Here is a 201,755-nt window from a genome sequence, read left to right on the forward strand (position 1 = left end):
ACGAGCCATTGCTAAAGTGCCTACTTTGTTGCTCAGGCCATTGTTAGCTTCGTTTTTAATTGGCGCGCGAGTTGCCTTTTCTTTAAGGCCAGACGTCATGCCGCCACCTTGAATCATGAAACCATCGATAACACGGTGAAATAGTGTGTTGTCGTAAAAACCATCGCGGCAGTACTGAGCAAAGTTAGCACTCGTTTCTGGTGCTTTTTCTTCATTTAGCTGAATCTTAACGTCGCCGAAATTAGTATGAAGGGTGATCATGATGAATACCTATTCTGTGTTTTTTATGTTAGAGACAACGATTCTAGCCTAACTGCTGTCACAAGCAAACGTCGAAATCCGGTTATCTGGCATTATTGAGCTCGTTTTTATGCTGACTCGATTGGAGTTAGCTCATTCTTCACGCAAAATGCAAGATTTATTCGCTTAATGACTCCATTATGACAAGGATTATGGTTATAATCGCCGTTACTTTTTAAACGTAATAATCCAGATAGAGATCATGTTAAAAATATACAACACACTGACGAGACAAAAAGAGGAATTCAAACCTATCCATGCGGGCAAAGTCGGCATGTATGTCTGTGGGGTCACTATTTACGATCTCTGTCATATCGGCCATGGTCGTACTTTTGTATCTTTCGATGTGGTTTCACGTTACCTTCGTTACGTTGGTTACGATTTGAAATTCGTGCGTAATATCACCGATATCGATGATAAAATTATCAAACGTGCTAACGAAAATGGTGAATCGTGCGAGTCGTTGACTGAACGCCTTATCGGTGAAATGCATGCGGACTTTGATGCGTTAAATATGAAGCGTCCAGATGTGGAGCCTCGCGCTACTGAATTCATTGCGGAAATCATTGAGCTGGTTGAAAAACTGATCGAACGCGGCTTTGCTTACGTTGCCGATAACGGTGACGTTATGTTTGAAGTATCGAAGTTCGATGAATACGGTAAGCTTTCAAAGCAAGATCTTGACCAGCTTCAAGCAGGTGCTCGTGTAGATGTTGAGAGTGCGAAGCGTAGCCCACTGGATTTCGTACTTTGGAAGATGTCTAAGCCAGGTGAACCTACGTGGGAGTCGCCATGGGGACCTGGACGCCCAGGTTGGCACATTGAATGCTCGGCAATGAACTCATCGATTCTAGGTAATCATTTTGACATTCATGGCGGTGGTTCAGACCTTCAATTCCCACACCATGAGAATGAAATTGCTCAATCTTGCTGCGCACACGACACTCAATATGTGAACACTTGGATGCACAGCGGTATGGTGATGGTTGATAAAGAGAAAATGTCTAAGTCTCTTGGCAACTTCTTTACGATTCGCGATGTATTGGATCATTACGATCCAGAAACGGTTCGCTATTTCTTAATGTCAGGTCACTACCGTAGTCAACTGAACTACAGTGAAGACAACTTAAATCAAGCTCGTTCAGCACTTGAGCGTCTATACACTTCACTTCGTGGTTTGGATTTAGATGCAGAACCAACGGGTGGCGAAGAGTACGTGACTCGCTTTACCGCAGCCATGAACGATGATTTCAACACACCTGAAGCGTACTCAGTGCTATTTGATATGGCACGTGAAATCAACCGTCTGAAAACGGTGGATTTAGGTCAGGCGAGCCAACTTGGTGCGCTAATGCGTGAATTGGCTGATGTTATCGGTATCCTTCATCAGGATCCAGAAGCTTTCTTGAAAGGTGATGCAGGCGATAACGATGAGGTGGCTGAAATTGAAGCTTTGATTAAGCTACGTAACGACTCTCGTGCATCTAAAGATTGGGCGAATGCTGACATGGCACGCGACAAGCTGACGGAAATGGGCATTGTTCTAGAAGATGGTCCTGAAGGCACGACGTGGCGTCGTAAGTAATTTCTCGTAGCCCTTGCATGCAAGGGCTTCTTTTTAAGTTTTGAATTTGGTGTATCACTTTGGCTCAGATGTACTTCTATTACTCAGCAATGAATGCGGGTAAGTCGACAACTCTTCTTCAGTCTTCTTTCAATTACCAAGAGCGAGGAATGAATCCTCTAATCTTCACTGCTGCACTTGATGATCGCTATGGCATTGGTAAGGTTAGCTCACGTATTGGGCTTCAGTCCGAAGCGCAGCTTTTCCAGCCAGACTCCAATTTGTTTGATGAAATCGCAACGCTGAATGCCGAGACTAAACGACACTGTATCCTCATTGATGAATGTCAGTTCTTGTCAAAGGAACAAGTTTATCAACTTACAGAAGTGGTTGATAAGCTGAATATTCCAGTTCTTTGCTACGGTTTGAGAACAGACTTCTTGGGTGAGTTATTTGAAGGCAGTAAACACCTACTGGCGTGGGCGGATAAATTAGTCGAGCTAAAGACAATTTGCCACTGTGGTCGTAAAGCTAATATGGTAATCCGAACCGATGAAGACGGTAAAGCTATCGCAGAAGGTGACCAAGTAGCGATTGGTGGTAATGATAAATATGTCTCAGTTTGCCGTCAGCATTATAAAGAAGCGTTGGGCAAGTAAGCCACATAATGAAAGTAAAAAAGGAAGCATAATGCTTCCTTTTTTAGTAGTGGACTATTCAGTAATCTACAGCGCATCAAGCGTATGATGGTATTTGAAGTGATAACCCAGACCTTGTAGTTTTTCACTAGAGATGGTTTTGTCTGGCTCTGAGTTCACTAAATTCAACGAGGTATCTAAACCTACCGAACGCAAGGCAGCACGATAAAAGGTCACTTTGTCACAGGTCTCTGGTGTGGTGGCGTTTACCACGCTCGCATCCACATGTTCTAAACAAAAAATAATCGCACCAACAGCGTCGTCAAGGTGCAGCATATTGGCGGATGCTTGATCACTCACAGTCTTGAGTTTCGAGGCAAATCGAGATGGATGACGATTTGGACCAAACAAACCACTGCAACGCACGATGACATAATCTAAAGTCGAGTTTCTAACGTGTTCTTCTGCAGTGAGCATAATAATAGACTTAGCGCTAAAGTCTTCTCTGCCTTTTGCTATCGGTAGCCTAGCCATATCTTCAGTCATGATTTCGGCTCGTTCTGGATAAACAGAGCTAGAGCTAATCATGATGATCTTTTCCACACCAATTCGTTTTGCCACTTGAACAAGCTGCGCCCATTGAGAAGCGTAAAGCGCACCGCCTCCTTGCCTAAAGCCTGGAGGAAAGCAGCCAATAATCACATTTATCTGCTTCTTGATGAGTTGATCTGTTAGTGTCAGCTCCTCTTCTTCTGAACGGATAGCATTCAGATCCAAGCAGAGGCTATCCACGCCAGCTTGGGAGATTTCAGCTACGCCTTCAACGCTGGTTCTTGTTGCTATAACCTTATAGCCTCGGCTTTGCAAAGCATGGGCCAGCGGTAGGCCAAGCCAACCTGCCCCTACGACGAGTATTTGCTTTTCTGTCATGTTATACATCCTCGAAACGGTGTCGAAGTAATTCTCGCAGTCGCTTATGACCGGCATCTTTACTCTTACTTGAGTGTTGGATTAGATCGATGTTGGTGATTGCGGATATCTTTTCAAATTCTATCGGAACCTGCACTAACTTACCTTGAGCAAGCGCTTCTTTTGCCATATAAGAAGGAGCATAGGTCCACCCAAATCCTGCAAGGCACCATTCTATAATCATAGCGTAGCTATCAGAGTACCAAACATCAGGACTAAGCACTTGATGAAAGCTACTCTTTTGAGAACTTCTCGAGCTGACGACAAGCTGTCGGTGCAAACTCAACATTTCAAGGTGGGGAGTGATAGTTTTAGCGAGCGGGTGCTCTGAAGACACAAAAATGTCGAACTCGAAATCCCCAACATGTTCAAAGTCTAATGAGAAGGGGATAACGTGCTCTCCATAGACTAAACCTGAGGTTGCTCTGCCTGATTGAACCATTTCTATAATATCGACACTGGAGGCAAGCAAACATTCCAATTGTAGAGAGGGGAACTCTTCCGAGAGTGTTTTGAGTATTGGAGTGATTCTTTCCAGTGGAATACCTTCATCTACTGCTAAAACGATAGGTTGTATCTCATCATGTCCTAGTGTGTCGACTAAATCCGCAAGTCGCTGGTGTTGGGTAATTGCTGCGCGAGCATAGGGAAGTAGTTTATTACCAGCATCGGTAAGAACTGGATAACGACCGCTTCGGTCAAAAACATCAACACCACAATCGATCTCAAGATTCATGATGTTCTGACTAACAGCAGATTGGACCTTGCCAAGCTTTCGTGCTGCAGCGGAAAAAGAACCGGTTTCAACCGTAGTAATAAATGCTTCTAATTGTTCGATACTAAACATATCAGGTTTCCTGATGTTATCTCGTTTCCGTCTTTCTAAAGCATAACGGATAATTACTTTATTGGTAAACGATGTTTCATATTTACAAGGTAACTTCATGAATAATAAAGAAAGAATGTTTCATGCCGTTCTGTTTGAGGCGTTAGCATTAGCTATCATAATTCCTATTGCATCTATAGCTACAAGTAGTAAATCAATGGAACTAATGGTTGTAGGTGTCGGTATGAGCTTATTCACCGTAGTATGGAACTATCTCTATAATGTATTGTTTGATAGATATATTCCTGGTGAGAGGAGCAAGCGTTCCTTGCTTTTGCGTATCGGTCATGCAGTAGGATTTGAAGCAGGGTTGATTGTCATGACCATACCGGCCATAGCATGGTTCTTGCAGGTTTCACTACTGACAGCCTTGATTATTGAGGCTGGTTTCCTAGTGTTCTTTTTCTTTTATACGACGGGATTTAACTGGGTGTATGACAGATGGCAACCCTATCGTCGACTTTTTGTAGCCTAAAAGGTAGGAGTATATTGCAGCGGCAATGAGGTGCCGCTGCTAGAGACATTTCACGTTAGCGCTAAGACGTTAAGACACGAAGAACTCTATCTGCGTGTTCTGCCACTTCAATTCCCTCATCCGTTAGGTAGCCACCGTCAGGTAGGGTACATAGTCCTTTGTCAAATAATCTTTGGACTGCTTCTTGCATCTCTTTACTTGCATCGTGATGGACCTTGATGCCTGTTGCCGCACTGCTTAAGTCAAATTGCAATAACAGGTTCATTTCAGAAAGATGCGTTGGAGTGAATTTCATAGATTTGCCTCTTGGTTGAGATTCTCCACTCAACATAGTGGGGATTGAATGAGTTGACAATCACACAGTTAATAAAGTGTTAGCTTGCGCCGCCTTCTAAAGGAAAACGGTAAATTTTTGTTATTAAGTGGATGAAATATAATCACTTAGGGCTCTATGTGATGTATTTTAGTGAGTAATTTGAATATAGTTCGTAGGTTATGGCCTGTCGATTCGATAGGACGATTTTTCTTGGTTCATATGATGAAACCAGGTTATTAGGAGAGTAGATGTCTACACGCAATTTGGCTGTTGTATTAATGTGTGTTTTGGGCCTTGCATCGTGTGCGAGTACCCCAACGGCTAATGAGTCCCATGCTAATTTGACGCCGGAAGAGGTTCGTCAAACAAGAAGTAGGGTATTTAGCGAGATTTCAGGCACCTATGCCGTATGGTCGAAGAAATTGGAAGGTGCGGATGCACTTCGAATTTATGCGCCAGAAAATTACCGCGATATGATGTCATCTTGGAAAAGTGCGCATGATCTATTCATAGAAATGCGTAAAGACCCGACACAAGTCGATGCGAAGCATTCCGTCTTTTCTAGTGAGACGTATGCGGTTGGTTTCCGAGATCGCATTAATTCTGTGGAGTATAATTATAAGGCAATTCAAGGACTCAAAAAGCAAGCGGATGTATTGCTCGCACCTGCGATGAGTCAAATGGCCTACCTTAATAAAATAGAAGCAGGCAAGTATTTCCGACATGCGATGAACAATTTAAATCGTGATTATCAGCGCTTGTTTGAGTATCTAGTCGTATCTGAAACTGAGCATGCTGAAAGCTATCAAGAGACATTCCTCAATAACGCTGTGGCACTTGAAGTTCGCGTTATTGATGCCATGTACGTCAAGCCATTGGAGCAGCGACTGTCAGATCTAAGTCGGTTAAAATACAATACATTGGCACCAGTGAGCTATGGCTATGTAGAGCAGGGGACCGCTGAATTGGCGAAGTATGTTGCCAAGTCACCACGAAGTTTTTCCGAGATAGAACATCAAGTCGATCAGATCAACTTTCAGTTCAGACGTCTCGAGGCGGTTGTCGCTGAAGTAAACAAGTTGATTAATATCGAGAAATCTCAATTTGAACCTATGGTGCTAGAGGCTGAATCACGTTTGCACAAGATATCTTCGGTGGCAAAGGGTAACGATTATCGAGATCAATCTCTTACAGCACAGTCTGAACGTATTGCTCATGATGTTGAGCAATTGAGGAAGGCGGATCGTTCTGAAGCGCTACAGAAAGAAAATCAACTACTGAAACAGCAAATAGCTCTGTTACAAGAGCAAAATACCGAAGGACATTCAGAGGATACTCAAGTAGCACTAGACCGAGCCGAGCAGAATCAGGCAGACATTGAAGCTTTGAAGAAATTGGTGTCCGCACTTCAAGAGAAATCAGACAAATCTTAATGGCTTGTTTTAAAGTCTCGCATCTTTCAAACCAACGCCGCTTCATGCGGCGTTTTTTTATCAGTTATCTTTATTACCGATATTCAAGTTCAACATTTTCAATAGTGAAATATAAACACTTATTTTTGAAAATCGACGAGTGATCCTTGTCACATAAACCTTAATGCGGATTCATTTTCCACCTGTCAAGAAAAACGCGATTAAAGTGATAAATAGATCTTGCTTTATCTATTGATTGGAGCGATTATCCGCGCCCAGTTGACATGTAACCAAATATGTATAGAGCAAAATGGAAATGAATCAGTTTGATGCCTTACTGCCACCACAAATGGCAGAACGTGCGGCCGAGGCCGGTGTAGGTAAAGCAACAAAAGACCCAATGAAGTCTTTTCTTTTGGCGATTACTGCAGGTCTGCACATAGGTATCGCATTTATATTTTATACAACCATTACAACGGGTGCTGGTGATCTCCCTTGGGGTATCACTCGCTTTCTTGGTGGACTGGCGTTCAGTTTAGGTTTAGTACTGGTCATTATCACTGGTGGAGAACTTTTTACCAGTTCGGTACTGACGTTAGTAGCTCGTGCCAGTGGCAAGATTACATGGCGTTCATTGTTCAAGAACTGGTTCGTTGTTTATTTTGGCAATATGCTAGGGGCGCTACTTCTTGTTGGAATCATGCTTACAGCAAAACAATATATGTTTGATGCAGGGCAGGTGGGACTGAACACCATGCATATCGCTCAGCACAAACTGCATCATGGTTTCTGGCAAGCGGTTGCACTTGGTATTATGTGTAACGTACTGGTGTGCGTAGCTGTCTGGATGACATTCAGTGGTAGAACCTTAACTGACAAAATCATTGTGATGGTTTTGCCAGTGGCGATGTTTGTCTCTGCGGGCTTTGAGCACTGTATTGCGAACTTATTTCAAGTACCAATGGCGATCGGTATTAAGAACTTTGCGTCACCAGAGTTTTGGCAAATGATTGGCGCAAATCCTTCCGACTTTGCAGATTTGAATGTTGCTACGTTTGTCGTCAACAATTTGATTCCGGTAACACTGGGCAACATTATCGGCGGTGGTGTTTTCGTCGGTATGCTTTACTGGTTGATCTACCTAAGAGATTAAATAACGGACTCATTGTAGAAAAGCGCCTTTTGGCGCTTTTTTTGTGTCGGTCTAAATGGCTTTAAGATATAACCACTCTTTTGGTACTGCTGCCTTCCATAAAAAAGGGAATGTCAGCCATTATGTCCTTAAGCTCTTCAGGTTCGTGAATGAGCCAGTTTTTAGCCTCGTTATCTATACCGTCTTCAAAATCCATGTTATTCGGCATGGGTTCCTTCCTCTCTCGATAATACGAACTGCGTTAAGCCACTGCCCGTGTGTGTTTCTATATAGGAGTGACTGTTTAGAACACAAAATAACCAGAAGGTATGACAATAAGATGAAGAAATCTGATCCAGTATGATCAGCACACCATATGTAGTAGTGATAACCAATAATTATACTAAACTCAATAGCTTGGTTATCCACATAAGCTGTGGATAACTTGGTTTAAATTTGGTGAGTAACAATGAAAGTTGAAGATCTATTGAGGATCAATAAATCGAATTTTCGGCTTGCCGGCTTCGTTGAAACTTCGGCGTACTACTAAGTTAAGACTAATGGTTATTGAGATCGTCATCATTACAAAAATCGCAATCATAATGACAAGCTGATATTTGATCGCTATCAGCGGACTAGCACCGCCTAAAATTTGACCAGTCATCATGCCAGGGAGAGAGACTAACCCGGTTGTCGCCATAGTCGCTAAAATAGGAGCTAAGGACTTCTGGAGTGCGACCTTAATAAAAGGCAGGGTCGCTAGAGGAATCGGTGCTCCTAACGCGATAGAGGCTTCATATTCGCTCCATCGGTTTTCTAGAGAGCCAAAAAAGTTTTGTAACGCGACGATATTGCCACTTAGGCTGTTTCCTAACAGCATACCCGCCAAAGGAATGACGTATTGAGCACTGTAAAATGGTTCTGGTTGGATGATGGCAATGCACAGTAATCCGACAATAGGAAATAGACCGACTACTAGACCAATGCTGACGAAGCCCATTAATGGATATTTAGGCAGCTTTGCTTTATTAACGATAGCGTTTGAGCCTACCACTATCATCACCGCTAACCATATAAGATTGATGACTAAACTATTTAAATAAAACAAGTATTCAAGGTAGAGGCCGACTAATGCCAGCTGTACCGTCATTCTCACCAAACCGACAATGGCATCGCGTCCAATGTTGATTTTGTAGTAGCTATTGATAGAAAACGGGATCAGCAGAGTGAGTGAAAACAAGAGTATTTGCCACCAACTTATATCGACGACTTGCTGCATATTGACCCTATTTAGTGGTGTTTGAGAGGCTAAATTCTACCGCAAACTGAATGCTTAACCACCTATTTTTAAACGATAAAAGATACATTTCATTAACAAATGTGTTGTTTAAATCTAAAAATATCACGTCAAAAATCGAATTTCCGAGCTTACTCCAAAGGGTTAAAGTTGCAAAGTTGTAATGTGTTTTACATACTTATAACGATATTATTTTTTCATAACTGTTAACAAAATTACACATCGATTTTTAATTAAATACAACTCTGGATGAACTCAAAAAACGGTTGATTAATAAGGTATGAATGGTCGGAATTGATTGAACCACACGGTTAGTATGGTTTAGCATTTTCCAATAGAGATATTAAATAATTGAGTTGCAAACTAGTGCAATTCGCAAACTATACACGATACAAAATAGGCAAATGTATGAGTGATGTTAACAAAGTTGAGAGTGCTGAAAAGCATGGTATGGAGTGGAAATCATTTTTCTTCATCTGCGCCGTCTTCTTCCCTCTTTTGAGTGTAGCTATCGTAGGTGGTTACGGATTTATCGTTTGGATGCTTCAAATCTTCGTATTTGGTCCTCCTGGTGTACACGGCTAATTCCATAGCCCTTTATTCATTTACGATATTCAAGAGAGTTAGTCATGAAATCCTTTTTAATCAAACTTTGGCGTACTATCAGTCGCCCAGCAGTTCACATCAGCTTGGGTGTGTTGACTGCTGGTGGTTTTATCGCAGGTGTTATTTTCTGGGGTGGTTTTAACACTGCGCTAGAAGCAACAAACACAGAAGAATTCTGTATTAGTTGTCACACAATGCGTGACAACGTTTACGTAGAGCTACAAGAAACCGTTCACTGGAAAAACCACTCTGGTGTTCGTGCTACTTGTCCAGACTGTCACGTTCCTCATAACTGGACGGACAAAATTGCACGTAAGATGCAGGCTTCTAAAGAAGTATTCGCGCAAGTATTTGGCGACCTAGATACACCAGAGAAATTCGAAGCGCGTCGTTTCGAACTTGCTCGCCACGAGTGGGATCGTTTCTCTGCCAACAAATCTTTAGAATGTAAAAACTGTCACAACTATGAGTCAATGGACTTTGAGCAAATGTCTCCAACGGCTCGTATCCAAATGAAATCAGCGGCTGAACGTGACCAAAGCTGCGTTGACTGTCACAAAGGTATTGCGCACAACTTGCCTAAAGATATGGCTAAAGCAAGCGGTATTGTGGGTGACCTAGAGCAAGTTGCAAATAGCACGTCTTACTCTAAAGGCGGTGAAGTGGTGTCCATTCGTCACTTACCTCTTTATACAGACGAAACGGGTACAACTGAAGCGGGTCTACTAAGCCCTGCAAGTAAAGTTGAAATCCTAGATGTGAAAGGTGACATGATTAAAGTTGAAATTGATGGCTGGCGTAAGGCGAAAGGCTTCGGTCGCGTTATTCAAGAAGACTTTGGTAAGAACATTTCTACCGCGATTCTAACTCGTGAAGTATCTCAGAGCAGTGACGTTCATGTCGGCGAGAAGAAAGAAGATGAGTTAACGGGTCTTCCTTGGGAGAAAGTTGCTGTGGATCTTTGGATGAAACAAGGTTCTATGGTGTCTGACTTCAATCCAATTTGGGATGCAGCTGGTGAAGCGTATCAAACCAACTGTTCTACATGTCACACACAACCGGATGTTGCGCACTTCAGTGCTAACGGTTGGGTAGGTATGCTAGACGGTATGATCGCATTCGTGAACTTCGACACAGATACAGAAGCGCTTGTTCTTAAGTATCTACAGAAGCACTCTTCAGATTATTCTGAAGGTCACCACTAATAGACGTCAATTGGAGTAATAAAATGGCAATTACAAGAAGAAGCTTCCTTAAAGGCGCAGCTGGCTCAAGTGCAGCAGCACTGATTGGACCAAGTTTGCTGGCTTCGGCGTCTGCAAGTGCAGCGGAAACTGATGGTACTTGGAAGACATCTGGTTCTCACTGGGGCGCGTTTCGCGCCCGTGTATGGGGCGGAAAAGTTCAAGAAATTAAACCGTTAGAACTTGATAAGTACCCAACTGACATGCTTAACGGCATTAAGGGTATTATTTACAGCCCATCACGTGTGCGTTACCCAATGGTTCGCCTTGATTGGTTGAAGAAGCACAAATATGCTGCTGAAACTCGTGGTAACAACCGTTTTGTACGTGTGACGTGGGATGAGGCACTTGACCTGTTCTACCGTGAACTAGAACGTGTACAGAAAGATTACGGTCCATGGGCACTGCACACAGGTCAAACAGGTTGGCGTCAAACAGGTCAGTTCCACAGCTGTACTAACCACATGATGCGTGCCATGGGCCTACACGGCTATTCTGTTAAGAAAGTGGGTGACTACTCAACTGGTGCAGGTCAGACAATCCTACCTTACGTGCTTGGCTCTACAGAAGTTTACGCACAGGGTACGTCTTGGGAACTGATCCTTGAGAATAGTGACAACATTATTCTTTGGGCTAACGATCCAGTGAAAAACCTGCAGGTAGGTTGGACTTGTGAAACACATGAGTCGTTTGCTTACCTAGAACAGCTTAAAGAAAAAGTAGCGAAGAAAGAGATCAATGTTATTTCTGTTGACCCAGTTAAAAACAAGACTCAACGCTATCTAGAAAACGAACACCTATATGTGAACCCGCAAACAGACGTGGCGTTCATGCTAGGTATGGCTCACACTCTTTATAACGAAGACTTGTATGATAAAAAGTTCATCGATACGTATTGCCTAGGTTTCGAAGACTTCATCAAGTACGTTCAGGGTGAGACCAAAGACAAGGTTGAGAAAACTCCAGAGTGGGCTGCAGACATCTGTGGTGTTCCTGCGGACAAGATTCGTGAGTTTGCACGTATGCTGGTTCAAGGGCGCACTCAAATCCTATTTGGTTGGTGTGTACAACGCCAAGAACATGGTGAGCAACCATACTGGATGGGTGCCGTACTTGCCTCAATGATTGGTCAAATCGGTCTGCCAGGCGGCGGTGTATCATACGGTCACCACTACTCAGGTATTGGCGTACCATCAACAGGCTTTGCAGCACCGGGTTCATTTCCATTGAATATCGACCAAGGTCAAAAGCCTAAGTACACCAACCAAGACTTCAACGGTTACAGCCGAGTTATTCCTGTAGCGCGTTGGGTAGACAGTCTTGTGGAGCCGGGTAAGAAGATTAATTCAAACGGTTCTGTTGTGACGCTACCAGACCTTAAGATGATGGTGTTTAGTGGTAACAACCCTTGGCATCACCATCAAGATCGCAACCGCATGAAGAAAGCGTTCCGTAACCTTCACACTGTTGTCGCTGTTGATTTTGCTTGGACGGCAACGTGTCGTTTCTCTGATATCGTATTACCTGCTTGTACTCAGTGGGAACGTAACGATATTGATGGTTATGGTGCATACTCTGGCCGTGGCCTAATCGCGATGCATAAGCTGGTCGACCCGCTATTCCAATCGAAGACAGACTTCGAGATCATGACTGAGCTTACTCGTCGTTGGGGTCGTTCAGATGATTACACTCGTGGTATGTCTGAAATGGAATGGGTTAAGTCGCTTTATAACAACTGTAAAGAAGCGAACAAAGGCAAGTTTGAATTACCAGAGTTTGAAGAGTTCTGGGAAAAAGGCTTCCTTGACTTCGGTACTGGTAAACCTTGGGTTCGCCACGCTGACTTCCGTGAAGATCCAGAGATCAACGCACTGGGTACGCCTTCAGGCTTTATCGAAATCACTAGCCGTACTATCGGCAACATGGGTTACGAATATTGCCAAGAGCATCCAATGTGGTTTGAAAAATCTGAGCGTTCACATGGCGGTCCTGGTTCTGACAAGCACCCGTACTGGCTACAATCGTGCCACCCGGACAAGCGTCTTCACTCACAAATGTGTGAATCTGAAGAATTCCGCGCGACTTATGCTGTACAGGGGCGTGAGCCAATCTACATCAACCCTCAAGATGCGAAAGCAAAAGGCATTAAAGACGGTGATTTAGTTCGCGTATTCAATGACCGTGGTCAGCTTCTAGCGGGTGCTGTGGTTACTGATAGCTATGCACCTGGTGTGGTTCGTATTGAAGAGGGTGCTTGGTATGGTCCTCTAAACGAAAAAATCGGTGCGATCGATACCTATGGTGATCCAAATACGCTAACTCAAGATATTCCTTCTTCTGAGCTGGCACAGGCGACATCTGCAAATACTTGTCTTGTAAACTTCGAGAAGTTCACAGGCAAAGTGCCGCCAGTGACGTCGTTCGGTGGACCGATCGAAGTAGCTTAATTGCAATTGGTCTCCCATAGTTTTAACTAGTACACAAAACCCATCCATTAGGATGGGTTTTTTTTTACCTAACAATATACTTATTAAGCAACTTCCTAATTTATGGTCGAGGGTTCAATGACCGAATATATCCCTGTATCTCAAGAGCTTGATGCATTGGCTATCAATCCTGAAATTACGGTAACCAAACAAGGCAAAGAGCTGCATTTTGAAAATGTTAGTCTTCATTTCTCTCCTTTGTCGTCCCGTACCGCATTAGTGCAGTTTGAAAATCAGATCGAATCTGGAGCGTACGTTCTTGGTGATGGTTTCCAAATGCTGTGCCAAACCGCAGGAAAACTTGATGGCTTTATCGATATAGGCCGATGCCCAGACAACAACAGTAGTTATCGAATATATCCTGAAGATGCGCCGCGCCGTTTCTACAATTATCTGGTTGTTGAGCAGTCTACTGGCTTTCACCTATATGGTTTTACCTCATGTCATCGCTTCGCCGGTTATTTTGAACTGCAACATACCGGTCATGGCGTAGACATTGTGGCCTTGATTGATGGTGAGGAAAGCTCTCCGCAGCATTGGGAAAACAACCAATTGGAATCGCTAACGGTCTTGCATGGCGATAGCCTAGAGTCGGTCTACAACGAATACGCTAACCTCATTTCAAATCATCATCCCACTAGAATTGGCGTCTCAGGTGACAGTCCCATCGGTTGGTGTTCTTGGTACGCATACTATGCCGATGTAACTAAGCAAAACGTGCTTGAAAACGTCGAAATCATGGCTGATAAGATGTTTGACTTGGAGTGGGTGCTGCTTGATGACGGTTACCAATCTTTTATGGGAGACTGGTTAACACCGTCGGAAAAATTTGAAGGTGGCGTAAAATCACTGATCAACAATATTCGTGAAAAAGGAAAAAAACCGGCCATATGGATGGCACCATTTATCGCTCAAGCGGAATCGGAAGTATTTAAAAATCACCCTGAATGGTTTCTAATGCATGACAATGGTGAACTGCTTAAGGCGGAGGATATTACTTATGGCGGTTGGCGCTGTACGCCATGGTACATCCTTGATGCGTCACATCCAGAAGTTCAAGAGCACTTAACTCGTGTTGTTAAAACCATGAGAGAAGAGTGGGGTGTGGAGCTGTTCAAGCTGGATGCCAACTACTGGGGAACCTTAAAAGGTCAACGTTACCAGAAAGGTGTCACTGGTGTTGAAGCTTATCGCCTAGGTATGGCAGCAATAAACGAAGGTGCTGGCGACGCCTTAGTTCTGGGTTGCAACGCACCAATGTGGCCTTCACTTGGGTTGGTTGATGCAATGCGTGTTTCTGATGACGTAGAACGCGATCCACATCGATTTGAGCAAATTGCTAAGGAGACGTTCTATCGCAGTTGGCAACATCAGAGGTTGTGGTTAATTGATCCAGATTGTGCCACGTTTACTTCACTACCTAATCAAGGCACCGATAGAGCCAGTTACGAATTCCATCGTAATGTTCTGCTGGCGAGTGGTGGATTGTTGTTGTCGGGAGATCCATTACCAGAACTGACGCCATTTGCTGAAGAAACACTGGCGCGGTTGGTGTCACGCCAGCGACACTCGACCAATGCGTCAACATTTACATCACTGTCGATGAATCACGCAACGTTGAAGCTGTCAGAGGATCGCAGAGTGCATTGTTTGTTCCACTATGACGATGATGTAACGGAGTACACCCTAACCGCTGAGTTACCTTGTGACTGGTTCGATTACTGGACGGGAGAGAAACTCAATAAAGAACCGGTTCAGATCCAAATTATTCCGGTTAATCGAGGACTCGACAGTCGTGCAATCGTATCGGTCATCACTTAACCAGTTGACAGAATTATAGTTCAAACAACCAGTAATACCCGTAACCCACGACGATTGCGGGTATTGCCGAGTAAAATGTAGCGGCTAACGCAGCTTTAGGAGCGAGTGCGATAGCAGGAAACAAAGCATCCCCATCGTTAGAGATAGCATTCGAAACTTGCGCGGACATTGGCATCGCACCAGTAATATAAAGACTAGTTACCAAAATTTGCGGTCCGCAACCCGGTAGTAGACCAACCAGCATTCCTACAAGAGGCATATAAACGCCATAACCAGATAGCGCAGAACCTAAATCGATATGTGCAAAGTGGACACTTAGCTCAAAAAACAAAAACGCCACTATGACCCAAGCACTTACAAAATGAGTGTCTTGTGCTGCTTTTTGCATTGGGTGTGATGACGCGATTTTAGCGTCTTCTGCGACCGTGCTTTGATAGTCGTTGATTTCTTTGGTGAAGGCCCACAAAAACATCATTACCACCGCTAAGACCGCACCAGTCCACTCAATACTGTTCGCTGGCAAACCAAGTACTTGGTTTATGTCGACCTGAAATGACATGGCAAAGGCAATTATCAAAGCGGGCACAATAATCCACTTCCAGAATAGTCCTTGTAGATTGATCGCTGCTCTTTGAACCCCCGTTGATTCCTGTGTGGTTTTGCATGTGCAATCGGTATTATCTGTGTTATTTACTTGTGAGACGCGTTTTGCCGAAGGATTAGCGGATTTAGGGCGCAGGAAATCGGCAGCGTGTATTTTGTTTACAATTAACCCTGAGATCATCCCGACAACGACACCCATCGCGACAAGGCCTAATCCCACGCTAGGTTTACTCGCTAGAATCAAGAATGCGGCATCACCCATTGTTGCCGTTAATACCGCAACGACGGAACCGAAGCCAACTCGACCGGAAACAAACTGCGTTGTGACAATTATGGCGCCACCACAGCCGGGCAGAGCCCCTAACAACGAAGAAAAGACAACTTGATGTGTTGGTGAGTGGTGGTAAAGCTCGACGAGTCGGTTTTGACTAGATATCAGTTGAGATATTTGATGATAAACGACTAAGGTAAATACGACATAGCAGGAGACTGCCCAGAAAGCATCGGAAAGCGCATTCATTGTGACTTCTCTAGTAACGCTAGAGGCGAGTAGGGCAGCCATAGCAATAGGTAGTATGAGACGCTTATACTTTGGTGTGAACTGGTCGATAGTTAATCCATTCACGATAGCGAGGTTTTTTACCTGTTGCATACATTTTACCGATATCAAATGAGAATTGTTATCATTATACATGAGTGAGAATAATTCTCAATGTCATTAATGTGGTTTTCTACGCGAAGAAATAGAACGAATCTGACATCAACCGATGACAAATTTAGAAATTCAGGTAAAGTAACGACCTTTGTGAGATGTAAAGCAGGCGCATGAGCCTGATGATCAGAATTAGTTAGGAAGCAAAATGATTTTAGTTGTCGGTCATAAAAACCCAGATAGTGATAGCATTTGTGGTGCACTCGTTGCAACAGAACTTCTAAAAGCTCGTGGTCTTGAAGCACAGCCAGTTCGCCAAGGTGAAATTAACCGTGAAACTCAACATATCCTTGCCACAGCAGGTGTTGATCAACCAGAACTTCGCACTAGCGTTGCTGGTGAAAAAGTATGGTTAGTTGATTACACCGATCTGGCTCAAGCACCAGATGATATCAATGAAGCTGAAATTCTAGGTATTGTTGACCACCACCGTTTAGGTGACGTCATGACCGTTAACCCTCTTGAAGCTTGGATTTGGCCTGTGGGTTGTACATGTACTATCTTGTTCAATCTATTCAAGATGGAAAACGCTGAGATCACTCGTCCTCTCGCTATCCTAATGATGTCTGCAATTTTGTCTGACACTGTAGGCTTCGCTTCACCAACGTGTACTCAAAAAGATAAAGATGCAGTAGCGGAACTAGCAGAGATCGCTGGTGTTGAAGATCTTGATGCATTTATCAAAGATCTTCTGATTGCAAAAACAAACATCGAAGGCCTGTCTGCTGCTGAGCTAGTAGAAAAAGACCTTAAAGCATACCCATTCAATGGTCGTGATGTGGTTGTTGGCCAAGTTGAACTTGCGACACTTGAGCAAGTAGATGGCATGATTGACGCGCTTGAAGCAGACTTAACTCGTCGTTGTGAAGAACAAGGCCTAGCGTTTGCAGCGGTAATGCTAACGGATATCACAACAGCACAAACTCGCCTAATCTACAAAGGCGAGTGGGCTGAGAAGCTGGTTAAGCACGAAGAAAACGGCATGCTTATGATGGAGAATACACTAAGCCGTAAGAAGCAAGGTTGGCCTTGGCTTCAGAACGAGCTGGTGTAATTATTCACTAAGTTTGAAAAAAGCCCTAGTATCTAAGGTACTGGGGTTTTTTAATTTTCGAATCTACATAAAGGTGTTCAGTGATGGCATTAGAGCAACAGCAAATCGATGAAATCTCCAGCTATGACGAAGAGAAACGGCTGAAGTACAGTGTGAAGACTATGGTTCAAGAACGTCAGATTTGGATTCTGACCGATGAACATGGTTGTGTCATGTTAAATACGGAAGATGAAGATTGTGTTCCAGTTTGGCCGCACCAAGAGTTAGCTGAGCAATGGGCTACAGGAGAGTGGGATCACTGCAAAGCTGAAGCTATCTCTCTAAATAAATGGCATAGCCGCTGGACCTATGGTTTGGAAGATGACGAATTGGCTGTGGTTGTGTTCCCAAATCAAAATGAAGAAGGGGTTATTTTATTCCCTGATGAGTTTGATTTCGAGCTAAAGAAGCAGGCGACTAAGCTTTCCAGAAAGTAAGCTTTCCAGAAAGCCAGTGAGTATTGAAATAGTAAATAGACATTGCATGACGTATTCATTTACCTGAACTTCAGGTAGACTCTTTGCCAGTTTTTCTTACGGTAAGTTTCTGTCATGCAACGTTTCTTTCTATTAATCTTGGGCGTACTTATTAGCTCGTTGGCGTCTGCCTCTAATAAGGATAACTGGGATTTATTCAGCGATATTGGCGCCTATGGATTGGTTGGTTTAGCGGCGGGGTTACCAGCCTACCAAGAAGATTGGGAAGGTGTTTGGCAGGCAGGTTTGAGTATTGGCTCTGCCTCGGCTATCGGTTTGGTAGGAAAACATACGATCGATGCACCGAGACCGGACGGTAGCGATAACAAAAGCTTTCCATCGAACCATACGGCAAATGCATTTGCTTCTGCAACTACCTTACACATAAGGCATGGGTGGCAGGTCGGCTTACCCGCATATGGAGTCGCAACTTTAGTAGGCGTTGGCCGTGTACAAGCAGACAAACACTATTGGCGCGATGTTGCTGCGGGTGCGGCTATCGGTGTCTTTACTGGCTGGATGTTTACCGACAAGTTGGACCCAAATGTTCAACTGTTGCCGTGGGCTTCATCTCAGGGTGCAGGTATTTCTATGACCTATGTTTGGTAGTGATTTATGTCAGTACTCAATACTTAGCGTAAAATAAAAAGCTCAGCGTTTGCTGAGCTTTTTTAATGGATGGAAACCAACGATTAATCGCGCTTCCAAAGGATATGACAGAACTTATTCTCTGGATCACGGCTTACCAATAAGCGCGCGAACACATCATCAAGAACATCGTCTTCTTCGTTTACCAACCCAATACGCACTTCTGCGTAGGTTTCATCAACGTCGAATCCTACCTGTTCAGCCCAATCCAAACCTGTTTCTACAACCTCAGCAGCCCCACGGTCGTCGAACTGTGCGGTGAAAAGAATGACATCTGCAGGTTCAAGATTATCAGGGGCCATCTCTAGGAAGATGTCGTAGGCCGCTTCGATAACGTCATCGTATGAAATCAGTTCTGACATAACTTATGCTCTGTTCATGTATTTACGTTCTGCAGTGTTGATCACTACACGGTCACCTGTCGCGATGTACTCAGGTACTTGTACGGTTAGACCTGTTGACAGACGAGCTGGTTTTGTACGAGCAGATGCTGATGCGCCCTTGATTGACGGGTCAGTTTCTTCGATAACGAGCTCGACAGAAGAAGGAAGTTCAAGACCCACAGCACTGCCGTTTACTAGAATAACTTGTACACCTTGAGTGTCTTCATTGATGAACAGTAGATCGTCTTCAATTTCGTTATGTTTGAACGTGAACTGGCTGTAATCTTCGTTATCCATAAAGATATACTCATCACCATCAACGTAAGAGAATGTCACGTTACGCTTGTTCATTTCAACGGTTTCTAGAGTATCATCAGACTTGAAACGCTCATCAACTCTTGAGCCTGTTGCCAAATCAGTACAACGCAATTTATAGATCTTTGCCCCGCCACGACCGCCTGGAGTCGTTACTTCGATATCTTTGATTAGCAACGTTTTGCCATTTGACTCAATCGCAAAACCTTTTTTTAGCTCACTTGCCTTAGGCATGGGAATATTTCCTTCGTTTTTTGTTTAGACAGACAATTATACGTCCGAAGTCGGGCTTTGCTCAAGAAACATGTGATGCTGGCCATGATTCATTTGAGCATTGAATCTCGACATTTCGAAACGTAGAATAGATCTATCCGCAGTACTCTAAATCGATATCGTGCATACTCCGAATTCACTTTCATCGCTGGTAGCTCAACCTCAATATGTTGATGTCGTCCAGGACCTATTAGCTTGTTTGAAAGCTGGGCTTAAAGACAATCTCCACAGCGTTTATATCTATGGTTCCGTGGCGCAGGGGCGAGCCATCCCTAGCATATCCAATCTGGATGTTGTTGTGGTTACTCATCAATCATTCAGTGACAGTCGAACGTCTCTTTTCAACAGTATTAATTGGCGCTTTCAAAAAGAGTTTCCCTTTGTACGAGGTATCTCGATACGTACTGCGCTCGTAAAGCAAGTGGTATCACTTGATGCATTGTTTACGTGGGGTTTCTTACTTAAGCAGTGCTGTATGAATGTGTATGGTGAAAACTTGGCCGAGTGTTTTGGCGAGTATATTCCTAGCTGGGAAATTTCTAAGCAGTGGAATATGGATATTGCAGAGAGCTCTATCAATCTGCGTAGCGAAATTGCCCAAGCAACAACAAAAGACCAAATGCTAATGGCGCAGCGCCAGATGGCGAAGAAACTCTTACGTGCTGCTTATGGACTTGTTCTACATAAACACAAGAAGTGGATAGATGAACCCAAGGAGTGTGGTTTGCAATTCTTAAACTATTTTCCGGAGCGCCAGCAAACTGTTGAACGTCTTGGGATCTTGTTAGGTAATCGAGTCATTCCCAAACGTTCAGTGGTGGGTATCTTGGATGAATTTGGCACATGGATTGCTAATGAGTACAAGAAAACAGAATTCAAAATTGGCTAACTTTACTATTAGAAGAGCCCCATTTGAGGCGCACTCAAATCATCAAAGCTTTGACCAATAAAAGGTAATATTGCCTCAGCAATCGGCCGCAGTTGCTTATCAATGTAGTGTTGATAATCAATGGGTGAACGCTGATACTCAACCGGCTCGGGTCCATTTAAAGTAATGACATACTCTATTCTTCCCTTGTTTTGGTATTGCAATGGTCGTCCCAATTGTTGGTTGATGTCGTCTGCCATGCGAGCCGCTCGTACTTGAGGGGGAATATTCTTTTGATACTCATGCAGTTTTCTGCGCAGGCGCTTTTGATAGACTAATTGGTCATCAAACTCACCTCGTGAAGTGCTTTCCACAAATGAACGGACATAGTCAGATGGATCTTGGTTTTTGAACACCATCATATAGAGTTTTTGCTGAAATTGTTGCGCCAGTGCAGTCCAGTCGGTTCTGGCACTTTCCAATCCTTTGAAGATCAGTCGTTCCTTGTCACCATCTCCAATTAACCCTGCATAACGCTTTTTAGATCCGGTTTCGGAACCTCTTATTGTTGGCATTAGAAACTTCTGATAGTGGGTTTCATACTCCAATTCCAAAATGGACGTTAAGTTGTACTCGTTCTTGAGATGATCGGCCCACCACGTATTCAGATAGTCGATAAGTTGGTTACCAATATCATCCGCGCTTTGAGCATCGAACTTACCATTCAATGAAACAAAGGTTGAATCGGTGTCACCATAAATAACTTGATAGCCTTTTTCTTCAATCAAGCGTTTCGATGTTTTCATTATCTCATGGCCACGCATGGTAATTGAGGAGGCTAGACGAGTATCGAAAAATCGACAGCCTGATGAGCCCAAAACACCATAAAACGAGTTCATAATGATCTTGATGGCTTGAGAAAATGCTTTTTCATTGTTGGCTTTTGCGACATCGCGCGCTTTCCATAATTCTTCGATTAAATTTGGAAGAAAATGCTGCGTCCGATGGAATTGACCTCCTCTAAATCCTGCTACGGCTTGGTCGTCATTTTTACCAATTTCCAGTTTCAAGCCTTCAATCAGTCCCATAGGATCGATCAAGAATGAGCGAATAATGGACGGATAAAGGCTTTTGAAATCGAGTACAAGTACTGAATCATACAACCCTGGGATTGAGTCCATGACGTAACCACCTGGACTCGCGACCCAGTTCTCAGGGTGCAAATTAGGTGCCGCGTAATGAGAGCGATGTAGACGAGGGAGATAAAGATTAGTGAAAGCTGCTACCGAGCCGCCTACTCGGTCAAGCTCAACGCCCGTTAATTTGGTACGTTCAATGGCGAATTCTAGCAAGTGGGTGTGTGCAAAGATGCGGTTAACCAACACACAGTCTTGCAGGTTATACTTAGCGAGTGATGGCTTGTCTTGGCGAAACATGGTGTTAATTTCTGCCATTCGGTCATGCACGTTATGAATCGCTTTTCCTTCGCCTAACAGTTCTTGAGAAACCGACTCTAGAGACCAAGAGCGGAAACTGTAAGTGGCGGTTTTTAAGGTATCAATACCGTCTAACACCACACGTCCCGGAATAGTGATAAAGCTTTGCTGACTAGAAGGTAAGGTACGAAAGTATATATTCTGCTCGCCTCGACCCAAACTGAGCTTCACATGGTTCAATTCTGCTCGTTTATTAAGTAACTTAAAATCAAAATCAATGACATTCCACCCTACGATGACATCGGGGTCGAACGTTTTAAACCAGTCATTTAACGCTACAAGTAAGGCTTTTTCATCGTTGACCCATTGAACTTGGGTCGCGCACGCCTGCGCTTCACCTACCATAATAACGCGACTATCCCTCGCGCTATCAAGGCCAATGGAATACAACTGGCCTTTCTCAGAGCACTCTATATCCAGAGAAACTACGTTTAATTCAGGCGTGTAGTCGTAGGCTTTGCACTTGGCATTAGTGATTCGAATGTACTGGTTGCAAGTGTTGGCATTGATCACTTCACAGTTACCAGTGACCGCTAAACTGCCTTGGATAAAACGCTCCATTAGAAAGCGATCTGCTAACTTAATATCGGCTTCAAGAACCAGAATGTCATTATTCAACAAGACTTCGTGAAGCTTGCGCGCACCGGAAATTGATTGGCTGTAGACCGCGAAGAGGTCTTCACCCTCAAAGCTTTTTAGTTCTACAGGCTTGAGGGCAATAGGAAGTCGAGCATCAGATGCTAAGTCATCGACCAGCTCTGCAAAATGTCGTGGCACGAAGAAAACTGGTTTCTGACCCTCAATTAGAATTTGGACGGGCCCATTCACAGTGGAAATCCACAACTCAATCTGTGGTCCTTGGCGCGTGTCTCTTGATTGTCGGGTTAATAGAAACCCTTTATGGATGTCCAACTCAGTTTTTTCCTACCGGCATAATGGCTTTGCGTAAATTTTAAGCAAAATATCATTGGTTGATAATCACATGTAAGGGAGTAGTGTAACAAAGGCTTACCAACCGCGAAAATCTATGAATATGCGCTAAACTTTAGTAACGAACAGTATAAATTAGAATAGTGATTTATATCGAGTTTTTGTGATTTTTTGGCATATGATGTGTACTGGGTTTCATAGGTGAACATTGGGAAATAATCGTAGTAAAACGAGGAGTTACGTTTAAGCACTAGGATGAGTGACTAATTTGTAACCTAATGATTTTAAAGTTTTTATGATTGACGACGCTTCATCTTCATCGTAATGTGTTTGCCAAAGTTTGCGCTTGTGCACGATTTGTACGAGAGCAATTTAGTTTCAAATGAGGTAAGATAGCTAGCCATGCTGCTATCCACTAACCTCAAGTGGTCGCAGAGCCAATAGACAAGTGTGGAGATACAAGTTTGATTAATGTTTTCCTTGTAGATGATCACGAACTGGTTCGCACAGGGATACGACGTATTATCGAAGACGTCCGTGGAATGAATGTAGCAGGAGAAGCTGACAGTGGTGAAGAAGCCGTAAAATGGTGTCGTAGCAACCATGTTGACGTCATTTTAATGGACATGAATATGCCTGGTATTGGCGGTTTAGAAGCAACAAAGAAGATTCTACGCCACAATCCAGACATTAAGATCATCGTGCTAACTGTACATACGGAAAATCCGTTTCCGACGAAAGTAATGCAAGCGGGTGCCGCCGGGTACCTAACCAAAGGTGCAGCGCCTGATGAAATGGTCAACGCTATTCGACTCGTCAATAGTGGTCAGAGATACATTTCTCCTGAAATTGCTCAGCAAATGGCACTTAGCCAATTTTCATCAGCGTCTGAAAACCCGTTTAAAGACCTGTCTGAACGTGAACTTCAAATCATGATGATGATCACCAAAGGACAGAAGGTAACAGATATTTCAGAGCAACTGAGCTTGAGCCCGAAAACAGTTAATAGCTACCGATACAGACTTTTTAGTAAGCTGGATATCAATGGTGATGTTGAACTGACTCATTTAGCTATTCGACATGGAATGTTAGATACTGAGACATTGTAGTGTCGGAACACATTTTTGATTCAACATCATTTCTAAAGACTGTAACAAACCAACCCGGCGTCTACCGAATGTACGACGCCGAGTCGGTCGTTATTTATGTCGGTAAAGCCAAAGACCTCAAAAAACGCCTTACTAGCTATTTTCGCAAACGAGTCGATAGCGAAAAGACACGTGCCTTAGTCAGCAATATTGCGAAAATCGATGTAACTGTTACTCATACAGAAACCGAAGCACTGATCCTTGAGCACAATTATATTAAGCAGTACTTGCCCAAATATAATGTACTGCTGAGAGACGATAAGTCTTATCCCTATATTTTCTTATCTGGACACAAACATCCACGGCTCTCGATGCATCGAGGGGCACGTCGTAAGAAAGGGGAGTATTTCGGTCCTTACCCTGACTCTGGCGCTGTTAGGCAAACTCTTCACCTTCTTCAAAAGATCTTTCCGGTTCGTCAGTGTGAAGACTCGGTCTATGCTAACCGTAGCCGTCCATGCCTAATGTATCAAATCGGCCGTTGTGCTGGCCCGTGTGTCAGCAGCATTATCTCCGATGAAGAATATGCAGAATTGGTGGGATTGCTACGTCTCTTCCTGCAAGGCAAAGACAGTAACGTATTGCAAATGCTGGTGGAGAAAATGGATGAGGCAAGCCGTAATCTAAAATTCGAAGATGCGGCTAAATATCGTGACCAGATACAAGCGATTAGACGGGTTCAAGAGCAGCAGTTCGTCTCCGAAGACAGCGATGATGACATGGATGTGCTTGGTTTTGCTCAAGAGAAAGGTGTCGCTTGTGTCCATATTCTAATGATTCGCCAAGGCAAAGTACTCGGTAGCCGCAGTCATTTCCCTAAAATCCCAAGTAACACCGACCGAAAAGAAGTGTTTTACAGTTTCTTAAGCCAATACTATCTGAATCAAACAGAATCTAGAACCATCCCTACGCGAATCATCCTCAATGATGACCTTGTGGAGGATATCAATACGTTAGGTGAAGCGCTGTCTGAAATTGCTGGAAGGAAAGTTATTTTCCACGTCAACCCGACGGGATCCCGTGGTCGTTACCTTAAACTATCAAACACCAACGCATTAACGGCAATTACCACCAAAATCAATCATAAGATGACAATCAACCAGCGCTTCAAAGCCCTTCAAGAAGAACTTGAGTTGGAGAGCATAACTCGCATGGAATGCTTCGATATCAGTCATACGATGGGTGAAAGTACGATTGCATCTTGCGTGGTGTTTAATCAAGAAGGGCCGTTAAAGCAAGAGTATCGTCGCTACAACATTACTGGTATTACTGGCGGTGACGATTACGCTGCTATGGGACAGGTGCTTGAACGTCGCTACTCTAAGCAAATCGACGTAGATAAAATTCCTGATGTTATTTTTATTGATGGTGGTAAAGGGCAACTCAACCGTGCGGTTGAAATCGTTTCTCAGTATTGGGGAGAGTGGCCTAAGCATCCATTACTAATTGGTATCGCTAAAGGGGTGACTCGTAAACCGGGACTAGAAACTTTAATTACCCCTGAGGGGCGTGAGTTTAACTTACCAAGTGACGCTCCAGCACTTCATCTAATTCAGCATATTCGAGACGAGAGTCATGATCATGCGATAGCAGGCCATCGAGCCAAACGTGCTAAAACAAGACGTACCAGTCCGTTAGAAGGGATTGAAGGAATCGGTCCTAAGCGTCGTCAAGCCTTGCTGAAGTACATGGGTGGTTTGCAAGAACTTAAGCGAGCCAGTGTAGAAGAAATCGCCAAAGTACCCGGAATTAGCAAATCTTTGGCAGAAAACATCTATCAAGCATTGAAACACTAGAGAAAATCCCGCAACATAAAGGCGCAGTAGAAAAGAGCCGATAATAATATGCGTTTAAACATACCTAACATTCTGTCTTTGTTGAGATTATTTCTCATCCCCGTATTCATTGTAGTTTTTTATCTCCCATACAGCTGGGCGCCGTTTGCTGCCGCAATGGTGTTTTGGGTGGCCGGTTTTACCGACTGGTTAGATGGGATGTTAGCAAGGAAGCTGGGTCAAACCTCTCGATTTGGCGCTTTCATCGACCCTGTCGCTGACAAAGTGTTAGTTGCTACTGCGTTGATTCTAATTACTGAACACTACCACAGCATTTGGGTAACTATTCCTGCTGTTACCATGATTGCACGTGAGATTATCATTTCTGCTTTGAGAGAGTGGATGGCTGAAATCGGCAAGCGCGCCAGTGTTGCTGTTTCATGGGTAGGCAAAGTTAAGACGCTGACACAGATGTTTGCTCTATGGGTACTTATCTGGCGCTATGACGATTGGATGGTATGGCTAGGCTTCGGTGCACTTTATGTTGCAACGGTATTAACCTACTGGTCAATGTTCCAATATCTAGCTGCTGCTAAAGATGATTTATTGAATGCAGATGATTAGAGATAATGAATAATAGAAGGCGAGCGATGAGCTCGCCTTTTTTGTCACTATTGAATGCTTTAATACTCGAAGAGAGGCACTTCGGTAAGTGATATCAGAGTTCTTAGGTTTTGTAGATATAAATACAACAACAAAGCAAAACAAGTTTTCTAGTGCTAAATGTGCATGTTTTTGCTAGAAAATTGAGCAAATTAGCGCTTTTTGGATGTTTCTTAGACAAACGATTCAAAATATAAAAAAACGTGTTGACTCATTTCTCTGATTGCGTAAAATGCCTCCCGTACTCAAGAGGAACTGCTTAAAGCAAAGCGATTAAGTTAGAGTCCAGAGTGACAAGAAGGCGCCTTGGCAGAGTGGCTATGCAGCGGATTGCAAATCCGTGGACCTCGGTTCGACTCCGGGAGGCGCCTCCATTCTCTCTTAGAGAATATGCGACACTAGCTCAGTTGGTAGAGCGCAACCTTGCCAAGGTTGAGGTCACGAGTTCGAACCTCGTGTGTCGCTCCAAGTTTTAAAGATATGGCGAAAGCGGTATCTAGATGGTGTCTCCATCACAATGAATTTTGTGTGCCCTGGTGGTGGAATTGGTAGACACAAGGGATTTAAAATCCCTCGGCGTTCGCGCTGTGCCGGTTCAAGTCCGGCCCGGGGCACCATCTCAAATTAGTCTGAAAAGACAAATGCGACACTAGCTCAGTTGGTAGAGCGCAACCTTGCCAAGGTTGAGGTCACGAGTTCGAACCTCGTGTGTCGCTCCAAACAAGAAAGCCCAGCAACTATGCTGGGCTTTTTCGTTTTTCCTTTCTACTCTCTTTATCTTCTTGATTCTTTTTGTAATGATGTCCGTACTAAAGGCACTTCACTAGTGAAATGAGGCATCTATGTTTACGGGAATTATCCAATCTGTCGCGACAATCGACAAAATTACTGATCTTAACGGCATTCGTACCTTTGAAATCGATTTTGAATCCGGGTTTTGCGTCGATGTTGAAATTGGAGCCAGTATCGCTGTGGATGGGGTATGTTTAACGGTTACCGAAATTCAAAGTGAGACGCGTCTCTCTTTTGACGTCATGCTTCAGAGCCTGAACATCACCACATTGAGTGCATTTGAAGAAGGCCAGAGAATCAATGTGGAGCGTGCGGCAAAAGATGGCGCAGAGATTGGTGGTCATCCGCTTTCAGGACACGTGGACTTCAAAACGCCATTGGTTGCTATTCATCAACAAGAAGATAACTACCGTATACAATTTCAGTTGCCAAAAGAGTGGAAACCATACGTGTTCCCTAAAGGCTATATCGCTATCAACGGGGCAAGCTTGACGGTTTCAGAAGTAGATAAGCAAGAAGGGTGGTTTGATGTGTGGCTGATTCCAGAAACTCGCCGTATGACGACCTTTGAAGGCAAACTGGTGGGTGATGACGTTAATATAGAGATTGAGCGTGGCACTCAAGTTGTTGTTGATACCGTGCGCGATACAATTGCTGACACTTTAGGCCCACTGTTACCGATGTTTGAAAAATTTTTGGAACAAAATGGTGTTGACGTAGATACCATAGGCCAAGCGACCACCAAACGCCTAAGCGATCAAAAGGATAAGTAGCAAAATAAAATAACGCCGCCTCCCACGAGGCGGTTTTTTTATCTAACCAATTTCATATTTTTGGTAGTTGTTTCCATAAGTTAGACAAAACGTAACTGGAGAAAACGGTTGCGATGATAATGATTTCTATGTTACTTTCCCGCGCAATCTCGGAATGAATCTGGGGGAGACGCGTTGTGACCATTCAAGCTGATTGTGACACAACGTAGGGTAGGTACTGGTTATGCCAATAACCAGTAGACGGGATACTGATGCCTAGAAGGGCATGTTAATGGGAAACCCAACATTGAAACAGATTAACTCACACTCAAAAATCAGCTTTGTACTTCCAAACTGTGTATTGCGCTTAAACCGTAGTATCACAGAGCCTTGATTTCAAAACGCTAATACCTTTCTAAATGAAGCAGTTCATTTAGGCCTTTGTCACATCTGAAATACGGTGGGACTTGTTTTGCTATGCGCGTAGCGAGTGATTTCGCACGCCTAATCTAGGTTACAAAAAATGAGTACAGCATTCGAATTTGATTCCAAAGAATTCGCGTCTTCAATTTCGGTACACGTTCCACACGTTGAAGGCACCTATGACCTGACACCTGATCAGGTTCTACTTGATCAAGCGGAGCACGAATCAGAAGTTCGTTCCTATCCACGTCGTCTGCCTATCGCCATCAAGCGTGCGTTTGGTGCTTTGGTGGAAGACACTCGTGGGCAAATCTTTCTTGATTGTCTTGCTGGAGCAGGCACGCTTGCGATGGGTTACAACCATCCTGAAATCAATCAAGCTCTCAAACAGCAGCTTGATTCAGGTTTACCGTACCAAACTCTTGATATTACGACAGAAGCGAAAGATCGTTTTATCAAACGAGTGAAAGCGTTTCTACCGCAAGAATTCGCTGACCAATCGGTGATTCAGTTTTGTGGCCCTTCGGGTGCCGACGCTGTTGAAGCCGCTATCAAATTGGCGAAGCAAACTACGGGTAGAAATACTATGTTTGCCTTCCGCGGTGCATATCATGGTATGACGAATGGCACCATGGGAATGATGGGTAACCTTGGCACCAAAGCGCGTCGTACTGGGCTGATGTCCGATGTTCACTTCATGCCATTTCCTTATAGTCTTCGTTGTCCGTTTGGTCTTGGTGGCGATGCGGGCGCAAAACAGAGTATTCGTTATATCGAACGACTATTGAACGATGATGAAGCCGGTATCATGAAACCAGCTGCCATTATTGTTGAGCCAGTTCAAGGAGAAGGGGGCGTTATCCCTGCTCCGGCGTTTTGGCTGAGAGAACTACGCCGACTTTGTGATGAGCATGAGATCTTGCTCATTTTGGATGAAATCCAGTGCGGCGTAGGCAAAACAGGCTACCGTTTTGCATTTGAAGAAGCGGGGATTAGCCCAGATATTCTCTGTTTATCCAAAGCGATTGGCGGCGGCTTGCCGATGTCACTACTGGTATTCAACAAAAAAGTGGATACGTGGAACGCAGGTGAACACACGGGCACATTCCGCGGTAATCAACTGGCCATGGTTTCGGGCGAGAAAGCACTTGAGATCATCGAGCGCGACAATCTTGTTGAGCATGTCAGAGTCGCTGGAGAGTACTTACGGCTTGGCCTCAACAGAATAAAGCAACGTGTAAACTGTATTGCTGAGGTTCGCGGTAAAGGACTGATGCTGGGCGTCGAGATTGTCAAGCCAACGGGTGAACACAACAAGTTTGGTGAACCTGTTGCCGATGGTCAGCTTACCCTAGGCATACAGCGCGCCGCGCTAGAACGTGGTTTGATGGTTGAAAAAGGTGGGCGTGATGGTGCCGTTATTCGCTTTCTTCCACCACTAATCATCAGTTTCGAGCAGATCGATTTTGCATTACGCACTATTGAAGAGGCTATCGTTGTAGCTGGTGGCGGGCAAAAGTCACAGCAAGATAACAAAGCAAAGTCGTGGAAAAAGTACTTCATCCATACGGGTGTGCAAGGTGCGACCGAATTCTCTCAGGTAATGAATCACACTACTCAAGCGATGAAAGAAGTGTTTGAGGGTGTCTCTAAACCGTATTCGGGGTTAGATCCAAAAGTGCTTGAATCGGCCATTAACAATGTCAATCTTGACGGTAGTCATCATGATCTACAACGTGTTGTTGATGAGACAGCAAGTTTGGTTGCAGACCATTCAATATTCACTCAACACCCTAATTGTATTGCACATTTGCATACACCACCTTTAATGCCAGCTGTAGCTGCAGAGGCGATGATCGCGGCGTTGAATCAATCTATGGATTCTTGGGACCAAGCATCGGCGGCAACTTATGTTGAGCAAAAAGTACAGGATTGGCTTTGCGAGCGCTATGAGCTTGGTGCGTCAGCAGATGGTATTTTCACCAGTGGTGGCACACAGAGTAATTTAATGGGTCTTCTGTTGGCACGTGACCGAATTGCGGATGTGACGGATGGTCATTCTATCCAAAAGCAAGGTCTTCCGAGTTATGCCGATAGACTTCGTATTGTTTGTTCCGATAAGTCGCATTTTACGGTTCAAAAGTCAGCCTCGTTGTTAGGCTTGGGTGAAAAAGCCGTGCACTGCGTTGCAACCCACGACAACGGTACCATCAAAACGGATGCACTCATCACTGACTTACAAGCGATGAGAGCTGAAGGCTTGATACCTTTTGCTTTAGTCGGAACAGCAGGGACGACAGATCACGGCGCTATTGATGATCTAAACTCTCTCGCCACCATTGCTGCCGAAAACCAGCTTTGGTTCCACGTTGATGGTGCTTACGGTGGCGCCCTTATTTTAAGCAGTCACAAAAACAAGCTTAATGGTATTGAAAAAGCGGACTCCGTCAGCGTCGATTTTCATAAATTGTTCTATCAAACCATCAGTTGTGGCTCGTTGCTGGTAAAAGATCGCAGCAACTTTAAGTACCTGCTTCATCATGCGGATTACCTCAATCGAGAGCACGATGAGCTGCCAAACTTGGTCGATAAATCCATTGCTACAACCAAGCGTTTCGATGCTCTAAAAGTCTTCATGACGATGCAAAACGTTGGTCCACAGGCACTAGGTGATATGTATGACCATCTGATGGAACAAACGCAAGAGGTGGCCAAACTTGTTCAAGCGCATGAACGATTTGAGCTATTGGCACAGCCATCATTATCAACGGTCTTATTGCGCGTTATTAATGATGACGTCAACGATTTGAATGAGCTGAATAAAGCGATCCGTTTACAAGCACTAACACGTGGCGTTGCGGTGTTAGGGGAAACGGTAGTGAACGGTCAGTCAGCACTGAAGTTCACGATTCTAAACCCATGCTTAACGCTCTCAGATTTTGAGAGTCTACTGAATAACATTGATCAGTTAGCACTTGAGCAAGCTAACTCGTACTAACCGATAAACAGAATAAGGAAAGAAAATGGCAGTTTTACAGATTGGCGCTGGTGGTGTTGGTTGGGTAGTCGCGCACAAGGCGGCTCAGAATAACGATGTATTAGGTGATATTACGATTGCGTCACGCACCGTCGCGAAGTGTGAAAAAATCATTGAATCCATTAAAGGCAAAAACAACTTAAAAGACACGACTAAAAAGCTAGACGCTCGTGCCGTTGATGCGGACGATGTTGAAGCGCTGGTTGCCCTGATCAATGAAGTGAAGCCAGACCTAGTGATTAACGCGGGTCCTCCTTGGGTAAACATCACCATCATGGAAGCGTGTCTGCAAGCGAAAGTCTCTTATTTAGATACTTCTGTCGCTGTCGATCTATGCTCGGAAGGTCAGCAAGTTCCTCAAGCTTATGATTGGCAATGGGGTTTCCGTGACAAATTCAAAGAGGCAGGTATCACGGGTATTTTAGGCGCAGGTTTTGATCCTGGTGTTGTAAGCGTATTTGCAGCTTACGCAGTGAAGCATTTATTCGATGAAATCGACACCATCGATGTTATGGATGTCAATGCTGGCGACCATGGTAAAAAGTTTGCCACTAACTTTGATCCAGAAACCAACATGCTAGAAATTCAAGGTGACTCTTTCTATTGGGAAAACGGTGAATGGAAACAAGTTGAATGCCACACTCGTATGCTTGAGTTCGATTTCCCATTAGTCGGCAAACACAAAGTCTACTCAATGGCACATGATGAAGTTCGTTCAATGCAAGAGTTCATTCCTGCAAAGCGCATCGAGTTCTGGATGGGCTTTGGCGATAAATACTTGAACTATTTCAATTGCATGCGTGATATTGGACTACTTAGCCCTGACCCTCTAACTCTACATGATGGCACTGTGGTTCAGCCACTACATGTGTTAAAAGCACTGCTTCCAGACCCAACTTCTTTGGCACCAGGTTACACAGGTAAAACTTGTATCGGGACTTGGGTTCAAGGTAAGAAAGACGGTAAAGAACGTTCAGTATTTATCTACAATAATGCAGACCATGAAGTGGCGTACGAAGATGTAGAGCATCAAGCCATTTCTTATACAACGGGTGTCCCAGCCATCACGGCGGCACTGCAATACTTCCGTGGTCAATGGGCAGACGCTGGAGTGTTCAATATGGAGCAATTAGACCCTGATCCGTTCCTAGAAACCATGCCTGAAATCGGTTTAGATTGGCATGTTCAAGAGCTGGAAGTCGGTGCTCCGGATATCAAGATTCTTAAATAAAGTGACAGACCCTAGGTAGCTATCTAGGGTCTTTAAACTTAGGTCTACAAAATGATTAAAAACGAACTCAAAACTCCATACTTCATGATTAATGAAGACAAACTGGTTGAGAACCTAGAGAAAGCAAAACACCTTAAAGAGGTCTCTGGCGTAAAGCTAGTGCTGGCGCTTAAGTGTTTCTCGACTTGGGGTGTGTTTGACATTATTAAACCATACTTAGATGGCTCAACCAGCAGTGGTCCATTTGAGGTAAAACTTGGCTACGAGACTTTTGGTGGTGAAACGCACGCATACAGTGTTGGTTACACCGAAGACGACGTACGCGAAGTGGCTGATATTAGTGACAAGATGATCTTCAACTCGCAGTCTCAATTAGCCGCTTATCGTCATATCGTTGAAGGCAAAACGTCCATTGGTTTACGTCTTAACCCGGGTGTAAGCTATGCAGGGCAGGACTTGGCCAACCCTGCTAGACCGTACTCTCGCCTTGGAGTGCAAGCCGATCATATCGACCCAACAATCTTCGATTCTATCGATGGTGTTATGTTTCACATGAACTGTGAAAATAAAGATGTCGATGCATTTATCGGTTTACTTGATGCTATTTCAGAGCGATTTGGTACTCATCTAGATAAGCTCGATTGGGTTAGTATGGGGGGCGGTGTGTTCTTTACGTGGCCTGGTTATGATATCGATAAACTTGGTGCTGCATTGAGTGCGTTCTCGAAAAAGCATGGTGTGCAGCTCTACCTAGAGCCAGGTGAAGCGATCATAACTAAAACGACTGACCTTGTTGTTACCGTTGTGGACATTGTAGAAAATGAGAAAAAGACGGCGATTGTAAATTCTGCGACGGAAGCGCATCGTCTGGACACGCTCATATACGATGAACCCGCTTCGATTTTAGAAGCCAATGCAGAAGGTGATCATGAATACGTCATTGGCTCATGTTCTTGCCTAGCTGGTGACCAATTCTGTGAGGCCAAGTTTGATGAGCCGTTAGAGGTGGGGCAACGACTGCATATTATGGACAGTGCTGGCTATACCATGGTGAAACTCAATTGGTTTAATGGTCTGAAGATGCCGTCAATCTACTGTGAGCGCTCAAGCGGTCAGATCGAAAAGCTTAATGAGTTTGGTTACGATGACTTTAAATGCTCATTGTCACGGTGGTCGATTAGCTAAGTTATCCTGACTAAGTTAACACTTGCCTGTGACACAAAAACACCCTACCTTTTAATAAAATAAAGCAGACTCAAAGGTCTGCTTTATTTTCTCTTATTCCGATATTCTGAGAGTGCTACCCGTTATGAAAAACAGATTCGCCAAACTCCTGTGGGCTTCATCAGTGCTGTTATTGTCAGGTTGTGTGAGTTACAGCATCACTGAACAAGAAATGACGAATTATCTCAATGACAACCTACAACTCAACCAATCTATTGGTGTTGAAAACGTCATGTATGCCAAGCTTTCAGTCGATGATCTTCAGGTCAAAATTGGACGCTCTGACGCTGATCGTGTAGCGGTATTTGCCAACACCAAGGCTCAACTACAGTTGTTGGATGAACAGGATATTAACCTTGATTTGGATATAGAGTTCAGTGCCATACCTAGATATGAACAAGAAAGTGGTGAGATTTTTCTACAATCACTCCGTCTAGAAAAAATTGATCAAGAAGGGCAGCTTCTAACCCCAGAAATCAAGAAGCTGATTAAGCCCGCTGTAAGTATGATTGGTGCCGCTGTATCTACCTATCCTGTTTACAAACTCGATAGCAATACGGTTAAAGAGGCGCTACTGAAATCCTCTAATCCAGAAGTTGTGATTAAGAACAACCAGTTAGTAATAGAGTTTTTCGAATAGCTTCTTATAGCCCGTCAAATGATCACTCGTTAAACGATAATCAAATATGGCTGCGCTTTAACTTAGTTTAGGCGCAGTACTGTCTCTTACTTCGAGATGGTAGGGAATAAAGCTTACGTGGTCGGTCAAATCCAGATCGGGCTTTTCAATCAGCATATGCAGTAAATGTGCACTGGTTTTACCTGACTCCTCAAAGTCATAAACCAGCGAGGTAATCTTAGGGTTGTAATAACGAGACATATTACCACCACCAACGCCACACACGCTGACATCCTCAGGGACCTTAAAGCCATGTTCAAGTAAGTAGGTAATCGCACCAATAGCCATTTTATCGTTGGCAGCGAAAATAGCGTCTGGGCGCTGCATTCGCTCTTCATAAAGTTCCTGACAGGCGGTATAACCACTTTCTACAGAGAACTCACCATTGACCATCATATCGGCAGAAATGGGTAATCCATGCTTTTCTAAACTGTTTAAGTAACCTTGCTTTCGTTTCACACCAACAGATACGTCACTTTCAGATACACCGATAAGCGCAATATTACGATGTTGCGACGCTACAAGATAGTCAATGATCTCTTCCACCGCCGTCACTTCGTCGAACAGCACACAAGGTGTTCCATCGGTGGTGGATTGCCCCATAACTACAACGGGTTTGCCTACCTTTCTGATTTTTTCTTTGTGTTCACTCGTAATCGTAGTCGCGATTAGGATGATGCCATCGACTTGCTTTTCTGCAAATAAATCGAGAAATTCTAGCTCGCTTTTTATGCTGTGGTTGGTGTTACCTAAGATGATACTGTAGCCGTTATTGGCAAAGTATTGATCAATGCCAGCGATGTTGTCACCAGAGGAGGTGGCGTTTATTTTTGGAAGAATAACTCCGATAGTCTGACTGCGTTTTGAATGCAGTGCTTTGGCCAAGGCGTTAGGGCGATAGCCCGTTTCATCAAGCACTTTTTGAATGCGCTTTCGAACGGGCTCACTGACATAGCCAGAACTGTTTAAGACACGGGAAACACTTGAAATTGAAGTTTCTGCTAACTTGGCTATTTCTTTAATTGTCGCCATTTCCCGTTAATCCTTTGGTCAGTAATCGTATTTAATAAAGCGCTTGATTATACATGACTTTCCAGTTTCAAGTGTGATTTTTGACTGATCGGCTTGCGGGAACACGCGAGATGTAAACACGGCTTCACCATGATTGATGAAGACTTCAACAATAGACTGATCAAAGAAAATCTGCAGATTGAGGGATTGCTCACTGTCTACTTTGCACTGTCGTTTCCCCGGTAAATAGTCGGAGTTTGAACGATCTAAAGTGACTACGCCAGTCTCTGCTTGATAGTTTAATGCCAGCCAACGGTCACCTTCATCTGATAACTTGATCGTGACATCATCAGTAATATGCTCGATATCCAGATTCAATTCAAAGCAGTGGTTGCTGTCCAGTGATAAGTGATTCTGATTGGTAAGCTGCACCTCTTCAAACGAAGACATCGCACCGCGCAAAGATTCATGCTCGCGAGCGGGTTTTTGATGCACCTTCCCATCAACGACGGAAAGCTCTCGCACTAAGGATAAAGCGTGAATCCAGTCATTGGTGACGCTAGGTTGTTCATCTTCCTCAGGAATACCAACCCAAGCACTCATCAGGCGGCGTCCATCAGTCGATTCGGTGGTTTGCGGAGCATAAAACTCAAACCCATGATCGAGTGGCTCAAAGTTGCCGTGTGTATAGCACGTATTTAGGTAATCCATCTTACCTACAAAATAGCCATTATTGTGGCGATTTTGGAAGCTTAACCCGTTGGGCTTAATTCCTTGTGGGCAACCTATCAAAACATCAGTGTTATCTAGATGGAACAGATCTGGGCATTCGAACATATAGCCAAAGTCGCGAAGTCCATTGATCTGGTTGCCAGCAATTGGGCCGAGAAACGTCCAGTTAGAAGCATCTTTTGAGCTGAAAAGAAGCACCTGACCAAGTTCATCATTTGTCTGAGCACCAAGCACGCAATACCAAGTGCCATCGTGTTGCCAAATTTTAGGGTCGCGAAAGTGCGCCGTATATCCCTCAGGTTGTTTTGGGATAACCGGGCCTATTTTCTCGAAATGAATGTTGTGGCTATCAATAGATTTGGCGAGACATTGAGTAGTAAGACGAACACCGTCGTCGGTTTTTACATTTCCGGTATAGAAAAGATGAAGTCGCTCATCCAATACGAACGCGCTACCTGAGTAGCAGCCGTGGCGATCGTAGCTTTCGTCTGGGACTAATGCTTGACCTTGCAGTGTCCAGTTTACTAGATCCTGACTGGTGCTGTGTCCCCAATATTTTGCCCCGTGCTCACAAGCGTGTGGGTTCCATTGGAAAAACAGATGATACTCTCCATCGTATTCAATAAAGCCGTTTGGGTCATTAATCAGTCCGTACGGTGCAGTTAGGTGAAACCGTGGGCGCAAGTGGTCAGTGTTTGGTTGGTGCGACACTGAAGATTCGCTTTGTGAACACAGTTCTGTTGAAGTCATTGCTATTAATACACTCTGTAGTTGGACTTGTTGCTAACATTGAATTATTCAATGTTTTAAAACGAACCGTGGCGGTGACCCTAAGGTACACCGCCACGAGGGGAAGTTTACTTATCTAAAGCAACCGTCATCGTTGCTTCGTTGCTTGTTGGCTTTACTAGTAATTTAGTTAGCATTGCTGCGCTACCCATACCAATAACAATCATCACTAGGTACATACCAAGACCATTGCCTAAGTAGGCAGGAATAGCTGGAATGAAAGTGACACCCATAACAGATGGTGCGATGTGCATGATGGTTGCGAATGCACCCGCAATGGCACCGCCGATGATACCTGATACAAATACACGGCTATTAGTTAGCGTCACACCAAACAGAAGTGGTTCAGTGATGCCGAAGAAACACGGTACGATTGAAGAGTAGTTAAGCGCTTTTTGTTTCTTATCTTTGATCGACATGGTGTAGGCAATCGCTGCGCCTGCTTGACCTGCCATTGATGCAGTAATCAGTGCATTTAATGGGTTGATCTTGATAGTCGATAGGAAGTTAAGCTCTACAACCATTAAGCTGTGGTGAAGACCCGTTACAGTTAGAACCTGTTGTAGACCGCCAAAGATTGCACCGCCGATGCCCATTGGTAAGTTAATAATTGATTCTGTAGAAACCATTACGCCATGTTCAACAATGTTGAATACCGGGCCAATAATGAATAGACCTGCTAGCATGCCAATAGTGATCGTCAAAAATGGAGTAAAGATCAGCGAAACCACTGATGGCATCCATGAGTTAATCCAACGCTCTAGGTTAGCGCCCAAGATACCTACAATTAGAGCTGGAATTATGGTGCCTTGGAAGCCTTGAATCTTAAACATACCAATGCTCAGCATTTCTGCGTTACCGCTTGCCACATCCCATGCGTTTGGCAGCATCGGTGCGATAAGCATTAGACCCAGCACCATGCCGATAACAGGCGTACCACCAAAGCGTTTAAAGGCAGACCACACGACAAGCGCTGGTAGGAAGATGAATACCGTATCAGTTACAACTTGCGTCATAGTGAGTAGCTCAGGAGAGAACTCAAAGCCTAGCTGTTGGGCGAATCCGCGTAACCCCATGAACAGACCGGTCGCAACCAGCACGGGAATCAAAGGAATGAATACGTCTGCTAAAGAACGTAGGGCCTTTTGGAATGGGCTCATGTTTTCGTAAGCAGCGCCTTTCGCGCTCTCAAGTTCGCCATCTAGTTCTTGCTGGATAAGGGCGAAGACCTTGTTAACTAAGCCTGTGCCAAGGATGATTTGGTGTTGGCCCGATTGGAAGAAGTAACCAGCTACATTATCTGTTGATTTGATTTGGTCGACATCGATAAGTGCATCATCTTTTACAACAACACGAAGTCTTGTCGCGCAATGTTCTAGGGCTCGAATATTATTTTTTCCGCCGAGAGCCGCAAGCAAGCGGACCGCGATTTTCTTATTCATTTGTTCTATCCTGATACGTTTTAAGAAAAGGTTTTCACACAACATGAAAAGGTTTTCATGTTTCAATGTGGTAAGGTTTTCACATTTGCATCATTCGATCAACTTGATCAGTAGGATTAAGTATAGTTTTTATTTATGGTTTTGAAGCTTGTCACAATTGTTGAGCAGCTCAACGCGGCGTTTGTTATGTCGAATAAGCGCCAGAGTGCTATGCGTATTAATGAGCATCGTTGCTTTTGTTTTAGAGGACAATTGAAAGCATTGCTGTTGTTGGCGGGTCTATATGGCCAGTCTTCTTTATTGGAGGAGAGGCAAATGCAGCTGCGATTAACTCTTTTGGTCTTCATATTGTTGTCGTTTCCGATATCACTATTGGCGAAGGTGCTCAATGGATTCAACATAGACAATGCATCTGTGCCCTCACAATTCATTCAAAAAGGCGGGCCACCTAAAGATGGCATTCCGGCGCTCAATCAGCCCGAGTTTATTAAAGGCAACGAGGCAAAATTTATGCATGCACAGGATATCGTATTGGGGTTGCAGGTTGGTGATGTGGTGAAGGCGTATCCTATTCGAATTCTCAACTGGCATGAAATCGTTAATGACCAATTCAGCGGAACACGTTACGTTATCAGTTATTGTCCATTATGTGGCAGTGGAATAGCATTTCTTAGCCAGCCGACGGGAGAGCGTGAAGCTCTGGATTTTGGAGTTTCTGGTTTGTTGTATAACTCGGACGTACTTATGTACGACCGCAAAACCGAATCGCTATGGTCGCAAATTCATGGTGAGGCTATAGCTGGAACATTAGTTGGCCGTAAACTCAAACAAGTGACGCTTACACTTAGTCGTTGGTCGAATTGGCTAGCTCGTTACCCTGACTCGCTAGTTCTCTCCACCAACACAGGTTATCAACGCGATTACCAGAGAGATCCTTATGCAGGTTATGGAAAAAACGCTGCCATCTACTTTCCTGTAGCGAATCAAGCACCCAATGAGTATCACCCGAAAGAGATGGTATTAGGGTTTAAAGTAGAGCAGTCAACTATCGCGTTTCCATTTAGTGAGATATCCCAGTTAACAACTCAGCAGCAAAGCTTTGAATTGGGCGGGGATCGCTATTATGTTCACTGGGATAGCAGCAACCAGTCAGCTTGGATAACTGATGAGAAGGGTGAAACCCAACCATCAACCTTACTATTTTGGTTCGCGTGGTACGCTTTTTATCCAGAGACACAAGTCTATAAATGGCAATAGACAACAATACGTGTCGTGAGAACGTTGCGTTACGTTAACACGACACGAACGGTTACAGCTGTGACAAAAGTTAAGATAAAGCCGCTACGATCGCTTTTCCGACAGCGTGTGCGCTGGTTGGGTTTTGGCCTGTGATTACACGTTCGTCAACAATTACAAACTCTTGCCAAGGTTGTACTTTGCTGTACTGAGCGGCAGTACGTGCCAGTGATTCCTCCAGTAAGAAAGGAATATCGCCGATAGTGCCGAAGTCGATTTCTTCTTCTCGTGTAAATCCAGTGACTGACTTCGATGCCAGTAATTTGTCGCCATTGCTCAGAGTAATAGGTAGAAGAGCTCCGGGGCCGTGACACACTGCTGCAATTACACCACCTTGCTCATAATGAGTAGCTGCAAGCGCAGCGAAATCCTCGTTACTTGATAGATCAGATAGCAATCCAAACCCTCCCGGGTAAAAAATAGCATCGTAATCATTGATATTGATTTGCGAGACAGGAATGGTGTTGTTAATACGATTCTGAAACGCCTCGTCCGTTAGGATTTCTGTATTGACACTGTCACCCTCGATGTCAGTACCGTAAAGTGGCGCTTTGCCACCTTTAATGGATGCGATGTCATAGTCATAACCTGCCGACTGGAGTTCACGTAAAGCGTGAGTGAGTTCTGGAGCGTAAGTTCCGTTTGCTTGGTCTGTCTCACCTAATGTTGCATGGTTAGTGACGGGAATAAGTACCTTTTTCATCGTTATGTCCTTCTGGCTGATTCGTTGTTGTAATTACCTTAGTTATACTAATTGCTAACTGATTTGGTGATAATATAGCTAAATGACAAAATATTATTGCTATATGGCAAAGGTGAGATGTGGATAGCTTTGAAGGAATCAACGAGTTTGTAGCGGTAGCAGAAAGCCACGGTTTTTCTGCGGCAGCTAAGCAACTTAGTTGCAGCACAAGTCATGTGAGTCGACAGGTATCGCGTTTAGAAGAACGCTTGGGCGTCGCTTTGCTTGCCCGCTCCACTCGAATGGTGAATCTCACACAGGCGGGGCAGGTGTATTATCAGCAGTGCAAAGACTTAGTTATTGGACTTCAACAAGCTAACGAGCAGCTTAGTTCCGAGCAAATACAGCTAAATGGCACTTTAAGGGTGAGTGCCGCTGGTGCGTTTGCCGAAAACCACGTTGCTCCTGCATTGATGGAATTTGCGAAAGGGTACCCGGAACTAACGGTTGAGATGGATTTTGATACTCGAATGGTCAATTTCATCGAAGATGGTATCGATTTTGCGATTCGGTACGGCCGATTAAGTGATTCGGGATTAGTTGCCCGGAAGCTGGTGGACAGGCCAATGGCAGCCGCGGCCAGTCCTGAATATCTAGAACGATACGGAGTACCAACTCATCCTGATCAACTTCGACACCATAGTTGTATCATCGCGAATAATGACCATTGGGTATTTGAAGATAATGGCAAACCGATGGGGAGTATTCGAGTAGATGGACGTTGGCGCAGCAATAACTCCAGTGCTGTGGTCAATGCTTGTGAACAGGGGTTAGGCATTGTCTATATGCCAAAAAGCAGTTTTAGTGACGCTTTCCATAACGGGCGACTAGTTCCCGTCTTAATACCCTATTGGGGCAAAGGCTCTAGTAGTTGGATTGTTTATCAGAATCGACGGTTTTTGCCAATGAGGGCTCGTTTAGCGATAGACTACTTGGTTTCGCATTTCGCCAACTGGCAGGAGTGATGGAATCAGGTAGTACCCAGTTAAGGTCTCAAATGATAAACTGCGGGCAATTTCATTTGATATTGATAAAGGTAGTGAAATGAATCCAATAATTGCAATGCTAAAAGAGAACAACATCAGTGATGAGCAAATCAGTGAAATTTTTGAAGTACTGACACAGAACCCTCTTGCAGCAATGGCAACAATCAGCCAGCTTGGTTTGCCACAAGAGCAGCTTCAAGCGCTAATGGGTCAAGTTATGCAAAACCCTGCGTTGATCAAAGAAGCAGTTGAAGAGTTAGGACTTGATTTCGCAAAAGTTGAAGCAGCAAAAGAGCAACTTCAAAAGTAATCGTTTGAGATTCCTCGTCGCCGTTTCAGGGCCTGCAGGCTCTCAAATGGCGGCTTGACTTACAAAGCGCCCACAACATCCTTTTCCTTATCGATCCATTTCGCCAGCGTCATTGTCCATACTTAACAATACAAAATCTCAGTTGCTTCTGTGAAACGAAATTAATACCCTTTTAGGGTTATTTCTTACCCTTGTAGCCACTATGGACTCCATTAAATACTACGTATTGCAGCTCGAATCTCCGATTGTTTTTTATCCAAGCAAAAATAAGCTTGAAGTCGATGGTGCAGAACTGCATTTAGAACCATTGCAATCTCGTCTGTTGAAGTATTTTGTTGAAAACCAAGGGCAAGTCCTGACGACTCAACAAATCGCAGACAATGTTTGGCAGCGTAATCATGTGTCGGACAATTTGGTTCGCCAAGTGATTAGCTCATTAAGAGGCCAGCTTAAAGACAAAACGCGACCTTACCGTACGATCAAAACTATCCCGAAGAAAGGGTACCTATTTGATCTTGAAGTGATTGCTCACATTGAAAAAGCACCACAAGTCGTCGCGGTTGAAGTCGATGATATTGAGGAGCCACAATTTTCGGAAAAAAGTGGGCGCAAAGGCGGTAACAACAAGCTTTGGGCTACCCTTGCTGGGTGTTTAGCGATATTGGCAATGGCGTCATGGATTGTCACTTATGTTGTTGAAGAGAACACAGACATCGTGGCAGAAAATACCAATCCGCTTGGTACTGTGCCGGTTTATATCCATGATATTACTTCAGATTCGATGCAAGACTATCAACTGTCGGAAAGCGTTTACAATTATCTATTCTATGGCCTCAACTCGTCGCGAGCGTTAACCGGCTATCACTTTTCCCAGTTGTCTAAGGAGAGTAAAGCGGCATTAAAGCAACAGGGTATTGAGCTTAAAGGCTGGCTTAAAAAGAGCGGCGAGAGTGAGTTCTTACTTACTTTGATGATTCAGAACAACCAATTACCATCTAAGAATCAGCGTATTGAAAAATCTTTCAACAAAGAAGATTTTTTCACCGCTATTGGCGATGTAGTATTGGAAATTAAGGCGTTGGTAGAACCTAAAGAAGACGGGTATGAAGTGACCAGTCATCGTGTGAGTGCCATTAATAACTACGATGATTGGGAAGTGATTTCAGACGGTATTTCTCAGTTCTACTTAGGTGGCGGAAACGATGCCTTTGTAAAGCTCTCACCTATGCTAGAGAATATTCAGTCTCAAGGTCGCGGTAACTATTTAGTCAGTGCTTTACTCTCTTACTCAGCCTCCGTTGACTATTTGCAATCGGGTGATGCTCAGACACGCCTTGAGGGTCTTAAATTGGGACAAAAAGCGTTCGAACTTAACCCTCGTTGTGATATCGCGAACCTGACGTTAGGGCTTGCCTTGTTGTTAAACCAACGCGCTGACCAAGCCATTCCTTACCTTTTCTATGCTGCAGAGAGCACGCCAACTCCCATTGGCTACTACCTATTAAGTGTGGCTGACAAACAAGTTGGTAATCTAAAAGGTGCCGATTTTAACTACCAACACTATGTCGCGATGAAGAAAGAGAGTGGTGGGCAACTCTATGATTTAATTGAATCTTTACAAAAATCAAATTTAATTCAAACCTTGCCATAGTTCATAGGGCTACGGAGAATGGTTTATTTGAATTTACTTTGTAATTAACGCCGATTGCCTTGCATCAAGCGTCTTTAATAAAGGCAAACTCATAATTGTTCTTGTGTTATTTATGCTAACAGGAACAAAAAATGTTAAAGAAGCTCGCGTTTCAAATCATTCCAGTGCAAATCTTTTTATTTGTATTCTGGTTTAAGAATGGCTTTATCGACAAGGTAATGGGCGTACTACTTGGGGCTGTCACTCCTGAGACGGCCTATGCGGGTGATACTTGGGCCGGATGGAAAGGCTATATTGTGGGGACATGGGATAAAAGTCAGGTTGGTCATGCTTTGTTAAGTCCAACATTCGACTTCATGTTTCCGATTCTGATTTTGTTGCAATGCCTACCTTTTATTCTCATTATTCGTTCGGTATTGAATCTAGAATTTATGACTGATAGAGAACGTCCTTGGTTGCTTTATTCGGCAATCGCCTCTCTTTTCGTCGCAGGTTGTATGGCATTTACTCAAACGATTTCGGGTGCTAGTGATGGTCAGTACCTATGGCAATTTATGGGCTTTAGTATGGTCGCGATTATGTATATCCGAAATGAGCAAAAGCGTTAAACTAATCGAATATTGATTTGATAAAGCAGTCAATGCACTGCGGTTTTGAACTCATGGCTTGCCATAACGAAACGTTAGGCAAGCCTTTGTTATTTTGTCAAACCGTTGCATTGGCTAGCGATCAAATCCTGCTTCGTCCTGAACAATGATGTCTTGCTCATGACTTGCTTGTATTAACCACGTTTTTATTGCGTCACTATTTAGCACTTTTTGTTGATACTGCTGCGCTAAAGGTGACAGTTCAATGCCATAGGTTCGGAAACGAAGTGCAACAGGAGCAAACATGGCGTCGGCAATGGACCAATCGCCAAATAACCATTGACCATCGTGCTTTGACATCTGCTCTGCCCATAAGGTGTCAATCCGTTGGATATCTTTTCTAGCTTCTGCAGAAAGTACGACCTGGCGCTTGGCTCGGCAGTTCATTGGTAATTCATTGCGTAGAGCCAAGAATCCAGAGTGCATTTCGCAGGCTACTGCTCTTGCCTTGGCTTTTCTCACGCTGTCATTTGGCCAGCAGCAACCATTGAGATATTGCTCATTCACATATTCTAATATCGCAAGAGAGTCCCAAACTGTGGTTTCGTCATCAATGAGTGTAGGAACCTTGGCTGTTGGCGTCAGCGTTTCAAGTGTTTGATAAAACTCGGTTGAAAACAGTTTGAGTTTTTCTACTTCGACCTCAAGCTGGTAATGCTCAAAGATAAGCCACGCACGTAATGACCAACTCGAGTAATTCTGATTTCCAATATACAGTTTCATATTTGACTCCTTTGCCTGTTTGATTTTGATACTAATCAATGGTGAGATGGGTGACTAACGCAAAATTTGAATGTATTTCATCAATGAAATCGATGGATTGGGGGCGATATGGATATCGATGCGCTGAGAAGTCTTCTCGCTTTTTCCGAGACGGGGAGCTTTACGCGAGCAGCAAAACAAATAAACCGAACTCAATCTGCGTTTAGCGCGCAGATGAAAAAGTTAGAAGCCGAAACTGGGGCTGTATTGTTTGAGCGTGATGGCCGGAATATGGTGCTAAGTGAAGCTGGACTATCATTGAAAGCACACGCTGAACGCATACTCTCCTTACATGATACCGCCTTGCACCAGGTGAAACGCTATCAAAACAAAACGGCGTTGAGGCTTGGTTGCCCTGAAGACTACAATGACACTGTCCTACCGAAAGTGGTGGCGGCAATTAACGAAGTTGAACCTACTTGTTCAGTTCAAATATTCAGTCAGCCCAGCATTATGCTAAGAGAGTGGTTAGACGAGGGGAAGTTAGACGCCGCGATTGTGACGCGAGCACCTGACAGTGAAGAAGGTTATTGGTTAGAGTCAGACAAAGGCGTTTGGATTGCGGGGCATGATTTTGATACCGCCATCACCCCATTGCCGTTGGTACTGTTTCAAACCGACTGTAAGTACCACGCCGCGGCGTTGGATAGTTTAACCAAGCGTGGGATCGCTCATCGACTACTTGCTTGTTGCAATACCGCTTCAGCTCAGCGAGCATTAGTGGCTAAAGGAATGGGCGTCGGTGCGATGGGGCGTCTAAGTACTAACAAAGACGTTAAGATACTAAACGGAATGCCACCACTCCCTAGTGTGGATATTGTACTGTTGACTGGCACTAATCCTCATCCAACGTTGGCGAACGTATTTATTAAACACCATTAAATGGTATTTTTCTTTGAGATCAAATGGTGTTGATATTCATTTATAAAATGGAATGCCTATCAATACGATAATTTGCCTTTCAATTAAATGGCAAATTATTTGTTTCTATAAATGAGTGATTTAAAAATATTCCACCAAATGTCAGAGAATTGTCAATCCACTAACCATTAAGTAGTAGTGTTGATTTTTATCAACAGTTTCTAAAGGTTTCGTTAGTAACATTCGCTCGATGATGCATAACTATAATCGAGCATGTCTTTATGAATAATAAACTGAAGCAATTATTGACGCCGTCGCTGACGCGTAGAGGGTTCATAAAATCCTCTTCGGCCATCGGCGGTCTTGCTGCTGCAACCAGCGCCATTTCTCTTCCTTTTAAATCTGCCCAAGCGGAAAGCAAACCACAATCAAACGATGAAAAAGTGGTGTGGAGCGCTTGTACCGTAAACTGCGGCAGTCGATGCCCACTGCGTATGCATGTCGTTGACGGTGAAATAAAGTGGGTAGATGCAGATAATACCGGCAAAGATGATTACGCAAACAAAGATGTCCAGGTGCGCGCATGCTTACGTGGGCGTTCTATGCGTCGTCGCGTGTACAATCCAGACCGCCTGAAGTACCCAATGAAGCGTATCGGTAAACGTGGCGAAGGCAAGTTTAAGCGTATTACTTGGGATGAAGCTTACACCGAGATCGTAAATAGCCTAGACCACATTAAGAAAGAATATGGTAATGAAGCGATTTATCTTAATTATGGTACTGGCACATTAGGCGGTACGGTCACCAAGTCATGGCCTCCTGGTAGCACGTTAATCGCGCGTCTGATGAACTTAACGGGTGGTTATCTGAATCACTATGGCGATTATTCGACGGCTCAAATTGCCAAAGGCCTGAGTTATACCTATGGCGGTTGGGCGAACGGTAACTCTTTCTCAGATACCGAAAACAGTAAGCTCATTGTTCAGTTTGGCAATAACCCAGCCGAAACACGTATGTCTGGCGGTGGTTTGATTCATCACTTGATTGAAAGCAAAGAGAAATCCAACGCAAGAATGATCATGATTGATCCACGCTATAACGATACTGCGGCGGGTCGTGAAGATCAGTGGATTCCTATCAAACCGGGTACTGATGCAGCGTTCATAGCAGCAATGGCCCACGTGATGATCAAAGAAGACTTGGTCGACCAAGAGTTCTTAGATACCTACTGTGTTGGTTACGATGAGAAAACCCTGCCAGCATCTGCGCCAGCAAATAGTGATTACAAATCTTATATTTTAGGTTTGGGTGAAGATGGTATTGAGAAAACGCCAGAATGGGCGGCACCAATTACTGGTATTCCAGCGGATATCATTATCAAGACAGCTCGTGAGATTGGTTCAACTAAACCTTGTGCAATCTATCAAGGTTGGGGTCTTCAGCGTACGCAAAATGGTGAAATCGCGTCACGTGCGATTGCCATGCTAGCGCTCTTAACCGGTAACCTAGGCATTCATGGCGGTGGTTCTGGTGCTCGTGAATCGGATTATAACATTCCGTTTGTGCGCTTCCCAACCTTAGAAAACCCAGTGAAAACGTCGATCTCTATGTTCCTGTGGACTGATGCGATTGTTCGTGGTCCTGAGATGACTGCGACACGCGATGGTGTGCGTGGTAAAGACAAACTCGATGTGCCAATCAAGTTCATTTGGAACTATGCGGGCAACTGTGTCATTAACCAGCACTCAGATATCAACCGTACTCACGATATCCTTCAAGATGACAAAGCATGTGAAATGATTGTCGTGATCGATAACCACATGACGTCTTCAGCAAAGTACGCCGACATCATTTTGCCTGACCTCACTACGTCTGAGCAGGCAGATTTCTGTATGGATGGTAAAGCGGCAAACATGCCTTACTTTATCTTTGCTGACAAAGCGATCGAGCCTCAATTTGAAGCACGCAGCATCTATCAAATCTGTTCTGATTTGGCGGAGCGCATGGGTGTGGGTCAGGCATTTACCGAAGGTCGTGACCAAGAAGGTTGGCTACGTCACTTGTATGCTGAAACATTGAAGTTAGACCCGACATTGCCAGATTTCGAGACGGTACGTCAGCAAGGTATCGTCAAACGTAGCGACCCTAATGGTCACTATGTCGCTTACCAAGCTTTCCGTGCAGATCCGGTGAATAACCCGCTTAACACACCTTCAGGCAAAGTAGAGATCTACTCGGAAGAGTTAGCTCGTATTGCTGCTGAATGGGAGCTGCCAGAAGGTGATGTGATTCATCCACTACCTATTTACGTGAGCACATCAGAAGGCTGGGATTCACCAAAACGCGATAAGTATCCATTGCAGTTAACGGGCTTCCACTTTAAAGCACGTTGCCACTCAACTTACGGTAACGTCGATGTGTTGAAGCAGGCCGCACAACAAGAAATGTGGATCAACCCTGTAGATGCTGAACGTCGCGGAATTAACAATGGTGACCGAATTAAGATCTTCAACGATCGTGGTGAAGTTCGAATTAACGCTAAAGTCACGCCAAGAATGATGCCGGGAGTTGTGGCTCTCGGAGAGGGAGCATGGTATGCACCTGACGGCAACAAGGTTGACCATAATGGTTCGATCAACGTTCTGACGTCTCAACACCCAAGCCCGTTGGCGAAAGGTAACCCTCAACACACTAACTTAGTCGAAGTTCAACTGGCAAATAAGGCGTAAGGACTAACTCATGAAACAATACGGTTTTTATATCGATTCGAGTAAGTGTACTGGTTGCAAAACCTGCCAGTTAGCTTGCAAAGACTTTAAGGATCTTGGTGTTGATCGCAGCTTCCGTCGAGTTTACGAATACGCTGGTGGTAACTGGATCGAAGATAACGGCACTTACCGTCAAGACGTGTTTGCCTATTACACCTCTATTGCATGCAACCACTGTGACGAACCGGCGTGTGCAAAAGTGTGTCCATCGGGTGCAATGCACAAACGTGAAGACGGCTTTGTGGTCGTGGATGAAAAGGTGTGTATTGGCTGTAAACACTGCGCTAACGCTTGTCCTTACGGTGCACCACAGTACAGCAAAGAAAAGGGTCACATGACGAAATGTGACGGTTGTTTCGAGCGCGTGGCAGAAGGCTTTGAGCCAATCTGCGTCGGTTCTTGCCCACTTCGTGCGTTGGAGTTCGGTCCTATTACTGAGCTTCGTGCCAAGTATGGAACCAACGCTGACGTAGCACCACTTCCATCATCAACGTTAACGAAACCAAATATCGTGATCAAACCAAATCGTCATGCGCGTCCAACGAATGACACCACTGGTCACCTAGCAAACCCTAAGGAGGTTTAACATGGGATGGCATGAATGGCCTCTGATTTTCTTTACTGTATTTGCTCAAACAGCAGTCGGTGCGTTTATCGTAATGGGCTTAATCACATTATTTGGTAAGGCGGATGCACACGTTAAGACAGCGATAACTCGCAATATGTTCTTTATTTGGGTTTTCATGGGACTTGGCTTTATGGCGTCAACCATGCACTTAGGTAGCCCAATGCGTGCAATCAATGCGTTAAACCAAATTGGAACATCTTGGTTATCGCGTGAAATCCTATTTGGTTCGATGTTCTTTGGCTTAGGTGGTTTATATTGGCTATTGTCTGTCATCAATAAAGGCAGTGAATCGATTCGAAAAGGGTTGATGGTAGCGGCGATGGTGATCGGCGTGGTCTTTATGGTCGCCATGACGAACGTCTACATCATCGATACGGTTCCAACTTGGGATACACCGTTTACGGGTCAATCATTTACGCTTACGGCTGTCATTTGTGGCGTGATGCTGTCACTTATTTTGATGCGTGGCGCTAAGTTGGAATGTCCACGTTTAGGTAAAGTCACGGCGATTGTGGCAAGTGTAGCCGCAGTGACAATGGCAATGGTCACTATGTCAATGGTCGTCAACTTGCCTAATATTCATTCTGCGATTGTTGCAGCTAGTGAGTTAGTGCCAAATATGGCAGAGATTCAAAACTTACGTTTTGTCCTAGTGTTTGTTGGCCTAGCTGCGTGGATGTGGGCGATGCGCTCTGAGTCTCGTTCTATGCCGATTGCCGTCATTGGCTTTGCGATGGTGTTAGTTGCGGAACTCATCGGACGCAGCGTGTTCTTTGGTCTGCACATGACAGCAGGCATGTAGCAAAGATGAGAGCAGGCTGACCGGCCTGCTCTCATTTATTGGTTCAACTTAGTCATTTTTGAAATTTGGTAAATTCATGTCAGAAAATCAATCTATCGATCTACTTAGTCTACAAACCATGGCAAAGGTATTCGGTTCGCTGTTTTATTTCCCGCTTACCGACAACAACAACCAGACCTTATTGACTGCGTTGCTACAAGATGAAAACTTAAAAGACAGTGATCTTCAGGCATGGTGTCATCAGGTTAAAGGCGAAAGCAACGAAGCACTAAATCAAGACTTCTTCTTACTTTTTGAAGGAGGAGAGGCGATGCTGGCACCACCGTGGGGCTCAGTCTATATGGATAGAGAAGAGGTGATTTTTGGTGATACCACAGTAGCGTACCGTCAGTTTCTTCGAGATCACGATATTGCCTTAGATACTGGGATGAGAGAGCCAGAAGATCAAGTTGGCTTAATGTTCTTTGCAGTGAGTCAATTGGTTGAGCAAGAACACGACATTGAGTCGGTCAAGGCGCTGTTTTCACAGCACTTACTGACTTGGTGTTACCGTTATTTCGAGTTGGTTGAGAAGCATGCTTCAACTCAAAGCTACAAACAACTAGCTGCCTTGGTATCGCAATGGTGTGAAGCCGTTCAGGAGCTGTTAAATATTACGCCACTTGCCGTGAAACTGTATCGTTAGGGTTGGTAAGCGCTCATGACCAGAGATGAAAAATACTACAAAGCGTATATGGAGCACAAAACCATAAGCCGTCGTGGTCTTTTTCGCGCTTTGGCGAATGGCAGTACGCGGAATTCATCTGTCATGGCCAGTGATGACTCGTTAGCTGCTAAGTTAGAGTGCCAAGAAGTATCACGAACAACCCCTAGACCACCAAAAGCTGTTGATGAGTTGCTCTATCAACAGATTTGTAATGCTTGTGGAGATTGCGTTAAGGCTTGTCCTGAGCAGGTTATTGCTATTGAAGATGAACTCGCTCGACTTGTACTTGATTATGGGTACTGCAGCCAATGTGGAGAATGTAGCCAAGTATGCCCAACAGGTGCATTGCATGGACAGGACAACCATACTGGTTTAATTCCGCAGTTCTCGGATGGATGTCAAAATGCACTGTTTAGTGATTGCCACTTATGCCAAGAAGCCTGCCCAAAACAAGCGATAAGTATCACGTCGTACAGCCTACCGGAGTTGGATAAGAAAGCTTGTGATGGCTGCGGACGTTGTAAGCAGGGATGTCCTTTTTCCGCCGTATCTATGGCGTTATCCATGCAGTAGCGAATACAAAAACAGCTCTATGTATTAACTAAGAGCTGTTTTTGATGGAGTTGAAGGTTAAGCTTTGATGATTCGCGCGCGGAAGTTACGGCCCTTCATCTTGCCATTGGTAATCTTACCTAATGCTTGCTTAGCTATCACTTTCTCGACCGCCACATAAGCACTCATTGGGAACATATTGATCTTACCAATTTGATTGCCGGAGAGTGTCTTATCACCGGTTAGCGCCCCTAAAATATCACCAGGGCGCAATTTTTGCTTCTTACCGCCTTGAATTTGAATCGTCACCATTTTTGCTTGAAATGGTTGGTTGCTTGACTTTGCAGGCAATTCGCTTGGTTCAATCGGCATATCCATGTACTCATCGATACGCGCTACACGATAGAACTCTTTCTCGCTATAGAAGCTAAAGGCTAAACCTTTATTGCCGGCGCGCCCAGTACGACCAATGCGATGTACGTGTACTTCTGGGTCGCGAGACAGATCATAGTTGAATACTGCATCGAGGTTATCGACATCGAGACCACGAGCTGCAACATCCGTTGCCACTAAAATAGAAACACTTTTATTGGCGAACTGTACGAGTGCTTGGTCACGATCTCTTTGCTCTAAATCACCGTGGATATCGATCACGCTAAAGCCACGATGATGCAGTTCATCCGCAACGTTCTGAACTTCTTTTTTAGTATTACAGAACACCACAGCAGACTCCGGTTGGTGAGTCAGAAGCAAGTTTTCAAGTGCATTATCACGTTCTTCGAGAGTGTTAGTTTGATAGAAGAACTGTTTGATGCTTGAGTGATCGTGCTTACTCTCTACCTTCACCACTTCTGGTTGCTTCATAACTCGAGCAGCAATGGTTTGGATTTGCTCAGGGAATGTAGCGCTGAAAAGCAGTGTTTGTCGCTCCTTTGGAGCTTGGTCGATAATAGCGTCTAAGGCATCTTTGAAACCCATATCTAGCATACGGTCCGCTTCATCAAGTACCAGAGTATTCAGTTCGCTTAGGTTGATACGACCTTTTTCTAGATGATCAAGGATGCGACCAGGCGTTCCCACTAGAATATGCGCACCGTGTTCCAGAGAACCAATTTGTGGTCCCATTGGCATACCGCCACACAGTGTTAGTACTTTGATATTGTGAATACCACGAGCTAGGGTGCGAATCTCTTTTGCAACTTGGTCCGCAAGCTCACGAGTTGGGCAGAGAACAAGAGACTGCACACGGAAGCGCTTTACTCTTAAGTTACTAAGTACGCCGAGAGAGAAGGCTGCGGTTTTTCCTGAACCTGTTTTTCCTTGGCCGATAACGTCCTTACCAGCCAAAATCTTTGGTAGTGCCTCGGCTTGGATTGGCGTCATGGAAGCGTAACCAAGACTGTCTAATGTGCCGAGTAATTCAGATGGTAAGTTTAAGGTAGAAAAAGCTGGAGTGTTCAAGAGCTGTCCTCAGTCGGTATGCAGAGCGGGTATTATCAACATTCCCGCTCTAGATGCTACTTTTATCTACGCTTTTGTAGATCTAGTAGTGAGGATAGCAGCTGAAGATTATTTTGCCGTTGGTTGTGCTGTGCTCATCCAATCGCGATATTCATTGGCGCCATCTTCACCTTCTGCTGGAGACCAAGGTGCGAAATCTTCTTGAGGAGTAGGGATGTATGCGCCTTCCTTGATTTCAAGGCCGACCGTGCCCGATTGCATACAAGCGTAACCATGCCAAGTGCCTGGTGGGATTTCGATAGCACGGTTAGTTTCTGGTGAGAGACTGTGACGCTCTGTGAGGCTGCCTTCATCATCAAAAATCAATAAATCCAGTTGCCCTTTAAGAACAAGGAATAATTCCCATTTGTGCTCTTCACTATGACGGTGAGGGCGCATGTAGGTTTCTGGCTCTGTAGAGATGAACAAACGTTGAACGCCAGCGTCCAATTGCTCGTGTAGGTTATGATGACTGCGTTTGCGTGGCGCTTCTTTTGCGTTTTGCGCAAATGTATCGAAGTCTTGGTTGCTGATGATTTTTAACATGACATTGTTCTTTGAAGTGTAAAGTGTCGATATTCTACCGCCTCGATAAAAAAGTTCAGTAACAAATTGCCGCCTTCGTCCGCTGTGGGATAAAGTTTAGAAAATTCTAGGTAAAAACCAGTTAGATTGTGATGGCAGTTCCAGAAATGTTTGAAAAAGCTGTACGATCTGATCAGAGTGGTATTATCGCATTGTTTAGGAAATAACCCGTAAGTAAGGTGGTACAGCAGTGGAAGCAGTCATCAGCCAACTCAAAAAAGACTTTTATGCACACCTTAAATCTGCCAATGGTGCGAGCTCGGGTGAGTCTTCCCAGACCATCTCTCTATTAACAAAAGAAGAGTTAGCGGAACTGGAAAATGTGTGGGTCCAACTCGCTGTATGGAAACAAAAACAAGCGTAAGATCTATCTTTTTATCGCCTAACTAAATGATTTTTATGGGCCTCGAGTATTGATACTCGGGGCTTTTTTAGTTTCTTATAAATAGTAATTGTTATAATATAACAATTACTATATTGATCTTATTGTTGAAAAGTCGAGTACTAGCCCCCATAGTTCACTTTATGGAGAATAGAGCGATGGCTGAGATAAGTTCATTACTAGCCTCAGATAATCTAGTGAGAGAGACTATGGCGGAAGTACGTGCCAGAATACAATTAAAAGTCGGTTCCAGGAGTGATATAGACGCAGAGATGCTGTCGTTTCGTGGACTCAAGACAGATAAAGAACATGTAGCGATTATTTTTAAATCATCTGACAAGACCCAATCTTTACCTTTGGTAAGGATGCACTCAGAGTGTCTTACCGGTGATGTCTTCCACTCGTCACGTTGCGATTGTGGTGAGCAATTGGAAGAAACCATTCAGAAAATGGGCGAAGAAGGCGGCATCATCCTGTATCTACGTCAGGAAGGGCGAGGAATCGGTCTTTACAACAAACTAGACGCCTACAAGCTTCAGTCTGATGGTATGAATACGTATGAAGCCAATAACCATTTAGGTTTTGGCGATGACTTACGTGACTTTACTGAAGCCGCTCAAATGCTTAAAGCGCTGGACGTACACTCTATTCGTCTGGTCACTAACAATCCTAAGAAAGTGCGCGAGCTTCGCGAGCACGGCATCAATATTGAAGAAGTTGTGAATACGCACGCTCATATCAAAGATGGTAATGAAAACTACCTTAAAGCAAAGGTCTCTCACGGTAAGCACTACCTCAAGCTTTAGTCAGTAATCTAGGTCACCAATCATAAAATTGTTAGTAAAATGATAGAAAAGCCTCACTTTTGTGAGGCTTTTTTGTATTTATTCTTGAAAATAAATTGTAACTGAGTATTATCGCACTTCGTAGTATAAATGATAATAATTCGCACTACTGATAACTATTAAGCTCAACAAGGATGCTTTTCATGAATGTAACAACCATGGTGAAGGGTGCAGTGGCAGCCTCTCTTGTAATGACTTCAAGCGCTGCATTTTCTGCAGTTACTAAAGACCAAGTGGTAGAACACTATGCTGATCTGGCTCACGCGGTATTCGCAGATGCACTAATTACAGCAAAAGATTTAGACACATCTATTAACACATTCTTGGCAAACCCTTCAGAGAAAGGTCTTGCCGATGTTCAACAAGCATGGCTAGCGTCTCGCGTACCTTATCAGCAGACGGAAGTGTTCCGTTTTGGTAATGCTATCGTTGACGATTGGGAAGGACAGCTTAATGCTTGGCCACTTGATGAAGGTCTTATCGACTATGTGAGTGCGGATTACCAATATGAGCTAGGTAATGAAGGTGCACAAGCAAACATTGTTGCTAACAAGAGCCTAAAAATCGGCGCGACAACTCTTGACGTTAAAGAAATTACACCTGAAGTCATTGCCAACCTTAATGAAGTTGGTGGCTCTGAAGCAAACGTAGCATCAGGCTATCATGCGATTGAGTTCTTACTATGGGGGCAAGACCTTAACGGAACCAACGCAGGTGCAGGTGAACGTCCTTATACTGACTATGTTATCGGTGAAGGTTGTACTAACGGTAACTGTGAGCGTCGTGCGCAGTATCTTCAAGCTGCATCAAAACTGTTGATTCAAGATCTTCAATGGATGGAGAAACAATGGTCAGCTTCCGAGAAAGGCAACTACCGCTCTGAACTACTCGCTGACAAAGCTGACAACGGCATTCGTAAGATGCTATTTGGTATGGGTTCACTTTCTCTAGGTGAGCTTGCGGGTGAGCGCATGAAAGTGGCTCTAGAAGCCAACTCTACTGAAGATGAGCACGATTGTTTCTCTGATAACACGCATAACTCTCACTATTACAACGAGCAAGGTATCTATAACGTTTACACGGGCACTTACGTTCGCGTTGATGGAACGTTAGTTGACGGTCCAAGTATCGCTAACCTTGTTGAAGCAAAAGACAAAACAGCAGCGAAAGAGATTCAAAAGCAATTTGATCTTGCACGTGCGCAAGTAGGCAAGCTTGTTACCTCGGCAGAAAAAGACAACCAACACTTTGACCAGTTGATCGCGTCTAATAATCCTCAAGGTAACAAACTAGTGAATGAGACCATTGTTGCACTTGTCGCGCAAACTGGTTCAATTGAGCGTGCCGCTGGCATCATCGGTATTGATAGCCTAAATCCAGATACTGCTGACCACGAATTCTAAGCACAATAACCATAATAAACAGGGGGCTACTGCCCCCTTTTGTCGATCTTTTTGTGAGCGCTGTATGTCAAGATCTTATCCTTTTTTAGCCACGCTACTATTTCTTTTTGTCGGCTCGGTGTTTGCCGGGTCTGAGTCTTCTCATCTGTCGGGCGGTAAAACCACAGTAAAAAAAGAGGGGCCTAACGCTTACTCAATGCCTGCAGCCAACTTGCCTATGTCAAAGCGACTAGATTTTAGCGTCGGTAACAGTTTTTTTAGAAACCCCTGGGTTCAAGCTCCCGCTTCCACAGATGCGAGGGATGGACTTGGACCACTATTTAATACCAATGGTTGTCAAAACTGTCATATCAAAGACGGTCGTGGTCATCCTCCTGAAGAAAATGACCAACATGCCGTATCTATGTTGGTTAGGTTGAGTATTCCGGCTGTGACAGCGCAGCAGAAAGCGGCCTATGAGCTTGACGGTGTAATACCTGAGCCGACGTATGGCGGTCAGTTGCAAGATTTTGCTTTGCCGAACATGCAGCCAGAAGGACAAATTGATATTACTTATGATGAGGTTGCGGTAAGTTTTAAAGATGGCACGGTCGTCATGTTACGCAAACCTAATCTCAAGATTGTTGAACTAGCCTACGGCGATATGCACCCTGACGTTTTAATGTCGGCACGAGTTGCTCCGCCAATGATTGGCTTAGGGTTGCTCGAATCGATTCCAGAGTCGACGATTTTAGCATTTGCTGAAGCGCAGAAAGCGGACAGCTCATCAGTAACAGGAAAGCCGAACTATGTAATGGATGTGCGCACCCAAAAGATGGCATTGGGGCGCTTTGGATGGAAAGCAGGCCAGCCTAATTTGATGCAGCAAAATGCGGCCGCTTTCAATGGTGACGTAGGCTTGACAAGTTCGCTGTTTCCGAGTGAGAACTGTACCAGTAATCAGGACGTTTGTACGGCACAGCATAGTGGCGGAGACCCTGAGGTGAGCGACAAAATTCTCAACTTTGTCGAGTTCTATACTCAGCATTTAGCGGTGCCTCAACGACGTAATATCGACGACCCTTTGGTTGTCGCAGGTGAGAAGCTATTCAACAATGTTGGTTGCCAAAACTGCCATAGAACAGGCATTCAAACCGGTACACAAGAAGGGTTACCTGCCATTTCGAACCAGACGATTCACCCTTATACCGATATGCTATTACATGACATGGGAGAAGGACTATCAGACAATCGACCAGAATACGCAGCTTCAGGCCGTGAGTGGCGCACAGCACCGCTGTGGGGCATTGGTTACACGGAAGAAGTTAATGGTCACACCTACTTTCTTCATGATGGACGAGCGAGAAATCTCACCGAAGCGATTTTATGGCACGGTGGCGAAGCAGAAGCCGCAAAACAAAACGTGTTAGCTTTATCTAGATCAGAACGTGATGCGCTATTGGCGTTTCTAAATTCACTGTAAGGAGAGCAACGTGAATTACAAACTTTCATCTATAGCGTTGAGCTTGCTTTTTTTAACGGCTTGTCAATCGAGTAGTGTGACCCAAGCCCCTGAGCCAGAAGCTACAACACACCTTAGCCAAGCAGTATATGAAGTTGAATTTGACTCTGCGTTGAAGTTCAAAACGGCAATGATGAACTTGCAATCGCAAACTGCACATTTTTGCCAAGAGGAATCGGACCTGACGCAGGTGTCTGCAGCATGGCAACAAGGAATGTCTCGTTGGATGTGGTTGCAAGGGCAAGAGCGAGGCCCTGCTATGGCACTGGAGCAGAATTGGAATGTTCAGTTTTGGCCAGATAAGAAGAACACCACCGGTAGGAAGATGTCGCAAGCGGTTAAAACCGACGCGTGGAGCATGGAGTCAGTACAGTTGCAAAGTGTCACCATTCAGGGGCTAGGAGCAATTGAATGGCTGCTTTATGATGATGCTTCAACACTAGCAAAGGGCTCACGAGAGCATTGCTCATTGGCGACTGCGATTACCGCTTCTCTTACCGATCGCGCCGACACGATATTCATGGCATGGCAAACCAATCCATGGTCCTCTTTAGACAAAGAGGGGTGGGAGTCAGAATATCTGGCTTTGCTGTCTAACCAGCTGGATTACAGCATGAAAAAACTGTCTCGTCCGTTAGCAAAAATCGGTGCTCCGCGACCTTATTTCTCTGAGTCTTGGCGCTCGAAAACGTCGATGAGCAATTTAAAAACCAACGTAGAAGCTATGCAAGCACTCTATCTGGCGAAAGGAGAAGGGCTAGATAAGCTTTTGCGTGATGAAGGTCATGCACCTTTGGCGGATAGTATCGTTCACCAATTTGAAGATACGTTGGAAACTTGGCCGAGCGAAACCAGCCTATTTGTACTTTTGCAATCTAAACAAGGCTATCGAACAGTGCTGTCGCAATTCAATAAGCTTGAACAACTTAAGTATCTTATCAATGAAGAGGCTGCGGTTCAGTTGGGAGTAGTAATAGGATTTAATGCGACTGATGGCGATTGATATTTCTAGACGCAACTTCACAAAGTTGGCAGGCATCACGGTGATGTCGCCTTCTTTGCTTACGGCTTGCGCTTCCACGACGAAAATGGCTCAGGAAACTTTGATAGGCGGTTCGGTTCGCAACAAGGGTGACTACGAAGTTATTGTTTCTACCGAAAATGCTACTGCTATGCATCGACTGCCTTTACCAGGCCGTGGCCATGGCATTGCTGTATCGCCGAATACTCATCACGCGGTGATGTTTGCTCGAAGGCCAGGTAGCTATGCCATGGTGTTTGACTATCGTGAAGGAGAAGTAAGAAAGCTCATTCTAGCGCCAAATAACCGACATTTTTATGGGCATGGCGTGTATTCAAATGATGGTCGATGGTTGTACGCTACAGAAGGGGAGCGGTCGAGCAGTCGCGGAATTATTGGCGTTTATGATGTTGCGAATGGCTATAAAAAAATAGAAGAGTTTACCGGTTTCGGGTTAGGTCCTCATGAAGTGATTGTGATGGCAGACGATTCGTTAGTCGTTGGAGTCGGTGGCGTACATACCAATGGCAGGCAACCTAAAAATCTTGCAACCATGCAACCTAGCTTGAGTTATCTTTCTCCTCAAGGAAAGCTTCTAGAGCAAGCAACGCTTGGCGACCATCATAAGAGTATTCGCCACCTTGCTCATGATGGTGACACTACTGTGTTAACAGGTCAGCAATATCGGGGTGAAGCGGAGGAATACGTCCCACTCGTAGCCATTCATCAGCGAGGTTCGGTGATGGAAGAATTGGGTGGAGAGCCAGAGCAATGGGCAAGATTTAATCATTATATTGCCAGTATTGCAGCGACAGAAACGCATATTCTAGCTACATCACCGAGAGGAAGCTGCTACGGTATTTGGGACAAGACAACACGTGAATTACTAGAAATTAATTCGCTCCCAGATGCTTCAGGAGTGGTAGTCAGGAATGGCGACTTTCATGTGAGTTCTGGTGCAGGGCAAGTAATCAAAATTAATCCACAATTGGACAAACAACGCTTTTATTCTGGAATTCAGTGGGATAATCACTGGAGTGCCATCACATAAATGAGACGGTAGCTGGTTTAGTATAAAATTGTCCGGTTGATAGTGTGATTTCTGCCATACTTAAGATCCTTGGTTGAAAGGAGGTTGGTAGATGCGAAACTGGCTACTCTCATTGTGTGTTGGTTTATTCTCTCTAGCTACAACCGGATTGACGGTTGCCGCGCCAGATCAGCTTGTCTCAAATTCGACCGAGCTCACCTCTTATTCTGTAAAACACATCAAGCCAATTCTTCAGCAAGACAATACAAAAGGCTCAACTGAGCTTATAGATAATACCCAAGACGCGCTTCTCTATCCCTCGTTAGTTGACTACTTATATTCCAGACTGGATGCTGAGCGTATATGGAGCGGCAATGAGCTTAACGCTCAGCTAAATCTGCAACTAGATATGATGAAGCTCGCTGGCTTTAGTCCGCTGTTCCAATCAAGAGTCGAACTCCTGCAACAGTATTATCAACAAGGGGAGATGGATCGTTATGATAGAGTGGCTTCGGATACTTTCTTACTTTATTTAAGCTATGTTGCAGCGTCTCAAGAACTTGGTAAAGAGTGGTATTTTACTACCGATTTAATTGAACCTCTTCCGCGTCCTTCAGCAACGGAAGTGGATCTGATGGTAAAAGCTTTCGAAGCACAAGATGCACTGGCTTACATCACCTCGTTTGCGTCGCCAATGTTACAGCAAGATGGATTCGAGAATGCGTACATCGACTTAGTGTCGAAATCGCAAATGACCAAAATAGAGTATCAGCAAGTTGGGCTCACGAGACTCGGTGATACGCTACCTCAAGAAGCATATTTAATTCTTATTGAAAGACTGTCCGAATCCAATGTCTTCATTACCGCTAGGGAAGACCGGTATTTCGACGAATTGCTCGACCTTGCTATTAGAGAATTCCAGACCATTTACGGGTTAAACGATGATGGCATTATAGGTCCCAATACCATCGAATGGTTGAACAAGTCCGCGTCCGATAAACTGCGTATATTGGCACTCAACTCGGAACGTTCTCGTTTGTGGCCACAACAGCGCGAAAACATCATTGTCGTCAATGTGCCGAATTTTCAGCTTGAATATTGGGATGAAGGAGAGGAACGATTTGAGTCTCGCGTAATTGTAGGTAGAGCGTCGCGTCAAACGCCTTTACTGGAAACTAAAATGGACTCGCTTATCCTAAATCCTACTTGGAATGTGCCTTGGAAAATTATGGTTAAAGACATCATTCCTAAAGTAAAACAGAATCCAACTTACCTATTTTCGCAACGAATTGAAATTTTAGAAGGTTGGAACAATCAGGCACGTATCGACCCTACGATGATTGATTGGCAAGAGGTAAATGCACGGCGCTTCCCGTATCGTATGCGTCAGCAAGCTGGGGAGTTAAACGCGCTTGGCCAGTACAAGTTCAACACACCCAACGCGCAAGCCATCTTTCTACACGATACACCTAGTAAGCATCTCTTTGATGAGAGTTTACGTGCATTCAGCTCTGGTTGTGTAAGAGTGGAACACGCTGACCAGTTCGCTCAAGTGCTACTCGAAGCACAAGGGAAAACACTAGAAGATGTCGCAACGGATCGCCCAAATAAAGCGATAGCCCTTAAGCAGCGAATTCCGGTTCATATCATTTATCAAACCGCTTGGATGTCTGATGGGAAGGCACACTTCCGCGGCGACGTATACCAATACGATGCCAAACGAGAAAGTATGAACAGTGCGGCATTTTCAAAAAATTGACACAAATTTGAACAATCTAAAAAACGCTTTCTGCTCAAAGGTTAACCGCTAATGGTTGCAAAAATAAGCGCTTTTCGCTCATCTCTGCATTTGAACTGGGCTTGAGAAACACGTATCTTGCGCCGCAATTCCGTAGTTTCCTTTCTTTGAGTAGTATGATCCAAACAAACATTTCTAGACGAGACGCCCTCAAACTTGCTTTGTGTGGTGCAACGGCGTCATTGGTGCCTTCACTATCTTTTGCAATGCCTTCTTCTACACCAAGAACATTAGCAATGAATAACTTACACACAGGAGAGAGTCTAGAAAGTCGTTACTTTGACGGTGCTAAGTATATTCAAGCTGAACTTGCTCGCCTCAATACACTTTGTCGTGATCATCGACGCAATGAAACCCATAACATGGATAAGCGTTTGTTCGACCAGATATCAGAGATTCAGAGCCTATTAGGCGTTAAATCAGAGGTGTTGATCATTTCTGGCTATCGTTCTCCTGAAACCAATGCTTCATTGCGTTCAGGCTCAAATGGAGTAGCGAAAAAAAGTCTTCATATGTTAGGTCAGGCTATCGACTTTAGATTAGATGGAGTAAAACTCAGTCATCTTCATGAGGCGGCGCTAACCATAAAGGCTGGTGGAGTGGGGTATTACCCAAGAAGCCAGTTCGTCCATATTGATACGGGCCCTGTGAGAAACTGGTAACACTTGTCATTCCGCTAGCGTGATGTCATAGTCCCGCTAATTGCAAAATTAATAGGGTTTATGATGAGTCTTCAATATCAAGTAGTGCCTGTCACTTCATTTGCGCAAAACTGTTCTATCGTTTGGTGTGACGAAACCATGAAAGGGGTGGTTGTTGATCCTGGCGGTGATGTAAAACAGCTAGAAATGCTGATCAAAGAACTTGGAGTCCAAGTTGAACAGCTGGTACTCACCCATGGGCATTTAGATCACGTTGGCGGAACTGAGCCACTTGCAGAGGCGCTTGATGCTAACATTGTTGGTCCTCATAAAGCTGATAACTTTTGGCTACAAGGCTTAGAAAACCAAAGCCAAATGTTTGGTTTTCCTTTAACTAAAGCGTTTGAACCCAATCAATGGTTAGATGATGGTGATACTATAGAGTTTGGTAATCAAAGTCTTAACGTTATTCATACTCCGGGCCACACTCCAGGTCACGTAGTGCTGTTTAATGAGGAATCAAAAGTCGCCTTTGTTGGTGATGTTCTCTTTAATGGTGGTATTGGACGCACAGATTTCCCTCAAGGTGACTACGCTACTTTGATTAACTCGATTAAGACAAAGTTGTGGCCGCTGGGTAATGACGTAACATTTGTACCGGGTCACGGCCCACAGTCTACCTTTGGTCATGAGAGAGCATCCAATCCGTTTGTTGCCGATGAGATGCCGCTCTACTAACAGACGTCTAAGAGAAGCGTACTGACAATAAGCGATTAAAAGTAACGCTTCTCTAGGATAACTCTCTATCCGCCGCAGCCAAATAGCGGCGGGTAAGACCCACAAACTCGTCTGCAGACCTGTCTAAGTCGGCCTCAGCTACAAATACATCAAATCCATAAAACTCTCGCTGATAACGCATTCGGTTTGCCAACATGGCGAGCAGTCCTCTGTACTCTTTTCCCTCATTGGTAACGTAAGCCTCAGAGTCCAATACTATGTCTTCAAAATTAAGTGCTGGAGAAGTTTGCTGGGCACCCAAATAAAGCAATGCACGTTGGCTTAGCAAAAGGTCGGTTGCCACTCTAGGACAGATGCCATCTAAGTAAGGTTGATAGTGTTTAAGTCTGATTCCGATCCAAGGCAGTGGTTTATGCCAACCTTCTTGGTGGTGAGTGCATACGCCTATTCGTTCGATATTACTCCATTTAACGACCCAGCCACCTTTAAATACGTGTTGCTGGAAATGAGTCGCTGTCAGTGTGAAGGTGACACGACTTTTGATAAGCATAAAGTAAGCAAAGGTCATGACTGCAGCGACGAGCGTAATAAACACCAGTGCTTGCTGCCAATTGGGGGAAAGTAGAAGAAAACTAAAACAGGCTAGTCCCCCAACTGCTGCAACGACTTTAATGGTCGGAGATTGCCATGAGTAGTTATGATTGCTGAAATGTAATGTATCCATAGTGACGACTAATTTTTTACCCTATTTGGTTCTTTATACCGAAGAAGCGATAATAAAGTTTATTGTTTAAATAATAGCCATAAACGTCCTAGGTCTGCATTTTTGACGCCACTTTGTGTCAATCCTCTACAAAAGCTATCAAAATTTTGGTATAAAACGCGCTTCGAATTTTGACCACTGTCTTGGTGCAGTGAATTGGAGAGAAAACTAAATGAGACTTGCTCATAAGCGCAAAGTGCAATCTAAGTTGCAAAAGCGCGTTAAAGCGGTAGTTGCCAACACAGCAGCTGCAACAAAAACAGAAAAGCCTGTTGTAGCGAAAGCGCCTGTAGTTGAAACCGCAACTGCGACAAAAAAAGTTGATGTAGCCTTAACTCCTAAGCAGCAACAAGTGCTAGACATCGTTGCTAAAAATGCTGACGGTATCAATCCAAAAGGCATCGGCCTAGAAGCTGGCCAAGAAGAAGCGAAAGCAGCATCTTGGGCGACTGGCGCACTTAAGAAGCTTCTAGAAGAAGGCTTAGTGGCTAAAGAACAGCTTGCGGGCAATAAAGTGATCTATAAAGCGCTTTAAGCGTTCACTTTACCCATTCTCAAAAAGACCCCTTATTCAGGGGTCTTTTTGATCCAGAAGACTAAAATGCACTAATGTTAGCGACTGATGTCACAAAAGTAGCGATTGTGTAATTGGTGCCTGATAATAAATGCCTAAGTACTTTTACTATCACCTTTCTAACCCTACCTTCTTAAATTATTGATTTATCGACATTAGGATTTTTTCTGCGGTTATTTCCTACGTATTTCTACGTAATACCAAGGTCTGATGACGCTAATTAATGGTTTTATCACTGCGTGCTCTCACTAATACCCGTTATTCAGAATTGCATCCATAGTTGTGTGGAATGTGAAACTTGGAGTCGCGACAGTGACTTCAACAGGGAACCTACTCAAGGAACTGAATAATGAGTCTAATCAAGAAATCAGTAACACGTGTCATAAAGAGCACGGCGATTGTTGCAGCAACGTGTTTAGCGTTTGTTGCAGGTACCGCAAATGCAGCCGATAAAGTTTATCGTTTAAAGTTAGCCGAAACATGGGGGCCAAACTTCCCTATCTTTGGTGACGCAACGAAGAACATGGCGAAAATGGCAGAAGAAATGTCAAACGGTCGTTTGCAAATCCGCATTGACTCTTCGAACAAGCACAAAGCGCCTTTCGGTGTGTTTGATATGGTTAAATCTGGTCAATATGACATGGGTCACTCAGCGTCGTATTACTGGAAAGGTAAAGTGCCAAATACCCTCTACTTTACGACAATGCCTTTTGGTATGACGGCACCAGAGCAGTACGCTTGGTTCTATCACGGTGGTGGTATGGAACTAATGGAGAAAGTGTATGCGCCGCATAACATGATGTCTTTCCCAGGTGGTAACACTGATGTTCAGATGGGCGGATGGTTCCAAAAAGAAATCAACAGTGTAGATGACCTACAAGGTCTGAAAATGCGTATCCCAGGTTTTGCCGGCGAAATCCTAGCAGAGGTTGGTGCTAAGCCAACAAACATCGCTTCAGGTGAGCTGTATACCTCTTTAGAACGTCGTACCATCGATGCACTTGAGTGGGTAGGACCATCACTAGACCTTCGTATGGGCTTTCACAAAATTGCGCCTTATTACTACACCGGTTGGCATGAGCCAGCAACAGAGCTGCAATTCCTAGTAAACAAACGTACTTGGAACAAACTTCCTGACGATTTGAAAGCAATTCTACAAATCGCTATGAAGACAGCTGCGTACGACATGTACATCCAATCGACTCACGAAAGTGGCAAGAACTGGGCAACTATCCAAACAGATTACCCAGATGTGAAAGTTAAAGACTTCCCACGTGAAGTAATGGATGCACTGCGTGATGCGAATGACAAATTGCTAAAAGAGCACGCAGCTAAAGATGAGATGGCAAAAGAAATCCAAGCTTCTCAAGCCGCTTATCTACAGCAAGTACGCTCTTGGACTGATATTGCGTCTAAAGCTTACCTAAACAAGTTCGACAATTAATACCCCCTTTAAGTGGCGCGGCTCCTGCGCCACTTTTTCCCAAAAAATGGTCATACGCCCTTAACTAAAACAATGAACTAAATATGGCGGATAGGCGGAAAGTTGTATGCGTAGTTTAATTTACATTGAAAGACTGTTTAACAAGGTAGCGGATTTGCTAGGCTGGTTATCCAGTATTTTGTTTTTGCTCTTATTGGTGAATGTTGTTTATGACGTAGTGATGCGCTACGTATTTAATGATGTTTCTATCGCCTTCCAAGAAATGGAATGGCATTTGTTCTCAGCGGTGTTTTTACTAGGCGTCCCATACGCGATTAAGGCGGGTGGACATGTACGAGTAGACGTATTCTACGAGCGTTTATCTATCAAAGCTCAAGCCATCATCGACCTACTAGGCACTTTTGTTTTTCTTTTCCCATTTTGTTTATTGGTCGCTTGGTTTGGTATCGATTTTGCCAAAGAAAGTTACGCGCTAGGAGAAACCTCTGGTGACCCTGGTGGCTTACCTTATCGCTGGATCATCAAAGCGATGATTCCTCTTTCATTCTTCTTTATGGCGATTGCTGGTGTTGGCTTAGTTCTGCACTCATTGAACAAACTGTTCAATCCACACCTCATTTACGCTAAGTCTTCCGGCTCAAACGAATAAGGACATTCTCATGATCGGTATTGTGATGTTTTTTGTAGCCTTATTCGCGCTACTACTCGGCTTTCCTGTTGCTTTCACTTTTGGCGGTATCGCGCTGATCTTCGGTGTGTGGGCTGAAGGGATAGAAATGTTTGCGTTTATGCCATATCGCATACAGTCCATTATGGAAAATACGGTATTAATGGCTGTACCTCTGTTTGTTTTTATGGGGTTAGTTTTACAAAAGACTCGACTAGCTGAACAGCTTCTTGAGTCGATGGGTCGTCTGTTTGGTGGTGTTCGTGGTGGTATCGCTATTTCAACGGTACTCGTGGGTGCATTGCTTGCAGCATCAACGGGAGTTGTAGGGGCATCCGTCGTCGCCATGGGGCTTATCTCACTGCCAGTGATGCTAAAGTACAACTATGATAAAGGGTTGGCCTGCGGCACCATTTGTGCTTCGGGTACTCTAGGGCAAATTATCCCACCATCCATCGTGCTTATTCTTTTGGGTGACGTGTTAGGTGTTCCAGTAGGGGATTTATTCCAAGCTGCGTTATGGCCGGGCTTTGTCCTAGTTGGCGCTTATGTCGCTTACATACTCATTTATGCAAAGTTAAACCCAGAGAGTGCTCAACCGATTCCAAGAGATGAAACTATTTCACGCTCAGAGGAAGTAAAAACGGCGTTGAAAGCGATTATTCCGCCGTTAGCACTAATTGTTGTGGTATTAGGCTCTATCTTTGCCGGTATTGCGACGCCGACGGAGTCTGCTGCTCTCGGTGGAGCGGGTGCAATTGTTCTATCACTTATGTATCGCCAATTCAGTTGGGGCATGCTCTATGATGCGTCTAAAGAAACGGTGAAAGTGACGGCGATGGTATTTGCGATTCTGCTTGGTGCAACAGCGTTCTCAATGGCGTTTACTTACACCGGTGGTGATATGCTGGTAGAGGAATGGATGCTTGAACTGCCTGGTGAGAAATGGGGCTTCCTAATCATTACCATGGTGGTGATTTTGATTCTTGGTTTCTTTATCGACTTCGTAGAAATCTGTTTCATTATCGTACCGATGATTGCCCCTGTGGCAGAGCTAATGGGTATCAATATGACGTGGTTTGCTATTTTAATTGCGATGAACCTGCAAACATCGTTCTTAACCCCACCATTCGGTTTTAGCTTGTTTTATTTGAAAGGCGTAGCCCCTAATGGCGTGACCACAAGAGATATTTACCGAGGCGTAATGCCATTTATCGCGATACAAATAGTCGTCTTAGCGTCGATACTTATGTTCCCAGAATTTTATGGAATGTGATCGGAGCTGCGTTAGCTCGGCATAGTGGTTCATTTCTATTTTAGACATTGCTACTGTTTACAATAGGAAACAATAAGCTACATCCAATGCAGCTTAGAAAAAGGACTTCTATGCCGCTCAAAGCAAAACTTATCTTACTGACACTCATCCCACTTATCATTGTGACGGCGAGTGTTAGTTGGATAACTCTTCACCAAGCAAAAGCCCTCGGAGAAAATGAAATTAACATTTTCCGAGAGAGTCTTATTCGCTCAAAAGAATCTGCTCTTAAAGATAGCGTCGAAATGGCCTTTGATGCCATTGAGCAGGTCTATAACAACTCTTCATTAACTGAGACTGAAGCCAAAAATCAGGTCAAAGAAACGCTCAATCGTCTACGTTATGGAACCGATGGCTACTTTTTTGCCTACGATAAAAACGGCACCAACCTTGTTCACCCAATTCTTCCGCAACTTGTTGGTCGAAACTTGTTAAAACTTCAAGACCAAGATGGTGATTACCTGATTGAAGCTCTGTTGTTTCAAGCTCAATCAGGAGGGGGCTATCACCAGTACTTATGGCAAAAACCTTCTACTGGAGAAACGGTCACCAAACTTAGTTATGCAGCTTGGCTGGATAAGTGGGACTGGATGATAGGGACCGGGCTGTATATCGAAGATGTGGCGCAAGAAGTGGCAATATTAAGGGCCGCCATTGATAACAATATCGAGACCACGATATTTTCTATCGTGACAATTTTCGCAGTAACAGTAGCGGTGATTATTGTACTGACCTTAGCGGTTAATTGGCACGAACATAAATTAGCTGATAAAAATCTAAAAGAGCTCGCCCATAAAACGGTGATGTTTCAGGAGGATGAACGTAAGCATTTAGCCAGAGAGCTTCATGATGGGGTAAATCAATTGCTGGTGTCGAGTAAATGTCATCTTGAGTTGATGGACACGAGAAGCGTTGATGATCGTTCTATGGGGCACTTACAGCAATCTCAATCTTCATTGTCAGAAGCAATAATGGAAGTTCGTCGAATTTCCCATCACTTACGTCCTAGTGCTTTGGATGATATAGGTTTGGAAGCAGCGATTACCACTCTCTTGCAAGATTTTAAAACCTACTCCATGGCAAGTACTGAACTGGTTTTAGACTCCAATGCCTCGAAACTCAAATCTGAAGTGGCGACTACACTCTATAGAGTGGTTCAAGAGTCTCTTAATAATATCGAAAAGCATGCTCAGGCGACCAAGGTCACCGTGTTCTTGAAGCAATTTGGCGGTGTACTACAGTTGATCGTCACCGATGATGGAGTTGGATTTGATGTTGGAAATGCGATGAATAGCCGTGGGATTGGATTAAGAAACATGCGCGAACGAGTGGAATTCATCGGGGGAGAGTTCGAGCTGATTAGTGAATATGGAAAGGGAACAGAAATTACCGTGTTGTTAAAGGTAGAGGAGGCAGTGTAATGGATGCCAAGATCCGAGTCGTCATTGTCGATGATCATCAGGTTGTTCTTGAAGGTTTTATGGCTAGGCTAGAGCGCGAGCCGGAAATCGATGTGGTTGCAACTGCAAGCAATGGTGTAGAAGCTATTGAGGTCGTCAAAAGCACTTTGCCGGATGTAGTCTTAATGGATGTAAGTATGCCGATAATGAACGGCATTGAGTCCACGCAAGTGCTTAAAGAAGAGCTTCCCAATATCCGAGTTCTAATGTTAACGATGCATGATAATCGTGAATACATTATGAAGGTAATGCAGGCAGGAGCGGTAGGTTACATGCTAAAGGAAATCTCCGCAGAGAAAATGGTGCAGGCAATTAAGACTGTTCACCAAGGGTCGACCTACTTTTGTGAGTCAGTCACCCAAACATTGTTCTCTCAAGAGATTACCCCTGTCGTAGCAAAGTCCAACCCATTGAGTCGACGTGAAGAGTCTGTGCTCAAGCTAGTAGCTCAAGGTTGTAGTAGTAAGAAAATAGCTCAGATGTTAGACATCTCCTATCGAACGGTGGAGACTCACCGTCAAAACATCAAACATAAACTGGATCTACATTCGACGGCAGAGTTGGCAAAATACGCTCTAGAAAATGGTTTGTCGTAGGGTGCTTAAACGATTTGGTTTAATATGCTCTTAACGAGTATAAAATAGGTGTGAAGCTAGATTTAGCGAGGGTTTAGGTTGTTTAAGTGGATAAAAGCTGTGATCAATTGAGATTTTTACTAAAATCACGACGCATTCTGTTTCGCGTTCTGTTATAAAGAGCGCGCTAACTCTTTGAAAGACTGGATTGGAAATTGGAAAAACACGAAGAAGTATTGGTGGCGTTACGCCAGATTATCCGCGCGATTGACCTACACTCTAAAAAGCTTAAGAAAGAGTGCGGCTTGACGGGGCCTCAGCTTATTTTGATGAAAGCTATCAAAGATATGGGTGATGTGACAATTCGTGAACTTTCAAACTCAACCAATATCAGCCAAGCCACGGCAACGACGATCATCGACCGTCTTGAAGCTCAAGATTATGTCCAACGTATTCGGAGTCAGCAAGACAAACGCAAAGTGCACGCAACACTGACTGAGAAAGGAGAGGAAGTATTGAAAGATTCGCCTTTACCACTTCAGGATAGCTTCGTTCAGAAATTTCAGCGTCTAGAAAGTTGGGAGCAAACTTTATTACTGTCGTCGATCCAGCGTATTTCGTTGATGATGAATGCCGACGATATTGACGCGTCTCCAGTTCTACAACTCGATAGTAATATTTCAAAGAACTAGTATTTTATTGGAATAGTGGCCTCATCAATTTGGGGCTATATGTCTCTTCTACTTTGGCCCTTAAACTCCCGCCCACTCCGATTTAATTCGAGTTCTAATCGTTAATTGTCTCAGTTCCATTTGGTACGAATTGTCTGACTTTCCTAACATTTTGTGAAATTCCGCTTATAATTTGGTAAAATACAGCGTTTGCAAAGCAGATATCGTTAAGGGTCAGCTGTTCGTTGTAGTCCAGCATTCATAGTTTTGACCTAAAATGCTTTGAGTTAAAAGGAATGGGTCATAGAGAGGATTAATGACAAAGGGTATTGATAAGTACAGTATTGATAGTACTGACTACACTATTGGGCAAGATAATGTCCAGAAATGGGGGTTTGATGTTCATAACCCTGTCTTCGGGATTAGTGCGGGATTTATTGCACTGCTTCTATTATTAACCGTCATTGTTGACGCGGATACCGCAAAATCTGCTCTTGATGGTATCAAACTAGCAATCATTGATAAATTTGATTGGCTATTCATGTGGTCTGGGAACATATTTGTTGTTTTCTGCCTAGCATTGATAGTGTCCCCATACGGTAAAATCCGCCTTGGTGGTAAAGATGCGGTCGCGGATTATTCGTTTATGTCATGGCTTGCCATGTTGTTCGCTGCTGGTATGGGTATTGGCTTAATGTTCTGGAGTGTAGCTGAGCCCGTGGCTTACTTTACTGGCTGGTTTGAAACTCCACTAGGTGTAGAGCCAAACACTGCGGCGGCAAGAGAGCTTGCAATGGGTGCTACTATGTTCCATTGGGGTCTACACCCATGGGCAATCTACGGCGTTGTTGCTCTTTCACTTGCCTTTTTTGCCTACAACAAAGGTTTACCTTTGTCGATGCGTTCAATTTTCTATCCGATTCTTGGCGACAGAGCTTGGGGTTGGGCAGGTCACATCGTTGATATTCTTGCGGTATTGGCGACATTGTTCGGCTTAGCAACATCTCTTGGTTTAGGTGCGCAGCAAGCAGCGAGCGGTATTCATCACGTGTTTGGTGTTGAGTCAGGAATGACTTTGCAAATAGTCGTTATTGCGGTCGTAACATTATTAGCGGTTGTTTCCGTATTACGCGGTATTGATGGCGGTGTTAAGGTTATTAGTAATATCAACATGATCATCGCCTTCTTGTTGCTTATATTAGTTGCTTTTATTGGTTATGCCGTTACATTTGCCGCGATTCCTGAGACGTTGTTTGCGTATATTAAGAACATTATTCCACTAAGCAACCCTCATGGACGCGAAGATGAAGTATGGATGCACGGTTGGACTGTGTTCTACTGGGCGTGGTGGATTTCATGGTCCCCATTCGTAGGTATGTTTATCGCGCGTGTATCGAAAGGTCGTACTGTTCGCCAATTTATTACAGCAGTACTTATCGTACCTACCGCAGTGACCGTGGTGTGGATGTCAGTATTTGGTGGCATGGCTATTGATCAAGTGATTAATCAAGTTGGCTCACTGGGTACTAATGGCTTAGGTGATGTTCCATTGGCGATGTTTGAAATGTTCGATGAATTGCCTATGGGTACGATGCTCTCTATCGTTGCTGTTGTGCTTGTTTTGGTGTTCTTTATTACGTCGTCAGACTCAGGCTCTTTGGTAATCGATAGTATTACAGCGGGCGGTAAAGTCGATGCACCAGTTATTCAGCGCGTATTCTGGGCGTTTATGGAAGGTGCTATCGCAGTTGCGCTACTTTGGATTGGTGGTAATGAGGCGATTGCAGCATTGCAAGCCGGTGCGATTTCATCCGCATTACCGTTCACCATCATTTTGCTGATGATGTGTGTGAGCCTATTGCTTGGTATGAGAACTGAAAAATACTGATTGCAATCTGAGCAGATAAGAAAGAGCGGCTAATTAGCCGCTCTTTTTGTTTATCGATGTTCAAATTATGATTGCTATTAACGGCTTTCATAGAGTGTGTGAGCACTTTCAAGTGCATCGATATCGCTGGCGCAAATGAGGTGTCGTAGCGCCTCGAATTTTTCTTCACTCCATTGATAGATATTGAGTGTTAGCAAACGCTTTATGCTGTCGGCATCAAACCTATGCTTAATGACCTTTGCTGGGTTACCGCCAACAATGGAATAAGGCGCTACATCTTTCGTCACCACGCTATTCGCCGCAACTACTGCACCTTCACCAATAGACACTCCTGGCATGATCATAGCTCGCATGCCAATCCATGCACCATCAGAAATAATGGTATCGCCTTTCGATTGATAAGCTTGTTCGACATTGTCTAAAAATGGATAGAGTGAAAACCAATCGAGTCGATGAGTGTGGTTGCCACCCATAAGTATTACTGCTTCCGCTCCGATACAGACATAATCGCCTATATATAGTTGGTCAATGTCCCATGGCGGCGACTTATGTCGAGTTTGCTCGTCGCCATGCAGGTAGCGGACGACAGACGACTCGAAACCATTGTCGTAAGCGTCGCTGTAATAACTATGCGTACCTTTAACGTGGATATTAGGGTTAGTCACAGTTTGATGGAGTAGTTCAAACCGAGTCCAATGTTTGGAGTTCATAGTGAACCTCTAAAATTAGCCAAAGTGAATGTTGAGAAATTCTCGCGAGTTTTTGAGTGCTGTCAGCACAAAAGTCAACATTAGCTAATGAATGTGAGGTTGCTTCAAGTAGGCAATGGCCTCGACAACTGCATATTGTCTTTGGTAGATCTTTAACATGTCGAGTCCTAAAGAAATGGAGTGATCAGCCGATTATAGTGGAGTTGATTAAATCTCCAGCATAATACAAATAAAAACATTGTTTGTAAAATTAGTGGGGTCAATGAAATGTCACTACAAAATGCTTATAAGTCAATATATTGGCGCTCGATTTTGCTGCTGAATATGTATATTATTCGCACGCCACGTAGTGGTTAACAATAAAAATAACAACCAAAATCCGACAAAGACAGAATAATAAACTATGAACTTATCATTAAGACAAAAGCTTATTGCTGCCACACTCAGTGCGGTGGTGCTCATGGCGGTCGCGTTGACCATTCTTGCCGCTAATCAATTATCCTCGCAAACTAATGCTGCAATCAGTGCACGTGCGAACAACGTCTCATACGCTGCTGTAGAAGGCATTAAAAACTGGGTCGATATTCGCAAAACTATCGCCACTGCGTTCAACGGTTTTGTTGATCAAGAGGATAAAGTTCCATATTTACAGCAAGCTCGCATAGCGGGTGGCTTTGACGATATTTTCTTTGGCACTCCGGCTGGTGAAATGTTCCGCTCTCACCCTGAGCGTAATCGTGCTGATTACGATCCTCGTACCCGTCCTTGGTATCAAGAGGCTCAGGCTGCGAATAAACAGATTATCACTGAGGCCTATCAAGATGCCATTACCAACGCACTGTTGGTGACAATTGCAGAGCCAGTAAAACAGCACGGCCAACTTATGGGGGTCGTTGGGGCTGATGTTCTCATTGACCAATTAGTTAACGATGTAATCAGCTTAAACGTCGGTAATAATGCGACAGCAATGCTCATTGATCTGACTAATGGCACTTTCTTAGCGCACCCTAACAAATCGCTACTTCTAAAGCCTGTGACGGCATTGGGTCAGAGTTTTAATATCCAAACTATTCAGCAAAAAGCGTCCGATAACTCAATGTTGGAGCTTAAACTAAACGGTACTGAGAAGCTGATGTTCTTCTCGAAGGTTCCCGGAACAAACTGGGTGTTTGCGGTTGAACTTGATAAAGCGACAGAACTAGCGGGTCACAAAACGGCATTAACTCAACTGATTATTACCTCTCTGATTATTCTTATTCTGGTTGGTATTGTAGCGTCGTGGTTGATGAGTTTCTTAGTGAATGACCTCGCGCGCGTCTCAAAAGCATTGAAAGAGATTGCTTCTGGTGAAGGTGACCTAACTCAGCGTTTAGAACCACGTAGCAAAGATGAAGTAGGGCAGTTGGCTAGAAACTTCAATACGTTCGTCAGCTATATGCATGAGACGGTCATGCATCTGAAAGATGTATCATTGGCTCTATCGGAGCAAGCTAAAGATACGGCAACGCATGCCCGAGTGCGTAGCCAGCGTATTCAAACACAGCAAGATGAAATCAACATGGTTGCGACAGCGATTAACGAGATGGCTGCGGCCACTCAAGAAATCGCAAGTAATGCCGACATGACAGCATCTAATTCGTCAGAAGCGGTTGGTGCGAGTAATCACGGTGCTGGCCAAGTTTCTCAAACTCAAGGCTCTATTCAAAATCTGGCGGCAGAAGTTCAAGTGGCGACAGGCGTAATTCAAGAGCTTGAGACGCACGGTAATAGCATCAATACCATTCTTTCGACTATTCAAGACATCGCTGAACAAACGAACTTGCTCGCTCTTAATGCAGCAATTGAAGCAGCACGTGCAGGAGAGCAGGGGCGTGGGTTTGCGGTTGTAGCGGATGAGGTTCGTGTGCTTAGTCAGCGTACTCATGCGTCGACTCAAGAAATTCAAAGTACGATTGAAACCTTGCAAGCAACTACTGCAAAAGCGGTGGGTATTATGAACGATAGTCGAAAACTGGCTGACACTAGTGTTGACGATGCGAACTGTGCTGCAGCGAGCCTAACGCAAATTCATGCAGCTGTTGAACAAATCAGTGATATGGCTGCGCAAATAGCTACGGCGGCGGAAGAACAAGCGTCTGTGACCTCTGAAATCACTCGAAATACCCAAGGTATACGTGATGTGTCTGATGAGTTAGCTGAAGAAGCTCAGGAAGCGGCACAGCAAGCCGTTGACCTGTCTAATTTATCTCAGAAACTAGAGAAAGAGATTGGTCGCTTTAAGATCTAATCTTATTTCCCCTCTGACCAAAAACGGTCAGAGGGGAATGCGAAGCTATAGCCAAATCTCACTAATCGTATGCTTGCCTTCGAAATGATAAGCGAGCTGAGCTTGTAAAAGTTCAGCTGTCGCGATGGCATCGGTCAGCGCATGATGAGGTGGGTAATCAGGTAAACCATATCGACGTCGGCTTTGACCAAGTCTCACAGAGTCTGCGCGTTTCCCTTTCAGTTTGTTAATAATGCCCCCGGTCAGGCGCGATTGATAATCTGATTCGATTTGCATGGTATCGACAACCGGAAACTCAATGCCTTCTCCAATCATTCGCTTAAGCGCACTATTGAGAAAGCCTCTCTCAATTGGCCGGTAGTGAACCACAATAATTTTCCCTGCCAGCGCCGAAAGGACATCACCCAAAACTTCATCTAGTGTTGGTGCGTCAATAATGTCGTTGTGAGTTATGCCGTGAATGACAACGGACTCTTCTTCAAGCTTGGCTTTGGGTCTGATGGTCCAATGCGCTGCTTGCTTGAGACGAATACGAGACGCGGTAAACGGCACTAAACCGATAGAGAGAATTCCGTCCTTATCTGGATTTAGTCCGGTGGTTTCGAAATCCAGTGCAACGTACTCTAACTCACTTAATGGCGTGTCTGCGGCAGGTAGTCCAGCAGAGTAAAATGCTCGTAGACGCTCATCATTAACTCGTTCTGCCAAGGTCGCAAACTTGTTTGTCCACTGAACGGATGGGGGCTGAAGTAATTTCTTAATCATTTGAGCCTACTTTAACGCGTTATTGGCTTGGTAACGGAATTTGAGGAAATTTTGACCGTTACTTAGGATCTGGAACGCGTCTTTTAAGTTTCGACGTTCAAAGTCAGAAAGGTTTTCTGGTTCGATATTGTTATCTGGTTCTATGCCTTGCTCTACGTCGATAGCTTGGTGGCTAATGCGTACCATAGAGATAAACTCAAGCGCGTCTTTGAGATCTCGAGCACGGCCTTTGGGTAATATTCCCGCTTCATGAATGTCGTCCAGTCGTTCAAATGAATTAGTAGAGCGAGAACCTACCGCCAACGCGTGTACTCGTATTAGGTCGACCAAAGGTGCAGTACCACGACGTTTGAGGTTGATGGAGTTGTTATGTTGACCATCTTTTTCCATCACAAAATCTTTAAAGAAACCGAGAGGCGGTTTTCGGTTTAAGGCATTTCGCGCCAAGCAGGCGAGGAATCGGTTGTTACGACGAGCACGGCGGACAATAAAGCTATTTAGTTGCTCGGCCCATTTCAACTTGCCGTACACACCATCGAGGTCAAAGAAGATCGATGCATTCAACAGGGCTTTCGGGTTAGGATCATCAATCCAATCAGAGAAACACGCTTCCCACTCTTTGCGAGTCATGCGCCATTCCGGGTTGGTGGCCATAATGTCACCCGTGCAGTAACTGTACCCACAGTCTGCTAGAGCATCACAAATGAACTTAGCAAAGGCTTCGAAGTACTTCCCATGTTTCTTCTCATCGTAGCTGTCATCAAGAATAATGGCGTTATCCTGGTCTGTGACGACAAGTTGTTCGTCTCGTCCCATTGAGCCAAGTGCTAAGAAGCAGTATGGGATAGGCGCACTTCCGAGTTCTTCTTCTGCAAGTTCAATTATGCGCTGCTTGAAGCTTCGGCCAATGACCGACATGGCGGTTCCTACCATGTGAGCATTAGCATCTTCGTTAACTAAACGGACAAAGCTGTCTCCAACTTGTTCGGAGAGCGATTTAAGCTCTTCAACGGACTGTTGTTGGAAAATACTGCTTACCAGTAGTAACGAGTTCTGCGATTCGTAACGGACGATATCGGTAGTTTCTATGATGCCGATAGGCTGTTTGTTTTTGAGTACCGGTAAGTGATGCACGTTATAACGAAGCATGGTAAGCATGGCTTCGTAAACATAAGCATTGTGGTCGAGAGAAATCACATCTGTAGACATCACGCTACCCACTTCATCTTGTGGGTCAAGGCTCTCTGCTAGCACACGAGTACATAGGTCCCGATCAGTGATAATACCGAGGACCGGAGAAGTGTCTTCCTCATCATTGCCTACAATTTCTGGGTCAATGATCAGTAACGATGATACTTGTTCGTCCGCCATTAATCGTGCAGCGTTTTGAATGGTACTGGAACGCTCAATAGTTGGAGCGTCACGCGTTAGTAAAGTTCTTACTTTGGATGTGGTCAGGTCATTCTCATTGGTGTTGTTGGATACCGCTTGGCGTAGACGTACCGTATCCTCTACTTCTACAAAATCAGCAAATGAGTCGAAGCCGTCATAGAGCTCTTGGAAGATCTCGGCTGACAAGCAGTAAACTAACGTGTCTTCGACAGCTTTTGCAGGAAAACGGACTTTGTTGTTGGTTAGCAGTCCCATCTGCCCAAATAGGTCTCCCTCATCTAGGCGATTGTAGAGCTCTCCTTTTCGACGGTAGATTTCAACCACACCGCTGCGAACCATATAAAGGTCGTGAATATCATCACCAAAGTGGATGATGGGGGTATCTTGTCGGTAGTAAGCGATTTCCATATGTTGAGAGACATAAAGTACGGTCTCTTCTGGAAGTTCGTCAAAAGGAGGGTGGGAGGCTAGGAAGTTTTGAATTTCCAAGATTTCTGCGTCCATGTGCGGCCTTAGCTGTCGGTCAATGCTTTAATACTACACGCAGATACAAAAAAGGTCAGCCGAAGCTGACCTATTATTTATGCCTTATAGCTGCATTTGTTCAATGCTAACGTCTTGATTCTATGAGCTAGAGCTTATAGAACTGCGGCGATACCTTTACATAGTGGACCCATGTTTGACTTTGTCATACCAGCAACACTGATACGTCCAGAACCAACGATGTAAATACCGAACTCTTCTTTTAAGCGGTTAACTTGCTCTTTAGTCAAGCCTGAGAAAGAGAACATGCCATTTTGGCGCTCGATGAAGCTAAAGTCTGCATCTACGCCTTCAGCTTTAAGAGTTTCAACGAATAGTTCACGCATTTCTTGGATACGGTCGCGCATTTCTGCCACTTCTTGTTCCCATTCTGCGCGCAATGCTTGGTCATTTAGAATGTGAGTGACTACTGCAGAACCGTGCGCTGGTGGGTTAGAGTAGATTGAACGAATGATGCTCTTAACTTGAGAGAAAGCCGTAGTTGCTACTTCTTCTGAAGTCGCAACCAATGTGAACGCACCAACACGCTCGTTATATAGACCAAAGTTCTTAGAGAAAGAGCTTGCCACTAGAATCTCTTTGTTGTGTTTAGCGAACGCACGTAGACCTTGAGCGTCTTCTTCTACACCTTTAGCAAAGCCTTGATAAGCAAAGTCAAATAATGGGATTAAGCCTTTTTCTGCAACAAGTTTAGCTAATTGGTCCCACTCATCGGCAGTAGGATCGATGCCTGTTGGGTTATGGCAGCAACCGTGTAGCAACACAATGTCGCCAGCTGACGCTTGTTCAAGATCTGCAACCATGCCTGCAAAGTCTTTATCTTTAGTTTCAGCGTCGTAGTAACGATATTGAGCGGTTTCGATACCTGCAGCGCTAAATACGCCATTATGGTTCGCCCAAGTAGGGTTGCTGATCCAAATCTTCACTTCACCAAGCTGACGCTTGATGAACTCACCAGCAACACGAAGTGCGCCAGTACCACCTGGAGCTTGAGCTGTTTTGGCACGTTTTTCGGCAACGATCTCTGAATCAGCGCCGAAAAGCAGTTTTTGAACAGCTAGACCGTATTCAGCTGTCCCTTCAATCGTTAGATAAGATTTGGTTTTCTCAGTCTCCAGCAGTGCCGCTTCTGCTTTCTTAACAGTCGCTAGAACGGGAGTTTCACCTTGTTCATTCTTATAGATACCAACACCTAGGTTAATTTTCTCTGCGCGAGTGTCTTTTTTAAACTCTTCTGTAAGACCAAGGATTGGATCGGCGGGTGCTGCAACAACTTTTTCAAACATATTCTTCATCCATGTTAATTGAAGGGGCAATCAAAACGTTTGTTAACAAACGACAACAGCCTATTTATACCTTTCAAGGCTATAGGAGACAACCACATTAAAGAAGAAAACAGAAAATTATTTTGATTTGAAACAGAAAAGGACACTAATTCATTGTTTGTGTATGTAAAGTTCTAGAAATAGTGTTTGAGTTGCTAGGTTAAGTTATAACTAACGTGCTCTTTATGCAGCAATGGAAAGCACGTTAGCTAAGATAGATAACGATTAATCGTCTTTGCCTTTAAGCTCGTGCTCAGATTCTACAGCTTGAGTTTCTATATCTGGGTTTTGGTCTAATTTATCTTTTAGCCATTCGTTGAGATGTTTAACAATAGCGGTTGTTGCATGCTCTTTTGTTGCGCTTTCATTGTCATCCACTTCTAGCGCTTGTTTTGGGTGCAATCCGGTTTCATCTTCGGCAACATGTAGCCAATCAGGATGCCAGTAATATGGTTGACCACTTGAAGCTTGCCATTTATGAACGCCGTCTGATTCACCATAGTATTCAATGTCTTTTACTGTAAATTTTCCCATCATGAGACCTCGTTCTATATAAAGTTTACACTCTAAATGTAGTGCTAATAGAATGAATTACCAACTGAATATTCGATTCGAATTTGCAAATTAAGCATTCAGTTATCCGCTCTTGAATTGGCATATGATGAAACAAAAAAGACCACCATAAGCGGTGGTCTTTAAATTGGATTCTATCTCTGCTCGTAAGAGCAAAATGAGTAAGAACTAGAAGTTCGCGCTGCGAGGTGCACGTGGGAACGGAATAACATCGCGGATGTTTGCCATGCCAGTCACGTAAGATACTAGACGTTCAAAGCCTAGACCAAATCCTGAGTGAGGTACTGTGCCATAACGGCGAAGATCGCGGTACCAGCTCATGTGCTCAGGGTCGATACCCATTTCTACCATACGCTTGTCTAGAAGTTCTAGACGTTCTTCACGTTGAGAACCACCGATGATTTCACCAATGCCCGGTGCCAGTACGTCCATAGCCGCTACTGTTTTACCGTCATCGTTCATACGCATGTAGAACGCTTTGATGTCTTTCGGGTAATTCTTAACAACAACTGGTGCGTTGAAGTGCTCTTCCGCTAGGTAGCGCTCATGCTCAGAAGACATATCGATACCCCATTCAACAGGGAACTCGAACTCTTTACCTGAATCAAGCAGGATTTGAATTGCGTCAGTGTAGTCTACCTGCGCGAAGTCAGATTCTACAAACTTCTCTAAACGAGTAATTGCTTCTTTGTTGATGCGTTGAGCAAAGAACTCAAGATCATCACGACGTTCTTCCAATACCGCTTTGAACACATATTTCAGCATGTCTTCAGCCAGTTTCGCTGCGTCATCAAGGTCTGCAAACGCGACTTCAGGCTCAACCATCCAGAATTCCGCTAGGTGACGGCTAGTATTTGAGTTTTCAGCACGGAAAGTTGGGCCGAATGTGTACACTTTGCTTAAAGCACAAGCATATGCTTCAGCGTTAAGTTGACCAGATACCGTCAGGAATGTTTCTTTACCGAAGAAATCTTCGTTGAAGTCTACATCGCCTTGCTCTGTCAATGGCAGGTTAGCCATATCTAGCGTAGAAACGCGGAACATCTCACCAGCACCTTCTGCATCAGAAGCCGTGATAAGTGGTGCAGACATCCAGAAATAGCCTTGCTCGTGATAAAAGCGATGGATAGCTTGAGATAGGCAGTTACGTACTCGCGCAACAGCACCAATAACATTGGTACGTGGACGCAGGTGAGCAACTTCACGCAGATACTCGATTGAGTGACGTGTTTTCGCCATCGGATAAGTATCAGCATCTTCAACCCAACCAACAACCTTAACGTCTGTCGCTGCAAGTTCGAAGTCTTGACCTTTTGCTGGAGACTCTACGATGGTACCTGTTACTTCAACAGAACAGCCTGTTGTTAGCTTCAGTACTTCATTCTCGTAATTATTAAGATTATTAGGGACCACGGCCTGAATCGGGTCGAAACAAGAGCCGTCGTAGATGGCAAGGAAAGAGATTCCAGCTTTGGAATCACGACGTGAACGGATCCAGCCGCGTACAGTGACTTCACTGTCAACAGCTAGCTTACCGCTTAGTACGTCAGTTACAGGCGCGTAAGTCATGTTATTAATCTTCTCCATGGAGGTAACAATACAACCCAATGACTTTGGCTAACATTTAGCCAATTCATTGGGTTGCTACTAAATTTCTTTTCAAAGGGACATATTACCTGTCAATTTTTACGGTTCAACCTTTATTGTGGTTATTCAGCATAAATTGATTCAGTAACGTATCGAGTTGGTGGGAGAGTTGCTGCAAATCCATGCTAATTTGGTGAGTTTGAGTCGCCGAGTCCGAGGCTTCATTGGCATGCTCACTAATTACGACGGTTTTTTGACCAACGTTTTCGCTAGTTTCTCGGTTAGCTTGTATTTGCTCTTGCACTTGACTAGCTATGTCAGTCGTAGCCTCAATTTGAGATACAACGGTCTGCATTTTATCTGCCAGTGCTTGAACCTCATCCGCTCTTTGGTGAGCTGTTTCGGAGACGTTTCGAACCGCTTGAACAGAATGGCTACTGCCTTGTTGGAATTTGGCAATGATATCTTCAATATCATTAGTCGCTTGCGTGGTTCTGCTAGCAAGAGAGCGAACTTCATCTGCTACAACCGCAAAACCACGCCCTTGTTCCCCAGCTCGCGCAGCTTCAATAGCAGCGTTGAGTGCAAGCAAGTTTGTTTGGTCTGCGATACCTTTGATTGTCGACAGAATTGCTGAGACTTGCTCTGTCTGTTCATTAAGCTCAGAGATATGAGAGGAGACTTGAGTAATGTCTTGTACCAACGACTCGATATCATTACTTGCAGATTGAGCTTCGGTGCTGCTCGCCTTTGTCAGTTCACACGTCTCTTGCATCAACTGCGATGCACGTTCGGTTGCGTTACTGACTGTAGCCTGTTGCTGTTTCAGCATCTGCATGTTGGATTCTACTGCTGCGGTTTCGTCAAGCTGACGTTTTGCGACAGACTCGTTGCTTTCCGCAATGTCTGTTAGTTTGTCGGCATTTGCGCTGACGGTTTGCGCTGTAGTTTGTACTTTAGTCAGGCTGTCTGAGACTGTGTCCAGAAATGCATTGATGTCATTGGTTAAATCACCGACTTCATCATTTTGTCTTTGCGATAATCTAATGGAGAGATCCTTGCTGCCACTAACACGAGTCATAAATTTGGACGTGGTCTGCACGGGTCCAACAATAAACCGACGAGCAATAAAGATCGTTGCTAAGTAACCAAGAAACGCGATGGCGGCCATAATAGCGACAGCAATAGCGGTTCGCTTATTAATGAATCCATTGACTTGATTCAAGTTGTATTCGATGCGAATGGCACCCAATACTTCGCCTTCTTCTGTCATGTGGCAGGTAATGCAATTAGTACCTCGATAGTTGGTGCTTGCCTCCATTGGTAGGGCAACGACTAGGCCGCTTCCCCAATCTGCTTGGAACGGCTCTATAACCGTTTCGCCATTGAGGGCACGTTTATCGATGTCATCGACCGGCACTTGGTTTTCTAAACCTTGTCCATATAGCTTGGAAACAGCATCTCCTCTAAGAACACGAACGTTTTCAATATTCTCCTGAGCTAGTGCTTTATTTCTCAGCGTTTCTTTTTGAGCCATGGTACCTGTGAGCATCATCATGTTTAAGCTATCGAAATAGTTACTTGCTTTGTCATGAAGTTGTTCACTGAGGACTGAATAGATGAGATCCCTTTGTTGGTTATATTGATAAGTTGTCGAAATAATAACCACTGTTCCAAAGACCAATATAAGCGCTATTAAAAGTTTATTTGTAATTGTTAGACGCATAGTTTTTATTGTTAATGATATGGGCTGACAGAGTGAATATTAAGTTAACTTACCGGTGCTCTGGAAGGCATTTATTGGTAAAACCTCGAAAAGCTCATGGTTTTTTATGCAACTAATCTTGGAATTGAGAAATGAGACAAATATAAGTTGAGTTGGTATTTGTTCGTATGAGTTTAAATCGACGATGAAATACAAGGTGTGGATGAGTGGTGGTTTGTACCCTAAGTTTAATTATCGGTTGATCAAATCTTAATAAGCTTCTGACTAAATGTTGACAGTCTTTCCGTTAGGCAGGAGTAAAACATCATGAAATGTAACTAGTTGTAAATTAATTATGACCGAACAAAATCTCGAAAACACAACGTCTAGAGGCAATGTTAAAGGTAAAGAGTGTCGACTTAGAATAAGTCTAATCGCCATTCTGATTACGTTGTCTGGCTACTATTTGTGGGTTTTATATTTAGCGGCAACACCTAATGTAACGGTGGGCTATCAAACGTATTACATTGATAAAGCCACGCTTTTTTGGGGCAAGGATAATAACAACTTAGTGCTGCCATTGTCAGGGATTATTGAGCCTGGAGAGCAGTCCCCATTTATTAGTCGTGAAGGCTGGAACTACGACTTACACACCGAGCTTGAGCGTAATAAAATTGAAGGTAGGAGACTGGTTCATTCTGGCGGTGTGTATTTTAACTTTGACCAAAATCCAACTCGTTCCGTGTATGTAAAAATTGATCTAGCGAAAAGCATTACTGAGCCCGTTTACGTTTCCATCGATGGTGAACATAAGACACGATTGGAGCCTATCGGTCAGCTGTCTCTTGCAGCTACATTGCCCGCAGCAAATATCGATGCGGCGCGTCCCATCCAATATATGCAATTTGAAACTCCGGCGAGTCTAACGGTCACCAAAATAACGATTAAGGACGGGGCTGATGAAAAGTAGCAACGAGTTTAGTTTATCCATATTAGTTCCCGTGTTTAATGAAGAAGAGTCGATCATACCTTTTATTGATGCGCTGGATAATGCCCTCAATGGAATGCGTCATCAATTAGATATTGTTTTCGTCAATGATGGTAGCTCTGATCGAACCCGCACAGTTATTGAAGAATTGATAGGCAAAGATAAACGGGTCACTTTAGTGAATTTGGCCCGAAATTTCGGTAAAGAAGCGGCGATGACAGCAGGTCTTGATCATGTTAGAGGTGATGCGTGTGTCATTATGGACGTTGACCTTCAAGACCCTCCTGAACTCATATTAGAGTTTGTTAAAGAGTGGCAGACAGGTGAGTGGGACACTGTTTATGGCGTGCGCGAAGATAGAAGCAAAGACACGTGGATGAAACGAGTCTCTGCTGGTGGCTTTTATCGAGTCTTCAACTGGCTCGCATCAGAAACAACCTTGCCGGAAAATGCAGGTGACTTTCGTTTGATTGATCGAGTAGTGATAGAGGCGATGCGTCAACTACCGGAGAGAAATCGCTTTATGAAAGGCTTATTGGCTTGGGGGGCATTTCGTTCTAAAGGGATTACTTTTAAGCGTCCTGAAAGACATGTTGGTGAAACCAAATTTAATTACTGGAAGTTGTGGAATTTTGCAGTAGACGGTTTACTGAGTTTTACTGCATGGCCGTTGCGAATATGGGGATTTGTAGGGTGTGTGATTTCTCTACTCGCTTTTCTGTTTATGCTAAAGATAGTGATTGGCGCAACCTTCTTTGATATTAAGACTCCGGGATATGCCTCGACTATTAGTGTTGTACTTTTCTTAGGTGGCATTCAGTTGATCTCGCTTGGCATTATCGGCGGCTATATCAGCAGAATGTATCGTGAAATGAAACAGAGACCAATTTACCTTGTAGAAGGAATATATGGTCAATATGACAAGAGAAATAACCCAGAACAACCCCCTCTATCCGGGACGCAGCAAGTCGAGAAAGTGAGTTCAGTCCATGCATAATCCAAACTCTTCAATAATGTTAACCAAAGACCAATGGATAACACTCTTGCTGGCAGTGATCACTAGTCGTATCGTTTTTGCCGCTTTTGGTTTAATAGGAACGTACTCATTCAACCCTGAAGCGATCAAGGACATCGATATTTGGCATCAAATGTGTCGCTTTGACTGTGTATGGTTTAGGCGAATAGCGGAAGATGGTTACGCGCTAGTGCCTAGCTATATGAGGCAAAGCAACGGAGCTAACTGGGCGTTTATGCCCATGTCCCCTTATCTTGCAAAAACGGTGAATTACGTCGTTAATAACATCAATCTGTCATTGGTTTTGGTGTCTAATGTGACCCTCATTGCCGGCACAGCTGCTTTAGTGATGGCATTGAAACAGATGAAACTTAGCAATAATGCGCAAGATACGGCAATATGGTTAATGTGCTTCTCGCCTTATACGGTTTATTCATTAGCGGGCTATTCTGAGCCACTGTATATTGCCTTGGTAGCAGGACTCTTCATTGCTTGTTATCGCCAGAATTGGTTATTGGTCGCTGTATTAGGGATGTTAGCTGCAGTGACTCGAAATCTAGGTGTGATGTTAGTGTTCTCTGTACTCATTATTGGTATCCAGCACTATGGATTAAGTAGTTTTTATCGATTTAAAACTCGCGGTTTGGCAGTTATTGCGGCGATTTGGATCATCCCATTAGGCTTCTTTACTTACATGGCTTATTTGTACTTCCATATGGGAGATGCATTGGCATTCGGTCATATTCAAGTGGCGTGGGGCAGAACCTTTAGTAATCCATTTGTTTGGTTGGAATATGGATTTGAAAGAGGTGGTCCAAAGCTCTATCTCACCATTGTTTCTTTACTTGGCTTCGCACTTAACGGCTATCTAATCTACAAAAAGCGTTATGCTGAAGCGCTATTTATGTTTATCAACTTAGTGATACCTTTATCATCGGGTGTCAATGCGATGCCACGTTATATCTTTGGTTTGTATCCTACTTATCTGGCGATTATCTTGTTGCTTGAATCTTACCCAAGAGCAAAAATGCCAGTACTGTTGTGCGGTGCAGCCATGTCGACATTTATATCTATCGGGTTTTTCTCGTCGTCGTTCTTTACGGTATAGCTTGAGATAGAGCTCGGTTTTCAGTAGGATTGCGTGTCATTTTTTAACAGAGATATCCTATGAAAACTGAGTTGTATAAAGAGTTCATGTTCGAAGCTGCACATCATCTTCCGCATGTGCCAGAGGGCCACAAGTGCGGTCGTCTGCATGGACACTCTTTTTTAGTGCGTCTCTATGTTGAAGGTGAAGTCGATCCGCATACTGGTTGGGTAGTCGATTTTGCAGAGATCAAAGCAGCATTCAAACCAATTTACGATCGTTTAGACCACTACTACTTGAACGATATTGAGGGACTAGAGAACCCTACCAGTGAAGTACTGGCCAAATGGATTTGGGGGCAGCTTAAGCCTAACCTACCGCTATTAAGTAAAGTAGAGATCAAAGAAACGTGTACTGCAGGTTGTATCTACAAAGGCGAATAAACCGCAAGCTGCTAAACGTTACTATGACCATAAAAAAACCGAAGCTCAGGCTTCGGTTTTTTGTTATTGGAATTTACCTATTAGCAAACAACCTTGATTGCCAAACCGCCTTGAGAGGTTTCACGGTATTTAGCATTCATGTCTTTACCCGTTTCAAGCATAGTTTCGATAACTTTATCCAATGACACACGAGGTGCAGAAGCACGACGAAGTGCCATTCGAGTCGAGTTAATTGCCTTAACCGCAGCAATACCATTACGTTCAATACATGGTACTTGAACTTGTCCTGCAACAGGGTCACAAGTTAGACCGAGGTTGTGTTCCATTGCGATTTCAGCTGCCATACAAACTTGCTCAGGGCTTCCACCCATAAGTTCAGCAAGACCTGCCGCCGCCATAGAACATGCAACACCAACTTCACCCTGACAACCTACCTCGGCACCAGAAATCGATGCATTTTGCTTGTACAGTCCACCGATTGCGCCCGACGCAGCGAAGTAGCGGATGTAGTCTTTTTCAGTCACGGTTTGGATAAACTTGTCGTAGTAAGCAAGTACCGCTGGAATGATGCCACAAGCACCATTGGTTGGAGCGGTAACGACGCGACCACCTGCTGCGTTTTCTTCGTTTACAGCAAAAGCAAACATGTTCACCCAGTCAACTACCGACATCGGGTCAGTTGTGGTTTTTTCGGATGTGATCAATTGTTGGCGAAGTGCTGCTGCACGACGTGGAACACGCAGTGGACCAGGCAGAATGCCTTCAGTGCTCATGCCGCGTTCCATACACTCACGCATTGTTTTCCAAATATTAGCGAAGTACGTACGAGTCTCTTCATCTGAGTGTACAGCGTGCTCATTAGCCATAACCAGTGTGCTGATTGATAGGCCATTTTCTTTACACAGTTCTACCAGTTCTTCCGCTGAGTTGAACTCATAAGGAGCTTTTAATGCTGATACTTCTTCTTTTCCGAAGTGCTCTTCATCAACAATAAAGCCGCCGCCAATAGAGTAGTAAGTTTTTGAATACGCTTTTTCGTCATCGATCCAAGCGTGGATCTGCATGCCGTTTTCGTGAAGCTCTAAATTAGTGGAGTGGAAATTCATGCCGCCGTCACGAGGAAATGAAACGGTGTGACAGTGCATGCCAACTGGAAGACGCTCTGTTTCTTCAACACGGGCAATGAAACTTGGGATTGAGTCGATGTCGACTTTTTCTGGTGAGTTACCAGCCAAACCCATAATGATTGCGATATCTGTGTGGTGACCTTTCCCTGTCAGTGATAGTGATCCATAAACATCTACAGTGATCTTGGTGATGTCTCTTAGCTTACCCATTGAACGCAGGTCGTCGATGAACTCTTTACCAGCTTTCATCGGGCCTACGGTGTGAGAGCTTGAAGGTCCAACACCAATTTTGTAGATATCAAAAACACTGATCATACTGATTTACCTCTAGAAAAGCCCCCAAAGTACATGGAGGCTTATATTATCGTTATTGTTTAACCGAGATGTTCAACTGACGAAGTCAATTAAAAAGCGCCGTAGATTACAGAAGTAATCGCTGCAATACCACAGATTGCTGTAAAGATTTGTACAGGTGCTGAAGTTTGGAACTTAGCCATAGCCGGTACTTTCTTCATTGCATATACAGGCATTAGGAATAGGATTGCCGCAATCATTGGCGCGCCCATTGTTTCAATCATGCCTAGGATGCTTGGGTTGATGATAGAAACAATCCAAGTAGTAATAACGATGAATAGTAGAGATGCTTTCTCGATCTTAGAAACTGGTGCTTTAGAACGAGACTTACCTAGACCTACAAGACCTTCGTGTGCACCTAGGAAGTGACCAAAGTAGCTTGAAGTGATTGCGGCGAACGCAACAACAGGGCCAAGGATAGAAATCAGTGGAGATTCGTGAACGTTAGCTAAGTAAGAAAGAACAGAGATGTTTTGCTCTTGAGCAATCGCTAGTTGCTCTGGAGATAGAGATAGAACAACAGAGAATACGAAGAACATTACAAAGCCCATTAGCATCATCGCTGCACCGCCAGTGATCATGTCAGTCTTCTTAACCGCATCTTCACCGTATACACGACGCTGTTCTTTAGAGAACTGGCTAATAATTGGGCTGTGGTTGAAAGAGAAAACAATGATTGGAATCGCTAGCCAGATAACTGCTGGCATTGAACCCCAGTCAGGGCTAACGCTCATCATTGAAGTATTCCAATCTGGGATTAGGTATACAGATAGAGCAAGTAGGATGAATACTAGTGGGTAAACCATCGCGGAAGTCGCTTTCAGCATAAGCTCTTTCCCGAATACTACACCACAAGTCATCGCTGCAATCAGACAGCCTGAAAGCAACCAGCGTGGGATAGATTCCATACCCATTTGGTTCACTAGGAATGAATCAACTGTGTTTGTGATACCTACACCGTAGATTAGAACGATTGGATAGATAGCGAAGAAGTATGCAAAAGTGATGAGGTTCGCACCAGTTTTACCAAAGTGTTCTTCTACTGTGTCGGTAATATCCGCTTCTGGGTTCTTAGCAGAAAGAACGAAGCGAGCTAAGCTTTTGTGTGCAAACCAAGTCATTGGTGCTGCAATTAGGGCTAGGATAACTAATGGCCAAAAGCCGCCAGCACCTGCTTTAATTGGAAGGAAAAGTACACCAGCACCAACCGCCGTACCGAATAGAGAAAGAGCCCAGGTGAAATCCTTATAGGTCCACTTAGACGAAGAACGGCTCGTTGCCGTAGTAGTTGTGGTAGTCATAGTTTGTTACTCATTTTGGGAACAGGAAATAAGTCGGGGGCATTTTGCATGCTTTTCTCACGTGAAAATTAGATCTAGGTCATGATTTGTAGCGGGATATTGATACTAATGATGGATTCGTTATTTGGGTCACGTTTTTTACGTGCCAGAGATTAGATTGACTATTGCGATGCATTAGTAAAACTAATGAAAAATAACGCAATCGATTGGCTGGTGTTGGTGGTCTGTTAACTAAGTTGCAGCTGTGTTTGTAAACTTTCAATAATTTGTGCGGTCACGCCCCAAATGAAGTGCTCTTTATATGGAATAGAGAGAACGCGGTGTGGTTTTCCACGTACAGTAAATTGCAATGCTGACATGTTTTCTGGATGAGCAAGAAACTCAAGTGGTACCTCAAATAGAAAGTCCACTTCATTAGCATCTATCGAAGGGCGGTAATTACTATCCACAAATGCAAGAACAGGTGTAACGTTAAACTGGGTAACGGTGACCAGACGAGGAAGATGGCCAATGATGGATACTTCGTCATAGCGTAAGCCTATTTCCTCTTCAGCCTCGCGAAGAGCAGTGAAGGTTGCGTCTAGGTCATCTTCTTCAACTTTTCCTCCAGGAAAACTAATTTGTCCCGGATGATGCTTCAAATGGCTTGCGCGTTTCGTCAATATGACATGCAGACACTGATTTCTTTCAACTAAACCAATAAGAACGCTCGCTTCCCTGAGCGCTGATTTATCAAGATGTTCCGTCCTTGATTTAGAACCATCATGATAGTCTGCTAACTGATGTAACTGGAATCGTTCTAAAAATTCGTGCTTAGTCATTGGTGCCTTACTGTTTAGTTACACGGCGGAAGCGAGATATTCATTAATTTGTCCCTTGATAACATCGAGCTCTTGAACAACAAACTGAATATCTTCGCTGTTAGGAGCATCACTGTTTCTGGTTGAACCTTCTATAGCTTCGAGTTTTTCGACGGCCTTAGTCTCACCAAAGCTGGCTAGTATGCCTTTTAATGAATGGGCGGTAATAAATAGCTCACTCCAGTTTTGTTCGTTGAACAAGGCTTGGATTTTTTCCGCACCATCCTCGTGTTCTTCCATAAATGCCATGAATACCGCAGCGATGATATCGTCGTCATTATCCATGTAGCCGCGCAATACCTCAAAATCTATCATTGTAGCGTCCCTGTTGTTGTAAAGAGTGAATAAGTAGTGTTCCTAAGTAGATTACCTACCAACTTCAGATAGTTACAAAAATAGTATAGTTCATAGAAAATTAAAATCTGCAGAAACACACGATCTAAACTTGAACGACCATGAAACTAAATTTCTAATACTTTTATACTATTTTTAAGAGAATTTAGCTTATTCGATAGGACTAAATTTTGATGCATAGCATAAACGCGTCTATGCTTATTCGTGCGACTTAGATCACATCAATAATAATTAATTGGCTAGGAGCAGCGCCATACAAAGGAGCTAATCATGAGCACAAGGACAGAAAGGCTTAGCAAACAACATGAAGAGCGTGGTTCGGACTTCTATTCAAAATATATCCATGACGTTGTGGGTATCGACCTGCTATCACCGGAACAAGAGTATCACTATGCGACGTTAGCGCGCAGAGGTGACAAGGCTGCTCGAGACGTTTTAATCGAATCCAATTTACGTTTAGTTGTGAAAATTGCCAGAAATTATACGAAGAGGGGGCTTAGTAATCATACTATTCTTGACCTCATCGAAGAAGGTAATTTAGGACTGATTAAAGCAATTGATAAATTTGAACCCGAGAAAGGGTTTCGTTTTAGTACCTACGCGGTTTGGTGGATTCGAGAGAGTATTGAATCGTCTTTGATGAACACGGGACGAACAGTTCGCTTACCCGTGCATGTTATCAAGGAAATCAATCGACTGTCGAAACAGACAAATGAGATTATTGCCGACCTTCAACGTCCTCCGTCAGTGAAGGAGATTGCTGATAAAACGCTGAAATCTCAAGCACAAGTGAGTGACTTGATCCATATGAGCGGGTTTATAGAATCCAGTTCGTCAGTTGACACTATAGATAAAGAGTTTCAAAGTTTAGAAACTTGTCGTTCTGAAGCTATCCCAGAACCTTATGACTTATGCCACAATGAAAAATTGTTGAAGAGTCTGGAAAGCGTTGTACTTTCTCTGCCAGAAAAATACCGTGATATCGTGATTCACCGCTTTGGTTTATTTGGCAAGGAAGTACTTACACTGGATAATCTGGGAGAAATGTTTGGACTGTCGAAAGAGCGAGTTCGTCAGTTGCAGCAAGAAGGGATTCAAAAATTACAGAACAAACTAAAATTTGATGGCTGGATCAACTAGTTCGAATAACAGAGTTAGTGAATCTTTAAATCATTTTCTACTTGTTTTAATAAAAGCATTAATCTCGCTTTGGAGCTTGATGGCTTCATTGTCGTCATTAAACGTTTGAACGCGGCTCTGTATACTCGATTCTTGATAACAAGCATCAGAGTCGCTTCTAACTTTTTCAAACGAGCCGCACTCTCGCCAGTGTCAAATGAAAGTTCATCGAATTTGCTGGATAGACTTGATTTGTGCTTTTCAAAGCAAGGCGCATATCCTGATAGGTACCAAGCTTCGACCATTTCCCTAACTTCTATTTCTTCGAGTGGTAATTCACTTTCGGTAAAGTTTACTCGCTCAGGAAGTGATTGGTTATACTCCGTATCGAAAATATCGTTTATATACTTATACATACCTATCTACGGTAGCAGTATGGCTAACGTCCGCTATCTATTGATAATATTAAATATAATCTAGCTAAATGAAAATTAAAAGCAATTCCATTTGGTGGCTGATTAATCCTGTGACTTTACACCTACATGTTTTGTTAGCAAGTATTCCAGGTAGGCTTTCTCAATTGAGCCAAACCGCCACAATGAGGCAACTCGCTTTGCTGCGAAGTAGTAGGCTTTGTGTTTGAGCAATGTGTTCAAGATGAGACTAAGCCGAGAAAAGTTGTTGGCGTGCCTCCAGAAGTCTAATTTCGACTTTTTAGCAGTTTGAAACGGCCCCAAGCCAGCATCAATCCAACATCGTAGTATTTCTCTTATTTCGAGCTCTTCCTCCGGAATATCGCCGCTCACCAATTGTACTTGAAGAGGAGGTGTTATCCGATATTGTTCATCGTACACGTCATTGACATAAACGTACTGCATGACTTGCTCCTTTTCTCTCAAATCTAGTGAACAAGCTAGGAATAAATTTGGTGTATTCAACTTTTAATTCATCACCTAAGTTAACTTGATTTCATATTCCTATTACCTAGTTTACTTTTGAACACGTTGTTGGCAGATAACTATAAAAGTGAGAAGCGAATGCTTTCTACCATGTATGACGAAAAGAAAATTTTCTGGTCGGAAGAGCTCTCTGAGATTACCTCGGTAATTTCTAAAGGAGAGTTCTGGCAGAAGGTTTTGCATTGTGAGACAACACAAACCACAGTGCAGCCACCATCAATTGATTATATAAACCAAATTCTATTGTTGATTAGGGATGTCCAGTTCAATGGTCTACCTGCGGCCGTTCCCATTGCCCTTGAGACTACCTCAGAAGATTTGTTTATTGTTAAGTTCGAAATCTATCTAATTTTGGACAACAAAGTAAAAGGAAGTGTTGAGCTTCTATCTCAATCTCAAGCCCAAATAAGCTTATTTTCCATGATTGAACACTTGCTCGACGACCCGCATCGAGGTGTGTTGGTGACCGATCAAAACCATAATGTGCTCTTCACAAACAACCGATTGTGCTACGAGCACAATATTTCTCCTATCAGCGTTTTGGGCAGAAACATAGCGGATATTCAACTGCTGCAAAGTGATGCTAACCATATGGACGTATTCAAAGGAAGAATATCTCTAACCAACCGATGGCAAGGAGCCGTTATTACCCGAGCGAGAGACTCTCAAGTTCGGCTAGAAACAATCAGTGTAAAGAAAATTGAGTTGTCTGATGGTAAACATATTTTTGTCTACATTTTCTTCGGTGAAAACTTTTCTGAAAATACGGCCAACAGCTCGGTAAATACGAACTTTCAGGAAGAGACAGCACAGGATGAAGCGTCTTTTAGAAAAAGTGCAGCAGAGCTGTCAAAGAAGAATGGCAAGCATATAGTGATCAGCTTTAAGCCTCATTTCTACAGTGAGTTGGAAAAAGAATCACGTGGCAAGGTCCTCGCAGCATTGAAGTCGTCACACGATAAAGCAAGTTCCGGCTATTTAGGGCGCAATACTTTCGTAGCACTGGTAAAAATCCGTGAAAGTGATGTTGAAGACCTCGCCACTATTAACATGTGTATTAAGCAGTTTTTTAAGGGTATGCGAAAGTACTTAGATGACCATTTGGTGAATGATATTGCTGATGGTCAAGTTGGCGTTGCCCTTCATGGCTTTAATGGTTGCGGTATTGACGAAGTGATATCGCAATCGGTACAAGCGATGTTTGTCCATGATTCTAAAGTGAGTAGCGTCAATTTCTATGATGAAAAACTGGTTCAAGGCAATATACGCAGAAAGCGTTTGGAGCAGCTACTGATTGACGCGATCCGCAATAAATCCATTGACGTCAACTTTCAACCAATAGTTGATACTCATACTGGAGAAATCGTAAAACTGGAGGCGCTGTGTCGATTTCGCTTTCAGGGTATGTCTTACACGGTTCAAGAGATGATACACCTAGCAGAAGAGCTTAATCTGATATCGGCTCTTGATTTGATGGTGGCAGAGCGGGCGATTGAAGAATTTGTGGGTATTACTTCTGGTATCTCTAAAAAGCTCTCGTTGTCACTAAATTGTTCCATTGCCGAATCAGGCCAGCCTTCGATTCATTTAGCGGAGTTATTTGAGCTTATTCAACGATCTCCAGTAGCCAATGACGATGTGACTATTGAAATTACAGAAACTGCCTATTTCGAAAACAATGCCTATAACGCCAACTTGCTAGAGAAAATTCGTTCAGCTGGAATCAAGATAGCGGTTGATGACTTTGGGACGGGTAGCTCGTCATTCTCTTACTTCAACGACTTTCATTTTGATGAACTTAAAATCGACCGCAAGTTCATCACCAATATCAATGAGATTAAGCAGAAATACTTTGCCGTTAATATGTTGCGTCAGCTCTCACACGACTTGAATATTAAAGTCGTCGCTGAAGGTGTAGAAAAAGTGTCGGAATTGGAGACGTTAAAGTCCATTGACGTCGACTATATCCAGGGCTACTTCTTTTATCGCCCCTTGTCATCAAGCCAGGTACGCGACGTTCTTAAGTATGCTTCTGACACTAAGCGACACTAAATTTTCCCAGACTTACTAGAGTATGTGATGAGTGTAGATAGCTATCGACATCAAGTTGTTGAGTTCCAATCTGGTTTACTCGTTTTTTCGCGAGATTACCTCATTGAGCATGTTGAAAAGCTCAATGGCTTACCGCCTGAGCAAGTACTTTGTGAAAGTGGTGAAGGGATCTTTAGGGATTATGGCAATGGAGTTTATGCTTACTTACCGAAGAAGGAATTCGGTGGAGTGTTGTCACTTCGATGCCTGATAGAAGGTGTGCCACTGCAAGTGCAATGTAATTTGTTATCTGAGCCTCATATTGTGGTCCCTGAACAATTTCAACTAGTGCGAGCTGAGAATAGCCCTATTGGTTACTCTGTCCTTTCGGATGGAACTATTGCCATCAGTCGAGATGCGCTAGTCCACGTTGTCAATGAGAAACTCGGCCAAACAGGTTTTTTTAATTCTAGAAATACATTCGGAGTTAGAACAGTTTCAGCCGCCACGCTAAACTATCGATGCAAACTGACCAAGGAGTTTTGTTTCGTTTCATCACCGCATCCACATTCGATAAACAGTGCTCGGCCCTTGTCTTGTGTTCTTATCGTCGAAGCGATCAATCTATTCAATGAACAGTGTTCTGAGTTAGTCCTAACCCTTGATTTTGCTCTGTTAAAAAACTTAATAGTAAAAACAGAAAACGCTAAGCGATCAGGAAATGCGTTAGAGCAGATAGATCTGGTTGGCTCTCCTTCGCAATTTGCAAGTCCGATAGTCTACGCCGACTCTGTATATTCGTTTTCTAACGAGAGTTATTTACGCCGCTTGCCAGATGGGTCTTTCAGTCAACCAAAGAGTGAGCCCAAAGGATATATTTATTTGTTGTCTGACGCGGTGGAATATATTGCCACTGGAATTTTCATACCACACATGCAAGCAGTGCCGATGCAGGCGAGTTTAAAAGCGTCGAACAAATGGTGTGACATTGAAGTCAATAAAAGGGATTTGATCGCCACCTCGGTGAGCAATCAATGTGTAAAATCCATTCACCAGTTGGTGTTTGAGCACTCTGATTTGGTTCAAGTAAAGTCAGAAAGCGAAGGGGATTTGACGTTATCTTCTGTCAATCGTAGCAAAGGTCTCGGCAAACTCTCTCTCTCTGGCGAGGATGGAGAAAGTAATGACGGCTATTTAACTTTTGATCTGGTCTTTATGCCCAACCTAATTTTCGATAATTGTATTCAAACTAAAACTGGTAACTATTGGGAAGTGTCGACTCGAGAGATCAAAGCCCTTTTGAGTAGGCGAGTTCATAAACGTATCGCACATATCGATGTTAATTGTAGTGATGGGTTAGTCACAGCAAACAACATGCACACCTTTACGTTATGGGCTGTGAACAGCAAAGCGCAAACGCAGCTGAATTTAACACTGAGTTTTGATGATGGAACATTAGGTTTTTCTTCAATCACTATTTAACTAGGTAATTGATTGTGAACACGATTAACTTGGATTTAGTTTGAATAATGTTCTAGAACTTAATAAAGGGAACGAAATACTCATCGAGTCTAGCAAGGATAAGGCTCAATATCGGCAAGAGAGAATTTGACCTCTCAACCTTGGGGAGATTGGCTATGAAAGGAATCATTTTTACCGAGTTTATGGAGCTTGTTGAAGAAAAGTTCGGCTTAGATGTGTTGGACGAAGTACTTGAAATGTCGGGAGATGAAGGTATTTATACCGCAGTAGGTAGCTACGATCATCGAGACCTCGTAAAGCTTATTGTCAACCTAAGTAAAAAGACAGATATTGCTCCCGACACACTGCAGCAGGTGTTTGGTCAAACGGTGTTCAAGGCTTTACTCGCATCTATACCTGAAAGCGCCAGCATTGGCCAAAGTGCATCAACATTTCAATTTATCCGTCATGTAGAGGATTACATTCATGTTGAGGTGAAAAAACTCTACGCCGATGCAGAACCTCCAAAATTCCATTTCATTAGTGAGACAGAAACTGAAATGGTTATGGATTATCAAAGCGCTCGTTGCATGTCTAACGTATGCTTGGGGCTGATCGAAGGCTGTGCCACCCATTTTGGAGAAACATTGGATGTCAAAATGAGCCCTCAAACAGAAGACGGAAGCGTCGTTCGGTTTAGCTTATCTTTAGTGTAAAGAAATAATGACAAGTAGTTCAGCGATTGAAAGAAAGCTTAAGCGTGAGATAGCAGCGAGGAAAGCGGCTGAGAGTTTGCTCGAGGAAAAGAGTTTAGAATTGTTTAACGCTAACCAACAATTAGAGGTGGCGTTGAAGCAGGTTGAGCAGCGTTCCGAAGCAAGCTTTAAGCGACTTGAATTTCAGCAGCACATTGAACGTATTCTGATTCATTTTGGAAGAACTTTTCTGCGCAGTAACCTTGATGATGTGTTGCTCTCAGATTTAATCAAGCAACTAAGTGAAGCCGCAGAGGGTATTTATTACTGCATTGAACTGACTAATGACTTGATTCCTACCCTCACCAATAATCGCTTCAAATCGTCAATTCAGATCGATGAAAATAGTGATATTCCGATGTTGAAAGCTTCTATTCCGATTCAAGTGGAACAGGAAAACGTTGGAACACTGAAAGTAATGCTCATCGAGGAAGATTTTGACCTCGCCTTTATTGAGAGCCAAATGTCGTTGGTTTGTGAGCTGTTATCGAGTTCGATTACACGGCAATTGATTAACCTTAGATTAGTTAAGTCTAAAGAGCGTGCCGAAGCGTCTGAGCGTTCTACCCGTGAATTTCTTGCAATGATCAATCATGAGTTAAGAACGCCACTAAATGGGTTACTCGGTAGTGTTGAACTGCTTGCTGATACTGACTTAAAAGGAGCTCAACAGGAGTTGCACACTAACTTGAGTCAATCAGGTCAATTACTCAGGTCGATCATCAATGATTTGCTGGACTTTAGTAAAATTGATGCTGGTATGTTGGAGCTAATAGATTCGACGTTCAAGTGGACCAATCTTCAGTCAACGTTGTGCAGCATCTTTGAACATAAAGCTGCAGAGAAGCAAATTGGATTCACTGTTTGCTCGGAAGGGTTCGAAAATAAGAGACTAAAAGGTGACCTAGAACGTCTGACTCAGATATTTGTAAACCTTATTGGTAATGCGATCAAGTTTACCGATGAAGGCAGTGTTAAGGTCACCGTAAGCTTAAAAGACAAAGGGTTTGACTTTTCAGTGGCCGATACCGGAATTGGTATTAGCCAAACAGCTCAAAAGAAACTGTTTCAACCTTTTACTCAAGCAGATCGTTCGAGTTCACGAAATTACGAAGGTACTGGTTTGGGTTTAGCCATTTGTAAAAGGCTTGTTGAGCTAATGGGTGGCTCTATCTCACTCAAAAGTGAAGTAGGGGAAGGAACGACTTTCTTTGGCTTTTTGCCAGTAGGTATTGAAGAAGTAGATGAGAAGGAACGCGTGCAACAAAATCTCGATATCATCGCGCAAGACTTCTCCGCCCTCAAAGTGCTTGTCGTTGATGACATTAAAATGAATCAGGTCGTGATTACTAAAATGCTGAGCAAAGTTGGTATCACTCCTGATCTTGCTGTTAATGGCCTTGAAGCCGTTGAACATGCGACCAATCAGCAATACGACATCATATTCATGGATTGTCGAATGCCAGTGATGGATGGATTTGAAGCAACGAAACGACTACGAGATGCAAGCTACGCCAAACCCATCGTGGCACTAACCGCAGGCACAACACGAGAAGAACGACAAACTTGTTATGATGTGGGTATGGATGACATCTTATCCAAACCTTATACCGCAAAAGACTTGACCCTCACACTCTCCAAATGGGGGCCAAGCTCTGGTTTAGATGCGCTCTGACTAAAGGTTGCCAAGGGTTGGCAAAATTCTACCTAATTTATCGAAGGTTTCTTGATACTCTGCATCACATTCGCTATCGGCGACGATACCGCCACCGGCCCAAGCATAGATTTTACCTTGTTTTGCGATGAGTGTTCGAATGGTAATGCTGGTGTCCATAACGCCATGAGCACTGATGTAGCCAATGCTACCGCAATATACACTGCGAGTGTGAGGTTCTAGTTCCTCAATGATTTCCATGGCTCGTATTTTAGGTGCGCCAGTTATTGAACCTCCGGGGAAACAAGCTCTAAGAAGGTCTGTAGCGCAGTATTCTGGAGCCAATTCACCAGTTACCGTACTTACCAAATGATGAACAGCAGGGAAGCTTTCGATATCAAAAAGCTTAGGCACTTTAACACTGCCTGGAGTTGCTACTCGTCCGATATCATTGCGAAGCAAATCCACAATCATCAAATTTTCTGCCTGATCTTTGGTCGCTGCTTGTAGCTCTTCTGCGTACGCTTTATCTTGTTCCACATCGACTGCTCTCGGTCGAGTACCTTTAATTGGTTTGGTTTCAATACAGTTTTGATGAAGCTGTAAGAAACGCTCAGGGGAAACACTGATTATCGCGCTATCGTTGGTTCGGATAAAGGCACTAAACGGTGCTTGATTCTGGTTGTCCAATAGATTAAATGCCTGCCACTCACTACCAGTATATTGAGCTTGATGTCGTTGCGCTAAGTTAATCTGATAGCAGTCTCCTGCAGAGAGATAGTCTTGCACCGAAAGAAATTTGTCTTGGTATTGTTGTTTGGTCATGTTGGACTGCCAATTCGACACCAACGTAAACGGATCTTCTTGAGGGGAGACCTTACGTTCTAACCATTGCTTATGAAATTCAGGGTTGTTACCTACGATGGCAGCTCGCTGTTCTTGATGGTCAACGACTAATGCCCAATCATAAATACCGATAGACATATCGGCGGCTTGGATGTCGTTTTCTGCTTTTATTGGCAAACGTTCCACTCTGCGTCCTAGATCGTATGCGAAGTAACCAACCGCACCTCCGATGAATGGCCAGTTGGTAGAATCTTTCCTGAAACCAACTAAGTTCTCTATCAAATCATTAACGATGGCAAATGGATCTTGGTCACTTTCTGACACTTCGTCTCCAACCATAACCTTGGTGATAGCCCCAAACGTTTCGACGGTTGCGACCGGTTGAGAAACCAAAATATCAAATCGGCTGTTCTCATGACTGGCGTCTGACGATTTCAGTAGCATTGACCAAGGAAGTTGCTCAATCTCAGCAAACTTGTCTCGGGCTAGGTCTTGGTAATAAGGAAGGTCAACGAATTGAATAGATAGTCTTTCTTTTGTGTTCATTTGCTTAAATTGTGACAGAAACGTTGTCGCACTCATGGCGCATAGTGGAAAGCAAGAGTATCATATTTTCACAATAAAAAGTCGGACAATTATCCCTGAAATTACTGCGGGTTAAGGCGTGGTACAGGTTCAAAGAAAGTTCGTAATTCTGGAAGCTAAAATTATAAAGAGGTATTCAATGGCGGTTATTCGTAAAGAAGATGTGATCAGTAGTGTTGCTGATGCATTGCAATACATCTCGTATTACCATCCCCTCGACTTTGTTCAAGCCCTAGATAAAGCTTATCAAAAGGAAGAAAGCCAAGCGGCAAAAGATGCCATCGCGCAAATTCTCATTAACTCGCGCATGTCCGCAGAAGGTCATCGACCAATTTGCCAAGATACAGGTATCGTTACCTGCTTTGTGAACATTGGTATGAATGTCCAATGGGACTCTGATCTAACTGTTCAAGAGATGATCGATGAAGGCGTTCGTCAAGGTTATACCAACCCTGATAACCCGTTGCGTGCATCTGTGCTAAAAGATCCAGCAGGTAAGCGTATTAACACCAAAGACAATACGCCAGCTGTGGTTCATATCAATATGGTGCCAGGGGATAAAGTTGAAATTCAAATCGCAGCGAAAGGCGGCGGTTCTGAAAACAAAACCAAAATGGTCATGCTTAATCCATCTGACGACATCGCAGAATGGGTAGAGAAAACCTTACCTACTATGGGGGCAGGTTGGTGTCCACCAGGTATGTTGGGTATAGGTATTGGCGGTACGGCTGAGAAAGCGGCAGTACTTGCAAAAGAATCTTTGATGGAGCATATCGATATTCAAGAGCTTATCGAACGTGGTCCTTCTAATGCAGAAGAAGAGCTTCGCCTTGATATCTTTAACCGTGTCAACAAACTGGGCATTGGTGCTCAGGGTTTGGGCGGCTTAACGACCGTTGTCGATGTTAAAATCAAAACCGCACCAACTCACGCAGCTTCTAAGCCTGTGTGTATGATTCCAAACTGTGCAGCAACCCGTCACGTTCACTTCACTCTCGATGGAACCGGCCCAGCAGAGCTTACGCCACCAAAATTGGAAGAGTGGCCAGATATTACATGGGAAGCTGGCGAAAATACTCGTCGAGTGAATCTTGACACTATCACCAAAGAAGACGTTCAAGAGTGGAAAACAGGTGAGACTCTATTGCTCTCTGGGAAAATTCTGACAGGTCGTGATGCAGCGCACAAACGTATTCAAGGGATGTTGGAGAGTGGTGAAGGTTTGCCAAAAGGTGTCGACTTTAAAGGCAAATTTATCTACTACGTCGGTCCAGTAGACGCCGTTGGCGATGAAGCGGTAGGACCGGCTGGCCCAACAACATCAACTCGTATGGATAAATTTACTGACATGATGCTGTCTGAAACTGGACTAACTGGCATGATTGGTAAAGCGGAGCGTGGTCCTGCGGCGATTGAGTCTATCAAAGAGCACAAGGCTGTGTACTTAATGGCTGTTGGCGGTGCGGCATATTTGGTAGCTAAGGCGATTAAGAAAGCCAAAGTGGTTGCGTTTGAAGACTTAGGTATGGAAGCTATTTACGAGTTTGAAGTAGAAGATATGCCTGTGACGGTCGCGGTAGATTCAAGCGGAGCGAATGCTCACCAAATTGGTCCAGATACGTGGAAAGTTAAGATAGCGGAAGCAGAAAAAGTTTCTTAATCCGCTTAGAAAAAGTGGGTGTGTGAACGCATACTCACTTTTTTTTATCTATAATTCAGGCGTATACTAAAAAACATACTAGAAAAAGAACCAAGGAGAGAGCAACAATGCCTCGATTCATACAAATATTACAAATTGCGTTATTGCTAGTAGTGGGATTTTTCGTTGGCTACGATTTAATACTGCACGGTATCAGCATCTTTAATGAAAAATACGTCACCATGGCTTGTGTGCTGACGGTTCTGTTGGAAATCGCACTGTTCGTCATTTATAAGTTAATTGAAGACGATTAGGACGCTCTCAAAGTTTCACGTAAACCCCTGAATATTTTCAGGGGTTTTTTGTTCATGTTTCGTTAATCTCGTATAGTGCAAACTTATCCCATTAGTTTTATTGGAGTACGTTAAATGAGCCGAATTGGTCAAGAAGTATCTGATCTTCTGCATCGTAGTATGGACTCTCATGTTCGAATTGCCGTGACGGGTTTGTCGCGAGCAGGTAAAACGGCGTTCATCACTTCACTGGTTAATCAACTGTTGCATACCTCTACACACGAGAATTTACCTCTGTTGGACTGTGCTAGAGATGGACGATTGATCGGTGCCAAGCGTGTCCCGCAGTCTAACTTAATGGTTCCACGTTTTGCTTATGATGACGCGATGAGTCAACTGCATGCAATGCCACCAAGTTGGCCTGAGCCTACGCGCGATGTAAGTGAGATACGATTGGCGGTTAAGTATAAGCCAGCAAAAGGGGCGAAACGCTTAATTAGCAAAACGTCGACTCTGTATATTGATGTCATTGATTATCCGGGAGAGTGGTTACTCGATTTACCACTACTCGATTTGACCTTTGAGCAGTGGAGTGAGTTGCAGTTTGAGAATCTAACGGGTATTCGCCGCGAATGTGCCCAAGACTGGCTGACTAAGCTTGAGCAGTTTGATGCCACTGGAGAAGAAAACGAAAAGCAAATAGCCGACATTTCCGAGAGCTTTACTCAATATCTGTATGCCTGCAAAGAGCGTGGATTACATTGGGTGCAACCAGGACGCTTTGTTCTTCCGGGTGAATTAAAAGGCGCACCAGTACTGCAGTTTTTCCCTTGTCAGGCTCCGTCAGACAAAGTCGCTAAGGCGAGCGGTTATGCGATGCTCAAGCGCCGCTATGAAGAGTATCAAACCAAAGTGGTGAAGCAATTCTACAAGAATCACTTTGCGACATTTGATCGTCAGATTGTGCTGGTGGATTGTTTACAGCCACTCATGGCAGGCTCAGAAGCGTTTCATGATATGAAAGATGCGCTGCAACAAATTATGAAGAGTTTCCGCTATGGACAATCTAGCTTACTACGTCGCTTGTTCTCTTCACGAATAGATAAAATTTTGTTTGCCGCCACAAAGGCTGATCATGTCACGCCAGATCAGCACAACAACTTAGTGAGCTTGTTACAGCAAATGGTACATCCAGCGTGGCAAGATACTGCGTTCGAAAATATAGAAATGAGCTGCATGAGCGTCGCTTCCATCAGAGCGACCGAAGCAGGATTTGTAGGTAAAGGAAATGAGAGCAGTGCTGCGCTAAGAGGAACGACCTTGAATAATGAAACCATGACCTTGTATCCCGGTGATGTGCCAGCCCGCCTCCCAAAGGCTGAGTATTGGAAAAACAATCAGTTTGAGTTTACCTCATTTAGACCGCTTGAAACGGCGGTTGACGAACCTTGCGGGCATATTCGACTTGATAAAGCACTGCAGTATTTGATTGGAGATAAACTTCGATGAGTGATATCAAAGGTAGAAAAGTCTTCACTGAGGATACTTCCGAAATAGAATCTTCAGTGGATATAAACAGCCAAAAGCTGTTTGAACCAGAACAGGCGTTCATACCTGTTGAACATGAAGCAAATGATCAACAGGACGAGCTAGAGCTTGAAAGAGTAGTCAAAGGAAGCAGCAAAAAAGGCTGGATTGCCACTACTTTATTAACGGCATTTGCAGGCTTAGTTGGTTGGCAAGCGATAGATAACGTCGTGACTGCTGCCAATACCGGAAACTGGTTGTCTTTAGGTTGGTCAGGCTTGATTACCGCAGTAGCGGCAATGGGTATTGGGGCGTTTGGTAAGGAGCTGTATAAGCTTCGCAAACTGAAAGACCACTTTTCGGTTCAGGAACAGGCCGAAGCACTGATTGCCAACGATGGAGTGGGGCAGGGTGAGAAATTCTGTCAAAAGCTAGCTGATGAGGCGGGGATACAACCTGAAAACCCTTCGTTTGACCGCTGGAAGAACAGTATTCACAGTGCGCATAGTGATGCTGAAGTGCTAAATATGTACCAGTCCATGGTACTGAAAGAGCAAGATAAACAAGCACTGGCTGCAGTGTCGAAGTTATCGGGGGAAGCGGCAATTTTGGTGGCTCTGAGTCCATTGGCTATTGCTGACATGCTTCTCATCGCTTGGCGTAATTTCCGAATGATCGACAAATTATCAGAGGTTTACGGCGTAGAGTTAGGTTACTGGTCAAGACTTAAGTTGTTCAAACTCGTATTAATGAACATTGCATTAGCGGGTGCCAGTGAACTTGCCATTGAATCAAGTGCGGATATATTGTCGATGAACTTGGCAGAAAAACTTTCAGCCCGAGCTGGACAAGGCCTTGGTGTGGGGCTACTAACAGCTCGTTTGGGTTTGAAAACGATCAGTCTTATGCGACCAATCCCGTTTCCAAATGAAGAGCGTCCAAAACTGGGTTCAATTCGTAAGTCTGTATTGGAAAGTTTGAAGAGCAAGCTTAGTTAAGCGTTTGTTCATTTGAATCAACTGAAATAGTAACGGCAGTTCTTGTCACGAGAACTGCCGTTATTCGTCTTAAAACTCTAAACCCAATTCTCGAAGTGCATTCTCCGCTTGTTGTGCGTCGCTGAACTGAATGGCATGCAGTCCACATTGCACTGCGCCGTCGACGTTGTATGGCATGTCATCCAAAAATACGGTCTCTTCCGCGATAAGATTGTTGCTGTTGAGTAGCGACTGATAAATGTCAGCAGAGGGTTTGAGTACACCCAACTCAGCCGATACGGTAGCAGCTTCGAATAGTGGCCAGAAGTCATAACGATGCTTTAAGTGCTCGACAATTTCATGGACGTTGTCCGTTAAAGCATAAATGTTGTAGCTGGCTTGTTTCAGGCGCTTAATGAGATCGACCGTACCAAAAATCTGAATTTGGGTTTCTTTGATGTAGTAGAAGAGTCTCTCACACTCAGCCTCAGATAGCCCCAATGCAGTTTGATATTCTTCTTGTGCTTGATGTTCGGTCAATAGGCCCTTGTTAAGTGCCATCCAAATATCATGTTGAAAAATAGCTTTAGCCTTTTGCTCTGCTTCATGAGCACTATACCCAAATGTTAGTCGGACGATCTCAACGGGAGACCAGCGAACAATCACGTTGCCAACGTCGAAGACCACGTTGCGAATTTTACTTGTGTTCAATTTGATACCTCGTAGTAGGGACAATGTATCCATGAAAAGAGCCGCCATCTAGTTATAGCTGCTTGGTTTTTTCTATCAAAAAATCAATCAATACACGTACACGTTTAGCCTTTTGTGTGTTTTTATGAAAGTAGACATAAAGTCCAGAATATGGGTACCAATAGTCTTCTAAAATTGGTACTAGTTGCTTTTGGGCGATATGTGATTGAATCATAGGTTCGACAAGTCTGCCTATTCCCAAACCTTTTATGGCAGCATCTACCATTAAGTTCGTGTCATTAACAACCATGGAGGTAGGCATCTCCACCGAAAGCATCTCTCCCTGTTTGTTTAGCAATAGAGGTGCAATTTTGTTTGATGAGATGAATCGATACTGTATCAGCTTGTGATGTTTCAAATCATCTGGGCATGATGGTTGTCCATAGTGTTCTATATAGGCAGGGGACGCAAAAAAGGCTTCTTTCATAGAAGTCGTAAGTGGTCGAGCGACCATGCCTTCTTCCACTTTATCACCAAAGCGGATGCCAAGATCAAAGTTCTCGTTAAGTATGTCGATTGTGGCGTCAGAAACTGAAATTTCTAGTTGTATATGAGGGTATTGCTGACAGAATTCCGCGTAAATGGGCTCGATTAAATACTGATAGACAAAGCGTGGCATGGTGACGCGAACCGTGCCAGTGGGTTCTCGGCTTAAATCGCTGACACTTTCGAAAGCCAAACTCAACTCGGAAATAGAATGCAAGGTGCGTTCATGCAGTAATCTACCTGCTTCAGTGACTTCAATGCGTCGTGTTGTACGTGTAAACAACGGTAGACCTAATTCTTGCTCTAAAGCTTTCAACGCATTGCTGACTGAAGGAGGTGCCATTTCGAGCTTCTTAGCCGCTCTGGTAATGCTACCTTCCTGAACGATCGTATTAAATACAATCAGTTGGTTGAATATTGTTCCGTTCATGATTAGGACCTAATACTATTATTAGCTTTAAACTAATAATTATTTAGCTAAAAGTCATCTAAAAATTATCAATGATACTGATTACACTACTCACATGTTAAGTCAGTAACCGATGAGAAAGTCATTATGAGCCAGGTTTTAGTTATTTCAGGTCATCCAAATTTGGACGCGTCAAATACCAATAAAGTTATTTTGAACCAATTAAGTGATCATTTTGATGACATTGAAGTGCGTCAACTAGACCGTTTATACCCTAACTATCAGATCGATGTAGAGGCAGAGCAAGCGGCTTTAGTGAAAGCTGACGTTGTTGTACTGCAGTTTCCGTTCTACTGGTACTCCATTCCTGCGTTGCTGAAAAAATGGATTGATGATGTATTCAGCTATAACTTTGCTTATGGCGCTAAAGGCGACAAGTTAAAAGGCAAAGATTTGGTGCTATCGTTCACAATCGGTGGTCCTGAGGAGTCTTATACCCCGCTTGGCTATAACCATTTCTCAATTGAAGAGTTGTTAAAACCTTTAGAGCAAACCGCTTATCTTGCAGGAATGAATTACGTTAAGCCAATTTACACTCATAGCATGGTTTACATTGCAGGCGTGTACAACACACTGGAGGAGGTAGAAACTCGTGCTAGGAGTCATGCTGACCGCTTGCAAACGAGGATTGAAGACCTTATCCAATCACCAGAAAACCGTATTAGTAAGTTTGTGACTCAATGGTTCGCCCAGTTTGATGAACTTCCTGAGTCGACTGATGATTTTACGCGTTGTTTAAGCGCGGATATCAAATGGTCAGCGCCAGAAGGAACATTTTCAGGTCATGATGGGTTTAGAGATTGGTATTCTATCGTTAAGCGCACCTTTAAACCGGATTGTCATCATCAAATCGAGCAAATAGAAGTGCGTAGAGAAGACAATAATTACGCAGTCGAACTCAGAATACGCTTACTTGCAGACACCTATCCCGAGTCAACGCTACGTGGTGAAGGCATTAACTTGCTGGTTAACGAAGTTTGGAAAGTAAGCTTGGATGACACCAGAATCACAATTCATGATTATCATGTCGATCCAGTGAGTTAATATAAAAACAATCCAAGTGGAGCAAGGGAAGCTTATCTTAACCCTTGCTCTCTTAGGCGTTTGTATAATGTATTGCGACTGACATTAAGCGCCTTTGCAGTTGCCGAAATATTCCTTCCACATTCCTCATAAATATCAAGCCACTCTTGATTGTTTGATACTTGCTCTGTGACCTGTTCAACCAAATTTGGGGCGGCTGATAAGTCTGATGCGGTAGCGCCCAATATAGGTTGAATCGGCGCACTTTCATAAGGTTTGAGGTCATTTATGAAGTCATCAGGTAAGTGTTCTGAGGTGATGGTTTCATCGCCCGCCATGGCGGCTGCAATTTGAATCACGCTAACCATTTGTCTGATATTGCCAGGCCAAGGGTGTTGTTTGAACATCGCCAATACTTCCACGCTTAGATTTGGTACCTCGTTGCCGTATGCGTATTTTCTTAGAATGAATCGGATCAGAGCCTCTTTATCCGTTCGTTCCCTCAAAGCAGGGAGCGTGATGTTAAGACCTGTTACTCGATAATAGAGATCTTGGCGAAACGTACCGCGCTCTACGTCAGCTTTTAGGTTCCGGTTGGTTGCGGAAACTAACTTAAAATCAACTGGGTAAGAGGTTGTGGAACCAAGTGGCGTCACCTTGCGCTCTTGCAGTACTCGAAGCAGTCGAGCTTGAACATTTATCGGCATGTCGCCAAGTTCATCGAGAAACAGTGTTCCTTTATCGGCTTTTCTAATTAATCCCACATAGCCTTTAGTATGAGCACCGGTAAATGCCCCTTTCTCGTATCCAAACAGCTCGGATTCAACCAGTTCAGACGGAATAGCGGCACAGTTTACTGCAATGAGTGGGGCGTGACTGCGTCTACTTGATTGGTGCAGTGCGTTAACAAAAACTTCTTTACCCACCCCGGTTTCGCCATGGATCAAAATGGGTATATCGGTATCAAGGATTCGACTTGCTTGATTAATCGCTTTCGCCAATCTTGGGTCACCGGTATTTAACTGTTCTAAATCAAGTGGTCTGTCCGTTGGAGCAGCTATATCTGTGGTTTGTGGTGCCAACCTAAAATCGAGTTGACGACCTTTTGGAATCGTTGGAGGTATGGTCAAGCCAAAATAATTAGACTGGCTACGAGAAGTTAGAGGAAATGGCGTAAAAGGAGGGTGCGATAGCACTTGCTCCATCTTTACATCGAACAATTGTTCCAAACGCTGCAGCGCAAGATTCTGACCAAGTACCACTTCAGCGCGACGATTGGCTGAAACAATAATGCCTTCATCGTTAAACACCAACAATGAAGACCATTGACTATCAATGTTTTCAGGAGAAGTATTGAACCAAAATAGGTGATGGGTCGCTTGAAATCGACTAGCTATTAATTGGTTCTCAATGGCCTGTGACATCAGTTTTACCATACCAAGTGTATGAGAAGAGGGCATATAAGCGTCACTTGATATCGACAAAACGCCCGTCATTCTTCTGTCTGCATCAAACAAAGGTGCTGCGGAACCTGCCATAAATCGGTTTGAACTAAGAAAGTGTTCATCGTGAAAAACTTGCACAATGGAGCCCGTCTCTAAAGCCGTGCCTATGGCGTTCGTGCCAATTAACTGTTCCTTCCATTGCACGCCATTTTGAAAGACTTGTGGTTGATGTTGGGTAAAAAACCGTTGTTCTCCCCAGCTATTCAAGACCTGGCCTTTAGTATTTGCCAAGGTAATGAGGCAGTTACTGTTTGCCAATAAACTGTCGTAAAACGGCAACACTTTTTGTTGTGTCGTTTCTATTAAACCGGAGTGCTCTTCTGTTGTTCTCGCCAGTGAGGAGCCTGTCTCCATCTCTATAATGGGAGCACTGCTGTGTGACAACCCGGCTTCTCTACATCGTTGCCAAGAGTTTTTAATGATCGTGCTGTGTTTACTGTTCATTTCTACGACCAGCCAAATTAGAGTCAAAATACTAAAAGCGCGTTTGCGAACAAAGATTGTTCACCAATTGCTCAATAAACATATCATTGCCCTGAACAGTTTGAACACATTTAGTTAACAAATGTTACTTGGATCATAAAACGTTTTTGTAGGATAAGTGCTTTCTTTCTATGGGGTTAGCGTTTAAAACTACGCTCATTCAATAGTTTATCGTATGTCTTGTAATTAAATTGTTACAATTTTCGCAAGTTGGCACGACTCTAGCAATTATGAGCAATATCGAAAACGACATTGTTCGAGATGAAAGGAGTTTTTAGTGTCATTAACACTTGAGCAGGTAAGCAAAATAGTCGACGGCGAGCATCACATATCCGACGTGAACCTCACCTTTGAAGCAGGATCGTTTAACGTTTTGCTTGGGCGAACACTCGCAGGTAAAACCTCATTGATGAGATTGATAGCAGGTTTGGACAAACCCACGTCAGGACGAATTCTGGTTAACGGCGTTGATGTAACAGGGGTTTCGGTAAGAGAGCGAAACATCTCGATGGTTTACCAGCAATTTATCAATTATCCCAATCTGACGGTATTTGAAAACGTCGCTTCTCCGCTGCGACTTGCTGGTACACCCGAAAAAGAAATCATCGATCGTGTGCACGCGACAGCAGACATGCTTCGCATTACTGAACATCTAAAAAAGCACCCATTAGAACTTTCTGGTGGTCAACAGCAAAGAACCGCAATGGCTAGAGCATTGGTCAAAGATGCTGAAATTATTTTGTTCGACGAGCCCCTGGTGAACTTAGACTACAAGCTTCGCGAGGAACTGCGTCAGGAAATGCGTGAGTTGTTCAAAACCCGTCACACGATCGCTATCTACGCTACTACAGAGCCTAACGAAGCTCTAGCACTTGGCGGAACGACAACCATTCTCCATGAGGGCAAGGTCATCCAGTCAGGTCCGACCGCGGAGGTATATCACACCCCAGATTGCGTGACCTCAGCCACTCTGTTTAGTGAGCCTCCTATTAACTTACTAAAAGGTGACGTTACTGAAAGTGAAGTCACGTTTGATCAAAGTGCTCACTTCCCGCTTAACCAGTCGTTAAGCAAGCTTGAAAAGGGTAGCTACAAGTTTGGTATTCGACCTAGTCATCTTAGCTTGTTACCGAAAAACGACGACGATGTTGAGCTGACGGTTCAAGTGGAAGTCGCCGAAATTAGTGGCTCAGAGACATTTCTTCATGTTCGTAATGCGCATTTTGAGTTGGTGCTTCACTTGGCTGGCGTTCACAGCTATGAAGTGGACGAAACCATCAAAATCTACATTCCAATCCACAAATTCTATGTATTCGGTATGGACGAAAAACTGATTCATGCTCCGATTAATGATGTGAGAGGTTAGTCAGTCATGGTCCAAATTACACTCAATTCACTGGCTCATACTTATGACAAACAGCCAAGCGAGTCGTCGCTGTATGCCATTAAAGAAATGAACCACGTTTGGAAACAAGGTGGAGCATACGCGTTATTAGGTCCATCGGGCTGCGGAAAATCGACACTACTCAACATTATTTCTGGGCTCATGAGTCCTTCGCAAGGTGAAGTGCTTTTCGATGACATGAAAGTGAATGAACTGCGCCCTCAGGATAGAAATATTGCTCAGGTTTTCCAGTTTCCGGTGATATACGACACTATGACGGTGTACGACAACTTAGCGTTTCCGCTGCGAAATATGAAGGTACACAAAGCTAAAATTCATTCCAAAGTGACGGAAATTGCCGAAATTCTCGAGCTGACTGCCGTGCTGAACAAAAAAGCAAAACACCTTACTGCGGATGAAAAGCAAAAGGTGTCGATGGGAAGAGGGCTGGTTCGTGATGATGTCTCGGCGATTCTATTTGACGAACCACTAACGGTTATCGACCCGCAGCTGAAGTGGAAACTAAGACGCAAGCTTAAGCAGATCCACCAACAGTTCAATATCACCATGATTTACGTGACCCATGACCAACTGGAAGCGTCGACGTTCGCAGATGAAATTGCCGTTATGTACAACGGGCAAATTGTGCAATTCGGTACACCAAGAGAGCTATTCGAAACCCCTAACCATACCTTTGTCGGCTACTTCATTGGCAGTCCTGGAATGAATCTAATGGAAGTGACACCAACTGAGGTTGGAGTGCGATTTGATGATGTCGATGTGCCGTTGTCGTCAAGTTATCGAGACGCTATTGCAAAGGCATCGAGTAACAATATCAAGATTGGAATAAGACCGGAATTTGTTCATGTATGGGAGAAAGAAAACCCTTCTGCTTTAAAAGCACAGGTATTGCATGTTGAAGATTTGGGTACCTACAAAATTCTCACTTTAAAGCTGGGTGAACAGCACATCAAAGCACGCCTTCAAGAAGACCAACATGTACCTAAAAGTGTCGCGTACATCAGCTTTCCAGAGCAATGGACAATGCTCTATGTCGATGAATTCTTAGTTAATGTAGGAGGCCACTAATGGACAAGGCAGTCAACAACAAGGCATGGTTTCTAGTTCTTCCGGTTTTTGCCTTGGTGGCTTTTAGTGCCATCGTGCCATTGATGACGGTAGTGAACTACTCGCTACAAGATATCTTTGACGCTAATACCGCCTACTTCGTTGGAACGGAGTGGTATCGAGAAACGTTAAATGATGAACGACTACACGGAGCGTTGCTGCGTCAGTTTGGATTTACGTTTACGGTGCTGATGATTGAAGTTCCCCTTGGGATTATTGTGGCACTCACCATGCCAACCAAAGGCAAGTGGTCGGTGTTTTGCCTAATCGTATTGGCTATTCCATTGCTTATCCCACTTAACGTCGTGGGGACTATCTGGCAGATCTTTGGTCGTGCGGACATTGGCTTATTTGGTTGGGCTCTAAACGGGCTTGGTGTTGATTATAACTATGCAGGTAACCCGGTCGATGCTTGGTTGACTGTGATTCTGATGGACGTATGGCACTGGACGTCACTCATCGCTTTGCTGTGTTATTCAGGTCTGCGCGCTATTCCGGATGCCTACTATCAAGCGGCCAATATTGATCGCGCCTCTACATGGTCAATCATCCGTTACATTCAGCTTCCAAAGTTGAAGAGCGTGTTATTGATTGGTGTGTTAGTGCGCTTCATGGACAGCTTTATGATTTACACCGAACCCTTTGTGCTTACTGGAGGGGGGCCAGGTAACTCAACCACGTTCTTAAGCCAAACCTTAACCAAGATGGCCATCGGACAATTTGATATTGGTCCTGCTGCGGCTTTCTCCATCATTTACTTCTTGATCATATTACTCGTCAGTTGGGTGTTCTATACCGCGATGACGCACGGTGAGAATAAATAAAGGGATTTAACCATGACGAAGTCAAAATACACACGCTATACCCAAATTGTCGGCTTAGCACTTTATATCATCTGTTTGATGCTGCCGATTTATTGGCTGCTCAATATGTCGTTTAAAGAAAACCAAGAGATATTGGGAAGCCTAAGCTTCTGGCCAGAAAACTGGACATTTAAAAACTATCAGACCATTTTCTCCGACCCTAGTTGGTATATGGGATACGTCAATTCCATCATCTATGTAGTAATGAATATGTGTATTACGCTAGCAGTGGCTCTGCCTGCAGCGTATGCCTTTTCACGCTACAAATTTGTCGGCGATAAACACTTGTTTTTCTGGCTGCTGACCAACCGAATGTCACCGCCTGCAGTATTTCTGTTGCCGTTCTTCCAGTTGTATTCATCGGTAGGCCTGTTCGACACCCATATTGCGGTCGCGCTCGCTCACTGTTTATTTAACGTGCCGTTGGCGGTTTGGATCCTTGAAGGCTTTATGTCAGGTGTTCCAAGGGAAATCGATGAAACCGCCTATATCGATGGTTACAGCTTTCCAAAGTTCTTTATGAAGATATTTCTGCCAATGATCCGTTCCGGTATTGGTGTGACGGCGTTTTTCTGCTTCATGTTCAGCTGGGTTGAGTTGCTGCTTGCTCGAACACTTACATCAGTTGATGCCAAGCCTATTTCTGCGGTGATGACGCGAACCGTCAGTGCCTCGGGGATAGATTGGGGCGTGTTAGCTGCGGCCGGGGTACTGACTATCGTACCGGGCATTCTTGTCATTTGGTTTGTTCGCAACCACGTTGCGAAAGGTTTTGCACTGGGTCGAGTTTAAGGAGACACATTATGGCTTGGATGGCATGGACGACTCCGTCTGCACTGTTTTTTATTGGCATCGCACTGATTTTGTTAACGATGACCATTGCTGAAATTAAAGCGCCATGTATTGAGCGCAAAGGGTTTCTCCCAATCAGTACAACACGGGGAGACCGACTGTTTATTGGCTTGCTGAGTTCAGCCTATATACACCTTGGGTTTGTGGGACTAACGGAGCTCTCTATTTGGGTGCCGTTTGCGATTTCCACGGTTTGGATTTTGACCGTTTTAAAATGGGGGTAATAAAAACTTTCACCGATAAGTGCCTAACCATGCTCAACATGTTGTATTTGGCTTCAATGCCATAGGGCTCGCTTAGGTGTGACTAATAACGTACGAAACAAAACACTCATAATTGGAGTAAAACAATAATGAAAAAGGATATGAAGAAGTCTTATCTTACCCGCTGCGTTGCTTTGTCTATTGCATTCGCAGCACTCTCGCCAAACGCGTTTGCCGATATGGACGCGGCTAAAAAGTGGATGAGTGAAGAGTTCACTCCGACGACGTTGACCGCTGATGAGCAAGCGAAAGAGATGCAGTGGTTTATTGATGCTGCCAAACCTTTCAAAGGCATGGAAATCAACGTTGCTTCGGAAACCATCACCACCCACGAATATGAAGCAAAAGTTCTTGCTAAAGCGTTCTATGAGATAACCGGCATCAAAGTGAATCACGATTTGATTCAAGAAGGTGACGTGGTAGAAAAGCTGCAAACGCAAATGCAGACAGGTCGCAATATCTACGACGGCTATATCAATGATTCAGACTTGATCGGAACCCACATTCGATACGGAAAAGTGGTACCAATCTCTGATTTTATTGAAGGTGACGGTAAGAGTGTGACTAACCCATATTTGGATCTTCCCGACTTCATTGGCTTGGATTTCACCACAGGTCCTGACGGTAAGATTTACCAGCTGCCAGATCAGCAGTTTGCGAACCTATATTGGTTCCGTGCAGACTGGTTTGAGCGTGACGATCTTAAAGCCAAGTTTAAGAAGGAATACGGTTACGAGCTAGGAGTGCCACTTAACTGGTCTGCATACGAAGACATTGCAGAATTCTTTAGTGAGAAGGTGAAAATGATCGATGGCGAACGTGTCTACGGTCATATGGACTACGGCAAAAAAGACCCATCACTAGGTTGGCGTTTCACTGACTCGTGGTTCTCCATGGCTGGTGCGGGTGATAAAGGGATTCCTAATGGTTTGCCAGTTGATGAGTGGGGGATTCGTGTAGAAGGTTGTAGCCCTGTCGGTTCCGATGTGGCTCGCGGCGGTGCGACAAATGGTCCAGCGGCAGTGTATGCGACCACCAAGTATGTGGATTGGCTAAAGCAATATGCGCCACCTGAAGCCCAAGGGATGACGTTTGGCGAAGCAGGTCCGGTTCCCGCACAAGGTTCTATCGCGCAGCAGATCTTTTGGTATACCGCGTTTACTGCTGACATGACCAAGCCAGGGCTACCTGTAGTTAATGAAGATGGCACACCGAAATGGCGTATGGCTCCATCACCTCGTGGCCCATACTGGGAAGATGGCATGAAGCTTGGTTATCAAGATGCGGGCTCGTGGACATTCCTAAACAGTACGCCAGTGGATCGTCGTCAAGCCGCTTGGTTGTATGCTCAGTTTGTCGTGTCTAAGTCTGTGAGCTTGAAGAAAACACTGGTTGGTTTGACGCCAATTCGTGAGTCAGACATTAACTCTCAAGCGATGACAGATGCTGCTCCTAAGCTGGGTGGTTTGGTTGAGTTCTACCGCAGTGATGCACGTAAACAGTGGACCCCAACTGGTACCAACGTGCCAGACTATCCAAAACTTGCACAGCTATGGTGGCAATATGTTTCTGAAGCGGCAAGTGGAGAAAAAACACCACAAGAAGCTCTGGACGGCCTAGCAGCAGCTCAAGACAAAGTGCTTAAGCGTCTAGAAAGAAGTGGTGCTCAGGGTGATTGTGGTCCAAAACTGAATCCTAAGAAGGATCCAGAATATTGGTTATCACAACCAGGAGCACCTAAAGCTAAGCTCGCTAATGAGAAACCTCAAGGCAAGACTATCGCTTACAAAGACTTAATCGCGCAGTAATATCGTTAAGTTGTTCATCAATAAAGGCGACCTCTGGTCGCCTTTATTTGTTTACTTGCACATTTATTCACAAGGCGGGGCCAAATGAATTAGCGCCAATCCACCTTGCGAGGTTTCACGGTACTTCTTATTCATATCCTTGCCCGTCTGATACATAGTATCGATGACTTTATCTAAAGAGATGAGACACTTACTGGTTCGCTTAAGCGCCATGCGCGAAGCATTGATTGCCTTCATCGCACCCATGGCATTGCGTTCGATACAAGGGACTTGAACCAAACCGCCGATAGGGTCGCAGGTCATACCGAGTGAGTGCTCCATGGCAATCTCTGCTGCGATACACATTTGCTCGTTACTACCACCTCGTAGTGCGGTTAGGCCAGCTGCTGCCATGGATGATGATACGCCTACCTCTCCTTGACAGCCCACTTCAGCACCGGAAATGGAGGCGTTGGTTTTGTAGAGGATACCGATGGCTCCGGAAACCGCTAAAAAGTCTTTGAGCTGTTTGGTATCAAGCTCTTTAATAAAACGATGGTAGTACATTAATACGGCTGGAATAACCCCCGCAGCCCCGTTTGTCGGAGAGGTGACCACTTGACCGCCCGCCGCATTCTCTTCACTTACGGCAAAGGCAAACAAGTTGATCCAATCCATAATTTCCATCGGATCATTTTCGATGGCGGCGTTTGCTTCCAGCTTTTTCAGTAGATTAGGAGCACGACGGGTGACGTTTAGCCCGCCATCCAAGATACCTTCAGTTTCAAAACCACGCTCCATACAACGCAACATGACTCGCCAAATCTGCTCGGCTTTATCATTGATGTCTTCAAGATCTTTGAACGCTAATTCATTGCGAAGTACCATACCACCGAGGCTCATGCCGTGTTCTTCTGCTAGCTCTAACATTTCGTCAGCGCTGCTAAACGGGAATTCGACACTGACGTCTTCTTCGTCTTTACCATTTTGCAATTCATATTCTGTGGCAATAAAGCCGCCGCCGATGGAATAGTAAGTCTCAAAGCCAATGCGCTCACCTTGTTTATCAAACGCAGAGATGGTCATGCCATTTTCATGTAGAGGTAGATTGTCTTCATGAAACAGCATGTCCGTTTTGTAGTTAAACGGAATATGGTGAGTGCCTGAGAGAGGTAATACGCCATCTTCGATAGCATTTCTCATCGCTTGGTTTGCGCTCGAAATCTTAATAGTGTCAGGTTTGTTGCCCAACAAGCCTAAAATAGTGGCACGATCGGTGTGGTGACCGATGCCTGTCAACGACAGGGAACCGTAGAGATCGACTTGAATCCGGTTTACTTTAGTCAGTTGGTCTGCGATTAACTCAGTGAAACTATGCCCAGCGATCATTGGACCATTGGTATGGGAACTGGAAGGGCCAACCCCGATTTTGTAAATCTCAAATATTGAAAGCATGCACACATTCTCTTCTATTGGTCGCTTTGAGTGTTGGTTGACGATTATGTCGAGAACAAAAGCGTATTTTTTAACGTTATGTTTACATTATATTGGATTGTGCCATAACTAATGAAGTTATGTGGTCCAATTTTGTAACCAAGCTAGAAGATTCTGCGATAATTGACTGGTAGAAGAAACTTTATATGCGCTAGTTTTCTTAAAGCAGGGGTGGTGAATGAGATGACTGGTCAGATGTCATATATCCAACGAATTTACCTATCTTTCTTATAGGCAAAACTTATTTTCTTTTTCTCTAGCACGCTGTTAACATTGCGTCCGCTAAACAATTGCCCCCATTGTCTAAGGAAAAAAGATGGTAATACCTGAAAACAGCAGCATCGTGATTTTTGGTGCTTCAGGCGACCTTACTTATCGTAAGTTGATCCCTGCACTTTACCATTTGTATGCTAGCGACCAGCTACCTAAATCTTTCGCAATTCTTGGTGTAAGCCGCACTCAATACAGCGACGAATCATACCGAGAAAAGCTAAAACACTCCCTTCAGGAGATGGAAAAAACAGAACCTGAAACACTAGAAGCCTTCTGTAATCATCTTCACTATCAAGCCATTGATACTTCTGATACTCAAGACTACGCGAAACTGGCAACCCGCCTTGATGATGTTGCTAACCAATATGGTTTCGAGCAACGTAATACGCTTTTCTATTTGGCGACACCGCCAAGCCTTTATAGCATTATTCCTGCAAGTCTGGCGGCTCACGGCCTCAATGATGAAGCTGATGGCTGGAAGCGTTTGATCATCGAAAAACCATTTGGTTATGACCTAGCGTCTGCGCGCCAATTGGACAAAGAAATTCACGAGCATTTCCAAGAGCATCAAATCTATCGTATCGACCATTATCTGGGTAAAGAAACGGTACAAAACCTATTGGTTTTACGTTTCTCAAATGCCATGTTCGAGCCACTTTGGAATCACCAGTATGTCGACTATGTTGAGATCACAGGTGCCGAGTTCCTTGGTGTAGAAGAGCGCGGTGGCTACTACGATTGTTCTGGCGCGGTACGTGATATGTTCCAAAACCACTTATTGCAAGTGTTAGCAATGGTCGGTATGGAATCTCCAGCTCAAATTAACGCTGACGCTATTCGTAACGAAGTAGTTAAAGTGCTGCAGTGTTTGCGTCCTCTTTCTGATGAAGACCTGCGTAACAACCTTGTACTCGGGCAGTACACGGAATCTAACGTACGTGGTCAATTCCTACCGGGCTATCGCAACGAGCATGGTGTTGCTGACGACTCTCGCACGGAGACTTACGTTGGCTTGAAAATGTTTATCGACAACTGGCGTTGGAACGGTGTTCCTTTTTATGTTCGTACAGGTAAACGATTGCCGACACGTGTGACAGAGGTAGTGATTCACTTTAAACAAACGCCGCACCCAGTGTTTGGTAAAGATGCGCCAGAGAATAAGCTGATCATCCGTATTCAACCGGATGAGGGCATTCAAATGAGCTTTGGTTTGAAAGAACCAGGAGCTGGTTTCAATGCAAAAGAAGTAAAAATGAATTTCCATTACGCATCACTGCAAGAGACACAGATGCTTACAGCTTATGAGCGTCTATTACTTGATGCACTTAATGGTGATGCTACGCTGTTCGCACGTAGCGATGCAGTTGAGGCATGTTGGGAATTTGTTCAACCAATTCTGGACTACAAGCAAGATCCGCAATCCCTGTTTGGTTATGCGTGTGGTACTTGGGGTCCACAAGAGTCAGATCAGCTACTACATAATGATGGTCGCGCGTGGCGCTTCCCATGTAAAAACCTGACTGATACCGATTACTGCGAACTGTAATCACAAATAATGTCGAGCTAGGAGAGCTGCACAACTTGGCTCGACGAAAAGATTTCAAAGCAGCAAGTTAAGTTGCCGAATTGATGGAGAGAACAATGAAAGGTGATATTGGTGTAATTGGTCTGGCGGTAATGGGTCAGAACCTTATCCTAAACATGAATGACCACGGCTTTAAAGTAGTGGCTCACAACCGTACTGCTGCAAAAGTTGACGAGTTTCTGGAAGGTCCAGCAAAAGGCACGAACATTGTTGGTGCATACTCGCTAGAAGAACTCGTTGAGAAGCTAGAAACGCCACGCAAAGTGATGCTAATGGTACGTGCTGGTGATGTTGTAGATAAGTTCATCGAAGCGCTAGTACCACTACTAGACAAAGGCGACATCATCATTGATGGCGGTAACACAAACTACCCAGACACAAACCGTCGCGTTGCTGAGCTACGTGAAAAAGGTATCCACTTTATCGGTACTGGCGTTTCTGGTGGTGAAGAAGGCGCTCGTTTTGGACCTTCAATCATGCCAGGCGGCGCAGTTGAAGCTTGGGAAGCAGTTAAGCCTATCTTCCAAGGTATCTCTGCGAAAACTGATGCTGGCGAGCCTTGCTGTGACTGGGTTGGTAACGATGGTGCAGGTCACTTCGTTAAGATGGTTCACAACGGCATCGAATACGGCGACATGCAGTTGATTACTGAAGCGTACCAGTTCATGAAAGACGGTCTAGGTATGTCTGCAGATGAAATGCAGGCTGTATTTGCAGATTGGAACAAGACAGAACTAGACAGCTACCTAGTAGAAATCACCGCTGACATTCTTGGTTACAAAGATGAAGACGGTGAGCCACTCGTAGAGAAGATCCTTGATACTGCAGGCCAAAAAGGTACGGGTAAATGGACAGGTATCAACGCACTAGACCTTGGTATTCCTCTAACGCTTATCTCTGAGTCTGTATTCTCTCGTTGTCTATCTGCTCTTAAAGACCAACGTGTTGAAGCTGAATCTCTATTCGGCAAGACTATTACTCCAGTAGAAGGCGATAAGCAAGAGTGGGTTGATGCACTGCGCCAAGCACTACTTGCATCTAAGATCATTTCTTACGCTCAAGGTTTCATGCTAATGCGTGAAGCGTCAAACGAGAACGGTTGGGATCTAAACTACGGTAACGTAGCATTAATGTGGCGTGGTGGTTGTATCATCCGTTCTGCATTCCTAGGTAATATTCGTGATGCTTACGAAGCGAACCCAGATATCGCATTCCTAGGCTCAGATGATTACTTCAAAAACATCCTACAAGGCAGCCTAGCGGCATGGCGTAAAGTAGCAGCGAAATCTCTAGAAGCGGGCATCCCAATGCCATGTACAATTTCAGCGCTATCTTTCCTAGACGGTTACACAACAGCACGTTTACCAGCTAACCTGCTTCAAGCTCAACGAGACTACTTTGGTGCTCACACTTATGAGCGTACTGACCGTCCACGTGGTGAGTTCTTCCACACAAACTGGACTGGTACAGGCGGTAACACGGCTTCAACGACTTACGACGTGTAATTCGTTATTAAACTAACAAAAAGCCTCGCACAGTTTGCGAGGCTTTTTTTGTTCCAATAGATTTTCGATAATATTATAACTATATAGTTTTAGAGTTGGCGCACACTCTGCTTTTTTTATTTGTAGTACCTTGTAATTAGTACTGTAATTAAATGCATAACCAACTCAAAGGAGAAGCTATGTCTCTTTCTATTCCAACTCTTGGCGCCGGTACTTTTCGCTTAAAGGGCGACGATGCTTATAAGTCCGTTGAAATGGCTTTGAATGCTGGCTATCGCCACATCGATACCGCTCAAATTTACGGCAACGAAAAAGAAGTGGGGCAAGCGATAGCGGATTCTGGAATTCCTCGTCAGGAGCTTTTTGTAACGACCAAAATCTGGATGGATAAGCTAGGGAAAGCGTCTTTTCTACCTAGTTTGCATGAGAGCTTGAAAGATCTTCAGGTAAACTATGTGGATCTGCTTCTTATTCATTGGCCACTTAAAGATGAAGCAGTGCCAATGGCTGAGTATTTACAACAACTTAAGCAAGCTCAAGACGATGGACTCGCTCGTCATATTGGCGTGTCTAATTTCACTGTTGCGCAAATGGAGAAAGCAATTGAGATCTTAGGTGACAATGTGCTTTATACCAATCAGGTCGAAGTGCACCCATACCTGCAGAACCAACGCGTAGTGGATTACTGCCGTCAACACAAGATGATTGTGACTGGTTACATGCCTTTTGCGTATGGGGATGTACTTAAAGATGGTTCAATTAAACATATTGCTGAAAAACATCGAGCGACGCCTGCTCAAATCGTATTGGCTTGGATGGCTAAATGCGGATTTGTGACGATTCCATCATCGACTAAGCAAACGAATATCGAGAGTAATTTAGCGTATGTTCACGTTAAATTAGACGATGAAGATATGGAGAGTATTTCGAAACTGGATAGAGGTCATCGATTAGCCAATCCAGACTTCGCTCCTGAGTGGGACTAAGTTTCGACTGGGTGAAAACAAACGTCAGGGTAACCCCTGACGTTTTTCGTTTAATGCGCTTACTTTTTCTTCATCATATTTGCTAAGTCTGCAAACGGATTATGCGTAGCGGCCTGATGGTTATCTTCTCCTGGTTTTACCTCGCTACCGTATAAATCGTGCTCAGTATATTTTGAGTGCTCATGATCATGACAGTACAAACACAGAAGTTCCCAATTACTCCCGTCTTCAGGGTTATTCGTGTGGTCATGATCTTTGTGATGGACCGTTAGCTCTCTCAGGTTTGAGTAAACAAACTCCCTAGCGCAGCTTCCACATACCCACGGATAAAGCTTAAGGGCTTTCTCACGGTAATCGCTCTCTTTTCGTGCGTAGGCTGCACTGGTTCCAAAGTAGTCTGAAGACATATCGATCCTTTCATCGTATTAACCGAAACAACTAATGCTGAATGTACCACAACAAAAGTGGGTTCTAACTTGATTTCGGTAGCGTTTATCGCAATGTGTGAAACCCTGAATAAATGCGAGTGAACGTTGTAAACCAGCACGCAGCCCCGAAGACGAACGCAATGGTAGCAAAATGTTCAGGTAATAAGCATAAAAGAACAAAGCAACCAATGGTCTCGGTGCCTTCGGTAAGGCCACTCATATAGTACAAAGATTTATGACGATAAACTGGATTCTCAATACCGCGTTTACCTGCCATCACAGCGAATGCCAAAAAGCTAGTTCCCGTGCCGATAAAAGAGAAAATCAAAAAAGCGCCAGCAATGGCATTCTGCTCCGGGTTGGCAATAACAAAACCAAACGGTATCAGTGAGTAGAATAAGAAATCCAAGCTTATATCTAAAAAACCTCCGGCATCTGAAATCCCTTGAATACGTGCTAGAGCACCATCAAGACCGTCGCAAATTCGGTTTAACAAAATAAATATCAGGGCGATGGAATAATGCTCAAACGCTAAAGCAGGAAAAGCAAGGCAACCCAAAGCGAAGCCAAATAGTGTAGTTTGATTGGCTGTTATCCCTAATCGGTTAAGCACACGTGCCGATTGAGATAACGGCCAGCGAATAACTTTGATACTAATGCTGTCTAACATGCTGCACTCTCCCAAGGCCATTTAAGGACTTGGCTGCAATCAGGAATATCATCCTCATCATGTGTGACCATTAAAGCGGGAATATTGGCACTGCGAAGCTGTTCCACAACCCAATCTCTGAACTGAACCCGCAGCTCTTTATCGAGTTTACTGAATGGCTCATCAAGTAGGGCGGCCTTTGGTTCAGCGAGCAGCATTCGTGTTAAGCTGATACGGGCACGTTGTCCTCCGGATAATTGCTCTGGGTAATGATTAGCCACACCATTGAGTTGAATACTAGCAAGAGCGTTCATTGCATGTTCTTGTCGTTCAGCTCCTTTAATTCGATTAGGCAAGGCGAAGGCAAGGTTCTCCCATACATTGAGATGAGGAAACAGCAGGTCATCTTGAAACAAAATTCCGACTTTTCTCTTGTGTGGTTCTAGCATGTCGATACGTTTGTCTTCGAGTAGAACTTGTCCTTGGTAGACAAACTCTGACGACAGATGACCCGCAACGACGTCAAGCAGCGTGGATTTTCCACAACCACTTGGGCCCATTAGCGTCAATATTTCGCCCTGTTTTACGTTGAAACTGCAATCAGAAAACAGCACCTCGCCTTCCTTCTTACGGATGGTGAGGTTTGCCAGCGATAGTGTCATTAAATAAAAGTCCTTTGATCTTAATTCGTCGATAACGAGAGTGAATGCGATTAACCAATACGGCAACAGAGAAAAATAGTAGTGGTAAGAAAGCCTGGAAGAGTGCATAGATGGCGGTGACTCTGCGATCGAATCCACTCGATAAGGCTACCGCTTCGGTTGTAATAGTGGCAACTCGACCTGCTCCTAATACCAGCGTAGGTAAATATTGAGCAAGGCTCACACTAATGCCTACCGCCCATGCAAATACCATTGCAGGGAAAAGAAGCGGCAATTTGACATGCAGCCAAGTATGAATAGGGCTCTTCCCAAGGCTCAGTGATACCTGGGTAAACTTACTATTGAAGCCGCGCCATGGTCCATCTAGTGCAAGGAAGACAAACGGGAAGGCGAAGAATACATGTGACCAACAAACCCAAAGCAAATAACTCGAGTCACTAAGCAATAGCGTGGTAACTTGCAATCCGAACAGGATACTTAATTGCGGTAATAGCATGGGAATCGCAATGACGTAACCTGGTATATGTAAGCGATATTTATTGCGATACTCATGTCCTACAACAGCAAGTATGAGAGCAATCGTTGCCGAGATAAGCGCGATGGTCAAGCTCTGTGCCATCACTTCAAAAATACCGTCCCATTCGTACTCCCAGAAACGCAATGTATAGCGGCTTGGTAAGACGTCCGGAAAACGCCAACGCTGCGCAAATGTCCAAATAACCGTCAGCGGTATCATGGCGGCAACAATGGATACAAGTACGGTGAATATTGGTTTGCCAGGAATGCGCAGCGATGTACGACCTGAATATTGCCATTGATTGCAAATAGCAACGACGAGATGCTCGATGAGACGAGCGATACCAATCAAGATTGAAGCAATAGCAAATAGCACAACAGCACCAGCACTGGCGCGGGGAAGCAAGCTCAGGTCGGGGTCATTGAACCATTGCCAAACTAAGACAGCGAAGGTTGGTGGGTTAGTTGGTCCGATAATTAAAGCAACGTCGACGACAGATAAACTGTAGGCAATCACTGCGAGCATCGGGAATCGAATTTTAGTAAACCATTGTGGCAGTATGATCTTCCACCAAGCTGCACTTTCAGTGTATCCGAGTGATGTAGCGATACGCAGTGACTCACTGACTCTAAGTTGTCGTAGTATTGGGATGCTCATCAGCAGTATAAACGGTACTTCCTTGAGGGCTAGCATCAACGTCAAGCCAACGCCATAAGGGTCCTTGACTAGCCAAGCTGAACTGGCAGAGTTTCCGCTTAGATCCATTCCCAAAAGGTCAACTAAGGCTCTCGCGCCAAATCCGGTAGGAGAAAACAGAAAAGCAAAACCAATAGCAAAGGCGACGTGAGGCAGAGCAAGTAAAGGAGATAGCGATAGTTCGATTCGTTTCCACCAACTACTGTTCCAACAAGAGGCAATAATGGCAAAGGATAAGAAGCAGGCGAGATAGCTGCTCAGTATTGCGGAGCTAAACGTCAGCAAAATAGAAGTTTCTACGCCTTGCCATGCAAAGACCTGATTGAATCCGGCTAAATCAAAATGATGTAGACCTAAAGGGGGGATATAACCCAAAGAGGATATCACCACCCCAAGTAAACCAGGTACTGTAGGGAAAATGCAGACAACGACTAAACAGGCGTACAACAGTCTAAGCATAATCTTATTATCTCGTAAGCCGTTAGCTGCCGTAGCGCTTGAGCCACTCTTGCTCAAGGGCGCTCTGCCAGCTTGGGTGAGGTTCGGCGACAGACTTAAATTGTTGAGTTTTCGCTGCACTGCCAGTGAGATATTGCTTGCTGAGTACCGAAGGGTCACCCCAAATTGCGATATCACCTTTTCGCGATTGCGCTTCTGGACTCAGTAAGAAGTTAATAGCGACTAGAGCCCCTGCTTTAGCATTAGCATTCCAAGGGATTGCAAGAAAATGAATGTTGGACAATGCACCACTATCCATTGCATACACGGTAGTGGTATCGCTAAGGTTACCATTCGCTTGAGCAGAGTAGACAGCGTTTGGATTGAAAGTAATGGCTAGATCAAGCTGACCATCGTCTAGTAATTGGATTGTTTCAGCGGTTCCGGCAGGGAATTGCTTACCAGCACGCCATGCAACCTTATGAAACTCATCCAGATAATCCCAAAGCGGCTTGGTGACGCCTTGAAAGTCAGCTTCTGAAACGGGTTTTGCTAACGCAGGATCGTTATCTGTAAGGTCAATTAACAGAGACTTCAAGAAGCTAGTACCATGAAACTCTGGCGGTTTTGGGTAGCTTAACTTATTCGGAAACGCTTTAGCGTAGTTGAGCATCTCCATATAAGACGTCGGTGGGTTATTGAGAGTTTGTGTATCGTGAATAAACACGAGTTGACCCACTCCCCAAGGTGCTTCAAGCCCTTCCGTTGGTTCTGAGAAGTCGCTGTCAACGGGAAGCGATTTATCGACGTATTGCCAGTTCGGAAGGTTGGATACAAAAGGTCCATAAAGTAGGGCGTTGTCCTTCATGGATTTGAAGTTCTCACCATTAATCCACACCATATCGACACTGCCACCGTCATTTTTTCCTGCTGCTTTTTCAGCGAGTAAACGAGAGCCAGTTTCGGCGATGTCGGTGACTTTTACGTGATTAAAGTTAACGCCATATTGGTCTTTTAGTTCTTTACCTGCCCACTGGAGGTAACGGTTAATTTCTTGGCTACCTCCCCATGCGTGGAAGTATACTGTTTGTCCATTGGCTTGTTCTAATACCGAATTCCATTGAGTCGTGTCGAGTGTTTCGCTAGAGACAACGGTTGACCAAGAAGAGACCGTCATTGCGAGAGTGGAAAGCACTGCAGATTTGAACATCTTATTATTCATTATGTTATCCATTTTATACTGTTTGTGGCGAACCTTGCCCTGTTGTTAACAATTGATACTAAAGGTTGAGACACGATAATCAATAGTCTTGAGGCTATCTATTGAGGTCGTCCAAAAAATATCGGTTCAAAGCACTAGACCGCTAGACAAGATATTAAATTTCAAGATGTTGATATTTAATTTGTCAGTAATAGAAGTGGGTAAATCAATAAAAAGAGAAAAGGAAGGGAGATTCACATTCGTGTGACAATATTATCGGACAATACGAATTATCGTGCTTAGTTAACAAGACCGTTTCGAACCAATCCTCGTTTTACACTAGAACACAACTTCCCAAACCTTCTGAGTTCTTCAAAGTTGGGTGTAATCCCACGTGATAATGCCGATTCCCAGTAACTTACTTCGGTCTCTACTAATTCCATTAACTTTTTAGGACATCCGATACAAGAATTATCAGGACCACAAACAAACGTATCCTCGGAGTAAAGAGGTAATTGTTTCTTAACGTCGGAAATGAGTTGCAGAGTAGCATCAGTAAGACTAGGTTTGGAGGTCATTGGCAAAGTACTTGTGGTTTAACTGGGGAGAATAATAAGCCAGTCACTCACGCGATAGAATGCCACTTTATAGGTAGATAAAACGCCTGTACGACAATGTCTCATTTTTGAGTAATTGATTAATAACACCATTCTATCGGGCAAGATTAAGCATATTCTGTTTAAGTTTTGGCTATAGTTTCTGAACAATAATCAAAAGACAGTCAGCATTGGTGCTACGTATTTTTATGTTTTGGGCTGTGCACAGTAGTGACATGTTGGCTAGCTTTTACGTGTTACGACTATAGAAAAGCGGGGATGGTATGGATAAAAATTCCGCTCAAATGGATAACTCTATTCGTCGGCTATTCGATATAACGCCGATACCAACAGCGATTAGCTTACCGACAGGTAAGCTGGAATATACTAATGCTGCTTTGCGTAAACTGCTCGGCTATTCGGAAGCTGAGTTAATGTCTGACAGTGTTGTTATTACTCACCCGGACGACCTTGCGCTAAATAAGCGGATAAGGGCGCAACTTTTTGAAAACCCAACTGACTCCGTTCAAACCCATAAACGGTATATTCACAAAGACGGCCATTCAATATTAGCTGTACTCAATATGTCTGCTGAATGTGATGATGAAGGAAATATTACCCGTTTAGTCTCGCAAATAATTGATTTGTCTGGGCCAAGACAATCTCAAGCCGCTGAATTATTACTTGACCAACTAGTGCGTAAATCACATGACGCGATTTATGTCGTCGATATGGAATTTGGTCAGATCTTGAACTGCAACGAACTTGGTTATCAACGTCTAGGCTACACCAAAGAGGAGCTGTTACGTCTAACTGTGCCAGATATTAACCCTTTGTTTAATAGAGAAGTAACCTGGAAAGACCACGTTGAAAAAATGAAACAAGCTCAAAATCGCTTCGTCGAAGCAACGCACAAACGTAAAGATGGAGTTGAGATCCCTATCGAGGCTAACATCAGTATGGTGGAGTTTAATGGTGAGAACTATTTTTTGGCTATCGTCCGTGATATTTCTGAACGAAAGGCTAGAGAGCAACTCGTCATAGAAAAGCAGAACCTTGATCCTTTGACGAGTCTTCCCAACCGCCGCCTTCTAGACGTGAAACTTCAAGAAATGATCTGCCATTGTTGGAATCGTTCAGAGAAAATCGCATTTATGTTTCTAGATATCGACAATTTTAAGGTGATCAACGATACCTATGGTCACGTGATAGGAGACGAAATATTGGTAGCGCTTGCCGAGAGATTGCAGGATTTCACTAGACAAACGGACGTGGTATCAAGATTAGGTGGAGATGAGTTCTTGGTCGTATTACCTGGACTTAATAGTCGAGAACATGTTCTAAGTATCGCTAATCATCTATTGCAAGTCTCATCTCACCCCATCGATGTTCATAATGGTGATAAGGTAACGCCAGAGCTCAGTATAGGTACCACACTGTGTTTAAGTGGACATATTGACATTCAGCAAGCAATACATATCGCTGATACTGCAATGTATGAAGCTAAGAAAACTCAAGGTTCCTCTAGCTACTTTATTGATTATAAAAAGAAAAGCCTAATGTAAATTTGCTGAGTTAAAGCCGTTAGCGACTGAAACACCATTCTGTCTCCCTAAACGCGTTTATTTAGGGCCACTCTCAAACTCGTCCCACATCCCAAAGTGCCATACTTTGACGGTCAAGTTCATTATTACAAATCTGTATAAGTTAATATGAATTTAGCTGGATTATCATAATAAATCGTTCCAATACAATGTCGCCATTCTGTTTGATGTCAAGCGTTGGGTTTGCGCAAACAATTGGTTTTAGAGCGCAATCTAGATTGGTTGTACAGTTATTGGAGCATACGATGTCAAAAGTCGTGGTAGTAGGCGGCGGTGCAGCCGGCCTTGAATTAGTTACTCGTTTAGGAAGAAGTTTTGGCCGTGCAGGTCAACACGAGGTCGTGCTGGTAGAGTCCGCTAGTCACCATTATTGGAAGCCGCGTTTACATGAAATTGCTTCTGGTACTTTTGATTCGGAGCTTGATGCGGTGAGCTATTTACAACATAGCTATTGTAATCAATATCAATACGTTCAGGCATCGATGAAATCGCTAAATCGAGGTCAAAAGACCATTGAGATTCAAGATCAACAAGGTATGGTCTCTGAGTTGGCTTACGATTATTTGGTGATCGCCGTTGGTGCGGTGAGTAATGATTTCAAAACAGAAGGTGTGAGTGAACACTGCTTATTTTTAGACTCTGCTTTGCAAGCACAACAAGCATGGGATCAGATAAATCCATTGTTACGTACGCAAGGTGAGCAAAGAATCTCGATCGTCGGTGCTGGAGCAACCGGTGTGGAACTGGCGGCTGAATTGGCAAAAGTCAGTCAAAAACTGACACGTTATCGCCATGACATGAATCTCACCATTACTCTGATTGAAGCGTCAAGTCGAGTCTTGCCTGCTGGCCTAGGATGCATGTCAGAGAAAGTGCGTAAGGCCTTGGTAAGAAATGGTGTCGAAGTGAAAACGGAGACCCGCATTAAACGTGCCGACGCGGGTAAATTGGTGACTGATAGCGGTGAGGTTATCAACGCTAACTTGCAGCTATGGGCGGCTGGTATCAAGTGTGCACCATGGCTGGCAACGCTTGATGGTCTAGAAACCAACTCGCTAAATCAATTAAAAGTAGACGCTAATCTAGTCACCACTCTTGATGATGCCATTTTCGTGGTTGGCGATAGCGCGGAATGTCCTCAGCCCAACGGCAGTTTTGTCCCGCCTCGCGCACAGGCAGCTAATCAAGCTGCAGGACATTTAGCGAATCAGATCAAACGACTGCTGAAAGGCAAAACCATTAAGCCGTTTATTTTCAAAGACGGTGGGATGGTTATCGCGGTGGGCCACAACTACGCGGTGGGTACTTTGATGAACAATAAACTGATTTTACGTGGGCGATTAGTTCGCAATCTCTACGATACTATTTTCAGACTTCACCAGCGTATCTTATTTGGGTGGGGTCGAGTCACGGCATTGGTGGTTCTGAAGCGACTAAAAAGTGCTTTGAATCCTTTTTATAGAAACAACATCTCTTAATTGTTACTAGCACCAAGGTTCAAAGATGAGAAGGCCAATGAGCCTTCTCGTTACTCGTTTCATCGTTTATGGATATCACCATCATGTGGGCAAAACTGCGTCTTTCTCTACCACTGCAATTGTTGTTTGCTGCGTTTCTCGCTTGGAGTATAGCGACCTTTCTACCGTTACCTAATAATCTGACTCAGACGAGTTGGTATCAGCTGATTATGTTAGGTAAGGCCACCTATATTGGCTTGTTAAAAATGGTTGTAGGTATCGTGGTTATGTTGTCGCTACTACAAGGCATTACGAGCATAGGCTCGACGGTCAAACTGAAGAGCATCGGACGCCACACACTACTGTTTTATACTTCCACAACACTTCTAGCGGTCAGCTTAGGTCTTGGTGCTTCGCTATTGTTACCAGCATGGCAACCGCTCACTAGTCATGTGCCTTTAGAAAGTCATGTCCAACTCATTGACACTGAGTCCACAACGGGCGGCGCCATTGTGGAAAAGCTACTGAATATGGCGTTGGTAAACCCTGTAGCAGCTTTAGCTCAAGGGAATCTGCTAGCAATTGTAACATTCTCATTTTTACTAGGTATTGCATTGCTGGTTTCGTTGCCAGAGAAACACAGTATCTTTGAGTCCTTGTCTGGACTGAACAAAGCCGTCAATACGGTAGTCAGTGGTATCATTAAATTGGCACCAATCGCTGTATTTTCCATCGTGTTTGAGTTTACCACGAACGGCAACAGTGGCTTGTTTCATCAACTGATCTTATTTGCTTTACTCGTGTTCTTATTGACGGTGTTCCACGGTGCAGTTGTTCTGCCAGCAATCGCCAAGTTGGTGACGGGTATCAGTTATAGAACTCTGTTTAAAGCGATCTATGCACCGATGGCGATGGCATTTGCGACGTCATCCAGTTCGGCTACGTTACCACTCTCGATGCAAGTAGCAGAACAAGAGCTTAAAGTATCACAAAGCACGAGCAGTATGGTGTTACCGTTAGGCGCAGTTATGAATATGGATGGAACGGCTTTATTTGAGGGCGTTGCGGCAATCTTCTTAGCACAATTGTTCGGTGTTGATTTAACCACCACGGGCTTGGTGATGATCTTTATTATGGCGATGATTTCATCAATTGGGGCACCCGGTATGCCTTCTGGTTCTATGTCTGGGATGCAGATGGTTTTATTGGCGGCGGGAATCCCGCTCGAAGCAATAGCCATTCTGCTCATTATAGAACGTCCCCTTGATACTTTCAGAACGGCAGTAAATGTAGAGGGTGATTTGATTGCATCACTGGTCGTGGAAAAGTGGCATCAAGCAGATGATGTTAAGGGGGTACGTTCACCTGAAGCGATGTAAAGAAGGGGGGACCGAGCATACTTAATAACATCGGTGCATGACCCAACAGGGCAAACGGCGGCGATTAGATAGGTTTCAGATGGCGCATTGTTACAAAGTATGTACTCAATAATCATAAACTCGATATTTGAACTTTGATAGAGATGTTTTTGTGTTGCTTTTTACCGTATTACTGACATACCAAAATAAGTAGGTGGCTATAAAACAATATAGTAAACGTGAGGTGAGTAAAGGAGAGAGTTGCGTAAAGTAGGCGATAATTGTAGCGAGCAATACCCCGAAGAGTGATTTCGAGATGCCGTAATAAATCTTACAAAAATTCTGAGCTAACTTGCGAATATTATTCTAGTTTGTGGGTAGGGGGAAAGAAATCTTTCTGCTCCGTGTTGATGCCGATGTTTCAAATGACGAGTTGTAGTCAAGATTCCCTAAATCGGTGGTTCAACGGAGTGCTCACAGAATAAGGAGTCCGTGAGATGAATAAAACTATGTCACTGCTGTTTGCGTCTTTAGCCTTGAGTTCATCGGTGTCTGTCGCGGCGTTGGTGACACCAAACCCACCCACTCTTAATGCCAAAGGCTACGTGCTCATGGACTATCAGTCTGGAGCTATACTCGTGGGAGGCAACCAAGATGCCGCTTTAGCACCTGCTAGTTTAACAAAATTGATGACTGCCTATGTAGTTGGCAAAGAAATCGAAAATGGCCGTACTTCTTGGGATAGTAAAGTAGCGGTCAGTGAGAACGCGTGGTCAGTTAAATTTCCAGATTCTTCCAAAATGTTCATTAAGCCGGGTGACAACGTCACGGTTGCGGATTTGTTGCGTGGTTTGATTGTTCAATCAGGAAATGATGCCGCGGTCGCACTTGCTGAACATGTAGCCGGAACGGAAAGTGGTTTCGTTGCCTTGATGAATCAGTGGGCAGTGAACTTGGGTATGAACAATACTCAGTTCATTAATGCACATGGCTTAGACGGGCAGGGTATTCACACTACGCCAAACGATATGGCAATATTGATGAGAAAGATCATCGAAGATGTGCCAGAGGTTTATGAAATATACTCAGAAAAACGCTTTGTTTGGGCGGATATTAAGCAATACAACCGCAATCGACTGCTATGGGATAACTCTCTTAATGTCGACGGTGGAAAAACTGGATATACCTCAGATGCAGGGTACAGCCTAGTCAGTTCAGCGACACAAGGACAGATGCGTCTGATTTCCGTAGTCATGGGGACACCAAGTACTCAAACTCGCGTGGAAGCATCAAGACAACTTCTCAATTACGGTTTCCGTTTTTATGAAACAGACCAACTTGCCGTAGCGGACGAAAGTGAAGCGACGATTAGAGTTTGGAAAGGGAAAAACGCCAATATTGACGTGGGGTTTGATCATGATGTTTATGCGACTTACCTTCGCGGTAACAGCCGTGGAGTGACAAAGGAAACCGAAATCTATGCACCGTTGGTTGCTCCCGTGAAACAAGGGGATATCATTGGTAATGTCACTTGGAGTGTTGGTAATGATGAAATTGCCTCAGAGCCTCTGATTGCCATGTCTAATGTAGAGCAAGGCTCTATCTTTAAACGAGCATGGGACTCAGTTGTTCTTTGGTTTAAGTCGTTGTTCTCTGATACAAAAGGACTTTGGGAGAGTTAATTCTTTGGGATTAGTTTGAACACAAGTTCCGGTACTTACTCTTTGAATAGGTAGGTACCGGAATGAAATAGGTAGGCAAATAGGTCATTGCTGCCTAAAAAGGGGTTTCCTCAACTTCGGCAAATCCTGGAATCACATACGGAGCTTTCATGTAAGTACACCCCATCCATTTGCTCCCGACCTTTTGGCCTCCAATAACCGTCGCTCCAGCTATCATTGGTGGTAGCAACCCGTTAGGTAGAAGTGATTCTGCTCCAATATACTGTGGCATTGGGTCAGGCACCATTGTCATCCCTGTATGCATTTGAGCTGGCACAATAACTTTTAGCATCAGTTTTCCCATAGAAGCTCCTAGAATCGTTACTTGATAAGTCATAATGACAATAATGTCACTATGGCGTCTTGTTTAGGATAAGAGAGAAAACACGACTTTTCCTGTCAACTGAGAGAAATGTGAAGTAAACGGGAACAATAAGTTGAAGCCGTGCAATGCACTAGTTGTTACATTGCACGGCTATTTTATTGCTGAGCGTCTAAATTAAGAATGGTGATCGCGTTGGCGACGCTAGTCGCTAGTATGTCTACCGCTCCCGTACGCAAAGCTCCAACAATTGACAGTGGTTTACTGCTTTCTGCGGCAATAGCGATTACCTGTGGGATTTTTTGGTAGTCAGCGATGGTTAGTCCGATTACACGGTTACTCATTTTGGTATCTTGGACGTTGCCTTTAATATCGTAAAAATCATAACCGCCGACTTCACCGACTACACCTTGCTGGATTCGTGCTTCGACCATTTCCTGAACTGAAAACCAGCCTAGGTTCACCATATAGCTACTTTCATTCAAGTCACCAATTCCGACTAATGCCACATCGGCTTTTTTTGCGATGTCCATTGTTTGCTGAACGGTTTCGTCTTCAAGCAAGGCTCTACGAAGATCGGGGTTGCGAACATAAGCAGGAGCGTACAAGGTTTCACTAACGCCACCAAAAGTTTTTGCAAAGCGCCGCGAGATATGGTCCGCATTGAGCATGCCACCACGGGGATGAATACCTCCAATACTAGAAACGAATGTACATTTTTTCGGATTAACGACGCCGATATGCTCAGATACAGACGAGACGTTACGTCCTTGACCGATTGAGACAATCATGCCGTCCTTTAACGTTGAGGAAAGGTAGGTAGAAACGACACCGGCTAATAGTGCGCGTTGCTCATCTTCGGTCGGTTGATCGAGTGCTATTAAAGCTCGCTTTAAACCAAAGCGTTCTTTGAGCTGCTCCTCGAGCTTAGCGCCAAAAACAGGATGGTACTTGACTTTGATTTCGACAATGCCTTGATCTCTAGCACGTTTGAGTAAGCGTCCTATTTTGACACGTGACAGACCAAAACGTTTTGATATTTCTTCTTGTGTTGCACCATCTTGATAATAGGCTACGGCAATCTCAGTCAGAAGGTTAGTTTCTTCTGTTTGTTCTATGTTGGTTAAGTCCATTCTGTTCCTTTAAAGGCGTATCACTGCAAGCAATAGATTGCTAAGCAATAAGCTTAAGTAGTTCTTTATTAGTTTTATTTAGGTCGTGATTAGACTTTATCATTCTAATCGTTCTGTTGTGACCTTGTATAAGTAAGGTTTCAGTTGTGAGGTACGACCCATGTTTTTGAACACCATCAAGGAGGTCACCTTTGGTAATACCCGTTGCGCAGAACACAATGTTATCGGTTTTCACCATGTCGTTGAGTGATAAGATAACATTTTCACTTACGCCCATCTCCTGACAGCGTTGGCGCTCTGATTTGGCATGTTTGATATTGGCTAAGGTTTCGCCTTTGACTACATCACGTGTTAATAATCGAGCCTGCATGTCTCCATCTAATGCACGTATTACCGCTGCTGTTACAACACCTTCAGGTGCTCCACCAATACAGTACATCATATCAACATCACTTTCTGGCATGCATGTGAGTAGGGAAGCGGCGACATCCCCATCTGGGAAAGCATAGACTCTGACACCCATCGATTGCATAGTTTGAATGATGGCATCGTGTCTCGGTTTTGCGAGCGTTGCGACAACAATATCTTGTACTGGTTTATTGAGTTTCTTAGCGACAGCGAGAATGTTCTCTTCAATAGGGAGCGTTAAATCTAACGCACCTTTCGCCTCTGGGCCGACAACTAATTTTTCCATATACATGTCGGGAGCTTGAAGCAATGTACCTTTTTCAGCGGCAGCTAACACCGCGAGGGCATTCGATTGTCCCATAGCCGTCATTCGTGTGCCTTCAATAGGGTCTACAGCAATGTCAATAGCAGCTCCGCCTTTTCCTAACTGTTCACCAATATACAGCATAGGAGCATCGTCGATTTCTCCTTCCCCAATGACAATAGTCGCGTCGACATGTGACTCGTTAAGTTGATGTCGCATTGCAGCTACCGCTGCGTCGTCTGCTTTGTTCTTATCTCCACGCCCAAGCCATTTGTATCCAGCTAGTGCTGCTGATTCAGTTACTTGAGAAAGCGTTAAACCTAATTCGTTATGCATTGTGGCAAGTCCTTTTGTTATAGGTGTTGTTCATATGTTCAGTCAGTATAACATCTGAACAATGCATTTAGAATGTTCGCGTTCTCATTTCTTTGTTTGTGTGAACAAACTATCAAACTGGGTGTTTTACAGTTACAGAGTAGAGCTTATGCTCTACTAATCAAGTGGTGATAATTTTGCTGATTAATCTTAAGATATTGAATAATATAGCAATAAATCATTTGCAAGATCTAAGGCATGTTCTGTTTTATAAAAGCCATAGGCATTTATTAAATTGGATTTTAGGCTAGGTTGATCACGATAATGTTAATAAATTGTATTGTTTTGGTGACTGATATCTCATTTAAAAGATGTTCATCTGTAACTTTTAGGAATAAAAGTTCAATATCATTTGCAATCTCGATGGACAAATGAACATAAGGATAGCGACATGATTGCAATTGGATGTGATGACGCAGCAGTAGATTTGAAGGAGTGCTTGAAAGCTCATTTAGCTGCGAAAGGTATTGAGTATGTCGACTACGGAATCGACCCAGAGAACACATCACTATATCCGGATATTGCCAAAGAAGTCAGCTTAGCAGTGAGTGCTGGAAAGCATGAACGCGGCATCATTCTTTGTGGTACCGGAATCGGTGTATCTATTGTGGCAAATAAAGTACCAGGTATTAGAGCTGCACTTTGCCACGATACGTTTTCTGCTGAGCGAGCTCGTAAGAGCAACGACGCGCAAATTATCACTATGGGTTCTCGCGTGATCGGTTCTGAGCTCGCAAAAGCGATATTAGATACATGGCTAGATTCAGAGTTTTCTGACGGACCCTCGACCCCTAAGGTAAATAGAATTAAGGAGATAGAGAAAGAACTTATTGGATAACCCTCCCTCAATGTTTAATGGAATAACGTGGAAACTAAAATGAAAAAAACAACACTTACTTTTACTGCACTCGCTGTGTCTGCTGTTCTTTCTTCAGCGGCATTTGCCAAAGACCTAAAAGTGGCGACTAGCGCGCAGGTAGGTTCACTTCAATACAACACGACACAATATTTTACTGAAGTGGCAAACGAAGAATTCAAAAAACAAGGTATTGACTACAACCTTAAGTTCTTTGGTGCAGCTCAATTAGGTAAAGATAAAGATGTGCAGCAGAAGTTGAAGCTTGGCACGGTAGACTTGGCTTTACTCACTTCAACACTACCAACGCATGTATCAGAAATGGCGTTGTTTGAACTACCATTTTTAGTCTCAGATCGTGACCATGTCGCTAAGATCGAGGAGCAAGTATTCTGGCCATATATCGCGCCGGCTGCTGAAAAGAAAGGTTATAAAGTCATCGGTTTTTGGGAAAACGGCTTTAGAAACATCACTAATGCGCAGCGCCCGGTTAACACACCAGAAGATCTTGATGGTTTGAAAATTCGCACACCAAACAGTTCATGGCGCGTGAAGATGTTCAAAAACTGGGGGGCGAACCCAACGCCTATGAGCTTCAGTGAGGTATTCATTGGTCTACAAACTGGTGTTATCGATGGGCAAGAAAACCCGTATACCAACATCTATGCAGCGAAATTACATGAAGTGCAAGGCTACTTGAGTGTGACAAACCACGTGTACACACCAGCATACCTAACTGCAGGTGCACGCCACTATGGGAAATTCCCTGATGAAGTTCGAGCAGTGCTTGAAGACTCTGCTAAGCAAGCACAGCAGTGGGGTTATCAAGAAGCCGCGAAGCTAGAAGGCGAACTGAAAGATAAGCTGGTTGCTGGTGGTATGAAGCTTAACGTAGCGAACCGTCAAGCCTTCGTAGATGCAAGCCAACCTATCTACGACGATTTTGTGAAAAACGTAAACAACGGCGAAGTCATGCTAAATAAAGCAATGGCAACAGCTAACTAAGAAGTTCCTTGGCTGCACCTTGGGTGCAGCCACTCATGTGTTTTTCGCGAGGGTTTATGATGTCTTTTCTAGCTGTGTTAAATAGAGTTTCTAGCGTTCTAGAAAAAGTGTTGATCGCTATTTCAATGACGATCTTACTCGCACTCAGCACCATTATCATTGTTGCGGTTTTTTCACGCTTTAGTGGTGCTTCTCTTTATTGGTACGACGAAGTCTCCGCTATTTTGTTGGCTTGGTTGACCTTCTATGGTTCAGCGCTTTGTGCAATCAAACGATCTCATATGGGCTTTGGCGGTTTAGTGGCGAGCATGACGTTGCCATTACGTAAAGCGCTGTTCTTATTTAGTGAACTGGTGGTGATTGGATTCTTTGCAGTGATTGCTTGGGCCAGTTACTACATTTTGGAGATTTTTGGAGAAGAGACATTAACGAGTCTCGACTTTATTACACTTTCCTTTGCTCAATCCGCGTTACCTATTGGAGCGGTGCTGTTTATCGTGGCACAAATCTGCTCATTGCCAAAAGCATGGAACTTACTCTGTGATGGTTCAACGCAAGAAGACGAAGAAATAAAAGAAGCAATTCGTGATGCCAAAAAGGATATGTCAGAAGCAATGGAGGCCGTGAAATGAGTGCGTTAGTCGTTTTGTTTTGTTTGATCGCTTTAGTAATGATTAATGTACCAATTGGTGTTGCTATCGGAGCGGTTGCTATTGTTGGGATGGTCGCGACGTCAGGCATTGACGCAATTTACAACGCTGCGCTGGCAATGTTTGAGGGTGGCTCTAAATTCACGCTACTGTCTATTCCATTATTTGTCTTCGCTGGTGCACTAATGAACACCGGTGGTATTTCTCTTCGATTGATCAATTTCGTTAACGCTATTGTAGGCTTCGTTCGCGGCGGCCTATCTATGGTAAATGTTGGTGTCTCGATGATTTTTGCTGAGATTTCTGGCTCGGCAGTGGCCGACGTTGCCGCGCTAGGTTCTATCTTGATTCCAGCGATGAAAAAACGTGGTTATTCAGGAAGCTTTTCTGCGGCGGTCACATCGTCTTCAGCTTCTTTAGCGGTGATCATTCCACCATCGTTACCAATGATTATTTACGGTGCGATGGCAGATGTGTCGATTTCACAGCTGTTTGTAGCAGGCATCGTGTCGGGTCTCCTAGGCGCAGCTGGCATGTTTGGAGTGTGTTACTACTACGCGGTCAAATACAACTTGCCAAGAGAAGAGTCGTTTAGCCTTCGTAAGCTTTGGGTAGCATTTAAAGATGCATTTTGGGCGCTAACGCTGCCGTTCGCTATTCTTGGTGGCATCCTTTCAGGCTTTATGACCGCGACCGAAGCAGCGGGCATCGCGGTGTTACTAGCGTTAGTAATCAGTATCTTTATCTACCGTGAGATGGATCTAAAGCTGTTCTATAAAGCGATGATGGAGGGGGTGACAGGTACATCAGTAGTTATGCTTCTTGTCGCAACCTCGGCAGTACTAGGTCTGTTCCTAACCGAGCAAGAAGTACCACAACAAATGGCAGCTGGCATCTTAAGTATCTCTGAAAACAAGTACGTTGTTCTCATGATGCTTAACGTGATGCTTTTAATTGTTGGTGTATTCCTGCACGGCGCTGCGGCCATCATTCTAACTGTACCTATCGTACTTCCATTGATTCATGAATTAGGTATCGACCCAATTCACTTCGGAATTATGCTGGCACTGAACATCTCTATCGGTCAGCAAACGCCGCCTGTGGCAAGTGTACTTATCACGGCCTGCTCTATTGCGAAACGAGACATTTGGCAGGTAACAAAAGTCAACGCACTGTTCATTGGAGTACTGTTCTTTGTACTGCTACTGGCAACGTATGTACCCGCGCTCTCTGTAGGTTTTGTGGACTTCATTTATAAATAACTTTCAAGGAATTAAAACATGACTAAACCGACTATTGCTCTTGTATTAGGTGACCCTTCCGGAATTGGCCCTGAAGTTGCGGTTAAGGTGCTCGCTGACGAGGCAAACAGACAGCAAGCCAATATTCTTATCATTGCTGATGAATACGAACTTCGCAAAGGCATGGACATTGCTCAGGTGACATTTGATTACGATGTGGTGGATTCATTCGAGCAAGCCAAATTTGTCGACAATAAGCCTGTTCTACTGAAATTTAGCAGTTCTCATGCCGAGCCTATTGAGTACGGTAAAGCCACGGCGCAAGGCGGAACTTATGTACTTGAAACACTCAAGATAGCGGTTGATTTAACCCTAGCACATAAAACCCACGGTATTTGCTTTGCGCCTTTGAATAAGCAGGCGATGAGCATGGCAGGTTTGGCTCACCGTGATGAACTGTCGTGGTTTGCAGAGCTAAGTGGGTATCAAGGATTTGGTTGTGAAGTCAACGTTGTTGACGACATTTGGGCTGGTCGCGTTACCTCTCATATTCCATTCAAGAATGTTGTCGATAACCTCACGGTTGATTCGGTTTTGGAAACCATTGAGCTGATGGACAAAACATTGCGATCTGCAGGTTTTGAGTCGCCACGAATTGCCGTTCAAGCTCTTAACCCACACGGTGGGGAAGGTGGACTGTTCGGTGATGAGGAAATTACCACTATTACACCGGCAATTGAAAAAGCGAAGCAAAAAGGCATCGAAGCATTCGGGCCATTCCCTGGTGACACGACTATGTGGGTTGTAGAGAAAGAATCGATGAATTCGATTGTTTCTATGTACCACGACCAAGGCGCGACAGCGCTGAAAATGATGGGCTTTGACCGCGGTGTAACAGTTCAGGGAGGAATCCCAATTCCAATCGCAACCGCTAACCACGGCTCTGCCTTTGATATTTACGGCAAGAATGTTGCCTCAACGCCTGCAATGGAAAATGCGCTGAAGCTGACCACAAGAATGGCGACTAGTTATCAACTAAAACAACAATAAATCAAATGGTGAACCCCATGAGAAAGCCAAAAAAACTGATTAATGATCCAATGGCGGTGGCAAGAGAGCAATTTGATGGTCTCTTAGTTGCGATGAATGGCAAGCTGGAAGGCTTACCGGGTATTACCGCAGCAATGCGTACCGATTTTCCTCAGGATAAAGTCGCTATCGTGACAGGTGGTGGTGCAGGTCACGAGCCATTATTTGCAGGCTACGTCGGCAAGGGGCTCGCGGATGCCGCGGCTCTGGGTGATATTTTCGCCGCTCCTGCTCCTAACGTGATTTTGCAGACGACTGAAGCGGTCAACAATGGCAAAGGCGTGATTTACATTTACGGTAACTATGCGGGCGACAATATGAATTTCGATATTGCTGCCGAACTTGCGGACGATGATGACATCAAAACTCACACCATTCGTGTTTGGGATGATGTGGCTTCTGCACCGCTAGAAAAAATCGAAGAAAGACGCGGTACAGCGGGTGATTTATACGTGCTAAAAATCGCGGGTGCAGCGTCTGAAAAATACGATGACTTTGACCAAATTGTGGCAGTGACTGAACGCGCTCGCGACTACACCCGCTCAATTGGCGTGGCATTGTCGGCGGGTTCAGTACCACAAACCAATACCTTTAACTTTGAACTGCCAGATGATGAGCTAGAAATTGGTATGGGGTTGCATGGTGAACCGGGCGTATCCCGCGAGAAAATGACCTCTGCTGACGAAGTCGTCACCCGTCTCATTAATGATTTGTGCACTGACCTTCCGTATCAATCTGGCGATGAAGTGTGTCTTTTGGTTAATAACCTAGGCGCATCGACTTATATGGAACTTCTTATTGCTACCAAGCAAGCGCATGCGCTTCTGGCAGAGCGCGGCATCACTGTTCATGACACGTTAGTCGGTAACTACTGTACGTCTCAGGAAATGTCTGGCTACTCAATTACTTTATTAAAACTGGATGATGAGCTGAAAGCGCTCTACGACCTACCTTGTGAATCATTTGCTTTGAGGAAATAACAATGGATGTATTAACAGCGAAAAACATGATGGCTTATGTGGCAAAGAACATGGTCGATAGCGAACCTATGCTGACTAAGTATGATCAAGCGATTGGTGATGGTGACCACGGCATAGGTATGGAGCGAGGCTTTCTAGCCGTTCAGACGCTGCTGACGGACGAATTTCAACCAGAAGATGTCAGTAAGCTGATGCTGAAAATTGGCTCTACTATGATGGCTACCATGGGCGGGGCTTCTGGGGCGATCTTCGGTACCTTGTTCCGTAGTGGTGCTAAGTCCATCAAAGGTGCAGAGCAACTAGATACCGAAACACTGGCGACATTCTTAGCCGGCGGCTTGCAAGGTGTTTATGACCGTGGTGGTGCAAAACCAGGGGACAAGACGATGATTGATGCCCTAGTAGCAGCTGTTGAAGCATCTGAAAAACTTTCTGGTGACTTGACGAAAAACCTACCTGCAATTGCTGCTGCCTCCAAGCAAGGTGTTGAAGCAACTAAAGATATGATTGCCACAACTGGTAAAGCGAAAACTCTTGGCGAGCGTTCACTGGGTCATCCAGACCCAGGCGCGGTTTCTATGTCTCTTATCTTACAGTTCATGTCTGAGTATGCGTGCGAGCAGGTTCCAGCATGAAGAAAATCTGGGTCGGCACAAGCTGGAAAATGAACAAAGACGCTGCCTCGGCAGCGTCATGGGCAGCGGCAGTGGAACAGGCGGTCGAACGGTCAGATGGCCGAATTCAACCTTTTGTTATTCCGCCATTCCCTTACCTTTCTCAAATGGCACAAACGATAAATGCAGATGCGATCAAACTTGGCGCACAGAATATGTGCTGGCAAGACAGCGGAGCATTTACCGGTGAAGTGTCACCATTGATGCTGAAAGATTGTGGTGTCTCTATTGTGGAGATCGGTCATTCTGAGCGACGCGCCATGTTTGGCGAGACGGACAAAACCGTCAATCTTAAAGTACTCGCGGCTTTAAAGCATGGCCTAACGCCACTGGTTTGTGTCGGTGACACCGCAGAGGAAAAGATGTGGGGCGTATCAGTAGAGTCTGTTGTGCGTCAGGTTAAAATTGCGTTGTATGACGTTCCTCTAGATAAAGTAGCCAACGTTGTTCTTGCTTATGAGCCTGTATGGGCAATTGGGGAAGGAGGCACTCCGGCAACCAAAGAAGAAGCCGAAAAGGTACATTGCGCAATCCGTGATGCACTGGTGGAGTGCTATGGTCAAGAGGTCGCGGATAATGTGGTACTTCTATACGGTGGCAGCGTCAATCTAACTAATGCCTCAGAGCTACTAGACCAAGCCAATATTGATGGCGTGTTTGTTGGTCGTACGGCATGGAATGCCGAAGGCTACGTTGAACTGCTCAGTATTGCCAATAGCAAGTTGGAGCACTAACTATGGAGCAAGTGAAGTTACTATCACTCATTGTGTTTGGACTGTTAGTCGCCAAAACGTTACCAACCATGACGAAAAGTCGCATTGATTGGAGTAGAAATGTGGCTTTCAGTTATCTCACGCCTTGTTTGTTCTTTACTTCACTTGTTCAGGCTGACCTCTCTCAACTTCCTTCACCAAAGCTACTAGCTACCTATGGTTTGGGATTGGGAGGTTTATTTTTCGCCGTCCGTTTCTGGCTCTCCGTCAAAGGCAATGACACTGCAGCGGCGGCGACGATCAAATCGATTTCTGCGCTGTACCCTAACGCCGTTGGTATTGGGGTGCCATTGGTGTTCTCACTGTATGGTCCAGAAGCTGAATTGATCTTGATGGGAATTATCGTGACCAATTTGGTCGTGGTGTTGCCCATGGTCAACATACTTATGATTCGTTCGGGGGAGCCGGGTTTCTACTCTTATAAAAAAGTCGTGACCGACCCGATTCTACTCGCAATTGCCACAGGGTTATTGATTAATGTATGGGGCATTACTCTTTATCCGGCAGTTGTTGATGGCCTCGCGCTCATTGGCTGGGCCGCTCTTCCGGTTATTTTATTTATTCTTGGTGCAAGCCTAAGTTGCTATCCGTTCCGCTCATTGATGCAAGAGAAAGTGTTACTTCTTCTTACTGTGAAAATCGTCGTATTTCCACTAACAATGCTGCTCTTCGCAAGCTTGGTATTTGAACTTTCTCAAATTGAAGTTCAAGTCCTGGTGATTCTAGCCAGTCTACCAACGGGTATTAACGTGTACTTATTGTCTGAGCGATACCAGGTGGTAAAAGAAGCAACGGCGAGCGTGATACTGTTCACCACTATGCTCTCGTTGGTGTCGCTAGTGACATGGGAAAAGGTGCTCCAAGTAACATAATTAAGGGATTAATGTGATGGGAATATTAGATAGATTAGCCATCAATACGGCGATTTTTGATGGACATGATTTAAAAACGTCGTTGAAAACAATCAGTCAATTGGGCTTAGGTAAAGTCGAATTTGCCTTCAACCAAGGCTATGTTGGTCAACTTGATAGTGACATGTTCTCCGAGAGCCATGCTCAATACTTATTGTCTCTTTTAGAGAAAGAGCAACTTAAATCAGATGCGCTGGGCTGTACCATGAATTTGGCGGCACCGAGTGCGATAGATGACTTTATGATGAGAATCGATTTTGCTCATCATCTAGGAGTGACTTACCTTAATACCTGTACTGGTCCCATTGCCGATCGTGCAACCATTATCGCCAATCTTAAAGTGTTATCGGAATACGCCAAAGACAAGGGCTGTGTCATCTGCATTGAGAATGGTGGTGATCATAACTTTAATGCGTTTGCGACGGCCCACGATGGTGTTCGAATGCTTTCAGAAGTTAACCATGATGCGTTAGCGCTAAATTTCGATCCGGGTAACTCAGTCTCTCTTGTACCCAATTTAAGCCCGAGTGAAGAAGCTAAGATGGCGTTGCCTTTCTGTCAGCATTTCCACATTAAAGATGTGCAAATTCATGATGACAAGTTTACGTTCCCAGCGCTAGGGCAGGGGGTAATTAACTTTGAGCCAATTATCCAGACGCTTGCTAACCGTCAACTGCCATTCAGTATTGAAAAGCCCCTGCGTATGTATCGACGCAAAGACACCTTCCCAATTCGTGGGCGCTCGCCAGAAAGTATGGAAAACATTGTAGCAGCACTACAATCTAGCGTGTCCTACATTCAACAACTTGCCGAACAATAACATAGGTTTTCTTATGCCAATTAGCTGTATCAAAGATGTCATTGAAGACTATAAACAAGGAAAAATGGTCATCCTAATGGATGATGAAGATCGTGAAAATGAAGGCGATATTATGATGGCGGCTGAGTGTATCTCAGCCAAAGATATCAACTTTATGGCGACCCATGGTCGAGGGCTGATTTGTCTCACATTAACGCAGCAGCGTTGCCAAGAGTTAAATTTGTTCCCTATGGTTCAAAATCCTACTGAGCCTTGGGCAACCGCGTTTACCGTATCGATTGAAGCAGCGCAAGGTGTCACGACTGGTATTTCTGCTGAGGACCGAGCAGTGACTGTGCAGGCTGCTGTTGCCAAAGGTGCGCAACCTCAAGACTTAGTACAACCGGGGCATATTTTCCCGTTGGCGGCCAAAGATGGCGGGGTGTTGGTTCGCGCTGGGCATACAGAGGCAGGCTGCGATTTAGCGAGATTAGCTGGTCACGAGCCAGCTTCAGTTATCGTTGAAATCCTCAATGACGACGGCACGATGGCTCGACGTCCGCAATTGGAAGTGTTTGCTGAAAAGCACGGCATTAAACTAGGGACGATTGCCGATCTTATCGAATACCGAAACGCGACAGAAACGACCATTAAACGCGTTGCAAGCTGTCAGATCCCGACAGAATTTGGTGAGTTCTCAATGGTGACTTATAAAGATACCGTGGATAACCAAATTCATCACGCCATGGTGAAGGGGAGTATTGATGAGCAGCCGACTAACGTTCGAGTTCATGTGAAAGACACTTTCCAAGATGTGCTGTTCTCTACTCGCGAATCTCAATCATCATGGACACTAAACAAAGCCATGGCCACCATTGCTGATCGAGGAGGGGTATTGGTGATCCTAGAAGGGCAGGATAGTACCGAGTCGCAGATAGCAAAAGTAAAACGTTATCAGGCGTTAGACCAAGGGGAAAACTACCCACAAAGCAAGAAAACCAGCTCATCACGACAGGTAGGAGTTGGTTCCCAGATCCTTGCTGACCTCGGTGTCTCCAAGATGAATCTCCTGTCTTCGGCAGACAAAAAATACCACTCGCTGTCTGGCTTTGGTCTGGAGGTTGTGGATTATATTGAACCCATTTAATCGTTAACCATTACACTAATAATCAAAAAGCAGCTTTCGGCTGCTTTTTTGCTTGTTGGTTTAGAGCAGTTAGATTGGCAGAACCATCTTATGGCTTTCAAAAAGGGACTTCTATAGAATGGCGACAAACTTAACCTAGGATGCGCTAAAAGCGGATGAATAGTAGTCTCAAATACATTGCGGGGTATCCGCAAAACCTTATTGAACAAGTATCTTCACTAATAGAAAGCGGACGTTTTGTCAGGTGGTTTGAAAAGCGTTATCCCGAACGTCATCAAATCCAAAGTGAAAAAGCCTTATTCGACTACACCATGGATATCAAGCAGCGCTACATGAAAAAAACAGCGCCGATTTCAAAAGTCATTTGGGACAACAAAATTCACTTGATAAATAACGCGCTTGGTTTGCACACCTATGTGTCCCGCTCTCATGGCGGCAAGCTAAAATCTAAGAACGAAATTCGCATTGCTAGCGTGTTTAAGCATGCGCCGGAGCCGTTGTTGCGGATGCTAGTGGTGCACGAACTTGCTCATATCAAAGAAAAAGAGCACGACAAATCGTTTTACCAATTATGCTGTCATATGGAGCCTGACTATCACCAGTTAGAGTTCGATGCGCGCCTATTTATGATCTATCAGGAACTTAAGCATGAAGCCCGACAACAATAAACGTGCTCAGAGCAAATCGGGTCACACTAAGAAGAACAAAAAGGTGAGCTCAGAAACCACGCTAGTTAAGCGTCATGCTGAGGGTCTTCACAAAGACAATTTACACCATGGACGCTACGATTTTGTAGAGCTCACGCAGGCACTCCCTGAACTGAAGGACTATGTTATCAGCAATCCTAAAGGGGAGGCGACGATTATGTTCTCTGATCCTGCTTCGGTTAAGCTCCTCAATCGCGCTCTGCTCAAGGCCTACTATGGTATAAACTTTTGGGACATTCCCGAGAGTTACTTGTGTCCTCCTATCCCCGGCAGAGCAGATTATGTACATCGACTTAATGAGTGGCTGCAATATGACTTAATGCGAGAGCAGTCTGAGAAAGCTCGTCTTAAGGTTAAAGCGCTTGATATTGGCACTGGCGCAAACTGCATCTATCCGATTGTTGGTGCGATGCGTCATCACTGGAATTGGATAGGGTCGGATATCGACCCTGTCTCGGTGAGTTGTGCCAAAGAAATCGTCAATAATAACGACAAACTGGCGCGGAAAATTGAGATTCGTTATCAGCAAAACAGCAATCATATCTTTGCTGGTGTGATTGCTCCTGATGATTTCTTCGTCGCGACCACTTGCAATCCGCCTTTCCATAAATCGATGGAAGACGCGCAAAAAGGCACAGAGCGAAAAAACAACAATCTCTCGAAAAACCAAAAGTCGCGTGGTCAGTCCGGTGCAACCAAGTTGAATGGGAAGCTCAATTTTGGCGGACAAAATGCAGAACTGTGGTGTCCCGGAGGAGAGGAAGCATTTGTCCTCAATATGGCTCAGGAAAGTAAAGACTTTGCATCACAAGTGATTTGGTTTAGCACCTTACTGTCCAAAAAAGACAATATCCGCCCACTTAGAAAGCGTCTAGAAAAACTAGGTGTCTCTGAAATTGTGATTCAAGAAATGGCACAAGGGCAGAAGAAAAGTCGTTTCTTGGCATGGACGTTCATGTCGGCAGAAGAAAGACAAGATAGGGTCAAAGCACTACTTTGATACGTTAACTTGCTCAAGCAAGGCTTGGTACTTGTTGACTAACATCCAGTTCTCCGATTTTCGCTCAAGCTCGATTAATAACACGAGGTTGTTTCGCTGATAACCATAACGTTGGCTAAAGTCGAGCAATCTCAATCGAGCTTGATGCAATTGGTCCTGTTCTATTTCTAACGCCGCTAATTGCAAACTAGAGATTGGACGCAGCGGTTGGTGTTCAACTGACTTGCTGAAATAGTATTTGGCTTGATGACTTTTTCGCGCTTTTAGAGCGCATAACCCCGCATTTTCATAGGTTTCGGCGACAGCATAATAATTAGGCTTGTCGATCGCTTGATTAAATAAGACATCAGCCCTTTGAAACTCACCTTGCTTACACAAAAAAGCACCATAGTTATTGTAAACATTGCCGTTGTTTGGATGTTCATCAAGTGTTTTCTTGTATAGCTCTGCCGCTCTATCAACTTCTCCGACTACATCGAGATAGTACGCTAAAGACAAACTGCTTTTGTAGTAGTGGGGTGCATATTTCATGGCTTTTTCTAAGCTTTGACGTGCTTTGGAATACTGTTCAAGTTTGACGTAGTTAAGACCCAAAGCAATACGTGTATCAGCCATATCTATGGGGCTGTGTTGAGCATTGCTATTATCCTCATGCACGGTAACACAACCACTTAATGTCATCGATGCGAGCATTACGATATGAGTATGGATTTTCATAGTTCTGTCCCAAATTCCTAAATGTCATACTGTGATTTTGTTTCGATCATCATAAGTAGATGCCGGAACTAACGTAGGAAAACGGGGTAACTGTGCGAGCGAATCGTCAAAACTCAATGATGGTTGTGAAGTGCGTGCAAATCATTTTGCTTATAAAGTAGCCATTTAAGATAGAATAATGACTCTAATCTATATCTATTGTGTGAACTTCGTTAGAGTACTCGAGACAAAATAAATAGGTGTAATAGCAATGAGCACAAATAACAAACCTTGGTTAAAGACGTACCCCGATGATGTTCCTGAGTTTGTCGATATCGACCAATACACCAACATCAATGAGATGTTCGTTAAGCCGTTCGAGCAATTCGCGGACAACACAGCGTTTGTCAACATGGGACATTCACTCACGTATCGCGACTTAAACGAGAAAAGTGATGCCTTTGCTGCCTATCTTCAGAACGAACTTAGGGCGAAAAAGGGCGATAGAATTGCTCTGATGATGCCGAACTTACTGCAATATCCGATCACCATTCTTGGTGCATTGAAGGCAGGACTTGTTGTGGTTAACGTCAACCCACTTTATACGCCAAGAGAACTTGAGCATCAGTTGCGTGACTCGGGTGCGACGATCATTGTGGCAGTGACTAACTTTGGCAACAGCTTACAACAGGTGATTGCTAAGACCAGCATCAAGCATGTCATCTTGACGAGCATTGGTGATGAACTTGCGCCACATAAACGAACGCTAGTGAATTTTGTGGTTAAGTACGTGAAAAAAATGGTGCCTAAGTACCATTTGCCAGGGGCGATTTCATTGAGACGTGCGCTTACTGACGGTAAACGTATGGACTTTAACCCTCCTGTGATTGAAAGCAGTGACCTTGCTTATCTGCAGTATACTGGCGGCACCACAGGTCTTGCGAAAGGCGCAATGCTAACCCACAGAAACATCATTGCGAACGTGCTGCAAGTCTATGGCCATTTCGGTCCTAGAACCTCGAAAGACAAAGAGCGTGCGGTAACTCCTTTACCGCTTTACCACATCTTTGCCAATTCAGTCAGTATGATGTTGATGATGTACATGGGTGGTAGCAATCTTTTGATCACGAATCCTCGTGATTTGAATAGTTTTGTCAATGACTTAAGTAAATATCCGTTCACGATGATATTTGGGCTTAATACGTTATTTGCTGCATTGAACAATCACGCCAAATTTAGAGAGTTGGATTTCTCCAATGCTGAGTTCACCATTGCTGGTGGCATGGCTACTCAAAAACACATCGCAGACGAATGGCAAAAGGTTACAGGGATGCCAATCATTGAAGGCTACGGTTTGACGGAATGCTCGCCTGTAGTCGCAGGTGGTGTTCATACGCAGCAGTCCTACGTGCCTGCGGTAGGAGTGCCCTTGCCAAGTACCGAACTGCGTATCGTAGATGAAAACGGTCAGCCACTGGGTGTAAATGAAGTCGGAGAGATTCAAATCCGTGGTGACCAAGTAATGAAAGGCTATTGGAAGCAAGAAGCGGAAACCAACGCTATCTTAACCAAAGATGGCTGGTTGTATTCGGGCGATATTGGTCGTATGGACGAAGACGGTATCTTTTATATCGAAGACCGTAAGAAAGATATGATTTTGGTTTCTGGATTCAATGTGTTCCCAACGGAAATTGAAGAGGTAGCGACGCTACACCCGAAAATTGTAGAGGCTGCAGCGGTAGGCGTGCCTGATGATGTAGCTGGGGAACGCGTCAAGTTAATCGTAGTGACTAGTGGTCCAGTTACCGTTGATGACATTAAAAAGCACTGCCGTCAACATCTCACAGGATACAAGATCCCTAAAGTAATTGAGTTTAGAGATGAGCTGCCAAAAACCAACGTGGGTAAAATATTACGTCGAGTTCTACGTGATGAATAAGATCGCACAGCTCACGCAATAGTCGGAGAAAATTGGCGCTCTGCATATTCATAAGCCACACTTTTAGTGTGGCTTTGTTTATTAGGAGGCAGCGATGAAAAACGAACTGGATCCCGGAAAAGTACTTCAAGCCTACGACAACATAATGGAACATGGCGCTGATACAGAGTTTGGCAAGATCTATGGCGGTGTTGAAGCGTTCTCAGATTATGATGGTTATAACGTGTATATGAGAGGTAATGGTGTAGAGCTGAAAGTGGGCTTTCACAATACCTATCATTTGGAATACGACCAAGAACACTTGCGTGATAGCTTTTTGAAAAAAGTAGCGTTATTGGCGAAGTAAAATCGTAGGAAAGCAGATGATATCTCCCCAATAGCTGGGGAGATAGGTAGATATTGCCGCAATAGGATTTAGAAAGTAGGTCGCAAGACTGCCTTACTCGTCTGTGGTAAACGCATCTGCACTGAAGTGTTCCAAATCGTAAGGCGTTTGCTGGTATACACAGTAGTTGAGCCAGTTGGCAAACAATAAGTGCCCATGACTTCGCCAGCTCGCAATAGGTTTATTATCAGGGTTGTTGTTCGGATAATAATTGACCGGAATTGCGGGCTCCATACCTTCACCAAGGTCACGGACATACTCTCCATGTAAAGTGTGTGAGTCGTACTCAGGGTGACCTGTCACAAATACATTTCGTTTGTCCTTGGTTGCGGCAAGGTAGACACCTGCTACATCTGAGGTTGCTAGGATATCTAGATCGGTATGTGACTCCAGATACTCGGGCGAGAAATCCGCATAGCGCGAATGGGGGGCAAGGAAAGAATCATCAAAACCACGCAGTAGCGGGTGGTATTGATGCTGAATAGTATGGTGGTAAACGCCCGACAGTTTCTCTTTGCGAGTTCTTTTCGGCAGATCGAATAACAGCTTCAGTCCCGCTTGAGCCGCCCAGCACACATATAAGGTAGAGGTCACGTGCTTGTTGGCCCAATTCATAATGGTTTGCAGATGTTCCCAGTAAATCACGTCTTCAAATTGAACTAGACCGAGTGGTGCTCCGGTAATAATAAGTCCATCGAAGTTACGATCTTTGATCGTTTCAAACTGACGGTAGAAGGTATCTAGGTGTTCCGTTGGTGTGTTCTTGCTTGGTCTGTCATCAATGCGCAGCAGTTCGACATCAACTTGTAGTGGACTATTAGAAAGCAATCTTAGGAACTGGGTTTCCGTTTCAATTTTCTTTGGCATCAAATTGAGGATCAGTACTTTGAGTGGTCGAATTTCCTGCGTGGCAGCACGCGTCTCCGACATCACGAAGATATTTTCGTTTCTCAATACGTTGGATGCAGGCAGTTGATCGGGAATCTTAATTGGCACAGCTTTCTCCCTAAGCTAATGTTTGGTCATCTGGACGTCTATACATCTAAAGTTAACGCAAACGTTTTTGCTTGTCGATAGTTAATTTTAGTTCAATTCGAGTATGATCAACGAATCAAACCGTGTACTGAGCCTGAAATTGGGTACAATGCTTGGTTCTATATGTTTGAAGGTACCAGCAATTGAAATTGACGCTAATCCGTGGCTTACCTGGCTCAGGAAAAACAACGTTAGCAAAGACATATGATGCACAACATTTCGAAGCCGACATGTATTTTGTTAATGTTCACGGAGACTACTGCTATGATCCTGACTTGATTGAACAAGCACATTTGTGGTGCCAGAAGCAGGTCGAACAGGCTCTTGCCAAAGGTGAGAATGTAGTAGTGGCAAATACCTTCGTGCGACGTTGGGAAATGAAGGCGTATAAAACGCTAGCGCAGCAATTCAATGCGGATTTGGAAATTATCGTTTGTAACGGTAAATACCAAAATATCCATGGAGTTAGTGATGCTGTCATTGCTAAAATGCGTGCTCGCTGGCAAGACTGAACGCATGAAATGTAGCGCAGTGTCGTGATAATGATGTATCAAATAACGCTGATCAAATTAAAGGCTCAATGGGACAATGGCTAAACGTTCACCCGTCATCGAAATGACGTCTTATGGTATTTATTCCACTTGGGATTCCGGCTCTAAAGAGCTGCCTAAAATTCAAGATTTCACCACCATAGTGCCAGCCGATGAGCACATTGAATTTGGCTTTATTGTTAATATCAAAAAGGCCAAAGGGGAGCGCGTTCGATACTGTATTTACCATCCTGGCATCCTTGGTAAGAAAGGGCAGGTGTTGGAACCTTTTGATGGTGAAGAGCATATCGGCAGTAATGATTGGGACTTCTATCTGGGGGACACCATTCAGCTGCTTCACCCTATCGATGGCTTTGAAAGCAATCTAGGGGAGTGGCGCATGGTACTTGAAATGCAAGGACGTGTGGTTGCGGAGAAGAAGTTCAAAGTAACAGCAAGAGATGAAGGTCAGTTTTGGAAAAATCGCGGCTTTTAATATCAGTTCGTCTTAATAGCTTCGTCCATCGAGTTGAGGATAAAGCACAGGTTATCGCAAGCGCTTCCCAATCCGGATGCACGCTCAAACGCATCCGCCGCTCACGCAATTGGCTCGTTACTGGTCGCAAAGAACAACTGGCGTCGTTCGCATTAGATGCCAGTGTAGGTTGGATATCGGTTGCGATAGAGAAAGTGTTATCGGAGTATAAGTCACCCATTCAACAAGTATTAGAGCGAAACCCTGAAGTAACCATTGCAGAATTGATGCATGAGTCGGGTTGTACTTTAGTGGAAGCTCGTGCAGCCATTGATGAATATGAGGGGCTATAAAAAACGCTGCATTCCACAGGTGTGAAATGCAGCGCTAAGTTCTATTGCTAGATTTAAGCCGTTACGTAGCCAATAACGAAGTCAGTGATTTTCACCATATCGTCAATAGCGATGTACTCTTCAGTAGTATGAACTTTTGCCATACCAGTAGAAAGGTTTACAGTTGTTAGACCTTTACCGTTGAAGTTGTTCGCGTCACTACCACCACCAGTATGTTTTGTGTTGGCTTCGATGCCGTTTGCTTCAAAGACTTGTTTAACCTTCAGAACGTGTGCGTCGTCTTCTGCGATAACAAAAGCGTCGTAGGCACGTGTTGATTCGATCTCGACTTCTGCACCGAATTTCTCAGCCGACGCTTGGAAAGTATCAACCATATGCTTAACTTGAGCGGTTAGCTTGTCGCTGTTTAGTGAACGTGCTTCGGCAACCACAGTTAGCTCTGGCATTACGATGTTAGTTGCTTGGCCACCGTTAACAGAACCGATGTTTGCTGTAGTTTCTGAATCGATGCGAAGCAGCTTCATGTTTGCGATAGCATCTGCGGCAACCATTGCTGCGCTGATGCCTTCTTCGGGAGCTAGACCTGCGTGAGCTGGGCGACCTTTGATTTTAGCAACAATTTTTTGTTGGCCCGGAGCACCCGTTACGATGGTTCCGATTGGGCCACCAGTATCAAGTACTATCGCGTTGTTTGATTGGATGTAGGACATATCGAAGTGTTCCGAACCGAACAGGCCACCTTCTTCGTGAACGGTGAAAGCGACTTCGATAGTTTTATGTTCACGGTTTTGCTCTTTAAGGCAACGTACCGCTTCCATTACTGCTGCAATACCAGACTTGTCGTCTCCACCAAGAATCGTATCGCCCTTTGAGCGAATAATACCGTCTTCAATGATTGGCTCGATGCCAATACCTGGAGTTACTGTGTCCATGTGAGCACTGAATACAATGCTACCGTCAAGCGTACCTTCAAGGCGACCATATACATTAAACCCATTGGTATACTGTTCTGGTACAGGAAGTTTGCTTACGGCGAAACCTAGCTCACCCAGCTGTTCAGCAATAGCTTCAGCAATGGCTTTTTCATTGCCAGATTCGCTGTCGATTTTAACAAGATCAAAGAAGTGGTTAACAAGGCGGTCGGTATTTACTAGTGTCATAGGATTACTTCACGTTATGAAACAGGGACACTCACTTTACACCCTATGTTTACGTGCTAGACCTGAGGTAAATCAAAAAAAGTGCCGCATTTTAGGTAAATCGACTGACATCAAGGCTGTTTGTGCTTAGAAAATTGGTAACAAGCTGCAACAGTGGTGGAAATGATAAGAAAACTACCCAACCATTGAAGGTTTGTAAGTTGCTCTTGCAAGAAAATTGCCGCGAAAATCAACCCAAATAGTGGCTCTGTGCCCATCAAAAGTGATGCTTGACTTGCGTGAAGAAACTTGACGGCGTAGTTCTGCAGGAAAAACGCCATAAGGGTACAACCTAAAGCAAGGTATATTAAGCAACTCGAGGTGACCCAATCAAGTTGCATCATAGTTGTTGTAAACTGGGTAGCCGACCCTTCTTTGAACATTAATAACAAGCTTACGACAGTAACAACCGAGAGTTGAATAAAAGTAATCAGTTCGGTATTCAACTCGTGTCCCGTGAAGGCTTTTCGGCAGGTAACAACCATGATCGCTCTGAGTACGGCTGCGATTAGAACTAATGCGACTCCCAAATTGAAGGTAAAGTCCTGTTGAGTCACGTTGGAAAGCAAAGCGACACCTACCACCCCTATAAAACAGTATCCTACCAAGCCTTTAGGCAATGAAACCTTAAGCCATACCTTTTCCAAGAATGGAGTGAACAGGATACAGAGACTGATGAGGACAGCAACTTGTCCTGCTTGAGCGAGCATCACAGCCCATGTTTCGGTAATGAATATGCAGCTCAAGATAGCACCAGTAAGTAATCCTACTTTTAAATAGCCAATTGCGTTGTTAGTAAATTCAATGAAGAGCTTTTTCTTATATAGGATTACGACTAGTACGGCACAGCTTAAAGCGAAACGGGCGAACAATAGTTGTGGGACACTAAGTGTTTGAAGAACCTGTTTTGACGTTCCGTAACTGGTACCCCAGACGATTGATACCGCGAGTAACCCTATAACCGCCCAATTCACTGTGAAACTTTGTGCGTAATTCCTATCCATTTGTAATTGCTCTTAAATATTTTTTGTGAATAATTCTATCGATATGCTAACTTATGAATAACAAAGTGATAATACTTCCGAAATGCATAGGACTTATGACTGATGGACACAAATAAACTCATGGCACTTTTGCCGGATATTGCTGCGTTTGTGACAGTTGTTGAAGCTGGGAGCTTCACCGCCGCCTCTCAGAGGTTAGGGATGACGCCATCAGGAGTAAGTCGCCAAATCAGTCGACTTGAGGCTGCTCTTAATACCGATCTGCTTGAACGAACAACAAGAAAACAGGTAACAACGGACACTGGCAAGGTGGTGTACGAGTTCAGTAAGAAAATTATGGAGTCTGCTTCTGATATCGCTAATATCGCCAGTCAGGAAGGGGGAGAAGCTTTAGGAGAACTGAGAATATCGGCACCCAAAGCTTTCAGCCGCCATATTTTAGAACCACTAATGCTGCCGTTTCTCGATTTGTACCCGAAGGTAAAACTTCGCTTACTGGTTAGTGATGAGTTCGTTGATCCTTTTGGTCACAACCTAGATATCGTTTTCGAGCTGACGCATTTCCCAAGAGAAAACTTGGTGGCAAAAACGCTTGGTGAAATCAAAGCCGTGCTGTGTGCAAGCAAATCGTACCTTCAAGAGCATGGTATTCCGTTCCATCCAAATAACTTATTGAATCACAATTGCTTATTTCTCAATGAGCAACCAAACGATAATGTATGGCTTTTCAATAAGGATGGGGAAAACGTTAAAGTTCAAGTTGACGGCCGTTACTCAGTTAACCACTCCGAGATGCGGTTAAATGCAGTCAAAAGTGGAGTTGGTATTGGTATCTTCCCAGAGTTTGTGGTGGAAAAAGCTTTGAGAGCAGGCGAGGTCTTACAGGTGTTACCAGAATGGCATATTAACTCTCGGTATCAAGGGGAAATCGTGATGCAATTTCCCCAGTCAAAGTTTATGCCCGCTCGAAGACGAGCATTTATTGATTATATGGTTGCGTCAATGAAGCCCACTAAAGTAAGTTCATAAATCGCTGCGGATAATCACTGAAGATTGCATCAACTTGCTGTAAATGCTTAAAAGATTTCGGGTTATTAACGGTATAGCACCAGATCTGCAAGCCACGTTCTCGCAACGTTCTAATGTGCTTTTGAGTAAGCCAACGATAATTGAGATGGCAGCTGAACGCCTCTACCTCATCAATAGTTTTTAAAAGACGGTTATTAAGCCGGTTACCTAGCACACCTAGGCGCACGCCAAGTTTTGCTTGATACAGTGCAAGCATTACCTCACGACTAAAACTTGAGATAAGCAACTGATTTCGGTCTATCTCACAGGCATTGAGCCGTTCTGCAAGTAGAGCAATGACGTGCTCCGCATCATGTTTATCAACCTTGACCTCAATATTGATGCTCAGCTGGTTAGTCTGACAGTAATTGAGTAATTCATCGAAACTCATCAGTCGCTCACCAGCAAACCGTGGTGCTTTCCATGACCCAAAGTCGAACTGACTAAGTTGTTCGAATGTTAATTCATCGATTCTGCCAGTACCATTACTGCATCGGTTAATAGTGTGGTCGTGACAAACCACTAGTATGTCATCTTTAGTCGGTTGAACATCCACTTCAACCCAGGTGAGGCCCGCTCTTTTTGCTGCTTGAATACTTGCTAGGGTGTTTTCTGGATGGGTTCCAGCAACACCGCGATGACCCGCAATTAATGTGCTCATAAATATTCCTAGACACTTATCAATTCAACATAGATGAATGATGTTTATGTTGCAAAAATGTTACCTGAAGGCTATCTTGGTGAAAAGACATCAGACCAGTCAGTGAAAGATGAAGATTCATCAAATTAAAGGATATATACAACAAATCTATTTGGTTGAGTACCCAGATAAATTGCTCTTGTTAGACGGTGCAAGCCGAGCTGACGTGGGCACTATACTGCGTTTTATCACCGATGATTTACAGAGGCAAGTTTCTGATTTAAAAGTTATCGTCGTGACCCATATGCACCCAGACCACGCTGGAGCTGCTCATCGGCTCAAAGCTATTACAGGAGCTAAAATTGTCTCAGCGGCGAAAGAGCGCGATTGGTATTCCGGGATAGATGGCTTTTTGATGCATGTTACAGACTTAGTGTTGGCTTGGTATATGGCGAAGCGGTTAGGGCAACCTAGAAAAAACCTATGGTACAACAAGGCATTAAATGCGGATTACCAACTGATTGATGGTGATACTGTACCGTTATTTGCTGATTGGCAAATACTTGACACGCCGGGTCACACAGACCGAGATATCTCGGTCTATAACCCTAATGAGTCGATTGTTTATGTTGCGGACTTAATGGTGCAAGTGAAGCAGCATCTCATCGCACCATTTCCTATATTTCATCCAAATCAATATCGAAGATCAGTGGAGAAAGTGTACAACTTAAACGCTGAGCAGATTCTGTTGGCGCACCGAGGCCCTGTGGTTTTTGATGAGCGTGCAAAAGAGCATATTCTTGACACCGCGCCAATGAGACCAGTGACTCATTGGCGGGTAACGAAAATCAAACTTAAAGGGATGTTTAAGTCCGTGCTGACTGCGCGTTAATTTTGCTTAGGCTTATCGTGTTTAGGGAAGATAAGCGCCGATGTGTCGAATCCGGCTTCATAAGCGATTTTCAAATACTGGTCTAACTTTGCTTCCTTGATGGTAGGTGTTCTCGATAAAATCCAAAAGTAATCGGAATTGTAGCCACTGACTAGTGCAGCAGAATAATCTGGTTCTAAATAATAGACCACATAGCTTCCATAAAAAGGTCCGAAGAAAGACACTTTAAGGTGCGCGATATCGGGTGACGAGACAAATTTTGCTTTGCCTTCCGCTTCCGACCATTCCTGCTCTTTCGTGTCCCAACCACGATTTAGCACTTTTACAGAGCCATCGTCATTCAATGAGTAGGTAGCGGTCACATTGTCTAGCCCCCGCTCGAAGCTATGGTCCAGTCGAGCCACCTCATACCATCTGCCAAGATAGCGGTCGAGATCGAAACCTGTAACGGGCTGTACTTTGTCGGGAATGCCAGTACAACCGAGTAACAACAGTGGTAAGCTCACCACAAAATAGCGAAGAATTGTTTTTATCAAGGTAGACTCCTTTTAATACCTAACTGACTCTTTCTAAATAGAATATACGACAAAAATCAGAGTTCAGCTTACAATGATTGCATCTATATCCTATTGCGAATACTCTGGAAACGAACATGTTCATTAATTCTAGGTATTACTGCGTCAATGTTTGAGATATTCATTGTATTAGCGTTACTGGTGGGGTTGTTCCTTGTTGCTCAGAAATACTTTGTAAAGCAGGAAGACACAAGATCGTATCAGTACAAAGTGAAGGGACCAATTCTCTCTTCGGCACAAACAGCTTTCTATAATGCATTAAAAGAAGCTGTAGGGGAGCATGGTGTCATCTTAACTAAGGTCAGCATGGCTAATGTAGTGACTCCTCAGAACATTAGTAATAAGAAGCAATGGTTCATTGCTAATAACGTGATTGCCAAAAGCTACTTCGATTTTGTTATTTGCGATCCGAGAACGATGCAACCCAGAGTCGTGATCGAGTACGACAACGGTCAAAAGTTGGATAAAGGCAAAGTTGAACGTCAAAAGCTGATTATGCAAGTGTGTAAATCTGCAAATATCCCACTCATAGGTGCATCTGTTAAGTTGAGCTACCAAGTCAGTAAGATAAGACGTTTGCTTGCTGCACATATTGATCTTATTGAACCCGAAAAAGAAGTCCGTTTCTGTAAACGTTGTGGTAGCCCTATGACGATAAAGACGGCAACGCAGGGTGATTTCAAAGGACGACGTTTCTTTACTTGTAGTCGTCAACCATTGTGCCAATACACCGAAAACTACAACGTCGTTTTCGATGATGAGGAATAAATACGTAGTACCATTAGGTTCAACAAACTGATGTAATTCACATTTTTACTGGTTAAAAGCATAAAAAAGAGTCGAATTGATGGCTTCTAAGCCAAACGATACCAAAAACACAAAAATCTACTTGCACAGCTTGGTATCTCTCGTTAATATCCATCTCGTTCCAAAGACGATGGGTCCGTAGCTCAGTTGGTTAGAGTACTACCTTGACATGGTAGGGGTCGGCGATTCGAGTTCGCCCGGACCCACCATCCTCACTTTGAATCACGATTCAAAGGGAACACAAAATTTGGGTCCGTAGCTCAGTTGGTTAGAGTACTACCTTGACATGGTAGGGGTCGGCGATTCGAGTTCGCCCGGACCCACCAAATTTTCGAAAGCCCGCTTCTCTGAAGCGGGCTTTTTCGTATGTAAAAAACTCATGTTCCAAATAGTAACTGTTTTAAGCCTAACCGTGATTTATTTGTTATCCCCAAGATAGATAACCATAATTCACATAACTTAGATACTCTTCAAATAACTAACTATGCCGTTCTTTTTTGGCAAAGTTCCCCTTCAAAAACGCTGAGAAGTACGGCTCGCCCTCAGTGATCTTTAATTTTTACATGACGCCATGTGGTTATATATATCCAAATATGAACATTATATTTACCAGAATACATAGTTCTTATGGTGAATGTGGACTATTTTTAATTTTTCCTAGCCTATTAACTGTTAATTATTCAGCATTCCATACGGAGGCTTTTATTTCTCTATGACGTAATATTACTTATTCCGACACTCCATTACCTTTTGTTCTAACATTAGTTTAAATTGAGTTGTTATTGATTTTAATGTTATTAGTGTAGTGGTGCAATGTGATCTGTGTATATTTTTAGCTCGCACTTTGCTGCTGCCCTAAAATAGAATTCTTGCTCTAAATAATAATAATCATTAAACGTCATGTCAGTTGGTCTGTTTGTTAGCATTTTCGCTTACGGGGGAGTAACTAATGGAATGTCTTAAAAGTCTTGAATGTTTTAACTGTATTCGAATTAAGAATATTGAGTACCGGTTTGATCTTCAATTAGAGAAGAGAAAGAACAAAGTAATAGACCGAAAAAGCAATCGAGTATGGAGTGAGACATGTTTAAGAATGCTTTGCTGCTTAAACCAAACACCTCAAGGTGTGGTTCTATCGAAAAATGAGATTGTTGATTTTGTTTGGGACGGAGAACCAATAAGCGAAAGTAGTTTGCTCCAATTGGTGTACTGCACGAGAAGGAATCTGGCAGATAAAAATATAAGGATTATAAGCATACGGGGCGTAGGCTACGCACTCGTAGAAGGGGAGAACGCCATTTATGTGTGTGCAAATTGACAGATTTATTAAAGGAATCAAGCATAGCAGCGCAAATTACCAGTACAAAATGCAAGGTATATATAGTGCAAGTGAGCAATGTATAGGGTATGAGGTTCTAATTGACCAAATAAGAAGTCGAGAAACTTTGCTTGGCCCCAATGTTCATAGTGACTTAACGTTTTCATCATCAGCTAATTATTTGCTAGAACGAATAAAAGTCGCCGTTGAGAATGGTAGGTTTGAATGTGATTGGTCTGGGAAGTATATCTTTCTCAACATAGAGCGAAGCAATCTATGTGATATTACCTTGTTAGCGAGACTTATTGAGTTAAATAGCTATCTATTAGAAAAACAAATTGGGCTAGTTGTGGAAATGACTGAACGAAACGTGTGTGGCAGCTGCGTACGAATCATAGAGGGGCTTACTCTGCTAAAACAGAATGGCGTAGTGACGGCAGCGGATGATTACGATATTTACAAGTCGGACTTTCGTGCTAATGAATTGGATATGAACTTATACGAGTTCATCAAAATTCAATCTCCCAGTTCGGCAAGAGAAGTGGATATGCTTGAAACCTTCGCACAGGTAAGGCCGGAAAAAATAATCATGGAACATGTTGAGTCTACGTCGATATTCAAAATGTTAGTTGGCTTAAATCGATTCTTTTGGGGATATCAAGGCTACTGCTTTGACAAAGGTACCCCAATCTATATTTAGCTGAGGGTTTAATTTTGACTGATATCGAGAAGTATGCAGAGACCGCTTCAAAGTTAGAGAGACAGCGTCAATTTAATGAAGCATCTATTTACTGGAAGAAGGCCGTAGAGCAAGCCACTGCTCGTCAGGATAAAGCGTGGTATCAAATAAGGCACCGATTTTGCGCCAAGCAAAGGGAAAAATTATGAGTTCTTTCGTTGAACAGCATACTGAAACGATTACTGCTTCTTTGCAGGAGTTTGGGTTCACTGAAGTTCAGCGTGGGAGTGATGACTCTAACTTCTTTATTATAGGAAAACTCAAATATGTAAATATCTGTATATCTTGCAACTTGATAAGTAAGAGTTACGAGTGCGATATCCTAGCTAACAATGGCTATCACAACCTTGTATCAGATATTCCAACGATGGTTTTTTCGATTGATGCGCCATTGGAGGTAAATGTACTTGGTGCCATCAGGGTGGCTCATATCCAAGAGAGAGCCTTGGCGAAGTATGTACAGACGCGTGCTAAGTTCAGTGCTATTAACCAACTAAAGAGGTTAAAAGAACAAAACCAAATAGGTTAACCTTAGAGTTTTGAAAGCTCGTGAGGCGTAAATTGCTTTACGAGTTTTGCTACATTATATTTTTCAGAAGTAAATGAAATTAACTCTATCCGTATATTTCATCTTGGTATCGAATTTATGGTTACAGTCGGTTAAAACTTAACGTTGAAATAACATGACCCCACTCCTTTAATTCGAAATAATCGTTCTGAAAATACTGAACATTCGAGAAATATTATCTAGAAGATTTTACGCTCTCGGGTTAAGCAAGAGTGCTTTGATGTAGTGACCTCAACTGACTAGTAGCTAAGTGTCATTCTTTCACGATAGCCTGTCAGTGATGAACTGTTGTACTTTACGAAATGAAAGAACGCGGCGATTCAGTCATCCGCGTTCTTTCATAATGCAATATGTTAAGCGTCTTCTGGTACTAAATTAGGAAGCTGCCAATCTCCGCCTAGTGATTTAAAGACTCCTACTGTCACTTGTGCAGTCTGCAACCTTGCCGCTAGTAATCTATCTTCCATAATACGCTGCTGGCGTTGTGCATCGAGCAATGCAAGATGGTTGATAAGGCCTGCTTTGTACAATGATTGTGCTTTACTTAATGCGTTGTCAGAGGCGTTTAGTGCTTCTTGAATACGTTGCTCATTTTGCTGGCTTCGCCCATACGCAAACAGCATAGAGTCGACCTCGGTGATTGCAGTGTTGACCGAGTGTTCGTAGCCAAGTACTGCTGCGTCAAAGCGTGCTTCGTTCAACTCAACCAGTGCTTCGCCTCTTCCTCCATCAAACACGTTCCAGCTGACGCCAACCGCACCAGCCCACCCAACAGAGTCAGAATCAAATAAATCATCAAAGCTGCTTGCCGATACTCCCGGAGTTCCAGTTAGGAAAAACTTGGGGTAACGATTGGCAATGCTAGCTGCGACTTCTTCGTTTAACGCGGCCATTTCACGTTCAGCAATGCGTATATCTGGGCGACGTTTTAGAAGATCAGATGGCAGGCCAACGGGGATAACACCTTCTAGACTTGGCAGACCAGCACTGCTAGCAAGGCGAATATCGACTTGAGTAAGAGGTTCACCTAATAGAGTTGCCATCCGTTGTTTATGAACTTGTTGGGCGATTTCCAGTTGTGGAATAACCGACTCAGTTGCAGCCAGCATAGTTTGAGCTTGTGCTAAGTCGAGTTCAGAGCCATAGCCACTTTTTACCAGTTTCTTTACTAGCTCTAATGTCTTAGTTTGGTCGGCCAAGTTTGCGTCAATCAACGCCATTCTCTCTTGAGCGCCACGATACTGTAGGTAGTTGTGCACCAAGTCTGCGGTAATTAGGGTATTGAGCCCACTGCGGTAGATTTCTGCTTGTTCAACACGAATCTTGGCGGCGTTCGACTGTCTGTCTATACGCCCAAACAGATCCATTTCCCAACCTATGCTAGCGCCAGCAAACACGCCATCATGCTGATTATTTAGCAAGGTTGTGGAGTCTAAAGGTGTGCCAGTTGGCAGCGAGTCTCCGATAGGGTTTAATGCTGGACCTAACAGGGAATCATTCTTACTCAACTGATAGTTAAAGTAGCCCGCCCCAATGTTAACAGTAGGGACTTTAAAAGAGCTCACTACAGATTGATAACTGTTGGCCATTTTTATCCGCTCGGCTGCCATTTTAAGCGGGATATTTTGACACTGCACATCTTGTACCATTTGATTTAGTGAGTCGTCGTTAAAGCTTGTCCACCAGTAATCGTTCTCAGCTTGTTGCTTGTTACTACTATATAAGTAAGTGTTTGATAGAGTCATCGTTGGTTCTGTGTAATCAGGCCCAACAGCACAGCCCGCTAATGTTATTGCGAGAGCCAAAGGAGCAAGTTTTATCGCCTTAAGTAGGCATTTACGTGAGTGATGCGTTTTCATGTTTTATGCCTTTTGTTCTGACGCGACGATAGTGCCGTGTGTCGATGATTTTGCTGTTGTTGGTGTCTCTTTGTAGGCCAAGCGATAAAGAGCTGGCATAACAAATAGTGACAACACCGTTGCGGCTGCCAGTCCACCAATAATGGTTGCGGCCATTTGATCAAATAACAGGTCACTGAGCAGTGGGATCATCCCCAAGGCCGTGGTTAATGCGCCCATAGATATAGCCATCGTACGATTAATCGTCGCTGACTTAATGGCTTCGGAAAGTCCCAAACCGTTCTGCCTTTCTAGTTCAATTTGATCCATGAGCACGATGCCATTTTTAATAATCATACCCATGAGCGTTACGGCACCGATGAGCGCCATGAAACCAAATGGCTTATCAAAAGCAAGTAGGGCAAAGGTGGCACCTGTTGCTGCTAATGGAATCGTAGAAAGAATAATCACAGGCTGTTTAAAGCCATTAAACATCGCGACGAGGATAATCACCATGATGAGCAGTGCTTTAGGCAGCTGCTTCAAAATGTCTGACACTGCTTTGTGTTCGTCGTAATACTCGCCACCCCACGTCATTGTGTAGCCAGGTGGCAACTCAATTGCTTCAATCTGGTCTTTAATGGCATTTCGAACTCTCGCAGGAGTGCTGGTACGTTCAACCCCCGCCTGAGCTGTGATGGTTTTCACGCGGTCACGACGCCAAATCATGCTCTCTTCGGCTTTTAACTCGAAGCCATCCACAACTTGCCCTAGTGGAACACTGTGCAATCCAAGAATGGACTTAACGGGTAATGTCTCTAGTGATGCCATGGTTTGTTCAGAACCACGAAGCTGAATGGTAATTAACTCATCATTGAGGTTCATTTGACCAAGTGGCATGCCATCCGAGGCGCGCTTCATGGCAAAGGCGATATCGGTTCGATTGATGCCTGCACGGCGCGCTTTATCTTGGTTAATAATTGGAGTCAGTACCTTACTTTGTTGGCGCCAATCGTCTCGTACGTACTTCGCTTCAGGGTGCTGGGCCATAATGGCTTTAGCTTGATTAGCGAGTTGGTGTAGTACAGCTTCATCTGGACCAGAGAAGCGAGCTTCGACCGCGTATTTATCAGCGGTGGCAAGCTTCAAGGCTCGGAATCGAGGCTCCGCATTAGGAAACTGCTCCTCTACCCAAGCATCACCACGTGCAACAAGTGCAGATATTGATTGGTAATCTTTGGTGTTAATTAGTATTTGACCGTAAGCTGGGTCAAACGGTTCTGGTTCAACCGTCACAGAGAATCGAGGAACGCTACTACCAATTGCTGTGGCGATGCTCTCCACTTCTGGTTGCTGTAACAGCCAGGATTCCATTTTCCTCATGTCTATTGAGGTTTGTTCTACTTTGGCTCCATTAGGTAGCCAATAGTCGAAGAATACAATTGGGCGATCTGATTGTGGGATAAAGTTAATAGCAATGTACGGAACAGCCATTGCGGTAACCGCAATTAATGGAATCAATGCTGCTAGCGCTTTTTTGGGATTATCGACTGTCCAGTTTACGCATTGTTTGTAGCGAGCCATTTTGTCTTCGCTGCTTTCTGAATTAGGTTTGATGAACAGCCAACACATGAGAGTGGTGAATGTCATAGCAACAAGCCAAGAGAGTAAGAGTGAAGACGCTATGATATAAAATACTGAGCCTGCGAATTCGGCAGCGTCCGTTTTCGAGAATAGAACTGGACTTGCTCCCATGATGGCGATAATAGTCGCACCCAATAAAGGAACACCAGTTTCCTTAACAGAGTCTAACGCCGCTTGTGTTCGCTCAACACCTTTATTTAACTTTGCGATCATCATGTCAGTGATAACGATGGCGTTATCTACTAACATCCCAAGTGCTAAGATAAACGTACCTAGGGATACTCGGTGTAAATCTATATCGTTGATGTTCATATAGATAAGCGTTAACAGTATCGTCAGAAGAAGACTGCCGCCAACAATTGTTGCACTCTTAAAACCCATGAAGATCAGTAGCACCACAAAGACGATCGCAACACTTTCTAGCAGGTTGCCGACAAAGTTGTCGATAGCTTTTTGTACTTCGTCAGGTTGAAATGCAATAGTCGAGATATCAACCCCAAGAGGCAAGCTCGCTTGGTAGTCATTGATAATATCTTGGATCGTATCGCCTAACGACACGACATTAATCCCCGGGACTGGACTTACTGCCAATGTGACCGAAGCTTGTCCGTTGTAGCGGTTTTCTGTAAGTGCTGGTGTTTGATAGCCCATGGTGACATCTGCAACGTCACCGAGTCGAATAAGCCCAGTGCCAAACTCACTGACCCCGCCTTTAATTACGAGATTGCGAATATCGGCTAGAGATTGAAATTCACTACCTTGGTGGATTCGAATACGTTCTGAACCAGCATCGAATTTACCCGTTTCGAAGGTGGTATTGGTACTATTAAGTTGATTCCAAACTTGAGCTACAGGCAAGCCATACTGAGCAAGGCGTTCATCGGGAAGGTCGATATAGACCACACGTGGTTGGACACCGTGTAATTCAATTTTCTTAATGCCTTTTATGGTTTTTAAACGACGTTGGAGTTCTTCTGAATAACGACGAAGTTCTTCCGGCTGAGCATCGTTGCTATGAATGGCAAACAACATGCCATAGACTTCGGAAAACTCATCTTGCACTAGGCTGATTTGCGCTGTAGCAGGGAGCTGCAGTTTTACATCTTGTACCTTACTGCGAAGTATGTCCCATTGCTGAGGTAAGTCTTGGGAGTTCAGACTTTCTTTAAGGTCTACGAATACCATGGACATGCCTGGGCGAGACAGTGATCGTAACCGATTTAGTTCCCCCATTTCTTGCAGCTTGGTTTCGACCGTATCGGTCACCTGTTTCTCGACCTGTTCAGCCGATGCTCCTGGATATAAGGTAACGACAACCGCGGTTTTTACGGTAAAGCTTGGGTCTTCTAGCTTACCAAGATCAAAATAAGAATAGATGCCAGCGATGATACTAAGCGTGATAAAAAACAACAGAAACGTTTTTTGTCGAATGGCGAATTCGGCGAGTTTAATCATGTTCTATGTCCTATAGATCCCTAAGTACAAGTTTGTCTGCTACATCACCATCTTTTAAATAGAAAGATCCGCTCACTACTACGTAGTCGTCGCCTTTCACATTTCCAGAGATACAAGCTTGATAAGCATCTAAAGATCTCAGTTCAACGGGTGTCGAGACCACCTCGTTATTGCGTACCACATTGATATGTAGTTCCTCTTTCTCTCCCACTAGCGCCGAGTAGGGAATACAGAAGGAATCTTTAGCCACCATTGTTTTTGATGACACCGTAACGGACTTGCCCGAGAAGAGATGTTGGTTTGCATTGTCCAATGTGTAGGTAACGGTATAGGTCTGTTTGATCAGATGAGGAAGTGGAGCTATCTCGGTGACATACCCTTTGATAGGAGTGTCTGATTGATACCAGCTAATAGAACCTGAATCGTTGATACTAAACTGGTCGATCATATTTTCTGGCACATCAATCTCAACGTCCAATGCGGAGTTATCTTGCATGGTTGCTACGGCAATACCGGGTAGAACCTGCTCATGGGCATCAAATTCTACGCTGGCGATAATACCGTCAAAAGGTGCGACCAACTGTGTATAGCCTAATGTGTCTTTGGCTCTCTGAATGTTTTTATTGACGACTTTCACTGCTGAAAGGCTACGTTCATAACCACTCGTGGCACGGTCTAAATTTACACTGGCAATCGCATTGTCAGCGATTGCTTGCTTAACCCGTTTTAACTCGGCTTTTGCTAGTTTGTGAGCTGACTTTGCTTCAAGCATCTTTGCTTCTAGTTCTTCGAGTGCTACTTGATAGTCATGAGGATCTAAGCGAGCAATTACGTCACCCTTTCTAACGCTATCGCCAGCTTGTACGTGAACTTCGCTCAGCGTACCGGGAACTCGAAATGCCAAGTTAGCGCTATCATGAGCACGGACTACACCACTAAAATGCTTGGTTGAATTATCTTCTAAGCTATTGAGTCTGATGACCTGTAAAGTGGTTTGTTTTGGTTCAGGTTGCTCTAGCACCTTGGCTTGATTGCATCCAAGCAACGCGATGGACGTTGCGATGCAGAGTGTGATTGTGTTTATTGTTTTCATAATAGATAGCTCCGTAATAATGGAGCTATCTTAATATTGAACAGTGTTCAAATAAGCCGTCTCTGATGAGACTTACTGTCATAAAAATTATGACAATTGATTGAGGCGCGGTATTTCTGAAGAGAGGTGCTCGATGAGCACTTTACTGGCTTTATTCAATGTTTTTGGCTGAGGGTAGAGTAGCCAACCATCTTCTTTTATGGCTGTTTCTTGAGGTAGCAAAGGCACGAGCGTTCCTTGTTTTAGCTCTCGTTGTATCATCATTGTCGGTAAGAAACTAATACCTCGACCCCTTATGGTCGCGCCTTTAATAAAGCCGACACTGTTGGCGATTAAACTTGCTTTGACAGAAGCGGTACCTGAATCAAAGTGCCACTGGCTGTCGATATCACCACTAGGCCAGCGAAAACAAATACACTTATGTTGGTCAAGTTCGTCTAACGACTCTAGAGCTCCAAACTCTTCAACATACTCAGGTGAAGCGACTAATGCTCGGCGATATTGAATCACTTTTCGGGCAACAATATCAGAGTCGAATATGGTTCCGCCGTGAATAGCGATATCTAAACCCTGCTGAAAAATCTCATTGAATCCGTTACTGATACTGCGGATGTCGAGTTGAATCTCAGGGTATTTGTCATGAAATTCGAACAAGATAGGCTGCAGAAGGTCATAAGTCTCGGGTAGGACTCCGAGCTTAATTTTCCCTGTAAGCATATCTCTAGAACTGGACAGTGATTGTTGAGCACGGTCGAATAACTCTATGGCTTGGGTAATTTCGTCAAAATAGGTGCTACCACTGTTTGTCAGCGATAGGTTGCGGGTTGTCCGGTGAAATAATTGCGACCCTACTGCCTTTTCGAGTTCATTGATTCGTCGACTGACATTGGCTCTAGGCAGATCAAGCGCATTGGCCGCGGCAGTAAAACTGCCTAGTTCTACTACTTTTGTGAACAGTTTTAGGTCTGCAATTTTCATATCAGAATCGTAGTGCTAAAAAGACGGAATTTTCGAGCGTATGATAGTAATTAAAAAGATGAACAACATGGTCTAAAAAGGACTGATTGCCTCATTAGCTAGCGTGATATGAATAGATTGGTATGGAATATTGAAGAGGAAGGGTAGGTTGGTAGTATGCATTGACTGTATCGTTCGAGTTTGCCAGTTGCATACTACCTTTGTTGTTTTAGATAATACTTTCTAGACGAGAGAGTTATTTAGCCAGAGGCATAATTTCGAAACCTTGCTTAAAGCTATCTAGCGAACTAGCCAAATCTTTGAGCGTGTTCGCATCACCTTCAACTTGAGCTTTGTTGGACTTAATCAACTCATCAAGCGTAGTTTGACCTAACACCACCTTGGTCAAATCGGATTTGTTGATGCGTAGGGTGGTATCGGTATCTTTCACTATTTCATCGACTTCAAGGCTTGCCATATTGGCGTTAGACACTTCAACGTAATAGGTTTCTTGAACGTCAGGATGAACCACATTCATATTGAATTCTAAACCTAGTGTTTCCGCTTTAGGAGCATTGAGGCGCACGGCGATGAAATCTAGGAAACTCGAAGTTGGAGTGTTGGCGATAACATCCGCCGATGCTACTTTAGTTCCTTCACCGATTTGGTTGGTACGAAGCTCAACCGCAGCTTGTAAGTAGCTATTACGCCACGCCATGGTTTCTGACTGATAGCCTTGCTGCTCAAAGCTGTCAGCTAACAACTCGCGTGCTTGTTTGTTATCGGGATTACACATGACAACATCATTGAGCAGTTGAGAGGCTTGTTGATACTCGCCCGCCGCAAAATGTTCTTGGCCGACTTTCATGAAGGTATCGATACCAGCAGCGTTAACATAGGTACATGACTTATCAACTGTAGTCAGTGGATTGGTGTTAACTGGATTCATGTCGTAATAACCCAAATACATGTTCACAACAGCACGTGCATTATGCGAGTAGGAACCGTGGTAACCTCTTGAAGCCCAGTTGTTTTGCTGCGTTTTCGGTATGATCTTGTCGATTTCACGCCCAACATCATTAATGGTGACACCGTGGTTAGCAAGGCGCAGCGACTGGTTATGGACAAATCCATAGTTATCACGCTGAAGGGTAATGTAGTCGGAAATTTCGTTCCCTTTATCATTCCACACCGGAGCAGAGTGAGCCGCGTGAATACTGTCGACTAATCCAGAGTCTACAAATCGCATTTTCAGCTCTGTCAGGTACTTAGTCCAGATTAACGAGTCACGGACTTTAGCACCGCGGAAGGTATAGATATTGTGTTGGCCGTCGTAGGTCAATTCTGCAGTATGCAGTGTGCGGTATTCAGGGATGTAATGAACAATCTCTGCGGGTGCTTCTGCTCCTGGCATATTGATAAAGTGGAACTCTAGCCCACCAATATCAACGGTCTCTTCTCTTTCTTCAATGTACTGAGTTGGCGCTACAAGCGTAACATTACCTTTTGATAAGCCCATGCCCAGTGCATTATCAACAATACCAGTGACATCGTTACCCAACTCTGAACCGTATTGATAAGCAGAACGACGTCCCATTGCGTTGCCCGCTAATACATTCTCGTCCGCCATTTCACGGATGAAATCTACCGGTGCGATAATAGGAGCACCTTCTACAAAGTCACCTGACTCGTAAATACCACGCGAGCCGCCGAAGTGGTCAACGTGCGTATGCGAGTAAATCATACCTACGATGTTATGCTTGCCGTTGATTTTCGGAAGATGCTTTTTCGCAAACTCCCAACCTGCTAGTGCGGTTTCAGCCGTTACCATAGGATCGTGAATAATGTAGCCTGTTTTTGCTTTATAGATAGTCATGTTTGAAAGGTCTGCACCACGAATCTGATACACACCTTCAGTGACTTGATACAGACCGCCTGACGTAAAGTTCATCTGTGCTTGTCGCCAAATCGAAGGGTTAACCGAGGCCGGGATTTCATCATTATCTAAGTGAGCCATGCGGTTTTTTAGCTCTCCTGCACGATGGTCACCAAACTCTGCTATTAGACCTCGCTTAGAACGATCAAATGCGGTGGTATCTTTCCATGGAAGTGTTTTGGCGAGCGCATTGTTGGCTTCGATAGTGTGTGAAGTTGCCGGTTTACCTTGGTAAGTCTCTACTGACTCGTAATCTGCAAATGCATGTGCAGAAACGATAGATAATACGGAAACAGCTAGAATGGATTTTTTCATAATGGCATCATTATTTGTGGGCTTTTAGTGTCTGAGGCGCATTGTAGATAGCGAGCTAAGGACCAACAATGCAGTGGGAGCGATAGCTGATATCACAACGATAAATATCAGTATGTCTATTTGTGACAGAATAGTGATGTCAGGTGGGACTAATGGTTATGGGAAACAAGAGAGTGTATGAGGACTAAAAACAACAAACCTCCACTCAATGAACTGAGCGGAGGTTAATAGCGACTAACTGTAAGTATGACGCGTAGAACGTCTACTTATATTTCTTAAAAATAATCGATGTATTGATACCACCAAAAGCAAAGTTATTGCTCATGATGTATTCAGCGTCGATATTGCGCCCTTCGCCGGTGATGTAATCTAATGCACCACATTCTTTATCAAGGCTGTTCAGGTTTAACGTTGGGCTAAACCAGCCAGAGTTCATCATCTCTAAACTAAGCCAGGCTTCAATAGCACCACAAGCCCCTAAGGTATGACCAAAATAGCTCTTAAGAGAACTGATAGGAATGTTGCCAAAGACATTGGCTGTTGCGTTACTTTCTGCGATATCACCACGCTCTGTAGCGGTTCCATGGGCAGAAACGTAGCCGATCTTATCGGCGGTGATACCGGCATCTCGTAACGCCATCTCCATACAGATTTGCATGGTCTCCATTTGAGGCTGTGTTACATGTGCAGCATCGCAGTTACTGGCAAAACCGATGATCTCGGCGTAAATAGTCGCACCCCTAGCAACGGCGTGTTCGTAATCTTCAAGGATCAATGTGCCAGCACCTTCGCCAATAACTAAGCCGTCTCTGCTTGAGTCGTAAGGACTCGGCGTGGACTTTGGATCATCGTTTTTTAAACTGGTGGCAAATAGCGTATCGAAGACGGCCGATTCCGTTGGGCAGAGCTCTTCGCTACCGCCTGCAACCATCACCGTTTGATAGCCATGTTTGACGGCTTCAAAAGCATAGCCAATCGCCTGACTTCCTGATGTACAAGCACTACTGGTAGGAATGACGCGACCTTTAAGGCCGAAGAAGAGGCCAACATTAACCGCGGTAGTGTGGGGCATCATCTGAACATAAGTAGTTGCGGTGATGGCCTTAGTACTCTTTTCATTGAGCATCACACCAAATGCACCAATGGCATCGGTACTTCCAGTAGAAGAACCGTAAGCAATACCAGTTTGCCCGTTGGTTAGAACGTCGTTGCCTATAAGCCCTGATTGCAGTAATGCATTTTCAGTAGCAACAGTAGCGAGCTTAGAAACACGCCCCATACCGCGCACTTGCTTACGTTTATAATGCTTTGGCAGTTCGAACTGATCAATTGGTGCGGCTAATTTAGTATTCAACCCGTCATATTGCTCGTAACTCGGCATATATTGAGTGGCGTTTTCACAGGCGCGAAGCTTCGGCTCGACCGCCGCCCAGTCGTTGCCAAAAGCGGTAACGCCAGACATTCCTGTCACAACAACACGGCGACTCATACTAGGCCTCCGTTAACAGAGATAACTTGGCGGGTGACATAAGAGGCAATATCAGACATCAGATAGCTTACCAGACCAGCCACTTCTTCAGGCTCACCCATTCTTCGGAGTGGAATTTGTGGCATCGCGTGCTCTTTCACGTGTTCGTCCACCATTCCAGTGTCAATCAAACCAGGTGCTACGCAGTTCACAGTGATTTTGCGCTTTGCCAGTTCTAGAGCAAGCGATTTTGTCGCGCCAATGACGCCAGCTTTTGCAGCGCTGTAGTTCGTTTGCCCGCGGTTACCCATGATTCCTGATACCGATGCAAGAGTGACGATTCTGCCGCCTTTGCGTTTTTGAACCATTGGCATTACACAAGGGTGAAGTACGTTATAAAAACTGTCTAGGTTAGTGTGAATAACCCCGTCCCATTCTTGTTCCGTCATTGCCGGAAAAGCGGTATCTCTAGTAATTCCCGCGTTGTTGACCACGCCGTAGTACGCACCATGCTCTTCAATATCCGCCTCAATTTGCTCACGACATTGAGCACGATTGCTGATATCAAACTGAATCAAGCGACCATTGCCGCCGTTCGCTTCGATGGTTGATAGCGTTGCTTGAGCGCCTTGTTTATCGCCCATGTAATGCACGGCGACGGTAAAACCATCATTAGCGAGTTGTATAGCAATGGCTTTACCAATACCTTTACTGGCACCAGTGACTAAAACTTGTCGGCTCATTGGGAGTTCCTATTTTTCATTTCTTCTAATTTTTGTTCAGATGGCACGTAAACATTGAGTTGGCATGAAGCAAGTTGAACTCCATCAAGCTCAAGTCGGGCAGAAAATACCGCCATTCCACTATCTTCAATCACTTTCTCTGCATAGACATCGAGAGTTTGTCCCTGCTCAAAACGGTCACAATCAACCTGGTAACGTCGGCTACCTAATAGAAAACCGATGGGAGGTGTCTCACCTTTTTGTTTGGCATGAAACCCTGACCAAGCAGCGATAGATTGTGCCATGAACTCGATACCGACGTATGCGGGAGTGGTCTTAGATTCGTTATCAAAAAACAATTGGTGCTCACCAATATCCACTTGGCAGTGCACAGACTCTTCTTGTACATCAATCAAACGGTCCACCAAAATCATCGGTGCATCATGAGGAAGCAGTTCGGCGATGTCTGGAAAATTAGTCATTCCATTCTCCAAAAATAAGACTGATGTTGTTGCCGCCAAAGGCAAATGAGTTACTCAATATTGCTTTTCCATTGAGTTTGAGGTCAGTCTCCACAAGGCTAATGTCGATGTCGGGTGCTTTGTTTTTGCAGGATTGCTTAGGCAAAGACAAATCCGATTTGAGTATGTGGTAAGCAATCGCTGCTTCTGTTGCACTGGCTGCGCCAAGTGTATGGCCCGTGAATGGCTTGGTAGAGCTGACTGGCACGTTAGTACCGAAAACACGAGAAATGGCTTTGCTTTCCATACTATCGTTTAATGGTGTCGCGGTTCCATGGGCATTAATATAGCCAATATCTGCAGGGCTTAATTGAGCATCTGCTAGGGCTTTTTGCATTGCTTCTTCCGCACCACGACCTTCCGGGTGAGGCGCTGAGATATGATGGGCGTCAGAACTGTCACCAGCCCCTAGCAAAGCGATTGGCTTGTTATCGGTGTCTAATGGTTGATGACCAAGCAGCATAAAGGCGGCGGACTCACCAATATTGATTCCATCTCGATCTGCATCGAATGGACGACAAAGCGTATTGGATAGCGCTTCTAAGCTATTGAATCCGTTCAGTGTTAGTGCACATAGCGTATCTGCGCCGCCTACAATAACCGCATCTACCAGCCCTGACTTGAGTAGCCGTTTCGCTGTGATGAATACACGCCCACTGGAAGAGCAGGCTGTTGAAATCGCATAACAAGGACCTTTGATGCCAAAGTACTTAGCAATAAAGTCACTACAGTTACCCAGCTCTTGTTTGGTGTAATGATATTCTTTTGGAAATTGGCCTGTAGCCAATATTTCAGTGTAAGCCACCTCACCGTCGGAAATCCCAGATGTGCTGGTCCCTACAATGACGGCGACGCGCTCTGAACCATAATGATTAATGGCGGCTCGCACATTGTCTTCTATTTGTTGCAATGCAGAAAGCGCCAATCGATTGTTTCTTGAATCGTAGCGGCTAAGCTTGGCGGGAAGCTCAGGTAGTGCTTCTTTAACGCGTCCTACGACAGTCTCTTTTCCCGAATTCAACAATCCATGGTCGCGTTCCATATGGTTGCAATAACCTTGAGACAAGCTCCGTCTTACACCTTCAGGTGTATGTCCTAGAGCTGAGTGGAACCCGCAATCTTGGATGAAAATGGGTATTGGGGGAATGCTTTGCTTCATACCTATCTATTATTTACTGCCGTTGAGTTGAAAGTTGAGCGTTTGGATTACGATTGAGTACCCCAATTGTTGGTGCTCAAAGTAAATTTTACCACGAAGTGGATCTGGGTTGCTGTAACGGATTGTGATTACCGTAGCCCCAGTCTCATCGATGAGCTGACGTTGTTGCGTGGAATCTTTGATTCGCCAACCTATTGCGCTAAGTGAGGCTTCCCAAGCGCTCTTTGGCCAGAGCGTCATCATGAGATTAAACAAAATTTGCTCCGGCTCAGGAAGTGTATTCTCCAAGCCGTTCAGTACGTTTGCCTCGATATCGTTATTCTGATAACTCAGAGACATAATGCGTGTTCCCCAAGAAGAGAACCCCGCGAGTACAAGTTTGTCTTTATCCACTTGCAACTGCACTGGCAGCTGTGAGGACTCTGCTCCCTTTGGAGTTTGCCAGGTCGCACTGATCAGTTGACTGGCGCTGAGCTGATACCCTAGTTGAGCTGGAGTCGGCAGTTCAACCGATGTATTTGGGTTTAATTGCACTTGTGTAGAGGCATCTTGTGGTTGTAAAGCACAGCCTGTCGTCACTAGGAGAAAGAGCGTTGCGATCAACATACCGATACGTTGCTTTAGCCTATTAATAATCTTTATCGGTGTGTGAGCCAGAGTAGGAGAAAAGGTTAAGGTCATTTCATTTCCTTATTATCAACAATGGCTAAAGGCGAGAGCAGCCAAGCCACGAAAATACCGACTAATACGGTAATTCCGAAGCTGTGAATAGCGTGTGTTTGACTCAAAGACAGCAAACCGAATGACAATAATGTCGTGATAGCAGAAAGCGTGATCGCTAGTAAGGTGCTTTGGCATCGCTGTTGTTCAGCAAAAAACAAGGTGTAATCGATGCCAATACCAATGATTAGAATCAGTGCCAGTAGGTTAAACAGGTTTAATTCTCCACCAGACAACACTGTCACGGCCAATCCTGCAACACATGCGATGAGTGAGGGTAGAAGGATTCGTATGCTGTGAGTCGGACCATAGCGCCACACTAAAACGGCGGCTATAGTTGCAATGGCAAAACCCAACAACTCCATAATCTTGACTCGGTATTGAGCAAAAAGATCAGACACTTCTTCTGCCTTGTTCAGGTAGGTGATGTTGTTATGCTGGTGGGCTAGCTGTTTAATACTTTCAGCGCTAGACACATCTTTTAGTAAAATCACTGAGGCGACTTTACCTTCGATATCGCCGAGATATAAGAAACGAACTGGCTCAGATACCGCCTGTTTAAGGTAGTCAGTTAACGTGATCAATTGAGGCTGTTTCGCCATGGGCGGCAACTGACTTATTTGCAGCGCCGCTTTTAATGGTTCGGCTTGATCTGCGTATAAATTCTGAATTAACTCAAAATCTTGTGCCTGTCTTTGCTGTGAAGGAAGGTAGCGGCTTAGACTTTGGTAACCGGTAATCACGTGATTGTCTTGCCACGAGTCCAATTGCGGCTCTAGCGATTCTAAAGTTTGCATTAGCGCTTCGTTGTTTTGAGCGGTAATCACTAACATCTGCTGAGAGGATTGCATTCCGGTTAAACCAGAAATAGTAGATTCTTGCTGTTTTAAGTCCGCTGGCATCGCCTGCAACTGATGGATGTCATCGTTATAGCGTACTTTGGTGACAGCGATAGCGCTTAGCAGCAAAACAACCAGAGGTAGGCCCAACCAGACACTTCGATTCTGCCAATAGCCAAGCCACAGCTGACTCAACTTCTGACCCGGCAGAGCACGCGGCTGACTTGGTGTTTTTGCTAAGATTGGGTACCACGCGACTACAGTGACATAGGCCGAGATCAGTCCAATTGCCGAGAACAATGCCAACTGTTGTAAGCCGGGGAAAGGGGCAATTAATAAACCTAGGTAACCAATTAGACTAGTGAGTAGCCCAAAAGTGATCGCTACAAAAATATGTTGCAACCCTTTAAGGCTGTTCCAATTATTACCCGCTGCTAAACGGTCAGTAAGAAAGTGAAAGGCATAATCAATAGACACACCAATCAAGCTAGCACCAAACACTAAGCTAAATAGGTGAACCTGTCCAAATATCGCTGTTGTCACTGCTAAAGCAACCAACAAACCCATGGATACTGAAAGAAGTGCTAGAGCAAGTGGCACGACACTTCGAAAAACGAGAACAATTAACAGCACTACGCCAACGAGCGAAAATACGCCAATTGTACTGATTTCGGACTTAGCACTGCGAGTACCGAAATCGGCATAAAAAAGTACACCAGTATGTGCAACATCAACGTCAAACTTGTGCTTGAGCTGCTGCTGCCAGTGCTCGATGTCAGGCACGGCTTTCTGCGCCTTCATACTATAAGGTGAGTCGTTGAGTTCAGCCGTCACCAGTAAATAGGTTTTGCCATGATATTCTGTGGTTAAGAAACCGTTCAGTAATTGGAACGCTGAAGAAGAGTGACTTACTTGACTTAAATAATCGCGAAACAGTAGAAAAGGGTCATTCTCCAATTCGCTACCCGTAACGCCAGAAAATGGGTTGTAAATCGCTTGAATAACTTGTTGTGTTTGGGCGCTAGGGTTAGTGGTTAGTCGCTCTCTTTGATCTTTGGTCAGTTGCTGCCAGCGGTGTTGAAAGTAATATTGAGCCCATTGCTTTTGTTGGTCTTGCGATATTTTCGCAGTGACCGAAGCAAAATAGGGACTGTCTTTCAGTTGATTAGCAAAAGCGTTTGCAGCGTTGTAGAGAGACGAGTGCTCTTTTGAGTTACCGTCAGTCGATAGCACAAACACCACTTTGTCACTCATACTGGCTGTCACTTTATTAAATGCACTTTCCGCGATAGGGTTTTGCTGGTTGACGGGGAGCAGCTTTAGAATGTCAGTCTCAATTGGTGAGGTCGCTGAGAATCCCCATTGCTTGATCAGTAAGAAAACAGCAAATACAACGATGCCAGCCCACAATGTGGCCAGTTGATAACAACGTGTTTGAGTGAACTGTAGGCGGCGCATAATGTTAGAACTTGAATTGAGTTTGTTCGGCATCCGTTAAGCTTTCAGGTTGGTAGCTTTGGTTGCTGAAAAGGATGTCGGTTTTATCGCCACGTATCTCTTGCAGTGTTAAGCGTTCAAGGTCGCTTTTTCCACCTAGTGTGATGGTATTAAAAACGGCATTGAGTGGTGCGGCTTTAGGCGTTAAAGCTAAGGTCCATTGGCCATTGTCGGCTTTAAACGTCATATCAAATTGCTGCTTAAGCTGGTCGGTATCACCATGAAACACGGCTAGGAAAATATGGCTAAAATAAAATGCCATAGGATTATCCTTTGCTGTGATAACTTGTGCAGGTTGGTCCGCGAAAGTCTGGCGTAACTTGTCTTTTGTTAACACTAACTGCACCGTAAAGGGCACATCTTGCCGCCATAATAAACCGTGCGTTTTATCGAGTGTAAATTGACCCGTTGAAGTTAAAGGTTGGTCAAACATTGCGAGCGTGCGCTTCTGTTCAAAATCGCCACGTACGATAGGATGTTGAGCGAGTTGCTGTTGCAACTCTTCCATTGTGTTAACTTGGGCCAACGCAAAAGGAGAAGCAATGAGCAGCATCATTGTAGCTATAGTTCTCAAGGCTGAACAATAGCGTCTAACGTGGATATTTTGTCTAATTTTCATTATTGAAATGTCCTTGCTTATGCCATTGCTCAACTTTGTCTGTGAATATCGTTGGAGAGACGAAACACATCTCTTCAGTTTCAATGGCTACTGCCACCTGTGTGGTATGCGCTTTACACATACGAGCACCAGTTTGCGCGTCGTAAATCACATAGTCGACTCTCAGACGGTTTTCCCATTCAGTTAACTCTGCCGTTATTCGGATCTCATGATTGAAGGGAATGGCTTTCACGTATTTCACTCGAGTATCAATGATCGGCCACGCATAGCCAGAGGCTTGCATGGCACGATAATCGTAGCTAATTTTACTCATCAAAACTCGGCGGGCTTCTTCGAAAAATCGAAAGAAATTCCCGTGATAGATGACGCCCATAGGATCCGCATCTTGAAAAGAGGTAATGATGTTGACCTCAGCCGTAAGCGGATGTTGAATATCAGTCATAACGATTCCTAATACTGTATAAACCCATGGGGTTAACTAAACAATTTAACCAGAGAATGATTTACGTTGTAACGGTAAATTTAGCTTAATAAAGAGACCAGTGGCGCTGTTGTATGCGCTGCATGAAATGGCGCAATTCCGCTTCTAAAGGACGATCTTCAATGACCATTTCAAACTCACTTAATATGGATTCTCGAATTGCCTTCAGATTGTCGCTCATATGATGTTCATCTAACTCATTTTGGCGTTTTCTGAGTTCTATGGCTTGAATACCAGCTAACAAAGAAGCCGCGGCAACTTGCTCAGTGAGCTCTAAAACGCGTAAACAATCACGAGCAGCAATGGTACCCATGCTGACTTTATCTTGGTTGTGACACTCTGTAGAGCGAGAGAAAACACTCGCTGGCATCGTGTGTTTTAGAGCTTCAGCTGTCCAAGCCGAGATGCCGATTTGTACCGCTTTAAAGCCGTGGTTAATAGGCTTACGTTCACCTTCAGCGCCCGTTAGGTTATACGGTAAGCCATTGTTGAACTTGTAATCCATTAACTGTGCCATTTGACGATCAAGTAAGTCTGCGAGGTTGGCAACACCCGTCTTGAGCGTGTCCATTGCCATAGCTATATGTCCGCCATAGAAATGACCTCCGTGCAGTACGCGCTCGTTATCACCGTCAATGATCGGGTTATCGTTGGCGCTGTTAAGCTCGTTTTCAATCAGCTGTCGTAACCAAGGCAGTGAGTCTTGAACAACACCAATGACATGTGGTGCGCAGCGCAATGAATAGCGGTCTTGCAGACGGTCACTGTTACGAGGCGGTCGCTCAGCCTGAAGATCATCACGTAGCCACGCTGCAATTTGCTGCTGACCTGGGTGCGGTTTTACAGCAAATAGTGCTTCATCAAAGTGGAAATCATTGCCGTGGATCCCCACTGAAACCATCGCAGTGATCTTGGTGCATAGTTGTGCAAGGTATTCTGCACGCTTATACGCCAAACAAGCGAGAGCTGTCATCACAGAGGTGCCGTTCATGAGTGCCAAGCCTTCTTTTGGCCGCAGCGTGATAGGCTTGATGTTCAGTTCGTCAAAGACGTCTTTAGTCTCACGAATCTCGCCTTTATACAGTACATCTCGTTCACCGATGAGGGCCGCGGCAAGGTAAGACAGCGGTGTTAAGTCACCACTGGCACCTACAGAACCTTCTTGAGGAATTCTTGGTGCTATATCGTGATTGATCAGCGTTGTAATTTGGTTGAGTAGATCGTGAGAAACGCCTGACATACCTTGTGCTAATGAGCATAAACGGGTCGCAAGCACAGCGCGAGATTGTTCATGAGTGAGTATGTCGCCCAAACCACAGCCGTGAAAACGAGTTAAATGAAGTGGCAGCTCATCGACAAGGTTTGGTGGAATGGCAACAGTACATGAGTCGCCATACCCTGTGGTGACACCGTAAATAACGCCTTCTTCTTTAAGAAGACGTTCTAAAAAAGCCACGCTGCGGTCAATTTTGGCAACATACTCAGGAGCGCTATTCATACTAGCCGTTGCGCCAGCAGAAATGGCGACGACGTCTTCAATAGAAAGGCGCTCTGCGCCGAAGGTGATGTTATTTTTCTTGGTCATTGTGCTTACTTAGCGTCCAAAAGTTGAAAAAGTTGTACCACTGTAGTGGCGACTTTACGGCATAGTGCTCTAAGCGGTTCGCATACCGCTGGACAACGTGTTCCAAAGCGTCTTGTCGATTGTTACGTGGTAAGGCTATTTCGTCACTAAAGTGCTCAAAATAGACATTAAAGTGTGGTTCTTTGCGGCTATCGTCTCGAAAACCAAAAATAAGGTAGACCGGAGCTTTGAGCACCGACGCCAACATAAACGGCCCTTGAGGAAAAGGAGCCGGTTTATCTAAGAAGTCGGCCCAGACGCAGCGTTGCTCTTTGCTTGTCGATGTTCTATCGCCAACAATAACGACCCATTCGCCTTGCTCGATTTTTTGTTGCAGCATGATCGCCGTATCTGGGCCCATCTGACTGACCTGAATTAGGTTAAGGTCAGAGTTTGGATTAATGGCTCTCATTACTGAGTTAAATTGCTCAGCATGTTCTGTGAAAACTAAGGCATTAATTTTGATATGAGAATAGCGCTGGCTGAGAGCACGGCACAACTCAATATTACCAAGATGAGAGCCCAGTAATAAAACACCTCGTTGGCTATCAATCAAAGGCTGAAACTGCTCTTGGCCATGAATCGTTAGATTATCTAGAGAGAAATCCCCTTGCCATGCTGCCAGTTTGTCGAGCATGGTATGACCGAACGACAATAGGTGTTTCTGACTGGTTACATCATCTGGCAAAGCAATGTTGCGACATTCCGCGTAGTGCCTTAAATTGGCGAGGTATTGCTGCGAAGCATTACGGGCTCGGGCATTGGTTAAATGGTAGTAACCAATAACCATGGGTAAAACGAGATTGAAAGTTCGACGCCCCAGCCAACGGTAGACCCAAAGTAAGGTTTTGATACCGACAATGGTGCCACGTTCTTTTTGTGTTGACCAATGAGCACCCGATTTGTCTGAAGAGCCATGAGGCGTGTTCACATTTTGGTTGTGAAAATGGCGGGCGATCAACTTAGGGCTACGCGGTAACATGCCAAAGAACAACTTCGTATGCATCTTGCTTATCTTTACGTTGTCCCACAAGGCATCAAAGTGAGAGATACCACCCTCTGGGTACATAACGCGGGTATCAATAAACTGAATGTCACAACCTTCCCAATACATACGAACCAAGATCTCAATATCAAAATCCATTCGCGTGCCGATATTGTATCGATTGAGAACATTGAGAGTAGCCTCAACCGGATAGGCTCTAAAGCCACACATGCTGTCTTTTATTGACAGCGAAAGTGTTTCAACCCAAACCCAAAAGTGCGTGATATAGCGCCCATACAAACGGGATTTTGGGACGCTACTGTCATAAACCGGTTTGCCAGAGATAAGCGAATATGGCTGGTTTTGTGATGTTTCGATTAAGACAGGCAGTGACTCTAAATCGTGTTGACCATCAGAGTCAATTTGTATGGCGTGAGTGAACCCTAGCGAACTTGCATGACGAATCCCTGCCATCACGGCGCCACCTTTCCCTTGATTTTGTTCAAGGGTAATAAGGTGCACATCATGAGCGATAGCCACGGCGTTAAGCGCTGTTTTTGTAGTCTGGTCACTGCCGTCGTCGATAAGGATGATTGCAAAACCATATGGCTTTAACGATTTCACTACACTTTCGACAGTAGAGCCATGATTAAAACATGGTATGAGAAAGCAAGGCTGATACTGACGGCCTTGTTCTTGGATGCTCTCTGCATGTCCACGTTCTTTGCTGTTACTCACTCGAACTACCTAGTTTCATTTTACCGGAGGAATGCACGACGATGTCTTCTCCAGATATTGAGGAATATTTAAACGCTAACTTTTGCGTCTCTTCATTCCAATTCAGAGTCAGTGTGATGATTGCATCAGGCAGAATAGGCTCTTGAAATTTAATCACTTCCATTCCTTTAAATGCAGAAGGAACGTTAAGGTACTCAACAGCGTAGTGGAGTGCCCAATCAATTTGAGTTACACCAGGAAGTAAAGGGAAGTGATTAAAGTGACCGCAAAAATCCAGAATATCGGCGTCTGTTTGAATACAAAGCGTTGCAGACGCTGATTGTACATCAGAATTTAGTACGGTCGGTTTTCTTTTTGTCATGGTCGTGTCGGTCTTAGTCTTTTAAATGTAAGTCGTGTAAATGTAAGCAGTGTTCTTTGAGATAAACGAACTATAGCGAGTCGGCAAAAAGCTTCTCGAGTTCAGATACTTGCCTTTTACCTTGGCTGTTCAATGGTATTTCTGCAACGACTCGAAAACGTCGTGGAACCGCGATTGGCTCAATCCATTGCCTCAATTCCGCGCGCAGCAGTAGCCAAAATTTACCTTTCCCTAGGGATTTAAGCTTATCAAGACCCGCGGGCGTGAGTACGATAGCAGCATTGAGTGACAAGCGTTGTTGATCGTGACAGCAGAATACGGCACTTTCGTAAATCCAGTCTAGCTGATCGAGACGTTTTTCAACTTCAACTAACGAAATGCGCTTTTCTTCTATTTTGACAATACGGTCGGTTCGTCCTTTTAATTCAAAGCGTTGTGCATCATGAAATACACAAGCATCCGCAGTTTGGTACCAGTTGTCAGCATCAATATGTGGTGATTTGAGCTTTAAACATTGTTCGTGATTTAGCTCAGCTTCGATGCCGGGAAATAGTCGCCAAAATTCACTTGGACTGTATTGTTGCTTATAGGCAATACCACCAGTTTCCGTGCTTCCGTAGACCTCGATAGGTAATTGTCCAAAAAGTCCGTGCGCGTGTTTCGCGGCGTCGTAAGGTAATGGTCCTCCTGATGAGAACAAGGCGCGTATCTCAGCAGGGGCTGTCTGGGTCGATAACCGCTTGAGTAGAGCTGGGCTGCTCACTAGCACACGATTGGCCGACGCATGAGTCATCACTTGCTCAGGATACTCTAGGTTTCGGCAAGCAAATGCACGCCCAGTGCATAGTGGCCAAAGTACGCGAAACAACAATCCGTAGATATGTTGATGAGAGACCGTGCTTTCGACTAGGGCATTGCCCAGCAGATCGCCCCAAATAGATTCTAGGATGGCAATTTCTGTGTCTAAGTGCTCGAGTGTTTTAACAATAGCTTTAGGTGTTCCACTCGAGCCAGAAGTAAATAAGATGATTTCAACTTGCTTTAAGTCAAGGGCGGAAAATGATTCTAGGTTCTCAAGGTGAGAATCAATAGCGACCTTTTCGCATGGCTTGGTCGCAATGGGTTCAATGCCAGCGTCATGGAGTAATAAATCGAATTGGGAGGAAAGCTCAGTCAATGCCGAATTTTGGTAGTTACCGGGAAGGACCACACTTTTGCCCGCGTAGCAGCAGGCTAAGAATCCAACGGCAAATTGATAGCTATCTAGTGTGCACACTGCAACGCGCTGTGAGGTCGAGTGTTCGAGCATGTCACTCGTGGCACGAATGTCGTGTAAAAATCGCTGCCAAGTCCACTGTTTTTCCATATCGAATGCGACAATGTCTTCACCGATTTTAGAGGTGCAGAGCAAGTGCGCAAGCGTCTGGTGTGTGTTGGTAGTGCGGTTCATCTGCTCAACATTTGCCATATTGAATTAATCCTTGCGTACAAACTGTCTGATTATCCACTCACCTGCAAAAAGACTTCCGGCTGCTAGATAGCTAATCAATCCGTTGTACAAAGTCCAAACCTCTAGCGTTTGAAAGCAAGTGTAGAGAGCAATGCCCGCGTTGATAATAAAAAAGGCACACCATACTTTGGTAACATTTCGAGTATAAGAAATGGCACTTGCGGGTAAGTCGGGTTCCTGAAGACGAGCAAAACGCTCGATGATGGATTGTGGCTGCGTTAAACTGATGGCGAAAACGGCCAACATACAAAGATTAACGACGACGGGATAAAAGGTTAGCCATCCGTGCTGTTTAAATAGAGCACCTAATACACTAAGCGTGATTCCAGTGAGGCCACTTATCCATGCGAGCTGTTTGAGTTCCTTGAACTTTGCCTGCTTGCTAGAAACGATTCTTACCACAAATACTGTGATAAGAATCAGACTGATAGCTTGGAGACCAAATCGTTCTGCACCGAAGTAGACGGCAAAAGGATAGGCAAAAATTACGATTGCAGACAGTATGGTCAGCAAAGCTCGCATTATTTATCTTTCAATAGCTCAGTCACAGAGACCACAACGTCATTAACGGTGCGTACAGCTTTGAACTCTTCAGGCTTGATTTTTTTGCCCGTTACTTTTTGCAAGTGAACTACTAGATCAACAGCATCAATGCTATCTAAATCAAGATCTTGATAAAGGTGAGCTTCAGGTTGAATATCCGCTTCGTCAATTTCAAACAGCTCCACGAGAGCGTCTTTTACTTGGTCAAATACTTGCTGTTGGTTTAATTCTGTCATGCTGATATCTATCGATTAGTTGCTAGTTTGAGACGAAATGTACTTTGCAAGGTTTGCTACAGATGCAAAGTGTTCACGTGTATTGGTATCGTCCGCGTCAATTACGATATTGAACGTTTTCTTAATGGCTAAGCCGAGTTCAAGAGCATCAATGGAATCTAGGCCCAGACCATCACCGAACAATGGTGCATCAGTTTCGATATCGTCAATAGTAATATCTTCAAGGTTTAGGGCGTCAATAATTAGTTGTTTGATTTGGTTTTGTAGTGCTTCCACAGGGTCCTACTTATTGGTGTTCATTTTCGGGGAAAATCGCTTCGGCCAAATAACGGTTTAGTTTTCTTGCCGCTAAAGTCGGAGAATTAGTTTGCTCAATAAAGGGCGTGATTTCAATCTTACCCTTTATTTCGACATGGAAAAAGGGCTTGGTCTCTGGAACTTGGTACCACTTTTTTTGTTTCGTGAGAAAAGAGGGAGTTACAGTAATGTGAACTACCCGCAAATCACGCTGAGTACGCACGGCAATTTGAGCCGCACCTCGTTGTAGCTTTGATTCGATACCAGGAGTGGTGCGTGTTCCTTCAGGGAAAACGAGTAACACGTTGCCTTGATCAAATCGTTGCTCGCAAATTGTAATAACATCATCTGGGGCTTCATTAGGAATATAGCCTGCCGCTTGGACGATGTGCTTCATAAACGGGTTACGCCATATTGCACTTTTCACTAAGCAATCACATTGCTTAAGTTGCGAGGCAATCAAAACGTAATCAATTAGACTTGGGTGATTAGCCACAATTAGGCAATTGCGGTCGTTTTCTAACACATCAGCGCCAGTTATCTTGTAATCGATAGCACCAGTAAATTTCATTAACCGACAAAATACATGGAAAGAAGATTGAATCAATGCCTGTACGCGATGTTCTCTTAGTTCTGTCTCAGATGTGGTTCGGATAATGAACGGAATTAGGACAAAACTAAGCACTAATCCCCCAATGCCAAACACACTAAAGCAAAAGCCTGTCGCAGCAATGCGCCAGATCTGATTCACTTTTAGATATAGAGACTTCACTATCATGCGATTATTTTTAGGTTATGACTGCGTTGAGGCTAAAAGATGTCGAAGAAAGTCCAAAGCTTGCGGTTGATTAGACACCGTTACGGGAGGGACTTGTATCGAATTACCGCGAGACAATACCAAACCAAGGCTATAGCCGCAAAACTCTTGATCTTTGAATTGTTGATAAATCTCAGGTAGAGGTTCATCAAAATCTACAACCAAGACTCGATGTTCAGGGTTTTCTTCTAAGTAACTCCACGCTTCAATTAATGCACTATTAAACGTATTGTCCGATGCTGCAATGGAAGTGACTGGAATGGCCTTCTTTGCTGCAATGGTAGTGAGTCCGGCTGCCGTATTGTGTACAGATTGAGAAAAAGCCATTGGAGACGCGTCGTCACCACTGACAATAGTTTTAATTAATTCGGAACTGCGTCGTAGCTCACCATGTCTACTAGAAAAAACAATATAATCAATATCCTGTTCTTCCATAAGCTCAAGTGCGCATTGGACGGCCAGCTTACTTAATGTACTCATACGACGGCGCATCATGGCAGGTATGCGGTTCACTTCTAACGTGCCTTCGCTAGGGCAGTTGCCTGTGTGGTACCAATCTTGCCAATCAGAAAAAGTATGCAGACCGTTTGATTTTGCACTCCATGCGTCAAGGTGAAAGGAAATTAATGGAGTTGAATTTGACATAAGGTATTGATTTATTTAGATACGACTGGATAATTATATCGTTTTATAAACTAAAATGTAAGGAATTAATATGAAAGCGTTAAAGTTCGCGATGGCAGTTGTTGTAGCATTGGTTGTAGTAGGTTGTGGAAGAGTCCAACCTGTACTGAATTTTGACAATGAGCCGGTAACATATGATTTGACCGCAGCACAAGTCAAGTCGGCGATTACCGAAGCTGCGACGAATCGCGGTTGGGTGATCACTGAACCTGAAGAAGGCGTTTTAAAAGCAGCAATTCTGGTTCGTAGCCATGAAGCTGAAGCTAAAATTCCTTACACTAATAAATTCTATTCAATTACTTATGTAAGCTCTAAGAACCTAAAAGCTGCAGACGGCGAAATTCATAGAAATTACAATCGCTGGATCAACAATTTGAATACTGATATAAGAAAGCAACTTGCCGCTATCGCAGCAGCAAAATAATTGAACAGAACAACCACCAGGAATTGATGTGTCAAAACAAAATATTGATCCATACAATGCATTTGAAGCAAAGACAGCGGCTCAAGAGCTGTCTTTTGCCCCAATTGTATTTCAAGCCGCTCGCACTTTACGAGACCTAGGGATTTTAGCTGAGCTCGATAAAGCGGGAGAGCAGGGACTAAGTGCTCCTGAAATTGCCCAAGCAACTGGTGTCTCTGAGTATGGTGTCAAAGTACTACTCGACATGGCAATCAGTGCCCATATCGTATTGTGGAACAAACCCAACTATTCGCTAGCTAATATGGGCTTCTTTTTGCTTCATGATGGTATGACTCAGGCAAATATGGATTTCACAGCTGATGTTTGTTACGCAGCTATGATGCATTTGACGGAATCGATTAAAGAAGGCAAGCCTGCGGGTTTAAAGGAACTTGGTGAATGGGAAACCATATATCAAGGCTTGTCTCAGTTGCCAGAGAAAGCAAAAGAGAGTTGGTTCAAGTTTGACCATTTCTACTCGGACAGATCGTTTCCTATTTTATTGAAAGAAGTGTTTAGCCAAGAGCCGAAACATATTGTGGACATTGGTGGTAACACCGGTAAATGGGCGATGCAATGTTGTGGCTACAATAGCGATGTTGAAGTAACAATAGTCGATTTGCCTCAACAGCTTAATGTGGCAATGAAGAATGTGGCAGACAATGGCTTTGCACAGCGTGTACATCCTTTCCCTGCTAACATGCTGGACAAGTCTCAAGCCTTACCTGAGAAAGCAGATGTCTGGTGGATGAGCCAGTTCTTAGATTGTTTCTCTCCAATGGAGATTCTAACGATTTTAAGAAATGTTCGTTCTCAGCTGACTCCAGATTCAACGGTCTATATTCTTGAGTTATTTTGGGATGCACAGAAATACGATGCGGCGTCGTTTAGTTTGAACGCGACGTCTCTATATTTCACCTGTCTAGCAAACGGTAATAGTCGTTTCTATCGCAGTGAAGACTTTTTAGAAATTGTCGAAGAGTCCGGATTAGAAGTGGTGGAACGTACTGACGATATTGGTTTAGGTCATACTTTACTGAAATTAAAAATAAAGTCGTAATAGTACGTGATTCATTCGCACCAACTTTTAAAGTTATAAAATGCAACAAGCCCAGCTATCGAGCTGGGCTTTTTTACCTGTGAAGTTCGCTGCTGTTAATCGCGAATGATCATCTGGTCACGCTCTGGACCAACGGATACCATGCGTACAGGCACACCCATTAAGCTTTCGATACGTGTCACATAATCTTGAGCTGCTTTTGGCAACTCCTCGAAACTACGACAGCCGGTGATGTCTTCATCCCATCCTTCCATTTGCTCGTAGACTGGAGCCAGTGCAGCCGTTTGAGGCCAAATAGGGTTTTCAGTATGTTCGCCATCGTATGCGACGCAGATTTTTAAATCTTTTAAGCCCGTCAAACAGTCGATTTTCGTGAGTGCAATTTCTGTGGCCGCTTGTAGCTCAACGCCGTTTTTGGTGGCTACGGCATCAAAGAAACCCATGTCACGTGGGCGACCCGTTGTTGCACCGAACTCGTTAGCGCTTTCACGGAAGTTATCTTGCTCTTCCATCGCTGTAACCAATGTACCTGTCCCAACGGATGAGCTAAATGCCTTAGCTACCGCGATCACGCGTTCAGGTCTAAGGGCTGGTAGACCACTGCCGATACCTGCATAAGCGGCTGTTACGTTAGATGACGTTGTCCAAGGATATTCACCGTATACTAGGTCGCGACCTGCACCTAACTGTGCTTCAAACAACAAGTTCGCATCTTTAGCTTGCAGTGCTTTTAGTGGTTCGGTGACATTACAAATAAATGGACGCCAAGATTTGGTCACCTCTAGTAGCCATTCAGTGATTTCGTTTGCGCTTTGTGAATAGTCACATTGTGGATAAAGCGCTTTTAGCTGAGGCATTTTCCAATCGAGCATAAATTGAAGGCGTTGCTCTAGGACTTCAGGCTGTTGTAACCAACCGACTAAAATACCTTTTTTCATCACACGATCGCCGTAAGCTGGTGCGATACCTTGTCGAGTTGAACCGTAAGCGGCATCGCCTAGACGTTGCTCTTCTAAAGTATCCTCAAGAGCGTGAAGAGGCAGACATAATGTCGCACGGTCTGAAATACATAGATTAATTTTAACGCCTGCTGATTCGACCTCAGCAATTTCTTCACTTAGTGCGGCAGGGCTGATGACCATACCCGGGCCAAGCACAGCGGTACAATCAGGATTAAAAATGCCACTAGGAAGTTGGTGCAGTTTGAAGGTACCGAAGTCATTGACTACAGTGTGACCCGCATTGTTTCCACCTTGAAAGCGAATGCTTGCAGACGCGTCTGCAGCTAGAAAGTCAACGATGCGGCCTTTGCCTTCATCACCCCAGTTAGCACCTACAACAACGATAGACGACATAATAAGTTCTCCTAATTGATTAGGGAGTCAGCTTAACCCTGTAGTGTAAATAAGAAAAATTAATTATAATTATTAAGTCAATAAGAAACTCATATCAGAACTATGATTATTCTATTGACTAACTCACGCATTAAGAGGGAAGAAAAATGTTAGATATTCATTGGTTAAAGACGTTTGTAACGTTGGCTGAATACAAGCATTTCGGTAAAGCGGCCAATGCGTTGCACATGACTCAGCCTAACGTGAGCTTACAGTTAAAACAGCTAGAGCAAACAACAGGCGTGAAACTGTTAGATCGTAATCCTTTTCATCTCACGCAAGCGGGTGAGCGTTTACTACAAAGCAGTATCAAGACGTTGGAAGAGTTACAGGTGTGTCAATCCGATCTGAATGCACTTAATGAGTTAGACAAGGGAACCATCACCGTAGCAGCAAGCGATATTATTTCACGTATGCTACTTATTGGTGCGTTTAAACTGTTCAGAAATGCTTATCCTGGAATGGATATCGTGCTTTTAAATACCACGTCATCTCAAGCAGCAGATTTAGTTAAAAAGGCTGAGGCCGATGTGGGATTTGTTATTTCCCAACAGCAATCTCAGCCGTTGCACTTTGTAGAGTTACAACAGGTCAAATGGGTGGCGTTTGGTGAAGGGTTTCAACAAGCTATCGCCAATCAAAGCGAAATTACTTTGATTCTGCTTGGCCATGACACCCGAACGCGGGATCTAATTGATGACGCGTTACCTAGATTAAATCTTTCAAATTATCGTGTGATGGAAGTAGGGAGCGTTGATGCACAAATTGATTGGGCTGAAGCTGGTTTTGGGGTGGCAATTATCCCTGAGTTTGCGCTGTCAACGAAAAGAAATATTCAGACAGATGTTACGCCGTTATCTGATTTCCCGACAACGAACCTTGGTTACATTGTTCGTCAGAATCAAATCTTGTCTAAAGCGACTAAACAATTACTTCAATGGGTCGGAGATGAGATGATTATTTTACAGAAATAAGGGTTTATGTGAATTGCAGTGTAATTTATATGTTAAATTGAAATCCTAAATTCATGAATAAAATCACATTTCCATCGTTGTGGTGATAACAATAATGCAACAAATGACGTGTTATTGAACGCATTTGATAACAACGTAAATATACCTTCAAGTACCTTTTTAATTATTTAATATCAATTAGATAGTAATGCTATCTCGCCTCAGTTCTTACTATCACATCCCGTTGTCTAACTTGATTCACGCAAGCTTAGATTTCAAATACGACAGATGTGCTTCACATTTTATCTACGCATAATGCACTTGCTGTAACAATATATTTCAAAGTGTAACAATAAATCCATGTTTGAAGCATGGGTTTTACGCTTCACCTTGATGATTTTGCTTACACACGCTCAACAAAAACATAATTCTAACTAATGGGTTTTGACAACGAGTTCCGACAATGTAGTCAAGCCCGAATATACTCGAGAAAGTTAATGAAAGCCTCAAGATATCAAAGCATCTTGCTTAGGGGAGGTGTGGCGACTGCCATACTTACTCTTTCTGGATGCAGTTCTGCTTTACTTGACCCCAAAGGTGCAATTGGCGTTCAAGAAAAAGAGCTGATCATCACTGCTCTTTTGCTGATGTTGATAGTTGTCATTCCTGTGATTCTGATGACGGTTTATTTTGCTTATCGGTATCGTTCAACTAACACCGAAGAAGAGTACGCTCCAGACTGGGCTCACTCGACCAAAATTGAGGTGGTGGTTTGGACTATCCCGATTATTATTATCGCGATTTTGGCGGTTATCACTTGGCGTTCTACTCACGCTTTAGAGCCATCTAAACCAATCCCACATCCAGAAAAACCTTTAACAATCGAAGTGGTTTCACTCGATTGGAAGTGGCTGTTTATCTACCCAGAACAAGGGATAGCAACGGTTAACTATGTAGCCTTTCCTAAGGATGTTCCGGTCACATTCAAAATCACTTCTGACAACATTATGAATGCGTTCTTTATCCCGAGGCTCGGCTCTCAGATCTACGCGATGCCCGGCATGGTGACGCGACTAAATCTGATTGCGAACCATCAAGGAGATTACAAAGGCTTTGCTTCTAGCTACAGCGGTAAAGGGTTCTCCGAAATGAAATTCACTGCCGCCGCTTTGGAAAACAAACAGGCCTTTTCTCAATGGGTGGACAAAGTGAAACACAGTCCAAAACAGATCGAAAACTGGCAGCAATATCGAGCGCTGGCAGAACCGAGTGTGGCTGATCCTGTCAGTCTTTATTCGAGTGTCCCTCCCGCGCTGTTTAATGATGTTGTAACTCAGTATCCAGGTTCGATGAACCGTTTACCCGAACACGAAGGATAAACGTTATGTTTGGAAGATTATCGCTCAATTCGATTCCATACCATGAGCCGATTATTGTTGTCACTTTAGTCGTGATTGCGCTTGCTGGATTAGCATTAGTCACGGCCATTACTAAAGCTAAAAAGTGGCAATATCTTTGGAATGAATGGTTTACCACAGTTGACCATAAAAAACTGGGATTCATGTACATCGCTGTGGCAATGGTGATGTTGATTAGGGGCTTCTCTGATGCGGTGATGATGCGCAGCCAACAACTGCTGTCGTCTGCTGGTGAAGCCGGGTACTTGCCACCCCACCACTATGACCAGATTTTTACTGCACACGGCGTGATCATGATATTTTTCGTTGCCATGCCACTTGTGATTGGTCTTATGAATATCGTCGTTCCTTTGCAAATAGGAGCGCGAGATGTCGCCTTTCCTTATCTAAATAATCTCAGTTTTTGGCTGTTTATTGTTGGCGTGATACTCACCAACCTATCGCTTGGTGTTGGTGAATTTGGTCGCACAGGTTGGTTGGCGTACCCACCATTGTCAGGGATTGATGCAAGCCCCGGGGTCGGGGTCGATTATTGGATATGGGCGTTACAAATATCTGGTGTCGGAACAACCTTAACCGGTGTGAACTTCTTTGCCACTATATTGCGCATGCGAACTCCATCTATGCCGTTAATGAAAATGCCGGTATTCACTTGGGCATCTTTGTGCGCCAATATTCTGATTATTATTTCATTCCCCATCTTGGCGGTTACCATTGCGCTGTTGACTTTAGACCGTTACTTAGGAATGCATTTCTTCACCAATGACTTTGGCGGCAACATGATGATGTACGTCAACTTGATTTGGGCATGGGGACATCCAGAGGTGTACATCCTAGTACTGCCAATTTTCGGTGTCTTTTCGGAAGTCACAGCGACGTTCTCACGCAAAAAACTGTTTGGCTATACCTCACTAGTTTGGGCGACCATTGCGATCACTATCTTGGCGTTTGTCGTTTGGTTACATCACTTCTTTACCATGGGATCTGGTGCAAACGTCAATGCATTCTTCGGCATTGCGACCATGATTATCTCGATCCCTACAGGGGTGAAGATCTTTAACTGGTTGTTCACTATGTACAAGGGACGAGTACGCTTTACCACGCCAATGTTATGGACACTAGGTTTCTTGATTACCTTCTCGGTCGGCGGGATGACTGGTGTATTGATGGCGGTACCGGGTGCTGACTTCGTACTACACAACTCGGTCTTCCTAGTTGCGCACTTCCATAATGTGATTATCGGTGGTGTGGTGTTTGGTTGCTTTGCTGCTATCACTTACTGGTTCCCGAAAGCAACAGGTTTCATGATGAATGAGACGTGGGGCAAACGAGCATTCTATCTCTGGATTATTGGCTTCTTGATGGCGTTCTTACCTTTGTATGCGCTGGGCTTTATGGGGATGACGCGACGTCTTAGTCAAGATATCAACCCTGAATACTTCCCATTACTTGCTGTTGCAGCAGCAGGAACTGCCGTAATTGCACTCGGCGTTGTGTGCCAGTTCATTCAAATCTATGTCAGTGTTCGTGATAGAAAAGCGCATCTCGATCTCACTGGAGACCCGTGGGGCGGCCGTACCTTTGAATGGGCAACCTCGTCACCTCCGCCGTTCTATAACTTTGCACATTTACCAAAAGGCGACCAAATTGATGCATTTTGGTATCAGAAAGAAAGCGGTGAGTTTGATCCAATGAAGAAAGTGGAATATCAACGTATTCACATGCCGAAAAATTCGCCGACAGGTATCTATATTTCAGCTTGGGCACTGGCCTTTGGCTTTGGAATGATTTGGTACATGTGGTGGTTAGCGGCCATTAGTTTCGTTGGCATTGTCGTAAGTTGTATCAAACATAGTTACAACGATGATGTGGATTATTACGTCGAGGTTGAGGAAATCGAAGCCATCGAAAACGCTAGACGACAGCAGTTTGAACTAGCCAAGCAACACACTCATGCCGACGGAAATAAGAAGGACGATATGGAGGTGAATTATGCAGGGTAGTGTGAGTGCACCAGTTCATGATAGCCACGATCATAGTGATAACAAGCTGTTTGGTTTCTGGATTTACTTGATGAGTGACTGCGTGCTTTTCGCAACGTTGTTCGCTACTTATGCGGTACTTGCCAGTAACCCTATGACGGGGTCATTAGCGAGAGAACTGTTTGAGTTGCCGTTTGTCTTCGTAGAAACCATGTTGCTGCTACTGAGTAGTATCACGTTTGGTTTTGGCATGATTGCGATGAAGCGTCAGGATATTACCAACCTCAAGTTGTGGATGAAAGTAACCTTTCTGCTTGGGCTAGGTTTTATTGGCATGGAAGTGTATGAGTTTCATCACCTGATAGTTGAAGGATATGGACCTCAAACCAATGCTTTCTTGTCAGCATTCTTTACTTTAGTTGGGACTCACGGCCTTCATGTGACATTTGGCTTGATCTGGATGGCGGTGTGTTATTACCAGTTGTCGAAGAAAGGGTTAAACAGCAACATGACGATGCGTTTTAGTTGTTTAAGCCTGTTCTGGCACTTCTTAGATATTGTTTGGATCTGTGTATTTACCATCGTTTATTTACTGGGAGTCATGTCATGAGCAGTAATACAGATATAGCTGCATCAGACTACATCAAAGGGTTTTGTGCGGCTTTGGTACTGACCGTAGTACCGTTCTATTTGGTTTGGGCACAATCTCTGCCAGCGAGTACAACGTATTTTGTTTTATTTGCTTGCGCGATTGTTCAGGTGTTTGTTCACTTCAAATACTTCCTACATATGGAAGCGAAGACCTCTGATGGGCAGTGGAATTTGGTTTCGTTGCTGTTCACCATCGTTGTGGTGTTTATCCTCATCGCCGGGTCGCTGTGGATAATGTACAACATGAATATGAACATGATGATGTAGAGGCAGTATGCTCAAAAATTATCTGACGATTACAAAACCAGGTATTATTTTTGGCAACATGGTCTCAACAGCGGCAGGGTTTTTCCTTGCCGCTAAAAGTGAGCATGTCGATATTACCTTGTTCTTTGCAGCACTCGTTGGTGTGGGGCTAGTCATAGCGTCAGGCTGTGTTGTGAACAATATTTTCGATAGGGATATTGATCAGAAGATGGAGCGAACTAAACATCGCGATTTAGTTCAGGGTTATGTCAATATGGATGTCGCGTTTGTTTACGCGCTATTCCTCTTGCTTGTTGGTACAGCGTTGTTATATCAGATGACCAATCCACTATCTGCGGTTGTTGTGCTCATCGGCTATGTCTTCTACGTGTTCTTTTACACCATGTGGTACAAGCGACATTCAGTGTATGGAACCTTGATCGGAAGTATCTCAGGAGCAGTACCTCCACTTGTCGGTTACTTAGCGGTCACTAATTATTTGAGCGTTGAATCTGTCTTATTGTTCCTGTTGTTCTGTCTTTGGCAAATGCCACACTCTTACGCTATTGCGATTTTTCGAATGGAAGATTATCGTCAAGCGGGTATTCCTGTTTTACCTGTTAAGGAAGGCTTGAATAAAGCGAACCAACATATTCGACACTATGTGTTGGCATTTTGCGCGGTTGCTGCCGCACTTTTCTTTGTTGGTGAGGCGAACTACGAATATCTGATTGTAGTAGGAGCGATGAGTGCGTTCTGGGCTCGAGTTACATTCCGCGATATGAATAGCAGCAATTATGTTGATTGGTCCAGAGCGGTATTTAAAGTTTCGTTGCTGGTGGTGACAAGTTTCAGCGGAGTGCTAGGACTAGAGCTACTACCCCTTCATTTTTAATCGACAGGTTCACAGTCGTGATTGACGATTCGTGAACCTTTTATCCTTAAACTTTTCAGATTGTTTATTGAATGGACTGCACATACGCCAAGATATCAATAGCATCTTTCTCGGTAAGTACTCCCTTAAAAGCAGGCATACCTTCGTCGATTTTTCCCGCTAACACTTTATTCGCAATTTGGGTGGGCGTTTTGAAAGGTTTATTGATCTTCTGAGCGATATCGGCTGGTTCATTTGGCAGAGCGTTAGCCGCTACACCATCACCATGCCCCTTAGAACCATGACAGGAGATACACAGCGCCTCGTATTTTTGTTTTCCATTAGCGACGTTGCCGTCAATGGGTGGCTTTGCTGCTGAAACGAAAGTGAAACTGCCAATGAAAAGCGCCATTGCACCTAATAATGTTGCGATGAGTAATTTCAATTTGATCTTCATATTGTGTACTTCCTATGTGTTTTCTCGAATCCTAACGACATAAGAATGAATAGTGGGTGAATATAAAGTTATATTTATATTCATCAGTTAGTTATGTGAATATTCTCAGTGGATAGACTAGCAATCAAAAGGCAGAAGGGTTGAGACGCGGCTTATTACTTCCAAGAATAAAGAAATCAGCAAACACAATCGTGGAAGAATAAAGTGAAGTGTAAAGTTACCTGAAACTGAGCAACAAATTATTGTTGCTTTTATTAATTTGGTGAAAAGTGTGCTACTAGTGACTGGAATAGGCTTTAAAGTGCTTATAAGTAATGATCTCTATATCACATAAAAGCGATCGTCAATATGGATAATGTGATTAAGTTCAATATTTATGTAATTTAAGAAATATCCCAAAATGATGCATGTATCAACTTTGTTCTATTGACTTGTAATTAAAATAAAATATTTACCAAAACTTTCAATTGTAATATGTTAACTTGATCATTACTTGCCTATTGACAGGTGGTTTTTTGTGATTTGTATCGCAATTGGTGCGGAATTGCATGTCCCCTGGAAAAGAACTCATAATGAACTCAACGAAACGACATTCATTATGGGACAAGACAATGCTGTATGACTTAATCGACCATGACCTAGTAGACGTTGTAGAACATGATAACACATCATGGGAACAGGCTGTAAGAACGACAACACAATACCTCGAAGAGAAGGGCTATGTGACGTCGAATTACGCTGATGCCATTATTCAGTCTACCATCGACAATGGTCCTTACTACGTTTTGTGCCCGGGCATCGCGATGCCGCATGCTCGCCCTGAGGCCGGTGTATTAAAAACCGGTTTAGGCATTCACATCTTCCCTGAACCAGTAGACTTTGGTTCAGATCTTGGCCCCGCTAACGTACTGCTAACCTTAGCTGCCAAGGATTCAGATACTCACATTCAAGTAATCCAATCTTTAAGTGAAATGCTTGTCGACGAGACAAATATAGAGAAGCTCGCAGCAGCAAAATCGAAAACAGAAGTATTGGATATTATAAAAACCTGCTAATAAGGAATGTAACGTGACTACAAATATGAGAGCGAAAGTGCAATCATTTGGCGGACATCTTACCGCCATGGTATTGCCCAATATAGGCGCATTTATTGCGTGGGGTTTTATCACTGCGCTATTTATCCCTACAGGCTGGATGCCTAACGAAGCGTTTGGCAGCATTGTTGGCCCAATGATCACTTACTTGTTACCGCTGTTAATCGGTTACACCGGTGGTCAACTTGTTGGTGACAAGCGTGGTGCAGTAGCGGGTGCTATCGCTACGATGGGTGTCATCGTAGGTGCTGACATTCCAATGTTTGTTGGTGCAATGATTATGGGCCCACTTAGTGCATGGGTTGTGGTGCAAATGGATAAGCGAATCCAACACCGTATCCCGTCAGGCTTTGAGATGGTCGTGAATAACTTCTCACTGGGTATCGTAGGTATGCTTTTGTGCCTATTTGCTTATGAGATTGTTGGTCCTGCTGTGACTGCTGCAAACTTGTTCGTTAAATCAGGCATTGAAGCTTTGGTAGCAACAGGTTTCTTACCTCTACTTGCGATTATCAATGAGCCAGCAAAAGTATTGTTCCTAAACAATGCAATCGACCAAGGCATTTATTACCCTCTAGGTCTTCAAGCTGCGGCTGAAACTGGTAAATCCATCTTCTTTATGGTGGCGTCTAACCCAGGCCCTGGTCTAGGTATGCTACTTGCGTATGCAAAATTTGGTGAAGGTTTGTCGAAGCGTTCAGCGCCAAGTGCCATCATCATCCACTTCTTCGGAGGTATCCACGAGCTTTACTTCCCATATGTGTTGATGAAGCCAATTATGATCGTAGCAATGATTGCTGGTGCAGCGACAGGTATCGCAACCTTCAATCTACTTGATGCAGGTCTAGTAGCGGGTCCAAGTCCAGGTTCTATCTTCTCTTACTTGGCGCTAACGCCGAAAGGAAGCTTCCTAGCGACTATCGCTGGTGTGACAACAGCAACAATTGTTTCTTTCTTGGTAGCGAGTGCCATTCTGAAAATGTCCAAGAGCACAGAGTCCGAAGAGGACTTCGAGCAATCAGTCACCAATATGAAGGACATGAAAGCGGAAGGTGCTATCAACACGGCGGCTGCAACTCAAGCTACGGCTGAAGGCAAAAACATCAAGTTCGTTGCATTTGCTTGTGATGCTGGTATGGGCTCAAGTGCTATGGGAGCGTCTACCTTCAAGAGAAAACTGACACAAGCGGGCTACGATGTCGAAGTGAAGAACTTCGCTATCGAAAAAGTACCTAGCGACGCAGATATAGTTGTGACTCATGAGAGCCTAGAGAGTCGAGCAGTGAAAGCAACAGGGTTGCCTGTAATTACTATCAAGAACTTTATTAATGATCCAGCACTAGATGAGCTGCTGGTGACTATCGAACAACAAGCTTAATAACTATTATTTCGGGGGCGCCTCGGCGCCCCTATGAGGAGAGAGAACATGGTTGAAACTACGGCAGCTGTCATCTGCGGAGAAAAGAACATTCAACTTCGCACTTTTGACCTACCAGCTATTTCGGCGGATGAACTACTGGTCAAAAATATTTCTAACAGCGTTTGTTTATCAACGTATAAAGCAGCGCTTCTAGGTAGCAAGCATAAGCGTGTACCAGAAGATATTGCAGAAACACCAGTTATCACAGGTCACGAGTACGCCGGTATCATTGTTGAAGTTGGAGACAACCTAAAAGACAAGTTCAAGCCGGGTGACTCTTTTGTGCTTCAACCAGCAATGGGCTTACCATCGGGTTATTCTGCCGGCTACAGCTACGAGACATTTGGTGGTAACGCTACTTATTCAATTATCCCAAAAATCGCTATCGACCTTGGCTGCGTGCTTCCTTATGAAGGGAAATACTTTGCTGACGCTTCGCTAGCAGAACCAATGTCGTGCATTATTGGCGCCTATCATGCGAGCTACCATACAACTCCTTACGTGTATGAACATGATATGGGTATCAAAGAGGGCGGGTCACTCGCGCTTCTCGCTTGTGCTGGTCCAATGGGTATCGGTGCTATCGACTACGCGATCAATGGTCCAGTAAAACCTAAACTACTAGTTGTTACTGACATTGATGCGGAACGTCTCGCACGCGCTGAGAGCTTAATTCCAGTAAGCACAGCGGCGGAGAATGGTGTTGAGCTTCACTATGTGAATACGGCGAATGTGGAAGATCCAGTTGAGTACCTTAAATCACTGAACGGCGGATTAGGTTACGATGACGTTATGGTCTACGCCGCTGTATCACAAGTATTAGAGCAAGCGGATGAGTTGCTAGGTAACGACGGCTGTTTAAACTTCTTTGCTGGTCCTACAGATAAGAAATTCAAAGTACCGTTTAACTTCTATAATGTGCACTACGAAGCGACTCACATTGTCGGGACGTCAGGTGGTTCTACCGGAGACATGATTGAGTCTCTAGACCTTTCTGCAAAAGGGAAGATCAATCCATCGTTCATGATTACCCATGTAGGCGGCCTACAAGCAGCACCAGATACGATTTTGAACCAGCTCGATATTCCGGGTGGTAAGAAGCTGATTTACCCTCACATAGACTTGCCTTTAACAGCAATCGACCAGTTTAAGACTCTAGAAGACAGTGACCCATTCTTTGGGGAATTGGACGCGATTTTGCAGCAAAACAACTATGTTTGGAATGCAGAAGCAGAAAAAGCGTTACTGGAGTTTTATGACGTGAGTTTGACGGTTTAGTCGAAGCTTATTTATGTGGTAGCCTCACGGTTACCACATAATCAAAAGGTTAGAAACTTTGTCACGAATTGAAGATTTATTGGAGAAATTGGATGAGTGCGATAACGCCACCGCCTTTCTTCAAGTTTCAAACAAAATTATAAACCTCAAATTAAAAGCCATACTTCCATCGGTATTCGTACAAGACGAACTAGTGAAGGAGTATGCTGTGGACCCGTTGCTGAAAGAAGATGGGCCTCTCGTGACCACAGATGTGGTGTCAAAGTTAGTATTCGCAATGGGTAAGATTTCGCTAGAAACCTATTCGGATATCGGCCTTTACGACCAAGTGCTGGAGTACGCCTTGTCTAGGCCAGAAAAAGTGTCGTTTAGTGATGACATGATTTATGACTTTATCGAGAATCAAGCCATTTTATCTTCGCAACAAGATAGCTTTTATATTGAATCTCTAAAACAACTTAAGTTCTCTTCATTTGAGACGTTTTCACAGATGAGATACGAATCTCTCATCATCACAGTCCTTAAACTGTCTTGTGAAATGCTCATTCAAAAAATAGAAGAGGAGATCCATCAGTAAGGTGTCACTATGAAAGTGAATTTAAACGTTAGCGGCTTTGAAACCCAAGCTGAATTTCCCAATAGCGACGTTGAACAAATCCATAAACCCCTAGTCGAAAAATTCTCCAAACTCTACAAAGAAAAACAAGACCGAGTCATTATCTTTCTTGCTGCGCCTCCAGGCAGTGGAAAATCCACACTTGCAGCATTTTGGGAACATCTGTCAGAGCAAGACGAAGCCCTAGAAACCTTGCAAGTATTACCGTTTGATGGCTTTCACTTTCCAAATGAAATCTTAGACAGCAATAGCACGACTCGAAATGGTAAAGAAGTATTACTTCGCTCAATAAAGGGCGCTTATGAAACCTTCAATCTGACTGAACTGGTCAGAAAACTAAGACAGTTAAAAGACCCTGCGCCTAAATGGCCCTATTACGACCGAAATCTTCACGATCCCGTGGACGATGCATTGATTGTCGATAAGAACATTGTAGTTATCGAAGGAAACTATTTATTGCTAGATCAACCGGTTTGGAATGGGTTAAAGAATTTTGCTGATTTCACGGTGTTCATCGATACCGACCCTCAGTTCTTACAAGCTCGTTTGGTGAACCGTAAGATTCGCGGTGGTACATCCGAGGAAGATGCCTTGGACTTCTACTACAAGTCAGATGCTATCAACGTCGATAACGTACTGAACAACTCTCAAAAAGCAGACTTGAACCTATATCTAAACCAAGATGGTTCCTTCAAGATTTAAGCGATAGAGGACGAGAGTCATGAAAATAGTCATTGATACCCATACTCATACTATCGCTAGCGGCCATGCTTACAGTACGGTCTTAGAGAATGCGTTAGCAGCAAAAAATAAGGGGCTGGAGCTTCTTTGTATTACGGATCATGCTCCTGAAATGCCAGGTGCCCCCCATTACTGGTATTTTAACAATCAAAGGATTCTGCCCCGATTTCTCCATGATGTCGGCATCTTGCGTGGTGTCGAAGCCAACATTCTAAATACAAAGGGGGAAATTGATCTTCCTAACTCCAGTGACCAACATTTGGACTGGGTTATTGCCAGCTTTCATGAACCCGTGTTTTCACCGTCCACGGAAGAAGCGCACACAGAAGCGCTGATCAACGCTATGCAAAGTGGCCGAATTGATGTGTTAGGGCATACAGGGAACCCTAACTACCCGTTTGATATGCGCAAAGTTTTACAGTGCGCGAAAGACTTAAACATTGTTGTCGAAGTAAACAACACCTCACTAACTGGTAAAAGCCGTAAGGGCAGTGACAAGCGTTGTGACGAAATTGTCCGTCTAGGAAATGAAATAGGTGTGTATTTCACCACGGGTTCAGACGCGCACTTTTGTGAGGAAATTTCAAAACTCGACAAAGCCATAGACCTGCTCACTAAACACCAAGTACCGGAAGAGAGAATTGTATCGACATCGTCGAGCCGCTTTCTAAATTTCCTGCGTCTACGCGGCAAAGCAACAATCCAAGAATTTGAACATTTATATTAATTTTTGAGAGTTAAAATGACTGAAACAAACAACAGAAAAAAACTCGCCAATGCAATCCGCGCGCTAAGCATGGATGGTGTTCAACAAGCTAACTCAGGTCACCCAGGTGCGCCAATGGGTATGGCTGATATCGCTGAAGTTCTTTGG

At 44.1% G+C, this 201,755-nt stretch carries 191 protein-coding genes, 6 tRNA genes and 2 pseudogenes (1 of these 199 running past the window's edge); 124 read left to right on the top strand and 75 right to left on the bottom strand.

Going from position 1 to position 201,755, the window contains the following annotated elements:
• Positions 1 to 261, bottom strand: partial view of a peptidylprolyl isomerase gene (locus L2W36_RS04720; RefSeq protein WP_006074416.1) — the 5' portion only. Its footprint begins 234 nt before the window's first position; 261 of the gene's 495 nt are visible here — the first part of the coding sequence; it begins with the start codon at positions 259 to 261; its stop codon lies beyond the left edge, outside the window.
• Between the two features lie 241 nt (positions 262 to 502).
• Here L2W36_RS04720 and cysS point away from each other — a divergent pair, with 241 nt between their 5' ends.
• Both cysS and L2W36_RS04730 read left to right on the top strand, forming a co-directional pair.
• The gene (gene cysS / locus L2W36_RS04725; RefSeq protein ID WP_038225968.1) at positions 503 to 1,885 is read left to right on the top strand and encodes a cysteine--tRNA ligase; all 1,383 of its coding nucleotides are present in this window, start codon (positions 503 to 505) and stop codon (positions 1,883 to 1,885) included.
• Positions 1,886 to 1,944: 59 nt separating this feature from the next.
• Positions 1,945 to 2,523 (top strand): thymidine kinase, encoded by a 579-nt coding sequence (locus tag L2W36_RS04730; protein WP_006075116.1) that lies wholly within the window; start codon positions 1,945 to 1,947, stop codon positions 2,521 to 2,523.
• 66 nt (positions 2,524 to 2,589) lie between these two features.
• Here L2W36_RS04730 and L2W36_RS04735 read toward each other — a convergent pair whose 3' ends face one another.
• Together L2W36_RS04735 and L2W36_RS04740 are read right to left on the bottom strand one after the other, a co-directional pair.
• The gene (locus L2W36_RS04735) at positions 2,590 to 3,432 is read right to left on the bottom strand and encodes an NAD-dependent epimerase/dehydratase family protein (protein WP_124939950.1); all 843 of its coding nucleotides are present in this window, start codon (positions 3,430 to 3,432) and stop codon (positions 2,590 to 2,592) included.
• 1 nt (position 3,433) lies between these two features.
• Positions 3,434 to 4,318, bottom strand: a complete 885-nt coding sequence (locus L2W36_RS04740; RefSeq protein WP_124939949.1) for a LysR family transcriptional regulator — start codon at positions 4,316 to 4,318, stop codon at positions 3,434 to 3,436.
• A 97-nt stretch (positions 4,319 to 4,415) separates the two neighbouring features.
• Between L2W36_RS04740 and L2W36_RS04745 the strand changes: the two genes are divergently transcribed.
• On the top strand, positions 4,416 to 4,832 hold the full coding sequence (locus tag L2W36_RS04745) for a PACE efflux transporter (RefSeq protein ID WP_006075119.1): 417 nt from the start codon (positions 4,416 to 4,418) through the stop codon (positions 4,830 to 4,832).
• Between the two features lie 61 nt (positions 4,833 to 4,893).
• Here the strand turns inward: L2W36_RS04745 and L2W36_RS04750 are convergent, their stop codons facing one another.
• The gene (locus L2W36_RS04750; RefSeq protein ID WP_006075120.1) at positions 4,894 to 5,127 is read right to left on the bottom strand and encodes a TIGR02647 family protein; all 234 of its coding nucleotides are present in this window, start codon (positions 5,125 to 5,127) and stop codon (positions 4,894 to 4,896) included.
• A gap of 269 nt (positions 5,128 to 5,396) precedes the next feature.
• Here L2W36_RS04750 and L2W36_RS04755 point away from each other — a divergent pair, with 269 nt between their 5' ends.
• A complete protein-coding gene (locus tag L2W36_RS04755; RefSeq protein ID WP_236109454.1) occupies positions 5,397 to 6,581 on the top strand; it encodes a hypothetical protein in 1,185 nt (394 codons plus the stop codon).
• A 289-nt stretch (positions 6,582 to 6,870) separates the two neighbouring features.
• Positions 6,871 to 7,713: a formate transporter FocA gene (gene focA / locus L2W36_RS04760; protein ID WP_031496119.1), complete on the top strand. Its 843-nt coding sequence runs from the start codon at positions 6,871 to 6,873 to the stop codon at positions 7,711 to 7,713.
• A 61-nt stretch (positions 7,714 to 7,774) separates the two neighbouring features.
• On the opposite strand, the gene L2W36_RS04765 is transcribed toward focA, so the two are convergent.
• Complete coding sequence (locus L2W36_RS04765; RefSeq protein ID WP_006075124.1) at positions 7,775 to 7,921, bottom strand: hypothetical protein; 147 nt, start codon at positions 7,919 to 7,921, stop codon at positions 7,775 to 7,777.
• Between the two features lie 255 nt (positions 7,922 to 8,176).
• Positions 8,177 to 8,971 (bottom strand): ABC transporter permease, encoded by a 795-nt coding sequence (locus tag L2W36_RS04770; RefSeq protein ID WP_124939945.1) that lies wholly within the window; start codon positions 8,969 to 8,971, stop codon positions 8,177 to 8,179.
• Positions 8,972 to 9,397: 426 nt separating this feature from the next.
• Here L2W36_RS04770 and torE point away from each other — a divergent pair, with 426 nt between their 5' ends.
• From torE to L2W36_RS04790, 4 genes are all read left to right on the top strand, one after another.
• On the top strand, positions 9,398 to 9,574 hold the full coding sequence (gene torE / locus L2W36_RS04775; RefSeq protein WP_006075126.1) for a trimethylamine N-oxide reductase system protein TorE: 177 nt from the start codon (positions 9,398 to 9,400) through the stop codon (positions 9,572 to 9,574).
• A gap of 44 nt (positions 9,575 to 9,618) precedes the next feature.
• Positions 9,619 to 10,800: a pentaheme c-type cytochrome TorC gene (gene torC / locus L2W36_RS04780; protein WP_006075127.1), complete on the top strand. Its 1,182-nt coding sequence runs from the start codon at positions 9,619 to 9,621 to the stop codon at positions 10,798 to 10,800.
• Positions 10,801 to 10,823: 23 nt separating this feature from the next.
• On the top strand, positions 10,824 to 13,286 hold the full coding sequence (gene torA / locus L2W36_RS04785) for a trimethylamine-N-oxide reductase TorA (RefSeq protein ID WP_006075128.1): 2,463 nt from the start codon (positions 10,824 to 10,826) through the stop codon (positions 13,284 to 13,286).
• 117 nt (positions 13,287 to 13,403) lie between these two features.
• On the top strand, positions 13,404 to 15,146 hold the full coding sequence (locus L2W36_RS04790) for a glycoside hydrolase family 36 protein (RefSeq protein ID WP_236109455.1): 1,743 nt from the start codon (positions 13,404 to 13,406) through the stop codon (positions 15,144 to 15,146).
• A gap of 13 nt (positions 15,147 to 15,159) precedes the next feature.
• Here the strand turns inward: L2W36_RS04790 and L2W36_RS04795 are convergent, their stop codons facing one another.
• Entirely contained in the window at positions 15,160 to 16,401 is a 1,242-nt protein-coding gene (locus L2W36_RS04795; protein ID WP_062457162.1) for a putative manganese transporter, read from the bottom strand.
• 208 nt (positions 16,402 to 16,609) lie between these two features.
• On the opposite strand from L2W36_RS04795, the gene L2W36_RS04800 reads away from it, so the two are divergent.
• The 3 genes from L2W36_RS04800 to L2W36_RS04810 all read left to right on the top strand — a co-directional run bounded on the left by L2W36_RS04800 (position 16,610) and on the right by L2W36_RS04810 (position 18,639).
• On the top strand, positions 16,610 to 17,515 hold the full coding sequence (locus L2W36_RS04800) for a manganese-dependent inorganic pyrophosphatase (RefSeq protein WP_006075131.1): 906 nt from the start codon (positions 16,610 to 16,612) through the stop codon (positions 17,513 to 17,515).
• An 83-nt stretch (positions 17,516 to 17,598) separates the two neighbouring features.
• The gene (locus L2W36_RS04805; RefSeq protein WP_006075132.1) at positions 17,599 to 17,991 is read left to right on the top strand and encodes a DUF2750 domain-containing protein; all 393 of its coding nucleotides are present in this window, start codon (positions 17,599 to 17,601) and stop codon (positions 17,989 to 17,991) included.
• Positions 17,992 to 18,105: 114 nt separating this feature from the next.
• Positions 18,106 to 18,639: a phosphatase PAP2 family protein gene (locus L2W36_RS04810; protein WP_006075133.1), complete on the top strand. Its 534-nt coding sequence runs from the start codon at positions 18,106 to 18,108 to the stop codon at positions 18,637 to 18,639.
• 83 nt (positions 18,640 to 18,722) lie between these two features.
• On the opposite strand, the gene L2W36_RS04815 is transcribed toward L2W36_RS04810, so the two are convergent.
• Together L2W36_RS04815 and efpL are read right to left on the bottom strand one after the other, a co-directional pair.
• Positions 18,723 to 19,040: an HI1450 family dsDNA-mimic protein gene (locus L2W36_RS04815; RefSeq protein WP_006075134.1), complete on the bottom strand. Its 318-nt coding sequence runs from the start codon at positions 19,038 to 19,040 to the stop codon at positions 18,723 to 18,725.
• A 3-nt stretch (positions 19,041 to 19,043) separates the two neighbouring features.
• Positions 19,044 to 19,610: an elongation factor P-like protein EfpL gene (gene efpL / locus L2W36_RS04820; RefSeq protein WP_006075135.1), complete on the bottom strand. Its 567-nt coding sequence runs from the start codon at positions 19,608 to 19,610 to the stop codon at positions 19,044 to 19,046.
• A 160-nt stretch (positions 19,611 to 19,770) separates the two neighbouring features.
• Here efpL and L2W36_RS04825 point away from each other — a divergent pair, with 160 nt between their 5' ends.
• On the top strand, positions 19,771 to 20,538 hold the full coding sequence (locus L2W36_RS04825; RefSeq protein WP_236109456.1) for a nucleotidyltransferase domain-containing protein: 768 nt from the start codon (positions 19,771 to 19,773) through the stop codon (positions 20,536 to 20,538).
• A gap of 8 nt (positions 20,539 to 20,546) precedes the next feature.
• On the opposite strand, the gene L2W36_RS04830 is transcribed toward L2W36_RS04825, so the two are convergent.
• The gene (locus L2W36_RS04830) at positions 20,547 to 22,925 is read right to left on the bottom strand and encodes a DNA polymerase II (RefSeq protein WP_236109457.1); all 2,379 of its coding nucleotides are present in this window, start codon (positions 22,923 to 22,925) and stop codon (positions 20,547 to 20,549) included.
• 482 nt (positions 22,926 to 23,407) lie between these two features.
• Here L2W36_RS04830 and uvrY point away from each other — a divergent pair, with 482 nt between their 5' ends.
• The 12 genes from uvrY to L2W36_RS04890 all read left to right on the top strand — a co-directional run bounded on the left by uvrY (position 23,408) and on the right by L2W36_RS04890 (position 34,628).
• Positions 23,408 to 24,052, top strand: coding sequence for a UvrY/SirA/GacA family response regulator transcription factor (gene uvrY / locus L2W36_RS04835; protein WP_006075673.1), 645 nt, complete (start codon positions 23,408 to 23,410; stop codon positions 24,050 to 24,052).
• Positions 24,052 to 25,887, top strand: a complete 1,836-nt coding sequence (gene uvrC / locus L2W36_RS04840) for an excinuclease ABC subunit UvrC (RefSeq protein WP_236109458.1) — start codon at positions 24,052 to 24,054, stop codon at positions 25,885 to 25,887. The genes uvrY and uvrC overlap by 1 nt, the downstream gene beginning before the upstream one ends.
• A gap of 48 nt (positions 25,888 to 25,935) precedes the next feature.
• Complete coding sequence (pgsA, locus tag L2W36_RS04845) at positions 25,936 to 26,490, top strand: CDP-diacylglycerol--glycerol-3-phosphate 3-phosphatidyltransferase (protein ID WP_038225942.1); 555 nt, start codon at positions 25,936 to 25,938, stop codon at positions 26,488 to 26,490.
• Positions 26,491 to 26,829: 339 nt separating this feature from the next.
• Positions 26,830 to 26,903 (top strand) — tRNA-Cys (locus L2W36_RS04850).
• Between the two features lie 18 nt (positions 26,904 to 26,921).
• A tRNA-Gly gene (locus L2W36_RS04855) sits at positions 26,922 to 26,997 on the top strand.
• Between the two features lie 62 nt (positions 26,998 to 27,059).
• Positions 27,060 to 27,146, top strand: a tRNA-Leu gene (locus L2W36_RS04860).
• A gap of 26 nt (positions 27,147 to 27,172) precedes the next feature.
• Positions 27,173 to 27,248, top strand: a tRNA-Gly gene (locus L2W36_RS04865).
• A 123-nt stretch (positions 27,249 to 27,371) separates the two neighbouring features.
• The gene (locus tag L2W36_RS04870; RefSeq protein WP_006075492.1) at positions 27,372 to 28,094 is read left to right on the top strand and encodes a riboflavin synthase; all 723 of its coding nucleotides are present in this window, start codon (positions 27,372 to 27,374) and stop codon (positions 28,092 to 28,094) included.
• Positions 28,095 to 28,596: 502 nt separating this feature from the next.
• Positions 28,597 to 31,494: a pyridoxal phosphate-dependent class III aminotransferase gene (locus L2W36_RS04875; protein ID WP_236109459.1), complete on the top strand. Its 2,898-nt coding sequence runs from the start codon at positions 28,597 to 28,599 to the stop codon at positions 31,492 to 31,494.
• 25 nt (positions 31,495 to 31,519) lie between these two features.
• Positions 31,520 to 32,764 (top strand): carboxynorspermidine synthase, encoded by a 1,245-nt coding sequence (locus L2W36_RS04880; protein ID WP_006075494.1) that lies wholly within the window; start codon positions 31,520 to 31,522, stop codon positions 32,762 to 32,764.
• A 51-nt stretch (positions 32,765 to 32,815) separates the two neighbouring features.
• A complete protein-coding gene (gene nspC / locus L2W36_RS04885; protein WP_236109460.1) occupies positions 32,816 to 33,949 on the top strand; it encodes a carboxynorspermidine decarboxylase in 1,134 nt (377 codons plus the stop codon).
• Between the two features lie 124 nt (positions 33,950 to 34,073).
• Positions 34,074 to 34,628 (top strand): DUF1439 domain-containing protein, encoded by a 555-nt coding sequence (locus L2W36_RS04890; protein ID WP_006075496.1) that lies wholly within the window; start codon positions 34,074 to 34,076, stop codon positions 34,626 to 34,628.
• Positions 34,629 to 34,685: 57 nt separating this feature from the next.
• Here L2W36_RS04890 and L2W36_RS04895 read toward each other — a convergent pair whose 3' ends face one another.
• The 3 genes from L2W36_RS04895 to L2W36_RS04905 form a co-directional block, all read right to left on the bottom strand.
• A complete protein-coding gene (locus L2W36_RS04895) occupies positions 34,686 to 35,699 on the bottom strand; it encodes a LacI family DNA-binding transcriptional regulator (RefSeq protein WP_006075497.1) in 1,014 nt (337 codons plus the stop codon).
• Between the two features lie 18 nt (positions 35,700 to 35,717).
• Positions 35,718 to 37,160, bottom strand: a complete 1,443-nt coding sequence (locus L2W36_RS04900) for a glycoside hydrolase family 32 protein (RefSeq protein ID WP_236109461.1) — start codon at positions 37,158 to 37,160, stop codon at positions 35,718 to 35,720.
• Between the two features lie 107 nt (positions 37,161 to 37,267).
• Complete coding sequence (locus tag L2W36_RS04905) at positions 37,268 to 38,641, bottom strand: PTS transporter subunit EIIC (protein WP_198558016.1); 1,374 nt, start codon at positions 38,639 to 38,641, stop codon at positions 37,268 to 37,270.
• Positions 38,642 to 38,956: 315 nt separating this feature from the next.
• Between L2W36_RS04905 and L2W36_RS04910 the strand changes: the two genes are divergently transcribed.
• A complete protein-coding gene (locus L2W36_RS04910; RefSeq protein WP_443088378.1) occupies positions 38,957 to 39,898 on the top strand; it encodes a DUF3179 domain-containing protein in 942 nt (313 codons plus the stop codon).
• Between the two features lie 70 nt (positions 39,899 to 39,968).
• On the opposite strand, the gene L2W36_RS04915 is transcribed toward L2W36_RS04910, so the two are convergent.
• Positions 39,969 to 40,640 (bottom strand): type 1 glutamine amidotransferase domain-containing protein, encoded by a 672-nt coding sequence (locus L2W36_RS04915; protein ID WP_006074860.1) that lies wholly within the window; start codon positions 40,638 to 40,640, stop codon positions 39,969 to 39,971.
• Between the two features lie 119 nt (positions 40,641 to 40,759).
• On the opposite strand from L2W36_RS04915, the gene L2W36_RS04920 reads away from it, so the two are divergent.
• The 4 genes from L2W36_RS04920 to L2W36_RS04935 all read left to right on the top strand — a co-directional run bounded on the left by L2W36_RS04920 (position 40,760) and on the right by L2W36_RS04935 (position 44,234).
• The gene (locus tag L2W36_RS04920) at positions 40,760 to 41,644 is read left to right on the top strand and encodes a LysR family transcriptional regulator (RefSeq protein ID WP_236109463.1); all 885 of its coding nucleotides are present in this window, start codon (positions 40,760 to 40,762) and stop codon (positions 41,642 to 41,644) included.
• A 79-nt stretch (positions 41,645 to 41,723) separates the two neighbouring features.
• Positions 41,724 to 41,975 (top strand): DUF2999 family protein, encoded by a 252-nt coding sequence (locus L2W36_RS04925; RefSeq protein WP_031497056.1) that lies wholly within the window; start codon positions 41,724 to 41,726, stop codon positions 41,973 to 41,975.
• A 202-nt stretch (positions 41,976 to 42,177) separates the two neighbouring features.
• The gene (locus L2W36_RS04930; RefSeq protein ID WP_236109464.1) at positions 42,178 to 43,626 is read left to right on the top strand and encodes a winged helix-turn-helix domain-containing protein; all 1,449 of its coding nucleotides are present in this window, start codon (positions 42,178 to 42,180) and stop codon (positions 43,624 to 43,626) included.
• A gap of 131 nt (positions 43,627 to 43,757) precedes the next feature.
• Positions 43,758 to 44,234, top strand: coding sequence for a hypothetical protein (locus tag L2W36_RS04935; protein WP_006074864.1), 477 nt, complete (start codon positions 43,758 to 43,760; stop codon positions 44,232 to 44,234).
• 114 nt (positions 44,235 to 44,348) lie between these two features.
• Here L2W36_RS04935 and L2W36_RS04940 read toward each other — a convergent pair whose 3' ends face one another.
• Positions 44,349 to 44,996: a glutathione S-transferase family protein gene (locus L2W36_RS04940; RefSeq protein WP_236109465.1), complete on the bottom strand. Its 648-nt coding sequence runs from the start codon at positions 44,994 to 44,996 to the stop codon at positions 44,349 to 44,351.
• A 108-nt stretch (positions 44,997 to 45,104) separates the two neighbouring features.
• On the opposite strand from L2W36_RS04940, the gene L2W36_RS04945 reads away from it, so the two are divergent.
• The 6 genes from L2W36_RS04945 (at position 45,105) to L2W36_RS04970 (ending at position 51,373) form a co-directional block, all read left to right on the top strand.
• Positions 45,105 to 45,917, top strand: coding sequence for a LysR family transcriptional regulator (locus L2W36_RS04945; protein ID WP_006074866.1), 813 nt, complete (start codon positions 45,105 to 45,107; stop codon positions 45,915 to 45,917).
• Positions 45,918 to 46,177: 260 nt separating this feature from the next.
• Positions 46,178 to 48,625: a DmsA/YnfE/YnfF family dimethyl sulfoxide reductase gene (locus L2W36_RS04950; RefSeq protein ID WP_006074867.1), complete on the top strand. Its 2,448-nt coding sequence runs from the start codon at positions 46,178 to 46,180 to the stop codon at positions 48,623 to 48,625.
• Between the two features lie 10 nt (positions 48,626 to 48,635).
• Positions 48,636 to 49,250: a DMSO/selenate family reductase complex B subunit gene (locus L2W36_RS04955; protein WP_006074868.1), complete on the top strand. Its 615-nt coding sequence runs from the start codon at positions 48,636 to 48,638 to the stop codon at positions 49,248 to 49,250.
• Position 49,251: 1 nt separating this feature from the next.
• Complete coding sequence (locus L2W36_RS04960; RefSeq protein ID WP_236109466.1) at positions 49,252 to 50,094, top strand: DmsC/YnfH family molybdoenzyme membrane anchor subunit; 843 nt, start codon at positions 49,252 to 49,254, stop codon at positions 50,092 to 50,094.
• 76 nt (positions 50,095 to 50,170) lie between these two features.
• Positions 50,171 to 50,779 carry a molecular chaperone TorD family protein gene (locus L2W36_RS04965; protein ID WP_236109467.1) on the top strand — a complete coding sequence of 203 codons (609 nt, stop codon included), beginning with the start codon at positions 50,171 to 50,173 and terminating at the stop codon, positions 50,777 to 50,779.
• Positions 50,780 to 50,794: 15 nt separating this feature from the next.
• Entirely contained in the window at positions 50,795 to 51,373 is a 579-nt protein-coding gene (locus L2W36_RS04970) for a ferredoxin-type protein NapF (RefSeq protein WP_236109468.1), read from the top strand.
• Between the two features lie 57 nt (positions 51,374 to 51,430).
• On the opposite strand, the gene dbpA is transcribed toward L2W36_RS04970, so the two are convergent.
• Together dbpA and L2W36_RS04980 are read right to left on the bottom strand one after the other, a co-directional pair.
• The gene (gene dbpA / locus L2W36_RS04975) at positions 51,431 to 52,813 is read right to left on the bottom strand and encodes an ATP-dependent RNA helicase DbpA (RefSeq protein WP_062457234.1); all 1,383 of its coding nucleotides are present in this window, start codon (positions 52,811 to 52,813) and stop codon (positions 51,431 to 51,433) included.
• A gap of 108 nt (positions 52,814 to 52,921) precedes the next feature.
• On the bottom strand, positions 52,922 to 53,398 hold the full coding sequence (locus L2W36_RS04980) for a WbuC family cupin fold metalloprotein (RefSeq protein ID WP_236109469.1): 477 nt from the start codon (positions 53,396 to 53,398) through the stop codon (positions 52,922 to 52,924).
• Between the two features lie 229 nt (positions 53,399 to 53,627).
• On the opposite strand from L2W36_RS04980, the gene L2W36_RS04985 reads away from it, so the two are divergent.
• From L2W36_RS04985 to L2W36_RS05025, 9 genes are all read left to right on the top strand, one after another.
• Positions 53,628 to 53,801, top strand: a complete 174-nt coding sequence (locus L2W36_RS04985; protein WP_006074875.1) for a hypothetical protein — start codon at positions 53,628 to 53,630, stop codon at positions 53,799 to 53,801.
• A gap of 176 nt (positions 53,802 to 53,977) precedes the next feature.
• Complete coding sequence (locus L2W36_RS04990) at positions 53,978 to 54,625, top strand: GTP cyclohydrolase II (protein ID WP_006074877.1); 648 nt, start codon at positions 53,978 to 53,980, stop codon at positions 54,623 to 54,625.
• A gap of 182 nt (positions 54,626 to 54,807) precedes the next feature.
• Positions 54,808 to 56,067, top strand: coding sequence for an imelysin family protein (locus L2W36_RS04995; protein ID WP_236109470.1), 1,260 nt, complete (start codon positions 54,808 to 54,810; stop codon positions 56,065 to 56,067).
• A 64-nt stretch (positions 56,068 to 56,131) separates the two neighbouring features.
• Positions 56,132 to 57,529: a di-heme oxidoreductase family protein gene (locus tag L2W36_RS05000; RefSeq protein ID WP_124939924.1), complete on the top strand. Its 1,398-nt coding sequence runs from the start codon at positions 56,132 to 56,134 to the stop codon at positions 57,527 to 57,529.
• A 10-nt stretch (positions 57,530 to 57,539) separates the two neighbouring features.
• The gene (locus L2W36_RS05005) at positions 57,540 to 58,571 is read left to right on the top strand and encodes an imelysin family protein (RefSeq protein ID WP_031493315.1); all 1,032 of its coding nucleotides are present in this window, start codon (positions 57,540 to 57,542) and stop codon (positions 58,569 to 58,571) included.
• The gene (locus L2W36_RS05010) at positions 58,552 to 59,640 is read left to right on the top strand and encodes a DUF1513 domain-containing protein (RefSeq protein WP_236109471.1); all 1,089 of its coding nucleotides are present in this window, start codon (positions 58,552 to 58,554) and stop codon (positions 59,638 to 59,640) included. Before L2W36_RS05005 ends, L2W36_RS05010 begins: the two co-directional genes overlap by 20 nt.
• A 91-nt stretch (positions 59,641 to 59,731) precedes the next feature.
• The gene (locus tag L2W36_RS05015) at positions 59,732 to 61,378 is read left to right on the top strand and encodes a L,D-transpeptidase family protein (protein WP_236109472.1); all 1,647 of its coding nucleotides are present in this window, start codon (positions 59,732 to 59,734) and stop codon (positions 61,376 to 61,378) included.
• A gap of 155 nt (positions 61,379 to 61,533) precedes the next feature.
• A complete protein-coding gene (locus L2W36_RS05020; protein WP_124939920.1) occupies positions 61,534 to 62,079 on the top strand; it encodes a YcbK family protein in 546 nt (181 codons plus the stop codon).
• Positions 62,080 to 62,142: 63 nt separating this feature from the next.
• Complete coding sequence (locus L2W36_RS05025) at positions 62,143 to 62,796, top strand: MBL fold metallo-hydrolase (RefSeq protein WP_107306966.1); 654 nt, start codon at positions 62,143 to 62,145, stop codon at positions 62,794 to 62,796.
• 52 nt (positions 62,797 to 62,848) lie between these two features.
• On the opposite strand, the gene L2W36_RS05030 is transcribed toward L2W36_RS05025, so the two are convergent.
• Positions 62,849 to 63,520 carry a DUF2982 domain-containing protein gene (locus L2W36_RS05030; RefSeq protein ID WP_236109473.1) on the bottom strand — a complete coding sequence of 224 codons (672 nt, stop codon included), beginning with the start codon at positions 63,518 to 63,520 and terminating at the stop codon, positions 62,849 to 62,851.
• A gap of 211 nt (positions 63,521 to 63,731) precedes the next feature.
• Here L2W36_RS05030 and L2W36_RS05035 point away from each other — a divergent pair, with 211 nt between their 5' ends.
• From L2W36_RS05035 to L2W36_RS05070, 8 genes are all read left to right on the top strand, one after another.
• Positions 63,732 to 64,094, top strand: a complete 363-nt coding sequence (locus tag L2W36_RS05035) for a MarR family transcriptional regulator (protein WP_038225886.1) — start codon at positions 63,732 to 63,734, stop codon at positions 64,092 to 64,094.
• 388 nt (positions 64,095 to 64,482) lie between these two features.
• The gene (locus L2W36_RS05040; protein ID WP_236109474.1) at positions 64,483 to 65,577 is read left to right on the top strand and encodes a TRAP transporter substrate-binding protein; all 1,095 of its coding nucleotides are present in this window, start codon (positions 64,483 to 64,485) and stop codon (positions 65,575 to 65,577) included.
• Positions 65,578 to 65,683: 106 nt separating this feature from the next.
• Positions 65,684 to 66,226, top strand: coding sequence for a TRAP transporter small permease subunit (locus tag L2W36_RS05045; protein WP_062457260.1), 543 nt, complete (start codon positions 65,684 to 65,686; stop codon positions 66,224 to 66,226).
• A 10-nt stretch (positions 66,227 to 66,236) separates the two neighbouring features.
• Positions 66,237 to 67,520, top strand: coding sequence for a TRAP transporter large permease (locus tag L2W36_RS05050; RefSeq protein ID WP_006073742.1), 1,284 nt, complete (start codon positions 66,237 to 66,239; stop codon positions 67,518 to 67,520).
• Positions 67,521 to 67,630: 110 nt separating this feature from the next.
• Positions 67,631 to 68,980 carry a cache domain-containing protein gene (locus tag L2W36_RS05055; RefSeq protein WP_006073741.1) on the top strand — a complete coding sequence of 450 codons (1,350 nt, stop codon included), beginning with the start codon at positions 67,631 to 67,633 and terminating at the stop codon, positions 68,978 to 68,980.
• Positions 68,980 to 69,615 (top strand): response regulator transcription factor, encoded by a 636-nt coding sequence (locus L2W36_RS05060; protein WP_006073738.1) that lies wholly within the window; start codon positions 68,980 to 68,982, stop codon positions 69,613 to 69,615. The genes L2W36_RS05055 and L2W36_RS05060 overlap by 1 nt, the downstream gene beginning before the upstream one ends.
• 194 nt (positions 69,616 to 69,809) lie before the next feature.
• Positions 69,810 to 70,286 (top strand): MarR family winged helix-turn-helix transcriptional regulator, encoded by a 477-nt coding sequence (locus L2W36_RS05065; protein ID WP_006073734.1) that lies wholly within the window; start codon positions 69,810 to 69,812, stop codon positions 70,284 to 70,286.
• Positions 70,287 to 70,581: 295 nt separating this feature from the next.
• Positions 70,582 to 72,153 (top strand): BCCT family transporter, encoded by a 1,572-nt coding sequence (locus tag L2W36_RS05070; protein WP_006073732.1) that lies wholly within the window; start codon positions 70,582 to 70,584, stop codon positions 72,151 to 72,153.
• Between the two features lie 77 nt (positions 72,154 to 72,230).
• On the opposite strand, the gene L2W36_RS05075 is transcribed toward L2W36_RS05070, so the two are convergent.
• Positions 72,231 to 72,863, bottom strand: a complete 633-nt coding sequence (locus tag L2W36_RS05075; protein ID WP_236109475.1) for a CatB-related O-acetyltransferase — start codon at positions 72,861 to 72,863, stop codon at positions 72,231 to 72,233.
• A 460-nt stretch (positions 72,864 to 73,323) separates the two neighbouring features.
• Here L2W36_RS05075 and L2W36_RS27470 point away from each other — a divergent pair.
• A pseudogene (locus L2W36_RS27470) lies at positions 73,324 to 73,980 on the top strand (cache domain-containing protein); the annotation flags it as partial.
• Positions 73,978 to 75,150: pseudogene (locus tag L2W36_RS27475) on the top strand (methyl-accepting chemotaxis protein); the annotation flags it as partial. The pseudogenes L2W36_RS27470 and L2W36_RS27475, both read left to right, overlap by 3 nt.
• Before the next feature lie 45 nt (positions 75,151 to 75,195).
• Here L2W36_RS27475 and L2W36_RS05085 read toward each other — a convergent pair.
• The 6 genes from L2W36_RS05085 to L2W36_RS05110 form a co-directional block, all read right to left on the bottom strand.
• Positions 75,196 to 75,912 (bottom strand): 3'-5' exonuclease, encoded by a 717-nt coding sequence (locus L2W36_RS05085; RefSeq protein WP_038226056.1) that lies wholly within the window; start codon positions 75,910 to 75,912, stop codon positions 75,196 to 75,198.
• Positions 75,913 to 75,921: 9 nt separating this feature from the next.
• Positions 75,922 to 77,811, bottom strand: a complete 1,890-nt coding sequence (locus L2W36_RS05090; RefSeq protein WP_236109477.1) for a putative nucleotidyltransferase substrate binding domain-containing protein — start codon at positions 77,809 to 77,811, stop codon at positions 75,922 to 75,924.
• 134 nt (positions 77,812 to 77,945) lie between these two features.
• Positions 77,946 to 79,136, bottom strand: a complete 1,191-nt coding sequence (locus L2W36_RS05095; protein WP_062457275.1) for an amino acid aminotransferase — start codon at positions 79,134 to 79,136, stop codon at positions 77,946 to 77,948.
• Positions 79,137 to 79,400: 264 nt separating this feature from the next.
• Positions 79,401 to 79,709: a hypothetical protein gene (locus L2W36_RS05100; protein ID WP_006073723.1), complete on the bottom strand. Its 309-nt coding sequence runs from the start codon at positions 79,707 to 79,709 to the stop codon at positions 79,401 to 79,403.
• 207 nt (positions 79,710 to 79,916) lie between these two features.
• On the bottom strand, positions 79,917 to 81,317 hold the full coding sequence (asnS, locus tag L2W36_RS05105; protein ID WP_006073720.1) for an asparagine--tRNA ligase: 1,401 nt from the start codon (positions 81,315 to 81,317) through the stop codon (positions 79,917 to 79,919).
• A 124-nt stretch (positions 81,318 to 81,441) separates the two neighbouring features.
• Positions 81,442 to 83,061 carry a methyl-accepting chemotaxis protein gene (locus L2W36_RS05110; protein WP_236109478.1) on the bottom strand — a complete coding sequence of 540 codons (1,620 nt, stop codon included), beginning with the start codon at positions 83,059 to 83,061 and terminating at the stop codon, positions 81,442 to 81,444.
• A gap of 334 nt (positions 83,062 to 83,395) precedes the next feature.
• On the opposite strand from L2W36_RS05110, the gene L2W36_RS05115 reads away from it, so the two are divergent.
• Genes L2W36_RS05115 through queD form a run of 4 tightly spaced genes read left to right on the top strand, consistent with a single transcriptional unit; the run spans position 83,396 to position 86,573 of the window.
• A complete protein-coding gene (locus L2W36_RS05115; protein ID WP_236109479.1) occupies positions 83,396 to 84,010 on the top strand; it encodes a hypothetical protein in 615 nt (204 codons plus the stop codon).
• Positions 84,000 to 85,025 carry a glycosyltransferase family 2 protein gene (locus tag L2W36_RS05120; RefSeq protein ID WP_031494411.1) on the top strand — a complete coding sequence of 342 codons (1,026 nt, stop codon included), beginning with the start codon at positions 84,000 to 84,002 and terminating at the stop codon, positions 85,023 to 85,025. Before L2W36_RS05115 ends, L2W36_RS05120 begins: the two co-directional genes overlap by 11 nt.
• On the top strand, positions 85,018 to 86,151 hold the full coding sequence (locus L2W36_RS05125; RefSeq protein ID WP_236109480.1) for a hypothetical protein: 1,134 nt from the start codon (positions 85,018 to 85,020) through the stop codon (positions 86,149 to 86,151). Before L2W36_RS05120 ends, L2W36_RS05125 begins: the two co-directional genes overlap by 8 nt.
• Before the next feature lie 59 nt (positions 86,152 to 86,210).
• Complete coding sequence (gene queD / locus L2W36_RS05130; protein WP_006073712.1) at positions 86,211 to 86,573, top strand: 6-carboxytetrahydropterin synthase QueD; 363 nt, start codon at positions 86,211 to 86,213, stop codon at positions 86,571 to 86,573.
• Positions 86,574 to 86,653: 80 nt separating this feature from the next.
• Here queD and L2W36_RS05135 read toward each other — a convergent pair whose 3' ends face one another.
• The 4 genes from L2W36_RS05135 to L2W36_RS05150 form a co-directional block, all read right to left on the bottom strand.
• Positions 86,654 to 88,015: an L-serine ammonia-lyase gene (locus L2W36_RS05135; protein WP_006073710.1), complete on the bottom strand. Its 1,362-nt coding sequence runs from the start codon at positions 88,013 to 88,015 to the stop codon at positions 86,654 to 86,656.
• Between the two features lie 89 nt (positions 88,016 to 88,104).
• Entirely contained in the window at positions 88,105 to 89,355 is a 1,251-nt protein-coding gene (locus L2W36_RS05140) for an aromatic amino acid transport family protein (protein ID WP_038225865.1), read from the bottom strand.
• A gap of 227 nt (positions 89,356 to 89,582) precedes the next feature.
• Complete coding sequence (locus L2W36_RS05145; RefSeq protein ID WP_236109481.1) at positions 89,583 to 90,176, bottom strand: CoA pyrophosphatase; 594 nt, start codon at positions 90,174 to 90,176, stop codon at positions 89,583 to 89,585.
• An 18-nt stretch (positions 90,177 to 90,194) separates the two neighbouring features.
• Positions 90,195 to 90,530 carry an Hpt domain-containing protein gene (locus L2W36_RS05150; protein WP_006073707.1) on the bottom strand — a complete coding sequence of 112 codons (336 nt, stop codon included), beginning with the start codon at positions 90,528 to 90,530 and terminating at the stop codon, positions 90,195 to 90,197.
• Between the two features lie 309 nt (positions 90,531 to 90,839).
• Between L2W36_RS05150 and L2W36_RS05155 the strand changes: the two genes are divergently transcribed.
• Positions 90,840 to 91,709, top strand: coding sequence for a sigma-70 family RNA polymerase sigma factor (locus tag L2W36_RS05155; RefSeq protein ID WP_236109482.1), 870 nt, complete (start codon positions 90,840 to 90,842; stop codon positions 91,707 to 91,709).
• A 14-nt stretch (positions 91,710 to 91,723) separates the two neighbouring features.
• On the opposite strand, the gene L2W36_RS05160 is transcribed toward L2W36_RS05155, so the two are convergent.
• Together L2W36_RS05160 and L2W36_RS05165 are read right to left on the bottom strand one after the other, a co-directional pair.
• Positions 91,724 to 92,104: a hypothetical protein gene (locus tag L2W36_RS05160; RefSeq protein ID WP_236109483.1), complete on the bottom strand. Its 381-nt coding sequence runs from the start codon at positions 92,102 to 92,104 to the stop codon at positions 91,724 to 91,726.
• Positions 92,105 to 92,206: 102 nt separating this feature from the next.
• On the bottom strand, positions 92,207 to 92,566 hold the full coding sequence (locus L2W36_RS05165) for a hypothetical protein (RefSeq protein ID WP_236109484.1): 360 nt from the start codon (positions 92,564 to 92,566) through the stop codon (positions 92,207 to 92,209).
• A 159-nt stretch (positions 92,567 to 92,725) separates the two neighbouring features.
• Here L2W36_RS05165 and L2W36_RS05170 point away from each other — a divergent pair, with 159 nt between their 5' ends.
• The 4 genes from L2W36_RS05170 to L2W36_RS05185 all read left to right on the top strand — a co-directional run bounded on the left by L2W36_RS05170 (position 92,726) and on the right by L2W36_RS05185 (position 98,569).
• A complete protein-coding gene (locus tag L2W36_RS05170; RefSeq protein WP_236109485.1) occupies positions 92,726 to 94,699 on the top strand; it encodes an EAL domain-containing protein in 1,974 nt (657 codons plus the stop codon).
• A gap of 27 nt (positions 94,700 to 94,726) precedes the next feature.
• Positions 94,727 to 96,160: a hypothetical protein gene (locus L2W36_RS05175; protein ID WP_236109486.1), complete on the top strand. Its 1,434-nt coding sequence runs from the start codon at positions 94,727 to 94,729 to the stop codon at positions 96,158 to 96,160.
• 155 nt (positions 96,161 to 96,315) lie between these two features.
• A complete protein-coding gene (locus tag L2W36_RS05180; protein ID WP_236109487.1) occupies positions 96,316 to 96,855 on the top strand; it encodes a heme NO-binding domain-containing protein in 540 nt (179 codons plus the stop codon).
• 7 nt (positions 96,856 to 96,862) lie between these two features.
• Positions 96,863 to 98,569, top strand: a complete 1,707-nt coding sequence (locus L2W36_RS05185; protein ID WP_236109488.1) for an ATP-binding protein — start codon at positions 96,863 to 96,865, stop codon at positions 98,567 to 98,569.
• Here the strand turns inward: L2W36_RS05185 and pabB are convergent, their stop codons facing one another.
• Positions 98,570 to 99,940 (bottom strand): aminodeoxychorismate synthase component I, encoded by a 1,371-nt coding sequence (pabB, locus tag L2W36_RS05190; RefSeq protein ID WP_236109489.1) that lies wholly within the window; start codon positions 99,938 to 99,940, stop codon positions 98,570 to 98,572.
• A 178-nt stretch (positions 99,941 to 100,118) separates the two neighbouring features.
• On the opposite strand from pabB, the gene L2W36_RS05195 reads away from it, so the two are divergent.
• From L2W36_RS05195 to L2W36_RS05210, 4 genes are all read left to right on the top strand, one after another.
• The gene (locus L2W36_RS05195) at positions 100,119 to 101,639 is read left to right on the top strand and encodes a fumarate hydratase (protein ID WP_038225844.1); all 1,521 of its coding nucleotides are present in this window, start codon (positions 100,119 to 100,121) and stop codon (positions 101,637 to 101,639) included.
• Between the two features lie 107 nt (positions 101,640 to 101,746).
• Complete coding sequence (locus L2W36_RS05200; RefSeq protein WP_006073687.1) at positions 101,747 to 101,932, top strand: hypothetical protein; 186 nt, start codon at positions 101,747 to 101,749, stop codon at positions 101,930 to 101,932.
• A gap of 114 nt (positions 101,933 to 102,046) precedes the next feature.
• The gene (locus tag L2W36_RS05205; RefSeq protein ID WP_236109490.1) at positions 102,047 to 103,420 is read left to right on the top strand and encodes a YcjX family protein; all 1,374 of its coding nucleotides are present in this window, start codon (positions 102,047 to 102,049) and stop codon (positions 103,418 to 103,420) included.
• Positions 103,417 to 104,436 carry a YcjF family protein gene (locus L2W36_RS05210; RefSeq protein ID WP_236109491.1) on the top strand — a complete coding sequence of 340 codons (1,020 nt, stop codon included), beginning with the start codon at positions 103,417 to 103,419 and terminating at the stop codon, positions 104,434 to 104,436. The genes L2W36_RS05205 and L2W36_RS05210 overlap by 4 nt, the downstream gene beginning before the upstream one ends.
• Positions 104,437 to 104,505: 69 nt before the next feature.
• Here the strand turns inward: L2W36_RS05210 and L2W36_RS05215 are convergent, their stop codons facing one another.
• Entirely contained in the window at positions 104,506 to 105,126 is a 621-nt protein-coding gene (locus L2W36_RS05215; protein ID WP_124939909.1) for an HAD family hydrolase, read from the bottom strand.
• A 52-nt stretch (positions 105,127 to 105,178) separates the two neighbouring features.
• Positions 105,179 to 106,081: a LysR family transcriptional regulator gene (locus L2W36_RS05220; RefSeq protein ID WP_038225842.1), complete on the bottom strand. Its 903-nt coding sequence runs from the start codon at positions 106,079 to 106,081 to the stop codon at positions 105,179 to 105,181.
• A 126-nt stretch (positions 106,082 to 106,207) separates the two neighbouring features.
• Here L2W36_RS05220 and L2W36_RS05225 point away from each other — a divergent pair, with 126 nt between their 5' ends.
• Entirely contained in the window at positions 106,208 to 107,164 is a 957-nt protein-coding gene (locus tag L2W36_RS05225) for an NAD(P)H-dependent oxidoreductase (RefSeq protein ID WP_236109492.1), read from the top strand.
• Between the two features lie 32 nt (positions 107,165 to 107,196).
• Here the strand turns inward: L2W36_RS05225 and L2W36_RS05230 are convergent, their stop codons facing one another.
• Positions 107,197 to 109,092, bottom strand: a complete 1,896-nt coding sequence (locus L2W36_RS05230; protein WP_236109493.1) for a sigma-54-dependent Fis family transcriptional regulator — start codon at positions 109,090 to 109,092, stop codon at positions 107,197 to 107,199.
• Positions 109,093 to 109,408: 316 nt separating this feature from the next.
• Between L2W36_RS05230 and L2W36_RS05235 the strand changes: the two genes are divergently transcribed.
• From L2W36_RS05235 to L2W36_RS05260, 6 genes are all read left to right on the top strand, one after another.
• Positions 109,409 to 110,497, top strand: a complete 1,089-nt coding sequence (locus L2W36_RS05235) for an ABC transporter ATP-binding protein (protein ID WP_236109494.1) — start codon at positions 109,409 to 109,411, stop codon at positions 110,495 to 110,497.
• Positions 110,498 to 110,503: 6 nt separating this feature from the next.
• Positions 110,504 to 111,604: an ABC transporter ATP-binding protein gene (locus L2W36_RS05240; protein WP_006073674.1), complete on the top strand. Its 1,101-nt coding sequence runs from the start codon at positions 110,504 to 110,506 to the stop codon at positions 111,602 to 111,604.
• On the top strand, positions 111,604 to 112,467 hold the full coding sequence (locus L2W36_RS05245; RefSeq protein WP_006073672.1) for a carbohydrate ABC transporter permease: 864 nt from the start codon (positions 111,604 to 111,606) through the stop codon (positions 112,465 to 112,467). Before L2W36_RS05240 ends, L2W36_RS05245 begins: the two co-directional genes overlap by 1 nt.
• 12 nt (positions 112,468 to 112,479) lie before the next feature.
• Positions 112,480 to 113,298: a carbohydrate ABC transporter permease gene (locus L2W36_RS05250; protein WP_006073671.1), complete on the top strand. Its 819-nt coding sequence runs from the start codon at positions 112,480 to 112,482 to the stop codon at positions 113,296 to 113,298.
• Positions 113,299 to 113,309: 11 nt separating this feature from the next.
• On the top strand, positions 113,310 to 113,582 hold the full coding sequence (locus L2W36_RS05255) for a DUF2160 domain-containing protein (RefSeq protein WP_006073669.1): 273 nt from the start codon (positions 113,310 to 113,312) through the stop codon (positions 113,580 to 113,582).
• A 128-nt stretch (positions 113,583 to 113,710) separates the two neighbouring features.
• Entirely contained in the window at positions 113,711 to 115,429 is a 1,719-nt protein-coding gene (locus L2W36_RS05260; RefSeq protein ID WP_038222822.1) for an ABC transporter substrate-binding protein, read from the top strand.
• A 63-nt stretch (positions 115,430 to 115,492) separates the two neighbouring features.
• Here the strand turns inward: L2W36_RS05260 and L2W36_RS05265 are convergent, their stop codons facing one another.
• Positions 115,493 to 116,863, bottom strand: coding sequence for an L-serine ammonia-lyase (locus L2W36_RS05265; RefSeq protein ID WP_062457336.1), 1,371 nt, complete (start codon positions 116,861 to 116,863; stop codon positions 115,493 to 115,495).
• Between the two features lie 355 nt (positions 116,864 to 117,218).
• Here L2W36_RS05265 and zwf point away from each other — a divergent pair, with 355 nt between their 5' ends.
• The 3 genes from zwf to dkgB all read left to right on the top strand — a co-directional run bounded on the left by zwf (position 117,219) and on the right by dkgB (position 121,251).
• Positions 117,219 to 118,721, top strand: a complete 1,503-nt coding sequence (gene zwf / locus L2W36_RS05270; protein WP_236109495.1) for a glucose-6-phosphate dehydrogenase — start codon at positions 117,219 to 117,221, stop codon at positions 118,719 to 118,721.
• A 95-nt stretch (positions 118,722 to 118,816) separates the two neighbouring features.
• Entirely contained in the window at positions 118,817 to 120,265 is a 1,449-nt protein-coding gene (gene gnd / locus L2W36_RS05275; protein ID WP_236109496.1) for a decarboxylating NADP(+)-dependent phosphogluconate dehydrogenase, read from the top strand.
• A gap of 179 nt (positions 120,266 to 120,444) precedes the next feature.
• Positions 120,445 to 121,251, top strand: a complete 807-nt coding sequence (dkgB, locus tag L2W36_RS05280) for a 2,5-didehydrogluconate reductase DkgB (RefSeq protein ID WP_062457339.1) — start codon at positions 120,445 to 120,447, stop codon at positions 121,249 to 121,251.
• Positions 121,252 to 121,310: 59 nt separating this feature from the next.
• On the opposite strand, the gene L2W36_RS05285 is transcribed toward dkgB, so the two are convergent.
• The 6 genes from L2W36_RS05285 to L2W36_RS05310 all read right to left on the bottom strand — a co-directional run bounded on the left by L2W36_RS05285 (position 121,311) and on the right by L2W36_RS05310 (position 126,420).
• Positions 121,311 to 121,658: a YajD family HNH nuclease gene (locus L2W36_RS05285; RefSeq protein ID WP_038225812.1), complete on the bottom strand. Its 348-nt coding sequence runs from the start codon at positions 121,656 to 121,658 to the stop codon at positions 121,311 to 121,313.
• 85 nt (positions 121,659 to 121,743) lie between these two features.
• On the bottom strand, positions 121,744 to 122,349 hold the full coding sequence (locus L2W36_RS05290) for a CDP-alcohol phosphatidyltransferase family protein (RefSeq protein ID WP_062457342.1): 606 nt from the start codon (positions 122,347 to 122,349) through the stop codon (positions 121,744 to 121,746).
• Entirely contained in the window at positions 122,343 to 122,990 is a 648-nt protein-coding gene (locus L2W36_RS05295; RefSeq protein WP_236109497.1) for an ATP-binding cassette domain-containing protein, read from the bottom strand. The genes L2W36_RS05290 and L2W36_RS05295 overlap by 7 nt, the downstream gene beginning before the upstream one ends.
• The gene (locus L2W36_RS05300) at positions 122,956 to 124,662 is read right to left on the bottom strand and encodes an ABC transporter permease (protein WP_236109498.1); all 1,707 of its coding nucleotides are present in this window, start codon (positions 124,660 to 124,662) and stop codon (positions 122,956 to 122,958) included. The genes L2W36_RS05295 and L2W36_RS05300 overlap by 35 nt, the downstream gene beginning before the upstream one ends.
• Positions 124,663 to 124,684: 22 nt before the next feature.
• Positions 124,685 to 125,875 carry an ABC transporter substrate-binding protein gene (locus tag L2W36_RS05305; protein WP_443088377.1) on the bottom strand — a complete coding sequence of 397 codons (1,191 nt, stop codon included), beginning with the start codon at positions 125,873 to 125,875 and terminating at the stop codon, positions 124,685 to 124,687.
• Between the two features lie 266 nt (positions 125,876 to 126,141).
• Positions 126,142 to 126,420 (bottom strand): hypothetical protein, encoded by a 279-nt coding sequence (locus L2W36_RS05310; RefSeq protein WP_236109500.1) that lies wholly within the window; start codon positions 126,418 to 126,420, stop codon positions 126,142 to 126,144.
• 302 nt (positions 126,421 to 126,722) lie between these two features.
• On the opposite strand from L2W36_RS05310, the gene L2W36_RS05315 reads away from it, so the two are divergent.
• From L2W36_RS05315 to L2W36_RS05330, 4 genes are all read left to right on the top strand, one after another.
• The gene (locus tag L2W36_RS05315; RefSeq protein ID WP_236109501.1) at positions 126,723 to 128,003 is read left to right on the top strand and encodes a sensor domain-containing diguanylate cyclase; all 1,281 of its coding nucleotides are present in this window, start codon (positions 126,723 to 126,725) and stop codon (positions 128,001 to 128,003) included.
• Positions 128,004 to 128,287: 284 nt separating this feature from the next.
• Positions 128,288 to 129,520 (top strand): NAD(P)/FAD-dependent oxidoreductase, encoded by a 1,233-nt coding sequence (locus tag L2W36_RS05320; protein WP_236109502.1) that lies wholly within the window; start codon positions 128,288 to 128,290, stop codon positions 129,518 to 129,520.
• An 83-nt stretch (positions 129,521 to 129,603) separates the two neighbouring features.
• On the top strand, positions 129,604 to 130,878 hold the full coding sequence (locus L2W36_RS05325) for a dicarboxylate/amino acid:cation symporter (protein ID WP_236109503.1): 1,275 nt from the start codon (positions 129,604 to 129,606) through the stop codon (positions 130,876 to 130,878).
• A 476-nt stretch (positions 130,879 to 131,354) separates the two neighbouring features.
• On the top strand, positions 131,355 to 132,539 hold the full coding sequence (locus L2W36_RS05330) for a D-alanyl-D-alanine carboxypeptidase family protein (protein WP_006073810.1): 1,185 nt from the start codon (positions 131,355 to 131,357) through the stop codon (positions 132,537 to 132,539).
• Positions 132,540 to 132,633: 94 nt separating this feature from the next.
• On the opposite strand, the gene L2W36_RS05335 is transcribed toward L2W36_RS05330, so the two are convergent.
• The 3 genes from L2W36_RS05335 to glpX all read right to left on the bottom strand — a co-directional run bounded on the left by L2W36_RS05335 (position 132,634) and on the right by glpX (position 135,081).
• The gene (locus L2W36_RS05335; RefSeq protein WP_006073808.1) at positions 132,634 to 132,882 is read right to left on the bottom strand and encodes a hypothetical protein; all 249 of its coding nucleotides are present in this window, start codon (positions 132,880 to 132,882) and stop codon (positions 132,634 to 132,636) included.
• 176 nt (positions 132,883 to 133,058) lie between these two features.
• Complete coding sequence (locus L2W36_RS05340) at positions 133,059 to 134,033, bottom strand: sugar-binding transcriptional regulator (RefSeq protein ID WP_006073807.1); 975 nt, start codon at positions 134,031 to 134,033, stop codon at positions 133,059 to 133,061.
• Between the two features lie 40 nt (positions 134,034 to 134,073).
• Positions 134,074 to 135,081 carry a class II fructose-bisphosphatase gene (glpX, locus tag L2W36_RS05345; RefSeq protein WP_236109504.1) on the bottom strand — a complete coding sequence of 336 codons (1,008 nt, stop codon included), beginning with the start codon at positions 135,079 to 135,081 and terminating at the stop codon, positions 134,074 to 134,076.
• A 430-nt stretch (positions 135,082 to 135,511) separates the two neighbouring features.
• On the opposite strand from glpX, the gene rpiB reads away from it, so the two are divergent.
• From rpiB to rlmF, 13 genes are all read left to right on the top strand, one after another.
• Entirely contained in the window at positions 135,512 to 135,958 is a 447-nt protein-coding gene (rpiB, locus tag L2W36_RS05350; RefSeq protein ID WP_236109505.1) for a ribose 5-phosphate isomerase B, read from the top strand.
• A gap of 39 nt (positions 135,959 to 135,997) precedes the next feature.
• Positions 135,998 to 136,981 carry a TRAP transporter substrate-binding protein gene (locus tag L2W36_RS05355; protein ID WP_006073802.1) on the top strand — a complete coding sequence of 328 codons (984 nt, stop codon included), beginning with the start codon at positions 135,998 to 136,000 and terminating at the stop codon, positions 136,979 to 136,981.
• A 56-nt stretch (positions 136,982 to 137,037) separates the two neighbouring features.
• Entirely contained in the window at positions 137,038 to 137,613 is a 576-nt protein-coding gene (locus tag L2W36_RS05360) for a TRAP transporter small permease (RefSeq protein WP_231892927.1), read from the top strand.
• A complete protein-coding gene (locus L2W36_RS05365; protein WP_006073799.1) occupies positions 137,610 to 138,893 on the top strand; it encodes a TRAP transporter large permease in 1,284 nt (427 codons plus the stop codon). The genes L2W36_RS05360 and L2W36_RS05365 overlap by 4 nt, the downstream gene beginning before the upstream one ends.
• A gap of 18 nt (positions 138,894 to 138,911) precedes the next feature.
• Entirely contained in the window at positions 138,912 to 139,922 is a 1,011-nt protein-coding gene (locus L2W36_RS05370) for a 4-hydroxythreonine-4-phosphate dehydrogenase PdxA (protein ID WP_236109506.1), read from the top strand.
• 17 nt (positions 139,923 to 139,939) lie between these two features.
• The gene (locus tag L2W36_RS05375) at positions 139,940 to 140,941 is read left to right on the top strand and encodes a dihydroxyacetone kinase subunit DhaK (protein WP_062457364.1); all 1,002 of its coding nucleotides are present in this window, start codon (positions 139,940 to 139,942) and stop codon (positions 140,939 to 140,941) included.
• A 2-nt stretch (positions 140,942 to 140,943) separates the two neighbouring features.
• Complete coding sequence (gene dhaL / locus L2W36_RS05380; RefSeq protein WP_062457366.1) at positions 140,944 to 141,576, top strand: dihydroxyacetone kinase subunit DhaL; 633 nt, start codon at positions 140,944 to 140,946, stop codon at positions 141,574 to 141,576.
• Positions 141,573 to 142,349, top strand: a complete 777-nt coding sequence (locus L2W36_RS05385) for a triose-phosphate isomerase (protein ID WP_006073793.1) — start codon at positions 141,573 to 141,575, stop codon at positions 142,347 to 142,349. Before dhaL ends, L2W36_RS05385 begins: the two co-directional genes overlap by 4 nt.
• Before the next feature lie 2 nt (positions 142,350 to 142,351).
• Positions 142,352 to 143,260: an AEC family transporter gene (locus tag L2W36_RS05390; RefSeq protein ID WP_236109507.1), complete on the top strand. Its 909-nt coding sequence runs from the start codon at positions 142,352 to 142,354 to the stop codon at positions 143,258 to 143,260.
• 16 nt (positions 143,261 to 143,276) lie between these two features.
• The gene (locus L2W36_RS05395; RefSeq protein ID WP_006073790.1) at positions 143,277 to 144,119 is read left to right on the top strand and encodes a sugar phosphate isomerase/epimerase family protein; all 843 of its coding nucleotides are present in this window, start codon (positions 143,277 to 143,279) and stop codon (positions 144,117 to 144,119) included.
• Positions 144,120 to 144,132: 13 nt separating this feature from the next.
• Complete coding sequence (gene ribB / locus L2W36_RS05400) at positions 144,133 to 145,245, top strand: 3,4-dihydroxy-2-butanone-4-phosphate synthase (protein ID WP_236109508.1); 1,113 nt, start codon at positions 144,133 to 144,135, stop codon at positions 145,243 to 145,245.
• A gap of 155 nt (positions 145,246 to 145,400) precedes the next feature.
• Positions 145,401 to 145,913, top strand: a complete 513-nt coding sequence (locus L2W36_RS05405) for a M48 metallopeptidase family protein (RefSeq protein ID WP_236109509.1) — start codon at positions 145,401 to 145,403, stop codon at positions 145,911 to 145,913.
• Positions 145,894 to 146,952 (top strand): 23S rRNA (adenine(1618)-N(6))-methyltransferase RlmF, encoded by a 1,059-nt coding sequence (rlmF, locus tag L2W36_RS05410; protein ID WP_236109510.1) that lies wholly within the window; start codon positions 145,894 to 145,896, stop codon positions 146,950 to 146,952. The genes L2W36_RS05405 and rlmF overlap by 20 nt, the downstream gene beginning before the upstream one ends.
• On the opposite strand, the gene pilW is transcribed toward rlmF, so the two are convergent.
• Positions 146,944 to 147,669: a type IV pilus biogenesis/stability protein PilW gene (gene pilW, locus L2W36_RS05415; protein ID WP_236109511.1), complete on the bottom strand. Its 726-nt coding sequence runs from the start codon at positions 147,667 to 147,669 to the stop codon at positions 146,944 to 146,946. The genes rlmF and pilW overlap by 9 nt on opposite strands.
• A gap of 250 nt (positions 147,670 to 147,919) precedes the next feature.
• On the opposite strand from pilW, the gene L2W36_RS05420 reads away from it, so the two are divergent.
• Complete coding sequence (locus L2W36_RS05420) at positions 147,920 to 149,587, top strand: AMP-binding protein (RefSeq protein WP_124939887.1); 1,668 nt, start codon at positions 147,920 to 147,922, stop codon at positions 149,585 to 149,587.
• Between the two features lie 94 nt (positions 149,588 to 149,681).
• The gene (locus L2W36_RS05425) at positions 149,682 to 149,933 is read left to right on the top strand and encodes a DUF3081 domain-containing protein (protein WP_006073778.1); all 252 of its coding nucleotides are present in this window, start codon (positions 149,682 to 149,684) and stop codon (positions 149,931 to 149,933) included.
• A gap of 93 nt (positions 149,934 to 150,026) precedes the next feature.
• Here L2W36_RS05425 and metA read toward each other — a convergent pair whose 3' ends face one another.
• A complete protein-coding gene (gene metA, locus L2W36_RS05430) occupies positions 150,027 to 150,968 on the bottom strand; it encodes a homoserine O-acetyltransferase MetA (RefSeq protein WP_038225793.1) in 942 nt (313 codons plus the stop codon).
• A gap of 182 nt (positions 150,969 to 151,150) precedes the next feature.
• On the opposite strand from metA, the gene L2W36_RS05435 reads away from it, so the two are divergent.
• From L2W36_RS05435 to L2W36_RS05445, 3 genes are all read left to right on the top strand, one after another.
• Positions 151,151 to 151,519 carry an ATP-binding protein gene (locus L2W36_RS05435; RefSeq protein WP_006073774.1) on the top strand — a complete coding sequence of 123 codons (369 nt, stop codon included), beginning with the start codon at positions 151,151 to 151,153 and terminating at the stop codon, positions 151,517 to 151,519.
• A gap of 76 nt (positions 151,520 to 151,595) precedes the next feature.
• A complete protein-coding gene (locus tag L2W36_RS05440) occupies positions 151,596 to 152,033 on the top strand; it encodes a DUF3859 domain-containing protein (protein WP_006073772.1) in 438 nt (145 codons plus the stop codon).
• Complete coding sequence (locus L2W36_RS05445) at positions 152,012 to 152,365, top strand: ribosome recycling factor family protein (RefSeq protein WP_031493027.1); 354 nt, start codon at positions 152,012 to 152,014, stop codon at positions 152,363 to 152,365. Before L2W36_RS05440 ends, L2W36_RS05445 begins: the two co-directional genes overlap by 22 nt.
• 53 nt (positions 152,366 to 152,418) lie before the next feature.
• On the opposite strand, the gene L2W36_RS05450 is transcribed toward L2W36_RS05445, so the two are convergent.
• On the bottom strand, positions 152,419 to 153,525 hold the full coding sequence (locus L2W36_RS05450) for a M20/M25/M40 family metallo-hydrolase (RefSeq protein ID WP_062457403.1): 1,107 nt from the start codon (positions 153,523 to 153,525) through the stop codon (positions 152,419 to 152,421).
• 110 nt (positions 153,526 to 153,635) lie between these two features.
• On the bottom strand, positions 153,636 to 154,568 hold the full coding sequence (locus tag L2W36_RS05455) for a DMT family transporter (RefSeq protein WP_006073762.1): 933 nt from the start codon (positions 154,566 to 154,568) through the stop codon (positions 153,636 to 153,638).
• Between the two features lie 102 nt (positions 154,569 to 154,670).
• Between L2W36_RS05455 and L2W36_RS05460 the strand changes: the two genes are divergently transcribed.
• On the top strand, positions 154,671 to 155,597 hold the full coding sequence (locus L2W36_RS05460; protein ID WP_171392156.1) for a LysR family transcriptional regulator: 927 nt from the start codon (positions 154,671 to 154,673) through the stop codon (positions 155,595 to 155,597).
• On the opposite strand, the gene L2W36_RS05465 is transcribed toward L2W36_RS05460, so the two are convergent.
• Complete coding sequence (locus L2W36_RS05465; protein WP_236109512.1) at positions 155,581 to 156,297, bottom strand: glycerophosphodiester phosphodiesterase family protein; 717 nt, start codon at positions 156,295 to 156,297, stop codon at positions 155,581 to 155,583. The genes L2W36_RS05460 and L2W36_RS05465 overlap by 17 nt on opposite strands.
• Before the next feature lie 109 nt (positions 156,298 to 156,406).
• On the opposite strand from L2W36_RS05465, the gene L2W36_RS05470 reads away from it, so the two are divergent.
• Positions 156,407 to 157,168, top strand: coding sequence for an MBL fold metallo-hydrolase (locus L2W36_RS05470; RefSeq protein WP_124939882.1), 762 nt, complete (start codon positions 156,407 to 156,409; stop codon positions 157,166 to 157,168).
• Here L2W36_RS05470 and L2W36_RS05475 read toward each other — a convergent pair.
• A complete protein-coding gene (locus L2W36_RS05475) occupies positions 157,165 to 157,704 on the bottom strand; it encodes a lipocalin family protein (protein ID WP_236109513.1) in 540 nt (179 codons plus the stop codon). The genes L2W36_RS05470 and L2W36_RS05475 overlap by 4 nt on opposite strands.
• Positions 157,705 to 157,851: 147 nt before the next feature.
• Between L2W36_RS05475 and L2W36_RS05480 the strand changes: the two genes are divergently transcribed.
• The 7 genes from L2W36_RS05480 (at position 157,852) to L2W36_RS05505 (ending at position 161,136) form a co-directional block, all read left to right on the top strand.
• The gene (locus tag L2W36_RS05480; protein ID WP_038225778.1) at positions 157,852 to 158,511 is read left to right on the top strand and encodes a DUF2726 domain-containing protein; all 660 of its coding nucleotides are present in this window, start codon (positions 157,852 to 157,854) and stop codon (positions 158,509 to 158,511) included.
• A gap of 171 nt (positions 158,512 to 158,682) precedes the next feature.
• Positions 158,683 to 158,759: transfer RNA gene (locus L2W36_RS05485), tRNA-Val, on the top strand.
• A gap of 40 nt (positions 158,760 to 158,799) precedes the next feature.
• Positions 158,800 to 158,876: transfer RNA gene (locus L2W36_RS05490), tRNA-Val, on the top strand.
• 767 nt (positions 158,877 to 159,643) lie between these two features.
• A complete protein-coding gene (locus L2W36_RS27480; protein ID WP_373279024.1) occupies positions 159,644 to 159,868 on the top strand; it encodes a winged helix-turn-helix domain-containing protein in 225 nt (74 codons plus the stop codon).
• A gap of 49 nt (positions 159,869 to 159,917) precedes the next feature.
• The gene (locus L2W36_RS05495) at positions 159,918 to 160,568 is read left to right on the top strand and encodes a hypothetical protein (RefSeq protein ID WP_124939879.1); all 651 of its coding nucleotides are present in this window, start codon (positions 159,918 to 159,920) and stop codon (positions 160,566 to 160,568) included.
• 14 nt (positions 160,569 to 160,582) lie between these two features.
• Complete coding sequence (locus L2W36_RS05500) at positions 160,583 to 160,756, top strand: ANR family transcriptional regulator (RefSeq protein WP_236109514.1); 174 nt, start codon at positions 160,583 to 160,585, stop codon at positions 160,754 to 160,756.
• Positions 160,753 to 161,136 (top strand): hypothetical protein, encoded by a 384-nt coding sequence (locus L2W36_RS05505; protein WP_006071882.1) that lies wholly within the window; start codon positions 160,753 to 160,755, stop codon positions 161,134 to 161,136. Before L2W36_RS05500 ends, L2W36_RS05505 begins: the two co-directional genes overlap by 4 nt.
• Positions 161,137 to 161,528: 392 nt before the next feature.
• Here the strand turns inward: L2W36_RS05505 and L2W36_RS05510 are convergent, their stop codons facing one another.
• The 22 genes from L2W36_RS05510 to L2W36_RS05615 all read right to left on the bottom strand — a co-directional run bounded on the left by L2W36_RS05510 (position 161,529) and on the right by L2W36_RS05615 (position 186,195).
• A complete protein-coding gene (locus L2W36_RS05510) occupies positions 161,529 to 163,034 on the bottom strand; it encodes an efflux transporter outer membrane subunit (RefSeq protein WP_236109515.1) in 1,506 nt (501 codons plus the stop codon).
• Positions 163,035 to 163,037: 3 nt separating this feature from the next.
• The gene (locus L2W36_RS05515; RefSeq protein WP_236109516.1) at positions 163,038 to 166,112 is read right to left on the bottom strand and encodes an efflux RND transporter permease subunit; all 3,075 of its coding nucleotides are present in this window, start codon (positions 166,110 to 166,112) and stop codon (positions 163,038 to 163,040) included.
• Positions 166,113 to 166,122: 10 nt separating this feature from the next.
• Positions 166,123 to 167,205, bottom strand: a complete 1,083-nt coding sequence (locus L2W36_RS05520; RefSeq protein WP_236109517.1) for an efflux RND transporter periplasmic adaptor subunit — start codon at positions 167,203 to 167,205, stop codon at positions 166,123 to 166,125.
• Positions 167,206 to 167,292: 87 nt separating this feature from the next.
• Positions 167,293 to 168,183, bottom strand: a complete 891-nt coding sequence (locus L2W36_RS05525; RefSeq protein WP_063603842.1) for a LysR family transcriptional regulator — start codon at positions 168,181 to 168,183, stop codon at positions 167,293 to 167,295.
• A gap of 235 nt (positions 168,184 to 168,418) precedes the next feature.
• On the bottom strand, positions 168,419 to 170,413 hold the full coding sequence (locus tag L2W36_RS05530; protein ID WP_236109518.1) for an alkyl/aryl-sulfatase: 1,995 nt from the start codon (positions 170,411 to 170,413) through the stop codon (positions 168,419 to 168,421).
• 262 nt (positions 170,414 to 170,675) lie between these two features.
• Positions 170,676 to 171,902 (bottom strand): beta-ketoacyl-ACP synthase, encoded by a 1,227-nt coding sequence (locus L2W36_RS05535; protein ID WP_236109519.1) that lies wholly within the window; start codon positions 171,900 to 171,902, stop codon positions 170,676 to 170,678.
• Positions 171,899 to 172,624 (bottom strand): 3-ketoacyl-ACP reductase FabG2, encoded by a 726-nt coding sequence (locus L2W36_RS05540; protein ID WP_006071869.1) that lies wholly within the window; start codon positions 172,622 to 172,624, stop codon positions 171,899 to 171,901. Before L2W36_RS05540 ends, L2W36_RS05535 begins: the two co-directional genes overlap by 4 nt.
• On the bottom strand, positions 172,621 to 173,085 hold the full coding sequence (locus L2W36_RS05545; RefSeq protein WP_006071868.1) for a hotdog family protein: 465 nt from the start codon (positions 173,083 to 173,085) through the stop codon (positions 172,621 to 172,623). The genes L2W36_RS05540 and L2W36_RS05545 overlap by 4 nt, the downstream gene beginning before the upstream one ends.
• A complete protein-coding gene (locus tag L2W36_RS05550) occupies positions 173,078 to 174,283 on the bottom strand; it encodes a beta-ketoacyl-[acyl-carrier-protein] synthase family protein (RefSeq protein WP_038222458.1) in 1,206 nt (401 codons plus the stop codon). The genes L2W36_RS05545 and L2W36_RS05550 overlap by 8 nt, the downstream gene beginning before the upstream one ends.
• A 9-nt stretch (positions 174,284 to 174,292) precedes the next feature.
• Positions 174,293 to 174,889 carry a DUF3261 domain-containing protein gene (locus L2W36_RS05555; protein ID WP_031495343.1) on the bottom strand — a complete coding sequence of 199 codons (597 nt, stop codon included), beginning with the start codon at positions 174,887 to 174,889 and terminating at the stop codon, positions 174,293 to 174,295.
• 71 nt (positions 174,890 to 174,960) lie between these two features.
• On the bottom strand, positions 174,961 to 177,333 hold the full coding sequence (locus L2W36_RS05560) for an MMPL family transporter (protein WP_236109520.1): 2,373 nt from the start codon (positions 177,331 to 177,333) through the stop codon (positions 174,961 to 174,963).
• Complete coding sequence (locus L2W36_RS05565) at positions 177,305 to 177,895, bottom strand: outer membrane lipoprotein carrier protein LolA (protein WP_236109534.1); 591 nt, start codon at positions 177,893 to 177,895, stop codon at positions 177,305 to 177,307. The genes L2W36_RS05560 and L2W36_RS05565 overlap by 29 nt, the downstream gene beginning before the upstream one ends.
• A 52-nt stretch (positions 177,896 to 177,947) precedes the next feature.
• A complete protein-coding gene (locus tag L2W36_RS05570) occupies positions 177,948 to 178,400 on the bottom strand; it encodes an acyl-CoA thioesterase (protein ID WP_088877568.1) in 453 nt (150 codons plus the stop codon).
• Positions 178,401 to 178,485: 85 nt separating this feature from the next.
• Positions 178,486 to 180,024, bottom strand: coding sequence for an HAL/PAL/TAL family ammonia-lyase (locus L2W36_RS05575; RefSeq protein ID WP_006071859.1), 1,539 nt, complete (start codon positions 180,022 to 180,024; stop codon positions 178,486 to 178,488).
• Positions 180,008 to 181,786, bottom strand: a complete 1,779-nt coding sequence (locus tag L2W36_RS05580) for a glycosyltransferase family 2 protein (RefSeq protein ID WP_236109521.1) — start codon at positions 181,784 to 181,786, stop codon at positions 180,008 to 180,010. The genes L2W36_RS05575 and L2W36_RS05580 overlap by 17 nt, the downstream gene beginning before the upstream one ends.
• Positions 181,779 to 182,147 carry an ApeI family dehydratase gene (locus tag L2W36_RS05585; RefSeq protein WP_236109522.1) on the bottom strand — a complete coding sequence of 123 codons (369 nt, stop codon included), beginning with the start codon at positions 182,145 to 182,147 and terminating at the stop codon, positions 181,779 to 181,781. Before L2W36_RS05585 ends, L2W36_RS05580 begins: the two co-directional genes overlap by 8 nt.
• A gap of 70 nt (positions 182,148 to 182,217) precedes the next feature.
• Positions 182,218 to 183,597, bottom strand: a complete 1,380-nt coding sequence (locus L2W36_RS05590) for an AMP-binding protein (protein WP_236109535.1) — start codon at positions 183,595 to 183,597, stop codon at positions 182,218 to 182,220.
• A gap of 24 nt (positions 183,598 to 183,621) precedes the next feature.
• Positions 183,622 to 184,179 (bottom strand): hypothetical protein, encoded by a 558-nt coding sequence (locus L2W36_RS05595; protein ID WP_236109523.1) that lies wholly within the window; start codon positions 184,177 to 184,179, stop codon positions 183,622 to 183,624.
• Positions 184,179 to 184,436: an acyl carrier protein gene (locus L2W36_RS05600; RefSeq protein ID WP_006071849.1), complete on the bottom strand. Its 258-nt coding sequence runs from the start codon at positions 184,434 to 184,436 to the stop codon at positions 184,179 to 184,181. The genes L2W36_RS05595 and L2W36_RS05600 overlap by 1 nt, the downstream gene beginning before the upstream one ends.
• Positions 184,437 to 184,451: 15 nt before the next feature.
• Complete coding sequence (locus tag L2W36_RS05605; protein ID WP_006071847.1) at positions 184,452 to 184,712, bottom strand: phosphopantetheine-binding protein; 261 nt, start codon at positions 184,710 to 184,712, stop codon at positions 184,452 to 184,454.
• Between the two features lie 10 nt (positions 184,713 to 184,722).
• The gene (locus tag L2W36_RS05610; RefSeq protein WP_236109524.1) at positions 184,723 to 185,511 is read right to left on the bottom strand and encodes a lysophospholipid acyltransferase family protein; all 789 of its coding nucleotides are present in this window, start codon (positions 185,509 to 185,511) and stop codon (positions 184,723 to 184,725) included.
• 15 nt (positions 185,512 to 185,526) lie between these two features.
• Positions 185,527 to 186,195, bottom strand: a complete 669-nt coding sequence (locus L2W36_RS05615) for a beta-ketoacyl synthase chain length factor (protein WP_124939864.1) — start codon at positions 186,193 to 186,195, stop codon at positions 185,527 to 185,529.
• A 70-nt stretch (positions 186,196 to 186,265) separates the two neighbouring features.
• Here L2W36_RS05615 and L2W36_RS05620 point away from each other — a divergent pair, with 70 nt between their 5' ends.
• Both L2W36_RS05620 and L2W36_RS05625 read left to right on the top strand, forming a co-directional pair.
• Positions 186,266 to 186,658: a hypothetical protein gene (locus L2W36_RS05620; protein ID WP_006071843.1), complete on the top strand. Its 393-nt coding sequence runs from the start codon at positions 186,266 to 186,268 to the stop codon at positions 186,656 to 186,658.
• 28 nt (positions 186,659 to 186,686) lie between these two features.
• Positions 186,687 to 187,757: a class I SAM-dependent methyltransferase gene (locus L2W36_RS05625; protein ID WP_006071841.1), complete on the top strand. Its 1,071-nt coding sequence runs from the start codon at positions 186,687 to 186,689 to the stop codon at positions 187,755 to 187,757.
• A gap of 95 nt (positions 187,758 to 187,852) precedes the next feature.
• Here L2W36_RS05625 and L2W36_RS05630 read toward each other — a convergent pair whose 3' ends face one another.
• A complete protein-coding gene (locus L2W36_RS05630; RefSeq protein ID WP_236109525.1) occupies positions 187,853 to 189,112 on the bottom strand; it encodes an adenylosuccinate synthase in 1,260 nt (419 codons plus the stop codon).
• 146 nt (positions 189,113 to 189,258) lie between these two features.
• Between L2W36_RS05630 and L2W36_RS05635 the strand changes: the two genes are divergently transcribed.
• The 6 genes from L2W36_RS05635 to cyoE all read left to right on the top strand — a co-directional run bounded on the left by L2W36_RS05635 (position 189,259) and on the right by cyoE (position 195,296).
• The gene (locus tag L2W36_RS05635) at positions 189,259 to 190,125 is read left to right on the top strand and encodes a LysR family transcriptional regulator (RefSeq protein WP_006071838.1); all 867 of its coding nucleotides are present in this window, start codon (positions 189,259 to 189,261) and stop codon (positions 190,123 to 190,125) included.
• 476 nt (positions 190,126 to 190,601) lie between these two features.
• A complete protein-coding gene (gene cyoA, locus L2W36_RS05640; RefSeq protein WP_124939862.1) occupies positions 190,602 to 191,483 on the top strand; it encodes a ubiquinol oxidase subunit II in 882 nt (293 codons plus the stop codon).
• A 5-nt stretch (positions 191,484 to 191,488) separates the two neighbouring features.
• Entirely contained in the window at positions 191,489 to 193,525 is a 2,037-nt protein-coding gene (gene cyoB, locus L2W36_RS05645) for a cytochrome o ubiquinol oxidase subunit I (protein ID WP_236109526.1), read from the top strand.
• Positions 193,515 to 194,114, top strand: a complete 600-nt coding sequence (gene cyoC, locus L2W36_RS05650; RefSeq protein ID WP_236109527.1) for a cytochrome o ubiquinol oxidase subunit III — start codon at positions 193,515 to 193,517, stop codon at positions 194,112 to 194,114. The genes cyoB and cyoC overlap by 11 nt, the downstream gene beginning before the upstream one ends.
• Positions 194,111 to 194,422 carry a cytochrome o ubiquinol oxidase subunit IV gene (gene cyoD, locus L2W36_RS05655; protein ID WP_006071828.1) on the top strand — a complete coding sequence of 104 codons (312 nt, stop codon included), beginning with the start codon at positions 194,111 to 194,113 and terminating at the stop codon, positions 194,420 to 194,422. The genes cyoC and cyoD overlap by 4 nt, the downstream gene beginning before the upstream one ends.
• Positions 194,423 to 194,429: 7 nt before the next feature.
• The gene (gene cyoE, locus L2W36_RS05660; RefSeq protein ID WP_236109528.1) at positions 194,430 to 195,296 is read left to right on the top strand and encodes a heme o synthase; all 867 of its coding nucleotides are present in this window, start codon (positions 194,430 to 194,432) and stop codon (positions 195,294 to 195,296) included.
• Between the two features lie 64 nt (positions 195,297 to 195,360).
• On the opposite strand, the gene L2W36_RS05665 is transcribed toward cyoE, so the two are convergent.
• Positions 195,361 to 195,732 (bottom strand): c-type cytochrome, encoded by a 372-nt coding sequence (locus L2W36_RS05665; protein ID WP_231896597.1) that lies wholly within the window; start codon positions 195,730 to 195,732, stop codon positions 195,361 to 195,363.
• Positions 195,733 to 196,343: 611 nt separating this feature from the next.
• Between L2W36_RS05665 and L2W36_RS05670 the strand changes: the two genes are divergently transcribed.
• The 7 genes from L2W36_RS05670 to L2W36_RS05700 all read left to right on the top strand — a co-directional run.
• A complete protein-coding gene (locus L2W36_RS05670) occupies positions 196,344 to 196,787 on the top strand; it encodes a PTS sugar transporter subunit IIA (protein WP_038222468.1) in 444 nt (147 codons plus the stop codon).
• A gap of 13 nt (positions 196,788 to 196,800) precedes the next feature.
• A complete protein-coding gene (locus L2W36_RS05675; protein WP_086027628.1) occupies positions 196,801 to 198,204 on the top strand; it encodes a PTS mannitol transporter subunit IICB in 1,404 nt (467 codons plus the stop codon).
• Between the two features lie 48 nt (positions 198,205 to 198,252).
• Positions 198,253 to 199,524 (top strand): zinc-binding dehydrogenase, encoded by a 1,272-nt coding sequence (locus L2W36_RS05680; RefSeq protein ID WP_236109529.1) that lies wholly within the window; start codon positions 198,253 to 198,255, stop codon positions 199,522 to 199,524.
• 58 nt (positions 199,525 to 199,582) lie between these two features.
• Complete coding sequence (locus L2W36_RS05685; RefSeq protein ID WP_006071819.1) at positions 199,583 to 200,101, top strand: MltR family transcriptional regulator; 519 nt, start codon at positions 199,583 to 199,585, stop codon at positions 200,099 to 200,101.
• Positions 200,102 to 200,110: 9 nt separating this feature from the next.
• On the top strand, positions 200,111 to 200,842 hold the full coding sequence (locus tag L2W36_RS05690; protein ID WP_236109530.1) for a nucleoside/nucleotide kinase family protein: 732 nt from the start codon (positions 200,111 to 200,113) through the stop codon (positions 200,840 to 200,842).
• 19 nt (positions 200,843 to 200,861) lie between these two features.
• Complete coding sequence (locus tag L2W36_RS05695; protein WP_006071815.1) at positions 200,862 to 201,608, top strand: phosphatase; 747 nt, start codon at positions 200,862 to 200,864, stop codon at positions 201,606 to 201,608.
• A 15-nt stretch (positions 201,609 to 201,623) separates the two neighbouring features.
• A partial coding sequence (locus L2W36_RS05700; RefSeq protein ID WP_236109536.1) for a hypothetical protein occupies positions 201,624 to 201,755 on the top strand: 132 nt, incomplete at its 3' end.

It is taken from the genome of Vibrio sp. McD22-P3, assembly GCF_021568915.1.
GTDB classification, from domain to species: Bacteria; Pseudomonadota; Gammaproteobacteria; order Enterobacterales; family Vibrionaceae; genus Vibrio; species Vibrio mediterranei.

Bases quoted from the DNA above. Each gene is read 5' to 3' on its own strand.
- L2W36_RS05335 (WP_006073808.1), bottom strand. From the start codon at position 132,882: ATGGGAAAACTGATGCTAAAAGTTATTGTGCCAGCTCAAATGCATACA.
- L2W36_RS05615 (WP_124939864.1), bottom strand. From the start codon at position 186,195: ATGTCAAATTCAACTCCATTAATTTCCTTTCACCTTGACGCATGGAGT.
- L2W36_RS05070 (WP_006073732.1), top strand. From the start codon at position 70,582: ATGACAAAGGGTATTGATAAGTACAGTATTGATAGTACTGACTACACT.
- L2W36_RS05125 (WP_236109480.1), top strand. From the start codon at position 85,018: ATGCATAATCCAAACTCTTCAATAATGTTAACCAAAGACCAATGGATA.
- L2W36_RS05025 (WP_107306966.1), top strand. From the start codon at position 62,143: ATGAGTCTTCAATATCAAGTAGTGCCTGTCACTTCATTTGCGCAAAAC.
- L2W36_RS04900 (WP_236109461.1), bottom strand. From the start codon at position 37,160: ATGACTTCAACAGAACTGTGTTCACAAAGCGAATCTTCAGTGTCGCAC.
- L2W36_RS05060 (WP_006073738.1), top strand. From the start codon at position 68,980: ATGGATGCCAAGATCCGAGTCGTCATTGTCGATGATCATCAGGTTGTT.
- L2W36_RS05550 (WP_038222458.1), bottom strand. From the start codon at position 174,283: ATGAAGCAAAGCATTCCCCCAATACCCATTTTCATCCAAGATTGCGGG.
- L2W36_RS04800 (WP_006075131.1), top strand. From the start codon at position 16,610: ATGATTTTAGTTGTCGGTCATAAAAACCCAGATAGTGATAGCATTTGT.
- L2W36_RS05355 (WP_006073802.1), top strand. From the start codon at position 135,998: ATGAAAAAAACAACACTTACTTTTACTGCACTCGCTGTGTCTGCTGTT.
- L2W36_RS05595 (WP_236109523.1), bottom strand. From the start codon at position 184,179: ATGCGAGCTTTGCTGACCATACTGTCTGCAATCGTAATTTTTGCCTAT.
- L2W36_RS04995 (WP_236109470.1), top strand. From the start codon at position 54,808: ATGAATGTAACAACCATGGTGAAGGGTGCAGTGGCAGCCTCTCTTGTA.
- L2W36_RS05575 (WP_006071859.1), bottom strand. From the start codon at position 180,024: ATGACCAAGAAAAATAACATCACCTTCGGCGCAGAGCGCCTTTCTATT.
- L2W36_RS05175 (WP_236109486.1), top strand. From the start codon at position 94,727: ATGAGTGTAGATAGCTATCGACATCAAGTTGTTGAGTTCCAATCTGGT.
- glpX (WP_236109504.1), bottom strand. From the start codon at position 135,081: ATGCATAACGAATTAGGTTTAACGCTTTCTCAAGTAACTGAATCAGCA.
- L2W36_RS04805 (WP_006075132.1), top strand. From the start codon at position 17,599: ATGGCATTAGAGCAACAGCAAATCGATGAAATCTCCAGCTATGACGAA.
- L2W36_RS04745 (WP_006075119.1), top strand. From the start codon at position 4,416: ATGAATAATAAAGAAAGAATGTTTCATGCCGTTCTGTTTGAGGCGTTA.
- L2W36_RS05010 (WP_236109471.1), top strand. From the start codon at position 58,552: ATGCGACTGATGGCGATTGATATTTCTAGACGCAACTTCACAAAGTTG.
- L2W36_RS04965 (WP_236109467.1), top strand. From the start codon at position 50,171: ATGTCAGAAAATCAATCTATCGATCTACTTAGTCTACAAACCATGGCA.
- L2W36_RS05540 (WP_006071869.1), bottom strand. From the start codon at position 172,624: ATGAGCCGACAAGTTTTAGTCACTGGTGCCAGTAAAGGTATTGGTAAA.
- L2W36_RS05260 (WP_038222822.1), top strand. From the start codon at position 113,711: ATGAAAAAGGATATGAAGAAGTCTTATCTTACCCGCTGCGTTGCTTTG.
- L2W36_RS04770 (WP_124939945.1), bottom strand. From the start codon at position 8,971: ATGCAGCAAGTCGTCGATATAAGTTGGTGGCAAATACTCTTGTTTTCA.
- L2W36_RS05050 (WP_006073742.1), top strand. From the start codon at position 66,237: ATGATCGGTATTGTGATGTTTTTTGTAGCCTTATTCGCGCTACTACTC.
- L2W36_RS05325 (WP_236109503.1), top strand. From the start codon at position 129,604: ATGTGGGCAAAACTGCGTCTTTCTCTACCACTGCAATTGTTGTTTGCT.
- asnS (WP_006073720.1), bottom strand. From the start codon at position 81,317: ATGACTTACGCGCCTGTAACTGACGTACTAAGCGGTAAGCTAGCTGTT.
- L2W36_RS05160 (WP_236109483.1), bottom strand. From the start codon at position 92,104: ATGTATAAGTATATAAACGATATTTTCGATACGGAGTATAACCAATCA.
- L2W36_RS05425 (WP_006073778.1), top strand. From the start codon at position 149,682: ATGAAAAACGAACTGGATCCCGGAAAAGTACTTCAAGCCTACGACAAC.
- L2W36_RS04905 (WP_198558016.1), bottom strand. From the start codon at position 38,641: ATGAATAAGAAAATCGCGGTCCGCTTGCTTGCGGCTCTCGGCGGAAAA.
- L2W36_RS05255 (WP_006073669.1), top strand. From the start codon at position 113,310: ATGGCTTGGATGGCATGGACGACTCCGTCTGCACTGTTTTTTATTGGC.
- L2W36_RS05495 (WP_124939879.1), top strand. From the start codon at position 159,918: ATGCAAGGTATATATAGTGCAAGTGAGCAATGTATAGGGTATGAGGTT.
- L2W36_RS05140 (WP_038225865.1), bottom strand. From the start codon at position 89,355: ATGACTACCACAACTACTACGGCAACGAGCCGTTCTTCGTCTAAGTGG.
- dhaL (WP_062457366.1), top strand. From the start codon at position 140,944: ATGGATGTATTAACAGCGAAAAACATGATGGCTTATGTGGCAAAGAAC.
- L2W36_RS05340 (WP_006073807.1), bottom strand. From the start codon at position 134,033: ATGGACTTAACCAACATAGAACAAACAGAAGAAACTAACCTTCTGACT.
- L2W36_RS05150 (WP_006073707.1), bottom strand. From the start codon at position 90,530: ATGATAGATTTTGAGGTATTGCGCGGCTACATGGATAATGACGACGAT.
- L2W36_RS05015 (WP_236109472.1), top strand. From the start codon at position 59,732: ATGCGAAACTGGCTACTCTCATTGTGTGTTGGTTTATTCTCTCTAGCT.
- L2W36_RS04815 (WP_006075134.1), bottom strand. From the start codon at position 19,040: ATGTCAGAACTGATTTCATACGATGACGTTATCGAAGCGGCCTACGAC.
- L2W36_RS05095 (WP_062457275.1), bottom strand. From the start codon at position 79,136: ATGTTTGAAAAAGTTGTTGCAGCACCCGCCGATCCAATCCTTGGTCTT.
- L2W36_RS05570 (WP_088877568.1), bottom strand. From the start codon at position 178,400: ATGACTGATATTCAACATCCGCTTACGGCTGAGGTCAACATCATTACC.
- L2W36_RS05520 (WP_236109517.1), bottom strand. From the start codon at position 167,205: ATGAAAACAATAAACACAATCACACTCTGCATCGCAACGTCCATCGCG.
- L2W36_RS04980 (WP_236109469.1), bottom strand. From the start codon at position 53,398: ATGTTAAAAATCATCAGCAACCAAGACTTCGATACATTTGCGCAAAAC.
- L2W36_RS05405 (WP_236109509.1), top strand. From the start codon at position 145,401: ATGAATAGTAGTCTCAAATACATTGCGGGGTATCCGCAAAACCTTATT.
- L2W36_RS05545 (WP_006071868.1), bottom strand. From the start codon at position 173,085: ATGACTAATTTTCCAGACATCGCCGAACTGCTTCCTCATGATGCACCG.
- L2W36_RS04795 (WP_062457162.1), bottom strand. From the start codon at position 16,401: ATGCAACAGGTAAAAAACCTCGCTATCGTGAATGGATTAACTATCGAC.
- L2W36_RS05075 (WP_236109475.1), bottom strand. From the start codon at position 72,863: ATGAACTCCAAACATTGGACTCGGTTTGAACTACTCCATCAAACTGTG.
- torC (WP_006075127.1), top strand. From the start codon at position 9,619: ATGAAATCCTTTTTAATCAAACTTTGGCGTACTATCAGTCGCCCAGCA.
- zwf (WP_236109495.1), top strand. From the start codon at position 117,219: ATGGTAATACCTGAAAACAGCAGCATCGTGATTTTTGGTGCTTCAGGC.
- L2W36_RS05230 (WP_236109493.1), bottom strand. From the start codon at position 109,092: ATGAACAGTAAACACAGCACGATCATTAAAAACTCTTGGCAACGATGT.
- L2W36_RS04880 (WP_006075494.1), top strand. From the start codon at position 31,520: ATGGCAGTTTTACAGATTGGCGCTGGTGGTGTTGGTTGGGTAGTCGCG.
- L2W36_RS05565 (WP_236109534.1), bottom strand. From the start codon at position 177,895: ATGATGCTGCTCATTGCTTCTCCTTTTGCGTTGGCCCAAGTTAACACA.
- L2W36_RS05220 (WP_038225842.1), bottom strand. From the start codon at position 106,081: ATGAACGGAACAATATTCAACCAACTGATTGTATTTAATACGATCGTT.
- ribB (WP_236109508.1), top strand. From the start codon at position 144,133: ATGCCAATTAGCTGTATCAAAGATGTCATTGAAGACTATAAACAAGGA.
- cyoA (WP_124939862.1), top strand. From the start codon at position 190,602: ATGAAAGCCTCAAGATATCAAAGCATCTTGCTTAGGGGAGGTGTGGCG.
- L2W36_RS05185 (WP_236109488.1), top strand. From the start codon at position 96,863: ATGACAAGTAGTTCAGCGATTGAAAGAAAGCTTAAGCGTGAGATAGCA.
- L2W36_RS05385 (WP_006073793.1), top strand. From the start codon at position 141,573: ATGAAGAAAATCTGGGTCGGCACAAGCTGGAAAATGAACAAAGACGCT.
- L2W36_RS05365 (WP_006073799.1), top strand. From the start codon at position 137,610: ATGAGTGCGTTAGTCGTTTTGTTTTGTTTGATCGCTTTAGTAATGATT.
- cysS (WP_038225968.1), top strand. From the start codon at position 503: ATGTTAAAAATATACAACACACTGACGAGACAAAAAGAGGAATTCAAA.
- L2W36_RS05145 (WP_236109481.1), bottom strand. From the start codon at position 90,176: ATGACTAAGCACGAATTTTTAGAACGATTCCAGTTACATCAGTTAGCA.
- L2W36_RS05055 (WP_006073741.1), top strand. From the start codon at position 67,631: ATGCCGCTCAAAGCAAAACTTATCTTACTGACACTCATCCCACTTATC.
- L2W36_RS05620 (WP_006071843.1), top strand. From the start codon at position 186,266: ATGAAAGCGTTAAAGTTCGCGATGGCAGTTGTTGTAGCATTGGTTGTA.
- L2W36_RS04870 (WP_006075492.1), top strand. From the start codon at position 27,372: ATGTTTACGGGAATTATCCAATCTGTCGCGACAATCGACAAAATTACT.
- L2W36_RS05390 (WP_236109507.1), top strand. From the start codon at position 142,352: ATGGAGCAAGTGAAGTTACTATCACTCATTGTGTTTGGACTGTTAGTC.
- L2W36_RS04935 (WP_006074864.1), top strand. From the start codon at position 43,758: ATGTTAAAGAAGCTCGCGTTTCAAATCATTCCAGTGCAAATCTTTTTA.
- pilW (WP_236109511.1), bottom strand. From the start codon at position 147,669: ATGAAAATCCATACTCATATCGTAATGCTCGCATCGATGACATTAAGT.
- cyoD (WP_006071828.1), top strand. From the start codon at position 194,111: ATGAGCAGTAATACAGATATAGCTGCATCAGACTACATCAAAGGGTTT.
- L2W36_RS05245 (WP_006073672.1), top strand. From the start codon at position 111,604: ATGGACAAGGCAGTCAACAACAAGGCATGGTTTCTAGTTCTTCCGGTT.
- torA (WP_006075128.1), top strand. From the start codon at position 10,824: ATGGCAATTACAAGAAGAAGCTTCCTTAAAGGCGCAGCTGGCTCAAGT.
- L2W36_RS05330 (WP_006073810.1), top strand. From the start codon at position 131,355: ATGAATAAAACTATGTCACTGCTGTTTGCGTCTTTAGCCTTGAGTTCA.
- L2W36_RS05665 (WP_231896597.1), bottom strand. From the start codon at position 195,732: ATGAAGATCAAATTGAAATTACTCATCGCAACATTATTAGGTGCAATG.
- L2W36_RS04915 (WP_006074860.1), bottom strand. From the start codon at position 40,640: ATGAAAAAGGTACTTATTCCCGTCACTAACCATGCAACATTAGGTGAG.
- cyoB (WP_236109526.1), top strand. From the start codon at position 191,489: ATGTTTGGAAGATTATCGCTCAATTCGATTCCATACCATGAGCCGATT.
- L2W36_RS27480 (WP_373279024.1), top strand. From the start codon at position 159,644: ATGCTTTGCTGCTTAAACCAAACACCTCAAGGTGTGGTTCTATCGAAA.
- L2W36_RS05155 (WP_236109482.1), top strand. From the start codon at position 90,840: ATGAGCACAAGGACAGAAAGGCTTAGCAAACAACATGAAGAGCGTGGT.
- L2W36_RS05635 (WP_006071838.1), top strand. From the start codon at position 189,259: ATGTTAGATATTCATTGGTTAAAGACGTTTGTAACGTTGGCTGAATAC.
- L2W36_RS05585 (WP_236109522.1), bottom strand. From the start codon at position 182,147: ATGACAAAAAGAAAACCGACCGTACTAAATTCTGATGTACAATCAGCG.
- L2W36_RS05040 (WP_236109474.1), top strand. From the start codon at position 64,483: ATGAGTCTAATCAAGAAATCAGTAACACGTGTCATAAAGAGCACGGCG.
- L2W36_RS05420 (WP_124939887.1), top strand. From the start codon at position 147,920: ATGAGCACAAATAACAAACCTTGGTTAAAGACGTACCCCGATGATGTT.
- L2W36_RS04790 (WP_236109455.1), top strand. From the start codon at position 13,404: ATGACCGAATATATCCCTGTATCTCAAGAGCTTGATGCATTGGCTATC.
- L2W36_RS05600 (WP_006071849.1), bottom strand. From the start codon at position 184,436: ATGACAGAATTAAACCAACAGCAAGTATTTGACCAAGTAAAAGACGCT.
- L2W36_RS05120 (WP_031494411.1), top strand. From the start codon at position 84,000: ATGAAAAGTAGCAACGAGTTTAGTTTATCCATATTAGTTCCCGTGTTT.
- L2W36_RS04890 (WP_006075496.1), top strand. From the start codon at position 34,074: ATGAAAAACAGATTCGCCAAACTCCTGTGGGCTTCATCAGTGCTGTTA.
- L2W36_RS05320 (WP_236109502.1), top strand. From the start codon at position 128,288: ATGTCAAAAGTCGTGGTAGTAGGCGGCGGTGCAGCCGGCCTTGAATTA.
- L2W36_RS05035 (WP_038225886.1), top strand. From the start codon at position 63,732: ATGAGACTTGCTCATAAGCGCAAAGTGCAATCTAAGTTGCAAAAGCGC.
- L2W36_RS05240 (WP_006073674.1), top strand. From the start codon at position 110,504: ATGGTCCAAATTACACTCAATTCACTGGCTCATACTTATGACAAACAG.
- L2W36_RS05510 (WP_236109515.1), bottom strand. From the start codon at position 163,034: ATGAAAACGCATCACTCACGTAAATGCCTACTTAAGGCGATAAAACTT.
- L2W36_RS05530 (WP_236109518.1), bottom strand. From the start codon at position 170,413: ATGAAAAAATCCATTCTAGCTGTTTCCGTATTATCTATCGTTTCTGCA.
- pgsA (WP_038225942.1), top strand. From the start codon at position 25,936: ATGCGTTTAAACATACCTAACATTCTGTCTTTGTTGAGATTATTTCTC.
- L2W36_RS05560 (WP_236109520.1), bottom strand. From the start codon at position 177,333: ATGCCGAACAAACTCAATTCAAGTTCTAACATTATGCGCCGCCTACAG.
- L2W36_RS05515 (WP_236109516.1), bottom strand. From the start codon at position 166,112: ATGATTAAACTCGCCGAATTCGCCATTCGACAAAAAACGTTTCTGTTG.
- L2W36_RS05360 (WP_231892927.1), top strand. From the start codon at position 137,038: ATGATGTCTTTTCTAGCTGTGTTAAATAGAGTTTCTAGCGTTCTAGAA.
- L2W36_RS04735 (WP_124939950.1), bottom strand. From the start codon at position 3,432: ATGACAGAAAAGCAAATACTCGTCGTAGGGGCAGGTTGGCTTGGCCTA.
- L2W36_RS04960 (WP_236109466.1), top strand. From the start codon at position 49,252: ATGGGATGGCATGAATGGCCTCTGATTTTCTTTACTGTATTTGCTCAA.
- L2W36_RS04955 (WP_006074868.1), top strand. From the start codon at position 48,636: ATGAAACAATACGGTTTTTATATCGATTCGAGTAAGTGTACTGGTTGC.
- L2W36_RS05285 (WP_038225812.1), bottom strand. From the start codon at position 121,658: ATGTCTTCAGACTACTTTGGAACCAGTGCAGCCTACGCACGAAAAGAG.
- L2W36_RS05045 (WP_062457260.1), top strand. From the start codon at position 65,684: ATGCGTAGTTTAATTTACATTGAAAGACTGTTTAACAAGGTAGCGGAT.
- L2W36_RS05305 (WP_443088377.1), bottom strand. From the start codon at position 125,875: ATGGATAACATAATGAATAATAAGATGTTCAAATCTGCAGTGCTTTCC.
- L2W36_RS05535 (WP_236109519.1), bottom strand. From the start codon at position 171,902: ATGAGTCGCCGTGTTGTTGTGACAGGAATGTCTGGCGTTACCGCTTTT.
- L2W36_RS04895 (WP_006075497.1), bottom strand. From the start codon at position 35,699: ATGGCGACAATTAAAGAAATAGCCAAGTTAGCAGAAACTTCAATTTCA.
- L2W36_RS04950 (WP_006074867.1), top strand. From the start codon at position 46,178: ATGAATAATAAACTGAAGCAATTATTGACGCCGTCGCTGACGCGTAGA.
- L2W36_RS05135 (WP_006073710.1), bottom strand. From the start codon at position 88,015: ATGATCAGTGTTTTTGATATCTACAAAATTGGTGTTGGACCTTCAAGC.
- L2W36_RS05290 (WP_062457342.1), bottom strand. From the start codon at position 122,349: ATGTTAGACAGCATTAGTATCAAAGTTATTCGCTGGCCGTTATCTCAA.
- rpiB (WP_236109505.1), top strand. From the start codon at position 135,512: ATGATTGCAATTGGATGTGATGACGCAGCAGTAGATTTGAAGGAGTGC.
- L2W36_RS05465 (WP_236109512.1), bottom strand. From the start codon at position 156,297: ATGAGCACATTAATTGCGGGTCATCGCGGTGTTGCTGGAACCCATCCA.
- L2W36_RS05115 (WP_236109479.1), top strand. From the start codon at position 83,396: ATGACCGAACAAAATCTCGAAAACACAACGTCTAGAGGCAATGTTAAA.
- L2W36_RS05370 (WP_236109506.1), top strand. From the start codon at position 138,912: ATGACTAAACCGACTATTGCTCTTGTATTAGGTGACCCTTCCGGAATT.
- L2W36_RS04970 (WP_236109468.1), top strand. From the start codon at position 50,795: ATGACCAGAGATGAAAAATACTACAAAGCGTATATGGAGCACAAAACC.
- focA (WP_031496119.1), top strand. From the start codon at position 6,871: ATGGAAATGAATCAGTTTGATGCCTTACTGCCACCACAAATGGCAGAA.
- L2W36_RS05295 (WP_236109497.1), bottom strand. From the start codon at position 122,990: ATGACACTATCGCTGGCAAACCTCACCATCCGTAAGAAGGAAGGCGAG.
- L2W36_RS05690 (WP_236109530.1), top strand. From the start codon at position 200,111: ATGAAAGTGAATTTAAACGTTAGCGGCTTTGAAACCCAAGCTGAATTT.
- L2W36_RS05670 (WP_038222468.1), top strand. From the start codon at position 196,344: ATGCTGTATGACTTAATCGACCATGACCTAGTAGACGTTGTAGAACAT.
- L2W36_RS05165 (WP_236109484.1), bottom strand. From the start codon at position 92,566: ATGCAGTACGTTTATGTCAATGACGTGTACGATGAACAATATCGGATA.
- L2W36_RS05310 (WP_236109500.1), bottom strand. From the start codon at position 126,420: ATGACCTCCAAACCTAGTCTTACTGATGCTACTCTGCAACTCATTTCC.
- L2W36_RS05555 (WP_031495343.1), bottom strand. From the start codon at position 174,889: ATGTTGATCGCAACGCTCTTTCTCCTAGTGACGACAGGCTGTGCTTTA.
- L2W36_RS05020 (WP_124939920.1), top strand. From the start codon at position 61,534: ATGATCCAAACAAACATTTCTAGACGAGACGCCCTCAAACTTGCTTTG.
- L2W36_RS05440 (WP_006073772.1), top strand. From the start codon at position 151,596: ATGGCTAAACGTTCACCCGTCATCGAAATGACGTCTTATGGTATTTAT.
- L2W36_RS05250 (WP_006073671.1), top strand. From the start codon at position 112,480: ATGACGAAGTCAAAATACACACGCTATACCCAAATTGTCGGCTTAGCA.
- L2W36_RS04755 (WP_236109454.1), top strand. From the start codon at position 5,397: ATGTCTACACGCAATTTGGCTGTTGTATTAATGTGTGTTTTGGGCCTT.
- L2W36_RS05610 (WP_236109524.1), bottom strand. From the start codon at position 185,511: ATGATAGTGAAGTCTCTATATCTAAAAGTGAATCAGATCTGGCGCATT.
- L2W36_RS04740 (WP_124939949.1), bottom strand. From the start codon at position 4,318: ATGTTTAGTATCGAACAATTAGAAGCATTTATTACTACGGTTGAAACC.
- gnd (WP_236109496.1), top strand. From the start codon at position 118,817: ATGAAAGGTGATATTGGTGTAATTGGTCTGGCGGTAATGGGTCAGAAC.
- L2W36_RS05265 (WP_062457336.1), bottom strand. From the start codon at position 116,863: ATGCTTTCAATATTTGAGATTTACAAAATCGGGGTTGGCCCTTCCAGT.
- torE (WP_006075126.1), top strand. From the start codon at position 9,398: ATGAGTGATGTTAACAAAGTTGAGAGTGCTGAAAAGCATGGTATGGAG.
- L2W36_RS05395 (WP_006073790.1), top strand. From the start codon at position 143,277: ATGGGAATATTAGATAGATTAGCCATCAATACGGCGATTTTTGATGGA.
- L2W36_RS04765 (WP_006075124.1), bottom strand. From the start codon at position 7,921: ATGCCGAATAACATGGATTTTGAAGACGGTATAGATAACGAGGCTAAA.
- cyoE (WP_236109528.1), top strand. From the start codon at position 194,430: ATGCTCAAAAATTATCTGACGATTACAAAACCAGGTATTATTTTTGGC.
- L2W36_RS05180 (WP_236109487.1), top strand. From the start codon at position 96,316: ATGAAAGGAATCATTTTTACCGAGTTTATGGAGCTTGTTGAAGAAAAG.
- L2W36_RS05195 (WP_038225844.1), top strand. From the start codon at position 100,119: ATGGCGGTTATTCGTAAAGAAGATGTGATCAGTAGTGTTGCTGATGCA.
- L2W36_RS05470 (WP_124939882.1), top strand. From the start codon at position 156,407: ATGAAGATTCATCAAATTAAAGGATATATACAACAAATCTATTTGGTT.
- efpL (WP_006075135.1), bottom strand. From the start codon at position 19,610: ATGCCTAAGGCAAGTGAGCTAAAAAAAGGTTTTGCGATTGAGTCAAAT.
- L2W36_RS05315 (WP_236109501.1), top strand. From the start codon at position 126,723: ATGGATAAAAATTCCGCTCAAATGGATAACTCTATTCGTCGGCTATTC.
- pabB (WP_236109489.1), bottom strand. From the start codon at position 99,940: ATGAACACAAAAGAAAGACTATCTATTCAATTCGTTGACCTTCCTTAT.
- rlmF (WP_236109510.1), top strand. From the start codon at position 145,894: ATGAAGCCCGACAACAATAAACGTGCTCAGAGCAAATCGGGTCACACT.
- L2W36_RS05455 (WP_006073762.1), bottom strand. From the start codon at position 154,568: ATGGATAGGAATTACGCACAAAGTTTCACAGTGAATTGGGCGGTTATA.
- L2W36_RS05210 (WP_236109491.1), top strand. From the start codon at position 103,417: ATGAGTGATATCAAAGGTAGAAAAGTCTTCACTGAGGATACTTCCGAA.
- L2W36_RS05170 (WP_236109485.1), top strand. From the start codon at position 92,726: ATGCTTTCTACCATGTATGACGAAAAGAAAATTTTCTGGTCGGAAGAG.
- L2W36_RS05090 (WP_236109477.1), bottom strand. From the start codon at position 77,811: ATGGACGCAGAAATCTTGGAAATTCAAAACTTCCTAGCCTCCCACCCT.
- L2W36_RS05480 (WP_038225778.1), top strand. From the start codon at position 157,852: ATGTTTGAGATATTCATTGTATTAGCGTTACTGGTGGGGTTGTTCCTT.
- L2W36_RS05460 (WP_171392156.1), top strand. From the start codon at position 154,671: ATGGACACAAATAAACTCATGGCACTTTTGCCGGATATTGCTGCGTTT.
- L2W36_RS05110 (WP_236109478.1), bottom strand. From the start codon at position 83,061: ATGCGTCTAACAATTACAAATAAACTTTTAATAGCGCTTATATTGGTC.
- L2W36_RS05030 (WP_236109473.1), bottom strand. From the start codon at position 63,520: ATGGATACATTACATTTCAGCAATCATAACTACTCATGGCAATCTCCG.
- L2W36_RS05525 (WP_063603842.1), bottom strand. From the start codon at position 168,183: ATGAAAATTGCAGACCTAAAACTGTTCACAAAAGTAGTAGAACTAGGC.
- L2W36_RS04990 (WP_006074877.1), top strand. From the start codon at position 53,978: ATGGCTGAGATAAGTTCATTACTAGCCTCAGATAATCTAGTGAGAGAG.
- L2W36_RS05225 (WP_236109492.1), top strand. From the start codon at position 106,208: ATGAGCCAGGTTTTAGTTATTTCAGGTCATCCAAATTTGGACGCGTCA.
- dkgB (WP_062457339.1), top strand. From the start codon at position 120,445: ATGTCTCTTTCTATTCCAACTCTTGGCGCCGGTACTTTTCGCTTAAAG.
- L2W36_RS04930 (WP_236109464.1), top strand. From the start codon at position 42,178: ATGGACTCCATTAAATACTACGTATTGCAGCTCGAATCTCCGATTGTT.
- L2W36_RS05680 (WP_236109529.1), top strand. From the start codon at position 198,253: ATGGTTGAAACTACGGCAGCTGTCATCTGCGGAGAAAAGAACATTCAA.
- L2W36_RS05100 (WP_006073723.1), bottom strand. From the start codon at position 79,709: ATGGGAAAATTTACAGTAAAAGACATTGAATACTATGGTGAATCAGAC.
- L2W36_RS04750 (WP_006075120.1), bottom strand. From the start codon at position 5,127: ATGAAATTCACTCCAACGCATCTTTCTGAAATGAACCTGTTATTGCAA.
- nspC (WP_236109460.1), top strand. From the start codon at position 32,816: ATGATTAAAAACGAACTCAAAACTCCATACTTCATGATTAATGAAGAC.
- L2W36_RS05450 (WP_062457403.1), bottom strand. From the start codon at position 153,525: ATGACACTAGTAAATACCGACCGCCTTGTTAACCACTTCTTTGATCTT.
- L2W36_RS05630 (WP_236109525.1), bottom strand. From the start codon at position 189,112: ATGTCGTCTATCGTTGTTGTAGGTGCTAACTGGGGTGATGAAGGCAAA.
- L2W36_RS05505 (WP_006071882.1), top strand. From the start codon at position 160,753: ATGAGTTCTTTCGTTGAACAGCATACTGAAACGATTACTGCTTCTTTG.
- L2W36_RS05590 (WP_236109535.1), bottom strand. From the start codon at position 183,597: ATGAACCGCACTACCAACACACACCAGACGCTTGCGCACTTGCTCTGC.
- L2W36_RS05695 (WP_006071815.1), top strand. From the start codon at position 200,862: ATGAAAATAGTCATTGATACCCATACTCATACTATCGCTAGCGGCCAT.
- L2W36_RS04945 (WP_006074866.1), top strand. From the start codon at position 45,105: ATGGATATCGATGCGCTGAGAAGTCTTCTCGCTTTTTCCGAGACGGGG.
- L2W36_RS05375 (WP_062457364.1), top strand. From the start codon at position 139,940: ATGAGAAAGCCAAAAAAACTGATTAATGATCCAATGGCGGTGGCAAGA.
- L2W36_RS05205 (WP_236109490.1), top strand. From the start codon at position 102,047: ATGAGCCGAATTGGTCAAGAAGTATCTGATCTTCTGCATCGTAGTATG.
- L2W36_RS05300 (WP_236109498.1), bottom strand. From the start codon at position 124,662: ATGCTTAGACTGTTGTACGCCTGTTTAGTCGTTGTCTGCATTTTCCCT.
- L2W36_RS04810 (WP_006075133.1), top strand. From the start codon at position 18,106: ATGCAACGTTTCTTTCTATTAATCTTGGGCGTACTTATTAGCTCGTTG.
- L2W36_RS05000 (WP_124939924.1), top strand. From the start codon at position 56,132: ATGTCAAGATCTTATCCTTTTTTAGCCACGCTACTATTTCTTTTTGTC.
- queD (WP_006073712.1), top strand. From the start codon at position 86,211: ATGAAAACTGAGTTGTATAAAGAGTTCATGTTCGAAGCTGCACATCAT.
- L2W36_RS04925 (WP_031497056.1), top strand. From the start codon at position 41,724: ATGAATCCAATAATTGCAATGCTAAAAGAGAACAACATCAGTGATGAG.
- L2W36_RS04910 (WP_443088378.1), top strand. From the start codon at position 38,957: ATGCAGCTGCGATTAACTCTTTTGGTCTTCATATTGTTGTCGTTTCCG.
- L2W36_RS05200 (WP_006073687.1), top strand. From the start codon at position 101,747: ATGCCTCGATTCATACAAATATTACAAATTGCGTTATTGCTAGTAGTG.
- L2W36_RS04875 (WP_236109459.1), top strand. From the start codon at position 28,597: ATGAGTACAGCATTCGAATTTGATTCCAAAGAATTCGCGTCTTCAATT.
- cyoC (WP_236109527.1), top strand. From the start codon at position 193,515: ATGCAGGGTAGTGTGAGTGCACCAGTTCATGATAGCCACGATCATAGT.
- L2W36_RS04940 (WP_236109465.1), bottom strand. From the start codon at position 44,996: ATGAAACTGTATATTGGAAATCAGAATTACTCGAGTTGGTCATTACGT.